This is a genomic window from Streptomyces sp. NPDC052682, assembly GCF_040678435.1.
Taxonomy (GTDB): Bacteria; Actinomycetota; Actinomycetes; order Streptomycetales; family Streptomycetaceae; genus Streptomyces.
Map to the genome: position 1 here is coordinate 179,849 of NZ_JBFATS010000004.1, position 227,326 is coordinate 407,174.

192 protein-coding genes, 4 tRNA genes and 6 pseudogenes (1 of these 202 only partly in view) are annotated in these 227,326 nt (G+C 71.3%); 104 read left to right on the forward strand and 98 right to left on the reverse strand.

The window, feature by feature from the left end; translation table 11 throughout:
- Window positions 1-194: 194 nt before the first annotated feature.
- From AB0K80_RS07705 to AB0K80_RS07715, 3 genes are all read right to left on the reverse strand, one after another.
- Window positions 195-1,514 (reverse strand): serine/threonine-protein kinase, encoded by a 1,320-nt coding sequence (locus AB0K80_RS07705; RefSeq protein WP_365666918.1) that lies wholly within the window; start codon window positions 1,512-1,514, stop codon window positions 195-197.
- Window positions 1,515-1,687: 173 nt separating this feature from the next.
- Window positions 1,688-3,166, reverse strand: a complete 1,479-nt coding sequence (locus tag AB0K80_RS07710; RefSeq protein WP_365667297.1) for an alginate lyase family protein — start codon at window positions 3,164-3,166, stop codon at window positions 1,688-1,690.
- Between the two features lie 368 nt (window positions 3,167-3,534).
- Window positions 3,535-3,837 carry a hypothetical protein gene (locus tag AB0K80_RS07715; protein ID WP_365666920.1) on the reverse strand — a complete coding sequence of 101 codons (303 nt, stop codon included), beginning with the start codon at window positions 3,835-3,837 and terminating at the stop codon, window positions 3,535-3,537.
- 164 nt (window positions 3,838-4,001) lie between these two features.
- Here AB0K80_RS07715 and AB0K80_RS07720 point away from each other — a divergent pair, with 164 nt between their 5' ends.
- The 5 genes from AB0K80_RS07720 to AB0K80_RS07740 all read left to right on the forward strand — a co-directional run bounded on the left by AB0K80_RS07720 (window position 4,002) and on the right by AB0K80_RS07740 (window position 7,850).
- Window positions 4,002-4,421 carry an Hsp20/alpha crystallin family protein gene (locus AB0K80_RS07720; protein ID WP_365666922.1) on the forward strand — a complete coding sequence of 140 codons (420 nt, stop codon included), beginning with the start codon at window positions 4,002-4,004 and terminating at the stop codon, window positions 4,419-4,421.
- Window positions 4,422-4,831: 410 nt separating this feature from the next.
- The gene (locus AB0K80_RS07725; RefSeq protein WP_365666924.1) at window positions 4,832-5,365 is read left to right on the forward strand and encodes a DUF2267 domain-containing protein; all 534 of its coding nucleotides are present in this window, start codon (window positions 4,832-4,834) and stop codon (window positions 5,363-5,365) included.
- A gap of 117 nt (window positions 5,366-5,482) precedes the next feature.
- Window positions 5,483-6,310: an alpha/beta hydrolase gene (locus tag AB0K80_RS07730; RefSeq protein ID WP_365666925.1), complete on the forward strand. Its 828-nt coding sequence runs from the start codon at window positions 5,483-5,485 to the stop codon at window positions 6,308-6,310.
- Window positions 6,311-6,370: 60 nt separating this feature from the next.
- Window positions 6,371-6,862, forward strand: a complete 492-nt coding sequence (locus AB0K80_RS07735) for a MarR family transcriptional regulator (RefSeq protein ID WP_365666927.1) — start codon at window positions 6,371-6,373, stop codon at window positions 6,860-6,862.
- Between the two features lie 22 nt (window positions 6,863-6,884).
- Complete coding sequence (locus AB0K80_RS07740; protein ID WP_365666929.1) at window positions 6,885-7,850, forward strand: D-2-hydroxyacid dehydrogenase family protein; 966 nt, start codon at window positions 6,885-6,887, stop codon at window positions 7,848-7,850.
- A 41-nt stretch (window positions 7,851-7,891) separates the two neighbouring features.
- On the opposite strand, the gene AB0K80_RS07745 is transcribed toward AB0K80_RS07740, so the two are convergent.
- Window positions 7,892-9,964 (reverse strand): PA14 domain-containing protein, encoded by a 2,073-nt coding sequence (locus AB0K80_RS07745; protein ID WP_365666931.1) that lies wholly within the window; start codon window positions 9,962-9,964, stop codon window positions 7,892-7,894.
- A 264-nt stretch (window positions 9,965-10,228) separates the two neighbouring features.
- On the opposite strand from AB0K80_RS07745, the gene AB0K80_RS07750 reads away from it, so the two are divergent.
- The 3 genes from AB0K80_RS07750 to AB0K80_RS07760 all read left to right on the forward strand — a co-directional run bounded on the left by AB0K80_RS07750 (window position 10,229) and on the right by AB0K80_RS07760 (window position 11,859).
- Window positions 10,229-10,603, forward strand: coding sequence for a VOC family protein (locus tag AB0K80_RS07750; protein WP_365666932.1), 375 nt, complete (start codon window positions 10,229-10,231; stop codon window positions 10,601-10,603).
- Between the two features lie 217 nt (window positions 10,604-10,820).
- Window positions 10,821-11,426, forward strand: coding sequence for a hypothetical protein (locus AB0K80_RS07755; RefSeq protein ID WP_365666934.1), 606 nt, complete (start codon window positions 10,821-10,823; stop codon window positions 11,424-11,426).
- A 43-nt stretch (window positions 11,427-11,469) separates the two neighbouring features.
- The gene (locus AB0K80_RS07760) at window positions 11,470-11,859 is read left to right on the forward strand and encodes a hypothetical protein (RefSeq protein ID WP_365666935.1); all 390 of its coding nucleotides are present in this window, start codon (window positions 11,470-11,472) and stop codon (window positions 11,857-11,859) included.
- 170 nt (window positions 11,860-12,029) lie between these two features.
- Here the strand turns inward: AB0K80_RS07760 and AB0K80_RS07765 are convergent, their stop codons facing one another.
- The 3 genes and pseudogenes from AB0K80_RS07765 to AB0K80_RS07775 all read right to left on the reverse strand — a co-directional run bounded on the left by AB0K80_RS07765 (window position 12,030) and on the right by AB0K80_RS07775 (window position 15,587).
- The gene (locus tag AB0K80_RS07765) at window positions 12,030-12,137 is read right to left on the reverse strand and encodes a DUF397 domain-containing protein (RefSeq protein WP_365666936.1); all 108 of its coding nucleotides are present in this window, start codon (window positions 12,135-12,137) and stop codon (window positions 12,030-12,032) included.
- Between the two features lie 7 nt (window positions 12,138-12,144).
- Window positions 12,145-12,429, reverse strand: a pseudogene (locus AB0K80_RS07770) (helix-turn-helix transcriptional regulator); the annotation flags it as partial.
- Entirely contained in the window at window positions 12,426-15,587 is a 3,162-nt protein-coding gene (locus AB0K80_RS07775; protein ID WP_365666938.1) for a DUF3427 domain-containing protein, read from the reverse strand. The pseudogene AB0K80_RS07770 and the gene AB0K80_RS07775, both read right to left, overlap by 4 nt.
- 158 nt (window positions 15,588-15,745) lie before the next feature.
- On the opposite strand from AB0K80_RS07775, the gene AB0K80_RS07780 reads away from it, so the two are divergent.
- Window positions 15,746-16,726, forward strand: a complete 981-nt coding sequence (locus AB0K80_RS07780) for a YDG/SRA domain-containing protein (protein WP_365666940.1) — start codon at window positions 15,746-15,748, stop codon at window positions 16,724-16,726.
- A 55-nt stretch (window positions 16,727-16,781) separates the two neighbouring features.
- On the opposite strand, the gene AB0K80_RS07785 is transcribed toward AB0K80_RS07780, so the two are convergent.
- Both AB0K80_RS07785 and AB0K80_RS07790 read right to left on the reverse strand, forming a co-directional pair.
- Window positions 16,782-16,982 (reverse strand): DUF5988 family protein, encoded by a 201-nt coding sequence (locus AB0K80_RS07785; protein ID WP_365666942.1) that lies wholly within the window; start codon window positions 16,980-16,982, stop codon window positions 16,782-16,784.
- A gap of 62 nt (window positions 16,983-17,044) precedes the next feature.
- Entirely contained in the window at window positions 17,045-18,061 is a 1,017-nt protein-coding gene (locus tag AB0K80_RS07790) for an SEC-C metal-binding domain-containing protein (protein ID WP_365666944.1), read from the reverse strand.
- Between the two features lie 152 nt (window positions 18,062-18,213).
- Here AB0K80_RS07790 and AB0K80_RS07795 point away from each other — a divergent pair, with 152 nt between their 5' ends.
- A complete protein-coding gene (locus AB0K80_RS07795; RefSeq protein ID WP_365666946.1) occupies window positions 18,214-19,743 on the forward strand; it encodes a protein kinase in 1,530 nt (509 codons plus the stop codon).
- A gap of 286 nt (window positions 19,744-20,029) precedes the next feature.
- Here the strand turns inward: AB0K80_RS07795 and AB0K80_RS07800 are convergent, their stop codons facing one another.
- A complete protein-coding gene (locus AB0K80_RS07800; RefSeq protein WP_365666948.1) occupies window positions 20,030-21,505 on the reverse strand; it encodes a glycoside hydrolase in 1,476 nt (491 codons plus the stop codon).
- A gap of 236 nt (window positions 21,506-21,741) precedes the next feature.
- Between AB0K80_RS07800 and AB0K80_RS07805 the strand changes: the two genes are divergently transcribed.
- The 3 genes from AB0K80_RS07805 (at window position 21,742) to AB0K80_RS07815 (ending at window position 23,900) form a co-directional block, all read left to right on the forward strand.
- The gene (locus AB0K80_RS07805; RefSeq protein ID WP_365666950.1) at window positions 21,742-22,068 is read left to right on the forward strand and encodes a DUF6412 domain-containing protein; all 327 of its coding nucleotides are present in this window, start codon (window positions 21,742-21,744) and stop codon (window positions 22,066-22,068) included.
- A 99-nt stretch (window positions 22,069-22,167) separates the two neighbouring features.
- Window positions 22,168-22,881, forward strand: a complete 714-nt coding sequence (gene yidC, locus AB0K80_RS07810; protein WP_365666952.1) for a membrane protein insertase YidC — start codon at window positions 22,168-22,170, stop codon at window positions 22,879-22,881.
- A 161-nt stretch (window positions 22,882-23,042) separates the two neighbouring features.
- Window positions 23,043-23,900: a fumarylacetoacetate hydrolase family protein gene (locus AB0K80_RS07815; RefSeq protein WP_365666954.1), complete on the forward strand. Its 858-nt coding sequence runs from the start codon at window positions 23,043-23,045 to the stop codon at window positions 23,898-23,900.
- A gap of 78 nt (window positions 23,901-23,978) precedes the next feature.
- On the opposite strand, the gene AB0K80_RS07820 is transcribed toward AB0K80_RS07815, so the two are convergent.
- The 3 genes from AB0K80_RS07820 to AB0K80_RS07830 all read right to left on the reverse strand — a co-directional run bounded on the left by AB0K80_RS07820 (window position 23,979) and on the right by AB0K80_RS07830 (window position 26,508).
- Entirely contained in the window at window positions 23,979-24,845 is an 867-nt protein-coding gene (locus AB0K80_RS07820; protein WP_365666956.1) for an LLM class F420-dependent oxidoreductase, read from the reverse strand.
- Window positions 24,846-24,931: 86 nt separating this feature from the next.
- Complete coding sequence (locus AB0K80_RS07825) at window positions 24,932-25,441, reverse strand: heme-degrading domain-containing protein (protein WP_365666958.1); 510 nt, start codon at window positions 25,439-25,441, stop codon at window positions 24,932-24,934.
- Window positions 25,438-26,508 carry a Gfo/Idh/MocA family oxidoreductase gene (locus AB0K80_RS07830; RefSeq protein ID WP_365666960.1) on the reverse strand — a complete coding sequence of 357 codons (1,071 nt, stop codon included), beginning with the start codon at window positions 26,506-26,508 and terminating at the stop codon, window positions 25,438-25,440. Before AB0K80_RS07830 ends, AB0K80_RS07825 begins: the two co-directional genes overlap by 4 nt.
- A 95-nt stretch (window positions 26,509-26,603) precedes the next feature.
- Between AB0K80_RS07830 and AB0K80_RS07835 the strand changes: the two genes are divergently transcribed.
- Window positions 26,604-27,710, forward strand: a complete 1,107-nt coding sequence (locus AB0K80_RS07835; protein ID WP_365667299.1) for an ROK family transcriptional regulator — start codon at window positions 26,604-26,606, stop codon at window positions 27,708-27,710.
- A 367-nt stretch (window positions 27,711-28,077) separates the two neighbouring features.
- Here AB0K80_RS07835 and AB0K80_RS07840 read toward each other — a convergent pair whose 3' ends face one another.
- Complete coding sequence (locus tag AB0K80_RS07840) at window positions 28,078-28,839, reverse strand: TetR family transcriptional regulator C-terminal domain-containing protein (RefSeq protein ID WP_365666961.1); 762 nt, start codon at window positions 28,837-28,839, stop codon at window positions 28,078-28,080.
- A 127-nt stretch (window positions 28,840-28,966) separates the two neighbouring features.
- Here AB0K80_RS07840 and AB0K80_RS07845 point away from each other — a divergent pair, with 127 nt between their 5' ends.
- The 6 genes from AB0K80_RS07845 to AB0K80_RS07870 all read left to right on the forward strand — a co-directional run bounded on the left by AB0K80_RS07845 (window position 28,967) and on the right by AB0K80_RS07870 (window position 33,399).
- Entirely contained in the window at window positions 28,967-29,185 is a 219-nt protein-coding gene (locus AB0K80_RS07845; protein ID WP_365666963.1) for a hypothetical protein, read from the forward strand.
- Window positions 29,186-29,272: 87 nt separating this feature from the next.
- Window positions 29,273-30,025, forward strand: coding sequence for an LPXTG cell wall anchor domain-containing protein (locus AB0K80_RS07850; RefSeq protein ID WP_365666965.1), 753 nt, complete (start codon window positions 29,273-29,275; stop codon window positions 30,023-30,025).
- A gap of 126 nt (window positions 30,026-30,151) precedes the next feature.
- On the forward strand, window positions 30,152-30,931 hold the full coding sequence (locus AB0K80_RS07855) for an HAD-IIA family hydrolase (RefSeq protein WP_365666966.1): 780 nt from the start codon (window positions 30,152-30,154) through the stop codon (window positions 30,929-30,931).
- Window positions 30,932-31,052: 121 nt separating this feature from the next.
- Complete coding sequence (locus AB0K80_RS07860; protein ID WP_365667301.1) at window positions 31,053-31,574, forward strand: hypothetical protein; 522 nt, start codon at window positions 31,053-31,055, stop codon at window positions 31,572-31,574.
- Between the two features lies 1 nt (window position 31,575).
- Window positions 31,576-32,244: a class F sortase gene (locus tag AB0K80_RS07865; protein ID WP_365666968.1), complete on the forward strand. Its 669-nt coding sequence runs from the start codon at window positions 31,576-31,578 to the stop codon at window positions 32,242-32,244.
- A 90-nt stretch (window positions 32,245-32,334) separates the two neighbouring features.
- The gene (locus AB0K80_RS07870; protein WP_365666970.1) at window positions 32,335-33,399 is read left to right on the forward strand and encodes a glycoside hydrolase family 6 protein; all 1,065 of its coding nucleotides are present in this window, start codon (window positions 32,335-32,337) and stop codon (window positions 33,397-33,399) included.
- 44 nt (window positions 33,400-33,443) lie between these two features.
- Here AB0K80_RS07870 and AB0K80_RS07875 read toward each other — a convergent pair whose 3' ends face one another.
- The 4 genes and pseudogenes from AB0K80_RS07875 to AB0K80_RS07890 all read right to left on the reverse strand — a co-directional run bounded on the left by AB0K80_RS07875 (window position 33,444) and on the right by AB0K80_RS07890 (window position 38,078).
- Complete coding sequence (locus AB0K80_RS07875; protein ID WP_365666972.1) at window positions 33,444-35,381, reverse strand: kelch motif-containing protein; 1,938 nt, start codon at window positions 35,379-35,381, stop codon at window positions 33,444-33,446.
- A complete protein-coding gene (locus AB0K80_RS07880; RefSeq protein WP_365666974.1) occupies window positions 35,378-37,414 on the reverse strand; it encodes a glycosyltransferase family 2 protein in 2,037 nt (678 codons plus the stop codon). The genes AB0K80_RS07875 and AB0K80_RS07880 overlap by 4 nt, the downstream gene beginning before the upstream one ends.
- Before the next feature lie 316 nt (window positions 37,415-37,730).
- Window positions 37,731-37,904: pseudogene (locus AB0K80_RS07885) on the reverse strand (GntR family transcriptional regulator); the annotation flags it as partial.
- Between the two features lie 100 nt (window positions 37,905-38,004).
- A tRNA-Lys gene (locus AB0K80_RS07890) sits at window positions 38,005-38,078 on the reverse strand.
- Window positions 38,079-38,263: 185 nt separating this feature from the next.
- Here AB0K80_RS07890 and AB0K80_RS07895 point away from each other — a divergent pair.
- The 4 genes from AB0K80_RS07895 (at window position 38,264) to AB0K80_RS07910 (ending at window position 42,090) form a co-directional block, all read left to right on the forward strand.
- On the forward strand, window positions 38,264-39,568 hold the full coding sequence (locus tag AB0K80_RS07895; RefSeq protein ID WP_365666976.1) for a peptidoglycan-binding protein: 1,305 nt from the start codon (window positions 38,264-38,266) through the stop codon (window positions 39,566-39,568).
- Window positions 39,569-39,643: 75 nt separating this feature from the next.
- Window positions 39,644-40,765, forward strand: a complete 1,122-nt coding sequence (locus AB0K80_RS07900; RefSeq protein WP_365666978.1) for an SPFH domain-containing protein — start codon at window positions 39,644-39,646, stop codon at window positions 40,763-40,765.
- A gap of 134 nt (window positions 40,766-40,899) precedes the next feature.
- Window positions 40,900-41,505 carry a lytic polysaccharide monooxygenase gene (locus AB0K80_RS07905; protein WP_365666980.1) on the forward strand — a complete coding sequence of 202 codons (606 nt, stop codon included), beginning with the start codon at window positions 40,900-40,902 and terminating at the stop codon, window positions 41,503-41,505.
- Window positions 41,506-41,622: 117 nt separating this feature from the next.
- Window positions 41,623-42,090 (forward strand): hypothetical protein, encoded by a 468-nt coding sequence (locus tag AB0K80_RS07910; RefSeq protein ID WP_365666982.1) that lies wholly within the window; start codon window positions 41,623-41,625, stop codon window positions 42,088-42,090.
- Window positions 42,091-42,165: 75 nt separating this feature from the next.
- Here AB0K80_RS07910 and AB0K80_RS07915 read toward each other — a convergent pair.
- The 7 genes from AB0K80_RS07915 to AB0K80_RS07945 all read right to left on the reverse strand — a co-directional run bounded on the left by AB0K80_RS07915 (window position 42,166) and on the right by AB0K80_RS07945 (window position 47,418).
- Window positions 42,166-42,239, reverse strand: a tRNA-Lys gene (locus tag AB0K80_RS07915).
- Between the two features lie 88 nt (window positions 42,240-42,327).
- The gene (locus tag AB0K80_RS07920; protein ID WP_365666984.1) at window positions 42,328-43,086 is read right to left on the reverse strand and encodes an IclR family transcriptional regulator C-terminal domain-containing protein; all 759 of its coding nucleotides are present in this window, start codon (window positions 43,084-43,086) and stop codon (window positions 42,328-42,330) included.
- Between the two features lie 197 nt (window positions 43,087-43,283).
- Window positions 43,284-44,075, reverse strand: coding sequence for an ectoine/hydroxyectoine ABC transporter ATP-binding protein EhuA (gene ehuA, locus AB0K80_RS07925; protein WP_365666986.1), 792 nt, complete (start codon window positions 44,073-44,075; stop codon window positions 43,284-43,286).
- Entirely contained in the window at window positions 44,065-44,715 is a 651-nt protein-coding gene (ehuD, locus tag AB0K80_RS07930; protein ID WP_365666988.1) for an ectoine/hydroxyectoine ABC transporter permease subunit EhuD, read from the reverse strand. The genes ehuA and ehuD overlap by 11 nt, the downstream gene beginning before the upstream one ends.
- Window positions 44,712-45,413, reverse strand: coding sequence for an ectoine/hydroxyectoine ABC transporter permease subunit EhuC (gene ehuC / locus AB0K80_RS07935; protein ID WP_365666990.1), 702 nt, complete (start codon window positions 45,411-45,413; stop codon window positions 44,712-44,714). The genes ehuD and ehuC overlap by 4 nt, the downstream gene beginning before the upstream one ends.
- Window positions 45,410-46,315 carry an ectoine/hydroxyectoine ABC transporter substrate-binding protein EhuB gene (ehuB, locus tag AB0K80_RS07940; RefSeq protein ID WP_365666992.1) on the reverse strand — a complete coding sequence of 302 codons (906 nt, stop codon included), beginning with the start codon at window positions 46,313-46,315 and terminating at the stop codon, window positions 45,410-45,412. The genes ehuC and ehuB overlap by 4 nt, the downstream gene beginning before the upstream one ends.
- 155 nt (window positions 46,316-46,470) lie before the next feature.
- The gene (locus tag AB0K80_RS07945; protein ID WP_365666994.1) at window positions 46,471-47,418 is read right to left on the reverse strand and encodes a D-2-hydroxyacid dehydrogenase; all 948 of its coding nucleotides are present in this window, start codon (window positions 47,416-47,418) and stop codon (window positions 46,471-46,473) included.
- Window positions 47,419-47,718: 300 nt separating this feature from the next.
- On the opposite strand from AB0K80_RS07945, the gene AB0K80_RS07950 reads away from it, so the two are divergent.
- Complete coding sequence (locus AB0K80_RS07950) at window positions 47,719-48,450, forward strand: decarboxylase (RefSeq protein WP_365666995.1); 732 nt, start codon at window positions 47,719-47,721, stop codon at window positions 48,448-48,450.
- A gap of 18 nt (window positions 48,451-48,468) precedes the next feature.
- Here the strand turns inward: AB0K80_RS07950 and AB0K80_RS07955 are convergent, their stop codons facing one another.
- From AB0K80_RS07955 to AB0K80_RS07970, 4 genes are all read right to left on the reverse strand, one after another.
- Entirely contained in the window at window positions 48,469-49,509 is a 1,041-nt protein-coding gene (locus AB0K80_RS07955; protein WP_365666997.1) for a LacI family DNA-binding transcriptional regulator, read from the reverse strand.
- A 74-nt stretch (window positions 49,510-49,583) separates the two neighbouring features.
- Window positions 49,584-50,420 (reverse strand): ATP-binding cassette domain-containing protein, encoded by an 837-nt coding sequence (locus tag AB0K80_RS07960; protein ID WP_365666998.1) that lies wholly within the window; start codon window positions 50,418-50,420, stop codon window positions 49,584-49,586.
- A complete protein-coding gene (locus tag AB0K80_RS07965) occupies window positions 50,417-51,430 on the reverse strand; it encodes an ABC transporter permease (RefSeq protein WP_365667000.1) in 1,014 nt (337 codons plus the stop codon). The genes AB0K80_RS07960 and AB0K80_RS07965 overlap by 4 nt, the downstream gene beginning before the upstream one ends.
- Before the next feature lie 143 nt (window positions 51,431-51,573).
- On the reverse strand, window positions 51,574-52,596 hold the full coding sequence (locus AB0K80_RS07970; protein WP_365667002.1) for a sugar ABC transporter substrate-binding protein: 1,023 nt from the start codon (window positions 52,594-52,596) through the stop codon (window positions 51,574-51,576).
- Window positions 52,597-53,183: 587 nt separating this feature from the next.
- On the opposite strand from AB0K80_RS07970, the gene AB0K80_RS07975 reads away from it, so the two are divergent.
- Together AB0K80_RS07975 and AB0K80_RS07980 are read left to right on the forward strand one after the other, a co-directional pair.
- Window positions 53,184-55,745, forward strand: a complete 2,562-nt coding sequence (locus AB0K80_RS07975; protein ID WP_365667004.1) for a GH32 C-terminal domain-containing protein — start codon at window positions 53,184-53,186, stop codon at window positions 55,743-55,745.
- Window positions 55,746-55,797: 52 nt separating this feature from the next.
- A pseudogene (locus AB0K80_RS07980) lies at window positions 55,798-56,085 on the forward strand (putative quinol monooxygenase); the annotation flags it as partial.
- Window positions 56,086-56,231: 146 nt separating this feature from the next.
- On the opposite strand, the gene AB0K80_RS07985 reads toward AB0K80_RS07980, so the two are convergent.
- Window positions 56,232-56,738, reverse strand: a complete 507-nt coding sequence (locus AB0K80_RS07985; RefSeq protein WP_365667006.1) for a GNAT family N-acetyltransferase — start codon at window positions 56,736-56,738, stop codon at window positions 56,232-56,234.
- A 214-nt stretch (window positions 56,739-56,952) separates the two neighbouring features.
- Entirely contained in the window at window positions 56,953-57,390 is a 438-nt protein-coding gene (locus AB0K80_RS07990; protein ID WP_365667008.1) for an ATP-binding protein, read from the reverse strand.
- A 224-nt stretch (window positions 57,391-57,614) separates the two neighbouring features.
- On the opposite strand from AB0K80_RS07990, the gene AB0K80_RS07995 reads away from it, so the two are divergent.
- The 3 genes from AB0K80_RS07995 (at window position 57,615) to AB0K80_RS08005 (ending at window position 59,850) form a co-directional block, all read left to right on the forward strand.
- Window positions 57,615-58,466 (forward strand): helix-turn-helix transcriptional regulator, encoded by an 852-nt coding sequence (locus tag AB0K80_RS07995; RefSeq protein WP_365667010.1) that lies wholly within the window; start codon window positions 57,615-57,617, stop codon window positions 58,464-58,466.
- Between the two features lie 4 nt (window positions 58,467-58,470).
- The gene (locus AB0K80_RS08000; protein ID WP_365667012.1) at window positions 58,471-58,677 is read left to right on the forward strand and encodes a DUF397 domain-containing protein; all 207 of its coding nucleotides are present in this window, start codon (window positions 58,471-58,473) and stop codon (window positions 58,675-58,677) included.
- 69 nt (window positions 58,678-58,746) lie between these two features.
- The gene (locus tag AB0K80_RS08005; RefSeq protein ID WP_365667014.1) at window positions 58,747-59,850 is read left to right on the forward strand and encodes an LLM class flavin-dependent oxidoreductase; all 1,104 of its coding nucleotides are present in this window, start codon (window positions 58,747-58,749) and stop codon (window positions 59,848-59,850) included.
- Between the two features lie 12 nt (window positions 59,851-59,862).
- Here the strand turns inward: AB0K80_RS08005 and AB0K80_RS08010 are convergent, their stop codons facing one another.
- Window positions 59,863-61,707 carry an EAL domain-containing protein gene (locus tag AB0K80_RS08010; protein WP_365667016.1) on the reverse strand — a complete coding sequence of 615 codons (1,845 nt, stop codon included), beginning with the start codon at window positions 61,705-61,707 and terminating at the stop codon, window positions 59,863-59,865.
- A 390-nt stretch (window positions 61,708-62,097) separates the two neighbouring features.
- Between AB0K80_RS08010 and AB0K80_RS08015 the strand changes: the two genes are divergently transcribed.
- A complete protein-coding gene (locus AB0K80_RS08015) occupies window positions 62,098-63,351 on the forward strand; it encodes a M6 family metalloprotease domain-containing protein (RefSeq protein ID WP_365667302.1) in 1,254 nt (417 codons plus the stop codon).
- Window positions 63,352-63,403: 52 nt separating this feature from the next.
- On the opposite strand, the gene AB0K80_RS08020 is transcribed toward AB0K80_RS08015, so the two are convergent.
- From AB0K80_RS08020 to AB0K80_RS08050, 7 genes are all read right to left on the reverse strand, one after another.
- Window positions 63,404-63,477 (reverse strand) — tRNA-Lys (locus tag AB0K80_RS08020).
- Window positions 63,468-64,067, reverse strand: a complete 600-nt coding sequence (locus AB0K80_RS08025) for a bifunctional DNA primase/polymerase (RefSeq protein ID WP_365667018.1) — start codon at window positions 64,065-64,067, stop codon at window positions 63,468-63,470. The genes AB0K80_RS08020 and AB0K80_RS08025 overlap by 10 nt, the downstream gene beginning before the upstream one ends.
- Window positions 64,068-64,196: 129 nt before the next feature.
- Window positions 64,197-64,562 (reverse strand): hypothetical protein, encoded by a 366-nt coding sequence (locus AB0K80_RS08030; RefSeq protein WP_365667020.1) that lies wholly within the window; start codon window positions 64,560-64,562, stop codon window positions 64,197-64,199.
- 238 nt (window positions 64,563-64,800) lie between these two features.
- Window positions 64,801-66,135: an AAA domain-containing protein gene (locus AB0K80_RS08035; RefSeq protein WP_365667021.1), complete on the reverse strand. Its 1,335-nt coding sequence runs from the start codon at window positions 66,133-66,135 to the stop codon at window positions 64,801-64,803.
- A complete protein-coding gene (locus tag AB0K80_RS08040; protein WP_365667023.1) occupies window positions 66,132-67,724 on the reverse strand; it encodes a hypothetical protein in 1,593 nt (530 codons plus the stop codon). The genes AB0K80_RS08035 and AB0K80_RS08040 overlap by 4 nt, the downstream gene beginning before the upstream one ends.
- On the reverse strand, window positions 67,715-68,902 hold the full coding sequence (locus AB0K80_RS08045; protein ID WP_365667025.1) for a hypothetical protein: 1,188 nt from the start codon (window positions 68,900-68,902) through the stop codon (window positions 67,715-67,717). Before AB0K80_RS08045 ends, AB0K80_RS08040 begins: the two co-directional genes overlap by 10 nt.
- Complete coding sequence (locus AB0K80_RS08050) at window positions 68,853-69,806, reverse strand: phosphatase PAP2 family protein (RefSeq protein WP_365667026.1); 954 nt, start codon at window positions 69,804-69,806, stop codon at window positions 68,853-68,855. The genes AB0K80_RS08045 and AB0K80_RS08050 overlap by 50 nt, the downstream gene beginning before the upstream one ends.
- Before the next feature lie 191 nt (window positions 69,807-69,997).
- Here AB0K80_RS08050 and AB0K80_RS08055 point away from each other — a divergent pair, with 191 nt between their 5' ends.
- A complete protein-coding gene (locus AB0K80_RS08055; RefSeq protein ID WP_365667028.1) occupies window positions 69,998-70,597 on the forward strand; it encodes a histidine phosphatase family protein in 600 nt (199 codons plus the stop codon).
- Window positions 70,598-70,651: 54 nt separating this feature from the next.
- Here the strand turns inward: AB0K80_RS08055 and AB0K80_RS08060 are convergent, their stop codons facing one another.
- Window positions 70,652-72,094, reverse strand: coding sequence for a hypothetical protein (locus AB0K80_RS08060; protein WP_365667030.1), 1,443 nt, complete (start codon window positions 72,092-72,094; stop codon window positions 70,652-70,654).
- Between the two features lie 297 nt (window positions 72,095-72,391).
- Here AB0K80_RS08060 and AB0K80_RS08065 point away from each other — a divergent pair, with 297 nt between their 5' ends.
- Together AB0K80_RS08065 and AB0K80_RS08070 are read left to right on the forward strand one after the other, a co-directional pair.
- A complete protein-coding gene (locus AB0K80_RS08065; protein WP_365667032.1) occupies window positions 72,392-72,817 on the forward strand; it encodes a hypothetical protein in 426 nt (141 codons plus the stop codon).
- 98 nt (window positions 72,818-72,915) lie between these two features.
- The gene (locus tag AB0K80_RS08070) at window positions 72,916-73,785 is read left to right on the forward strand and encodes a fused MFS/spermidine synthase (RefSeq protein WP_365667034.1); all 870 of its coding nucleotides are present in this window, start codon (window positions 72,916-72,918) and stop codon (window positions 73,783-73,785) included.
- A gap of 1 nt (window position 73,786) precedes the next feature.
- Here the strand turns inward: AB0K80_RS08070 and AB0K80_RS08075 are convergent, their stop codons facing one another.
- Window positions 73,787-74,317: a hypothetical protein gene (locus AB0K80_RS08075; RefSeq protein ID WP_365667035.1), complete on the reverse strand. Its 531-nt coding sequence runs from the start codon at window positions 74,315-74,317 to the stop codon at window positions 73,787-73,789.
- Between the two features lie 97 nt (window positions 74,318-74,414).
- On the opposite strand from AB0K80_RS08075, the gene AB0K80_RS08080 reads away from it, so the two are divergent.
- From AB0K80_RS08080 to AB0K80_RS08120, 9 genes and pseudogenes are all read left to right on the forward strand, one after another.
- Window positions 74,415-75,122 (forward strand): response regulator transcription factor, encoded by a 708-nt coding sequence (locus AB0K80_RS08080; RefSeq protein WP_365667037.1) that lies wholly within the window; start codon window positions 74,415-74,417, stop codon window positions 75,120-75,122.
- Window positions 75,119-76,519, forward strand: coding sequence for a HAMP domain-containing sensor histidine kinase (locus AB0K80_RS08085; RefSeq protein ID WP_365667039.1), 1,401 nt, complete (start codon window positions 75,119-75,121; stop codon window positions 76,517-76,519). The genes AB0K80_RS08080 and AB0K80_RS08085 overlap by 4 nt, the downstream gene beginning before the upstream one ends.
- A 116-nt stretch (window positions 76,520-76,635) precedes the next feature.
- A complete protein-coding gene (locus AB0K80_RS08090; protein WP_365667041.1) occupies window positions 76,636-78,144 on the forward strand; it encodes a cellulose binding domain-containing protein in 1,509 nt (502 codons plus the stop codon).
- Window positions 78,145-78,459: 315 nt separating this feature from the next.
- A complete protein-coding gene (locus AB0K80_RS08095) occupies window positions 78,460-79,788 on the forward strand; it encodes an ABC transporter substrate-binding protein (protein ID WP_365667043.1) in 1,329 nt (442 codons plus the stop codon).
- A gap of 33 nt (window positions 79,789-79,821) precedes the next feature.
- The gene (locus AB0K80_RS08100) at window positions 79,822-80,811 is read left to right on the forward strand and encodes a sugar ABC transporter permease (RefSeq protein ID WP_365667045.1); all 990 of its coding nucleotides are present in this window, start codon (window positions 79,822-79,824) and stop codon (window positions 80,809-80,811) included.
- Window positions 80,808-81,701 (forward strand): carbohydrate ABC transporter permease, encoded by an 894-nt coding sequence (locus tag AB0K80_RS08105; protein ID WP_365667047.1) that lies wholly within the window; start codon window positions 80,808-80,810, stop codon window positions 81,699-81,701. Before AB0K80_RS08100 ends, AB0K80_RS08105 begins: the two co-directional genes overlap by 4 nt.
- Window positions 81,702-81,744: 43 nt before the next feature.
- Window positions 81,745-83,058, forward strand: coding sequence for a glycoside hydrolase family 36 protein (locus tag AB0K80_RS08110; RefSeq protein ID WP_365667048.1), 1,314 nt, complete (start codon window positions 81,745-81,747; stop codon window positions 83,056-83,058).
- Window positions 83,055-85,052 (forward strand): beta-galactosidase, encoded by a 1,998-nt coding sequence (locus AB0K80_RS08115; RefSeq protein ID WP_365667050.1) that lies wholly within the window; start codon window positions 83,055-83,057, stop codon window positions 85,050-85,052. The genes AB0K80_RS08110 and AB0K80_RS08115 overlap by 4 nt, the downstream gene beginning before the upstream one ends.
- A 32-nt stretch (window positions 85,053-85,084) precedes the next feature.
- Window positions 85,085-85,410 (forward strand): annotated as a pseudogene (locus AB0K80_RS08120) (PIN domain nuclease); the annotation flags it as partial.
- Between the two features lie 66 nt (window positions 85,411-85,476).
- On the opposite strand, the gene AB0K80_RS08125 reads toward AB0K80_RS08120, so the two are convergent.
- The 4 genes from AB0K80_RS08125 to AB0K80_RS08140 all read right to left on the reverse strand — a co-directional run bounded on the left by AB0K80_RS08125 (window position 85,477) and on the right by AB0K80_RS08140 (window position 90,289).
- Window positions 85,477-86,913 carry a GH1 family beta-glucosidase gene (locus AB0K80_RS08125; RefSeq protein ID WP_365667052.1) on the reverse strand — a complete coding sequence of 479 codons (1,437 nt, stop codon included), beginning with the start codon at window positions 86,911-86,913 and terminating at the stop codon, window positions 85,477-85,479.
- A 131-nt stretch (window positions 86,914-87,044) separates the two neighbouring features.
- Complete coding sequence (locus tag AB0K80_RS08130; RefSeq protein WP_365667054.1) at window positions 87,045-87,950, reverse strand: carbohydrate ABC transporter permease; 906 nt, start codon at window positions 87,948-87,950, stop codon at window positions 87,045-87,047.
- 12 nt (window positions 87,951-87,962) lie between these two features.
- Window positions 87,963-88,973: a sugar ABC transporter permease gene (locus AB0K80_RS08135; protein WP_365667056.1), complete on the reverse strand. Its 1,011-nt coding sequence runs from the start codon at window positions 88,971-88,973 to the stop codon at window positions 87,963-87,965.
- Between the two features lie 5 nt (window positions 88,974-88,978).
- Window positions 88,979-90,289, reverse strand: coding sequence for an extracellular solute-binding protein (locus AB0K80_RS08140; protein ID WP_365667058.1), 1,311 nt, complete (start codon window positions 90,287-90,289; stop codon window positions 88,979-88,981).
- A 407-nt stretch (window positions 90,290-90,696) separates the two neighbouring features.
- Between AB0K80_RS08140 and AB0K80_RS08145 the strand changes: the two genes are divergently transcribed.
- From AB0K80_RS08145 to AB0K80_RS08155, 3 genes are all read left to right on the forward strand, one after another.
- On the forward strand, window positions 90,697-91,752 hold the full coding sequence (locus AB0K80_RS08145) for a LacI family DNA-binding transcriptional regulator (protein WP_365667060.1): 1,056 nt from the start codon (window positions 90,697-90,699) through the stop codon (window positions 91,750-91,752).
- A 979-nt stretch (window positions 91,753-92,731) separates the two neighbouring features.
- Entirely contained in the window at window positions 92,732-93,277 is a 546-nt protein-coding gene (locus AB0K80_RS08150) for a DUF4232 domain-containing protein (protein ID WP_365667062.1), read from the forward strand.
- A 93-nt stretch (window positions 93,278-93,370) separates the two neighbouring features.
- Window positions 93,371-93,928, forward strand: coding sequence for a sigma-70 family RNA polymerase sigma factor (locus AB0K80_RS08155; RefSeq protein ID WP_365667064.1), 558 nt, complete (start codon window positions 93,371-93,373; stop codon window positions 93,926-93,928).
- A 40-nt stretch (window positions 93,929-93,968) separates the two neighbouring features.
- Here the strand turns inward: AB0K80_RS08155 and AB0K80_RS08160 are convergent, their stop codons facing one another.
- The 5 genes from AB0K80_RS08160 to AB0K80_RS08180 form a co-directional block, all read right to left on the reverse strand.
- Window positions 93,969-94,484 carry a GNAT family N-acetyltransferase gene (locus tag AB0K80_RS08160; RefSeq protein WP_365667066.1) on the reverse strand — a complete coding sequence of 172 codons (516 nt, stop codon included), beginning with the start codon at window positions 94,482-94,484 and terminating at the stop codon, window positions 93,969-93,971.
- Window positions 94,485-94,552: 68 nt separating this feature from the next.
- A tRNA-His gene (locus AB0K80_RS08165) sits at window positions 94,553-94,625 on the reverse strand.
- Window positions 94,626-94,734: 109 nt separating this feature from the next.
- Complete coding sequence (gene orn / locus AB0K80_RS08170; RefSeq protein WP_365667068.1) at window positions 94,735-95,343, reverse strand: oligoribonuclease; 609 nt, start codon at window positions 95,341-95,343, stop codon at window positions 94,735-94,737.
- A gap of 112 nt (window positions 95,344-95,455) precedes the next feature.
- A complete protein-coding gene (locus AB0K80_RS08175; protein ID WP_365667070.1) occupies window positions 95,456-96,778 on the reverse strand; it encodes a helix-turn-helix domain-containing protein in 1,323 nt (440 codons plus the stop codon).
- A gap of 377 nt (window positions 96,779-97,155) precedes the next feature.
- Window positions 97,156-97,488: a hypothetical protein gene (locus AB0K80_RS08180; RefSeq protein WP_365667072.1), complete on the reverse strand. Its 333-nt coding sequence runs from the start codon at window positions 97,486-97,488 to the stop codon at window positions 97,156-97,158.
- Between the two features lie 316 nt (window positions 97,489-97,804).
- On the opposite strand from AB0K80_RS08180, the gene AB0K80_RS08185 reads away from it, so the two are divergent.
- Window positions 97,805-98,332: a universal stress protein gene (locus AB0K80_RS08185; protein ID WP_365667074.1), complete on the forward strand. Its 528-nt coding sequence runs from the start codon at window positions 97,805-97,807 to the stop codon at window positions 98,330-98,332.
- 205 nt (window positions 98,333-98,537) lie between these two features.
- Here AB0K80_RS08185 and AB0K80_RS08190 read toward each other — a convergent pair whose 3' ends face one another.
- The 3 genes from AB0K80_RS08190 to AB0K80_RS08200 form a co-directional block, all read right to left on the reverse strand.
- Window positions 98,538-98,720: a hypothetical protein gene (locus AB0K80_RS08190; protein ID WP_365667076.1), complete on the reverse strand. Its 183-nt coding sequence runs from the start codon at window positions 98,718-98,720 to the stop codon at window positions 98,538-98,540.
- A gap of 130 nt (window positions 98,721-98,850) precedes the next feature.
- On the reverse strand, window positions 98,851-100,668 hold the full coding sequence (gene glmS / locus AB0K80_RS08195) for a glutamine--fructose-6-phosphate transaminase (isomerizing) (RefSeq protein WP_365667078.1): 1,818 nt from the start codon (window positions 100,666-100,668) through the stop codon (window positions 98,851-98,853).
- A 25-nt stretch (window positions 100,669-100,693) separates the two neighbouring features.
- Window positions 100,694-100,951, reverse strand: coding sequence for a hypothetical protein (locus AB0K80_RS08200; RefSeq protein ID WP_365667080.1), 258 nt, complete (start codon window positions 100,949-100,951; stop codon window positions 100,694-100,696).
- 186 nt (window positions 100,952-101,137) lie between these two features.
- Between AB0K80_RS08200 and AB0K80_RS08205 the strand changes: the two genes are divergently transcribed.
- Window positions 101,138-102,697, forward strand: a complete 1,560-nt coding sequence (locus tag AB0K80_RS08205) for a metallophosphoesterase family protein (RefSeq protein ID WP_365667082.1) — start codon at window positions 101,138-101,140, stop codon at window positions 102,695-102,697.
- Window positions 102,698-102,709: 12 nt separating this feature from the next.
- Here the strand turns inward: AB0K80_RS08205 and AB0K80_RS08210 are convergent, their stop codons facing one another.
- From AB0K80_RS08210 to AB0K80_RS08245, 8 genes are all read right to left on the reverse strand, one after another.
- Window positions 102,710-103,591: a DUF4429 domain-containing protein gene (locus tag AB0K80_RS08210; RefSeq protein ID WP_365667084.1), complete on the reverse strand. Its 882-nt coding sequence runs from the start codon at window positions 103,589-103,591 to the stop codon at window positions 102,710-102,712.
- A 56-nt stretch (window positions 103,592-103,647) separates the two neighbouring features.
- Window positions 103,648-105,417, reverse strand: coding sequence for an IucA/IucC family siderophore biosynthesis protein (locus tag AB0K80_RS08215; RefSeq protein WP_365667086.1), 1,770 nt, complete (start codon window positions 105,415-105,417; stop codon window positions 103,648-103,650).
- A complete protein-coding gene (locus AB0K80_RS08220) occupies window positions 105,414-105,956 on the reverse strand; it encodes a GNAT family N-acetyltransferase (protein WP_365667088.1) in 543 nt (180 codons plus the stop codon). The genes AB0K80_RS08215 and AB0K80_RS08220 overlap by 4 nt, the downstream gene beginning before the upstream one ends.
- A complete protein-coding gene (locus tag AB0K80_RS08225; protein WP_365667090.1) occupies window positions 105,953-107,239 on the reverse strand; it encodes a lysine N(6)-hydroxylase/L-ornithine N(5)-oxygenase family protein in 1,287 nt (428 codons plus the stop codon). Before AB0K80_RS08225 ends, AB0K80_RS08220 begins: the two co-directional genes overlap by 4 nt.
- Window positions 107,223-108,665: a lysine decarboxylase DesA gene (gene desA / locus AB0K80_RS08230; protein ID WP_365667092.1), complete on the reverse strand. Its 1,443-nt coding sequence runs from the start codon at window positions 108,663-108,665 to the stop codon at window positions 107,223-107,225. Before desA ends, AB0K80_RS08225 begins: the two co-directional genes overlap by 17 nt.
- A 162-nt stretch (window positions 108,666-108,827) precedes the next feature.
- Window positions 108,828-109,682 carry a siderophore-interacting protein gene (locus AB0K80_RS08235; protein ID WP_365667094.1) on the reverse strand — a complete coding sequence of 285 codons (855 nt, stop codon included), beginning with the start codon at window positions 109,680-109,682 and terminating at the stop codon, window positions 108,828-108,830.
- A 50-nt stretch (window positions 109,683-109,732) separates the two neighbouring features.
- Entirely contained in the window at window positions 109,733-110,779 is a 1,047-nt protein-coding gene (locus tag AB0K80_RS08240; RefSeq protein ID WP_365667096.1) for an ABC transporter substrate-binding protein, read from the reverse strand.
- Between the two features lie 69 nt (window positions 110,780-110,848).
- Window positions 110,849-111,535 (reverse strand): 4'-phosphopantetheinyl transferase superfamily protein, encoded by a 687-nt coding sequence (locus tag AB0K80_RS08245; protein WP_365667098.1) that lies wholly within the window; start codon window positions 111,533-111,535, stop codon window positions 110,849-110,851.
- A gap of 108 nt (window positions 111,536-111,643) precedes the next feature.
- Here AB0K80_RS08245 and AB0K80_RS08250 point away from each other — a divergent pair, with 108 nt between their 5' ends.
- From AB0K80_RS08250 to AB0K80_RS08260, 3 genes are all read left to right on the forward strand, one after another.
- Window positions 111,644-112,705: a saccharopine dehydrogenase gene (locus AB0K80_RS08250; RefSeq protein ID WP_365667100.1), complete on the forward strand. Its 1,062-nt coding sequence runs from the start codon at window positions 111,644-111,646 to the stop codon at window positions 112,703-112,705.
- The gene (locus AB0K80_RS08255; RefSeq protein ID WP_365667102.1) at window positions 112,702-113,358 is read left to right on the forward strand and encodes a TetR/AcrR family transcriptional regulator; all 657 of its coding nucleotides are present in this window, start codon (window positions 112,702-112,704) and stop codon (window positions 113,356-113,358) included. The genes AB0K80_RS08250 and AB0K80_RS08255 overlap by 4 nt, the downstream gene beginning before the upstream one ends.
- A 67-nt stretch (window positions 113,359-113,425) precedes the next feature.
- Window positions 113,426-114,709 (forward strand): thioesterase domain-containing protein, encoded by a 1,284-nt coding sequence (locus tag AB0K80_RS08260; protein WP_365667103.1) that lies wholly within the window; start codon window positions 113,426-113,428, stop codon window positions 114,707-114,709.
- Here AB0K80_RS08260 and AB0K80_RS08265 read toward each other — a convergent pair.
- A complete protein-coding gene (locus AB0K80_RS08265) occupies window positions 114,699-116,696 on the reverse strand; it encodes a glycosyltransferase family 2 protein (RefSeq protein ID WP_365667105.1) in 1,998 nt (665 codons plus the stop codon). The genes AB0K80_RS08260 and AB0K80_RS08265 overlap by 11 nt on opposite strands.
- 511 nt (window positions 116,697-117,207) lie before the next feature.
- On the opposite strand from AB0K80_RS08265, the gene AB0K80_RS08270 reads away from it, so the two are divergent.
- The gene (locus AB0K80_RS08270; RefSeq protein ID WP_365667107.1) at window positions 117,208-117,597 is read left to right on the forward strand and encodes an AHH domain-containing protein; all 390 of its coding nucleotides are present in this window, start codon (window positions 117,208-117,210) and stop codon (window positions 117,595-117,597) included.
- A gap of 593 nt (window positions 117,598-118,190) precedes the next feature.
- Window positions 118,191-118,868: a DUF6193 family natural product biosynthesis protein gene (locus tag AB0K80_RS08275; protein WP_365667109.1), complete on the forward strand. Its 678-nt coding sequence runs from the start codon at window positions 118,191-118,193 to the stop codon at window positions 118,866-118,868.
- Window positions 118,869-118,975: 107 nt separating this feature from the next.
- Here AB0K80_RS08275 and AB0K80_RS08280 read toward each other — a convergent pair whose 3' ends face one another.
- The 4 genes from AB0K80_RS08280 to AB0K80_RS08295 are packed head-to-tail and all read right to left on the reverse strand — an operon-like array spanning window position 118,976 to window position 124,643.
- A complete protein-coding gene (locus AB0K80_RS08280; RefSeq protein ID WP_365667111.1) occupies window positions 118,976-120,136 on the reverse strand; it encodes an acyl-CoA dehydrogenase family protein in 1,161 nt (386 codons plus the stop codon).
- Window positions 120,137-120,142: 6 nt separating this feature from the next.
- A complete protein-coding gene (locus AB0K80_RS08285; protein ID WP_365667113.1) occupies window positions 120,143-121,093 on the reverse strand; it encodes a hydroxymethylglutaryl-CoA lyase in 951 nt (316 codons plus the stop codon).
- Window positions 121,090-123,012, reverse strand: a complete 1,923-nt coding sequence (locus AB0K80_RS08290) for a biotin carboxylase N-terminal domain-containing protein (protein ID WP_365667115.1) — start codon at window positions 123,010-123,012, stop codon at window positions 121,090-121,092. Before AB0K80_RS08290 ends, AB0K80_RS08285 begins: the two co-directional genes overlap by 4 nt.
- 14 nt (window positions 123,013-123,026) lie before the next feature.
- A complete protein-coding gene (locus AB0K80_RS08295) occupies window positions 123,027-124,643 on the reverse strand; it encodes a carboxyl transferase domain-containing protein (protein WP_365667117.1) in 1,617 nt (538 codons plus the stop codon).
- An 86-nt stretch (window positions 124,644-124,729) separates the two neighbouring features.
- Here AB0K80_RS08295 and AB0K80_RS08300 point away from each other — a divergent pair, with 86 nt between their 5' ends.
- The 4 genes from AB0K80_RS08300 (at window position 124,730) to AB0K80_RS08315 (ending at window position 128,088) form a co-directional block, all read left to right on the forward strand.
- A complete protein-coding gene (locus tag AB0K80_RS08300) occupies window positions 124,730-125,329 on the forward strand; it encodes a TetR/AcrR family transcriptional regulator (RefSeq protein WP_365667119.1) in 600 nt (199 codons plus the stop codon).
- Window positions 125,330-125,348: 19 nt separating this feature from the next.
- Entirely contained in the window at window positions 125,349-125,924 is a 576-nt protein-coding gene (locus tag AB0K80_RS08305; RefSeq protein WP_365667121.1) for a Uma2 family endonuclease, read from the forward strand.
- 101 nt (window positions 125,925-126,025) lie between these two features.
- Window positions 126,026-127,183 (forward strand): acyl-CoA dehydrogenase family protein, encoded by a 1,158-nt coding sequence (locus tag AB0K80_RS08310; RefSeq protein WP_365667303.1) that lies wholly within the window; start codon window positions 126,026-126,028, stop codon window positions 127,181-127,183.
- Between the two features lie 35 nt (window positions 127,184-127,218).
- Complete coding sequence (locus tag AB0K80_RS08315; protein ID WP_365667123.1) at window positions 127,219-128,088, forward strand: acyl-CoA thioesterase II; 870 nt, start codon at window positions 127,219-127,221, stop codon at window positions 128,086-128,088.
- Window positions 128,089-128,091: 3 nt separating this feature from the next.
- Here AB0K80_RS08315 and AB0K80_RS08320 read toward each other — a convergent pair whose 3' ends face one another.
- Both AB0K80_RS08320 and AB0K80_RS08325 read right to left on the reverse strand, forming a co-directional pair.
- Window positions 128,092-128,880 (reverse strand): phosphatase, encoded by a 789-nt coding sequence (locus AB0K80_RS08320; RefSeq protein ID WP_365667125.1) that lies wholly within the window; start codon window positions 128,878-128,880, stop codon window positions 128,092-128,094.
- A 93-nt stretch (window positions 128,881-128,973) separates the two neighbouring features.
- Window positions 128,974-130,425, reverse strand: coding sequence for a helix-turn-helix domain-containing protein (locus tag AB0K80_RS08325; RefSeq protein ID WP_365667127.1), 1,452 nt, complete (start codon window positions 130,423-130,425; stop codon window positions 128,974-128,976).
- Between the two features lie 134 nt (window positions 130,426-130,559).
- Here AB0K80_RS08325 and speB point away from each other — a divergent pair, with 134 nt between their 5' ends.
- Window positions 130,560-131,528, forward strand: a complete 969-nt coding sequence (gene speB / locus AB0K80_RS08330) for an agmatinase (protein ID WP_365667129.1) — start codon at window positions 130,560-130,562, stop codon at window positions 131,526-131,528.
- Complete coding sequence (locus tag AB0K80_RS08335) at window positions 131,525-133,225, forward strand: thiamine pyrophosphate-binding protein (RefSeq protein ID WP_365667131.1); 1,701 nt, start codon at window positions 131,525-131,527, stop codon at window positions 133,223-133,225. The genes speB and AB0K80_RS08335 overlap by 4 nt, the downstream gene beginning before the upstream one ends.
- 217 nt (window positions 133,226-133,442) lie before the next feature.
- On the opposite strand, the gene AB0K80_RS08340 is transcribed toward AB0K80_RS08335, so the two are convergent.
- Together AB0K80_RS08340 and AB0K80_RS08345 are read right to left on the reverse strand one after the other, a co-directional pair.
- Window positions 133,443-133,664 carry a DUF397 domain-containing protein gene (locus tag AB0K80_RS08340; protein WP_365667133.1) on the reverse strand — a complete coding sequence of 74 codons (222 nt, stop codon included), beginning with the start codon at window positions 133,662-133,664 and terminating at the stop codon, window positions 133,443-133,445.
- A complete protein-coding gene (locus AB0K80_RS08345; RefSeq protein ID WP_365667135.1) occupies window positions 133,657-134,454 on the reverse strand; it encodes a helix-turn-helix transcriptional regulator in 798 nt (265 codons plus the stop codon). The genes AB0K80_RS08340 and AB0K80_RS08345 overlap by 8 nt, the downstream gene beginning before the upstream one ends.
- Window positions 134,455-134,590: 136 nt before the next feature.
- Between AB0K80_RS08345 and AB0K80_RS08350 the strand changes: the two genes are divergently transcribed.
- Window positions 134,591-134,743, forward strand: a complete 153-nt coding sequence (locus tag AB0K80_RS08350) for a hypothetical protein (protein ID WP_365667137.1) — start codon at window positions 134,591-134,593, stop codon at window positions 134,741-134,743.
- Complete coding sequence (locus tag AB0K80_RS08355; protein WP_365667139.1) at window positions 134,740-135,021, forward strand: hypothetical protein; 282 nt, start codon at window positions 134,740-134,742, stop codon at window positions 135,019-135,021. Before AB0K80_RS08350 ends, AB0K80_RS08355 begins: the two co-directional genes overlap by 4 nt.
- A gap of 21 nt (window positions 135,022-135,042) precedes the next feature.
- Here the strand turns inward: AB0K80_RS08355 and AB0K80_RS08360 are convergent, their stop codons facing one another.
- A complete protein-coding gene (locus AB0K80_RS08360) occupies window positions 135,043-135,846 on the reverse strand; it encodes an endonuclease (protein ID WP_365667141.1) in 804 nt (267 codons plus the stop codon).
- Between the two features lie 166 nt (window positions 135,847-136,012).
- Between AB0K80_RS08360 and AB0K80_RS08365 the strand changes: the two genes are divergently transcribed.
- The 5 genes from AB0K80_RS08365 to AB0K80_RS08385 all read left to right on the forward strand — a co-directional run bounded on the left by AB0K80_RS08365 (window position 136,013) and on the right by AB0K80_RS08385 (window position 144,523).
- Window positions 136,013-137,551, forward strand: a complete 1,539-nt coding sequence (locus AB0K80_RS08365; protein WP_365667143.1) for an MFS transporter — start codon at window positions 136,013-136,015, stop codon at window positions 137,549-137,551.
- A 64-nt stretch (window positions 137,552-137,615) separates the two neighbouring features.
- Window positions 137,616-138,467, forward strand: a complete 852-nt coding sequence (locus tag AB0K80_RS08370) for a serine hydrolase (RefSeq protein ID WP_365667145.1) — start codon at window positions 137,616-137,618, stop codon at window positions 138,465-138,467.
- A gap of 270 nt (window positions 138,468-138,737) precedes the next feature.
- On the forward strand, window positions 138,738-142,472 hold the full coding sequence (locus AB0K80_RS08375) for an ABC transporter ATP-binding protein (protein ID WP_365667147.1): 3,735 nt from the start codon (window positions 138,738-138,740) through the stop codon (window positions 142,470-142,472).
- A gap of 115 nt (window positions 142,473-142,587) precedes the next feature.
- Window positions 142,588-142,974: a hypothetical protein gene (locus tag AB0K80_RS08380; protein ID WP_365667149.1), complete on the forward strand. Its 387-nt coding sequence runs from the start codon at window positions 142,588-142,590 to the stop codon at window positions 142,972-142,974.
- Window positions 142,975-143,080: 106 nt separating this feature from the next.
- Window positions 143,081-144,523 (forward strand): S28 family serine protease, encoded by a 1,443-nt coding sequence (locus AB0K80_RS08385; protein WP_365667151.1) that lies wholly within the window; start codon window positions 143,081-143,083, stop codon window positions 144,521-144,523.
- Between the two features lie 23 nt (window positions 144,524-144,546).
- On the opposite strand, the gene AB0K80_RS08390 is transcribed toward AB0K80_RS08385, so the two are convergent.
- Window positions 144,547-145,182, reverse strand: coding sequence for a hypothetical protein (locus tag AB0K80_RS08390; RefSeq protein WP_365667153.1), 636 nt, complete (start codon window positions 145,180-145,182; stop codon window positions 144,547-144,549).
- 112 nt (window positions 145,183-145,294) lie between these two features.
- The gene (locus AB0K80_RS08395) at window positions 145,295-147,124 is read right to left on the reverse strand and encodes a glycoside hydrolase family 3 protein (protein WP_365667155.1); all 1,830 of its coding nucleotides are present in this window, start codon (window positions 147,122-147,124) and stop codon (window positions 145,295-145,297) included.
- Window positions 147,125-147,600: 476 nt separating this feature from the next.
- Here AB0K80_RS08395 and AB0K80_RS08400 point away from each other — a divergent pair, with 476 nt between their 5' ends.
- From AB0K80_RS08400 to AB0K80_RS08410, 3 genes are all read left to right on the forward strand, one after another.
- Window positions 147,601-148,698 (forward strand): DegT/DnrJ/EryC1/StrS family aminotransferase, encoded by a 1,098-nt coding sequence (locus tag AB0K80_RS08400; protein WP_365667157.1) that lies wholly within the window; start codon window positions 147,601-147,603, stop codon window positions 148,696-148,698.
- Window positions 148,695-149,738, forward strand: a complete 1,044-nt coding sequence (locus tag AB0K80_RS08405; protein WP_365667159.1) for a Gfo/Idh/MocA family oxidoreductase — start codon at window positions 148,695-148,697, stop codon at window positions 149,736-149,738. Before AB0K80_RS08400 ends, AB0K80_RS08405 begins: the two co-directional genes overlap by 4 nt.
- Before the next feature lie 66 nt (window positions 149,739-149,804).
- A complete protein-coding gene (locus AB0K80_RS08410) occupies window positions 149,805-151,124 on the forward strand; it encodes a nucleotide sugar dehydrogenase (RefSeq protein ID WP_365667161.1) in 1,320 nt (439 codons plus the stop codon).
- Here the strand turns inward: AB0K80_RS08410 and wecB are convergent.
- Together wecB and AB0K80_RS08420 are read right to left on the reverse strand one after the other, a co-directional pair.
- Window positions 151,100-152,200 carry a UDP-N-acetylglucosamine 2-epimerase (non-hydrolyzing) gene (gene wecB / locus AB0K80_RS08415; RefSeq protein WP_365667163.1) on the reverse strand — a complete coding sequence of 367 codons (1,101 nt, stop codon included), beginning with the start codon at window positions 152,198-152,200 and terminating at the stop codon, window positions 151,100-151,102. The genes AB0K80_RS08410 and wecB overlap by 25 nt on opposite strands.
- Window positions 152,197-152,850: an acyltransferase gene (locus AB0K80_RS08420; protein WP_365667165.1), complete on the reverse strand. Its 654-nt coding sequence runs from the start codon at window positions 152,848-152,850 to the stop codon at window positions 152,197-152,199. The genes wecB and AB0K80_RS08420 overlap by 4 nt, the downstream gene beginning before the upstream one ends.
- A 210-nt stretch (window positions 152,851-153,060) precedes the next feature.
- Here AB0K80_RS08420 and AB0K80_RS08425 point away from each other — a divergent pair, with 210 nt between their 5' ends.
- The 4 genes from AB0K80_RS08425 (at window position 153,061) to AB0K80_RS08440 (ending at window position 158,857) form a co-directional block, all read left to right on the forward strand.
- Window positions 153,061-154,875 carry a DUF4012 domain-containing protein gene (locus tag AB0K80_RS08425; RefSeq protein WP_365667166.1) on the forward strand — a complete coding sequence of 605 codons (1,815 nt, stop codon included), beginning with the start codon at window positions 153,061-153,063 and terminating at the stop codon, window positions 154,873-154,875.
- A gap of 271 nt (window positions 154,876-155,146) precedes the next feature.
- Complete coding sequence (locus AB0K80_RS08430) at window positions 155,147-156,976, forward strand: SDR family NAD(P)-dependent oxidoreductase (protein ID WP_365667168.1); 1,830 nt, start codon at window positions 155,147-155,149, stop codon at window positions 156,974-156,976.
- Window positions 156,973-157,701, forward strand: coding sequence for a sugar transferase (locus AB0K80_RS08435; protein ID WP_365667170.1), 729 nt, complete (start codon window positions 156,973-156,975; stop codon window positions 157,699-157,701). The genes AB0K80_RS08430 and AB0K80_RS08435 overlap by 4 nt, the downstream gene beginning before the upstream one ends.
- Window positions 157,694-158,857, forward strand: coding sequence for a DegT/DnrJ/EryC1/StrS family aminotransferase (locus AB0K80_RS08440; RefSeq protein WP_365667172.1), 1,164 nt, complete (start codon window positions 157,694-157,696; stop codon window positions 158,855-158,857). Before AB0K80_RS08435 ends, AB0K80_RS08440 begins: the two co-directional genes overlap by 8 nt.
- A gap of 127 nt (window positions 158,858-158,984) precedes the next feature.
- Here AB0K80_RS08440 and AB0K80_RS08445 read toward each other — a convergent pair whose 3' ends face one another.
- Both AB0K80_RS08445 and AB0K80_RS08450 read right to left on the reverse strand, forming a co-directional pair.
- Window positions 158,985-159,602 carry an acetyltransferase gene (locus AB0K80_RS08445; protein WP_365667174.1) on the reverse strand — a complete coding sequence of 206 codons (618 nt, stop codon included), beginning with the start codon at window positions 159,600-159,602 and terminating at the stop codon, window positions 158,985-158,987.
- The gene (locus AB0K80_RS08450) at window positions 159,599-161,152 is read right to left on the reverse strand and encodes a glycosyltransferase family 4 protein (protein WP_365667176.1); all 1,554 of its coding nucleotides are present in this window, start codon (window positions 161,150-161,152) and stop codon (window positions 159,599-159,601) included. Before AB0K80_RS08450 ends, AB0K80_RS08445 begins: the two co-directional genes overlap by 4 nt.
- A gap of 82 nt (window positions 161,153-161,234) precedes the next feature.
- On the opposite strand from AB0K80_RS08450, the gene AB0K80_RS08455 reads away from it, so the two are divergent.
- The 4 genes from AB0K80_RS08455 to AB0K80_RS08470 are packed head-to-tail and all read left to right on the forward strand — an operon-like array spanning window position 161,235 to window position 167,248.
- Entirely contained in the window at window positions 161,235-163,871 is a 2,637-nt protein-coding gene (locus AB0K80_RS08455) for an O-antigen ligase family protein (protein ID WP_365667178.1), read from the forward strand.
- Complete coding sequence (locus tag AB0K80_RS08460) at window positions 163,868-165,091, forward strand: glycosyltransferase family 4 protein (protein WP_365667180.1); 1,224 nt, start codon at window positions 163,868-163,870, stop codon at window positions 165,089-165,091. Before AB0K80_RS08455 ends, AB0K80_RS08460 begins: the two co-directional genes overlap by 4 nt.
- The gene (locus AB0K80_RS08465; RefSeq protein WP_365667182.1) at window positions 165,088-166,065 is read left to right on the forward strand and encodes a D-glucuronyl C5-epimerase family protein; all 978 of its coding nucleotides are present in this window, start codon (window positions 165,088-165,090) and stop codon (window positions 166,063-166,065) included. The genes AB0K80_RS08460 and AB0K80_RS08465 overlap by 4 nt, the downstream gene beginning before the upstream one ends.
- The gene (locus AB0K80_RS08470) at window positions 166,052-167,248 is read left to right on the forward strand and encodes a glycosyltransferase family 4 protein (protein ID WP_365667183.1); all 1,197 of its coding nucleotides are present in this window, start codon (window positions 166,052-166,054) and stop codon (window positions 167,246-167,248) included. Before AB0K80_RS08465 ends, AB0K80_RS08470 begins: the two co-directional genes overlap by 14 nt.
- Here the strand turns inward: AB0K80_RS08470 and AB0K80_RS08475 are convergent, their stop codons facing one another.
- Window positions 167,249-168,148 carry a glutaminyl-peptide cyclotransferase gene (locus AB0K80_RS08475; protein ID WP_365667185.1) on the reverse strand — a complete coding sequence of 300 codons (900 nt, stop codon included), beginning with the start codon at window positions 168,146-168,148 and terminating at the stop codon, window positions 167,249-167,251.
- A 131-nt stretch (window positions 168,149-168,279) separates the two neighbouring features.
- A complete protein-coding gene (locus AB0K80_RS08480) occupies window positions 168,280-168,951 on the reverse strand; it encodes a hypothetical protein (RefSeq protein ID WP_365667187.1) in 672 nt (223 codons plus the stop codon).
- On the opposite strand from AB0K80_RS08480, the gene AB0K80_RS08485 reads away from it, so the two are divergent.
- Both AB0K80_RS08485 and AB0K80_RS08490 read left to right on the forward strand, forming a co-directional pair.
- On the forward strand, window positions 168,942-170,729 hold the full coding sequence (locus AB0K80_RS08485) for a polysaccharide biosynthesis tyrosine autokinase (RefSeq protein WP_365667189.1): 1,788 nt from the start codon (window positions 168,942-168,944) through the stop codon (window positions 170,727-170,729). The two genes, AB0K80_RS08480 and AB0K80_RS08485, sit on opposite strands and share 10 nt — an antisense overlap.
- A complete protein-coding gene (locus AB0K80_RS08490; protein WP_365667191.1) occupies window positions 170,726-171,298 on the forward strand; it encodes a low molecular weight phosphatase family protein in 573 nt (190 codons plus the stop codon). Before AB0K80_RS08485 ends, AB0K80_RS08490 begins: the two co-directional genes overlap by 4 nt.
- Window positions 171,299-171,536: 238 nt before the next feature.
- On the opposite strand, the gene AB0K80_RS08495 is transcribed toward AB0K80_RS08490, so the two are convergent.
- The 3 genes from AB0K80_RS08495 to AB0K80_RS08505 form a co-directional block, all read right to left on the reverse strand.
- Window positions 171,537-172,337 carry a sugar phosphate isomerase/epimerase family protein gene (locus tag AB0K80_RS08495; protein WP_365667193.1) on the reverse strand — a complete coding sequence of 267 codons (801 nt, stop codon included), beginning with the start codon at window positions 172,335-172,337 and terminating at the stop codon, window positions 171,537-171,539.
- A 1-nt stretch (window position 172,338) separates the two neighbouring features.
- Window positions 172,339-172,971: a dihydrofolate reductase family protein gene (locus tag AB0K80_RS08500; RefSeq protein WP_365667195.1), complete on the reverse strand. Its 633-nt coding sequence runs from the start codon at window positions 172,969-172,971 to the stop codon at window positions 172,339-172,341.
- A gap of 169 nt (window positions 172,972-173,140) precedes the next feature.
- Entirely contained in the window at window positions 173,141-174,190 is a 1,050-nt protein-coding gene (locus AB0K80_RS08505) for a LacI family DNA-binding transcriptional regulator (RefSeq protein WP_365667196.1), read from the reverse strand.
- Window positions 174,191-174,512: 322 nt separating this feature from the next.
- On the opposite strand from AB0K80_RS08505, the gene AB0K80_RS08510 reads away from it, so the two are divergent.
- From AB0K80_RS08510 to AB0K80_RS08520, 3 genes are read left to right on the forward strand one after another with little or no spacing between them, the layout of a single operon-like run.
- Window positions 174,513-175,664 carry a Gfo/Idh/MocA family oxidoreductase gene (locus AB0K80_RS08510; protein ID WP_365667198.1) on the forward strand — a complete coding sequence of 384 codons (1,152 nt, stop codon included), beginning with the start codon at window positions 174,513-174,515 and terminating at the stop codon, window positions 175,662-175,664.
- The gene (locus AB0K80_RS08515; RefSeq protein WP_365667199.1) at window positions 175,661-176,812 is read left to right on the forward strand and encodes a dihydrodipicolinate synthase family protein; all 1,152 of its coding nucleotides are present in this window, start codon (window positions 175,661-175,663) and stop codon (window positions 176,810-176,812) included. The genes AB0K80_RS08510 and AB0K80_RS08515 overlap by 4 nt, the downstream gene beginning before the upstream one ends.
- Before the next feature lie 35 nt (window positions 176,813-176,847).
- The gene (locus AB0K80_RS08520; RefSeq protein ID WP_365667304.1) at window positions 176,848-177,645 is read left to right on the forward strand and encodes a sugar phosphate isomerase/epimerase family protein; all 798 of its coding nucleotides are present in this window, start codon (window positions 176,848-176,850) and stop codon (window positions 177,643-177,645) included.
- A 26-nt stretch (window positions 177,646-177,671) separates the two neighbouring features.
- On the opposite strand, the gene AB0K80_RS08525 is transcribed toward AB0K80_RS08520, so the two are convergent.
- The 9 genes from AB0K80_RS08525 to AB0K80_RS08565 form a co-directional block, all read right to left on the reverse strand.
- Entirely contained in the window at window positions 177,672-181,076 is a 3,405-nt protein-coding gene (locus tag AB0K80_RS08525) for an SAV_2336 N-terminal domain-related protein (RefSeq protein ID WP_365667201.1), read from the reverse strand.
- A 105-nt stretch (window positions 181,077-181,181) separates the two neighbouring features.
- On the reverse strand, window positions 181,182-182,132 hold the full coding sequence (locus AB0K80_RS08530; RefSeq protein ID WP_365667305.1) for a MoxR family ATPase: 951 nt from the start codon (window positions 182,130-182,132) through the stop codon (window positions 181,182-181,184).
- Between the two features lie 56 nt (window positions 182,133-182,188).
- On the reverse strand, window positions 182,189-184,366 hold the full coding sequence (locus AB0K80_RS08535) for a trypsin-like peptidase domain-containing protein (protein WP_365667203.1): 2,178 nt from the start codon (window positions 184,364-184,366) through the stop codon (window positions 182,189-182,191).
- Window positions 184,367-184,369: 3 nt separating this feature from the next.
- Complete coding sequence (locus AB0K80_RS08540; protein ID WP_365667205.1) at window positions 184,370-184,762, reverse strand: CU044_2847 family protein; 393 nt, start codon at window positions 184,760-184,762, stop codon at window positions 184,370-184,372.
- A 295-nt stretch (window positions 184,763-185,057) separates the two neighbouring features.
- Window positions 185,058-185,447, reverse strand: a complete 390-nt coding sequence (gene rbsD, locus AB0K80_RS08545; protein ID WP_365667207.1) for a D-ribose pyranase — start codon at window positions 185,445-185,447, stop codon at window positions 185,058-185,060.
- Window positions 185,444-186,346 carry a ribokinase gene (locus tag AB0K80_RS08550; RefSeq protein WP_365667209.1) on the reverse strand — a complete coding sequence of 301 codons (903 nt, stop codon included), beginning with the start codon at window positions 186,344-186,346 and terminating at the stop codon, window positions 185,444-185,446. The genes rbsD and AB0K80_RS08550 overlap by 4 nt, the downstream gene beginning before the upstream one ends.
- Before the next feature lie 82 nt (window positions 186,347-186,428).
- Window positions 186,429-188,378, reverse strand: coding sequence for a substrate-binding domain-containing protein (locus AB0K80_RS08555; RefSeq protein ID WP_365667211.1), 1,950 nt, complete (start codon window positions 188,376-188,378; stop codon window positions 186,429-186,431).
- A complete protein-coding gene (locus AB0K80_RS08560; protein ID WP_365667212.1) occupies window positions 188,368-189,888 on the reverse strand; it encodes a sugar ABC transporter ATP-binding protein in 1,521 nt (506 codons plus the stop codon). Before AB0K80_RS08560 ends, AB0K80_RS08555 begins: the two co-directional genes overlap by 11 nt.
- Before the next feature lie 83 nt (window positions 189,889-189,971).
- Entirely contained in the window at window positions 189,972-190,994 is a 1,023-nt protein-coding gene (locus AB0K80_RS08565) for a LacI family DNA-binding transcriptional regulator (RefSeq protein WP_365667214.1), read from the reverse strand.
- 452 nt (window positions 190,995-191,446) lie between these two features.
- Between AB0K80_RS08565 and AB0K80_RS08570 the strand changes: the two genes are divergently transcribed.
- Together AB0K80_RS08570 and AB0K80_RS08575 are read left to right on the forward strand one after the other, a co-directional pair.
- A complete protein-coding gene (locus AB0K80_RS08570; protein ID WP_365667215.1) occupies window positions 191,447-193,711 on the forward strand; it encodes an ATP-dependent RecD-like DNA helicase in 2,265 nt (754 codons plus the stop codon).
- Window positions 193,712-193,931: 220 nt separating this feature from the next.
- Window positions 193,932-195,221, forward strand: coding sequence for a citrate synthase (locus AB0K80_RS08575; RefSeq protein ID WP_365667217.1), 1,290 nt, complete (start codon window positions 193,932-193,934; stop codon window positions 195,219-195,221).
- 1,285 nt (window positions 195,222-196,506) lie between these two features.
- Here the strand turns inward: AB0K80_RS08575 and AB0K80_RS08580 are convergent.
- A complete protein-coding gene (locus AB0K80_RS08580; protein ID WP_365667219.1) occupies window positions 196,507-198,744 on the reverse strand; it encodes a heavy metal translocating P-type ATPase in 2,238 nt (745 codons plus the stop codon).
- Between the two features lie 73 nt (window positions 198,745-198,817).
- Entirely contained in the window at window positions 198,818-199,051 is a 234-nt protein-coding gene (locus AB0K80_RS08585) for a heavy-metal-associated domain-containing protein (protein WP_365667221.1), read from the reverse strand.
- A 194-nt stretch (window positions 199,052-199,245) separates the two neighbouring features.
- Here AB0K80_RS08585 and AB0K80_RS08590 point away from each other — a divergent pair, with 194 nt between their 5' ends.
- Window positions 199,246-200,289, forward strand: a complete 1,044-nt coding sequence (locus tag AB0K80_RS08590; protein WP_365667223.1) for a zinc-dependent alcohol dehydrogenase family protein — start codon at window positions 199,246-199,248, stop codon at window positions 200,287-200,289.
- A gap of 31 nt (window positions 200,290-200,320) precedes the next feature.
- On the opposite strand, the gene AB0K80_RS08595 is transcribed toward AB0K80_RS08590, so the two are convergent.
- Window positions 200,321-200,530, reverse strand: a complete 210-nt coding sequence (locus tag AB0K80_RS08595; protein ID WP_365667225.1) for a MerR family transcriptional regulator — start codon at window positions 200,528-200,530, stop codon at window positions 200,321-200,323.
- Between the two features lie 267 nt (window positions 200,531-200,797).
- Window positions 200,798-201,331 (reverse strand): hypothetical protein, encoded by a 534-nt coding sequence (locus tag AB0K80_RS08600; RefSeq protein WP_365667227.1) that lies wholly within the window; start codon window positions 201,329-201,331, stop codon window positions 200,798-200,800.
- A gap of 168 nt (window positions 201,332-201,499) precedes the next feature.
- Here AB0K80_RS08600 and AB0K80_RS08605 point away from each other — a divergent pair, with 168 nt between their 5' ends.
- The 4 genes and pseudogenes from AB0K80_RS08605 to mmsA all read left to right on the forward strand — a co-directional run bounded on the left by AB0K80_RS08605 (window position 201,500) and on the right by mmsA (window position 206,093).
- Window positions 201,500-202,405, forward strand: a complete 906-nt coding sequence (locus tag AB0K80_RS08605) for a deoxyribose-phosphate aldolase (protein WP_365667229.1) — start codon at window positions 201,500-201,502, stop codon at window positions 202,403-202,405.
- 47 nt (window positions 202,406-202,452) lie between these two features.
- Window positions 202,453-202,548, forward strand: a pseudogene (locus AB0K80_RS08610) (5-deoxy-glucuronate isomerase); the annotation flags it as partial.
- A 144-nt stretch (window positions 202,549-202,692) separates the two neighbouring features.
- Entirely contained in the window at window positions 202,693-204,576 is a 1,884-nt protein-coding gene (iolD, locus tag AB0K80_RS08615; protein ID WP_365667231.1) for a 3D-(3,5/4)-trihydroxycyclohexane-1,2-dione acylhydrolase (decyclizing), read from the forward strand.
- 14 nt (window positions 204,577-204,590) lie between these two features.
- Entirely contained in the window at window positions 204,591-206,093 is a 1,503-nt protein-coding gene (mmsA, locus tag AB0K80_RS08620) for a CoA-acylating methylmalonate-semialdehyde dehydrogenase (protein WP_365667233.1), read from the forward strand.
- 146 nt (window positions 206,094-206,239) lie between these two features.
- Here mmsA and AB0K80_RS08625 read toward each other — a convergent pair whose 3' ends face one another.
- Window positions 206,240-207,448, reverse strand: a complete 1,209-nt coding sequence (locus tag AB0K80_RS08625) for a S8 family peptidase (protein ID WP_365667235.1) — start codon at window positions 207,446-207,448, stop codon at window positions 206,240-206,242.
- A 260-nt stretch (window positions 207,449-207,708) separates the two neighbouring features.
- On the opposite strand from AB0K80_RS08625, the gene AB0K80_RS08630 reads away from it, so the two are divergent.
- The 10 genes and pseudogenes from AB0K80_RS08630 to AB0K80_RS08675 all read left to right on the forward strand — a co-directional run bounded on the left by AB0K80_RS08630 (window position 207,709) and on the right by AB0K80_RS08675 (window position 218,731).
- Window positions 207,709-210,363, forward strand: coding sequence for an alpha/beta fold hydrolase (locus tag AB0K80_RS08630; RefSeq protein ID WP_365667237.1), 2,655 nt, complete (start codon window positions 207,709-207,711; stop codon window positions 210,361-210,363).
- Complete coding sequence (locus tag AB0K80_RS08635) at window positions 210,360-211,223, forward strand: ABC transporter permease (RefSeq protein ID WP_365667239.1); 864 nt, start codon at window positions 210,360-210,362, stop codon at window positions 211,221-211,223. The genes AB0K80_RS08630 and AB0K80_RS08635 overlap by 4 nt, the downstream gene beginning before the upstream one ends.
- Window positions 211,224-211,237: 14 nt before the next feature.
- Window positions 211,238-211,328 (forward strand): annotated as a pseudogene (locus AB0K80_RS08640) (IS5/IS1182 family transposase); the annotation flags it as partial.
- 207 nt (window positions 211,329-211,535) lie between these two features.
- Window positions 211,536-211,862, forward strand: coding sequence for a hypothetical protein (locus AB0K80_RS08645; protein ID WP_365667309.1), 327 nt, complete (start codon window positions 211,536-211,538; stop codon window positions 211,860-211,862).
- 873 nt (window positions 211,863-212,735) lie between these two features.
- On the forward strand, window positions 212,736-213,047 hold the full coding sequence (locus AB0K80_RS08650) for a hypothetical protein (RefSeq protein ID WP_365667241.1): 312 nt from the start codon (window positions 212,736-212,738) through the stop codon (window positions 213,045-213,047).
- Between the two features lie 469 nt (window positions 213,048-213,516).
- The gene (locus AB0K80_RS08655; RefSeq protein ID WP_365667243.1) at window positions 213,517-213,759 is read left to right on the forward strand and encodes a hypothetical protein; all 243 of its coding nucleotides are present in this window, start codon (window positions 213,517-213,519) and stop codon (window positions 213,757-213,759) included.
- 889 nt (window positions 213,760-214,648) lie between these two features.
- Complete coding sequence (locus AB0K80_RS08660) at window positions 214,649-215,983, forward strand: LPXTG cell wall anchor domain-containing protein (RefSeq protein WP_365667245.1); 1,335 nt, start codon at window positions 214,649-214,651, stop codon at window positions 215,981-215,983.
- A gap of 791 nt (window positions 215,984-216,774) precedes the next feature.
- Entirely contained in the window at window positions 216,775-217,080 is a 306-nt protein-coding gene (locus tag AB0K80_RS08665) for a hypothetical protein (RefSeq protein ID WP_365667247.1), read from the forward strand.
- Between the two features lie 333 nt (window positions 217,081-217,413).
- Entirely contained in the window at window positions 217,414-217,881 is a 468-nt protein-coding gene (locus AB0K80_RS08670) for a tyrosinase family oxidase copper chaperone (protein WP_365667249.1), read from the forward strand.
- A complete protein-coding gene (locus AB0K80_RS08675) occupies window positions 217,865-218,731 on the forward strand; it encodes a tyrosinase family protein (RefSeq protein WP_365667251.1) in 867 nt (288 codons plus the stop codon). Before AB0K80_RS08670 ends, AB0K80_RS08675 begins: the two co-directional genes overlap by 17 nt.
- Before the next feature lie 1,112 nt (window positions 218,732-219,843).
- Here the strand turns inward: AB0K80_RS08675 and AB0K80_RS08680 are convergent.
- Window positions 219,844-220,599 carry a GntR family transcriptional regulator gene (locus tag AB0K80_RS08680; protein WP_365667253.1) on the reverse strand — a complete coding sequence of 252 codons (756 nt, stop codon included), beginning with the start codon at window positions 220,597-220,599 and terminating at the stop codon, window positions 219,844-219,846.
- A 79-nt stretch (window positions 220,600-220,678) separates the two neighbouring features.
- On the opposite strand from AB0K80_RS08680, the gene AB0K80_RS08685 reads away from it, so the two are divergent.
- The 4 genes from AB0K80_RS08685 to AB0K80_RS08700 all read left to right on the forward strand — a co-directional run bounded on the left by AB0K80_RS08685 (window position 220,679) and on the right by AB0K80_RS08700 (window position 222,744).
- On the forward strand, window positions 220,679-220,957 hold the full coding sequence (locus AB0K80_RS08685) for a hypothetical protein (protein ID WP_365667255.1): 279 nt from the start codon (window positions 220,679-220,681) through the stop codon (window positions 220,955-220,957).
- 523 nt (window positions 220,958-221,480) lie between these two features.
- Entirely contained in the window at window positions 221,481-221,705 is a 225-nt protein-coding gene (locus AB0K80_RS08690; RefSeq protein WP_365667257.1) for a hypothetical protein, read from the forward strand.
- The gene (locus AB0K80_RS08695) at window positions 221,702-222,445 is read left to right on the forward strand and encodes a GntR family transcriptional regulator (RefSeq protein WP_365667259.1); all 744 of its coding nucleotides are present in this window, start codon (window positions 221,702-221,704) and stop codon (window positions 222,443-222,445) included. Before AB0K80_RS08690 ends, AB0K80_RS08695 begins: the two co-directional genes overlap by 4 nt.
- Complete coding sequence (locus AB0K80_RS08700; protein WP_365667261.1) at window positions 222,442-222,744, forward strand: hypothetical protein; 303 nt, start codon at window positions 222,442-222,444, stop codon at window positions 222,742-222,744. Before AB0K80_RS08695 ends, AB0K80_RS08700 begins: the two co-directional genes overlap by 4 nt.
- 1,172 nt (window positions 222,745-223,916) lie before the next feature.
- Here AB0K80_RS08700 and AB0K80_RS08705 read toward each other — a convergent pair.
- On the reverse strand, window positions 223,917-224,570 hold the full coding sequence (locus tag AB0K80_RS08705; protein WP_365667263.1) for a hypothetical protein: 654 nt from the start codon (window positions 224,568-224,570) through the stop codon (window positions 223,917-223,919).
- 1,799 nt (window positions 224,571-226,369) lie between these two features.
- Between AB0K80_RS08705 and AB0K80_RS08710 the strand changes: the two genes are divergently transcribed.
- Window positions 226,370-227,326: the 5' portion of a DUF4209 domain-containing protein gene (locus AB0K80_RS08710; protein ID WP_365667265.1), read on the forward strand. It continues 789 nt past the right edge of the window; the window shows 957 of its 1,746 coding nt (coding positions 1-957); it begins with the start codon at window positions 226,370-226,372; its stop codon lies off the right edge, out of view.

The following is a 227,326-nucleotide window of genomic DNA, read 5'->3' on the forward strand; positions in this document are numbered from 1 at the left end:
TTGTTTGGTTTGTGGTGGGTGCGGGGCGGTTTGCGCGGGTTGCGGGGGTTGGTGGTGGTTTTTCTCTTCTTTTTGTTTTTTTGCGTCACGGTCCGTGTGTGGGTTGGGGGGGCCCCCCCCCCCCCCGGGTTTCCGGCCACCTCCTTGGGCCCCCCCCGCCGCCGGGGGGCCCCACCACTTTCCTATGGGAAAACTCAGCGCTGCCGCTGCTTGTCCGCGGCCCGGCCGTTCGACTGCGCCGGCTTCTCGGACGGCTTCGCGCCCCCGGGCACCGCGGCACCCGGGCCCCCGCCCGCCCGGCGGCTCGGGGCGTCCTCGCGGTCCGCCGGCGTCCCCGGGCCGGGGCCGCTGTCCGAACGGCTCGGTGACGTAACCCTCCCCGGACCGGAGGGCGAGGCGGGACCGGAAGCCGTCGAGGGCGCCGCGGACGGGGACGCGGACGCGGCCGGCTGCCGCACGCTGGCGCGCGGGCTCTCCGGTGACACCGGGGGAGACGACGGCGTCCGTACGGGGGCGGAGCGGCTCGTGTCGGGAGCGGCCCGGTCGTCGCCGGTGTCCTGGCCCTCGGGGGCGATGGCCAGCACGGCTCCGAGCAGTGCCGTGAGCACGGCCGTACCGGTGACCAGCAGGGGACGGCGGGCGCCCATCCGGCCGCCGCGCTGAGCCGTCCGGGCCGGTACGAGGTCCCCGTCGGACAGGGCGGCCAGCACCTCGGCGCACCTGGCGGCGTCGGGCCGTGCCGTGTCCTCCAGCGTGGTCATGGCGCGCAGCAGCTCGGCGAGCGCCGGGGGCACCGAGGCCGGCACCACCGGCGGACGGTGCAGTCGGGCCACGGCGGCCTCCAGCGGCGTGCCGCCGTACTCGTGTTCACCCTTGAGGCACTCCAGCAGGACCAGGCCGAGCGCGTAGATGTCGGCGGGCGGCCCCACCGCCTTGCCCAGCGCCTGCTCCGGCGCCAGGTAGGCGGCGGTGCCGATGAGCTCACCGGAGGCCGTACGCCGGGTGGCGTCCATCATCCGGGAGATGCCGAAGTCGGTCAGGTGCGGGACGTCCGCGGCGTCCAGCAGCACGTTCGACGGTTTGACGTCGCGGTGCACGATGCCGGCCGCGTGCACTTCGGCGAGCGCCTGCGCGAGGGCACTGCCGATCCGGGCCACCCGCGCGGGTTCCATGGCCCCGGCCGAGATGCGCTGGGCGAGGGTGGGGCCCTTCACCAGCTGCATGACGAGGTAGGCGCACTCCTCGTGCCGTCCCGCGTCGTACACGGTGACCAGGTTCGGGTGCTGGAGCCCCGCCAGCAGGACGGCCTCGTCCGCGAAGCGTCCGGCCATCGCCGGGTCGGCGCCGGGCCGGAAGACCTTGAGGGCCACCGGCCGCTCCAGGCACAGGTCCACCGCCTCGTACACGTCGGCGGCGCCGCCGGATCCGAGTCTGGCTCCCAGCCGGTACCGGCCCGCCACCACGTCGGGGGGCGTGCGGAGGGGCGAGGGGAAGGCTGATCGGCGGGCCTTCATGTGAGGTCTCCCGTTGCTGCGGTACGAGCAGGGCGCGGACATCGACGTGTGGTGGCGTGTACCCGTCGTGGCCCGCGCCTCACCGCCGATGCGGCACGCGCCCGGCCGGACCCGTCCTGCGCGCCGCCCCGGTCCGCTCTACACCCGGCTCCGGCAGCCGTTCTGAGGTGCCCTCACAGCCGCCCCCTGCGGCGCAGCAGAAGCAGCCCCCCGGCAACGGCGCCGACCCCCGCGGCCGCCGTCCACGCCACCGCGTCCCCGGACCCGGTGGTGGCCAGGTCCCGCCCACCCCGGCGCGCAGCCGAAGCGGAAGCGGAAGCGGAGCCCGAAGCGGAAGCGGAGCCCGAAGCGGAAGCGGAGCCCGGAGCCGAAGCGGAGCCCGGAGCCGTTGCCGAGGCCGAGGCAGACGGAACAGCGGCCCCCTGCGCCGCCGGTGCCGGCGCAGCCCCGGTCACCTCACCCCTGTCCCGCGTGAACGCCAGCGTCCCGAACCCCAGCTGGTCGAACCCCCCGCTGTTCGGCCCGTAGTCCCCGCCCCCGCCCTCGGGCGCCGCCTTCGCCGCGGCCCGGGTGAGGTACGAGGCCGCCAGCCCCCGCCGTTTGGTGTAGTGGTTGGCGATCATCGCCCAGATCGGCCGGGTCATCCCCGGGTCGACCGGCGCGGCCCTGGTGGCCGTCTCCTGCCCCGACCACCCGCCGACCGCCCCCTTCTTGCGCGTGTTGGCGGTGTACGGCACGTGGCCGCCCAGGCTCCACCTGGCCACGTACTGCGCCCCCTTGAGGAACCGGTTGTCGTCGTAGCCGTACAGGTCGATCCCCTGGTTCCAGGCCATCTCGCACACCGCGCCCATCAGCCCCACTCCCAGCAGCGCGTGCCCCTGGTCGCGCCCGGCCTCCACCCACTCGGCGAGCCCGTCGTCGTGCACGACGGGGATGGCGTGCCGTATCGCACCCATGCCGTCCCCGTGCTGGAAGTACTCCACGGCCCGCCCGACCCGCTCCCGGTCGTCGCAGAAGATCCCGGTGGCGAGGACGCAGGCCAGGGCGGTGAGGTCCCAGTTGGGCCAGTAGTTGGTGACGACGGCACCGTTGTGGCGGGCCAGGAAGCTCTCGCTCAGCGGGCTGAACACCTCCAGCAGCATCCGCTGGAACCGCTCGAGCGCGAAGTCCGGGTGGTCGCGCACGAGTTCGGCGGCGTTGGCGAACTGGTACCCGTACAGACCGGCGGCCAGGAACCGGTCGGCGCTGCCCTCCAGCCGGGTCAGCCGCGCCGACCAGGCGTTGAGGATCGCCACGGCGGTGTCGGCGTGCGCGGCCTCGCCGGTGATGTGGTGGCGCAGGGCGTTCTGGTAGGCCGCGTGGATGTCGTAGTAGAGGATCGCGTAGTTCTGCGGGCTGCCCGCCCCCCGGTACACCACCGGCTGCGGGTTCGGCTTCCAGCCGCTTCGGGCATGCCGGTTGGCGGCCAGCTTGGCGTACCCGGCGGTGTACGGCTCGGCGCCCGCCTTCACCTTCGCCGCCATACGGGCCAGGTCGGCGCGGGTGTGCAGCAGCCCGGGGTGGGCGTAGCGGGCACCCGCCGCGGCGGCGGGGGCGGCCACCGTGGCGAGTCCGGCGGCGGCGCCCGCCGCCACACCCGTGGCCTTCAGCATGCTCCGGCGGCTGATCTGTCGTGTCACGTGCCTCGTACCTCAACGTCGTCAGTGGTGTGCCTGCGAGGGGGACGGTGAGGAGACGCGGCGGACCGGCGGCGATAACAGAAATCCCCCGAGTCGCGGTGCGGCCCGGGGACGGGTATAGTGATCTACGTCCGGCCGGGACAACTCACCACGGCCGGTCACGCGTTGGTGGTCCAAGGAAAGACGCCCCGCTTCCTGCGGGGAGATGCAGGTGCAAGGCCTGCCCGGCGCTCGGCGAGAAGACCCCAGTCCTGCATGGCAGGGCCGGGGTCTTCCGCGTTCGGAGTCTGTGTGGGTACGGAAGGCCAGGACGAGCCGTCTCGCCCGGCCCCCGCTCCGCCTCAGCCCCGCCGGTCGGCCACCGCCCAGGAGGCCAGCGCGACAGCCCCGGCCACCCCGAACACGGCAGGCCAGGCCCCCACCTTCTTGGCCAGCGGATGGGACCCGGCGAACGCGGCGACGTACGCGGCCGTCAGTGCCCCGGCCGCCTTCCCGCCGGCCCGCTGCCGCCACTGCTGCGCGGCCGCCGCCCCGGCCACGGCCAGAACGGCTCCGCCGAGCTGCCGCTTGCCCGTCCAGCGCGCCACGCCGTACCCGCCGACCAGCCCGCCCGCGGCGACCACCGCACCGGGAACCTTCGCCATACCTGCCTCCTGCCGTACCGCACCGACGGGGATGCCCCCTGCAGCTCCCGAGGCTAACCCCTCCAACCTGAGTCGAGGCTTGTCAAGTTTCCTCCCCCGAGCTATATAAGAAGAAGACCGTAGGGCATCGCATGGAGAGCGCCTGAGGGAAGGAGTGAACTGTGATGCTCATGCGTACGGACCCGTTCCGCGATCTCGACCGACTCGCGCAGCAGGTCTTCGGCGCCACTCGCCCGTCCGCGATGGCGATGGACGCCTACCGGTCAGGGGACGAGTTCGTCGTGCATTTCGACCTCCCCGGCATCGACCCCGAGTCGATCGAGCTGGATGTCGAGCGCAACGTCCTCAACGTGCGCGCCGAGCGGAAGTCCCCCGCCCCCGACGGGGCCGAGCTGGTGGTCGCCGAGCGTCCCACCGGCATCTTCACCCGCCAGCTGTTCCTGGGCGAGACCCTCGACACGGAGCGCATCGAGGCCGCGTACGACGCCGGCGTCCTGACCCTGCGCATCCCGGTGGCCGAGCAGGCCAAGCCGCGCCGTATCCAGATCACCGGCGGAGACAGCCGCAAGCAGCTCAACAGCTGATCCAGATCCCCCGCAGGATCCACCGCCAGGGGATCCAGCAGAAGCGTCCCGCGGGCACCCGCCCGCGGGACGCACTCACCCACGTCTGACGCGTCCCGGAGGGGCGACGGCCCCGGAGCACCCCGGCCCGGCGGACGACGGCGGCACGGCACGCACACCTTGCGGCGCGGCACGTACCGCGCGTACCGAGTACGGCAGGCGCCGCGCGTAGCGAGTACGGTAGGCGCCGCGAGCACCGAGTATCGCGGGCGCCGCGGGTGCCGCACGCAGGCGCCGCACCGCACGCGCGTGCACGGCGGCACCACACCGCAGAACCGCCGGCCCCGTCCCCCGCCGGGCCGGTCCACGGCCCCGGAAGGCCCCCTCGCCCCGCCCCGGCGCGCCGCAGGACCCGGAGGAGGAGCCCGCACATGAGCGTGACGACGGTGCCCAGCGTGACGACGACGCCGGCGACCGTGACCGCGACCACGGACACGTCCCCCAGCCCGAGGACCCTGATCCCGGCCCCGGCCGCGGCCCGCGGCCGGCGCTCCCGGGACGACGACGCCCGCTGGGGCGAGCTGATCGACGCGGTACAGGAGGCGGGCCGGTACCCGACCCGCGCGGAGGCGGAACGCGTCACCCGCATCGTGCTGTCCGCCCTCGGCGGCCACGTCATCGGCGACGAACGGGTCGACCTCGCCCAGGTCCTGCCCGAGCAGGCCGCCAGGGTGGTCGCCTCCCAGATCCCGGCCACCCGTCAGCTGAGCGCGGCGGAGTTCGTCGACTCGGTCGCCGCCCGCATCGAGGGAGCCACGTCCGCCACGGCCCGCTGGGACGTCAGCTCGGTCCTGAGCGTCCTGCCGAAGCTGGTCGGCGACGACCTCGTGACCCGCATCCTGGCCCAACTCCCCGCGGGCTACGCTCTGTTGTTCGGCCGGGCGGACCTGAATCCAGCGCCGTGACCCCCGCCCCCCGCGGGGCGGTCGCCGCCCGGCCGCCCGCTGGAGGCAACCACCCCGCGGAGGGGAAAGCCGGCCCTCCACCGGCACCCACCCCCACACCCGGAAGCGAAGGGCCACGTGACCACCCACCCAGAGGGCCAGACGGCGATCCTCACCACCCCCGACGGCACCCGCCTCGCCTACCGCGACCACCACCCCGCCCCTGCGGAAGCGGCCGGTCCGCTCCTCCTCCTGCACGGCCTGGCCGGTCACCAGGGCGAATGGGACGCCCTGGCCCGCCGTCTCCGCTCCGACGGCCATCGCGTGGTGACGTACGACGCCCGCGGCCACGGCGCCAGCACCCGCGTCCCGGCGTCCACGAGCCGCGCGGCCCACGTCCGGGACGCCGTCACGGTGATCGGGGAACTGTCCCTGGCCCCCGTCACCCTCATCGGCCAGTCCCTCGGCGGCCACACGGCGATGCTGCTGGCCGCGGACCACCCCGACCTGGTGCGCTCCCTGGTCCTCGTCGAGGCGGGCCCGGGAGGCCCGAACCCCGACCTGCCCGGCCGGATAGCGGGCTGGCTGGACAGCTGGCCGACCCCCTTCACCTCCCTGGAGCAGGCAAGGGACTTCCTGGGCCACGAGGCGTGGACGAGAACCCTCCGCAAGCGCGGGGACGGCTGGTACGCCTCCTTCGACCGGGACGTGATGATCGACTCGGTCGCCGAACTCGCCACCACGGCCTACTGGCCCCAGTGGTCACGGATCACCTGCCCCACCCTCCTCGTGCAGGGCGAGAACGGCACGATGCGCCCCGGCGAACCGGAGCGGATGCTCACCCTGCGCCCCGGTACCCACCACCGGCTCATCCCCGGCGCGGCCCACGACGTCCACCTGGACCAGCCCGACCGCCTCCACCAGGCCATCAGGACGTTCCTGCGCACCCCGCCCGCCTCCCCTTGACCTCAAATCGCCATGCTGGGATAGGTTGATGACGTACCGTCAGCCACGTCAGGAGGACGCGTGAACACCACGACCGGGGACACCGCGCCGCCCCTCAAGGACTACCCGCCCGAGGAACTGGCCGCCCAGCCCATCGGCGGCTGGACCGGCGAGGCCTACCGCAGAGTGGTCGGGGCCCTCCGTGCCCAACTGGCCGTGGAGAACCTCACCCAGCCCCACTGGTGGACCCTCAACCACGCGGCCGGCTCCCCCGGCACCTGGACCCGCGCGGCCCTCACCGCCCGCCTCACCCCGTACGACGACCAGGACAGCGACTTCGACGCCGTCTACGACGACCTGATCAGCCGGGGCTGGCTGACGGAGGACGGCGAGACCGGCACCCTGACCGTCACGGAGGAGGGCGAGGCGGCCCGCCTGCGCGCCCGGGACCGCAACGCCCAGGTCCACGAGCGCGCCCACCAGGGCGTCGACCCGGCCGACTTCGTCACCACGATCAACGTCCTGCGCCGCATCGTCGCCAACCTGGGCGGCAACGGAAACCTGCCCGACTGACAGACAGCCGAGAGGGGACGACGTGCGGCTGCGCTGCGCTGTGCTGGACGACTTCCAGAAGGTGGCCGCGGAGGTCACCGACTGGTCGCCGATCGCGGACGAGGTGGAGGTCGTCTCCTTCGACACCCACGTCGGCGATGAGGACGCCCTCGCCGCGGCGCTCGGCGGGTTCGACATCGTGGTGACCCTGCGGGAGCGCGTCCCCTTCCCCGGTTCCCTCATCGCCCGGCTGCCGCGGCTGCGGCTGCTCATCGCCTCCGGCATGCGCAACTCGGTCATCGACTACGCGGCGGCCGAGGCGCACGGCGTCACCGTGTGCGGCACGGCCAGCCTCTCCACGCCCCCCGTCGAACTCACCTGGGCCCTGCTCCTCGGCCTCGCCCGGGGCATCGTGGAGGAGAGCACCGCCCTGCGCACCGGTGGCCCCTGGCAGTCCACCGTCGGCGCCGACCTGTACGGCCGCCGTCTGGGTCTGCTCGGCCTCGGGAAGATCGGCAGCCGGGTGGCCCAGGTGGGCCTCGCCTTCGGCATGCGGGTCAGTGCCTGGAGCCAGAACCTCACCAGGGAACGCGCCGACGAGGTGGGCGTCGAGCTCGCCGCCGGCAAGGAGGAGCTCCTTTCGACCAGCGACTTCGTCTCGGTCCACCTCGCCCTCGGCGACCGCACCCGCGGGCTCCTCGGCCCCGCGGAACTCGCCCTGCTCCAGCCGACCGCCTACCTGATCAACACCTCCCGCGCGGCGATCGTCGACCAGGACGCCCTCCTCACCGCCCTGCACGAGGGCCGGATCGCCGGCGCCGGCATCGACGTCTTCGACATCGAGCCGCTGCCCGCCGGCCATCCGATGCGCACGGCACCTCGCCTGCTGGCCACCCCCCACCTCGGCTATGTGTCGCAGGCCAACTACGAGACGTACTACGGCCAGGCGGTCGAGAACATCCGCGCCTACCTGGACGGGTCGCCCGTACGGGTCCTCCCGTCCTCCTGACCGGCGGCCGGCCACGCCGCCCGCGGACCGGTGATCACGCTCTAGTCCACCGAGGCGATCGCCGTCTCGAGGGCGGCCGTCTCCGTGCCGTCGGCGAGGGTGGCGGTCACGCGGTAGTACGTGGTCGTGCCCTTGGGCAGGGTGGTGTCCGTGTACGTCCAGCCGCCGCTGTCGCCGCGCGTCTGGACGTCGACCTTGTCGAAGACATGCGTCGACCGGTTCCAGCGGTAGACGGTGAAGCCGGTCACCTTGCTGCCGTTGGCGCCCGTGTCGCTGCACCACCAGCGGACCGAGCCGTTTACGTCGCTGGAGAGGTGGCCGAGCGGGCTGTCGCCCACGGCCGGGCCGGCGTCGGCGTCGGGGCGCAGGTCGAGCTCGGTGACGTCCTGGACGGCGGCGCCGGTGTCGGGGGTGAGCTGGTTGCCGTACTGGTCGACGGCGACGACGCTGTAGCGGACGCGCTCGCCATCGGCGACCGTGCGGTCCAGGTAGTGGGTCTGTGTGACCTCCTTGGGCCCGAGGGTCCAGGCGTCGATGAGCGGCTTGTAGACCCACGCGCCGTCGACGAGGGTGCCCCGCAGGATGCGGTAGTGGTCGAGACCGGGGTCGTCACTGGCGTCCCAGCTCAGCGAGACGCCGTTCTCCTGGGCGGTGGCGGTCGTGCCCGTCACCGGGGGCGGCGGCGTGCTGTTCCCGGCGACGGTGACCGGCATCTCGACGGAGGGGGTGCCCCCGTTGCCCGCGCCGTCCACCGCCACGACCGCGTAGTAGTACGTGGCGCCCGGCGGCGGGGCCGCCTCCGTGTAGGACGTGCCCCGGATGCCCGAGGCGACCTCCACGACCGTGCGCCCGCTCTGCGTGCGCGGTTTGTCGTGGCGCAGGACCGTGTACCCGACGAAGTCCTCGCTGGTGACCTCCGACTTGTCCCAGGTCAGCGTGACTCCGCGCTCGTCCTCGACCGCCGTCGCGTGGTACGCGGTGTCCACGGGGCCCGTCGTGTCCCGCGTGTAGAACTCCGCCGTACCGGAGGCCGCCGACTCGTTGCCGTGCGTGTCGACCGCCGTGACGACGTAGGAGTACGTGTGCCCGGTCTGCGGCAGCGGCTGCTCGTACCAGGTGCCGCTGAGCGGCTTGTCGCCGTTCAGCCGGTTCTCCGCGGTGAGTGGGACCGGCCCGCCGGCGGTGGAGCGGTACACGTTGTACCCGGCGAGGTCCGCCTCGGTGTTCCCGTACCAGGAGAGGCCGGCCTTCTCGGAGTAGAAGGGCCGCGAGGAGTCCTCGACCCCCTTCGGCGGGGCGGGGGCGCTCTCGTCGACGGTGGTGACGGACTTGTCCGCCGTACCCGCGGACTCGTTGCCGGCCTTGTCGTAGGCACGGACCTCGTAGTAGTAGACCGCGCCGTCCTTCGGCAGCGTGGTGTCCGTGTACGAGGTGGAGGCCGTCGTGGCCAGCGGCTTGCTGCCGTACGAGGTGCCCTGCAGCCGGCGGTACACGCGGTAGCCCGCGAGGTCCATCTCCTTGTTGGCCGCCCAGCTGAAGTCGGCCTGGTGCGAGGAGTTGTACGTGAGGGAGGTGCCGGTGGGGACGAGGGGCTTGACCGTGTCGACGGTGGCGGAGGTGCGGGGCAGGTAGTCCGCCTTGACGTTCGCGGCGCCCGTCCAGTTGACGAAGTCGAAGCGGAGGGTGTGCGTCCCGGAGGGGATGGTGATATTTACGGTCTTCGTCTGGGTCGTCGACACGTTCTTCCAGATGTCGACCTTGCGCGTGCCGTCGAGGTAGACGCGCAGGCCGTCACGGGTCGCGACGGGGATCGAGAACGGGCCGCCGGAGCCGAAGTCCCGGGTGACCGTCCAGCGCACGGCGAAGTAGTTCGCGGGCAGCCCGGCGGCGGGGGCGCCGGTGCCCCAGTTCTCATCGATCCTCGCGTCGCAGTCGGTCTTCTTCGGCGTACCGGAGAAGGTCGTGTTCGCGTAGAACTGCCGCTTGAAGACGGGCGACTTACAGGTCACGGTCGCCGTGGCGGCACCGGCGGCCGACGTGCACGTGAGCAGGGCTCCGGTCGTCGCGAGGACGGTGGTCGCGGCGAGGGCGGACGCACGAGTGGCTCGGTTCATGCCTTCCTTCGTTCTGGGTCGGCGGGGGAGGAGACGGTGTCCTCCCACCGCCGACCAGACCTTCGGCGAGGGCGGGGGGTTGCCCGCACACCACATGTGGCGTACCTCACACATGACCGGAGGGCTCGCGCCCGCCCTTCACTCGCGGGCCCGCCGACGGCCGTGGCATGCCCCCTGCCGGCCGCCCTAAATAGGTCGCGGCCCGCCCCGCCTTCCGCGATCCTGCAACGGCCATCACCACCACCCACGCCAGGGAGCGGGCCGTTGCATCCCACCATCCGCCACATCACCTTCGACTGCACCGGCGATCCGTACGAACTCGCCCAGTTCTGGGGCGCGCTGCTCGGCCTGCCCCTCTCCGACGACGACAAGCCCGGCGACCCGGAGGCCCTCCTGGAGGACCCCTCCGGAGGCCCCGGCCTGCTCTTCGTCCGCGTCGAGGAGGGCAAGGCGGCCAAGAACCGCATCCACTTCGACCTCAAGCCGGCCGGCCGCACCAGGGCGGAGGAGGTCCAACGCGCCCTCCACCTCGGCGCCCGCCAACTGGCCGACCACACCCGCCCCGACGGCCGGGGCTGGATCGTGCTGGCCGACCCCGAGGGCAACGAGTTCTGTGTGGAGCGGGGGGAGCTGGGCTGACGGCCGGCCGCCCTGAGTACAGGGCCTGCTTGCTCAGGTCTTCCTCAAAAGAGTTGCCCCGTAGGGCACGTTGTTCACATGATCATTACGCCGCGCCGCTCCCTCCGGCCGCCTGACCAGCGGCCGAAGACCGACGCCCTGGCGCGGCACGCATGACCGATCACCGCGCTGAACGCTCGACACACAGTCAGCGCGACAACAGAATCAGGGGGAAGACATGACCGCGTCCACGTCGTCCAGGAGACTGCGTGAGATCGCCGCGCTGACGGCGGCGGCCGTCGCTCTCTCGGTGGCGGCACCGCTGGCGAGCGCCACGGCCGCCGAGCGGGCCACCTCGACGATGCCGGGGACCGCCGTGGCCGCCGAGGCGGAGACCGGCCTCGACGCGCTGGAGTCCCTGGACGAGGAGACCGCCTTCGCCGGTCTGGAGGAGGCCCTCCAGATCATCAGCGACATCCCGGAAGAGGTCCTCGCCCAGGGTCAGGAGGCCACCGAACAGTGGCTGAAGCAGCGCCTCGGCGACACGGCGGGTGAGGGCCGTATCCAGCCGATGAAGTTCGACGCCGGCGGCTGCGCCCGCGGCATCCTGCTGGCCGTCGGCTCCAACGTGCTGGCCATCGGAAAGATCTACAAGGTCAAGAAGGCCATCGACAACCTCGGCGGCATCAAGAAGGTCGTCAAGAAGATCCAGGACAAGAAGAAGCGCGGCAAGAAGAGCTTCAAGAAGGCGATCATGGAGGTCTTCGAGGAGTCCGGCACCGGCCTCGGCGCCATCGCGGCGGAGATCCTGGGCGTCGACCAGGTCATCAAGAACTGCTGGTGAGTTACCGCGAGTTGAGGAAAGAGAGGGAAAGGAAGGCGCGACGATGCACACGGTTGCGACGATTCTTCAGTGGACCTTCCTCGTCGCCGGCTTCGCCGTCCTCGGCGCGGCCCTGGTGAGCTCCGTACGGATGAAGCTCTCCGGCGCACGGTTCGCCCAGGTCATCGAGAACCTGGAAGGCCGCTGGTTCGGAGCGGGATCGGTCCTGCTCGCCCTCCTGGTCGGCGCGGCGGCGATGACAGCGGCCGGACGCCTCACGGGCCACACCATCGGCATCGAACAGGCGGCCCTGGTCGTCTTCCCGCTCGCCCTGGTCGCGGCCTTCGCGGTACGCAGACTCACCGAGAAGCACGGCCACCGGACGATGGCACGAGCCTCGGGCCTGGTCCTGGCCCCCGCCCTGCTCGGCGCGGTGATGTCAGCGGCCGGCTGAGCAGGGGCCCCGACGCGGGGCGCAGCGACAGCTACGGCCCGTCGGACGCCGACTTCAGCCGTCCGGCGGGCCGTTCCGCTGCTTGCGGGGCGGGCGGGTTGCTGCGTTCCGGGCTCGAAAGGCCGGGGGGTCTGAGGAACTCGGCCGTCCGGCGTGCTGTGCCACTGCCCTCAGACGTGAGCGATCAGCAGTCCGTCAGCCACCGCATCCGCGAAGTACTGCCAGGCAGCGGTGCCGACTGAGACGGCAGGTCCTCGCGGATGCTTGGAGTCACGCATCAGCACACGCACCGTGGACCTGCCACCATCCCCGTACCTTGGCTTGCCGAGCCAGCGACTTGAGAAACTCACGCAGTTCGTCGCTGGTGCCGTAGAAGCGGCATAGGGCGTCGATGTCCGACGGCTGGACGCGTCCGCTGCCCGTCTCCATCCGGTTAACCTTTGAGCCGCTCCAGTCCAGAGCCCCACCGACCTGGGCGCAGGTGAGCGCGCTCTTCTCACGGAGCTTCTTCAGCTCGATCGAGAGGCGCCGACGGCGTGCCGTCCCGTACGACGGGGCGCGAAGTGTCACCCGGCCGCGATGGCTGAATACGTCCAGACATCCGCAGGAATCGGGTGCTTTAGTCGCCACGTGATCGCCATGGGCTTACTACCCGTGTGCTCCACATACTCAGCAGGGCCGAGCAGTATCCACGGTTGGGCGCCACCGATGTCCGAGGTCTTGTAGCGGCGCACGAAGAGCAGTATGTGGGATCCCTCAGTGGCGTGGCGTTGGTATCGCAGACCTGTGGGTGAGGTCTCCGAGGTCTGGTTCTGGGACTCCCAGTGGAACAAGGTCTCGCTCAGGGCGTAGTCGTGGTAGCGGGTCTGTGGTGAGAAGTCCTTCTCGTCCTTGTCCAGGGTGATGAGCAGAGCGTCGGTCTTGATGGATGCGCACCACTTCACGCCCTCTCGGAAATCGCCGGGCATGAAGCCGCCGATGGAGGACTGTCCGAGGGCAGGCAGGATCTCTTCACGGCTGTACGAGGCGTGTACGGTCAGCGGAATCCCCGTTTCGCCGCCGATCCCGAGCAGCGGAATAGGTACGTGCTCGGTGTGTGCGAGGTTGTACGCCAGCACCTGGCGGAGCTCACTCCGCACGGCCTCATGCTGGCGAAGCACCTCGAACCCGGCGTCATAGCTGGCGAAACCCTTGCGGGTCACGCCACCGAGCGGCCATAGCTGGAAGAAGAGCATGCGGGCGTACGCCTGCCCCTGCTCATCGAGCTCGCGATAGGAAGGAGCATCATCCTCCAGCATTCGTGTGTATGCGGCCACGCGGAGCGGATCATCTACGTGTAGGAATGCCGGGATGCGTTTGAGAAGCGCTGCTTCGCCTGCCGGCGCCTTGCCTTTCAATAGTCCCGCGCGACGCAGCAGGCCCGTCCAGGAGTTGCCGTTGCCTCGATAGAGCTCACTGAGTTCGCGGCCGCTCTCCTCCAGGTAGCGGCTGAGCACCGGCTCGGCGTAGTCCGCAACTTCGCGTGCTAGTGCTGTGACGTTGGCGCCGATCTGATCCTTGATGTTGGCGATGATTGTTTTTTTCGCCTTCTCCTCGAGGATAATCTGGCAGCCGGCTGGGAGATTAGGGAAGTCGTGTTCAATGTGGTCTAGTAGCCGCTTGCGGGTGAGGTTAGTAAGGGCGCGGAATTGGTTTTCGAAACGGAATTCCTTGCGGTGCTGTCCGATGAAGTCGAGCACAGTGAGGACCGCTTTACCCTCGGAGCGGCGAAGTCCGCGGCCCAACTGCTGCAGGAACACCGTGGCGCTGGCTGTGGGGCGCAGGAGGAGCAACGTGTCGACGTCTGGGATGTCGAGCCCCTCGTTGAACAGGTCCACCGAGAAAATCACCTGCAGAGCACCTGATGCCAGGTCGTCCAGCGCCTGCTTGCGCTGTTCGGCCGGCGTCTCGCCGGAGAGCGCGATGGCGCTGAGGCCGGCCGTGCGGAAGGCCTCCGCCATGAAGCGGGCGTGGGCAACTGACACGCAGAAGCCCAACGCACGCATGCTGCTGGGATCGGCTACCTTCTCCTGCACAGCCTGGACAACAAGCCGGGCACGCCTAACGTTGGTCGACAGGACGTTGCTCAAAGCAGCCGGGTCATACGCTCCGCGCTTCCACTCCACTGTGCTGAGATCCGTGGAGTCGCTGATGCCGAAGTAATGGAAAGGGCTGAGGAGATCGTTCTCTAGCGCCTCCCAAAGGCGCATTTCGGCGGCGATGCGACCGCCAAAGAACTCGTCATGGATGTTCTTGCCATCCATCCGTTCGGGCGTCGCCGTGAGGCCCAGCAACTCCAACGGCTTGAAGTGGTCAACGATCTTTCGGTATGTCGGTGAGGTTCCGTGGTGGAACTCGTCGATCACAATCACGTCGAAGTGATCGGCGGCGAGGCGATCCAGGCCCCTAGCGTGGAGGGACTGCACGCTTGCGAAGACGTGTGACCAACGATCCGGGATCTCACCGCTATGCAGTGCCTCGCCGAAGTTCGCGTCTATGAGAACGTCTTGGTAAGTCCTCATCGATTGCTGAAGGATCTCCTTGCGGTGGGCGACGAAGAGCAACCGGAGGTCACGGCCGTGCTTCTTGCGAAGGTGCTTGTAATCCAGCGCTGCCATCACGGTCTTGCCCGTACCTGTGGCTGCCACGAGCAGGTTCCGGTGCCTGTCGTGCACCTCTCGCTCAACCTCTAGCCGCTCCAGCATGTCCCGCTGGTGCGGATACGGGCGCACCTCCAACCGTGACAACGTGATCCTGCGCTCAGCAGCGGGTGTCGCCGATGTTCCGCCTGCGATCGCCAACGCATCCTGAAGGCGCTCGCCATCGGCTTGGGGGTCGTAGGTCTCGAAGGAGGGATCGCTCCAATAGGCGTCGAAGGTGGCCTCGAACTTGCGCAGCACCTCAGGCGTGGCGACAGAAGAGAGTCGGACGTTCCATTCCAGGCCGTCCAAAAGCGCCGCCTTGGAAAGGTTCGAGCTGCCCACGTAGGCCGTGTGATATCCACTCCTTCGGCGGAATAGCCACGCCTTGGCGTGCAGCCGCGTTGAGCGAGTCTCGTAATTGATCTTGACCTGAGCGTTGAACTCCTCCACCAGCCGGTCCAGTGCGCGACGCTCGGTTGCACCGATGTAGGTCGTTGTAATGACCCGTATCGGTACCCTGCGTTCATGGGCTGCCTTCAGCGACTGCTCGATGATCCGCAGACCGTGCCACTTCACGAAGGCGCACAGCAGGTCCACACGGTCTGCAGTGGCGAGTTCCGCGCGCAGTTCGAAGCCAAGGCTCGGGTCCTCCGGGGAGTTGGTGATCAGAGCCGCGTCGGAGAGCGGGATGCCTGGGCGTACGGCAAAGACACCCGGAGCCTCTTGCCTTGTCAGCGCTAGGAGTTGCCGTGGCCCGTCTGCGATCAGATCCACCCACTCCTGAGCACCTCTCAGCGTGCTGATGGACTCCAGGATCTGGTTCGCCGCATACACCCGCTCCTCAGCCGGAAGATTCTGAAGCACGCGGCGAACCGTTCCCGCAACATGCCGCGCCAGGATGTGCGGCACAGACTCCGGACCCACCGCGTCGCTCACGGGATGCCAACCGAGGCTGGCAAGCTCCTCAAGCTGATGCTCAAGGCGGAGCGTGATGAGTTGCTCGTAGAGACCTACGGCAGGTGGGTGCGGCGTTTGTCCGTTCGGCATCCTGGCTCCCCCGGTCCTCTAGACGACTGGCGCCATGTGTAACAGAGGGCACTGACAGCCAGGGGCAGGGACGCGTCCCGGTCAGACCATGCACTGTAAGTGGTCAACCTCCACAAGTAGATTGACATAGTTGATCAACGTAGATCCAGTATGGGCTCGTGGGAATCGAACGAGTCATCGGTCACATTGAAGGCGTCGCTGTGGGGGCTGTGTTCCACCGCCGAGCCGACCTGATGCGCGCCAAGTTGCACCGCACGAACCAGAAGGGCATCTCTTGGCTAGAGGATCGGGACGGTCAGGAGGTTGGTGATGCCATCGTCCTGAACGGTGGTTACGAGGACGACGAGGATCACTGGACGTGGGTGCGGTACACGGGTGCCTCGCCTGACAAGGATAAAGACGAAAGAACAGGGCGACTGCTTCGCAGTCAATCCTGGTCTTACCGAGATAACGCCGCTCTGAAGCGCAGCTACGAGCGTGGTCATCCGATTCGGGTCATCCGGGGATACAGGGGAGATTCGCGATACTCATTGCCGGATGACTACCGGTATGATGGCCTGTACAAGATTGTCGCCATCAGGACCGCCGTTTCAAAATCTCCTGCGCCGGACGGGTCTGATATTAAGATCTGCCAGTTCGATCTTGAAAGGCTGGCTGATCCACTTCAGGGAAGCACGCCGGTAGAGAGGCACGTGGCCGGGCTCCTTGAAGAGTTAGCCGACGAGCCGGGTGAGGTGAAATTTCCGGAAGTGCGGACCGTGCGGATACAACGACTCGTGCGCGATGCAGAGGTATCCCGGCGAGTGAAGGACCTTTACGAGGGGGAGTGTCAGTTCTGTGGGATCCGTCTGGTGGGCCCGGATGGGAAATCTTACAGCGAGGGTGCACATATAAAGCCACTTGGTAAGCCTCATCATGGCCCCGACGTGGAGCAGAACCTACTGTGTCTGTGCCCTAACTGTCATGTTCGACTTGACATTGGCGCAATAGTTGTGGCCGACGATTGGTCCATTGTGGTACGCGCGGGGATGCTCGATATGCCTGTCTTGCCAAGGCTCCTGATGAGAGGATGGCATCAAGTGCATCCGGAGTACATTCGTTATCACCGCAGTGTGTGGGAGAACAAAGGCGCCAGCTGAGGGGTGTTGGCTGGCGCCTATTGCCCGGAGAATACGTCGGGGACTTCCACAGGAGTTACTCCGCCACCTCCGTCCGCTCCCACCACCGATACACCGTGACCTCCCCCTCCTCCGTCTCCTCGTGCCGGGTCGTGACCCGGTAGTGCTCGTAGCCGCCCCGGTGGGGGATCTTGAGTTCCTGGCCGGGTGGGGTGATCGGGACGACCTTGCCGGACAGGTCGGCCGGGCCGCCGTTCAGGAGTGCTTTTGTGGTCATAGGTCCAGTTTTGCGGCGGCCTGGGGTGGCGCATCTCGGGAGGGACGAGCGGCGCGGTGCGGTCAGGCCGCCTGCCCGTGGCACTCCCCGTACGTCCGCCCCGACCCGCACCAGCACGCCGCCTCCCGCTGCGGCGGCCAGGCCACCGCCCGTCCCCGGGCTGCCAGGGTCGTCGCGTACTGCGGCAGCAGGGTCGTGTCCTGCGGCGAGGAGCCCTCCGAGGCCGCGAAGGCCTCGTACGAGGGGACCGTGCCCCTGACGATGCCGAGGTTCGGGGTGCCGGAGGAGGCCAGTTCGCGCAGGGCCTCCTCTATCGCCGCCAGGTGGGTCTCGTACGACGGGTACTCCGCCGCCAGCGACGGGTACGCCTCCACCAGTTCCGTCAGTTCCTCCGCCGGCCAGTGCAGCATCGCCACCGGGAAGGGGCGGGACAGGGCCGCCCGGTACGCACCCAGTTCCGCGCGCAGGCGGAGGATCTCCGCCTCAAGCTCCGCCGGGTTCTCCGAGCCGAGGGACCACACGCGCTTGGGGTCGTGCAGTTCGTCCAGGGAGACGGGGAGGTCGTGGACCGAGTCCGCCAGGGCGTCCCACTCGTCGTGGGGGACGCCCAGCATGCGGCGGACCCGGTGGCGGCCGAAGAGGAGGGGGTGGGTGGCGTAGGGGGGTTCGGGGACGTCCGTCAGCAGCAGGCGTACGGCCTCGGTGAACGTCTCGTGCGCCGACTCCAGCTCGTCGTGGGACTCCAGGGACTCCGCGACGATGACCCACGCGGCGGCATCGCGCGGGGCCGCCGTGCGGATGCCCTCGATGATCGCGCGGGCCTCGGCCTCGTGGCCGTACTCCCACAGGTTCGAGGCCTTCAGCGCACGGACCAGGTGGGGGTGGTCCAGGTCGGCCGTCGAGCTCAGCAGGCGGTCGTAGAGCGCGGTCGCGGCGGGGCGGTCGCCGGCCAGTTCCAGGTGGGCCGCCGCGCGCAGCAGCAGGGCCTCGGCGTCCTCGGGATACAGGCCGGCGGTTCGCTCCAGGCGTGCCGCTTCGGCGGTGTGGTCGACGTTCTCGGCAGACGTGTCGGGGCGCATGGACGACACCGTACTGCCGGCCGCTGACAAGCGTGAGATATGCGCAGGTCAAAACCCCCCACCGGCGGATCCGGCCGACTGATCTTCCCGGTTGTCCTCCTTCTTTCGAACGGCGGCGGCCATACTGAAGCCCGCACGCACAGGGGGTGGAGATGCCGGTCGAGCGGTTCGGGCCGTACGTCGTCCTGGAGCAGCTGGCGAGCGGGGGCATGGGGCGCATCCTGCTGGCCCGTTCGCCGGGGGGCCGTACGGTCGCGGTGAAGACGCTGCTCGCCGACTCGGCGGACGACCGCCGCCGGTTCGCGCGTGAGGTGCGGCTCGCCCAGCGCGTGCGCGGCATCTACACGGCCAGCGTGGTCGCGGCCGATCCGGACGCGGCCGTGCCGTGGATGGCGACCGAGTACATACCGGCCCCGTCCCTGCGCGACCTGGTCGAGCGCTGCGGGGTGCTGGAGGCCGGGCCGCTGCACTGGGTGGCCGCGGGCATGGCGGAGGCGCTGCTGAGCATCCACGCGGCGGGGCTGGTGCACCGGGACGTCAAGCCGTCCAACGTGCTGCTGCCGGTGGAGGGTCCGCGCGTCATCGACTTCGGCATCTCGCAGGGGAACGACGTCACGCGCACTCAGGCGGCCCTGGGCACGGTGCTGTACGCGTCGCCGGAGCAGGCGCGCGCCGAGCCGACGACCGCCGCGTCCGACGTGTTCTCGCTGGGCGCGACGCTCTTCCACCTCGCCGTGGGGCGTGCCCCGTACCGGGACGGCGGTGCCGGCTCCGCGCTCGAACAGCTGGTGCGCACCGCGGCCGGCGACCTGGACCTCACCGGGCTGCCGGCCGCGCTGGAGCCGCTGATCCTGCCCTGCCTGGAGCTCGACGCGTCGGCCCGGCCGACCCCCGGGGAGGTGCTGGCGCACTGCCAGCAGTGGCTGGCGCGGCACCCGGACGCGCGCGGTGGTGAGGACTGGCTGCCGCCGGGCTGGGTCCGGGCGATCGAGCAGCACCGGGCGCAGCGGATGCGCGCGGTGCGGGAAGCGGAGCGCCGGGCGGAGCCGGACGATGTGACCCGACCGGTGGGGCCGCCACGGCCGACGGCACATCTGACAGCGCCGGTCATGGGCCCGGCCCGGCGGGTGCGGACGGTTCTGCTGGCGGGCGGCGGGGTCGTCGCCGCGATCGCCGTCGCCGTGCTGGTGGTCCTGCGGCCCTGGACGGCGGAGGCCGGTTCGCAGGCGGGGAAGCCGGACAGTCCCGTGCGTATCCTGCCGGTGGAGAGCGAGTCGCCGGGGATGTGCCCCGAGGGTTCTCCCCGCGGCCGCTCCTGGCAGTCGGACGACCGGCAGACCTGCGTCGTCACGTCCGACGACGGCGAAGACCTCACCGTACGGCGCTTCAAGGCCGTGCGGGCCTACCGGGACACCGACCCGGGCATGTCGGGCTGGGCCGTGGACGTCACGTTCCAGGAGGCGGACCGGGCCGCGTTCAGCGAACTCACCGGGGCCGTGGCCGGCCAGGCCGCCGGGCAGGCGGGACCGCACGGCAAACTGGCGTTCGTCACGGACTCCCACCGGCTGCTGGCCGCTCCCGTGGTCATGGAGAAGATCACCGGCCCCACCGTCAAGATCGCCTACCGCCTCGGGGAGAACGAGGCCCGCTTCCTCGCCGAGGCCCTCGGGGCCCCGTCATGATCGAGGCGTCGGCCGGGCCCTTCCTCATCGGGCCACCGGCTCGGCGTCCTTCGTGAACGGGCCACCTCGGCGTCCTTCGTGATCGGGCCCCGGCTCGGCGTCCTTCGTGATCGGGTCCCGGCTCGGCGTCCTTCCTGATCGGCCCGCGGCTCGGCGCCCGCCCGCCCTGCGCGACGTGCGGCCACCGCGCCGTTCGGGAGCCGGTGCGATGGCCGGCAGCGCGCGGTGCACGGAGCCCTTGCCAGCGGTCTACCGGCTCCACGTACCGGCTCCCCGAACCGCACGCCTAGACCGTCACACCGTCCACCTGGAACGTCTGCAGGGCCCCCGCCGCGAAGGAGGCGCGCAGCGACTTGCCGCTCAGGAACGTGTCCGAGCGGGCCACGTACGCGTCGCCCGAGCCCGACGTCGACGTCGTCCAGCGCGGGACGAGGCCGCCCGAGCCGCCCGTCACCGTGGTGAAGCGGGAGAGGTCGAAGGTGAGGGTCTGGGCGGACGTGGACTTGTTCAGGGCCACGATGACCAGGCGCTTCGCCGTTCTGTCCAGGGCCGCCACCGCGTAGTCGACGCCCGTGTCGAGGATCGTCATGCCGGGGCGGATGTGGCGGCTGAACTGGGCCATCACATAGAGCTTGCGTTCCACGGCGCCCGCCTGGAGGGTGCTGCCGTCGTACTTGATCATGCCCCAGCCCGCCGTCGGGTCCATCACCTGCCAGTAGACCCAGGCCGTGGGGTGCAGCCAGCGGAAGTCGAGCAGGAGGTTGCTCGCCAGGGTCAGACCCGTGCCGTCCTTGTCGCCCGTCTCGGAGTTCCACAGCACCTTGCGGGACGTGGTCACCACGTCCGAGTAGAGCAGGTCGCGGCGGCCGCCCGAGCCCTGGTAGCCGTGCACGTTGACCTGGTCGACCAGGGACTTCGAGGATGAGCTGAAGGAGTTCCAGGTGGTGCGGGCCAGGTCGTAACTGGTCTCGTCCGACGCGGAGATGCGCACGCCGGTCAGGCCGCGCTTGTCCAGTTCGCTGCGCAGGTAGGGCAGGACGGCCTGCTGGACCGAGGAGTCCATGTGGCAGCCCTCCTGGGTGCCCGTGGCCGTCCACCAGCTGGAGCTCGGCTCGTTGAACGCGTCGACCGTACGGAAGGTCACGCCCCAGTTGTTCTTCGCGTACAGGGCCACCGCCGCCAGGTGGGAGGCGTGCTGGCGGTAGTTCCAGGACTGCAGGTTGTTGCCGCCGTCGGAGGCGCCCGAGGGGTTGTGGTTGAGGCACATCCACCACATCGGCGAGTTGGCGAAGAGTTCGGTGATCGCCCCGCGCTGCACGGCCTTGACCAGCATCGCGCGCTGCGTGGCGTCCGCCGTCCACTTCCAGGCCGAGGAGGTGGGGTCCTCGTTGTTCCAGTCCTGCCAGTAGCCCTCGATCTGCTTGAAGCGGGGGATGTTGGGGGAGGCCACCATGCTCGCGCCGCCGACGGAGTTCCAGCTGCACGCGCCGAGGTTGTAGCGGGCGATGTTCAGGCCCAGGCCGGGCAGCGAGGCGCCGTTGTAGGTGACGGACTTGGTGGTGAAGAACAGGTCGGCGAAGTCGTCCCGGCCGCCGAAGACGTTGGCCCACCAGGCCAGGGACGTCCCCCAGCCCTCCCATGTGCCGTAGGTCGTCGACGGGTTCACGGCGACCGTGGCGTCCGCGTGCGCGGTGCCGGTCGCCAGGGCGCTGCCCAGGACGGTGCCGCCCGCGGCCGCGAGCAGGGTCCTGCGTCGGATCATGGTGTCCGCCTCTCGTTCACAACGCCCAACGGCGACAGAAATCGGTCGAGTTGGGCGATTTCCGGCCATCACCCCCGCGTGTCACCACGAAGCATCGGGGGCGACCGGGGAGCTTGTCGAGAGGTGTGACAGCGCTTTCTCCTACCATTTCTCCAAGGGTTGGCAGAAGGGTGCGCGGCAGAGCCGTCCTGTATAACCGACAGCAGACACACACGCGTACGAAGGGAGGGGCGCCCATGACCGGCAACCGGGCCATGGCCGGGTGGCGTTCCGCCCTCGCGCCCCTGCTCGTCGTCCTCGCGGTGGTTCCGTTGACGCTGCTCGACACCGGCAGTCTCTCCGCCACCGTCGCCCTCGCCGCCACCGCCGCGGCCGGCTCCGCGCTCGCCGTGTGCGCGCTCCTGGCCGCGCGCTGCGTGCCCGTCGTGCCGCCCACCCGGGTCCGTACGGCCCTGCGCGACCGGAACCGCCGTACGGCCTTCCTGCCGCAGCGCGATCCCGATGCCCGGGGGCGCACCCGGCCCCGGGCACCCGGACACGCCCTTCCGGCGACCGCCGCGTAGGGCCACCTTGCCGGTGACCCCGCGCGGGTCGTCATGCCGCCATCCCCAGGTCCGGTTTCCCCGGCCTCCCGGCACGACGAGACCCCGGAGGGCTCACCCATGTCCGTCTTCGCATCCCTGGTCGAGCGGCTCGCCGACCTGCTCCAGCCGCTGTTCGGCGCCTCGGCGGCCGCCGCCGCGATCGTGCTGTTCACCGCGCTCGTACGCCTCCTCGTCCACCCCCTGTCCCGGGCCGCCGCGCGCGGGCAGCAGGCCCGCACCCGGCTCCAGCCGAAGATCGCCGAGCTGCGGAAGAAGCACGCCGGCCACCCCGAGAAGCTCCAGCGGGCCGTACTCGAACTGCACGCCGCGGAGAAGGTGTCGCCGCTGTCGGGGTGCCTGCCGAGCCTGTGCCAGCTGCCCGCCTTCTTCCTGCTGTACCACCTGTTCTCCAGCGAGACGATCGGCGGGCGCGCCAACGAACTGCTGACCCACCAGCTGTTCGCCGCACCGCTCGGCGGGCGCTGGGCGGACGCGCTGGGCGCGGGCGGACCGCTCGGCGGGGCCGGGCTGGTGTACGCCGGGCTGTTCGCCGTCGTGGCCGGCGTCGCCGCGTTCACCTACCGCCGTACGAAGCTGATGACGGCCGCGCGGCCGGTGCTGCCGGTGGCGGAGGGCGAGCAGGTGCCCGGGCTGGGCGCGGTGACCAAGGTCCTGCCGTTCCTGTCCTTCTTCACCCTGGTCACCGTGGCCGTGGTGCCGCTGGCCGCCGCGCTGTACGTGGTGACCAGTACGACGTGGAGTGCCGTCGAGCGGGCCGTGCTGTACCGGTGAACGGGGACTGCCGCACGACGGCGCGGTCCGGTCCGTGAACGGGGTCTTGCGGACTGGACGCCCGCCTTGGAGGATCGACCGGTCCTCCGACGGCTGCGCCGCCCGCCGCACCCGGGCCGCAGGGATCGGCGGGCGCCCGCGACCGAGGGAGACGACGGAACATGAAGCTGCTGCGAGTCGGTACGGCGGGGGCGGAGCGGCCCGCCCTGCTCGACGCCGAGGGGACCCTGCGGGACCTGTCGGACGTCGTCCCGGACATCGACGGGGCCCTGCTCGCCGACGACGCGGTGCTCGGCCGGGTCCGGGCCGCCGCCGACGCCGGCGAGCTGCCCGTGCTGGACGCCACGGGCCTGCGGATCGGGCCGCCGCTGGGCCGGATCGGCAAGATCGTGTGCATCGGGCTGAACTACCACGACCATGCGCGGGAGACCGGGGCCGAGCCGCCCGCCGAGCCGGTGATCTTCTTCAAGGCGCCCGACACGGTCGTCGGTCCGTACGACACGGTCCTCGTCCCGCGCGGCTCCACCAAGACCGACTGGGAGGTGGAGCTCGCGGTGGTCATCGGACGGACGGCCCGTTATCTGGACTCGGCGCAGGAGGGACTCGCGCACGTCGCCGGGTACGCCGTCGCGCACGACGTGTCCGAGCGGGAGTTCCAGATCGAGCGGGGCGGGACCTGGGACAAGGGCAAGAACTGCGAGACGTTCAACCCGCTTGGGCCGTGGCTGGTGACGGCGGACGAGGTGCCCGACCCGCAGGCCCTGTCGCTGCGCCTGTGGGTCAACGGGGAGCTGAAGCAGGACGGGACGACGGCGGAGCAGATCTTCCCCGTGGGGGAGGTCGTGCGGTACGTCAGCCAGTTCATGACGCTGTATCCCGGGGACGTCATCAACACGGGTACGCCTGCCGGGGTCGCCCTGGGACAGCCCGAGCCGAAGCCGTTCCTGCGGGCCGGGGATGTCGTCGAGCTGGAGATCGAGGGGCTGGGGCGGCAGCGGCAGGAGCTGAAGGACGCCTGAGGGCTCCGCTCCGCGTCCAGGGCGGCGCGCCCACCACAGCGACCGCCCTGGCCCTTCGACGCGTCCGTCGGCTTCGTGTCACGCCAGCAGCGCGGCCAGCCGGCGCCACTGCTGCCTCGGCAGGGCGTCCCGCGGACCGCCCGTGACCACCTGAAGCGCGAGATGGTCCGCGCCCGCCGCGAAGAACGCGTCGATCCGCTCGCGGATCCGGTTCTCCTCACCCCAGGCGAACAGGGCGTCGACCAGGCGGTCGCTGCCGCCGTCCGCCAGGTCGTCCTCGGTGAAGCCGTGCCGCAGGAAGTTGTTGGTGTAGTTCGGCAGGGCGAGGTAGAAGGCGAGGAAGTCGCGGGCGAGCGCCCGGGCCCGGCCCGGGTCCCGCTCCAGGATCACGCCCAGCTCGGGGGCGAGCAGCGGGGCCTCGCCCAGGACCTCGCGGGCGTGCGCGGTGTGCTCGACGGTGACGAGGTACGGGATGGCGCCGGCCGCCCGGTCGCCGGACAGGCGCAGCGTCTTCGGCCCGAGGGCGGCCAGGACGCGGCGCTCCGCGGGCACCCCGGCGGCGTCCAGGGCGTCGAGGTAGGTCACGAGCGACGAGTAGGGGCGGCGGTACTGGTCCGCGAGCTTGGCGTGGCTGACGCCCAGGCCCAGCACGAAGCGGCCGGGGTGGGCCGCCTGGAGCTCCTTGAAGTCCGCCGCGGCGGTGCCGGCGTCGTGCTGCCAGATGCTCTGGATACCGGTGCCGACGGTGAGCTTCGCGGTGGCCTCGATCAGCGGTACGGCGTTGGCGGCGGCGCTGTTGCCGCCCAGCCAGAGGGCGCCGTACCCGAGCTCCTCCAACTCGGCGGCGGCCTCGGCGCGTTCACCGCGCCCGGCCGGGTCCTCCGAGCGCAGGGCGATGCTGAAGACGCCGTACCGGCCGATCGTGTCCTTCAGGGGCGTGCTCATCGGTTGGGGTCCCTCCGGTGGGTGCCGTGCGCGGTCGCGTACGCCAAGTGCCAACCGATGCCCGCCCGTTGGTAATCCCGGCCGGGCTACCGCTGTCTGCTCAGGAACTCCTCCAGCGCCTCCACCACGAACTTGTGGTCCTGCAGCTGCGGCAGACCGGAGACCGTGACCGCGCCGATCACACCGACGTCCTCCACGGTGATCGGGAAGGAGCCACCGTGCGCCGCGTACCGGTCCGGGTCCAGGCGCGAGGACTCCTCGAACGTCGTGCCCTTGGCGCGGAACCGGGCGCCCACCAGGTACGAGGCGCTGCCGTAGCGCTCCACGACCCGGCGCTTGCGGGCGATCCAGGCGTCGTTGTCGGGCGTGGAGCCGGGCAGCGCCGCGTGGAAGAGCTGCTGGCCGGCGCGGTGGATGTCGATGGCGACCGGGGCCTGCCGCTCCCGGGCCAGTTCGACGAGGAGACAGCCGAGCGCCCAGGCGTCGTCGTGGCTGAACCGGCGGAAGACCAGCCGCCGCTCCTGCGCCTCCAGCTCCTCCACGCTCGGGGTAAGTTCCGGGTGGAACTTCGGGGTCAGTCCCTGGTTGTGCGTCACAGCGTCACCGCCACTCCGTCAAGGGCCGAACGTCGGGCCGCCTCCAGTACCTCCAGGGCGGCCGCCGCCTCCAGCGCGGTCACCGGGTGGGGACCGCCCTCCAGCAGGGCTTTCGCCACGGCCGCATAGTAGGCGGGGTAGTCGCCCGGCAGGGTCGGTACGGCACGGCCGCCGCCGGTCAGCGGGGACTCGCCGGCGCCGACCCGGCCCCACAGCTCCTCCGGCTCCGTGCCCCAGTCACCGGCGCCGGGCCGCCTGCCCTCCCGCAGGGCCGCCTCCTGCGGGTCCAGGCCGTACTTCACGTAACCGGCCCGGGAGCCCAGCACCCGGAAACGGGGGCCGAGCTGGGCGGCCGTCGCGGAGACGTACAGGTGCGAGCGCACCCCGTTCGCGTGGGTGAGCGCCAGGAAGGTGTCGTCGTCCGCCTGCGCGCCCGGGCGGCGGACGTCCACCTCGGCGTACACCCGCGTGACCGGGCCGAACAGCACCAGGGCCTGGTCGACGACATGGCTGCCGAGGTCGTAGAGCAGACCTCCGATCTCCGCCGGGTCGCCGGACTCCCGCCAGCCGCCCTTCGGCTGCGGCCGCCACCGCTCGAAGCGGGACTCGAACCGCCACACCTGCCCCAGCTCGCCGTCCGCGAGCAGCTTGCGCAGGGTGAGGAAGTCGTTGTCCCAGCGGCGGTTCTGGAAGACCGACAGCAGCAGCCCGCGCTCCTCGGCCAGCGCCGCCAGCTCCCGGGCCTCGGCCGCCGTACCGGCGACCGGCTTGTCCACCACGACCGGCAGACCGGCCTTCAGGGCGGTGGTCGCGAGCGGTACGTGGGTGCGGTTCGGGGACGCGACGACGATCAGGTCCAGCTCGTCGGCGCGGTCGAACAGCTCCTCGGCGGTGGCGGCGACCCGTACACCCGGGTGCTCGGCGCGGGCCTGGGCCTGCCGCTCGGGGTTCGAGGTGACCACCGTGTCCAGGGCGAGGCCCTCGGTGGTGGCGATCAGCGGAGCGTGGAAGACGGAGCCGGCCAGACCGTAGCCGACGAGACCCACGCGGAGAGGGGTGCCAGTCATGCCCTCCACTTTCGCAACACTGTTGCCAAAGTGCAAGCGCCGGTGACAATAGGAGCGTGAACTGGGCGGACGACCGTACGGGCGGGGTGGGCGGCATGCGGAGCGGCACGGGCGGGGCGAACCTGCTCGCCCTGCGCAGCCACAACACCGCGCTGGTGCTGGACCTGCTGCGCACGGCGGGCCCCGACGGCATCAGCCGGCTGGAGCTCGCCGAGCGGACCGGGCTGACCCCGCAGGCGGTCAGCAAGATCACGGCCCGGCTGCGGGAGGAGGGCCTCGCGGCCGAGGCGGGGCGCCGCGCGTCGACCGGGGGCAAACCGCGTACGGTGCTGCGGCTGGTGCCGGAGGCGGGGCACGCGGTCGGGGTGCATCTGGACCGGGACGAGCTGCGGGCCGTGCTGGTGGATCTGCGGGGGGCCGTGGTGGGGGAGCGGCGCGCCGCGCTGGACCTCGGGGCCGGGGCGCAGGCCGTCCTGGCGGCGGTGGAGGCAGCGGTGCGGGGGGTGGTGGCCGAGGGGCTGGGGCAGCCGGGGGCCCGGGCCGCCGCCCTGCTCGGCGCCGGGGTCGCGCTGCCCGGGCCGCTGGACCACACCCGGGGTGTGCTGCACCGGGTCACCGGCTTCCCCGAGTGGGACGGCTTCCCGCTGCGGGAGGCGCTGGCCGGGCGGCTCGGGCTGCCGGTCGTGGTCGACAAGGACACCAACGCGGCCGCGCTGGGCCTCGCCGCCGACGGTGAACGGGGCTCCTTCGCCTACCTGCACCTCGGCACCGGCCTCGGCGCCGGCCTGGTGATCGGCGGCAGCGTGCACCGGGGCGCCCGGACCGCGGCGGGCGAGTTCGGCCACCAGGTCCTCCAGCTCGACGGCCCGCCCTGCACCTGCGGCGACCGCGGCTGCGTCGAGGCACTGTGCCTGGACGCCGTCGCCCGGGGCGACACAGAGGAGGCGGCCCGGGTCCTGGGCGCGGCGGCCGCGAACCTCGTCGGCCTGCTCGACATCGACGTCGTCCTGCTGGGCGGCCGTACGGTCGCCACGGCACCGGAGGTCTTCGTACGGGGAGTAGGCGCGGTCCTCAAGGCCCGGTCCCGGCGCACCGGCGAGGAAACCGTACCGGTCCGCCTCGCCCCCGGCGGACGACGGGGCGTCGCGGTGGGGGCGGCTCAGCTGGTGCTGGGGCCGGTGTTCGGGCGGGGGGACGGGTGAGGCGGGGGGCGACGGCTTAGGGGGGTGGCGGGCATGGGCTTGGGCGGGGGCGCGGGGGTGTTGGCGGGTTGCGGCTGTATGGCCCTCGGCGGGTGGGGGCGCAGGCATGTCGGGCGGTGGCTGAGGCTCGAGGGCGGGCGCGGGCGCGGGCGCGGGCCGGGAGGCGGGGCGTTGACGGGCGTTGGTTGAGGGTGTGGGCGGGGCGTCGGCTCAGGGACCTGGGCGGACGGGGATAAGGGGGGCGGCACGCGGCGGCTCGGGCGGGCAGGAAGGGGCCCCGGCGGGCGCGGGCTCAGGGGCGTCACCAGGCGGGGCGAGGGGGGCAGCAGAGGTCGGCTCAGAGGTGTCAGCGGGCGGTGGCTCGCGGTCACGCGAGGGCCTCCGTGGGGAAGATCCGCTCCAGGTGGTAGTCCAGCACCCTCCGCACATCGGCGAGCGTACGGCGTCCGTGCAGGACGTCCAGTCCCAGTCCGACGGCCCCCGCCACCAGCAGGTCGGCCTCGTGGTCCCGGTCGAGGCCCGGCGCCGTGCGCCCGGCGGCCTCGCCCGCGGCGATGATGTCCGCGACGAGCCGTTCCAGCGGCTGCTCGGCGGCCAGGAACACCGCCGCGAGCGCGGGATCGGTCAGGCTCCGCGCGTAGTAGGCCGTGAACACGCGCAGGGCGAAGGCACGCTGCCCGTCCAGCGGCAGGAACTCGTCCAGCAGGGCCCGCAGCAGTGCGCGCGGCTCCGTCATGTCGTACGGGATGCGCGCCCGGGCGAGCCGTTCGTTCTCCTCGTGCAGCAGGCGCAGCGCGTCGACCAGCAGGGCGTGCTTGGAGTCGAAGTGGTACTGCACGACCCGCAGCGACACCCGGGCCTCCGCCGCGACCCGGCGCATGCTCGCCGCGTCCAGGCCCTGCTCGGCCGCGATACGCCACACCGCCTCGGCGATCCGGCGCCGCCGGCGGGCCCGGATCTCGCTGGGCCCGGTCGCGGGCGGCGTCCCCGGGCCGGGCAGCGGCTGCCTGCGCCGCCGGTAGGCCCGGGCCTGGCAGCTGCGAGAGCAGTACACGGGCGGGCGGCCCCGCTCCGGACGGACCGTGGGCTTGCCGCACACCGGGCACGCCCGCTGCTTTTCGTCACGCACACCCTCACGATAGCCCGTTGAGAAAGTGTGACGTAAGTACGCGTATGCAGCAGAAAGGACGGTCACGCGGCCTCTGTCGATTGATACGTTCGTAACGTATCTCCTCGTCCCTCCTGGAAGGAAGGTCATGAAGTACGACGTCCTGCTGGGCCTCGGCATGGTGATGCTGGGTCTCTTCGGCCAGGGACTGATCCGGCTCCTCGTCGACCACGGCGACCGCGGCCTGCTGGCCTGGCTCCCCGGCGGCTTCGGCCTCTCCCTGGCGGCCCACGCGGTCCTCACCGCCACCGGTGTGCTGCTGGCGGGCTGGTCCCACACCCGCTCCAAGGCACTCGGGCGCCGCTAGGGTCTGTCCGCCGATCGGGCGGAACCGGGCCGCGGTGCGGAGCGGCGGCGCCGTTCGCCCGCTCCTCTCCGGCAGAGTCACCTGTTCATGCGACTCTGCACGCCCCTGTCCCTGTGCCTGGCGGCGGCAGCCGCCCTCCTCCCCGTCGCGACGCCCGTGTACGCCGAGCCCCGGCCGCCCGCCTGCGTCGCCCCGGACCACCGGGCCTTCCCCCTCACCACCCGCCTTCACGGCGGGCCCGGCTCCTACCCGGCCGGCGGCGGGTTCGGCACCTTCTTCCTCACGCTGACGAACACCACCGGCCGGGCCTGCACCGGCATCCACCCGGTCGTCGTCCTCGTCGACGACGAGCGGGCGCTGAAGCCGTCCCAGCCCCAGCTGGAGTTCTTCGTGGGCGCGCGGCCCCATCCGGTGCGCTTCGAGGCGACCGACCAGGACGAACTCGTCGGGGTCCTCGCCGACGACCGGGACGGCTTTCGCGGGTTCACCGTCGGCCCCGGCCGCACGCTGACCGTGCGGCTGCGGCTCGCCGTCACCTCCGACGCCGTACCCAACGCCGTCACGGCCAAGGCCGCCGTCGTGCAGCGGCAGGGCGACGACGGCGAGTGGGTCGGCGAGTCGAACGACTACCGGTTCCGCATCGAGAGCGAACCCGAGCCCCGGTCCAGTACCGAGCCCCAACCCCGCCCCCGGCCCGACGCCGACGCCTCGCCCGGCGGCACCCTCCCGCTCGCAGACGAACTCGCCCGCACCGGCGTCAGCGGCCCGGCGATCGTGACCGCCGGCGTGCTGCTGCTGGGCGCGGGCGGCGCGGTGCTGGTGGCCCGCCGGCGGCGGTGAGAAGCCGGGCCCGGCCCCGCCCGGCCGTCCACCTGCCGGGACGCCGGAAACGGGCCGTTCCCTCAAGATCCGGCCACCTTTACGCTGGAACGCACGCTGGACCGCGTACGGCAGGAGATCTCGCACATGGCAGACCGCAAGCCCATCGAGTCGTGGCTCACCGACATGGACGGTGTGCTCATCCACGAGGGCGTACCGATCCCCGGCGCCGACGCCTTCCTGAAGAAGCTGCGGGAGTCCGACAAACCCTTCCTGGTCCTCACCAACAACTCGATCTACACCCCGCGCGACCTGCACGCCCGGCTGCGCCGCATGGGCCTGGACGTGCCGATCGACAACATCTGGACCTCGGCGCTGGCCACCGCCAAGTTCCTGGACGACCAGCGGCCGGGCGGCTCGGCGTACGTCATCGGCGAGGCCGGGCTGACCACCGCGCTGCACGACATCGGCTACATCCTGACCGACCACGAGCCGGACTACGTCGTCCTCGGGGAGACGCGGACGTACTCCTTCGAGGCCATGACGAAGGCGGTGCGGCTGATCAACGACGGGGCTCGCTTCATCTGCACCAACCCCGACGAGACCGGCCCCTCCACCGAGGGCCCGCTCCCGGCGACCGGCGCGGTGGCCGCGCTGATCACCAAGGCGACCGGCAAGCAGCCGTACTTCGCCGGCAAGCCGAACCCGCTGATGATGCGGACCGGGCTGAACGCCATCGGGGCCCACTCCGAGACCAGCGCGATGATCGGCGACCGCATGGACACCGACGTGCTGGCCGGCATCGAGGCGGGCATGCAGACGTTCCTGGTGCTCACCGGCCTGACCCGCCCCGACCAGGTGGAGGACTTCCCGTACCGGCCCTCGCAGGTCGTGGACTCCATCGCGGACCTCGTCGACCGCGTCTGACGCGGCAGTTCGCCGAGGGGGCCGTTCAAACCCGCCGCCACCCGTTCGGAGCAATCCCGCCCCGGCCGAGGATGCGGGGCCGTCTCCCGCGGGGGACCCTCCAGGTGACTGGAGGTACATGATGGGTTCACTGCGCGTCACTCTCTGTACGGGCGTCCTGGCCGCCGCCGTCCTGACACCGACGGCGTACGCGGCGGACGGAGGGGGCGTCCTGGTGACCCCGGCGGCTCCCGCCCCCGGCACCGACGTCACCCTCCGCGTCTCCGGCTGCACCGAGCGGACGGCTGTCGCCGCCTCGGCGGCTCTCGTCGCGGACGTGACGCTCACCGGCACCGACGGCACCCTCGTCGGCGAGAGCCGCGTGCGGTCCACGCTCACCGCCGGGGCCTACGCCGTGAAGGTCACCTGCGGCGGCACCGACCGCACCGGCACCCTCACCGTCGCCCACCCCCGCGGCACGCCCGCCGCCCACGCCTCACCGGTCGCCCCCGTCGACGCGGGCGGCGGGGGCACCGCCGACCTCGCCGCGGTGGACGCGCGCGAGACCGGCCCCGGCACGGGACAGGCGGTGACCGGCCTGGCCCTCATGGGCGTCGCCGCGCTGGTGGTCGCGCGCGCCCGCCGGCGTCGGGAGACGAGCTGACATGTCCGACCACCAGGAACGATCCACCGGCACCGGCCGCATGGTGACCGGCATGGCATGGGCGGTGCTGCTGCTCGGCCTGTGGCTGTGGGGGCGCGAGATGACCGACGTCCCGACGGGGCTGTCCGAGCCGGCCACCGGCGACATGGCGGCGGTCGGCCGCCCGCCGGACGTCGACCTGCCGCCCGCCCACGCCCCCCTCGCGGACGCCCTGCCGCAGCGCCTGGACATCCCCGGCCTCGGCGTCCAGGCCCCGGTCGTGGCCCGCGGCCTGAACACCAACGGCGCGCTCGACCCGCCGCCCTTCGACCAGGCCGGTGTCGTCGGCTGGTACAAGGACGGCGTGAAACCGGGCGCGGCCGGCACCGCCCTGATGGTGGGCCACGTCGACACCGAGACCCGGCCCGCCGTCTTCTACAAGATCAGCGCCATGCGGCCCGGGCAGAAGATCCGGGTGTTCCGCGACGACGCGAAGATCGCCGAGTTCACCGTCGACGACGTCCAGGTCATCGGCCGCGACCGCTTCGACGCCCAGCAGGCCTACGGGCCCCGCCGGACCGGCCGCGCCGAACTGCGGCTGGTCACCTGCGGCGGCACCTTCGACCGGACCACCCGCAGCTACACGGCCAACGTGGTCGTCTCGGCGTACCTGACGGGCACGGGCGGGTAAGGGCGTCACGGAAACCGTCGTCCTCGTCGTACGCGGCGGGAGATATGCCAGGATTGAGCCTCGGTGAAGCTGCACCCGAGGGGGAGTTGGATGTACAGCGGCAGGGGGGCCGGGGCGGTCGCCGCGAGGCGGGTGTCCGCGGTGGTGCTGGGGGCGGCACTGCTGGTCACAGGGTGTTCGGGGGCCGACGGCGAGAACGGCGCGAACGGTGAGGACGGCCCGGGCGGCAGGGGGAAGGCGGGTGCGGGCGCCGGGATCACCCAGCAGCCCAAGGAAGCCGCCCCGTTCTGGGTCAACCCGGACAGTACGGCGGCCCGGCAGGTGGCGGCCCTGGAGAAGGCCGGGAAGAAGGAGCAGGCCGCGCAGATCCGGAAGATCGCCGAGCAGCCCGTCGGCGAGTGGGTCAGCCCGGAGAACCCCGAGGAGCAGGCCCGCGGCTTCACCGAGGCCGCCGAGCAGGCCGGCCGCACGGCCCTGCTGGTCCTGTACAACATCCCGCACCGCGACTGCGGCCAGTACTCGCAGGGCGGCGCGGCCGACGGCGACGCCTACCGGGCCTTCGTCGACGCCGTCGCCCGGGGCATCGGGGACCGCTCGGCCACCGTCGTCCTGGAGCCCGACGCCGTGCTGCACCTGGTGGACCACTGCACCCCGGAGCAGTTCCACGAGGAGCGCTACGACCTCCTCAAGGGCGCCGTCACCAAGCTCACCTCGCTCGGGAACACCAAGGTCTACCTGGACGCGGGCAACGCCGGCTGGGGCAAGCCCGACCAGATCTTCGAGCCCCTGAAACGGGCGGGCATCGACCAGGCCGACGGCTTCGCCGTCAACGTCTCGAACTTCTACACCACCGAGGACTCCCTCGCGTACGGCAAGGAGCTGTCCGCGAAGGTCGGCGGCAAGCACTTCGTCATCGACACCAGCCGCAACGGCAACGGGCCCTACACGCAGGGCGATCCCAACGAGCGCTGGTGCAACCCGCCCGGCCGGGCCCTCGGCGAGACCCCGACGGTCCGGACCGCCGACCCGCTCGTGGACGCCTACCTCTGGGTCAAGCGCCCCGGCGAGTCGGACGGCGAGTGCAAGGGCGGCCCGAAGGCGGGCCAGTGGTGGCCCGCCTACGCCCTGAAACTGGCGGAAGCCTCAGCGACCTAGGGACGCCGGCGCTCCCGCCCGTGCGAGCCGCACCCGCGGGAGCGCTACGGCACCTTCACCCACTGCGCCTTGCTCGGCACGCCCTGCGCGTTCGTGACGAACAGCATGTACCAGCCGGGCTGGACGAGGTTCCGGTTCTGCGGCACGGTCACCGTCAGTTCGGTGCCCTCCGCCTTGAAGTCCAGGGCGATGGAGCGCTGGTCCACATCGGTCACGTGCGTGGACGCACTCGGCCGGATCAGCCGGACCTTCCGCACGGAAGAGGCCTGCGGCGAGGAGAACGTCCCCGTCCCGCCGCGCTCGATGGTCTGCGGACCACCGGACAGCCCCGGCCGTGCGCCGTCCTGGTACAGGTACGGCGGTGTGTAGATCTCGATGCGCTGCTCGAACTCGCCCGGCTTGGTGTTGGCCGCGTCGGCGAACAGCGAGTCCGACCCGAAGAACATCACCCGCCCGTCGGGCAGCAGGATCGAGCCCGAGTGGTAGTTGCGGCCCACCAGCGGGTCGGCGACCCGCTGGAAGGTGTTCTTCCGCGTGTCGTACAGCCGTGCCTGGAGGATGTCGGAGTCGCCGCGCCCGCGGTAGTCCTCCGAGCCGCCGGAGACCAGCACGCTGTCGTCGGGCAGGATCGAGGCCTGCGGGTAGCGCGTGCCCTTCTCCAGCGACGGCCCGTCCACGAAGCGCGGGCTGTCGTCCTTCAGGTCGACGATCCGGGTCTTCCGGCTGGACAGCTTGGACTCGCCGACCCCGCCACCGCCGATCACCATGTACCTCTCGTCCTGCGCGGGCGGCAGCAGCACGGTGTTGGAGGTCTCCATCAGCTTCGGGTCGCTGAGCCCCGGGATCTTCGTGAACCTGTTGGTGTCCACGTCCCACACGCCCGGCTCCCGGCCGATGTCGGCCGGTCCGTAACCCGCGTTGGAACCCGAGTAGAAGATCTTGCCGTTCTGCATCAGGAACAGCGCGGGGTACGTCGGGAACTGCCGGACCTTCCGGGTGTACGTCCACTTCCTGGTCTTCGGGTCGAAGATCTCGTTCTTGCCCGGGACCAGCTGGCCGATGTCGTCGAGGCCGGAGACGCTGAGGATCCTGCCGTCGCTCAGCATGGTGAGCGTCGGGTACCAGCGGGCCTCGTTCATCGGGTCGACCTTGATGTACCTCTCGGCGACCGGGTCGAACTCGTAGGCGTCGCGGATCCCCTGGAAGTCCTTCTTGTCCAGGGCGAGTTTCTGCGCGATGCCGTAGGTGTTGCGGGCGTCGGCGCCGGTGAGGCCGCTGATCCGGTAGTTGTCCTGGGTGCCGGTCTCGTACCTGGCGCCCTCCTTGGCCGCCTCGACGTAGATGCGGCCGAGCCCGGGGTCGTTGCCGAGGAACCTGCCGGTCTTGTCGAACCTCTTCTTGGCGCGCGGCACCAGGACCGGGTCCTTGGAGATGAAGGTCTTGCCGTTCTGCTTGCCGGTGAACCGGGTGCCGGCGGGCAGGGTGATCGGCTTGTCCGGGTTCTCGTTGTGGACGATCATCAGGCCGCCGGCCTTCTTCACGTCGCCCTTGAGCTTCTCGTACCGCTTGGTGCCGCCCGCGATCAGCAGGTTGCCGTTGGCGAGCTGGGTGTGGCCCGTGCAGAACAGGTCGCTCGGGGTGGGCACCTTCTTGATGGTGCCCTTGACCGGGTCCCAGACCCGGGTGTCGTACTTCTTCGCGTCGAAGTTGTCCTGGTTGTTGCCCGAGCCCGCGACCAGCAGCACCTTGCCGGTGCGCAGCAGCGCCGCGTGGATGGTGTTCTGCCGGTACTCCTCGGGGAACTCGACGATCTCCCACTTGCCGTTCGCGGCCTTGTACTCCGGCTTGTTGATCTTGTACTGGTGGTATTTCTCGGTCCCGAAGCGGTACAGCCACGGCCCGTTCATCCCGGCCAGCGCGAGTACCACCGCCGTGCCTATCGCGAGTCGACGGGCGCGACGGCGGCCTGCACGGTCGTTCATTCCTTACGTCCCCCAAGTCCACCAAGGGCGATCTGCATGGTCTGGTCGTGGCCCCCTTCGCCCCCGTCCGGCGAGGCGGCCCAGCTGGGCTTGTGCCGCGGGTCGTGCGCCGCGCCCGGCTGCTGCGGGACGGGCAGCGGCTGTGTGCGGTGCGGCCCGGCGGCGTCCTGCGGGCGCTCCGCCACCGGCGCCCCCGCGGCGGGCGTGTCGGCACCGCGCGGGCCGGCCGGGGCACCGGGCTTCTTCGCCTGCCGCAGCTCATGGCGCCAGGCGAAGACCGGGAACGCGGTGATGAGCAGGGCGAACGAGGCCCAGATGACCATCGCCGGGTGGGAGTGCCCGAAGACGAAGCCCGCGGCGAGCGACGCGCTGAAGATCAGAATGAAGTACCAGTGGTACCGGAAGGTGCCGAACCAGCGGTCCGGGCTGGCCGAATCACCCTTGGGGGTGACGACGAACTTGCTCTTGCGGCGCAGCACCGAGTCGGTCAGCGCCTTGGCGTACAGCGGCGCCGACAGCGCGGACATCACCATGCCGGCCACCCCGCCGGAGCCCTCCGGCTCGTGCGGGGAGACGTTGTGCCGGCGGTTCCAGACGTACAGGCCGATCTGGAGCGCGGAGGCGTTGCCGTAGAGCATCAGCCACACCGCCGGGTCGATGTTCACCCCCGAGGCGCCCAGCCCCAGGAACAGCGCGCAACTCAGCGCCGCCAGGATCCAGTTGAGGGCCGACATCGGATAGAAGATGATCATCATCGTGTAGTTGAAGAGCTTGCCCGGCGGCAGCGAGTACCAGCCCTTCCAGTACTGCTTGAGGATCGTCTCGTACGTCCCTCGCGACCAGCGCATCTGCTGGGTGAAGAAGTCCGTCCAGGCGCTCGGGCCCTCGCCGACGGCGAGCACGTCCGGCGTGTACACCGACTTCCACCTGCGGCCGGTGGCCGGGTTCTTGTGGCGGTGCATCTCGAAGCCGGTGGCCATGTCCTCGGTGATCGAGTCGTACAGGCCGCCGATCTGCTTGAGCGCCTTGATGCGTACGGCGTTCGACGTACCCACGAACATCGGGGCGCCGTACCGGTTGCCGGCGCGCTGGATGAGGGCGTGGAAGAGGAACTGCTGCGACTCGGCGGCCTTGGTGACGAAGTTGTCGTAGTTGCCGTACACCTGCGGGCCGATGACGAAGCCGACGTCCGGGTCGCGGAAGAAACCGAGCATCCGCTCCAGGTAGTTGGGCAGCGGCACGTGGTCGGTGTCGACCGAGGCGAAGAAGTCGTAGTCGTCGCCGTGGGCGTCGAGCCAGGCGTTGTAGTTGCCGTGCTTGGTCCTGGCGCGGTGCGGGCCCTTGGCCTGGTTCCACTTCGCCACGCCCTTGCGGGAGAAGTGGTGCACGCCCAGGCGCTCGCAGACCGCCTTCACCTCGGGGTCGTCGCCCTCGTCGAGCAGCCAGACGTGCAGCAGGCCCCGGTGGCGGATCCGCACGGCCGCCTCCAGGGTCTTCGTCACCATCTCCAGCGGCTCCTTGCCGGGCACGAAGGAGGTGAGGAAGGCCACGCGCGTGCCGGCCTCGGGCACCACCGGGACCGGGTCGCGGGCGACCAGGGTGGCGTGTGCGTTGGACAGCACGTTCATGCAGCGGAAGAACTCGATCAGGCCGATCGAGACGAGCATCACGACGTCGAGCGCCGGGAGCCAGTCGAAGGCCGGGTAGTCGCGCTCGGTCCAGTGCTCGGGTTGGAGCAGCCAGAACAGCAGCACCAGCGACAGCACCGGGGCCGCGGCCAGCATCAGGGCGACCCGGATGCGGTGCGGCTCCTGCGAGATCAGCGAGCGGTACTGGACCTTGTACGGCTTGTCCGGGTCGGGCTGAGTGAGGGGGCCCGCGAGCCGGCTGTAGTGCTCGTAGTCGTATCTCGGCAGTGTTTTCCTGATCCGGCGGAACGCGCCCGTGTTCCCGTTGCGATGAGCCTGCACCCTCAGCTGGGTGGTCTGGGACGGGTCGTGGTCCTGCCCGGCGCCTGACGGCGTCGACGTCATGAGTCATCCCCCCACACGCGGGCTGACCGCGTGTTTCGTCGCTTCCTACCGCCTGCTTCGGTCCCCCCCGACCTCCACGGGCGTATCAGTGGTGCGTCGCTGTCACCACGTCATCCACACCTGCGAGACATGGGAACGCGACCTTCCGGTTGCCTGATGCCCCCCTCGGCATCCCGCCATGAGCGAGGCCCCTCACCCCGCGCGACGGACAACCGGATCCTTGCCCCCCAACTACCGCGCACGTGCGGTTCGTCGAAAAACCAGAGTTCTACGGTGTCCGTCTTGATCGCAAGATGCGAAACGCGGTGTTTACCGGTCATATGCACTCATTGTGATGCCTGTGGGGATTCCGTGCAGCCGGTATGGACAGGCACGCACGGATGTTCGTGAAGTGCTCCCTTATGGCCTCCTCCGCCCGTATCGCATCGCCGGACCGTACCGCATCGGAGGTCTGCGGATGCTGTCGGCGGATGATCCGCGGATCTTGTGGTATGCGTCCGGTGAAGGCCACGCGCCGCCACGGGCGGAGGGAAAAGCACGAGGGCGATCCCGTCCGCCGTTCGGCGGAGCGTGATCGCCCTCGTGGTCGGTGCGCCGCCAGGGACTCGAACCCCGGACCCGCTGATTAAGAGTCAGCTGCTCTAACCAACTGAGCTAGCGGCGCGCGGTGACGGCGTAACTCTACAGGACGCCGGAGGGTGCTCCGGACCACCCGGGGCCGGGCCCCCGGTCCCCCGACCCGCCCCGTACATCATTCGGACCGTCAACATGCGCGCCCCGCAGACAGTTGCGAAACTGGCCGTCGTGCACAGGCACGATCATTTTCACCGGAAGTGTGAGGGGAATCGCATGGCGGCTCCGGTATTCGAGGAAATCGATCCCGTGAGCGACTGCGACTGCCCCGGCTGTGTCCACTGGCGACGCGTCCTGCCGCCTTCCCCGGCCGGCCGGACCGCCGGCCACCCGGCCGCCCATCGGGCCCTGGCCGTCGCGGCCGCGGCCTCCGCCGCGCTCGGCGCGGGCCATGCCGTCCCCGCCCTGGCGGTCCCGCACGCCCCCGTCCCCCCGGTCGTTCCCGCAGGTGAGGAGCCTGATACCCCGCAAGGAGGCACGGCCCCGCTGCACGGTCTGGGCGGGCAGGCGGCCACCCCGACGGGGGTCGTGGAGACACCGTGGACGACCCGTGCGGAGATCATCGCCCGGGCCAGGACCTGGGTCGCGGCGCAGGTGCCGTACAGCATGGACGCGTACTGGTCCGACGGTTACCGGCAGGACTGTTCGGGCTTTGTCTCGATGGCCTGGAACCTGCCCGGAAACGAATGGACCGGCAGCCTCCAGCAGTACGGTGTCCGGATTTCCAAGGAGGAACTCCAGCCGGGTGACATTCTGCTGTTCCATAATCCGTCCGATCCCCGGAACGGCTCGCACGTGGTGATTTTCGGCGGCTGGACGGACCACACCCGCACCTCCTACCTCGCCTACGAGCAGGCCCGCCCCCACACCCGCCGGCAGATCACCCCGTACGCCTACTGGAACAGCTCCGGCAGGTACGTCCCCTACCGCTACAGAGGGATCACCGCGGGGTCGGCCGGCTCCCAGCCGGACCCCGGCGCCTCGCCGAGCGCGGGGGCCTTCCCGGGGGCGGTGTACTTCGGCCCCGGCGCGAACAACCCGTACGTCACCCGGCTCGGCCGCATGCTCGTCGCGCGCGGCGGCGGCCGGTTCTACCGCCTGGGGCCCGGTCCGCGCTGGTCGGACGCGGACCGCAGGGCCACTCAGGCCTTCCAGCAGGCCCAGGGCTGGCGGGGTGCGGCGGCGGACGGACTGCCCGGGCCGCTGACCTGGGAGCTGCTGGTGACGGGGCAGGGCCGGGACATCCCCGCCCAGGCGGGCGGAACACCCTCCTCGCACGGGGTGCCGGGCTACCCGGGCCGGGCGCTGTTCCGGCCGGGCGCGGACAACGCGTACGTCACCCAGCTGGGCAGGCAGCTGGTGAAGAAGGGCTTCGGCACGTACTACCGGACCGGGCCGGGGCCGCGCTGGAGCGAGGCGGACCGGCGCAACGTCGAGGCCTTCCAGCGGGCCCAGGGCTGGCGGGGCGGCGCGGCGGACGGCTACCCCGGGCCGGAGACCTGGCGCCGGCTGTTCTCGTGAGCGCCGGCTCCTTCCGTAAGCGTCGTCTGCGAGGCGACTTCTCTCACGCATCTGGCGCGGAGGCTGGAGGCACCCATGACTACCACCACGTCACACACCCCGGAGTCCGAGGGGACGGCCGACGGCCCCGCCCGCTCCGCCCGGCTCATTCAGAACGAGGCGACCACCGAGATCCCCGTCCACCTGCTGTTCCGTGACGACCCCGACCCGTCGCCGGTGCCGCTGAGGCCCGCGGTGGTGAGCCGCCGGCAGGGCACCGGGGAGCAGCCCCGCCTGCGCCGCCCGGCCGCGGAGCGGCCGTGCCCCGTACCGGAGGCGGACCCGGACCTGGCGGAGCGGCCCGCCCGGGTGCTGCCGGGTGCGGTGGGGGTGCTCGCGGGGATGTGCGGGGCGGCCGGGTGCCTGGCCACGTCCTGGTGGGCGGGGGTGCTGCCGCCGCTCGCCGTGGAGGCCCTGCGGCTGCCGGAGTACGCGGGCGCCGGGCTGGGTCCGCTGCAGTGGACGGCGTACGCCGCGGCCGGGGCGCTCGGGCTGTTCGGCCTGGGCGGGCTGGCCCGGGGGCGCACCGGGCGGGCCTGGGTGCTGGACCTGTTCGGCCGCTACCGGGGGACCGTACGGCGCACCGGCCTGCTGTGGGTCAACCCGCTGCTGCTGCGCCGCCGGGTGGACGTCCGGCTGCGGCACTGGCGCAGCGAGCCGATGGCCGCGGCCGACGCGAGCGGAGTCCCGCTGCGGGTGGTGGTGCTGGTGGTGTGGCGGGTCCGGGACACCGCCCGGGCCACGCTCGGGGTGGAGGACCACGAGGCGTATCTGCGCGAGTGTGTCGAGGCGGCCCTGCTGCGGGTGCCGGTGGAGATGCCGGGCGGGGCGAGGGGGGCGGCGGACGCGGCGGGCGAGGCGCTGACCCGGCTGGTGGCGGCGGACTCGGCACCGGTGGGCCTGGAGGTGTTCTCGGTGCAGCCGGCCCGGGTCGAGTACGCCCCCGAGATCGCCCCCGCCATGCACCGCCGCCGCATCGCCGCCCTGGACGCCCAGCACCGGGCGAGCGTGCTCGGCTCGGTCGTCGACTCGGTGGAGGACACGGTGACCCGGCTGACCACGCGGGGCCTGGTCGAACTCGACGACTACGAACGCAAGGCCCTGGTGAAGGACCTGACGGTGGCGTTCTGCGCGGGGCGCGGGGAGCAGGGGCCGTGACGGGTCCCCGGCTGGGCGAACAACCCGTGTGATTGGTATGGACATGCTCACGCGGCGGCCCTAACCTGACCCTTGGTCTAGACCTACTCTGCACGGCTCGCTGAACTTCCCCCACGTTCTCCAGGAGCGGCAGCATGCGTAAGAAGACCAGGTGGTACGCCGCCGCGCTCGGTCTCGCCACGGCCGGGGCATTCGTCCTGTCCGCCGGAGGCGCGAGCGGCCACGGGTACACCGACCTCCCCGTCAGCAGGCAGAAGCTGTGCCAGAACGGCACGGTGAGCAACTGCGGTGACATCCAGTGGGAGCCGCAGAGCGTCGAGGGCCCCAAGGGCTTCCCCGCCTCCGGGCCGGCCGACGGCCGGATCTGCTCCGGCAACAACACGCGGTTCGCCCAGCTCGACAGCCCGCGCACGCCCTCCGGCGGCGCCTGGCCGACCACGAAGGTGACCGGCGGGCAGACCTACACCTTCCGGTGGCAGTTCACGGCCATGCACGCCACCACCGACTTCACGTACTACATCACCAAGCCGGGCTGGAACCAGAACCACAACCTGACCCGCTCCGACCTCAACCTCACCCCGTTCCTGACGGTGCCGTACCACGGCCAGCGCCCGCCGGCCACGCTCTCCCACAGCGGCAGGCTGCCGTCCGGGCTGAGCGGCCACCACGTCATCCTCGCGGTGTGGACGATCGCGGACACGGGCAACGCGTTCTACGCCTGCTCCGACGTCACCTTCTGATCGGGCCGGGACCCCGCGTTTCTCTGAGGTTCCCTTGAGTCACCGGGCCGGCCGGCGCGGGTAGGTTCCTCCCACGCCGGCCGGTCAGGCCGGCGGACCGACCTCGGGGGATGCGCGATGGACGTCTTCTTCTACCTCGTACCCGACGTGATCATGGCGGGGGCGCTCTTCATGGCGTACCGCGTGGTGCGCCGCTGGCTGCGGATCCGCAGCGCCTGGAACAGCGGACTGACGGCCGAGGCGCGCTGCCTGCGGACCTACACCACCACCCACGGCGGAGCCAACGACACCTCGGTGCGCACCACCCTGCACCACGTCTACGAGTTCCTCGCCCGGGACGGCCGGGTGGTCCGGTTCGAGGAGGACGGCGGCCCGGGCACGATCCTCGAGGGCGACTACGTGACCGTGTACTACACCGCAGGCCGCGAGGTCGTGGCCACGGCCCATGCCCCGAGCCGCGCCAAGCACGCGGCGGCCGCCGTCGGCATCCTGGCGTTCCTCGGCGTGATCGTGGCGTTCTGCGTCGGCTTCATCGTGACGTACGCCACGGTCTTCTCCCCGGTCGTGAACGCCGTCGGCTTCTGAGCACCGGATCCCGGCCGGACACGCCGGCCGCACACGACTGAGGGGCCCCTGCTCCCACGAGAGGCCCCTCATCTGTGCGCCGCCAGGGACTCGAACCCCGGACCCGCTGATTAAGAGTCAGCTGCTCTAACCAACTGAGCTAGCGGCGCATGACTCCCGCCGACCGCTCGGATCACTCCCTCGCGGTGGCGACGAAGAAAATAGTACCTGGTCCCGGAGGGTGCTCCCGACCAGCTCCTAGATCGCCAGGGACAGCAGCACCGGAGCCGCGTTCCGGTTCAGGGTGTCGGCGGCCTGGCGCAGCCGGTGCGCGTGCTCGAGCGGCAGGGACAGGGCCAGGCAGCCCACCGTCGAGCCGGCCGTGATCGGGACGGCCGCGCAGACCGTGCCGACCGCGTACTCCTGGAGGTCCAGCACGGGCACGGTGGGCGGCTGCGCCGCCAGGCGGGAGAGCAGCAGCTTGTCGCTGGTGATGGTGCGCGAGGTGAGCCGGGCCGGCTTGTGCCGGGCGAGATGGTCACGGCGGCCGTTGTGGTCGAGCTGGGTGAGCAGGCTCTTGCCGACCGCGGTGGCGTGGGCGGAGTAGCGGAAGTCGACCCACTCGTTGACCTTGGGGGTCGCCGGGCTGTCGGCGTACTGGGTGACCTTGACCTCGCCGTCGACGTACCGGCTGAGGTAGACGGCCGCGCCCACGGAGTCGCGCAGCCGGTCGAGGGTGTGCTGGAGCTGCTCGCGCAGCGCCTCCTCCCGGTGCCGGGCCGAGGTGAGGCGGGCGAAGGCGTCTCCGGTGACGTACGCCCCGTCGGCGGCCTGGGCGACGTAGCCCTCGCGGCGCAGCATGCGCAGGAGCGTGGTCAGTCGCTCCGGGGCGAGGCCGGTGTCGCGGGCGAGTGCGGTGTCGGTGACTCCGGTGGTGTGCCGTGCCACGGTCTCCAGGACGCGCAGCGCTTCCTGGGCGGAGTGGTACGGCGCGGTCGGCTCGTGCTTCAGCGCCACGGTTTCCCCCTGCGCCTGCTGTTGGGGCCGTCATCCGGTCGGTGAACCGCTTCCACGATAACCGGCAAGGAGTCTGCGGGGAGCGGGTGTTGACAAAGTCTCAGAACCCTCCCAACTGGGCCACTGGCACTCTGGCATATGCCACAGTCATCACCCACTCCCCGGACCGGGCACATCGGCCCGTTCACAGCCGGTGGTCACAGGACCGCGCTGAGGAATTCCCGGGTGCGGTCCCGCTCCGGCTCGCTGAAGATCTTCTCCGGCGGGCCCGACTCGATGATCCGCCCCGAGTCGAACATCAGCACCTGGTCGGAGATGTCCCGGGCGAAGTTCATCTCGTGGGTCACGCACAGCATGGTGATGTCGGTGCTGCGCGCGATGTCCCTGAGCACGTCCAGCACGCCCGCGACCAGCTCCGGGTCGAGCGCGGAGGTCACCTCGTCCAGCAGCAGCACCTGCGGCCGCATGGCCAGCGCCCGGGCGATCGCCACGCGCTGCTGCTGACCGCCGGACAGCTGCCCGGGGTGCTTGTCGAGGTGCTCGCTGAGCCCGACCATCTCCAGCAGCTCCCGGGCCCGCTCCTCGGCGGCGTCCTTGGACATGCCGAGGACGGTGACGGGCGCCTCGGTGATGTTGCGCAGCACCGTCATGTTGGGGAACAGGTTGAACTGCTGGAACACCATCCCGATCTTCTTGCGGACCTCGCGGACCTGCTTCTCGGGTGCCGGGAACAGCCGCTGACCGTCGACGGTGATGGTGCCCTCGTCGGGCTTGGTCAGCGTCATCAGCAGCCTGAGGATCGTGGTCTTGCCCGACCCGGAGGGCCCGATCAGGGTGACGTGCTTGCCGGCGTCGACGGAGAAGTCGAGGTGGTCGAGGACCGTCACGTCCCCGAACCGCTTGGTGACCTGCTCCAGCCGGATCAGCTCGGTGCCCCGCTCGCGCGGCTCGGTCGCGGGGTGGGTGTGGGTGTGGGTGTCAGTGGACAAGGCGTCGCTCCAGGGCTCGCAGGGCAAGGGAGGCCAGGTAGGAGATGACGATGAAGGCCACGCCGATCACGGTCACTGGCTCGGTGAAGCGGAAGGTCTCCTGGGAGAACAGCCGGGCCTCGCCGAGCATCTCCAGCACCGTGATCGCCATCAGCATCGGCGTGTCCTTGAGCATCGCGATGACGTAGTTGCCGAGCGCCGGCACCACGCGGCGCACCGCCTGCGGCAGGACGACCGCCGTCCAGGTCCGCCGCAGCGGCAGGTTCAGCGCCGTCGCCGCCTCCCACTGGCCGGCCGGTACGGCGTCGATGCCGGCGCGGTAGACCTGCATCGTGTACGTCGAGTAGTGCAGCCCGATCGCGAGGATGCCGGTGGTCAGCGCCGAGGCGGTCACGCCCCACTCGGGCAGCACGTAGAAGAGGAAGAACAGCTGCACCAGCAGCGGAGTGTTGCGGATGAACTCCGTGACCGCCCCGACCGGCCAGCACACCCACCGGGAGGGCACCCGGCTCAGCAGGGCCCACACCAGTCCCAGCACGAAGGAGATCAGCGAGCCGAGGACCAGCGCCTGGAGGGTGACCAGCAGGCCGTCCCAGAAGTGCGGCATGAAGTCGGCGACCGCGGTCCAGTCCCAGTTCACGACACACCACTTCCCTCAGGCACCCGGACGGGGGCCGCCTTCTTCCGCGGGGCCTTGCCGACGCCCGCCTTCAGCTTCTTCTCCAGCCCGCGCATCCCCCGCGTCAGCAGGAACGCGATCACGAAGTAGATCAGCAGGACGTACGTGTAGATCTCCGCGCTCTCCTGCAGCGCCAGGCGCACCAGGTTGCCGCTGAAGGCCAGGTCGCCCATGCCCATGACCGACACCAGGGCGGTGCCCTTGAGCAGTTCGACCAGCAGGTTGGAGAAGGGCGGGATCATCTCCGGCACCGCCTGCGGCAGCAGGATCAGCCGCAGGCGCTGCCAGGGCGTGAAGCTGAGCGCGATCCCGCCCTCCTTCTGCGCCGGGTCGACCGCGCTCAGCGCGCCCCGCACGATCTCCGCGCCGTACGCGCCGTACGTCAGCCCGAGCGCCAGCGTGCCCGCCCACAGGGGCACCAGCTGCCAGCCGAAGGCGAGCGGCAGCACGAAGAACACCCAGAAGATCATCACCAGCGCGGACGTGCCGCGGAACACCTCGGTGTAGAAGCCCGCGAGGAAGCGGACGATCCACCGCCGGTGGGTGCGCGCGATGCCGACGACGAAGGAGACCGCCGTGGCCAGCAGGGCGCTGAGGACGAGCAGCTGAACCGTCACCCAGACGCCGTCGAGTACCAGTTCCCACAGTCCCGAGGTCATCCGCCGCACAGCTCCTTCGCGGTCAGATCCGTCATCTCGGCCTCGGTGAAACCGAACGGCCGCAGGATGCGCAACAGCTCCCCGCTCTTCTTGAGCTTGCGCAGCTCGGCGTTGAAGGCGTCGCGCAGCCTGGTCTCGGTGCGCCGGAACGCGAACGCGCCGCCGTCGACGTGGGGTCGGCCGCCGACGACCGGCTTGAAGGGCCGGGTCACCTCCGCCTTGACGGACTTCTTCACCACCTCGCGGGTGGTCAGCGCCGTACCGGCGAACACGTCGACACGCCCCGCCTCCACGGCGTTCAGCCCGGCCACCTGGTCCGGGACGATCAGCATGTCGCTCTCCTTGTACCCGGCCTCGACCGCGTACTGGATCTCGGCGTAGCCGGTGCCGGTGGCGAGCTTCGCCTTCTTCGCGACGACGTCCTCGTACGTGTGCAACCCCTTCGGGTTCCCCTTGCGCACGATGAACGCGTCCATCATCTGGTAGTCGGGGTCGGCGAAGATGACCTGCTCGCAGCGCTCGGGCGTGACGTACATCCCGGCGGCGACCACGTCGAACTGCTGGGAGTTGAGCCCGGGGATGAGCGAGCCGAACTCGGTCGGCACCGGCTGCACCCGGCCGACACCGAGCCGCTTGAAGATGACCTTCGCCAACTCCGGTGCCTCACCGGTCAGTTCACCGTTCTTGTCGATGTAGCCGAACGGGATCTCCCCGGCGATGCCGAGCCGTACGACGCCGGCGGCCCGCAGCCGTTCGAGCAGATCACCGCCGTTCGTGCCCGACGCGGCGGCCACGCGAGAGCAGCCGGCGGCCCCGAGCGCGCCGAGCGCCGCGACCCCCGCGAGCAGCGACCGGCGTGTGGTTCCGGACGGGTTCTGGCTGTTTCTGAGTGGTGGAGCCATGGCCGCGCGGCTACCCGACGGCATGCGATGTATGCGGAAGGGGCACGTGGGGACCCGTGACAGATGGCTTCATCGAAGTTTCACGTGCCCGGCGCGAGGGCGCCGCACGGTGAAACCGCCTCCCTTTTCAGCCATCTTGGAGTCCTCGGACAGCGTCAGTGGCCGGGTACGTAGCCGCGCTGCTTGTCGACCACGTTCACCAGTTCCCTGCCCGACTCCCAGCGCTCGTACAACTCCACGAACTGGGCCGCGAGTTCGTCCCGCCAGCCGGCGGTGTCCCCGCTCATGTGCGGGGAGACGATCAGACCCGGCACGTCCCACAACGGGCTGCCGGGCGGCAGGGGTTCGGTGTCGAACACGTCCAGGGCGGCCCCCGCGATCCAGCGCTTGGCCAGCGCTTCCGCCAGGGCGTCGGTCACGACCAGCGGCCCGCGCCCCACATTGATGAACCGGGCCGAGGGCTGCATCACCCCGAAGCGGCGCGCGTCGAACATGCCGTACGTCTGCTCCGTGAGCGGCGCGGCGGCGATCACCCAGTCGGCGCGGGAGAGCAGCCGGTCCAGATCGTCCGGGCCGTGGATGCCGGTGCGGGGCGTGCGGCCGACGACGGCGGTGGTCAGGCCGAGCGCCTTCAGCGTGCGGGCGACGGCCCGCCCGATCGGCCCGGAGCCGACCACGACCGCCCGGCTCCCGGCGACCTTCACCGACTCGCGGTGCCGCCAGGTCCGCTCCCGCTGGAGCTGCAGCGTCCGGGGCAGGTCCTTGGCCATGGCCAGCACGAGGGCGGCGACGTACTCGGCGATGGGCTGGTCGAAGACGCCGCGCGCGTTGGTGACCACCGTGTCGGAAGCGGCCAGCTCCGGACACATCAGGTGGTCCACGCCCGCGCTGGCCGTGTGCACCCAGCGCGGCCGCGGCCCGTCGCCCGGCCAGGCCTCCCGTACCGCGGTCGAGGCGAAGTCCCACACCAGCAGCACGTCGGCGTGCGGCAGCCGCTCGGCGAGAGTGGCGGCGTCCGCGTGCTCGATCGTCGCGCGGCCGGTGAGGCGGCCGAGACGGGGCAGGGGGTCGGCGTCCAGGACGAGCAGGATGGGCAGGGGCATGGGCACCGTTTCTCCGGACGGCTCCGGGGCCGGGAGCGCGCGTGTGACATGCGGGTTTCCGACCACGCTCGCACCCGAACCCACCTGCGTCAACGGGGCACGGACACGGCCGGTCGCCGCTTCCTTCCGCTGCGTGAGCCCTCCTGGCGGGCGAGCGCCGGGGGCGCAGCGCGGTGATCCCGGCCGACCCAGGTGACCATGTGGGCGGCGTCGCGCCGGCTGGGTACCCGGGTCCCGTACGCCGGGACCGCCGGACACCGGTCCCGTACCGCCGGACGAAGAGCAGCAGGAAGGCTGGACATGACCGCACTCGGACTCCTCTACCCGGGCCACTCGGCGGAGGACGACTATCCGCGCATCGAGCAACTGCTGGGCAGCGACATCCGGATCGACCTGGTGCACACCGACATCGGCGAGGACGCGCACCGGGTGGACGCCCTGCGCGAGATGGGCACGCCCGAGCGGCTGGCATCCGGCGTCCAGGAACTGCGGCACGCCGGCGCCGAGGCCGTGGTGTGGGCCTGCACCAGCGGCAGCTTCGTGCACGGCTGGGAGGGCGCGCAGGACCAGGTGCGCGCCCTGGCGCAGACGGCCGGCATGCCCGCCTCCTCCACGTCCTTCGCGTTCGTGCACGCGGTACGGGAGCTGGGCGTGGGCCGGGTCGCGGTCGGGGCCACCTACCCGCAGGACGTGGCGACCCTGTTCGCCGACTTCCTCCGGGCCGCGGGCCTCGACGTGGTCACGGTGAAGAGCGCGGGGATCGCCGCGGCGGCCGAGGCCGCCACGTGGGGCGAGCCCGAGGTGCTGGCGCTGGCCCGCGCGGCCGACCACCCCGACGCGGAGGCGCTCCTGCTCCCCGACACGGCCCTGCATACCGCCGCGTACCTCACGACCCTGGAGAAGGAACTCGGCAAGCCCGTCCTCACCGCCAACCAGGTCACGGTCTGGGAGGCCCTGCGCCTGACGGGCCGCCGGGTGAACGCACCGGAACTGGGGGCGCTGTTCACGAAGGAGCCGCTCGTGCAGGTGTGAGTTCTTCCCAGGAGATCTTCACGCCCCTCGGACCGCCTGCGCCGGGACGGCGGCCCGCTCGCCCGAGCCGCGGACGATCAGCCGGGTGGGGATGGTGAGGGTGCGGGCACGGGTGCGGTCCCCGTCGAGGCGGGCCAGGGCGGTGGCCGCGGCCGCCCTGCCGATCTCCTCGGGGTCCTGGGCGACCACCGTGAGGGCCGGCTCGAGTGCCTCGGCGAGCGGTACGTCGTCGAAGGCGACGAAGGCGACGTCCTTGCGTCTGCTGCGGGAGAGTTGGGCGACTATGCCCAGCGCCACCATGTTGTTCCCGGCGAACAGGGCGGTCGGCGGTTCCGGCAGGCCGAGCAGGTGGGAGGTGGCGGCCGCGGCCCCGAGCTGGTCGTGGGCGTTGGTGACCAGCGCGCGGTCGTAGGGGATGCCGGCGTCCTCCAGGGCCGCGCGGTACCCGGCGAGGCGCTCGCGGCGCGTGTACAGCTTGGTGGGCAGGTCACCGATGAAGCCGATGCGCCGGTGGCCGTGCGCGATCAGATGCGCCACGCCCTGCTGAGCGCCGTCCCGGTTGGAGCTGACGACGCTGTCCGTGGCCAGGCCCACTCCCGGACGGTCGAGGAAGACGACGGGCAGGCCGGCGGCGCGGTGCGGCTTGAGGTGGGAGTGGTCGGCGCCGACGGACGGCACCACCATCAGGATGCTGACGCGCCGCGCGAGGAACTTGTCGGTCAGGGCGCGTTCGCGGTCCGGGTCGTCGGCGGAGGAGCCCATGAGCAAGGTGAGTCCGCGTTCGCGGACGGTGTCCTCGATGCTGCGGGCCACGGCTCCGAAGAAGGGGTTGCCGAGGTCGGGGATGACCAAGCCGATGGTGGTGTCGGGACCGCCGACGCGGATGTTGCGCGCCATCAGGTTCGGCTGGAAGCCGAGTTTCGCCACGGCGGCAAGGACCTGTTCCCTCGTCCGGGTCGAGACGGGTCCGTCCTCGTTCAGGACGCGGGACACCGTTTTGGCGCTGACGCCCACTTCTCGGGCGACGTCGGCCAGGGTGGGGCGGCGGTTCGCTGCCATGGAGGGTGCGGTCTCCTGTTGCTCGTCGGTTCCGGCCTCGGCCTCGGCCGGAACCGTGCGTGCCGAAGGGTGGGTCAGGTGGCCTGGACTCCCGCGGCCTTGGCGGCCTCGGAATCCGCGACGACAGTACCTCCGGTCTCGTCGACGGTCAGCGCGCCGGTCATGATGGCGACGACCTCCGCCATGGAGTAGTCGGAGGGCTTGATCAGGGCCACCCGCTTGCCCAGCCGGTGCACGTGGATGCGGTCGGCGATCTCGAAGACGTGCGGCATGTTGTGGCTGATGAGCACCACCGGCATGCCCTTGTCGCGGACGCGGCGGATGAGGTCCAGCACCTGGCCGGATTCCTTGACACCGAGGGCGGCGGTGGGTTCGTCCATCACGACGACGCTGCGGGCCCAGGCGACGGAACGGGCGACCGCGACGGCCTGGCGCTGTCCGCCGGAGAGGGTCTCCACCGCCTGCGTGAGCGAGCGCAGGCCGATCTTCAGGTCGGCCATGTGCTCGGCGGCCTCCTGGCGCATGCGCTTCTTGTCCAGCATGCGGAAGACGCTGCCGAGGACGCCGGGACGGCGCAGCTCGCGGCCGAGGAACATGTTCGAGGCGATGTCCATGGAAGCGGCGACGGCGAGGTCCTGATAGACGGTCTCGATGCCGTGGGCGCGGGCGCTTTGCGGGCCGGAGAACGTGATGGGTTCCCCGTTGAGCCGGATCTCGCCGGCATCGGGCGTCAGCGCGCCGGTGAGGGCCTTGATGAGGCTGGTCTTGCCGGCTCCGTTGTCGCCGATGACCGCGAGGACCTCGCCGGGCAGCAGGTCGAAGTCGGCGCCGTCGATGGCGGTGACGTGGCCGTACCGCTTGACCAGACCGCGGGCCTGCAGCACGGGGGTGGGGGAGGGGGTGGCGGTCATCGGGCCTTCTTCCGGGAGATCTGGTCGACGGTCACCGCGAGGATCACCAGCACGCCGGTGATCAGGGTCTGGTAGATCGAGGCGACGCCCATCAGCTGCAGGCCGTTGCGGAACACACCGACGATGAGGACGCCGATGAACGTGCCGAGCACCGATCCGCGCCCGCCGAACAGGCTGGTGCCGCCGAGGACCACGGCCGTGATGCTGTCGAGGTTGTCGGTCTGTCCCGCCTGCGGGTCGCCGACTCCGGTGCGGGAGATCAGCAGCAGGGCGGCGATGCCGTACAGCACGCCCGCGGTGGTGTAGACGCCGATGGTCAGGCGGGAGGTGCGGATGCCGTTCAGCCGCGCCGCCTCCTGGCTGTTGCCCAGCGCGTAGACGTGCCGGCCCCAGCCGGTGCTGCTGAGCGCGTAGGCGAGGAGGAGGAACAGGGCGATGGTGACCAGGGAGCCGTAGGTGATGTCGGTCCTGCCGAGCGGGAAGGTCTGCCCCAGGGCGGTGAGCGGGCCGGGCAGGTTGGTGACCGTCTGCTCCTCGGAGTAGATGTGGGTCAGCGCGAACGCCACGTTGAGCATCCCGAGCGTGACGATGAACGGCGGCAGCGGGATCTTCTGCACCAGCAGCCCGTTGAGCAGCCCGAAGCCGCCGCAGACGGCGATGCCCACGGCGATGGCCACGAGCGGGGGCAGGGTGCCCTCGGCGGCCATCTTGGCGATCATGATGCTGCCGAACGCCATCACGGCACCGCACGACAGGTCGATGCCCGCCGTGAGGATGATCAGCGTCTGGCCGATGGCGAGTGTGCCGACGACCATCACCTGTTGCACGATCAGCGAGAAGTTCCCGCCGGTGAGGAACTGGTCGGTCGACAGGGAGAAGAAGACGCAGGCCAGCAGCAGGGCGACCAGGGGGCCCGTGGTCGGTTGGGTGAGCAGTCTGCGGACCGTGGTCGGCGCTTTGAGCTCGGCGTACGGCGTGGACGTCGACGGTGGCGTGGACGTGGCAGTCATGCGAAGTCCTTGTCGGAAGACAGAGATCCTTGTCGCGCCCCACGGGGGGACAAGGGGACGAGGGGGCGGCCGTCCCGGTCGGGGAGGGCGGGCCGGCCGCCCCGCTGGGGGGTACGGCGGCGTCGGGGGGACCGGCGGGCGGCTCAGCCCCAGCAGTTCTCCAGGCCGAAGGCGGTGTCCTTGGAGTCGACGCCGGCCTGCGCCTTGTCGGTGATCAGGGTGACGCCGGTGTCGGTGTAACCGGACGCCTTCTTGCCGCCCTTGGCGTACGACACGACGGCCTTGACGCCCTCGGCCGCCATCTTCAGCGGGTACTGCTGGGACGTGGCCGCGATCTTGCCGTCCTTGACGGCCCGGGTGCCGGTGCAGCCGCCGTCGACGGAGACGATCAGGACGTCCTTCTCCTTGCCCTTCGCCTTCAGCGCGGTGTACGCGCCCAGCGCCGCGGGCTCGTTGATGGTGTAGACGAGGTTGATGCCGGGTTCCTTCTGGAGGCAGTTCTCCATGGCGGTCTGGCCCTTGGCCTGGTCGCCGCCGGTGTCCTGGGCGCACAGGACGTCCTTGTCGGTGGCGCCGAAGCCCTTCAGGAAGCCGTTGTGCCGCTGGACGCCCACGGAGACACCCGGAGCGAGGTCGAGGGTGGCTATCTTCGCCGTCTTGCCCTTCATCGCGGCCTTGGCGTACTCGCCGATCAGTTCACCGGCCTTGAGGTTGTCGGTGGCGAAGAGGGCGTCGACCGCGCTCTCCGGCTCGGTCGGGGTGTCCAGGGCGATGACCAGGACGCCCTTGGCCTTCGCCTTCTCGATGGCGGGCACGATCGCCTTGGAGTCGCTGGGGGTGATCAGGATGCCCTTCACACCGGCGGCGACCATGTTCTCGATCGCGGTGACCTGCCCGGCGTTGTCGCCGTCGAACTTGCCGGCCGCGGTCATGAGCTGGACGCCCTCGGCCTTCGCGGTCTTCTCCGCGCCCTCCTTCATCTTCACGAAGAACGGGTTGGTGTCGGTCTTGGTGATCAGGCCGACCTTGACCTCGCCCGAACCGGCGCTGGACGAACCCGATCCGGTACCGGAGCCGGATCCGCAGGCCGTCAGGGTGAGGGCCGCGATGCCCGTGACAGCGGCGGCTCTGAGGAGGGGAGAGGACAGGCGAGTGGTGCGAGACATGAACGACTCCTGTGGATAGCGGGCGGCACAGGGCTGGGTTCGGGGCATGCCACCCGGGGTGTCACCGTTGACTTATGTCATCGTTGACACTGCATGGCGAGGATGATGGACTCCGCCTCCCGGCAACGTCAATGCCTTGCGTGCGTCACAAATCGGCAACGTACGAAGCCGCCGACCCCCGCTCACGCGCGTACGACCCGTCCTGGTTTGCCCGTACTGCTCCGCGAGATGGGCAGGTCATGAGTCCGCGCCGGATCGCCGTCGGCGGAGAGTGCGCCGCCGGCTCGACGGCGGCCGCGTGCAGGCCACCGGCTCTGATCCGCCACGTGACAAGCCAGTTGGCGCAGCCCGCGACGACCGGTCAGGCCTGACGGGCGGGCAGGCGGGCCGCGCCGGGTGATCCTGCCGCAACGGTTGACGCGTGGACCTGGCTCCCCCCATCATCGGGCCACTCGATGTCATCGATGACACAAGTCATCGATGACACCTCTGGTGGGCGCGTGGACGTCGGTGCCGGCCAGGGTGACGCCTCTCGGACCGTCCGCCGCAGGCGCGGCAGCCCGGACGGCCGCAGCACAGGAGACACCATGAGCTCTGGACGTGTACCCCGGCAGGCCCGCGTGCGGATGATCGCGGCGGTGGCGACCGTCTGCGCCCTGGCCGCCGCCCCGCTCGCCCCCCAGGCTGCCGCGGCCGACGCTCCCCCGTACTCCGAGACCTACCGTCCCCAGTTCCACTTCACTCCGCAGAAGAACTGGATGAACGACCCCAACGGCCTGGTGTATTACAAGGGCGAGTACCACCTCTTCTACCAGTACAACCCCAACGGCACCTCCTGGGGAGATATGTCCTGGGGGCACGCGGTGAGCACGGACCTCGTGCACTGGAAGGAACTGCCGCTCGCCCTGACGCACGACGACGAGGAGATGGTCTTCTCCGGCAGCGCGGTCGTCGACCGGGACAACACCACCGGCTTCGGCACCAGGAAGAACCCGCCCATGGTGGCGGTCTACACCCGCTACGACAAGTCCACCGGCATCCAGTCCCAGGCGCTCGCCTACAGCACCGACCGCGGCCGCACCTGGACCAGGTACCAGGGCAATCCGGTCATCGACATCGGCTCCCGGGACTTCCGCGACCCCAAGGTCCAGTGGTACGAGCCCACGAAGAGCTGGCTGATGACCGTGTCGCTGTCCGCCGAGCACAAGGTGCGGTTCTACTCGTCGAAGAATCTCAAGGACTGGACCCTGCTCAGCGAGTTCGGACCGGCCGGTGCGACGGGCGGCGTGTGGGAGTGCCCCGATCTGTTCCCGCTCGCGGTCGACGGGAACCCGGACACCATCAAGTGGGTGCTGGTCGTCAACATCAACCCCGGTGGTATCGCGGGCGGTTCGGCCGCACAGTACTTCGTCGGCGACTTCGACGGCACCACGTTCACCGCCGAGGACAAGGGCAGCTACACCCCGCCCGCGGGCACCGTCGTACAGGACTTTGAGGGCTCCGGCTTCGGGGCCTGGACCACGACCGGCACGGCGTTCGGCGACGGGCCGGCGGCCGGGGCGCTGGCCGGGCAGGGCACGGTCGAGGGCTTCGACGGCACGGGCCTCGCCAACAGCTTCCACTCCGGTGACGGCACCACCGGCACCCTCACCTCGCCGGAGTTCACCCTCGCCAGCCCGTACCTGAACTTCAAGGTCGGCGGCGGCCGGCACCCGCATGAGCCCGGGACGGTCCTGGAGCAGGGCCCCCCGCCCGCGGGCACGGTCCTGGCCGACTTCGAGGGCGGCAGCTACGGCGACTGGACGGCGACCGGGGACGCCTTCGGCTCGGCACCGGCCACCGGCACCCTGCCGGGCCAGCAGCAGGTCTCCGGTTTCCTGGGCGGTGGCCTGGTCAACACCTTCCTCGGCGGTGACGCCACCACCGGCACCCTCACCTCGCCGGAGTTCACCCTCGACAAGAAGTACATCGACTTCCTCATCGGCGGCGGCAATCACCCGGCCGGCTCGGACAGCCCGACCGCCGTCGAACTCCTCGTCGACGGCCAGGTGGTGCGCAGCGCCACCGGACGGGACGCCGAGGCGCTCAACTGGGCTTCCTGGGACGTCAGCGACCTCGCCGGCAGGACGGCGCGGATCAGGATCGTCGACGGCAACACCGGCGGCTGGGGGCACATCAACGTCGACCACATCATGCTGTCCGACACCAAGGCGCAGCCCGTCTCCCAGGAGACCTCCGTCAACCTGCTCGTCGACGGCCAGGTCGTCCGCAGCGCCACCGGCTCCGACAGCGAGACCCTCGACTGGGCCTCCTTCGACCTGCGCCCCTACCTCGGCAAGACGGCGCGGATCCAGATCGTCGACCACAACACCGGCGGCTGGGGCCACATCCTGGCCGACCAGTTCACCGCCGCCGACGCCCCCGCCCTCTCCGCCCTGCAGCGCGCCGACTGGGCCGACTACGGCAAGGACTACTACGCGGCGGTGTCCTGGGAGGACGCCCCGGGCGGCAAGCGCTACATGATCGGCTGGATGAACAACTGGGATTACAGCGGCGCCGTCCCCACCTCCCCCTGGCGCGGGGCGCAGAGCATCCCCCGGGAGATGGCCCTGCGCACCGTCGACGGACGCGTCCGGCTGACCAGCAAGCCGGTGAACAGTGTGGCGTCCCTGCGGCAGGGCGACGCGGCGACCGCGACCGGGGTCACGGTCAAGAACACCTCGCAGCCCCTCATCGGCCCCGCGGCCGAGGGCAAGGCGCTCGACATCGAGGCCACCTTCTCCCTCGAGGACGCCGAACGCTTCGGCCTGAAGGTGCGCACCGGCGCGGGCGGCGAGGAAACGGTGATCGGCTACGACACCACGACACAGCAGCTGTACGTCGACCGCACCCGCTCCGGCGCGGTGGACTTCAACTCCACCTTCCCCGGCGTCCAGACCGCACCGCTCAAGCCCAGAAACGGCAAGGTCACGCTGCGGATCCTGGTCGACTGGTCGTCCGTCGAGGTCTTCGGCGGCAGCGGCGAAGCCGTGATCACCGACCAGATCTTCCCCGACCCCGCGAGCCAGGGCGTGCGGGTGTTCGCCGAGAACGGCTCGGTGAAGCTGGACAGGGCTTCTGTCTGGCACCTCGCCTCCGCCCACCACTGACGGCCCGCTCCACGCCACAACCACGACGGCCACGACCCAAGGACAGGACACCGTGACGAAGACCCTGCTCGCCGAGTTCACCGCCCGCCAGGGAACGGAGGAGGAGGTCGCCCGCCTGATCCGGGAGTACGCCCGGAAGGTGCGCGAGGAGGAAGGCAACCTCGCCTTCGACGTCTACACCAAGGCGGCCGATCCGCGCGCCTACTGGATCTTCGAGGTGTACCGGGACGAGAACGCCTTCCAGGCGCACCTCGACGCCCCGTACGGCAAGCCGTTCAATGCCGCGCTGGCCCCGCTGATCGAGGAGGACGCCTCCGTGCTGACGTTCCTCGACCCGGTGGAGTGCCGTGAGTTCATGCAAACTGAAGGGATTTCGGTGGGAACACAGGGTCCGTCGTCGTGCTCCACTGAGCTGAGTCCGTGAGTTCGGCTCCAACTCGCGACCATGCCGTTCCTGGTCCCTGGACGGCCCGGCCGGTGAGCGGGCTAACCAACGGGGCGGCGGTAGCGCAACTTGTTGAGGGAGGCCCCACCGGTGGTGTCCTCCACGGCTGCGCCGTCTGCGCGCCAGCCGGCCGCTTCGTAGAAGCGCCGAGCGCGTTCATTGTCTTCCAGGACCCACAAGGTGGCTTGTGTGTAGTCGGCCTGTGCGAGAGTCGTCAACGTGGCCAGCATCAAGTGCTTCCCTATTCCAGTGCCCCAGACCGCGGGCATCGCATAAAGCGTGCCGATTTCCGCGATGGCAGGGGTCTCCTGAGATGAGCCGAAACCTGCGAATCCGACGATCCCTGCCTCGGTTTCGGCTACCAGCACTCCCGATGACGGCCATCGTGTCTCCGCGATGCGTGTCTTCCACTCGGACTCTTCGCGGCTTGGGTCCATGGCGTCGAGGTAGTGCTGTGGAACAAGACCGGCAAAGGCTGCCTGCCAGGAGCGCACGTAGACACCGGCGACCGCTGATGCGTCATCAGGCCATGCCTGTCGAGTCTGCATGGCCGTCATTCTTCAAGTCCCGTCGATCCGGGCCAAGTTCTTTTCCTGATGGCGATGCCGAGTGCTCGGCTGTTTGTTGCAGCAGTGCCCGTGCGGAGTCCGCGTAGCGCATCGCGGTCTTCTCGTCGAGCCCGAACACCTCGGCGAGGTGGAGCGGGTCGGGCCCGTGTGTCAGGGCCTCTTTCACGGGATGTCGCACAGCCTGACCGGTTGGTCATGCCGAGTGGTGGCGCAGGGCGGTACTCGAAGCACCGAGTTCGCACCACACGTACTTTCCCCGGCTGCCCTCTCTGGCCAGCGGCTGCCACCCCCATACGTCGGCGCAGGCCCGTACGAGTGCCAGCCCTCGGCCTCCCTCCAGCTCCAGCGCCTGCTCGAAGGGCTGCGGCGGCTCGGGCGGCGAGGGGTCGGCGTCCCAGGCGCCGAGTCGGAGGATCCCGTTTCCCGACCAGCGCACGCGCAGTGCGGCCGGCCCCTTCGTGTGACGTACGGCGTTGGAGACCAGCTCCGTCGCGAGGAGTTCCGCCAGGTCGGTCAGGCGGATGAGGCCGTGCATGGTGAGGATCAGCCGGAGGGTGCGGCGGCAGATGGTGACGGCTCGTGGGTCGTTCGGGATGGAGAGGGAGTACTCCCAGGGTTCGGCTTCGGGCATGCGTGAGCTCCTGGATGGTGGAGGGGGAGTGGAGGGGGCCGGGCCGGTGTCATTGCCGCAGCCGTCGTGGCAGGACGGAGCGGTGCGCTTCCGGTCGCCCGGGGTTTCGCACCGTGTGCGTCGCGTCACTGGCGGTAGGTCATAAATTTCAGTCGGCGCAAGCGGATCGGTAGTGTGGCCCCCGAAAGGGTTGTCTCACCTAGGCCGTTGAGAAAGAGGTCGCCGTGCCAGCAAGACGGCACCCCACAGCACGTCAGGTACGCCTGGGCGTTGAACTGCGGAGACTGCGGGAAGCGGCAGGCCTCAAGGCGACGCAGGCTGCAAGCCTGTTGGGCGTCAACTCCGTCCAGATGAGCCAGATCGAGTCGGGCGTCTCAGGGGTGAGCGAGCAGCGGGTTCGTCAGCTCGCCTCCAACTATGCTTGCTCGGACGTTCAGTTGATCGATGCCTTGGTGGCCATGGCGACCGATCGGACGCGCGGTTGGTGGGAGCAGTATCGGGGGCAGCTGCCGGCGCCGTTCCTGGATCTGCCAGAGCTGGAGCACCACGCCAGCTATCGGTGGGACGTGGAGTTCCTGCACATCCCCGGCCTTCTGCAGACCGCGGAGTACGCCCGAGCGCTCTTCGCCTACGTCAACCCGGATCCCCCGCCGAGTGAGGTGGAGCGCTGGGTCGAGCACCGTATGAAGCGCAGGGTCATCATCGAGCGCCCGGACCCGACGCCGTATGAGACGGTGATCCACGAGGCGGCGCTGCGTATCAGGGTCGGCGACCGAACCGCGGCACAGGCTCAGCTCGCTCATGTCCTCGAACTCTCCGAGGCCGATCACATCACCGTGCGCGTCATCCCCTTCGAGCTGGACGGTTTCGGTGGGGCAGGAAGTGCCATGGTTTACGCGGGCGGCCCTGTTCCCAAGTTGGACACCGTGGTACGCGACGGCCCCAACGGTCCGGTGTTCATCGACGACGAGTCCCAACTCGACCGCTATCGAACGCTCTTCCGTAGGGTAGAGGCGGTGTCACTCGACCCCGAGCGTGCGCGTGATTTCATCCACAGGCTGGCGAAGGAGCTGTGAGGGCATGATCACCCCCGACACCTGGACGAAGTCATCGTTCTCCGGCGGCGGCCAGGGCGACGCGTGCGTGGAGGTCCTCTACTGCCACCCCCGCATAACCGTCCGCGACTCCAAGATCCCCGCCCACGGCCACCTCACCCTCCCCGCCCCCGCCTTCGCCGCGTTCATCGACGCCCTGAAGGCCGATCGGGGAGACGTTCCACAGCCGTAAGGAATAACCAGGGCCCCTCTCCAGTTGAGGCCGGAACGACAGCACCGGCTCACAGCAGGAGGCACCCCCGTGGCGGCAGGCGAGACACAGGGCGACGAGATCCGGGGAGCAGCGAGGGGCACCGCCCCGGCCCCCCTGTCCGTCCTGGACCTGGTCACCGTCGGCGTCGGCCGCACCGCCACCGACGCCCTGCGCACCAGCGTGGACCTGGCCCGTCTCGCGGAGGCGCGCGGGTTCCACCGGTACTGGGTGGCCGAGCACCACTCCATGCCGGGGGTCGCCTCCTCCTCGCCCGCCGTGATCCTCGCCCACCTGGCCGCCCACACCACCCGCATCCGCCTCGGCTCCGGCGGCGTGATGCTGCCCAACCACGCCCCGCTCGTCATCGCCGAGCAGTTCGGCACGCTGGAGGCGATGGCCCCGGGCCGTATCGACCTCGGCCTCGGACGGGCCCCGGGCACGGACGGGGCCACCGCCGCCGCCCTGCGCCGGACCGACCGGCTGGACGAGGGCGCCGACGAGTTCCCGCAGCAGCTCGCCGAGCTGACCCGGTTCCTCGACGACGACTTCCCGGACGGCCACCCGTACCGCCGCATCCACGCCGTCCCCGGCCCCGTCCAGGCCACGTCCCCCGGCGGCGTCCAGTCCCCGCACCGGCCGCCCGTCTGGCTGCTCGGCTCCTCCGGGTTCAGCGCCCGGCTCGCCGGCCTGCTCGGACTGCCCTTCGCCTTCGCCCACCACTTCTCGGCGCAGAACACCCTCCCGGCCCTCGACCTCTACCGGGAGTCCTTCAAGCCGTCGGCGGTCCTGGACGAGCCGTACGCCCTCATCGGGGTCTCCGCGCTCGCCGCCGACGAGGAGAAGGAGGCCCGGCGCCAGGTGCTGGCCGCCGCACTGAGCATGCTGCGGCTGCGCACCGGCCGCCCGGGACTCATCCCCACCCCCGAGGAGGCCGAGGCGTACGACTGGAGCCCGATGGAGCGGGACTTCGTCGACTCCTGGACGGCGAACGTCATCCACGGCACTCTGGACGAGGTCCGCTCCGGCCTGGACGACCTCCACAAGCGCACCGGCGCCGACGAGCTGATGCTCACGGCCAACGCGCACAGCGGTGAGGTACGCCTGCGCTCCTACGCACTCGTCGCCGACGCCTACGGGCTACCGGTGTCCTGAACACCCGGAGAACTACGGTTTCCCGCACCCCGCCTGTGCCCCCGGCGCCCCCAGCCACCCGGAGACACGATCCGGCGGCACCGGGCGGGAGTACAGCCAGCCCTGCCCGGTGTCGCAGCCGATGCGCCGCAGCCGGGTCGCCTGCGCCGGGGTCTCCACGCACTCCGCGGTCACCGTCAGCCCCAGCCGGTGGGCCAGCTGGATCATCGCCTCGACGATGACCTCGTCGGCCGGGTTGGGACGGGCGGCCGCCTCCCGGTCGTCGTACTGGAAACCCCGGACGAAGGAGCCGTCCAGCTTCAGGACCGACACCGGCAGCCGGCTCAGGTAGGCGAGGTTTGAGTAGCCCGTGCCGAAGTCGTCGATGGCGATGCGCACGCCCATGTCGCTCAGCGCCCGCAGGGCCTGGAGCGGGCGGCCCGCCGAGCCCATCACCGCCGACTCCGTCAGCTCCAGCTGCAGCAGGTGCGGGGCCAGGCCCGTCTCCGCCAGGGTCTCGGCCACGTCGGCGACCAGGTCGGAGTCCCAGACCTGGCGGACGGCCACGTTGACGCTGACGAAGATCGGCGGTTCGCCGGGGTGGTCCAGCTGCCAGCGGCGGGCCTGGCGGCAGGCGGTGCGCAGCACCCAGCGGCCGAGCGGGACGATCGAGCCGTCCTCCTCGGCCAATGTGATGAACCGATTCGGCGTCAGGACGCCGAACTGCGGATGGTTCCAGCGGATGAGCGCCTCGACGCCGTGCACCCGGCCGTCCTCCATGCCCACCAGCGGCTGGTACTCGAGGGTGAACTCGCCGCGCTCGATGGCCGGGCGGAGCGTGGAGGCCAGGGCCTGGCGGGTCATGCGGTGCGCGTTGCGCTCGGGGTCGAACAGGGTCCAGCGGGCCTTGCCGTCCGCCTTCGCCCAGTACAGGGTGGTGTCCGCGGCCTGCATGAGGGCGGTGGGGGTGGTGCCCGCCGCGTGGCGTTCCACGACGCCGATCGACGCCGTCACCGACAGCCGCTGGCCGGAGATGTCGAACGGCTGCTGGACGGCCCGCAGCACCGACTCGGCCAGTTCGGCCAGTTGCTCGGTTCCGGTCGAGTCCTCCACCAGCAGCGCGAACTCGTCGCCGCCGAGCCGGGCCACCAGCGGGGTGCCGGTGCGGGCGTACCCGGCCTCGTCGGCGCAGCGGGTGAGGCGTTCGGCCACGGCGGCCAGCAGCCGGTCGCCGACGCGGTGGCCGAGGGTGTCGTTGACGGCCTTGAAACCGTCGAGGTCCAGGTAGCACAGGCCGATCCGGCCGGTACCGCTCCGCTCGTACGACTCCGCCTCCAGCGCGGTCGACAGCCGTTCGAAGAACAGGGTGCGGTTGGGCAGCCGGGTCACCGGGTCGTGCATCTGCAGGTGCCGTAGCCGGGCCTGCAGTTCGCGGCGGGCGCTGATGTCGGCGACCGACAGCAGGACCCCCTGCTCCTCGGCGGGCAGCGGAGCGACCGTCACCTGGACCCACAGGGCGTGCCCGTCGGGGTGTTTGAGGCGGCGGGTGCAGCGCAGCCGGGCCTGGCGGCCGCGCAGCACCTCGCGGTAGGCGTGCCAGGTACGGGCGTCGGAACCCAGGTCCACCAGGTCGGCGGCGACCGCGCCGGTCAGCTCCTGCGGGGCGGCGCCGAGCAGCGCGGCGAGGGTGTCGTTGGCGCTGACGACGAGGCCCTCTCGGTCGACGACGGCCATGGCGAGCGGGGCGGCCGTGAAGACGGAGCGGTACGACGCGCCCCGCGGGGGTTCGGTACGGGGAGACGTGCCGGTATCACGCTCTGTGACGGTCGGCCGGTTGAGGTGCGCCGCGGGCGCCGGCCCTTCGGACGTTCCGCTCACCGCTCGCTCCCGCAGTGCACTCGATTCTGTCCGTGCAGGAATTCTCAGGAAAGTGTGCCGATCATAGAGGCTGGCCCGGGGCCCTTCCAGCCGATCGGCGGTCTCCGAGACCGATCCACCGCCCTGGACGAGCGTTTCTGCCCACACCTGGACGGCTCTTTCAGGCCCCCGACCAGTTGTGACGTTCCGTGAGTGACCTCGGGGCGTCGCCCGCCCAAAAACTCGGCACTCTCACCCGACTGGTGCAGACAAACAGGACGCGGTACGACAAACACACACAGGCTGGATGCGGTGTTCCGCGAACCGCATCCGGAGGTCACTGTGCCGCGTCAGCTCCCCGGTCCGCTGAGGGCGCGGCCCCGGCTGCCGTTGAGGGCACGCTCCCCCCTGCTGCCGCGGGCCCGGCCCCGGTTGCGCAGCACCGCGGCGGTGTGCACCACGCTGTCGGCCCTCGCCGCCACCTCCCTGATGGCCGGCCCCTCGGACGCCGGGCCCCGCTCGGCGGCACCCTGCGTCCTGACCCGCACCGACGCCCACCACTCCGAGGGCCTGGACACCTGGAACGCCGCCTACCCCCGCCCTGCCCGCAGTCTGGACGCGGTGCTGGTGTTCCTGTCCTTCCCGGACGCGCAGCCGCTGACCACCCCGCAGCAGCTGACCGCCGACCACTTCCCGGTCACCGCCCGCTTCTTCGCGCGCGCCTCCTACGGCCGCTTCCAGCTGCGCCCGCACGCCCTGGGCCACTGGATCCGGATGCCGCAGCCGTCCACGGCGTACGCCATACAGCGCGACTGGAAGGCCCCGGAGCGTGCCGCCTACCTGCGCGACGCGCTCGCCGCCGCCGACGGCCAGGTCGACTTCTCGCGCTACGACGTCGTCTACTTCGTCGCCGATCCGGACGCGCCCGGTGTGGACTCCGACGCCACGAAGGTCGTCAACCTGGAGACCCCGCTGCGGGCCGACGGCACCGCCATCCGGCGTGTCGTCACGGTGTTCGAGCAGCACCCCCCGGACCGGCTGGTCCTGGCGCACGAGACCGGACACGTCTTCGACCTGCCGGACCTGTACCGCCGGCCCGTGGACGGCAAGGGCGACTGGGACACCCACGTCGGCGACTGGGACCTGATGGGCAGCCAGTTCGGGCTGGCCCCGGACCTGTTCGGCTGGCACAAGTGGAAGCTGGGCTGGCTGGAGCCCCGGCAGGTGACGTGCGTACGGAGCGGCTCGGCGCGGCTGACGCTGGAGCCGCTGGGGGCCGGGCCGGGGGTGCCGGTGACGGGCGCCGCCGGGGCACCGGCCTTCGGGCTCGGGCGGGGCACCAAGCTGGCCGTCGTACGCACCGGCGCCGAGAGCGCGCTCGCCTTCGAGGCGCGCGGGCCGGTGGGCAACGACACGGCGGCCTGCCGGCAGGGGGTGCTCGTGTACCGGGTGCGCAGTGGGGCCCAGTCCGGCGGCGGCCCGGTCGAGGTGATCGACGCCCACCCGCACACCGAGGCCTGCTGGGAGGACTCCGTCTACCCGCCCCTCGCGGACGCCCCGGTCGCCCTCGGCGAGAGCTTCACGGTGCCGGGGGAGGGCGTACGCGTGGAGGTGGAGGGGCGCACGGCCTCCGGGGCCTGGACGGTGAAGATCACCGTCCTCTAGATCATGGCAAGCGAAAGGCCCCTCGCTGCTGCGAGGGGCCTTTCGCCGTCTGTGCGCCGCCAGGGACTCGAACCCCGGACCCGCTGATTAAGAGTCAGCTGCTCTAACCAACTGAGCTAGCGGCGCCTGCTGACGTCGTAGACCTTAGCACCCTGGTCGGCGGGAGGAAAAATCGATATCCGCACGGCCGCCCGGGCCGCCCGTACGGCCGCCCACAGCAGCACCTCCGGGCCCGGCAACCAGGGCTGACGGGTGTCGGGGGCGACGAGCCAGCGGGAGCCGGGCCGGGCGGGGGAGGCGGTGCCGCACGGGGCCGGAACGGTCACCGCGTCGCCGGTGCCGTGGCACAGCAGCGGCGGGATCGACGTCCGCCGGCCGCCCTCCCGCTCGTCCCTGCCCCGGGCTCCCCACTCCTCCCACTCCAGCAGGGACGGCAGCCGCTGAGCCGTGCCCGGCGCCGCGAACAGCAGCATCCGGCCGCGGTACTCCGCCACCGGCCCCGAGCCGGGTCCCTCGTCCCACAGCCGGTCCAGCATCCGCCGCCCGAACACCGCGGGCGCGCTCACCACGTCGAACACGGAGCCGCACGGCAGCACGACCGGGGCCTGCGGGCGCTCCTCCCAGTAGGCGAGCGTGCTGCGCGGATACGTTCCTGCCGAGGCCAGCCAGGCGGCGCCGTCCGAAGTGACGTCCGAGACGTTCCATGTGCTGCTCATGTCGTCCAGGTCTACCGGCCGTGAGCACGCGGTTCCCGTGGGTTGCCGGAAACTGGGACAGGAAGCACCGGGACGGGGTAACCTGCCCGCCCACCTGGCATATGCCAGGCTGCCTTTCCGGATCACACGTCACACCGGGTCGACGTGCCCCGGGCCCTCGCCGCCGCGCATCAGGTCCCGGCCGAACTCGACCATCTTCTTGGCGTAGTCCTCGGTCCACTCGGCCCGCTCGGCGATGTCCGCGGTCGTCAGCCGGTCGAACCGCCGGGGATCGGCGAGCTGCGCGGCCGCCATCGCCTGGAACTCCACGGCCCGGTCCGCCGCGGCCCGGAACGCCTGGGTCAGCTCCGTCGCCCGCTCCAGCAGCGCCCGTGGGTCGTCGATCGACTCCAGGTCGAAGAAGTGCTCGGGGTCGGAGGCCGCCTCCGCGGGCTCGAAGAGCAGGGGCGCGGGGCGCAGCCGCGGTTCGTGACGACGCGGCGTCTGCTCCGCCATGTCTTCTCCTCCTCGTACGTCGCGGATGACCCGGGGTGGGCCACCGTCCATTGTCGCGCGCCGACGCAAGAGGGCCGCCGGAGCGGACGCCCCGGCACCCGGTGCGCGGCCGGACGCACCGCACCGCCTGGTTGGCTTCCCCTCCGCACAGCCCGCCATGCCTCACCACCGCCCCGGGCGCCGGGCCGCTCACGGTTGCTGCTCCCGGCCGGTCGGCAGGGGCGAGGGTGCCGGCCGCTCAGGGGTGCCAGGGGACCCGGTGTTGCGCCAGGTGTGCGAGGACCGCGTGGTTGGCCTCCCAGCCGTCCGGGAACTTCACCACCGTCCCCAGCTGGACCGGCTCCGTCGACGGGTAGGCGTCCAGCAGCTCGTCCACGCCCGCCCGGCACACCACCACACACGCGTGCCGGTGGCGGGAGGCCAGCACGCACAGGCGGCCGGTCTCCAGGTGGAAGGCCGTGGCGTCGGGGCGGCCGGAGAGCGGGTGGAGGACGACCGTGACGTCGTACTCACGGCCCTGGAGGCGGTTGGCCGTGTCGACGGTGACGTCCGCCACGCCCAGCTCGGCCAGCGCCGCCCGCACCGCCGCCGCCTGGTCCCGGTGGGCCGTACCGACCGCGATCCGGTCGGCGGTCAGCGGCACCGCAGCCGCCTCGCGCTCGGAGAGCGCCGCGCCGCCGCGGTCCAGCAGGCGCCGTACGACCGTCGCCACCGCCCGTACCGCCTCCGGGTCGGTGCGCGGGGTGTGCCGGGCGGGCAGCTCCAGCAGGCCCCAGCCGGACTCGGCCGCCTCGTCGAGCACCCGGTCCGGGCCCGAGCCGTCCGACGGAACGGCGAAGGTCAGGCGGCGGTCGCCGTGCCCGGTGCCGCTGCGGAACGGCGTGTACGGGTAGAACGCGTCCGACACCAGCGGTGCCGCCGAGGCCGGCAGACGCCAGGACACCGGCAGGCGGTGCTGCGGCAGGTCCGGGTTGTGGGCCAGCAGCGTCGTCACCGCCGAGGCGGACGGGTCGTACGACAGACCCGCCCACTGCTCGCTGCCCACGATCGCGAAGGGGTCCAGCTGCCCCGGGTCGCCCACGAACAGCGCCCGTTCGAACAGCCCGGCCACCGCGAGCAGCGCGTCGGAGCGCATCTGGTACGCCTCGTCGACGATGGCGTGCGGCCAGGGCTCGTCGACTTTGACGTGCGCCCACTTGGCCGCCGTCGAGATCACCACCGGCAGGCCGGTCAGGTCGGCGGCCTTCGCCGACTTCCGTACCTGCGGCAGGTCGTCGAGCGCCCGGTCGTACGGGTCGGGCTCGCTGCTGTGCAGGCGGCCCACCGGCAGCTCGGGGTTCTTCTCCGCGAGCCGCAGGACGAGGTCGTCGACCTGGGCGTTGGTCTGCGCGACGATCATCAGGGGGCGGCCCGCGTCGGCCAGTTCCAGGGCGGCCCGGACCACCAGCGTGGACTTGCCGGCGCCGGGCGGGGAGTCGACGACCACCCCGCGCGCGGTGCCGCGCAGCGTGTCGTTCAGGATCGCGCCGGTGGCCTCGGCCGCGGCGGCCGCGGGGTCGAACACGGTGGTCACAGCACGTCCTCCTCGGTCACCGGGTCGGCCGCCTCCAGGGGTGCCTCACCGGGCGGCCCGCCGTGCGTCCACGGCGTCTCCTCCGGGTCGGGCAGCTTCGCGCCGCCACGCGGCTCGTGCTCGAACAGCGTGAAGCAGACCAGGTCCCCCTTCTCCGGCACCGACCCGGCCTCGGGCTCCTTGCCGCGGCCCATCTTGTCGAGGATCCGCAGCACGACCGCGGCCCCGTCGTCCTCGTACGCCACGAACTGAGCCGTCTGCGGCCGGCCGCCCAGCGACCGGTACACCTTCGCCCGCTCGGCGAGGTGCGGCCGGTCGTCGGTGCGGACCGTGACCAGGGGGCGGGGGCTGGGCCGTCTGCCCTCGCTGTACGCCATGACGACGTCGGTGACCTCGCCCGCGAACGCCTCCCCGGACAGCCGCCGCGCCGCCATCACCAGCGGGTCGTCGAGGGCCTCGTGGGCGTCCAGGCGGGCCTGTTCGCGTTCCCGGGCGGCGAGCTTGTTGGCCGCGGTGACCGCGTCGTCGCGGCGCGGCTGCGGCGGCTCGCCGGCCAGGACGCGGTCGCGGTGGCCGGTGAACGACCAGCGGTCGCGCGTCCACCGCTCCTCGACATGTGCCCCCTCGGGCAGCTCCCGCAGCAGGTCCAGGCCCTGCCAGACCTTCTCCCAGGTGGGCAGGGTGCGGCTGAGCACCAGGTCGCGGATCTCCCGCTCCGCGCCGGTCAGCGCGGCGAGCCGGGTGTCGGCCTCCAGGCCGTCCTCGGCGGCGGCGAGCGCGGTGCGGGCGCGGTCGTAGCGCTCGATGGCCGGGGCGAGGAGCTTGTTGTCGAAGGCCGGGTCGGTGGCCGGACCGGCGGGCGGGCAGGTCAGCTGGCCCCCCGCGTCCCGCTCCAGCTCCGCCTTGAGCGCGGCCTCGGCCCCGGACATGCCCTGCGGCGGCGCGATCCAGGCGAGCAGCGCCCCCAGGTGCTGGTCCTCCAGGGTGGACTGGCCGGTCGCCCAGTGCCGGGACAGCACGTCCGTCATGGCCAGCAGCAGCGACGAACCGGGCACCCGGGCCCGCTCCGCGAAGTGCGTCAGCCACCGGCCGAGCAGCGGCACCCGCGGCGGCGCCGGATAGGGCGCCTCAGGGTCCTGCTCCGCCGTACGCCGGAAACGCATGGAGCGGCCCAGCAGCCGCACGAAGTCGATGCCCGCGCGGCTCGGCACGATCAGCTGCGGCGCGTCCGCGCACAGGTCGACCTCGACCTTGACGCGCTTGCCGGTCTCCGGGTCGGTCTCGGTGCGCTCGGCGGGCTCGACCGTGCCGGCGTACGCGTCGACGTACGGCAGCACGATGTCGGCGAGTTCGGCCAGGAACGCGAAGCGCAGGTCGCGGTCGCGCGGCTGCGGCACGACCAGCAGGTGCGGGGCGTCCCGGTCGGTGCCCACCAGCGCGCCGAGCGGGGCGCCCGCCTCACCGGCGGTGGTGAGCGGCACGAAGACCAGGGGCCGCTCGGACAGGTGCCGGTGCCGGACGGTCGCGGCGGGCTGCGCGCGGCCGGTGCGGACCGCCTCGAGGCGGGCGAGCGTGGCGATCAGCGACATGCCGCCTCCTCCAGGGCGGCCGTACCCGCCGTGCCCCCGCTCCCCGTGCCACTCCCCGTGCTCCCCGGGCCCCGCAGCGCCTCCGCGCGCAGGGCCGCCGCCCGGCGCAGGGCCGCCACCGCCGGGTCGGACGGGTCGCCGGCCTCGCCGCGGGCCGCGGCCAGGACGTCGCCGACCGTCGTCAGGCCGCCCAGTTCGGCCCGCACCGGGCGGCCGAGCGTGGTCACCGCGCCGCGCTCGCGGGACCGGGCGCGGCAGTGGAAGGCCAGCTCGCACGCGGACAGGCACTCGGGCGCGTACGTCGCCGGAACCGACTCGACGGCTTGCGTCAACCGCTCGGCGGGCAGCTCGGGCGAGAAGCACACGCCCTCGGGGAGCGCGTCGGCGATCTCCTCGATGCGGGTGAGCCGGGCCAGCTGGCGGGCGGTCACCGCGCGCTGCTTGCGGATGTCCACGGCGGACGCGGTGGGCAGGTTGGAGAAGTCCTTCGGGCACACGAGCAGCACCCGGTGCCGCACCCGCGGGACCGGATCGAGCCGGGCCGCGATCTCCTCCAGCGCCAGCACGTACACCGCCGCCTGCCGGGCCGCCGCGCCGACCTTCGCCGGGTCCGCGGCGCCGTCCAGCATCGGGAACGACTTGATCTCCACGACCGTCCAGCTGCCGTCCGGGTGCACCACCACCGCGTCCGGCTCCAGGAACGCGGGCGCGCCCGCCACGTCCAGCGCCAGCATCGGGTGGTCCAGCAGCGTCCAGCCGCCCGGGCGCCCGGCGGCCTCGCGCAGCGCCAGGGCCGTACGCTCCGTGCGCCCCTGCGGGCCCGGCGCGGACAGGTCGGGCACCTGCGCGCCGGCGGGCGGCTCGGCGGACCGGTCCAGCTTCTCGTGCGCCAGCCGCAGCAGTTCCGCGCCGCCGTCCGCCTTCACCTTCGCCTCGAACGCGTTGCCGCGCGTCAGCGCGAACTGCGACTGACCGAACGCCGACGGCGCGCCCAGCGCGCCCGCCAGCGCCGCCTTGTCCACCCCGGCGCCGTCGAGGATCGCGCGCCGCGCGCAGCCCGGGTTGGCGGCCAGGGCGGCCAGGGCGCGCGCGTCCAGCGCCTTGGCCGGTACGTCCGGACCGCGCAGCTCAGCGAGCCGGTGCCGCAGCGCCTTCCCCCGCGTCCGTGGGGGAGGCACTCGGCTCGGCTCCGCCTGCGAACCGTGACTCGCGCTGCCGTGGAATTCGCTCACCCGCGGAAGTCTGGCATCCGGCACTGACAATCGGGGAACCTGCGCCGGACGTGGCCGCCGCGACCGGTGTGGCCGCCGGTACCGGGCGCGCCAGGACCCGGTCCACGGTCCGCATCACCACCGGTGCCAGCAGCAGCCCGGCGCCCATCACCGCCGCGCCCGCGACCGCGTCGAGGAAGTAGTGGTTCGCGGTGCCCATCACCACGATCGTCGTCACCAGCGGGTAGACCACGCCCGCGGCCTTCGCGGTGCGCGTCCCGCCGTACCGCCACAGCATCACTCCGCACCACAGCGCCCAGCCCACGTGCAGGCTCGGCATGGCCGCGTACTGGTTGGTCATGCCGCCCAGCCCGCGCGGCGCGCTGGCCTCGCCGCCCCACCAGCCGTAGGAGCTGTAGTGGGCCATCGTGTCCACGAAGCCGTGGCCCGCGTCCAGCAGCCGGGGCGGGCAGGTCGGCAGCAGGCTGAAGCCGATCAGGCCGAGGAACGTGGACGTCATCAGCCAGGTGCGCGCGGCGCGGTAGTGCCGGCTGCGGGAGCGGAACAGCCAGACCAAAACCGCGGGCGTGACCAGGTAGTGCAGCGACGCGTACCAGAAGTCGGCCGGTATGCCGAGCCACGGCTCGCGGGTGAAGAGACGGTTCAGCGGGTGCTCGGCGTTGAGGTGCAGCAGCTTCTCGACGCGCAGGATCGCCAGACCGTGGCCGACGGCGTCCGAGACATCGCCCCGGACCAGCAGCCGCCCCGCCGAGTAGCAGGCGTACACCAGCAGGATCAGCGGCAGCTCCGTCCACCAGCGCAGCCGGGTCGCCAAGGGCTCCTCGGTGCCCGGTCTCTCGGTGTCCGGCATCCGATCGCCCTCCCCCTTCTCCGCGCGGCGCCCCCGGTCGGCCGGCCGTGCCACTCTACGGCGTACGTGCGCCCCCCCGGCGGGCGCCTCCGGCCCTCAAAGACGTCGAGATCGCCCCTGGGGTTGCCCCGGAACAGCGTGCGCGATGATGGGGAGGTTCCGCCTGCGTTTTTCTTCCGAAGAGGTCCCCCATGGCACCGCGCATCCTGCTGGCCCGGCACGGACAGACGCAGTGGTCGCTGTCCGGCAAGCACACCGGCCGGACCGATGTGCCCCTGCTGGAGGAGGGCCGCCGGGGCGCCAAGCTGCTCGGTGAGCGGCTGTACCGGGCGCCGTACGACGGCCTGCCCGGCGTCGAGGTGCGCACCAGCCCGCTGGCACGCGCGCGTGAGACGTGCGAACTGGCGGGCTTCGGGGAACGCGCGCGCGCCTGGGACGTCCTGATGGAGTGGGACTACGGGGCGTACGAGGGCCTGACCCCCGAGGAGATACAGGCCCTGCGGCCCGGCTGGCTCATCTGGCGCGACGGGGTGCCCGGGGGCGAGACCCTGGCCGAGGTGACCGCCCGGGCGGACGAGGTGGTGTCCTGGGCGCGGTCGCAGGACCGGGACGTGCTGGTGTTCGCCCACGGGCACATCCTGCGGTCCATCGGGGCCCGGTGGCTGGGGCTCCCGCTGGACTTCGCGGCGCGGATACGGCTGAACCCGACGTCGCTGTCGGTGCTGGGGTGGGCTTACGGGGAGCCCGCCATCGAGAGCTGGAACGACCTCGGGCACCTGGCGGCTGCCTGAGCAGTCCCGGGCCGCACCCGGCTCCCGCCCGGCGCGGACGGAGGCGTGCCGGTCTCACGCCTTGCGCGGCACGGAGGCGTGCCGGTCCAGGAACGCCGACACCCCCGAGGCGCGGCGGTGGGGCAGCAGGACCCGGGCCGTCCCGGCCAGCATGCGGTGGATCCGGGACGACTGGACCTCCTCCAGCAGGTCCAGCACCCGCATGCCGGCCGCCGCGGCCTCGTCCGGGCGGCCGCCCCTGGCCAGGTCGTCGGCCAGCTCGGCCGTGTACAGCGCCCGGTTGCGCGTGAAGTGCGGGTCCTGGAGCTCCGCCGCCCGGCGCGCGTGCCGGGCCGCCCGCCGCCAGTCGCCCAGCGTCGACCAGCACTGCGCCTCCAGGCCCTCCAGCTCGGCCTCGCCGTAGAAGGTCATCCACTCGGGGTCGGCGTCTGAGGGGCCCCGCTCGAACAGGGCGTGCGCCCGGGCGAGGGCCTGCTCGCAGCCGACCCGGTCGGCCAGGCCCGCCCAGCCGCCCGCCTCGCGCAGCGCCAGCAGGGACATCAGGCGCGGTGAGCCCAGGGGGCGGGCGGCGCGCTGCGCGGCCTGGGCCGCCCGCACCGCCTCACGGGGCCGTCCCGCGTCCCGCGCGAGGAACGCCGTGTTGCAGAAGGCGTGCGCCTCCAGGGCCGCGTCGCCGTTCATCCGGGCCGTGGCCAGGGCCTCGGCGTAGTGGGAGCGCGCGTCGTCGAAGCGCCCCGAGTCGTGCGCCAGCCAGCCCACGGAGATGGCCAGTTCACCGGCGCCCGAGTACAGCCGGTCGGCGGTGGTCTGCCGGGTCGTCCCGGCGTCCAGCAGCGCGTACGCCGCGCGCAGCGGGGCGGCCGCCCGCCGGTAGAGGCCGTCCGCGCCGTGCCGGTCGTCCAGCACCCGGATGCGGCGGACGGTTTCTTCCAGGGCGCCGGCGTCGCTCGCCCCGGCGCGGCGCGCAGGGCGTCCCGCCGCCGCGGCGTCGAAGGCGAGCCCCAGGGGGCCCAGCGAGGCGGCGGCCACGGTGGCGCCTCCGCCGGTCATGAATGCGCGACGCAGCACGTCGCTCTCCTCGTGGTTGTCGTGCGGGTCGTTCGGGTCCCGTGTCTCATACGACTCGTAGGCCCCGGTTGTCTCACTCGTGGTGTTCGTCGGGTTCGCGGTGTGCGCCGGGGGTGTGTCGTCGGCGTCGCGCGCCCGGCGTCCGCGTACGGACGAGCGGGGCGCGAAGCCCAGGTCGGTGAGCGTGCGACCGGGGAACATGTGCAAGAACACCCGTTCGTAGGCGTAGTTGGGGCAGCGGATCTCGCCCGATTCCACCCGGCCGATGTAGCGCGCGTCGCAGCTGACCTGCTCGCCGATCTCGCGGGCGGCCCGCCGGATCGCCGCGGCGAACTCGGCGGGCGAGCGCTGTCCGCGCAGCTGCCGGAAGACGAGGTTCGGCCGCGGTGGCCGGTGGGAGGGGGACGAGGTCACCGTTGACGACGCCATGGCCGGGTCCTCTCGTGCGAACCGTCGAACCATGCCGGGGCCGGGGCAGTTCTGGTGTTCCGCCGTGATGGCGTGCCCGGTGTCCGGCGGGCACGAACGTACCGGCTGTGCCGGAGCCGTCACGCGAGGTTTGGCGACAAACCGGATATCTCATGCGCGATCTGCCATGAAGTGCCATCCTTTGCGGCACAGTTCCGCCGTAGCCGTTGACGGCCCCGCGCGTTGAACCCCGTGGACCGGGAGGCCCCCGACTCCCGACCGCTCGTCCAAGCAGGGGTTCTCGTGGTGGAGGCCGGGATGGTGACGACCAGCCAGAGCAACACTCCTCGTACGCCGGGCAGGCCGGCGGCCGGCCCGCTGCCCCCGCCCGCGGCGGCCGGGTGCGATGTCGTGACGGTTCCGGCACGGCAGGGCCTGGAGGCGATCGACCTCCTGCGACGCGGAGCCGGCGAGGCGGTGGGCCCCGTCCTGCACGACGGCGGCGGCGACACCCTCGGGTTCCTGGTGCCGCCGGGGACCGCCGCGGGCTGGGACGTCCCGGGCAGTACGTGCACCCAGACCCTTGGCCGCGGGGTCAGCCTGGCGCCACCGGAGCCACCGCTGGAGGGCGCTGCCTGGCTGCTGCCCCCCGGCGAGGCGGAGCGGGCCACGGACCCCGTGGTACTGCGCGCGGCCCTGGGCGAGGCGGCGCGCGTCCTCAGGGCCGCGGACAGCTGCATCTGACACCGGCTGAGTGAGGCGACGCCAGGGCGACGCCGGGGCCGGGCGGGGAGGTTGACTCCGGGCGCAACGCGGCCGGGCACGGCCCCGATAATGGCCGGGTGGGAAAGTCCAGGAACGCCCGGCGCAGGTCGGTCGCCGTCGAAGCGGTCGTCGAGCAGGTCGACGGCGGGCTCGCCGAGCTGATCCCCGACCGGGAACGGGCCCGGGCCTGGACCCTGGTGATCGACGGGGCTCCGCAGTCGCACGTCGACCTCGACGACCCGGCGTATCTGTCCTTCGAGTACCAGCGGCGGCTCGGGCACGTCATCGACCTGGCCGCCCCGCCCGGCAAGCCCGTGCGCGCCGTCCACCTGGGCGGCGGCGCGTTCACGCTCGCCCGGTACGTCGCCGCCACCCGGCCCCGCTCCACCCAGCAGGTCGTCGAGCGGGACGCGGCCCTCGTCCAGCTGGTCCGGCGCGCGTTGCCGCTCGACGCGAACGCCCGGATCCGGGTCCGCTCCGCCGACGCCCGGGACGGACTGGCCAAGGTGCCGGACGGATGGGCCGACCTCGTCATCGCCGACGTGTTCAGCGGTGCCCGCACCCCCGCCCACCTGACGTCCACCGAGTTCCTCGACGACGTGCGCCGGGCACTCGCGCCGGGCGGTGTCTACGCCGCCAACCTCGCCGACGGGCCGCCCCTGGCGCACCTGCGCGGCCAGATCGCCACCGCCGCCGCCCGTTTCGCCGAGCTCGCGCTGGTCGCCGATCCGGCCGTGCTGCGCGGCAAACGCTTCGGCAACGCCGTCCTGGTCGCCGCCGACCGGCCCCTGCCGGTCGCCGAGCTGACCCGCCGGGCCGCTTCCGACCCGCATCCCGGCCGGGTCGAACACGGCAGGGCGCTCACCGACTTCACGGGCGGGGCCGTACCCGTCACGGACGTCGCCGCGGTGGCATCACCGGCCCCGCCGCCCTCCGTGTTCCGGTGAGTCAGTAGGTCCCGATGTCCACGCGGGGCGGGCCGTCGTGCCAGGTGCAGAAGACGGACACCCGGTCCGCGCCCGAGGCGAACTCCACCCGGATCCAGGTCTGCGTCTTCCACATCTGCATCGACCAGCCCGCCGCGGGCGTCGCCGACACCAGGGACGCGGAGGTCTCCCCGAGGTCGAACACGGCCCGTCCGCCCTCGGTGTCGTAACTCCTGACCTGGCCCGTGGCGGAGGGGGATGGCGCGGGGGAGCGGCTCGGGCGCGCCGTCGGGGTGGCCGGGGGCGCCGGGGCGCTCGGCTCGCGGGTCACGGGCGGCTTCGGCGACGGGCTCTTCGCCGGTGCCGTGCGCCGCGGTGACGGCGTCGGCGGCTCCGGCTCCCGCGAGGCCGCGCCGGCCGCCGTGACGGGCAGGGCACGCGGCGGGTCGTAGGCGGTGCCGGCCAGCACCGTGTGCACACCCCACCACGACAGCGTGGCCGCCGCGCCCGTGGCGAGCAGCCAGGCCAGTACGGGTACCAGTCCTTTGCGCATCGCGGGCCATACTGCCTCACCCGTCCCACCCGTGTCGCGAACGGGAGTTGTCCACAGGCGCGCACCCGGCTGTTCGACATGGCGTACGGTGCGGCGCATGGCAAGTGTGCTCGTGGTCGAGGACGACCAGTTCGTACGCTCGGCGCTCATCCGGCACCTGACCGACGCCTCGCACACCGTACGCAGCGTCGGGACGGCCCTGGAGGCGCTGCGCGAGGTCGCCCATGTCCGGTTCGACGTGGTGATCCTGGACCTCGGACTGCCCGATCTGGACGGCTCCGAGGCTCTGAAGATGCTGCGTGGCGTCACCGACGTACCGGTGATCATCGCCACCGCCCGGGACGACGAGGCGGAGATCGTCCGGCTGCTCAACGCGGGCGCGGACGACTACCTGACCAAGCCGTTCTCCGTGGAGCACCTGTCCGCGCGGATGGCGGCCGTACTGCGCCGGGCCCGCTCCGGCACCGGCAACGCCCAGTCGTCGAGCGTGCTGCGCGTCGGCGGCCTGAGCGTCGACCCGCTGCGCCGGCAGGCCGAGTTGGACGGCGTACGGCTGGACCTGACCCGCCGGGAGTTCGACCTGCTCGCCTTCCTGGCCCGCAGGCCCGGGGTCGTCGTCCCGCGCCGGGAGCTGCTGGCGGAGGTGTGGCAGCAGTCGTACGGGGACGACCAGACCATAGACGTTCACCTGTCATGGCTGCGGCGGAAGTTGGGGGAGACCGCCGCCAAGCCGCGCTATCTGCACACGCTGCGGGGCGTCGGCGTGAAGCTGGAGCCGCCGGCCGGGGCGGAGCCGCCGCGATGAGGTGGGCGCTGGTGAAGGTGGCACTGGCGGTGACCACCATGGTCGTGGTCGCCTTCGCGGTGCCGCTCGGGCTCGTCGTGCGGGAGATGGCCCGCGACCGCGCCTTCTCCAACGCCGAACGCCAGGCCGCGGCCCTCGCCCCCGCCCTGTCCATCACCACCGACCGCGACCAGCTCGAACGCGTCGTCGCCTCCGCCGGCTCCGGCGCCGGCCTGGCCGTCCACCTGCCGGCGGGCGACGGCGAGCCGGCCCTGCACCTCGGCCGGCAGCGCGCCGCCGCCGAGGACATCGCGGCCGTACGCAGCCTGGGACGCGCCTCCACCAGCACGGTCACCGGCGGTTCCACCCTGCTCCAGCCGGTCGCGCTGAGCTCCGGCGTGGCCGTGGTGGAGGTGTACGTCCCCGAGTCCGAGGTCACCAACGGCGTCGGCACGGCCTGGGCGGTGCTCGGCGCGGTCGGTGTGGGGCTGGTGGTCGGCTCGGTCGCGGTCGCCGACCGGCTCGGCGTCCGCATGGTGCGGCCCGCCCGGCGCCTGGTCCGGGGCGCCCGGGACCTGGGGGAGGGCAAGCTGGGCGCGCGCGTGCCCGAGGAAGGGCCGACCGAACTGCGGCTGGCGGCGGTGGCGTTCAACTCCATGGCCGACCAGGTCGTCGAACTCCTCGCCAACGAACGCGAGTTGGCGGCCGATCTGTCGCACCGGCTGCGTACGCCGCTGACCGTGCTGCGGCTGAACGCGGCCTCGCTCGGCGACGGGCCGGCCGCCGAGCAGACCCGGGCGGCCGTCGAGCAGCTGGAGCGGGAGGTGGACACCATCATCCGTACCGCCCGGGAGGCCAAGCCGCAGACGGCCGCGGCCGGTCCCGGCGCCGGGTGCGACGCCGCCGAGGTGGTCCGGGACCGCATGGCCTTCTGGTCGGCGCTCGCGGAGGACGAGGGCCGCACCTGGCGGATGGCCGGGGCCGACCGGCCGGTGCGCCTCCCCGTGGCCCGCGCCGACCTGGCCGCCGCGCTCGATGCGCTGCTCGGCAACGTCTTCCGGCACACGCCCGAGGGCACCGCCTTCGCGGTCGACGTGCACAACGGCGACGACGCGGTGATCATCCTCGTATCCGACGCCGGGCCCGGCATACCGGACCCCGACGCGGCGATGGCGCGGGGGCGCGGCTCCGGCAGCGACGGGTCGACCGGGCTGGGCCTGGACATCGTGCGCCGGCTCGCGGAGTCCACCGGCGGGGACGTGCGGATCGGCAGGTCCGTGCTCGGCGGGACGGAGATACGCATGTGGCTCCAGCTGGACGGCAGGAAGCCGGTGCGCAGGGGACACCGGGGAGCCGTACGCCGCCGCCGGCGCCCCGCCCTGGCCGCCGGCTTTAACCGGTCCCGATCCCTCCCTTAAGCGCACCCTAAGATCACCGACCGCCGTCCGGATCAGGCATTTTGCCCGGTTCGCGATCGCTAGCGTGCTGCCGCGTCCACCCCCTTGAGGACCCGAAGAGCGAAGGCAGGCACGTGATGAGCACGCACCGGCGCACGGTGAGCGGCAGAAACAAGGTGATCGGCGCCGTCGTCGCCGCGGCCCTGGCCGGCGGCGGCGCGCTCCTGGTCACCGGCACCGCCCAGGCGGCCGCAGTCGGCGCTGCGTACACCCGCACCAGCGACTGGTCGACGGGGTACACCGGGCAGTACGTCGTCACCAACACCAGCGGGCAGACCAAGGCCGCCTGGACGCTGGAGTTCGACCTGCCGTCCGGGGCGAGGCTCAGCTCCCTGTGGAACGGCGAGTCGCGGGTCAGCGGACAGCACGTCACCGTGACACCGCCGAAGTGGGACACCGACGGCCTCGCCGCCGGCGAGTCGGTCACCGTCGGCTTCGTCGTCAACGGCACCGGCGATCCGGCCGGTTGCCGCATCGACGGCGCGGCCTGCGCCACGGACGCGGGCGCCACGCCCGAGCCGTCCGGCCGCCCCACCGGCACTCCCACGCCCGAGCCGTCGGGCCGCCCCACCGGCACTCCCACCCCGGCGCCGACCACCCCGCAGAACCCGTCGCGGAGCCCGTCACAGAGCCCCGCCCCCACGGCCCCCGCCACCCCGAAGCCCTCGCAGAGCCCGGGCACCGGCAGCCCCGCCGCCGCCCGCTTCGCCCCGTACGTCGACACCTCGCTCTATCCGGCGTTCGACCTGGTCGCCCACGCCCAGGCCACCGGCGTCAAGGACTACAACCTGGCCTTCGTCACCGACGGCGGCGGCTGCACGCCCAAGTGGGGCGGGGTGACCGACCTGGCGAGCGACGCGGTCGCGGCCCAGATCGGCGCCCTGCGCGCCAAGGGCGGCGACGTCCGGGTCTCCTTCGGCGGCGCGGCCGGCTCCGAGCTGGGCACCACCTGCGCCTCGGCCGACGCACTGGCGGCGGCGTACGGCAAGGTCGTGGACGCCTACCGGCTGACCAAGGTCGACTTCGACGTGGAGGGCGGCGCGCTGCCGAACGCCGCGGCCAACACCCGCCGCGCCCAGGCCATCGCCAAGCTCCAGCAGCGGCACCCCGGCCTGGACGTCTCCTTCACGCTCCCGGTGATGCCCGAGGGCCTGACCCAGGACGGCGTGAACCTGCTGGCGGACGCGAAGAAGAACGGCGTCGAGATCGACGCCGTCAACATCATGGCGATGGACTACGGGCCGGCGTACAGCGGTGACATGGGCACCTACGCCGAACAGGCCGCCACCGCCACCCAGGCCCAGATCAGAAGCGTCCTCGGACTGTCCGACGCGGCCGCCTGGAAGACGGTCGCCGTCACGCCGATGATCGGCGTCAACGACGTCACCACCGAGGTCTTCCAGGTCGAGGACGCCACCCAGCTGGTGGCCTTCGCCAAGGCAAAGGGGCTCGGCTGGCTGTCGATGTGGTCCGCCACCCGCGACCAGCAGTGCCCGGGCGGCGCCAAGCCCGTGGCCGACGCGACCTGCAGCTCGATCCTCCAGGACAAGTCCGCCTTCACCAAGGCGTTCGCGGCCTACCGGTAAGGCCTTACCGGTACGGGGCTGACGCCCCGCACAGGAACGCACGGCGATCAGGGACACATGGCCATCCGCCATGTGTCCCTTTCCTTTGCTTTTTTCTCGCTCTTGACCCTTTCCACGGCTGTGCCCCGCATCCTGGGGGTGTGCGGACGTGTCGATTACGTTTCGACAAATTTCGACTGAGGCGTCCGACGGCTCTTGACGCGTGGCGTCCCCTGCGGCTGTTATTACGCCACCGTGTTCGGTCAAGTTGGTTTCTGGTCGATTCCGATCGGATCCCGCGCGGTTTGTGGCCGAATCTTTTCCTCAGGAGCCGCCATGCACGACCTCGTCCCCTCCGGATCCCTCTCCGCCCACCTCGCCGCGTCCGCGCCCAGCCGTCGTTCGGTGCTGCGCGGCGTGGGCGGTGCCGCCCTGCTCGGCGCCGGGATACCCCTGCTGAGCGCCTGCGGCGGCAGCGGTTCGGCCACCGACTCCAAGACCGTCTCACTGGGTTCGAACGCCTCCGACGCGGTGCCGAAGAAGGCGTTCGCGGAGATCTACGCGGCCTTCACCAAGCAGTCCGGGATCAAGGTCGCCGTCAACACCAAGGACCACAACACGTTCCAGGAGCAGATCAACTCCTACCTCCAGGGCACGCCGGACGACGTGTTCACGTGGTTCGCCGGGTACCGGATGCAGTTCTTCGCGGCGAAGAAGCTGGCGACCCCGATCGACGACGTGTGGCAGAAGATCGCCGGCAACTTCCCCGAGGCGATGCAGAAGCTGTCCAAGGGCGAGGACGGCAAGTACTACTTCGTGCCGCTGTACACCTACCCGTGGGCGGTGTTCTACCGCAAGAGCGTCTTCGCCCAGCACGGCTACAAGGTCCCCACCACCTGGGACGCGTTCGTGGCGCTGTGCAAGCAGATGAAGAAGGACGGCCTGGTCCCGATCGCGTTCGGCGACAAGGACGCCTGGCCGGCGATGGGCACCTTCGACCAGATCAACTTCCGCGCCAACGGCTACGACTTCCACGTCGAGCTGATGGCGGGCAAGGCCTCCTGGACGGACGCCAAGGTGCGCAAGGTCTTCGACCTGTGGAGCGAGATCCTGCCCTACCACCAGGAGGGCGCGGTCGGCCGCACCTGGCAGGACGCGGCGCAGACGCTGGTGTCGAAGAAGGCGGGCATGTACCTGCTGGGCACCTTCGTGGGCCAGCAGTTCACCGACAAGGCCGACCTGGACGACCTGGACTTCTTCGCCTTCCCCGAGATCGACCCGCAGTTCGGGCAGGACACCGTCGAGGCCCCCACCGACGGGTTCATGCTCTCCAAGGCGCCGAAGAACCACGCCGGCGCGGTGAAGCTGCTGGAGTTCCTGGGCACGCCGGAGGCCGAGCAGATCTACCTCAAGGCCGACTCCAGCGTGGTCGCCGCCTCCACCAAGGCGGACACCTCGTCCTACACCGCGCTGCAGAAGAAGTCGTACGAGATGATCTCGAAGGCCAAGAGCCTGACGCAGTTCATGGACCGTGACTCGCGTCCGGACTTCACCTCCACGGTGATGCAGCCCGCGCTGCAGAACTTCATCCGCAACCCCAAGAACATCGACAGCATCCTGTCGTCGATCGAGCGCCAGAAGAAGACGATCTTCGCCTCCTCGTAAGGGACCGGTGACGCGACGACGTAAGCGACTGACATGACTGCCACCCCCGCCCAGGTCCCGGAGACGGCCACCGCGCCGGCTCCGGGGCCCGCCCCCGTGTCCCCGACCAAGAGCGGCAAGGCGGCCCACGGGCACGCCCGCCTGCTCACCCGCCGCGACCGGATCACGCTCGCCCTGATGGCGGGCGTCCCGACGATCCTGCACGTCGCCCTCGTCTGGCTGACGGCGCTCGCCTCGATCGCGCTCGCCTTCACCACCTGGGACGGCATCGGCTTCGACTCCATCAAGTGGGTCGGCCTGCAGAACTTCCGCGAACTGTTCACCAGCAACCCGCAGTTCTGGCCGGCCGTCGAGCACAACGTCATCTGGTTCGTGGTGCTCATCCTCGTCCCGACGCCGCTGGGCCTGTTCCTGGCCGTCCAGCTGGACAAGCGGATCCGCTTCAGCCGCGTCTACCAGACCGCGTTCTTCCTGCCGGTGGTCATCTCCATGGCCTGCATCGGCTTCGTCTGGCAGCTGGTCTACAACCCCGACACCGGCCTGATCAACAGCATCATCGGCGCCAACGAGCCCGGCCACTACATCGACTGGATCGGCGACCCCAAGCTCAACCTGTGGGCGATCCTGATCGCGGCCTCCTGGCGGCACGCCGGCTACATGATGATCCTGTACCTCGCCGGCCTGAAGAGCGTCGACCCCTCGCTGCGGGAGGCCTCCGCGCTGGACGGCGCCAACGAGTGGCAGACGTTCAAGAACGTCATCTTCCCCACCCTGCGCCCCACCAACACCGTCGTCCTCGTGGTGACGATCATCGAGGCGCTGCGCGCGTTCGACCTGGTCTTCGTCTTCAACAAGGGCGCCCAGGGCACCGAGCTGCTCTCGATCCTGGTCACCAACAACATCATCGGCGAGTCCAGCCGCATCGGATACGGCTCCGCCATCGCCGTCGTGCTGCTGGTGATCTCCCTCGCGGTGATCATCCCCTACCTGATCGCCACCTTCCGGAAGGAGCGGAGCGCATGAGCACCGTCACCGGCGCTGCTTCGCTCAAGCAGCGCACCCCGATCCGCCCGGCCCGGATCCTGCTGCACACCTTCCTGACCGTGACCGCGCTGGCTTGGCTGGCCCCGCTGCTGTGGGCGGTCTTCGCCGCGCTGCGGCCCTACGGCGAGACCAGCGCCAAGGGCTATGTGTCGTGGCCGGACAAGCTCAGCCTGGACAACTTCGTCAACGCCTTCCAGCAGTCGGACATGCTGCACTACTTCGGCAACACGCTGCTCATCGCCGTGCCGGCCGTGCTGCTGACCCTGCTGCTGTCGTCGATGGTCGCCTTCTACGTCAGCCGCTTCGACTTCCGCCTCAACCTGTTCCTGCTGCTGGTCTTCACCGCCGGCAACCTGCTGCCGCAGCAGGTCATCATCACCCCGCTGTACCGGCTGTACCTGCTCGTCGACCTGCCCGGCATCACCATGAGCGGCAAGCTGTACGACTCCGCCCTCGGGCTGGTCCTCATCCACGTGGCGTTCCAGTCCGGCTTCTGCGCCTTCGTGCTCAGCAACTACATGCGCTCCCTGCCGCACGAGCTGACCGAGGCCGCGCTGGTCGACGGCGCGTCGGTGTGGCGGCTGTACTGGCAGATCACCCTGCCGCTGTGCAAGCCGGCCATGGCGGCCCTGGCCACGCTGCTGTCCATCTGGATCTACAACGACTTCTTCTGGGCCATCGTGCTGATCTCCACCGGCGAGAACATGCCGATCACCTCGGCGCTGAACAACCTCTCCGGCCAGTACTTCACCGACCCCAACCTGGTCGCCGCCGGCGCCCTGCTCACCGCGATCCCCACCCTGATCGTCTACTTCGCCCTGCAGCGGCAGTTCGTCAGCGGCCTCACCCTGGGCGCCAACAAGGGCTGACACACCGGCCCCCGGAGAAGCCCCCGGAGAAAGAGAAACATCCGTGCACCACCCCTTCACCCCCGTCGCCTGCGTGCCCGTGGACGTGCGGACCGCCCGAGTCCACGAGGAGGGCTGGCAGTCCTGGAGCCCCAGCGGTGCCTACGCCCTCGACGGGCTGCCCTACCGCCCGGCGAACGACACCTTCGCGACCCTCTGCTACCGCCCGGGCGTGACCGTCCCCGCCGGGGTCTTCCAGGGCGAGGGCCTGCTCGCGCTGGACGCGGGTGACGGCTCGCCGGTGCGGCTGTGGGCGGCGGCCGAGCCGACGCGTCAGGTGCCCTCGATCCGCCTCACGGTGCACGGCGACCGCGCCGAGGTCACCGCCGACGGCCCGGTGAAGGAGTGGACGGGCACGGACATCCAGCGTCTGCTCGCCGAGTGGGCCGCGAGCCTCGGCCTCCCCGCGCCCCGCCCGGCGCCGACCGTCTGGTGCTCCTGGTACGAGTACTTCACCGACGTCACCGAGGACGACATCCACGAGAACCTGCGGGCGATGGACACCCTCGACCTGCCCATCGACGTCGTCCAGATCGACGACGGCTACCAGCAGGCCCTCGGCGACTGGCTGACGCTCTCCGGCCGGTTCCGCTCCCGGGCCGACATCGCGGAGAAGATCCGGGCCAGGGGCCGCCGGGCCGGCATCTGGACGGCCCCGTTCCTGGTGGCCCCGGCGAGCGCCCTGGCCACCGAGCACCCCGAGTGGCTGGTGCGCGACCCCGACGGCACCCCGCTGCACGCCGGCCACAACTGGGGCCACGACCTGTACGTCCTGGACACCACCCACCCGGAGGCGGCGGCGTACCTCACCGAGGTGTTCACCACCCTGCGGGAAGAGGGCTACGACTACTTCAAGGTCGACTTCCTCTACGCGGGCGCCATGGACGGCGTCCGGCACGCGGACGTCGACGCCCTTCAGGCGTACCGGTCCTGCATCCGGCTGATCAGGGAGGCGATCGGGCCGGAGGCGTACCTGCTGGGGTGCGGCGCGCCGATCCTGCCGTCCCTCGGCCTGTTCGACGCGATGCGGGTCAGCCCCGACACGGCACCGCACCGCCGTCCCGAGGCCGACGACTTCAGCCAGCCGGGCCAGGCCCCGGCCGAGTTCACCGGCGTGGGCCGCCAGTGGCAGCACGGCCGGCTCTGGATCAACGACCCGGACTGCCTGATGGCCCGTCCCGCGGTGGAGACCCGTGAGCGCTGGGCCGCGCACGTGGAGGCCACCGGCGGCCTGATGGCCTCCAGCGACCGCCTGTTGTCCCTGGACGAGTGGGGCGTGACGACGACCCGCCGCCTCCTCGAAGGAGCCGCCCGATGAAGCGCACCCTGTCCGTCCCCGGCATCGCCTACGGCGGCGACTACAACCCCGAGCAGTGGCCCGAGGAGGTGTGGGACGAGGACGTACGCCTGATGCGCGAGGCCGGGGTGACCATGGTCAGCGTCGGCATCTTCTCCTGGGCGCTGCTGGAGCCGTCCGAGGGCGTGTACGACTTCACGCGCATGGACAAGATCCTCGGACTGCTGCACGACAACGGCATCGCGGCCGACCTCGCCACCCCGACGGCGGCGCCGCCGGCGTGGTTCTTCCGCGAGCACCCCGAGGCGCTCCCGGTCGACCGCGACGGGCGGCGGCTGTCGTACGGCAGCCGCCAGACCTTCTGCCCCTCCAGCCCGGCCTACCGCGAGGCGGCCCTGCGCATCACCCGTGCCCTGGCCGAGCGCTACGCCGACCACCCGGCGGTCGTGATGTGGCACGTCCACAACGAGTACGGCTGCCACAACGCCGCCTGCTACTGCGACACGAGCGCGGCGGCGTTCCGCCGGTGGCTGCGCGCGAGGTACCCGACCCTCGACGCGCTGAACGACGCCTGGGGCACCACCTTCTGGAGCCAGTGGTACTACGACTGGGACGAGATCCTGCCCCCGCGCGCGACGGGCGCCGTCCCCAACCCCACCCACCAGCTGGACTGGCGCCGCTTCTGCTGCGACGAGCTGCTGTCGCTGTACACGGCGGAACGGGACGTGCTGCGCGAGGCGGCCCCGGCCACGCCCGCCACCACCAACTTCATGGTGAATTTCAGCTTCGACGCCCTGGACTACTGGCGCTGGGCCCCGGAGCTGGACCTCGTCTCCAACGACCACTACCTTCGCTCCACCGACCCGGCGTCGCAGATCGACATCGCGCTCAGCGGCGACCTGGTGCGCTCCCTGGCGGGCGGCCCGTGGCTGCTGATGGAGCACTCGACCGGCGCGGTCAACTGGCAGCCTGTCAACCGGGCCAAGAACCCGGGGGAGTTGCGCCGCAACGCGCTCGCGCATGTGGCGCGCGGGGCCGACGGCATCGCCTACTTCCAGTGGCGCGCGGCCCGGGCGGGCGCCGAACAGTGGCACTCGGCGATGCTGCCGCACACCGGCACGGACAGCCAGATCTGGCGTGACGTGGTCCGGCTGGGCGCCGACCTGAAGGCACTGGCCGAGGTGCGCGGCAGCACCGGCGCGGCCGAGGTGGCGATCGTCTGGGACTACCAGGCCCGCTGGGCCCTGGAGCTGCCCTCCCAGCCGAGCGAGGAGGTCCGCTACCTGGACGTCGTGCGGGCCTGGTACGAGCCGTTGTGGCGGTCGGGTGTCGCGGTCGACTTCGTCCGGCCCGACGCGGACCTGTCCGCCTACCGCCTGGTCCTGGCCCCGGCCCTGTACCTGGTCGACGACGCGGGCGCGGCGAACCTGACCGGCTTCGCCGAGCGCGGCGGCACCCTGGTGGTCGGCTTCCACAGCGGCATGGTCGACGAGAACTGCCATGTAAGGCTGGGCGGTTACCCGGGCGCGTTCCGCGAGGCGCTCGGCGTCCGCACCGACGAGCTCTTCCCCCTCCTGCCCGGCGAGACGCTGCACCTCGACGGCGGCGGCACCGCCACCCTCTGGTCCGAGCGCGTCGCCCTGGCCGGCGCCGAGGCCGTCACGTCGTACACCTCCGGCCCGCTCACCGGCGTCCCGGCGGTCACCCGCCACACCCACGGCCAGGGCACCACCTGGTACCTGGCCACGCTCCCCGACCCGGACACCCTGGCGGCGCTGCTGGACCGCGTGCGCGCGGAGGCCGGAGTACGGCCGGTCCGCGCGACGGCGCCGGGCGTGGAGGCGGTGCTGCGCCGGGGTACGGAGGCGGACTATCTCTTCCTGATCAACCACGGCGGCCGGGACGCCGAGGTCACCGTGTCGGCCGACGGCGTCGACCTGCTGACGGGCAAGCCGGCCCCGGGCGCGGTGACCGTCCCGGCCGGGGATGTGGTGGTGGTACGGGAACCGCGCTGAGCGCATCGGGCCGCCCGTGGCCGCTGGAGGAGGGCCTGATCGCCCGCTGCCCTCTCACAGAGGTCGAGTTCCTCTCCTGCGCCAGGAACGCCGAGGACCGTGGCGACCTCGTCCGGGACCTCGACGCGTTGTTCGGCTGGACCCCGCTGGACGACCGGGCCGTGACCCGCGCCTGGGACGTGCAGCGGGAGCTCACCGAGAAGGGCAGGCATCGTTCCGCCGGCGCGGTGGACCTGCTCGTCGCCGCGACCGCCGAGCTCCAGGGGCTCTCCTGCTCCATTACGACAACGACTTCGAGACCATCGCAACCGTGACCGGGCAGCCGACCCAGTGGCTCGCCCCCCGGGGCAGCCTCTGACCACGGAACCGCCGGGGCGCGGCACCTCCCCCTGGTGCCGCGCCCCGCCCCCGTTTCCTCAGTGGCTCAGACCGCCTCCACCTCCGGCAGCGTGCCCGTCCGGGCCGCGCGGGAGTACCACAGGGCGCTCGACTTGGGGGTGCGCTCCAGGGTGACGTAGTCGACGTACACCGCGCCGAAGCGCTTGCCGTAGCCGTACGCCCACTCGAAGTTGTCCAGCAGGGACCACAGGAAGTAGCCGCGCACGTCCGCGCCGTCGGTGATGGCCCGGCGTACCGCCGACAGGTGGCCGTGCAGGTAGGCGATGCGCTCCGGGTCGTGGACCGAGCCGTCGGAGCCGGGCTTGTCGTCGTAGGCCGCGCCGTTCTCCGTGATGTACAGGGGCAGGCCGGGGGCCTCCCGCGTGTAGCGCATGATCAGCTCGTGCAGGCCCGACGGGTCGACCGTCCAGCCCATCGCGGTGCGCTCACCGGGGCTCTGGTGGAAGGCCACGTCGTCCACGCCAGGCCACGGCGAGTGCTCGCTCGCGCCGTGCCCGTCCGCCCGGGGGCCCTTCGCGGCCGGGTCCGCCGCCGAGACCAGGGTGGGCGTGTAGTAGTTGAGGCCGAGGGCGTCCAGCGGCTGGTTGATCTGCGCGGTGTCGCCGTCCAGGACGAACGACCAGTCCGTGACCGCGGCCGTCGCCTCGAACAGCGACTGCGGGTAGGCGCCGTGCAGCAGCGGGCCGTGGAAGACGCCGTTGGCCAGGTCGTCGATCTTCCGGGCCGCCGCCAGGTCCGCGGGGTCCTGCGACAGGGGCCGGACGACCGCGGAGTTCAGGGCGATCGACACCGAGTTGCGGGCCGGCATCGCCGACCGCAGCGCCGTGGAGCCCAGGCCGTGCGCCAGGTTGAGGTGGTGGGCGGCCCGCAGCGAGGCCGCCGGGTCGGTGCGGCCGGGCGCGTGGACGCCGGAGGCGTAGCCCAGGAACGCGCTGCACCACGGCTCGTTGAGCGTCATCCAGTGCTCCACGCGGTCGCCGAGCGCCTCGCCGACGATCTGCGCGTACTCGGCGAAGCGGTACGCCGTGTCGCGCTCCGGCCAGCCGCCCGCGTCCTCCAGCTCCTGCGGGAGGTCCCAGTGGTAGAGGGTGACGGCCGGCTTGATGCCCTTCGACAGCAGCTCGTCCACCAGGCGGCGGTAGAAGTCCAGGCCCTTCTGCACGGCCGGGCCCCGGCCCGTGGGCTGCACGCGCGACCAGGAGACGGAGAAGCGGTAGGCGCCCAGGCCCAGCTCGGCCATGAGCGCCACGTCGTCGCGGTAGCGGTGGTAGTGGTCGACAGCGATGTCACCGTGGTCGCCGTCGACCGTCTTGCCCGGGGTGTGGCTGAAGGTGTCCCAGATCGACGGCGTACGCCCGTCCTCCCGCACCGCCCCCTCGATCTGGTACGCGGAGGTCGCGGCGCCCCAGAGGAAGGCGGGAGGAAAGGTCACCGGGTTCGCGGGCTTGTCGGAGTCAGGCATGGAAGCGCTCCCATTGGTGGTCGTGGAGACCGACGGATGAAGGGGGAGGGAAACGGACGGAAAGGGGCCGAGGCGGCGGTGACCCGGCCCCTGGAGACGTACGGGCGTCAGCCCTGGCAGCCGTACGGGCGTCAGCCCTTGACCGCGCCCTGCATGATGCCGCCCACGATCTGCTTGCCGAAGATCGCGAAGACCAGCAGCAGCGGCAGCGTACCCAGCAGCGCGCCCGCCATGATCAGCGACTGGTCGGGCGTGTAGCCACGGCCCAGCGCCGCGACCGCGACCTGCACGGTCGGGTTGCCGTTCTGGGTCAGCACCAGGAACGGCCACAGGAAGTCGTTCCAGGTCTGCACGAACATCAGCATGCCGAGCACGGCCATCGCCGGCCGGGCGGCCGGGAACACCACGTGCCACACCACACGCCAGCTGCTCGCCCCGTCGACCCGGGCGGCCTCGATGATCTCGTCCGGCAGCGCCTGGATCAGGTACTGCCGCATGAAGAACACGCCGAACGCGCTCACCAGCGACGGGAAGATCACCGCCTGGAGCTGGTCGGTCCAGTCCAGCTTCGCGACCATCATGTACAGCGGGATCACGCTCAGCTGCGGCGGCACCATCATCGTGCCGATCACGATCAGCATCATCGCGTTGCGGCCCTTGAACCGCAGCTTGGCGAAGGCGAACCCGGCGATCGTCGACAGGAACACGATCGTCGCGGCGGAGATGCCCGAGACGATCGTGGTGTTGAGGAACGCCTCACCCAGGTTGGCGTCGGTCCAGGCGATCTCCAGCTTGTCGAACAGGTTGGAGCCGAACCACAGCGGCGGCGGGGTCTGCGCGAGGCGCTGGTTGTCACGGGAGGCGGCGATCGCGGTCCACACCAGTGGGAACAGCGAGCCGATCGTGAACAGGATGAGGATGACGTAGGCGATCGGGCCCGCGTGCATCTGCCCGCCGGCCCGCGCCGACTTCGGGCGGCGGGTGCGCTGGGGCCCCTGCGCGGGTGCCGTCTCGGGGGGCGTCACAGTCGTCGTCACGGCCGGAACTCCTTAACTACTGGCGCGCAGCCGGCGCGAGATGACGTAGTTGACGATGCCGATGACGATCAGGATCAGGAACATCGTCCAGGCGATCGCCGAGGCCCGGCCCAGGTGCTGGTTGACCCAGCCCTGCTCGTACAGGTACAGGCCGAGCGTCTGGAACTGGTGCTCCGCGCCGCCGGAGGCGCCCTTGTTGGCGTCGAACAGCAGCGGCTCACCGAACACCTGGCTCGCGCCGATCGTGGAGACGACGGCGGTGAACAGGATGGTCGGGCGCAGCGACGGCAGCGTCACATGGAAGAACTGCTGCCAGCGGCTGGCCCCGTCCAGGGCCGCCGACTCGTACAGGTCCTGCGGGATCGCCTGCATCGCGGCCAGGTAGATCAGCGCGTTGTAGCCGGTCCAGCGCCAGATGATGATCGTCGAGACGGCGATCTGCGAGGGCCACTTGTCGTTCTGCCAGTCGATCTTGCCGAGGCCGATCTGGTCCAGCACCCAGTTGATCATGCCGTAGTCACGGCCGAAGAGCAGCACGAACACCAGGGAGGCGGCCGCGATCGACGTCGCGTAGGGCGCGAGCATCACGACCCGGTAGAAGGTCGAGCCGCGCAGCTTGTAGTTGAGGATGTGGGCGATGCCCATCGCCATCAGCAGCTGCGGAACGGTGGAGATGATGCCGATGGTGAGGGTGTTCTTCGCCGCGTTCCAGAAGAAGTCGTCGTCGAAGATCCGGGTGTAGTTGCGCAGCCCCACCCAGTCCATGTCGGTCGGAGCGGTCAGCTCCACCTGATGCAGAGAGGCCCAGCCCGTGTAGATCAGCGGGAACAGGCCGAAGGCGACGAACAGCAGGAAGAACGGGGAGACGAACGCGTACGGGCTCCAGCGCACGTCCCGCTGCCAGCGGCGGGACAGCCGGGTCCGGCGCCGCCGCTCCTGCTCGGAGATGGCGTCCGCCGGGCGGCCCGGGGCCGCGCCCCCCTCCTTGGCGGGGGGCGCGGCGGTGTCGTGACGGGTGGCCATACGGGTCACTTGTCCAGGTTGTTGTCGATGGTCTTGGTGGCCGTCTCCCAGGCCTCCTGAGGCGACTTGCCCTTCGTGACGAGGATGACGCCGTTGTCGGTCAGGCCCTGCTGGATGATCTGGTCCTTCGGGCCGATCACCTGGACGGGGATCTGCTTGGCGGCCGCGGCGAAGATCTCACCGATCGGGGCGTCCCCGGTCATGTCGTTCTTCGCGCCGGTGACCTCGGGGCTGCTGAACGCGGCCTGCGCGCTCGGGAAGCTGCCCTGCACCTTGAACAGCTTGGCCTGCTGCTCGGGCGCGGTCAGCCAGGCGACCAGCTTCTTGGCCTCCTCGACGTGCTTGCCGTTCTTCGGCACCGTCAGGAAGGAGCCGCCCCAGTTGCCGGACTTGGGCGCCACGGCCACGTCCCACTTGCCCTTGGCGTCCGGCTTCGACTTGCCCTTGATGTAGCCGAGCATCCACGGCGGGCACGCCATCGCGGCGAACTTGTTGTTGGCGATCGTCTGGTCCCAGGACGGCTGGAACTGCGTCTGCGCGCCGACCAGGCCCTTCTCGGCGGCCTCGGCGGTCAGGTCGAAGGCCTTGCGGACGGCCGGGTTGGTCTTGTAGATGACCTTGCCGGAGGCGTCGTAGAACTTCTCCTTCTCACTGCTCAGGATCGCGTTGAGCAGACCGCCCGGGGAGTCCATGAAGGTGGTGCCCTTGGGCCCGCTCTTCTTGTACTTCTCGCCCGCGTCGACCAGCTTGGCCCAGTCGCCGGCCCACAGCTTGGCGACCTCGGCACGGTCGGTCGGCAGACCGGCCTTTTCGAACATGTCCTTGCGGTAGCAGATCGCCATCGGGCCGATGTCGGTGCCCAGGCCGATCGTCTGGCCGTCCTTGGTGGTGGCCTGCTGCCACTTCCAGTCCAGCCAGTTGCCCTTGCTCACGCCCGACACCTTGGAGAGGTCCTCGAGCTTGGCGGCCTGGGTGCCGACGATCTCGGCGATGTTGCCGACCTCGACGGCCTGGACGTCCTGCAGGCCGCTGTTGGTGGTGAGGTGGTTCAGGAGCGCGGGGTAGTAGTTCTCGTTGCGCTCGACGACGTTCTCGGCGATCTTGATCTTCGGGTTGAGCTTCTCGTACTCGGCGTAGAGGCCGGCCTCCTTGAAGCCGAAGGCGCCGAACAGTCCCAGGGTGATCGTGGTCTTGCCGCCGCCGTCGCCGTTCGGCGAGCCGGAACCGTCGTCCTTGCCGTCGTCGGCACAGCCGGCCAGCAGCCCGGCGCCCAGCGACGCGACGGCCGCCAGCACAACCGCCTTACGTGCTCGCATCTGAGGTCCTCCTGTTGCCCTGACGTGCCGACCCCCCGGCCAACGGCATGGTTGGGCCCGTGTCTCTATCGTCGCTGCGGCTCGGGCGGGGAACGTGCGGGATGTGTATGTGTCAGGTACCGTGGGAGCGCTCCCACCGGTGATGTGTTGAAGAGTCCCCGGTCCCGGCGGGGGTGTCAAGGGAACCGACGCCCACAGATGTGTTCAGTTATCGGCCTGTTAACTGACCGAGGGGGACCCGGCGGCCGTCGCCCGGGCTGACTCGTTTCAGTCGGTCCGGCCCCCGTAACCGTTCCTGCCGGGGGCGAAGCGGAGGACCGGGCGAGGGTGGCTCGCGGGGGCGGTCACCACTCCTGACGGGGCTGTTAGATTCCAGCCAGCGTGACACACGACGGAAGGCGGAGCCCATGGCAAGCCACGGAGCGCGGGGCCGGAGCGGAGGCCGGCCGACTCTCGAAGAGGTGGCGGCCCGCGCCGGGGTCGGCCGCGGCACCGTCTCCCGGGTGATCAACGGCTCGCCCCGGGTCAGCGACGCCACCCGCGCGGCCGTCGAAGCGGCGGTCGCCGAGCTCGGCTACGTCCCGAACACGGCCGCCCGCGCCCTGGCCGCCAACCGCACCGACGCGATCGCCCTGGTGGTGCCCGAGCCCGAGACCCGCTTCTTCGCGGAGCCGTACTTCTCGGACATGCTCAAGGGCGTCGGAGCGGAGCTGTCGGACACCGAGATGCAGCTGCTGCTGATCTTCGCCGGCAGCGACCGGGAGCGCCGCAGGCTCGCCCAGTACCTGGCCGCGCACCGCGTCGACGGCGTCCTGCTGGTCTCCGTGCACGCCGACGACCCCCTGCCGGACCTGCTGGCCCAGCTGGAGATCCCCGCGGTGATCAGCGGCCCCCGGTCGGCGGCGGAGACGCTGACCTCGGTCGACTCGGACAACTACGGCGGTGCCCGCCAGGCCGTCGAGCACCTCCTGGAGCGCGGCCGCCGCCGTATCGCCCACATCACCGGACGCCTCGACGTCTACGGCGCCCAGCGGCGCATCGACGGCTACCGCGACGCCCTGGCCGACGCCGGCCACGAGCCGGACGAGCTGCTGATCGAGTCGGGCGACTTCACGGAGGAGGGCGGCCGCAGGGCGATGGCCGCGCTGCTCGAACGCCGCCCCGACCTGGACGCCGTCTTCGCCGCCTCGGACGTCACCGCGGCCGGTGCGCGCCAGGCTCTGCGGGAGGCGGGCCGCCGCATCCCCGAGGACGTGGCGCTGGTCGGCTACGACGACTCCGCCATCGCCCGCCACCTGGACCCGCCCCTGACCAGCGTCCGCCAGCCCATCGAGGAGATGGGCCGCCGGATGATCGACCTCCTCCTGGCGGAGATCGCCGACCGGCGCCCGCCGGTGTCGCGGGGCCTGGAGCGGCCGCAGGTCGTCCTGGCGACGGAGCTGGTGGAACGGGCGTCGTCGTGAGTGGGCGGGCCTCGGTGGATCGCACCGGGGGGTAAGAGGGCGAGGCCGTGTCCCGCCCGCAGGGGGTCGGGCCGTGTGCTGGTGCGCGGGGGTGGGGCGCGTTTGTCGTGTGTGCGGTGTGCGGTGTGCGGTGGTCCGGTCTGGCTGGAGCGCGCTGGTATGTAAGGGCTGAAGTCATGCTGCGCCCGCACCGGGGGCCGGGGGCCGGGGGAGTGGTCCGGCTTGGCTGGAGTGCGGCGGGGTGTAGGGGGTCGAGGTCGTGTCGCGCCCGCACCGGGGGCCGAGGGCCGAGGGGGTGCCGTCGGCGCGGGGGTGGTGGGTCGCGTGGTGCGCGGTCAGGGCTCGGGCGTGGGGTGTGCGGTGTCCGCCTCCCGGGTGGGGGCCGCCGGTTCGTGAAGCAGGCGGCGCCGGGTGCCCTTTCGCTCTGTGACCCAGCCCGGTCTTCCCTCAGGCGGCGCGCCGTCCGGTGAGCGTCCGCAGCGGCACGGGTTCCGCGGGCGGCCGGTACGGCGGTGAGGCGCGGTCGGCGCGGCGTGCGGGAGCCTTGGCCCCGGGGGACGCGGTAGCCGCCGCCGATTGCCGTGGCACGCCAGGTGAGTTGCCGGCCGCGCCCACCCCCACGCGGTAGTACGTCACCCGGCCCGGCACCGCGGACGGGAGACCCGCGAGGACGGGCAAGCGCTGTCCCTTTCCGGGCCGCCCCACACCCCCGCCATCCCGTCCGGCGTTCCAGGCAGCTGACGTTCGCCCAGGTCACGGGCTGTTCCAGCGTTCCAGCGTCCCGAAGATTCGGCAGATGTGGCGCCCGGGACAGGGCATGGCACAGGCTTGAGCCGTTCGAACACGCCGCCGGCCCGCCAACACGGCGAGGGCCGCGCCGAGTTCGTGTTCATCACGCAATGACCCGCTCCGGTACGGCCGAGCGACATCCCACGACCGGAACATCAAATTCCGGAACACTCACAGGAAGAAGTCCATCATGCGTATCACCCACCGCCTCACCACCCGCGCCGCCGCCTCCTCCCTGGCCGTCGCCGCCCTCGCGTTCGCCGGTGTCCAGGCCACCGCCCAGACGGCCGCCGCGGCCCCCGGGAAGGCCGCCGCGATCGCCGCCTGCACCACGGCCAACACCGAGGTGACCGTCAGCGACGTCCGCCGCCCGATCAACCACCTGCTGGTGACGGCCACCAACACCAGCACCAAGCCGTGCAACGCCTACGGCGCGCCCTACCTGGGCTTCGGCGGCGGCCAGGCGGCCGTGCCGTGGCTGGAGGACAGCAAGCCGCAGGCCGTGGTCACGCTCGCCCCGGGCGAGTCCGCGTACGCCGGCATCGGCACGTACACCCCCGACGGCGGCGAGGGCACCACCTACAAGACGGTGGACGTGCTCTTCGCCAACAAGGCCATGAACGGCTCGGTCGGCAAGGCCAAGACCCTGACGCTCCCCGACGGCGGCACGTACGTCAACGACTCCGCCTTCGTCACCTACTGGCAGGACAACGTGGCCGACGCCCTCGTCTTCTGAGCCACCGGCCGCCCGCGGCACCGCCGATGACCCGGCGGTGCCGCGGGCGGCCCGGCACGGGACGGGAGTTCGCCGCTGGTGGGGGGAAGCACGGTGAGAGGGAATCGCGCGGAGGGCGCGGACGCCGAGGTGTTCGTCCGGGTGCTGTACGCGCAACACGGAAAGCCGCTGCTGCGGTACGCCGCGCGGCTGCTGGGGGGTGACCGGCACCGGGCCGAGGACATCCTCCAGGAGGGTGCCGTACGGGCCTGGCGGCACGCCGGGCGCCTGGGGACCGCGCCGGAGACGATGCGGCCGTGGCTGTTCACGGTCGTACGGAACCTGGTGATCGACGACTATCGCGCGCGGGCGCTGCGTCCGGTGCTGCCCGAGGCGCTGGAGGACACGGACGTCGCCGTCGCCGACGAGGTGGACCGGCTGCTGACGGTCCATGTGGTCGAGGAGGCCCTCACGGACCTCACCGACCAGCAGCGCGAGATCATCCGGCACATCCACTTCGACGGCAGCAGCGTCGAGCGGGTCTCCCGGCTCCTGGGCATCCCGAAGGGCACGGTGAAGTCGCGCACCTATTACGCGATGCGGTCGCTGAGGAGAGCCCTGGCCGCGCGAGGTGTCCACGGCTGCACCCAGCACGAGGAGCTGACCCCGTGACAGACGGCTTCTCGGCCACCATGCCAACACCCCCGCGGAGTCAAGGACGCAGCACCGCCCGCCACCGCGTCTCCCCGTCCTCGGTCTCCCCGGTCGGGGCGAGCCCGGCCGCCCTGGCCACTGCGGCCGAGGCCCGGTGCTCCGGGTGGACGTGGGCGACGACGGTACGCACGTTCCGGCTCCGCAGCCACCCCACGAGCCCCCGCGCCGCCTCGGACGCGAACCCGCGCCCCTGCCACGGCGTCCCGACGACCCAGGCGATCTCGGCGCAGCCCTCTGCACCGACCGTGGCCTGCACGGTCCCGACGAGACACTGCTCGGCGCGGTCCCGCAGCACCCAGTTGCACCAGGAGACGCCCCGGTCGGGCGCCCCGGCGACGAGCCGCTCGTAACGGTCCCGAAGCTCCTCGACGGCCGACGGCGCACCCCCGATGAAGACGTACAGCGCGGGGTCGGCCAGCACACCGGCCATCTCGACGGCGTCCTCGACGCGCAGGGGGACCAGATCCAGACGGGCGGTCGCGAAGGTCTCGGCACGGACGCGGGGCGCGGACATCGGGACAGCCTAGGGCACGCAAGAGGCCGCCGTCCTGCTCAGTGCAGGTCGGCGGCCTCTTGTGGGAGGGTGAGTGACGGGACTCGAACCCGCGACATCCTGGACCACAACCAGGTGCTCTACCAGCTGAGCTACACCCACCATGACCGGCGTTGAGACGAGTGATGTCCCCGACCGGCCGAGAAAAAGTGTACAGGGTCCGAAGGGGTGCTCGCGCCAGGCTTTCGCGGCGCCCCTCCGAGGGGCCCTGTCAGCCCCGCTGAGCAGGCAGGACGTGCTTCGCGGCGATCGCCTTTGCGGTGTCGGAGTCGGGGCCGGGCTGGGGGACGAAGATGGCCTCGCGGTAGTAGCGCAGCTCGGCGATGGACTCGCGGATGTCGGCGAGGGCGCGGTGGTTGCCGTTCTTCTCGGGGCTGTTGAAGTACGCCCGCGGGTACCAGCGGCGGGCCAGTTCCTTGACGGAGGAGACGTCGACGATCCGGTAGTGGAGGTAGCCCTCCAGGGTCGGCATGTCACGCAGCAGGAAGCCGCGGTCGGTGCCGACCGAGTTGCCGCACAGCGGGGCCTTGCCGGGCTCCTTGACGTGCTCCTTCACATACGCCAGGACCTGCTCCTCGGCGTCCTTCAGGGTCGTGCCGTTCGGAAGCTCCGCGAGCAGCCCGGACGCGGTGTGCATCTGGCGCACCACCTCCGGCATCGTCTCCAGCGCCCGCTCCGGCGGACGGATGACGATGTCCACGCCCTCACCGAGCACGTTCAGCTCGGAGTCCGTGACAAGGGCGGCCACCTCGATGAGCGCGTCGTCCGACAGCGAGAGGCCGGTCATCTCGCAGTCGATCCACACCATGCGATCGTTCATGTGTCTAACCCTACGGCGCGCCGCCAGGGGCCGAGCCGGCCGTGTGCGGGCGGGGGCCGGCCCACGGCATGCCGGAAGGGCCGGGGCAGCGCGCCCCGGCCCTTCCGCCGCGTCACGGAGCGCTGCGCTGCCCGGGCAGACTCGCCCGGCTGTGCGCGTACGCCTCGCGGCCGTTGTCCGAGGAGCCGGACATCGACGATCCGACGGCGCTTCCGGCCGGCGTACGCCGTGACGGGAACGGCATCTGGCCGTCCGGATGCCGCTCGGCGTGCGAGGTGCCCTGCTGGCCGTGCTGACCGGCGTGACCCTGCTGACCCGGGTGACCGCTGTGGCCCCCGCCCGGCTGGCCCTGCGCCCCTGCCGGTGCCGAGGCCGCCGGGGCCTGCGGGCCGTCGGTGTCCTGGGGCCGCTCGCCCTGCGGGCGGCGGGCCCGGTACGCCGCCCGGTACGCGGCCGGCGACGAGCCCAGCTGGCGTCGGAAGTGCCCGCGCAGCGCCACCGGCGAACGGAAGCCGCAGCGCCCGGCCACCTCGTCCACCGAGTAGTCCGAGGTCTCCAGCAGCCGCTGCGCCTGCAGCACCCGCTGCGTGATCAGCCACTGCAGCGGCGCGCTGCCGGTCAGCGAACGGAACCGGCGGTCGAACGTACGACGGCTCATGTACGCCCGTGCCGCCAGCGTCTCCACGTCGAACTGCTCGTGGAGGTGCTCCAGCGCCCAGGCGACGACCTCGGCGAGCGGGTCGGCGCCGATCTCCTCCGGTAAAGACCGGTCGAGGTAGCGCTCCTGGCCTCCCGAGCGGCGCGGCGGCACCACCAGACGGCGGGCCAGGGCCCCGGCCGCCTCGTTGCCGTGGTCCGTGCGCACGATGTGCAGACACAGATCGATTCCGGCGGCCGTGCCCGCCGACGTCAGCACATCGCCGTCGTCGACGAACAGCTCCCTCGGATCGACGTGCACCGACGGGTAGCGCTTGGCCAGCGTCGGCGCGTACATCCAGTGTGTGGTCGCGGGGCGGCCGTCCAGCAGGCCCGCCGCCGCCAGCACGAAGGCGCCCGTGCACAGCCCGACGATGCGGGCGCCCTCCTCGTGGGCCCGGCGCAGCGCGTCGAGCGCCTCCTCCGGCGGTGGCGAAGTGATCGAACGCCAGGCGGGCACGACGACCGTGCCCGCCCGCGAGATCGCTTCCAGGCCATGTGGTGCGGTGAGTTCCAGGCCCCCTGTGGTCCGCAGCGGGCCTTCCTCGCCGGCACACACCAACAGGCGGTAGCGCGGCACGCCGGCGTCCTGGCGGTCAATCCCGAACACCGACAGCGGAATGGAACTCTCGAAGATGGGGCCGCCGCTGAACAGCAGCACCGCGACGATCTCCTTGCGGCGTCGCCCGGACAGTTTCCGGACTGCGCCTTCCGGCGCGGCAGTGGAGTCGTGGCTCATACTGCTAAGCCCCCCTCGGTGGTCGCGGCTCCTCGGTCGTGTCGCTCCTGCACGTTTCCCCTCGGTCCTGCACGAGTCCCCCGCCGTAGACAGTCAAGATCGAATCTACTGTGTCGCTCTCCGCCGACGTGGCCGGTTCGGTACCCGGCTCATTGTCGACTTGGCAACTTGGCGTGAAGCATTCGATCACGAAGCGTTGCGCCAGGGGAGGGCGCAGGGAAGTGCGCCTCGTCGCGGTGGCCAAACCGCGTAGGGTGCGCAGGCCCCCCGAGGCCCTTTCCGTGCAGGTGGAACGGGGGGCGCGGGGTGGTTCGGGAGGGGGATGCACGAGAACCAGAAGTTGGCTGAAAAGTAGCGTTCGTGTGCGCGGAAACCGGTCAGCTGACCGGTGTATCTCCCGCGCTGTGCCGTGCGCCCCGGTGCGCCCCCGTCCCGGTGCGCCGGCGCCGGCCGCGGTGCACCGAGCGGTCCTCGGCGAGCAGCCGGGCCGCGCCGCGCTCGGACTGGCGCAGCAGCACCCGGCACACACCCGTCACGGCGGCGAGCCAGAGGGCCGTACCGGCGGCGCCGGCCAGGGAGCTGCCGTACCAGAGCAGCACCACGGGGACGAGCAGGCAGCTGAAGACCGCCCAGCGGACCACGTCGGTGACGGTGTCGGGGGGCCGCGGACTCGCGCGGCCCGTCCCGGAAGGGCGACGGCGTGCGGACATGCGTGCTCCCTGTGGCGTGGCTCACGGGGTTCAACGCCCGTCCGGTCCGTCGGTCACTGTGCGTCCGCAGGTCGCGCCGCACTCCCCGGGGCCGGTGAACCCCGGGCGAACCGGCTGTACTGCGCAGCAACCATTGCGTTACGGGCGCCCCCTCGTGCATGCTCCCCTGAACCCGCCACGGAGGGTGCGCGGGATCTGTGCGAAGGAGGCGTGCCGCCGTACCCTTGAGGGTATGGGGTTGGGAAGATGATTCCCGGACACAGCTTCGCCGCACACGGTCGTCCCCCCCAATAAGGATCACAACGCCGAGACAGCCATGGCCGGTCACGAATTCTTCGAACCCGCGGACCGCAAGCGGCCGGTCGCCGACCCGACGGCGGCCGATCCCCTGGCGGCGGAAGAGGGACGCCACGCGTGCGATCCCGCGTTCCGGCACGGCGTGGTCGTCGGCTTCGACGGCTCGACCTCCAGTGAGCGCGCCCTCGCGTACGCGATCGGCATGGCGCAGCGCTCTCGCTCGGGCCTGATCATCGTCCACGTGGCCAACCGGCTGCCCACCACCGTGTGGGCGGGCTGCGAGCCGCCGGTCTTCGTCGACGTGCCGGACCACCGCACCGAGGTGCTGGGCCTGGAGCTGGCCTGCGCGGACTACCTCGCCGAGGTGCCGTGGATCCTGGTCGAGCGCGGCGGCGACATCTGCCACGAGCTCGAAGAGGTGGGGCGGGAGTACGAGGCCGACGCGATCGTGGTCGGCTCCACCCACGGCATCGTGGGGCGGATCTTCGGCTCCGTGGCCGGGCGGCTCGCCAAGCGGGCGCAGCGGCCGGTCGTGGTCATCCCGTAGGTAGCTGTCCCCTGCGTCCAACTCCCTTGTGCGGCGCTCGAATCTCCTGGCGCGCAGAGGTGTTTGTTCCCTTGTGAAGGGCATATATCGGTCACCGCACCACCGCACCCGCACGAAGGGAGTTCGCCGTGGACACACCGGCGTGATCGACGGTGTGACGGCGGCTGACGCCACGTCAATCGCCCAGTATGTGGGCGGCATCGCCCTAACAGCAGCAGGAACAGCCCGGCCGCAGCGCGCCGAGCGCCGAGAACGCCGTACCCCCGGCGGGGTCACCGTCGCGGAACGCCACCAGGCCGGCGGCGAAGTGGTACGCGGCGACGGCGGCGTTGGCGCACTGGCCCACGGCACTGCCCAGGCGGGCTGCCGGCCGGGGAGTGACGGCCACCGGCTAGTCGGCAGCCGAGCCGGGGTGTGGGCGGCCCCGGCGGCATGAGCGGACCCCCCGTGCCGGACGGCACGTGGGGGTCCGTTGCGTCGCGTGGCCGGTTGAGGGTTTTCGCGCGCTCGAGGGCGCGCTACTCCACCGTCACCGACTTGGCGAGGTTGCGGGGCTTGTCGATGTCCCTGCCCAGCGCCAGCGCCGTGTGGTACGCGAGGAGCTGCAGCGGGATGCCCATCAGGATCGGGTCCAGCTCGTCCTCGTTCTTCGGCACGACGATGGTGTGGTCGGCCTTCTCCTGGTGCTGGTGGGCGACCGCGAGGATCTGGCCCTGACGGGCCTTGATCTCCTCCATCGCGGCGCGGTTCTTCTCCAGCAGGTCGTCGTCGGGGACGATCGCCACCGTCGGCAGGGCGGGCTCGATCAGTGCCAGCGGACCGTGCTTGAGCTCGGAGGCCGGGTAGGCCTCGGCGTGGATGTACGAGACCTCCTTGAGCTTCAGCGAGGCCTCCCGGGCCACCGGGTAGCCCCGGACCCGGCCGATGAAGAGCATCGAGCGGGCCTCGGCGTACCCCATGGCCAGCTTCCTGATCTCCTCCTCCTGCTCGAGGATCTCGGCGATCTGCCCGGGCAGCTTGCGCAGGCCCTCGATGATCCGCTTGCCGTCCCGGACGGACAGGTCACGGGTGCGGCCCAGGTGCAGGGCGAGCAGGGCGAAGGCGACGGTGGTGTTGGTGAAGCACTTGGTGGACACCACGCACACCTCGGGACCGGCGTGGACATAGATGCCGCCGTCGGCCTCCCGGGCGATCGCCGAGCCGACCACGTTGACCACGCCCAGTACCCGCGCGCCCTTGCGCTTGAGCTCCTGCACGGCCGCCAGCACGTCGTACGTCTCACCGGACTGGGAGACCGCGACGTACAGGGTGTCGGGGTCCACCACCGCGTTGCGGTAGCGGAACTCGGAGGCGGGCTCGGCGTCGGCGGGGATGCGGGCCAGCTCCTCGATCATCTGGGCGCCGATCATGCCCGCGTGGTACGAGGTGCCGCAGCCGAGGATCTTCACGCGGCGGATCCGGCGCGCCTCGCGGGCGTCCAGGTTGAGGCCGCCGAGGTGCACGGTGGAGAAGCGGTCGTCGATGCGGCCGCGCAGCACGCGGTCCACGGCGTCGGCCTGCTCGTGGATCTCCTTGTGCATGTAGGTGTCGTGGCCGCCCATGTCGTAGGAGGCGGCCTCCCACTCCACGGTGGTGGGCTCGGAGGTGGTGCGGGTGCCCTCCGTGGTGTACGTCCGGAAGTCGTCGGCCTTCAGCGTGGCCATCTCGCCGTCGTCGAGGGTGACGATCTGGCGGGTGTGGGCGACCAGCGCGGCGATGTCGGAGGCGACGAACATCTCCTTCTCGCCGATGCCGAGGACGACCGGGGAGCCGTTGCGGGCGACGACGATCCGGTCGGGGAAGTCGGCGTGCAGCACGGCGATGCCGTACGTGCCCTCGATCAGGCGGAGGGTCTCGCGGACCTTGTCCTCCAGCTTCGTCGCCTGCGAACGGGCGATGAGGTGGACGAGGACCTCGGTGTCGGTCTCGGAGAGGAACTCGACGCCGTCCGCCTCCAGCTTGCGGCGCAGGTCGGCGGCGTTGTCGATGATGCCGTTGTGGACGACGGCGACCTTGCCCTCGGCGTCCAGGTGCGGGTGGGCGTTGACGTCGGAGGGGGCGCCGTGGGTGGCCCAGCGGGTGTGGGCGATGCCGGTGGTGCCCTTGAAGCGGGCCGGCACCTTGGCCTCCAGGTCGCGGACCCGGCCCTTGGCCTTGACCATCTTCAGGCCTGTCGTCTTCGGGGAGGTGACGACGATGCCCGCGGAGTCGTACCCGCGGTATTCCAGGCGCTGCAGGCCCTCCAGGAGGAGGGGAGCGACGTCACGCTTCCCGATGTAACCGACGATTCCGCACATGTGGATGGCCCCTAGCCGTAGACGATCAGCCGTAGACGATGCGGCGCAGCTGCCGGAGGGTGAGCTCCGGCGGTGCCACCGCCCGGTATCTCAGATCCGCCTCGATCCGTTCGAAGATCGCCGCGTTCACCAGGCCCTGGGCCTGGAGTTCGCGGTGGCGGCGACGGACGTACTCCTCGGTCGTCTCGTCGAAGTAGGCGAGCACGTCCTGGATCACGCGCAGCGCCTCGCCCCGGCTGAGGGGCGTGGACCGCGTCAGATGATCAACGAGTTCGTCGTGCACCCGGTAGATCCTGAGCCACCGGCGCCGGTTTTGCAAGAATCCTGCCCGATTCCGGGCACGCGTCTGCGGGGAAGTCTTGGCCGGGCCTTGAAGCTCTTATGAGTCCCTGTTCGTGAACCGTCCATTCCACGTCCGGTGTCCCGTTGCCCGGGCAGACGACTTTCGGACGCCATGGACATTCCTCGCATGGGAGTACCCCAGCGGCTCGCCGCGCGCATGAGCATGGCCGAGCAGCACGAGTACCTGCGCGCCCGCTTCTCGCGGCGCACGATGATCAGAGGCGGCGCGGTCACGCTGGGCGCCGTCGCGGGTGGCGCGTTCGTCCCGGGCACCACCGCCCGGGCGGCCACGCCGAGCGGCTGGACGCGCTCCGAGAAGGTCGACGGCGCCCTGGTCGCGCCCTTCGGCCGCCACCTCGCCTACGGCAACGACCCGCGCACCGAGATGACGATCTCCTGGCAGGTCCCGGTCGCCGTCCAGAAGCCGTTCGTCCGGATCGGCGCCCACCCCACCGACCTGTCCCGCAGGATCGAGGCCGAGGTCCGCACCCTGCACACCCCCGCCGGGGTCGGCGCGAGCGGCGACCACACCCAGTACTACGTCCACGCCAGGCTCACCCACCTCAAGCCCGGCCGCACCTACTACTACGGCGTCGGCCACGCCGGCTTCGACCCCGCCGCGCCCCAGCTGCTCGGCACCCTCGGCACCTTCACCACCGCCCCCGCGCACGCCAGGCCGTTCACCTTCACCGCCTTCGGCGACCAGGGCGTCAGCTACCACGGCCTGGCCAACGACAGCCTGATCCTCGCCCAGAACCCGGCCTTCCACCTGCACGCCGGCGACATCGCCTACGCCGACCCCACCGGCCAGGGCAAGACCTCCGACACCGGCTTCGACTCCCGGGTGTGGGACCAGTTCCTCGCCCAGACCGAGTCCGTCGCCAAGTCGGTCCCCTGGATGGTCTCCTACGGCAACCACGACATGGAGGCCTGGTACTCGCCCAACGGCTACGGCGGCCAGGAGGCCCGCTTCACGCTCCCCGGCAACGGGCCCGACAAGAAGCACCTGCCGGGCGTCTACTCCTTCGTCCACGGCAACACGGCGATCATCTCCCTGGACCCCAACGACGTCTCCTTCGAGATCCCGGCCAACCTCGGCATCTCCGGCGGCACCCAGACCCGGTGGCTCGAGGCCCAGCTGAAGAAGTTCCGGGCCGCCCCCGGCATCGACTTCGTCGTCGTCTTCTTCCACCACTGCGCCTACTGCACCTCCACCGCCCACGCCTCCGAGGGCGGGGTGCGCCAGGAGTGGGTGCCGCTGTTCGAGAAGTACACCGTCGACCTGGTCATCAACGGCCACAACCACCAGTACGAGCGCACCGACGTCATCAAGGGCGACCAGGTCGCCAAGAAGCTGCCGATCGGCGGCACGGCCTACCCCGAGACCGAGGGCGTGGTCTATGTCACGGCGGGCGCGGCGGGCCGCAGCCTGTACGCGTTCAGCGCGCCGGACTCCTACGAGGGGCACGAGCACGAGGTGGACGCGGTGGCCTCGTTCGTCAACCTCAAGGACGGCAAGCAGAACGAGACCGTCGCCTGGTCCCGGGTGCGCTACCTCGACTACTCGTTCCTGCGCGTGGACGTGCACCCCGCGCCGAAGGGCCACTGGGCCACGCTCAAGGTCCAGGGCATCGCCGAGACCGGGGACCGCATCGACCACTTCACGGTGGCGCGCAGGGCGAAGTAGCCGCCCCCGCGGCTACATCCGCTTGAGGACCGCCTGCTTGGCCATCGCGAACTCCTCGTCCGTCAGCACGCCCGTGCGGTGCAGCTCGCCGAGCTCGCGCAGCCGGCGCAGCAGGGCGTCGTGGTCGTCCTCGGCGGATGTGACCGGGGGAGAGGGCAGCTCCGGTCGCGTGTCCCGGACGCCGGTGGCGGCCCGGGCCGGGTGCTCCAGCCTGGCCTGGACCGCCGCCGCGACCAGGGCCATCAGCGGGTCCTTCTTGAAGCCCCACAGCTCCACCGCGTGGGGGTCGTACTTCGGGGGCGTCTTGGCGGGCGCGTTGCGCACCACGAAGCGGAGGTGGCCGTTCTCCAGGCCGACCGCCGGCTGCCACTCCACGGCGGTGATGTCGGCCAGCGCGAGGGTGCGCGGGCCCGAGGCGGCCTTGGCGTCCTCCGTCTTCCAGTTCCACTCCAGCCGGATCCGCTCCCCGTCGAAACTCGCGGTGCCGTCCCCGGCGGAGACCGACAGCGGCACGGACGGGCCGGGCAGCAGGTACGCGCTCACCGGCTCGGCGGGCACCTGGTCCAGCAGCAGCGCGTTACGGACCTCGTCGGTGAAGTACTCGGCGACGCCGTACCGGTCGGACTCCACGATCAGCTGGTAGGGATCGTGGGGCTCGGTGAGCCGGCCGCCGGTCGCGTGCAGCAGCGGGCAGGCCCCGTCCCGTATCCGCAGTCGCAACCGCCCGGCCTTCTTGCCCTGCTCGAACGAGATCCCCGCCAACGCCCCCAGCGGAACGACGAGTTCGCCCAGGGTCCTGCGGAGCAGGCTGACGTTCTTGTCCCGTCCCGGGGTCAGCCGCAGGGCGTCGCCGTCGAAGGCCCACGTGCCGTCCCTCTGGATGATTTCCGCCATGAGGTGATTGTTCCACCGGTGCCGGGTGCCCCGGCCGGCACCGTGACGCCGCGGGCCTACAGGCCCGCGATCGGGTTCCTCAGCGTGCCGATCAACTGGAGTGCGCCCGAGGGGTCCGCCAGGTCCACCATCTGCCGGTTGTTGCGCAGCTGGAGCCGGTTGAGGCAGGACAGCGCGAACTCGGGGGCGAACATGTCGTACTGCCGGAACTTGTCCGCCAGTTCCGGCACCGACTCCTGGTAGGCGCGGGTGACCTCCGCGACCGTGCGCCAGAAGTCGTCCTCCTCCAGGATCCCCTCGGTGGCCAGCTGCGCGGCGAGGAAGCGGAAGAAGCAGTCGAAGACGTCCGTGAAGATAGACAGGAGCCTCTTGTCCTCGGGGACGTCGACGCGGATCCGCGCGACCTCGGGCGGCAGCACGGCGTCCGGGTCCATGACCGCGATCTCCTCGGCGATGTCCTTGTAGATCGCGCGCTGGACGACCCCGTCCTTCAGGACCAGGATGACGTTCTCGCCGTGCGGCATGAAGACCAGGTCGTAGGCGTAGAAGCTGTGCAGCAGCGGGGTGTAGTACGCCCGCAGGTAGCGCCGCAGCCACTCCTTCGGTGCCAGACCCGACCGCTCGATCAGCGCGCCCGCGACGGACGCGCCCTCGTGGTCCACGTGCAGCAGCGAGGCCATGGTCGCCGGCTGCTCGCCCTCCTGGAGCGAGGGCACCGGGCTCTCCCGCCACAGTGCGGCCAGCATCTTGCGGTACGGCGAGTAGCGGTCGGTCGCCTTCTCGTACTCCAGGTGCCGGTAGCCCACCGCCGCCCGCTCCCGGATGATCGACAGGCCCGTCGACTTCAGGACCGGGTCGCCCTCGACGAGCTGGGCCAGCCAGTCGTTGATCGCCGGGGTGGCCTCCATGTAGGCGGCGGACAGCCCGCGCATGAAGCCCATGTTGAGGACGGACAGGGCCGTCTTGACGTAGTGCTTGTGCGGGTGGGAGGTGTTGAAGAACGTCCGGATCGACTGCTGCGCCAGGTACTCGTCGTCGCCCTCGCCCAGGCAGACCAGGTGCTTCCTGGCGACCTCGGCGGCGAAGGTGACGGTGAGCTTGTTCCACCACTGCCAGGGGTGGACCGGCAGGAGCAGGTAGTCGGCCGGGTCGAGGCCCTGGCCGGTGAGCGTGCGGTGGAAGCGCGCGACGGTCTCCTCGCCCAGTTCGGCCCGGATGAAGGACTCGTACTCGATCCCGGCACCGGCTGTGAACGCGGCCCGTGAGCGGTGCGCGGCCAGCCACACCAGCCGCACGGGGCTCGCCGTCTCCGGCGCGTACGCCAGGTACTCGTGGATGCCGAAGCCGAGCCGGCCGTTGTTGGCGACGAAGCAGGGGTGGCCCTCGGTCATGCCGGTCTCGACGGCCTGGAAGTCGCCGCGGGCCAGCTCGGCCGCGGTGACCTTCGGCTTGGCCAGCTTGTAGCAGGTGCCGGAGAGCGTGGAGGAGATCTCCTCCAGGTACACCGGCAGGATCTCGTCGCTCAGGCCCAGCGACTGCTTCAGCTCGATGAAGAAGTCCAGTGCGGAGAGCGGGAGTTCGCCGCCGTCCCGGTGCCGGGTGATCGACTCGGCGTCCACCTGCCAGTGGTCCAGGGCCCGCCGGGTCGCGGTGAAGCGGTAGGACGTCTGGCCGTCGTCGCTGCGCACCACGTACCGGCCGTCTTCGGGCTCCGGCGTGATCAGGCGCTCGTGCGCGAACTCGGCCAGCGCCTTGCGGACCAAAAGGCGGTCGGCCTGCTCCCAGCGCTCGGGGGTCAGGTGGGCCACGGCATCGGCGAGGGTCATGCGGTCACCGCCTTCTCGAACTGTTCCCGGGTGCAGAAGCTGAGCAGTGCCTTCTTCTCCGGCTTGACGATCTCGCGCTCCGGGACGAAGCCGACGGCCTCGTTCAGGGCGTGCACCGCCGTGTTGCGCACGTCCGGTTCGACGACGATCCGCCGGGTCGCCGGGTCCTCGAAGAGGTGCGCCATGACGGCGGTGATGACGGCCCGGGTGAAGCCGTGCACGGGCGTGTCGGTCGGCGGGGTGAGGAAGTGCATGCCGACGTCCCCGGGCTGCGGCTCGTACAGCCCGGCCAGTTCCCGGTGGGCGGGGTCGTACCTCTCCATCAGGAAGGCGGGCTCGCCGTCCAGCAGGCCGAGCTCCGCGTGGTGGTGCTCGTCGGCGGCGATCTCCAGGTACGCGCGCTCGACGTCGTGCGGTGTCGCGTCCTGCATCATCCAGAACGCGGCCTTGGGGTGGGTGACCCAGGAGTGCAGCAGTGCGGCGTCCTTCAGCGGATCGAGGGGGCGGAAGGTGAAGGCCGTGGGGCTCACGTGGCTCATACGGCGAACTCCTGGAACGCGATGGTCTTCTCGACCGGGTAGTACTCGGTGCCGAGCAGCTCCCGGATGATGTACGAGTTCCGGTAGGGGCCCATGCCGAGGTCCGGGGAGGTGATGCTGTGCGTGTGGACGCCGGCGTTCTGCAGGAACACGCCCCGGCCGGTGACGTCGATGGCGTAGTTGCGGGCCACGTCGAAGTTGCCCTGGGAGTCGTAGCGCAGCCGGTCCCTGATCGGCTCGAGGAACTCCGGCTCGACGTACTGGTAGCCGGTGGCGAGGATCAGGCCCTCGCTGGTCAGCTCGAAGTCCTTGCCCTGCTCCTCCTGGCGGAAGCCCAGCGTGTACGTGCTGTTGTCGTACCGGGCGCCGGTGAGCGCGGAGTTGGTGAGCAGGCGGGTGGGGACCGGGCCGCTGAGGTTCTTCTGGTAGAGCAGGTCGAAGATCTCGTTGATCAGGTCGCCGTCGATGCCCTTGAACAGGCCCTTCTGCTCGGCCGCGAGACGGTAGCGGGTCGGCTCGGGCAGCGCGTGGTAGTAGTCGATGTACTCCGGGCTCGTCATCTCCAGCGTGAGCTTGGTGTACTCCAGCGGGAAGAAGCGCGGGGAGCGGGTCACCCAGTTCAGCCGGTAGCCGTGGACGTCGATCTCGCTGAGCAGGTCGTAGTAGATCTCCGCGGCGGACTGGCCGCTGCCCACCAGGGTGATCGACTTCTTCGCCTGGAGCTGCTTCTTGTGCTCCAGGTAGCGGGAGTTGTGGATGAAGTCGCCGCCCAGGTCCCGGCAGGCCTGAGGGATGTGGGGCGGGGTGCCGGTGCCGAGGACCAGGTGGCGGGCCCGGTACTCCTCACCGGACGCCGTCGTCACCACGTACAGGTCGTCCTCGTAACGGACTTCCATGACGGTGGTGTTGAAGCGGATACTGCTCAGCTTGCTCGCGGCCCAGCGGCAGTAGTCGTCGTACTCGACCCGCAGCGGGTAGAAGTTCTCGCGGATGTAGAACGCGTACAGCCGGCCCTTCTCCTTCAGGTAGTTGAGAAAGGAGTAGGGGGAGGTGGGGTCGGCGAGGGTGACCAGGTCCGACATGAACGGGGTCTGCAGGTGGGCGCCGTCGAGGAACATGCCCGCGTGCCACTCGAAGTCGGGCTTGGACTCCAGGAAGACGCCGTCCAGTTCGGCGATCGGCTCGGTCAGGCAGGCCAGTCCGAGGTTGAAGGGGCCGAGCCCGATCCCCACGAAGTCATAGGTCTGGTCCGTGGACGCGGCGGCTTCAGCAAGCGCGGTCAAGGGTCTCTCCCAGGTACTGCTCGGCGTGGCCGGCGATCAGGTCGAGGACGGCGGCGATGTCGGCGGCCGTCGTCTCGGGGTTGAGCAGGGTGAACTTCAGGTAGTGGCGCCCGGCGACCTTGGTGCCCGCGACGATCGCGTCGCCGGAGGCGAACAGGGCCTTGCGGGCGTAGAGGTTGGCGCGGTCGATCTCGGCGGGGTCGGTGACGTCGCCCGGGATGTAGCGGAAGACCAGGGTGGACAGGGTGGGCTCGACGACCACGTCGAAGCGCGGGTCGGCGGCGAGCAGCTGCCAGCCCTCCCGGGCCAGGTCGCACACCTCGTCGAAGAGCTGCCCGATGCCGTCGGCGCCCATGGTCCGCAGGGTCATCCACAGCTTGAGCGCGTCGAAGCGGCGGGTGGTCTGCAGGGACTTGTCCACCTGGTTGGGAATACGTTCCTGCACCATGCGGCGCGGGTTGAGGTACTCGGCGTGGTAGGTGGCGTGCCGCAGGGTCGAGGCGTCCTTCACCAGTACGGCCGACGAACTGACCGGCTGGAAGAAGGACTTGTGGTAGTCGACGGTGACGGAGTCGGCGCGCTCGATGCCGTTCAGCCGGTCCCGGTACTTCAGCGAGGCGAGCAGTCCGCAGCCGTAGGCGGCGTCGACGTGCATCCAGGTGCCGTACTGGGTGGCGAGCTCGGCGATCTCGGGCAGCGGGTCGATGGAGCCGAAGTCGGTGGTGCCGGCGGTGGCGACGACGGCCATGGGGACGAGGCCCTCGCGCCGGCAGCGCTCCAGTTCGCGGGCGAGGGCGACGGTCTGCATGCGCTTGTCGTGGTCGACCGGGACGGAGACGACGGCGTCCGGGCCGAGGCCGAGCAGTTTGGCCGACTTCTTGACGCTGAAGTGGCTCGCCTCGGAGGCGAACACGCGCAGCTCGGCGAGCGAGTCGGTCTTGGCCTCCTCGCGGGCGAGGAGCAGCGCCTGGAGGTTGGACTGCGTACCGCCGGAGGTGAACACGCCGTCGGCGGCCGGGCCGAGGCCGATACGGCCGGCCGTCCAGTCGATGAGTTTGCGCTCGATGAGGGTGCCGCCGGCCGACTGGTCCCAGGTGTCGAGGGAGGAGTTGACGGCGGAGAGCACGGCCTCGCCGAGCACGGCCGGGATGACGACCGGGCAGTTGAGGTGGGCGAGGTAGCGCGGGTGGTGGAAGTAGACGGCGTCCCGGAGGTAGACCTCCTCCAGTTCGTCGAGGACGGCCGTGGTGTCGTGCAGCGGCTGGTCGAGGTCGATCCCGTCGATGCGGGGCGCGAGGGCGTCGACCGTGACGCCGGTGAACGGCCGGTCGGTGGCGGCGAGTTTGGCGGCCACCCGCTCGACTCCGTCGGTCACGGAGCGGCGGTAGTGCTCCGCGGTGGTGTCGTTGAGCAGGTGCGAGCGCATGGGGGTCCTCCGGTGGGGAAGTCCGGTGCGGGACGGAAGGCGGGCCGGGCCGCGCGGGGCGTGACTTAGGTTAGCCTAACCTTGGTCATCGTGGTGCAGTCCGGTCCCTGCCGTGACCGCGATCACTTGGGTGACGCGGCCTGCGGGCAACTCGCGGACGGTTCACGCCTGTTCGCGCAGCTGCTCCTCCGTCAGCCCGTGGCGCCAGTAGCCCACGAAGGTGACCCGCCGGCGGTCGATGCCGCGCTCGTCCACGAAGTGCCGCCGCAGCTGCTTCACACAGCCGGACTCGCCCGCGAGCCAGACGTACGGCCGCTCGGCGGGCGGGAGGTGTGCGGCGCGCAGGGCGGAAAAGGCCATGGGGGAGTCCTCCGCGCCCCGCCCCTCGCGCACCAGCCAGGTGATCTCCGCGTCGGCCGCGGTGGTGAGGTCCTGGATGTCCCCGGCGTGCGGCACCTCCAGCCACACCCGGGCACGGATGCCGGCGGGCAGCGACTCGACGATGGCCGAGGCGGCCGGTACGGCGGTCTCGTCGCCCCAGACCACCACCAGGTCGGTGTCCTCGGGCGGCCGGAACCGGATCGCCCGGTTGTCCGCGACCGCCGGCCCGAGCACCAGCACCCGGTCGCCGGCGGCGGCCCGCGCCGCCCACCGGGAGGCGGGACCCGCCTGGGTGGTGGCGCCCGGCCCGATGCCGTGCAGGGCGAAGTCGATGTCGATCTCGTCGGGATCGCGCCGCAGGGCCCGCAGCGTGTACGACCGCATCACCGCCCGTACGCCGTCCGGGAGTTCCCGCCAGCCCTGCCACCAGCCGTCGCCCAGCTCCAGGGGCACGACCGGCTCGGGCTGCCCCGGGTGCGGCAGGAACAGCGACAGCGACTGGTCCCGCCCGTCGGAGTGGAAGGCGTGCAGGTCGGGCCCGGCGAAGGTGACCCGGACGAGCGACGGGCCGAGCCGCCTCGTCCGTACGACCTGCAGGGAGAAGAAACGGAACGGGGCGGCCACGGCCGTGGTCATATGGGCTCCTGATGGCTGGTCAGGGGGCGTTGTGTGTGCGGGGGGAGAGGTCAGCTGACCTTCTTGGCGGTCTCGATGGCCTCGGCGAGGTTCTCGACCAGCGGGACGCACTTGTCGTACGACAGGATCGGCTCGGGGGAGCGCGCGATGACCTGGCCGGCCTTGACCGCGGGCAGCTTCTTCCAGGTCGCCTCGGTGATGTCGGCGGGCTGGATGGCCGAGGAGCGGTCGTCCATCATGATGATGTCGGCCGGGTACTTGTCGACGTTCTCCCAGCTCAGCGACTCGAACCAGCCGCCGGTCTTCGCCTTGGCCTTCTCGGGCGGCTCGACGAAGTTCACGCCGAGGGCCTTGAAGTACTCCAGGTCGATGGAGAGGTTGGTGCCGGAGACGTAGAACAGCTCCTGGCTCGCCGAACCGGCCATCACCTTGATGTCGGGGTGCGCCTTGGCGGCCTTGCGCAGCCGCTCGGAGGCCGCCTCGAAGCGCTTCTTGGCGTCGGTGACCTTCGCGGCCGTCATGTCCCCGCCGAGCGACTCGGCGAGCTGCCACATGCGCTGCAGGGGCTGGGTCAGCTGCCGGTCGAAGACGGAGATGCCGACGCTCGGGGCGAGCTTGGCGATCTTGTCCTTGGACGCCTCGGGGACGTACCAGAGCGTGCCGGCGTCGTCGAACATGGTGCTGATCAGCACGTCGGGCGCGAGGGCCGCGTACTTCTCGACGTTGAACTGGTCCCAGGCGTTGCCGAGGATGGTCACCTTGCTGATGTCCATGTCGCCGGCCTGGACGTCGGGCTTGCCGTCCGCGGTCTTGGTCGGGCCGAACACGCCCTTGACCTGGACGCCGTAGTCGTGGAGGGCCGCGGCGACACCGGTGAAGGCGACGATGGTCGCGGGGACCTTGTCGAGCCGCACGGTCGTGCCGCGGTCGTCCTTGAAGGACCAGGGGCCGGACTTGGGCTTGCCCGCCGCCGTCGAGTCCGAGCCGCCGTCCTTCGCGTCGCCGCCGCAGGCGGTCACGAGGGCGCCGAGTCCGAGGGCGCCGCCGGTGGCGATCAGGCCGCGACGGGAGAAACGGGCGGTTCTGGCGTTCGACATGGGTGGATCTGCTTTCGTGCGTGCGGCGCCCTGAGGGCGCGCGTGATGGGCCACTTGGCTGGATCGCGCTTAGGTTAGCCTAACCTCAGATTTTGTCCAAGGGGTGGCCCGGCCGGGCAGCGCCGCCGCGGTGAGCAGGATGCCGTGGGAGACGTGCCAGCGCCCGGTGAGGACGAGTGACCCGGCCGCCAGGTGCGCGGTGAACGTGCCGGTGCCCGGGGAGAACGTGACCTCGGCGTCCTCGAACCGCAGGGCGCGCGGCGCCAGGAACGAACAGGCCTTGTAGACGGACTCCTTGGCGCTGAAGAGCAGGCGGTCCCAGTGGATGCCGGGGCGGACGGCGTCCAGCCGGTCGAGGTGGGCGCGCTCGGACGGGGAGGTGATCCCCCTGCGGACCGCGGGGGACACGGGGGCGTGCGGTTCGGCGTCGATCCCGAGACCGGCCAGCTCGGCGCTGCGGGCCACGGCGGCGGCGCGGTAGCCGGCGCAGTGGGTGATGCTGCCGGTGACACCGGCCGGCCAGGCCGGAGCCCCGGTCGGGCCGGGCGGCAGGGGGGCCGGGGCCAGGCCCAGCCGGGTCAGGGCGCGCCGGGCGCAGACGCGGCCGGTGGTGAACTCCCGCCGGCGCTTGTAGCCCGCGTGGGCGATCTCCCTTTCCTCGGCGGGAAACAGGGCGGGCTGTCCGGCACCGTCCTCCGGGTCGCCGTACGCCTCCTCGCCCACGGCGGCCGGTGGCAGGACACGTGCGATGAGCATTCCCTGACAACTCCTCATGACTGCGCGGTACAGGGTGGCGTCGCGGGTGAACTCCCCTGCGCCGACGGCTGTTTGAGTTTCTAGGTCACGTGACCTAGTATCGCCGGCGTGGACGATGACATCCAGCTCGATGTGACCGGCCCCGTGCTCGTGGTCGGTGGTTACGGCACGGTCGGCGGCGATCTGACCCGGCTCGCCGCACCCTCCTGGCCGCTGCTGCTCACCGGGCGCACCCCGGAACGCGGCCGGGCGCTGGCCGACGACGTCGGGGCGTCGGTGCGGCGCTGGGACCTGAGCGACCCGGAGCCGTTCTCCGCTCGGGTCCGGGCCGTGATCAGCACGGTGAACGACCCGGACGACCGGGTGCTGCGCGCCGCCCTGCGCGGCGGGGTGCCGTACGTGGACATCACCCGGTGGACGGCGCGCCTGCAGCGGGCCGCCGCGATCACCGCGCTGACACCGCCGAAGGCGCCGGTGCTGTTGTCGTCCAGCTGGATGGGCGGGGTCAGTGCGCTGGTCGCCTCCGCCCTGGCGGCCGACCTCGGCGGGGCGGCGGCGGTGGAGGTCGCCATCCGGTACGACCTCAAGGACCGGGCGGGTGCCGACTCGGTGGAGTTCATGGACCGCCTGGGCCTGGACTACGAGGTGATGGAGGGCGGACGCCGGCGGATGATCATGCCGCTGAGCGACGCCGGGTACGTCAGCATCGGCGAGCACCGCACGAAGGTCGCCCGGATCGACACCCCGGAACAGTTCACGCTGCCGCTGACGCTGGGCGTCGACACGGCGATCACCCGGATCGGCTTCAGCGCGAACTCCTCCACGTCGGCCCTGCTGGCCCTGAAGAAGACCGGGTTCTTCCGCTGGGGCCGTGGCGAGCGGCTCCAGTCGGTACGGCGGTCGCTGCTGTACGCGCCGGGTGAGGGCGGTGAGGCGCTGCTGCGGATCGACGTGCGCGGCCGGGCCGGCGGCCGTCGCACCGCGATGGTCAGGGACGCCGCCGGACAGGCTCACCTCACCGCGCTGGGCGGACTGCTGGGGCTGCGCCGGGTGCTCGGCGAGGACGGTCATCCGGCACCGCGGGGCGTGGTCTTCCCGGAGCAGACGCCGGCGCCCGGTGAGGTCGTCGCCGCCCTGGAGAAGGCGGGAGTCGAGGTGACGGTGTCATGAGCGGTGTCCCCAGGGGAGAGAAGGCCGCGGACGGCAAGCCCCAGCTGACCCAGCAGGGCACCATCCGCCGTACCAGCCTGCTGGACGCCGCGGAGACCGTCCTGGTCGCCAAGGGCCACGCGAGCGCCTCGCTGCGGGCCATCGCCGACGAGGCGGGCGTACGCATCGGGCATCTCCAGCACTACTTCCCCGCCCGGGCCGACCTGATCAAAGCCGTCCTGGAACGGGCGCTGGACCGTTCGCTGGAGCGGCTGGCCGACGTGACGGGACTGCGGGTCGATCCGGACGACCCGTCGGCCATCCGGCCTCCGCGGGGCCGGGCGGACGCCGCCGACGTGGTGGCGGTGGTCCTGGCCGAGCAGGACGACCCACGGCTGGTGCGGCTCTACGTCGAGGTGTGGGCGCTGGCGGCCAAGGACGACGCCATCGCCCATGTCGTCCGGGAGTTCTACGAGAAGTACGTGGCCCACGTGGCGGCGTTCATCCAGCTCAACCAGCCGGAGCGGCCGGCCGCGTCCTGCCGGGCCCGGGCGGAGACCTTCGTGGCGCTGATCGAGGGGGCCGCCCTGCTGCGGTCGGGTATCGCCGGCACCCGGTCGGCGCAGACGGACGCCCACCTCGCCGACGAGGCCGCACGGCTGCTCAGCGAATGAGCGTGGTGCCTGACACGGCGCGAGCCGGCCCAGGCGTCAATCGACACTCATCAGGGGGAGTTTCCTCATGTCCGAGGTGGTGGATCTCGCCGAGCTCGCGGCGAGAGCGGATCTCGAGCAGGAGCTGGACCGGCTCGCCAGGAGCCACGGCATCATCCGCACACGGCAGCTCAACCAGCAGGAGACCTGGACGGTGCTCGGCGCGGCACTGACGCGTCAGCTGCTGAGCGATCCACGGCTGTCCAACGACGTGCACACCCACGCCCCGCACGGGGCGCTGGTCCCGGGGATGCCCGTGATGCTCCTCGAACAGGACGGTCCGGACCACGCCCGCTACCGCCGTCTGGTGACCGCGGCCTTCGCCTCGCGGGCCGTGCGGGAGCTGGAGCCGCGCATCGTGACGACGACCCGGCGGCTGCTGGACGCCCTCGGCGACAGCGGAACGGCGGACTTCATCGAGGCGTTCACCTACCCGATGCCGCTGGAGGTCATCTGCGACCTGCTGGGTGTGCCGGACGAGGAACGGGAGCCGTTCCGCACGTGGGCCATGGACATCCGGAACGGCGACGGGCGTACTGTCCCGCCGGCCCACGGGCCGCCGGCCACACCCCTGGCTGCGCCGGCTCGGCCCCGAACCGGCCCGGCCTGCCGCCCGCCTGGTGTGCTTCCCGCACGCGGGCGGCAGCGCTGGCGCCTTCCGCCCGCTGCCCGCCGCCCTGGCACAGGCGGCCCGTACGACCCGGACCGGGCCGTACGAGACGTACGCCGTCCAGTATCCCGGGACATGGCGGAGCTGGCTGCCCGCGCGTTCCGGGCGGTGCTCCCGCTCACGGACCGGCCGCTGACCCTGCTGGGTCACAGCATGGGCGCGGTGGTGGCCTACGAGGTGGTCCGGCGCCTGGAGAGCGCCGGGGCCGGCCCGGCCCACCTGATCGTCTCCGGCGCCTGGGCCCCGGACCGGGTGCGTGACCGTGCCGTCCGGCTCCGGGACGACGACGGTCTCGTCGACGAACTGCGCCGCACCGCGGGCACCGATCCCCGGCTGCTGCGGCATCCCGAGGTCCTCGCCATGGCCCTGCCGGTGCTCCGCAGCGACTACACGGCGCTGGAGACCTACCGGCACCGCCCCGGCCGGCCGCTGACCACCCCCGTCACCTCCCTGGTGGGCGACGCCGACCCGGTCGTCGGCGTCCCCGAGGCAGCCGCCTGGGAACGGCACACGCGGGGCCCCTTCCGGCTGCGGGTCTTCCCCGGCGGCGACCACGGCCACTGGCCGGACCTGGCCGAACACGTCTGTGCACAGCCGTCGCCGGAACCTCTGGGCGCGGTACGGACGCGTTCTACGGCCTGAGGCGGCGGGTCACCGCGCGGACCAGGTCGGTGCGTGCGACCTGGAGGGCGAAGGCCCCCTGCCCGCCGGTGACGGGCTTGGCGTACCAGGGCAGGCCGCGGCGACGCCACTTGGCGGGGGCGAGGTTGTCCGGGAGCGCCGGGAGGGGTAACGCCCAGGGACCCAGGCGCAGTTCGCCGGTCCACACGCCGATGGGCAGGTCGGTGACGGGGACGCGGACGACGAAGTCGCCGCCGGCCTGGGAGGCCTGGCGGGCGGTGCAGCGGACGGTGTTGCCCCGGCCGTCCTCCAGGTGGACGGCGAGGGAGCCCTCGGGGTAGGCGGCGAGCGTGCACCGGCCGGAGAACTCCAGCTCCGTGGCGGAGTTCGGGGCCCACCGCACGGCGCCGAGGCTCAGCTGCGGCGGCACCGCGTGCTTGCGCTCACCGATGTCGAGCGTGAAGTTGCCGTGCGGCTTGGTGGTGTAGAGGGTGACGGCACGCGTCTCACCGGCGATCTGCAGGACGTGCGTCGCCGGCTTGCCCGAGACCGCCGCGTCCCGCTTGCTGCCGATGCGCACCTCGCGGGTGATGCCCTGGGCGCCGATCACCAGGGAGATGTCCCACAGCCCGGCATCGAGCGGGCTGCCGCCGGCGGCGGTGGTGAGGTCGACGACGGCCTCGAACCCGGCCTTGTCGTAGGGGTAGTGGCCCTGGTCCTCGTCGGCGCCGAGCCCCGGCGTCGCGGTGTGGGTGACCGGCAGGTGGACCTCGGTACCGCTGTCCCGCTCCCGCAGGACCAGCCCGGTGGTCACGTCCTCCGTCGCCACCCGGTGCAGGTAGCCGTACCCGGCCAGGTGCAGGGCGGTGCCGCGCAGTTCGGCGCGGGTGACGCGGTGGCGTAAGCCGAGCTGGGCGGTGACGTCGTAGCAGGAGTCGGGGATGTCCCGGGAGGTATCGCGCAGGAAGGGGTAGCGGGCGTAGGCGCGGCCGTCCTCGACCAGGAGCGGGGTGGCGACCTTGGTGCGCCCCAGTTCCTGCTCGAAACGCACCAGTTCGAGCAGCTCGTCGAGCATGAGGTGGCGTACGAGGTGCAGACGCAGGCGGGCCATCGCCGAGAGCTGGTCGCTCAGCCCGTCGTGCCAGAGCGGGTCGATGGTCTCGGCGAGGCGGGCGAGGGCCTTCTCCTGCTGGGGCCGGGGCTCACGCGCCAGGTGGTCCAGGAGCTGGCGCACCTCGACGGTGAGGTGGCGGTGGGCGAGGTGGTCGCGGCCCGGGCCGGGCGGCACGTGCTCCAGGAGCATGTCGACCACGCGCGGCAGGAACTTCAGCCGGGGCTCGGTGCCCCCGGAGCGCAGCGTGATGTTGCCGCTGTCCTCGCGCTCGACCCAGAACAGACAGTCGTAGTCGGCGACCACGGAGATGCCGGCCGCGTGGATGTAGGCGGGGCCGACGAACAGCTGGTCCTCACCGATCCTCAGATCCGTCGGGAAGCGCAGCCCGAGCCGCTCCAGCAGTTCCCGGCGGAACAGCTTCATGGGGTTGAGCGTCCAGTACACCCGGGAGGAGAACACATCCGTCCTCGGCTGGTTCCGCCGGAACATCGAGGTGGGCGCCCCGCGCCCGCCGACGCCGACCATCTTGCCGAGGACGACGTCGGTGCCGTTCTTCTCCGCCATGGCGACCATGCGCTCCAGGGCCTCGGGGCCCAGATGGTCGTCGGCGTCCAGGAAGAAGACGAACGTACCGCGGGCCTGGTCGAGCCCGGTATTGCGCGGAGCGGACGGACCGCCGGAATTCGCCTGGTGGATCACCCGCACGAGACCCGGGTGAAGAGCGGCGAGCCGGTCGAGTTCCTCACCGGTTCCGTCGGTGGAACCGTCGTCGACCGCGATGACTTCCAGGGCGTCCTGACCGATGCTCTGCTCGGCGACGGACGTGACGCAACGCGTCACATAGGGCATTGCGTTGTACGCGGCGATAATCACCGAAACAGCCGGGCCAGCCATCGTCACGCTCTCCAAGGAATACAAGGCACACCCTCGTGCGTGAATGGCATGGATATCCGCTGTACAGGTGCCGCGGGGCGCCATTTTTCCCGGAGGGGAGTGCCGCAGGAAGTGTGAAGGTACCATGATCCGACTGTGCGCGTGGGGGGGGTGGGTCGTTGAACGGCCAGTGTGTGGCTGGTTCGCATCGCCCGGGGTGATGGGCGATTGGCCTCCTTCCGGGATGGATTTGCCGGACTCTTGCCGCTACGCGGGATGAGATCGCCTGTGGGCGGCATGTCCGGCGAGTGTGACGCTTGTCACGTCGCGAAAGGTGGCCGTGATATTGCTCGTGCGCTTCGCGTAAAGGCATGATCCCCCAGCCTTCTTTAACTTCTCTTTATCTCCGGGGGATCGGTGCTAGGGGTGGGGAGAGTGTGGAGGGAAGACGGTCGAGCTCAAGGACGCTCGGTTCTTCGAGAAACGTCAGCGTACGCACGACCTCACCGTTAACGGCATCCACGCCTACTATGTGCACGCGGGTGACGTACCGCTCCTGGTCCACAACTGCGACAGCAGGAAGCTGGGCCGCGCGCTGGAAAGAAGCGGTGAGGCGAGGCCGGATGATGTGATGCAGGCGCATCACATCATTCCGTGCGGCTGCAAGAAGGTGAAACAGGCGTGGAAGGTCCTCCAGAAGCACAACATTGACATCGACTCGGAAGTCAACGGTGTCTGGATGAGCCACCAGGGCCACCGGGGAACGTTCGTCCATTCGTATTACCGGTACATCAACGACGAGGTTCTGGCGGCTGATGCCCGCGGTGGAAGACAAGCGGTCCTCGATTTCCTGTCGAAGACCAAGGAGGAGCTGGCTGCTGTGGATCAATACGCCAGGTACGAGGTGTACGGAGGGCTCTGATGGCATACCTGCTGGTCGCAAGCCCGATGTGTTCTGGTTCCCGGAGATGAGGGACTGGGTGTGCGGCGAACGTGCCCATCAGGTGCTGACGCGGTGCGCCGGTGCCGATCTGCACACCATCGCCGACGGACGGGTGGACGGGAATGCGGTCTTCCTCGTCCAGGTGCCCACCGTCCTCGACGTCGTCGACAGGGAGGCTTCGCTCATCGATGTCTACCCGACGTACGAAGCCCTGCGGTTTCCGGCGTTTCGGCGCAGTGCGGCGGATGCCGTGGCGTCACGGATCTTCCGCGTGCCGGGCGATGTCACCGCGATCTTCGCCGGTGATGCCGTAAAGGTCGCGCTCGAGGAAGCCGGCCTTCAGAATTTTCAGGTTCGTGGAGGTCGACTGGGCGGAGTCCTGAGGGGCCCCGTTCTCTTACCGAACGTACGTGCCGCCCAGTTGCCGGGCGATCAGCATCCGCTGCACCACGCTCGCCCCCTTCCTGCCGGAGGCAGCGGGACGGCGCCTCCTATGCCCCAGGACAGCTGCAGACACCCACGCCCCAAGTGGGCCCTGAGAATGCTCCTGATCGACAGAGAGGAGGCCGACAGTGGAGACACCCGGCGCCGACCTGTATCCCGACATCCACGACAGGGGAGGTCTTGTCCCGGCACTTCAGACGAAGGCCGCGAGCAAGGGCGTGGACCTGGGGGTGGTCAAAAGCCCCTACGCATCGGGGCCCGGCTGGTTCGGCACGGCGCAGATGGAGTCGAGCCGCGGGCGGATCACCGTCGAGCTGGACGGCCGCAGCAGGGCCTTCCATCTGGGGATCCAGGGGCAAGGGTTCTCCTGGGCCAGTGGGATCACCGAGGATTTCGACGTCCTGGTGGACGCGCTGGCCGCCTGGCGCGGGGGAATGAGGGTGGATGATTTCGTCGCCGCCTTTCCCTTCGTCACCCCTGGACGACAGGCCAAGGTGCACGAGTCGGACGATCCGGCATCGGCTCAGTGGGAGTGGCTGCTGACCGCGGAGGTCTACGCCGAGGAACGCCCACTGGTCGCCGCGCTGCACGCGGACGGCCGTTTCCGCTCCCTGTTCCCCGCGCTCAGCCACGGCACCCTCCGGCTCAACTGGGCCGGCGGGCGGCAGGGGGCGCGAGAGGTGCGGATCACACCTCTCGCCGGTGGGGGTTACCGGGTGGAGGACACCGAAGGTGACGTCCCGAGGATCGCGGCCTCACTGCCGGAGGCTGTCACGGCGGCCGCCGCGTCGCTGTCCGGCGGCTGACCCGGAATCCGGAGCAAAAGGGCAGCCGCAGTGAGCGAAAGGGGCCCGGTTCGACCGCCGAACCGGGCCCCGTGACCTTGAGTGGTGCGCGGGGACCGAAGCGCCGCTCAGCTCACCAGCCCCAGTTCCCGGGCGATCAGCATCCGCTGCACCTCGCTCGTGCCCTCCCCGATCTCCAGGATCTTGGAGTCCCGCCACATCCGGGCCACCGGGTACTCGTTCATGAAGCCGTAGCCGCCGTGGATCTGGGTGGCGTCCCGGGCGTTGTCCACGGCGATCGTGGAGGAGTACAGCTTCGCCAGGGCCGCCTCCTTCTTGAAGGGTTCGCCCGCCACCAGGCGGCTCGCCGCGTCGCGCCAGGCCAGCCGGGCCGTGTGGGCCTTCATCTCCATGTCCGCGATCTTGAACTGGATGGCCTGGTTGGCGCCGATCGGCCTGCCGAAGGCGTGGCGTTCCTTCGCGTACTTCACCGACTCGTCGACGCAGCCCTGCGCCAGGCCCGTCGCCAGCGCCGCGATGGCGATGCGGCCCTCGTCGAGGATGCGCAGGAACTGGGCGTAGCCCCGGCCCTCCTCGCCCAGCAGGTTGGCGGCCGGGACACGGACGTCCGCGAAGGACAGCTCGCGGGTGTCCGAGGCGTTCCAGCCGACCTTGGAGTAGGGGGCCGCGACCGTGAAGCCGGGCGTGCCCGACGGGACGATGATCGCCGATATCTCGGGCCGGCCGTCCGGTTTGCGGCCCGTCACCGCCGTGACCGTCACCAGGCCCGTGATGTCCGTGCCCGAGTTGGTGATGAAGCACTTGGTGCCGTTGATGACCCACTCGTTCGTCGCGGGGTCCAGCCGGGCCGTCGTACGGGTCGCGCCCGCGTCCGAGCCGCCGTCCGGTTCCGTCAGGCCGAAGGCGCCGAGGATCTCGCCGGAGCACAGGCGCGGCAGCCACTGCCGCTTCTGCTCCTCGGTGCCGAACAGGTGGATCGGCATCGCGCCCAGGGAGACCCCGGCCTCCAGGGTGATGGCGACCGAGGAGTCCACCCGGGCCAGTTCCTCCAGGGCCACGCCCAGGGCCAGGTAGTCGCCGCCCATGCCGCCGTACTCCTCCGGGAACGGCAGCCCGAACAGGCCCATGCGGCCCATCTCCCGGACGATCTCGTACGGGAACTCGTGCCGCTCGTAGAAGTCGCCGATCTTCGGCGCGACCACGTCGTGCGCGAACTGCTCCACCGTGCGGCGGAGTTCTTCCAGCTCAGGGGAGAGGCGGTGGTCCATCGTCGTTCACTGCTCCTTGGTGTCCTCGTGGGACAGGGCTCGGACGGTGCGGGACGGGCTGGGCCGGCCCAGCCGGTCGGCCATCCACACGCTCGTGGCGACGAGACGGCCGAGGTCGACACCGGTGTCGATGCCGAGGCCCCGCAGCATCCACACCAGGTCTTCGGTGGCGAGGTTTCCGGTCGCCGACTTCGCGTACGGGCAGCCGCCCAGGCCCCCGGCCGACGCGTCGACCGTCGTGACGCCGTACTGGAGGGCGGCCAGGGTGTTGGCGAGGGCCTGGCCGTAGGTGTCGTGGAAGTGCACGCCGAGCACGTCCGCGGCCACGCCCGCCTCGCCGAGCGCGGTCAGCAGGGCGGTGACATGGCCGGGGGTCGCCACCCCGATCGTGTCGCCGAGGCTCAGCTCGTCGCAGCCCATGTCCAGCAGCGCCCGGCAGACCCGGACCACCTGCGGGACGGGGACCGCGCCCTCCCACGGGTCGCCGAAGCACATCGACAGATAGCCGCGGACGTGGCCGCCCGCCTCCTTCGCCCGGGCCACCACCGGCTCGAACATCGCCAGCGCCTCGTCCACCGTGCGGTTGAGGTTGGCCTTGGCGAAGGACTCGGTGGCGCTGGCGAAGACCGCGACGCGCCGCACGCCCAGGGCCAGGGCGCGGTCCAGCCCGCGCTCGTTGGGGACCAGGACCGGCAGGTCGGCCGACAGGTCGCTGACGAGCGGGAACAGCCGCTCGGCGTCCGCCAGTTGGGGCACCCACTTGGGGTGCACGAAGCTCGTGGCCTCGATCGTCGTCAGGCCCGCGGCGGCCAGGCGGCGGATGAACTCCGCCTTGATCTCGGTCGGGACGATCGACGCCTCGTTCTGCAGGCCGTCGCGCGCGCCGACCTCGTGGATGCGCACCCGGGCCGGGAGGCCGGTCGCCGGTACGGTCATGGGCAGCCCGTCGACGGTCATCGCTCGGCCTCCTCGGCCGGGGTGATGACCGCCAGCACCTGGTCCATGGCGACCGTCGAGCCCGGCGCCACGTCCAGTTCGGTGACGGTGCCGGCGTGCGGGGCGCAGATGACGTGCTCCATCTTCATCGCCTCGACGACGAGCAGGCTCTGGCCCGCGGCCACCTCGTCGCTGACCGCGACCTTCACCACCGTGACCGTGCCGGGCATGGGGGCCGTGAGCGAGTCGGCGCCCGCGTGCGCGGCCCGGGTCAGGGACGCGGCGACCGGGTCGTGGTCGCGGACGTGCCAGGCGTCGCCGTCGCGGCCCAGCCAGTCCCCGGCCCGGTGGAAGGTGTGGCGGACACCGTCCAGGACGACCGATACCTCGTCGGCGGTGACGGTGTGCGTGCCGCGCGGGGTGTACTCCACCGGGTCCCCGCCTGCGGCCCGCAGGGGGAAGGCGACCGGCTTGGGCTCACCGCCCAGCCGCCAGCCGTCCGGCACCGAGAACGGATCCGTCCAGCCCTCGTTCCCGGGCTTCAGCGCGTCCAGCCGTACGGCCGCCGCCGCCTCGTACACCTCCTGAGGGACCTCGGTGGTGACCAGGCCGGCCACCTCGCGCTCCACCAGCCCGGTGTCCAGCTCCCCGGCGACCACCGCGGGGTGCGCGAGCAGCCGCCGCAGGAACCCGGCGTTGGTCTGCACGCCCAGCGTGACCGTCTCGGCCAGGGCCGCGCGGAGCCGGCGCAGCGCGGTGGCGCGGTCGGGGCCGTAGGCGATCACCTTCGACAGCATCGGGTCGTACAGGCTGCCGACCTCCGTGCCCTCGCTGAGGCCCGAGTCGGTGCGGACGCCGTCGCCCTCGGGCTCGCGCAGCTTCAGCACCGTGCCGCCGGAGGGGAGGAAGCCGCGGGCCGGGTCCTCGGCGCAGACGCGGGCCTCCACGGCGTGCCCGGTGAGGCGCACGTCCTCCTGCCGGAACGGCAGCGGCTCGCCCGCCGCCACCCGCAGCTGCCACTCCACCAGGTCCAGGCCGGTGATGAGTTCGGTCACCGGGTGCTCGACCTGGAGGCGGGTGTTCATCTCCATGAAGTAGTACGACGTCGGGTCCTCGCCGGAGACGATGAACTCGACCGTGCCCGCGCCCCGGTAGCCGCAGGACCGGGCCGCCTGGACCGCCGCCTCGCCCATCGCCGCCCGGGTCCGCTCGTCCAGCAGGACCGAGGGCGCCTCCTCGATGATCTTCTGGTGGCGGCGCTGCAGGGAGCACTCGCGCTCGCCGAGGTGGATCACGTTGCCGTGCGCGTCGGCCAGGACCTGGATCTCGATGTGCCGGGGGCGGTCGATCCACCGCTCCACCAGGAGGGTGTCGTCGCCGAAGGAGGCGCGGGCCTCGCGGCGGGCGGCGGCGATCTCGTCCTCCAGCACGGCCAGGTCCCGCACCAGGCGCATGCCCTTGCCGCCGCCGCCCGCGCTCGGCTTCAGCAGCACGGGCGCGCCCAGCTTGCGGGCCGCCTCCTCAAGGTCCGGGTCGCGTCCGCCGGGGACCACGGGCACCCCGGCCGCCTGCACCGTCTCCTTGGCGCGGATCTTGTCGCCCATCAGGGCGATGGCGTCCGCCGGGGGACCGATGAAGACCAGCCCCGCCTCGGCGCAGGCGCGGGCGAAGCCGGCGTTCTCGGCGAGGAAGCCGTAGCCGGGGTGGACGGCCTGGGCGCCGGTGCGGGCGGCGGCCTGCAGCAGCCGTTCCACCGACAGGTAGCTCTCGGCCGCGGGCGGCGGGCCGATCCGTACGGCGGTGTCGGCCTCCCGGACGTGCCGGGCGTCGGCGTCCGCGTCGGAGAAGACGGCCACCGAGCGCACCCCCAGCGAGCGCAGGGTGCGGATGACGCGTACGGCGATCTCGCCCCGGTTGGCCACGAGCACTGTGTCGAACATGGGTTCCGTCCCCCTTACATCCGGAAGACGCCGAACTGGGGGTCACCCAGGGGCGCGTTGGCACAGGCGGTCAGGGCGAGTCCCAGCACCTGCCGGGTCTCCAGCGGGTCGATCACGCCGTCGTCCCAGAGGCGGGCGGTGGCGTAGTAGGCGTTGCCCTGACGCTCGTACTGGGCGCGGACCGGCGCCTTGAAGGCCTCTTCCTCCTCGGCGGGCCAGGACTCCCCGCGCGCCTCCAACTGGTCGCGCTTGACCGTGGCGAGGACGGAGGCGGCCTGCTCGCCGCCCATGACGGAGATCTTGGCGTTCGGCCACATCCACAGGAAGCGGGGGGAGTAGGCCCGGCCGCACATGGAGTAGTTGCCGGCGCCGTACGAGCCGCCGACCACGACCGTCAGCTTCGGCACGCGCGTGCACGCCACGGCCGTGACCATCTTGGCGCCGTGCTTGGCGATGCCGCCCGCCTCGTAGTCGCGGCCGACCATGAAGCCGGAGATGTTCTGCAGGAAGACCAGCGGGATGCCGCGCTGGTCGCACAGCTCGATGAAGTGGGCGCCCTTCTGGGCGGACTCGGAGAACAGGATGCCGTTGTTGGCGACGATGCCGACCGGGTGGCCGTGGATCCGGGCGAAGCCGGTGACCAGGGTCTGGCCGAACTCGGCCTTGAACTCGGCGAAGCGCGAGCCGTCGACCACGCGGGCGATGATCTCGCGGACGTCGTAGGGGGTGCGGGGGTCCACGGGCACGGCGCCGTACAGCCCGGACGGGTCCACCTTCGGTTCCACCGTCTGGGTGACCTCCCAGGGCAGCGGGCCGCGCGCGGGGAGCGTCGAGACGATGGTGCGGACGATGCGCAGGGCGTGGGCGTCGTCCTCGGCGAGGTGGTCGGTGACGCCGGAGACGCGGGAGTGCACCTCGCCGCCGCCCAGCTCCTCCGCGGTGACGACCTCGCCGGTGGCGGCCTTCACCAGCGGCGGGCCGCCGAGGAAGATCGTGCCCTGGTTGCGCACGATCACGGCCTCGTCGCTCATCGCCGGGACGTACGCCCCGCCGGCCGTGCACGAGCCGAGCACGGCGGCGATCTGCGGGATGCCCGCGCCCGACATGCGGGCCTGGTTGTAGAAGATCCGGCCGAAGTGGTCGCGGTCGGGGAACACCTCGTCCTGCATCGGCAGGAAGGCGCCGCCGGAGTCCACGAGGTAGACGCAGGGCAGGCGGTTGTCGAGCGCGACCTCCTGGGCGCGCAGGTGCTTCTTCACCGTCATCGGGTAGTACGTGCCGCCCTTGACGGTGGCGTCGTTGGCGACGATCACGCACTCGCGGCCGCTGACCCGGCCGATCCCCGCGATGACACCGGCGGCCGGGGCCTGCCCGTCGTACATCCCGTCGGCGGCCAGCGGGGCCAGCTCCAGGAAGGGCGAGCCCGGGTCGAGGAGGGTGTCCACGCGGTCCCGCGGCAGCAGCTTGCCGCGCGCGGTGTGCCGCGCCCGCGCCTTCTCACCGCCCCCGAGCCGGGCCGCGGCCAGCTTGGCGCGCAGCTCCTCCACCAGGGCGCGGTGCGCCTCCTCGTTGGCCCGAAAGGCCTCCGACGCGGGGTCGGCCGCGCTGTGAAGCTCCGGTGCCTCGTGCATCCTGCGGTCCCCTCACCTTGTTAATGAGCGTTAACGCATTTCCTCCAGGTTAACGACCGCTAACCTCGCTGTCTAGAATTGTTTTCATGGCCACCAGAACCGACGCCCCCACCCGCCGCGAGCAGATCCTCAAGGAGGCCGCCCGGCTGTTCGCCGAACGCGGCTTCCACGGCGTCGGCGTCGACGAGATAGGCGCCGCGGTCGGCATCAGCGGGCCCGGGCTGTACCGGCACTTCGCGGGCAAGGACGCGATGCTCGCGGAGCTGCTGGTGGGGATCAGCGAGCGGTTGCTGACCGGTGCGCGGCGGCGTCTGGCGGAGGCCGACGGGGTGGCTCCGGAGACGGTCCTCGACTCGCTCATCGAGGGGCACATCGACTTCGCGCTCGACGACCGTCCCCTCATCACCCTGCACGACCGCGAGCTGGACCGCCTCCGGGACGCCGACCGCAAGCGGGTCCGCCAGCTGCAGCGGCAGTACGTCGAGCTGTGGGTGGGGCTGGTCCGCGAGATCTACCCCGGCCTGGCCGAGCCCGCCGCCCGCTCCGCGGTCCACTCGGTCTTCGGCCTGCTCAACTCCACCCCCCACCTCGGCCGCCCGGGCTCCCTGCCGGGCCGCACGGCGACGGCGGAACTGCTGCACAGGATGGCCCGGGGGGCGTTCGCGGCGGCGGCCGGGGAGGGGTAGGCCTCAGTACCCTCGGCTCGTGGAGTACGCGAGGATGCGGGCGATCGCCGAGGAGCTCTGGGCCCACGCGGAGCGGCTGGAGGGGGCGTGGCGCGTCGAGATCGGCCCGTCGGGTCCGGTCCTGGCCATGGCGTGGCCTTCGAAGCGCCATGCGGGCACCGTGCGCCGTATCCGCGATCAGCTGAACCGGCAGCTCCCCGCCACGCATCCCGGCCACATCTGTGCGAACGGCCCCGTGATCGAGCATGCCGTGAGGGGCCGCATGCGGCGTCCTGACGCGGTCGTCATCCCTGAGAGCGTGCTCGACGAAGGGGGTCTGGCGGTCGACGCACTCCGGGTGCTCGCGGTCGTCGAGGTCGTCCGGCCGCCCGGCCTGGGCGGTGACCGCGCGGAGAGACTCGGCGACTGCTCCGCCATGGGCGTCCCCCACTGCTTGGTCGTCGACCCCCGCACCGGCACCATCGAGGTGTACTCGGACCCCTGCAGGGCCGGCTACGCCCGCAAGGACGCCTACATCTACGGCGACTCAGTCCGCTTCGGCCCCTGGACGATCGCCACCTCCGAGTTCCGCCGCTACGGCAAGCCCGGTGAGTGACGAGCGTTACGCCACCACCACTCTGGACGCCCGTAGCTACCCGCCGGTACCTTGATCTGAGCAAGCGCTTAGACATGCCTAGGTTCGTGGAGGTGGCGGGAGTGCGCCGTACGGTGTTCAACGAGGATCACGAGGCGTTCCGGGAGACCCTGCGCGCCTTCATCGAGGCCGAGGTCGTGCCGGTGTACGACGAGTGGTTCCAGGCCGGCCAGGCGCCGCGCGACTTCTACTACAAGCTCGGCGAGCTGGGCATCTTCGGCATCAACGTGCCCGAGGAGTTCGGCGGCGCGGGTCTGGACACCCACAAGTTCGAGGCCGTGCTGTACGAGGAGACCGCCCGGGCGGGCGTCCAGTTCGGCGGCTCCGGCGTGCACGTGCTGCTCGCCCTGCCCTACATCAAGATGCTCGCCACCGACGAGCAGAAGAAGCGCTACCTGCCGAAGTTCGTCACCGGCGAGGAGATGTGGGCGCTGGCGATGACCGAGCCGGGCACCGGCTCCGACCTCGCGGGCATGAAGACCACCGCCAAGCTCTCCGAGGACGGCACCCACTACGTCCTCAACGGCGCCAAGACCTTCATCACCGGCGGCGTGCACGCCGACCGCGTGATCGTCTGCGCCCGTACGGCCGCGCCCACCGCCGAGGACCGCCGCTTCGGCATCTCCCTGTTCGCCGTGGACACCAAGTCCGAGGGCTACTCCATCGGCCGCAAGCTCGACAAGCTGGGCCTGCGCACCTCCGACACCGCCGAGCTGGCGTTCGTCGACGTCAAGGTCCCGGTCGAGGACCTGCTCGGCGAGGAGAACAAGGGCTTCTACTACCTCGGCCACAACCTGGCCTCCGAGCGCTGGGGCATCGCCTTCGGCGCCTACGCGCAGGCCAAGGCCGCCGTCCGGTTCGCCAAGCAGTACGTGCAGGAGCGCACCGTCTTCGGCAAGCCGGTGGCCCACTTCCAGAACACCAAGTTCGAACTGGCCGCCTGCCAGGCCGAGGTGGACGCCGCCGAGGCCGTCGCCGACCGCGCCCTGGAGGCCCTGGACGCCGGTGAGCTCACGCCCGCCGAGGCCGCCAGTGCCAAGCTGTTCTGCACCGAGGTCGCGCACCGCGTCATCGACCGCTGCCTGCAGCTGCACGGCGGCTACGGCTACATGAACGAGTACCCGATCGCCCGCCTGTACGCCGACAACCGCGTCAACCGCATCTACGGCGGCACCAGCGAGATCATGAAGACGATCATCGCGAAGGACATGGGCCTGTAAGGCCCGCGAAACGCCTGCCGTATACAACTGACCTCATGAGTCAGGCACTTCAGGACCTCCTCGATCTGCTCGACCTCGAGCAGATCGAGGAGGACATCTTCCGCGGCCGGTCCCGCTCCGCCGTCATCCCCCGCGTCTTCGGCGGGCAGGTCGCGGCCCAGGCGCTGGTCGCCGCGGGGCGGACCGTCCCCGCCGACCGGCCGCCCCACTCCCTCCACGCGTACTTCCTGCGCCCCGGCGACCCCGGCGCGCCCATCGTCTACACCGTGGACCGCATCCGCGACGGCCGCTCGTTCACCACCCGCCGGGTGGTCGCGGTGCAGCACGGCAAGCCGATCTTCCACCTCTCGGCGTCCTTCCAGGCGCACGAGGAGGGCCTGGACCACCAGGCGCCCATGCCGCCGTCCGCCGACCCGGCCACCCTGCCCACCTCCGAGGAACGGCTGCGCGGCTACGCCCACCTCGACCCGGAGGTCGTCGAGCGGTTCCTCCAGGCCCGGGCCGCGGTGGACCTGCGGTACGTCGACGAGCCGCCCTTCGGCCGCTACGGCGAGCCGCGCGAGCCGCACTCCCAGGTGTGGTTCCGCACCAACGGCAAACTGGCCGACGACCCTTTGCTGCACGTCGTCCTGGCCACCTACGTCTCCGACATGACCCTGCTGGACTCGGTGCTGCTCGCGCACGGGCGCGGCGGCTGGGCGGTGGGGGACGTCGTCGGGGCGTCCCTGGACCACGCGATGTGGTTCCACCGGCCGTTCCGCGCCGACGAGTGGCTGCTGTACGACCAGGAGTCGCCGTCGGCGTACGGCGGCCGGGGCCTGGGGCAGGCGCGGATCTACACCCAGGACGGCCGCCTGGCCATCTCGGTGATCCAGGAGGGCGTGGTCCGCGTACCGCGCGGCTGACCCTCAGATCAGCCCGGCCTCCGACAGCAGGTACGCCGTCATCGGGTCGTAGTAGCGCGGGCTGACCACATGGTCGTCGAGCGGGACGGTGACCTGGACGGTGCCCTCCGCCTCGGCCAGGAACAGGGCCGGGTCGTTGCTGTCCGCGTAGCCGGCGGAGTCGACGCCGTGCTGTCCGGCGTACCCGGCCCAGCCGTGGTCGGCGACCACCAGGTCGGGCAGCGGGCGGCCCTGGCGCTCCAGGGTGGTCAGGATCGCCTTCATCGGCTCGCCGGAGTGGGTGTGCCACAGCGTGGCGCCGTGCTCCAGCACCGCGACGTCCGCGAACTGCATGACGTAGCCCTCGTCCGTCTGCAGGCCGTCCGGGATCACCACGATCTCGCAGCCCGCCGCGCGCAGCGCCGCCGCGGTCGCCCGGTGCACGTCGAGCAGCCCGCCGGGGTGACCGGTGGCGAACAGCACCCGCTGCCCGCCGTCGGCCGCCTTGCGCAGCCGGGCCGCCAGCCGCTCCAGGGCGGCGACGGTCAGCTCCGGGTCGATGGTGTCCTGTCCGTACCGGTACTCGGGGTCGTCGTTGACGCCGGCCCGCTCCGCCATCACCGCGAGCACGTCCTGCTCGTCGCTCCAGCGGTCGCCGAGTTCCAGGCCGAGCCAGTAGTGCCGGTTGCCGTTCGCCAGCTGGCGATAGTGGGAGAGGTTGTTCTCGCGGGGGGTGGCGACATCGCCCGCGATGCGCGTCCTGACGAGGTGCTCGACGAGTTCGGCGCGGCTGGGTGTCCCGGGTATCGGCATGCCCCCATTGTGAGGGAGCCGTCCGGGGGCCGTCCCCGGCGTATCGCCCGCTGGGACGTGCGTCACGTACTCAAAGGCCCTGCGTACGCGTACTCAGATCCGCCGCAGCGCGAACCACAGCTCCATCCGTACGTCCGGATCGTCCAGGTCCGCCTCCAGCAGCGCGGCGCAGCGGGCGATGCGCTGCCGCACGGTGTTGCGGTGCACGGACAGGGCGACGGCCGTACGGTCCCAACTGCCGTGCAGTGACAGCCAGGTGCGCAGCGTCTCGGTGAGGGCCGGCTGCCCGGCGACGGGAGCGAGGAGGGTACGGGCGTGGGCCGCCGCGTCCTCGGGCGGGACCAGGTCGGCCAGCGCCGGGCGGTCGCCGTGCCGGACCAGCGCGGTGCGGGTGGCGCGGGCCCGGGCCAGGGCGCGGGCCGCCTGGGTGTCGGCGGCGGGCCAGTCGGCCGGGGCGACGGCGGCGCTGACGCCCAGGGTCCAGCCGGGGGGCGCGGCCGGTTCCCGGTCGGCGGGCACCAGGACCCGTACGACGTCGCCGGCCAGGTCGACCAGCGGGGAGCCGAGGGCGGCGCCGAGCGCGGAGGCGGCCACGGTGCCGGGGGCGGGCCCGTCCGGCCAGGCGTGCACGACGTGCCAGCGCTGAGCGCCGAGCAGCGGTGCCACCTCCTTCGGCGGGGCGCCGAGCAGCAGCCGGACCAGCGCCGAGGAGCGGGCCGCGCCCGTGCCGCTGTGCTGTTCACCGGTGAGCAGGGAGAGCAGGACGGCGGCGACGGAGGCGATGGCGTGGTCGCCGGGGTCCCTGCGGGGGGTGGCGACGCCGAGCACGAAGCCCTGGCCGGTGCCGAGGGCGTAGGCGGCCAGGTGGGTCCCGGCGGCGGTGTCGGTGGCGGTGGCGGACGTCCGGCCGCCCACCACCCCGGCCAGCTCCGCCAGCGCCCGGGCCGCCTGTCGCGGCTGCTCCCGCCCGGCCGCCGCGAGCCGGCCGCCCTCGGGGCCGTAGAGGACCGCCAGGCCGCCCACCCGCCGGGCCAGCTGCCGCAGCACCGACGGCACCGGGTCGGGGCGGGACGCGGCGGCGGCCAGGGACTGCTGGGCCTCGGTCACCCGGCGCAGCTCCGCCGTACGGGCCCGGGCCATCAGCTGCCACACCGCCCGGGCCACGGCCGAGAACGTGGTGTGCGGCGGCACCTCCAGGAGCGGGAGGGCGTGCGCCTCACAGGCCGCGACCAGGGCAGGCGGCACCGTGTCGTGCACGGGCGCCAGGCCGAAGCCGAGGGCCGCCCCGCCGGCCGCGACGATCCGCGACACGTACGCGTCCGGCTCCACCGCCTGTGGCAGGTGCGCGCCGGCCGTCAGCAGCAGCTCCCCGCCCAGTAGGTACGGGTACGGGTCCGCCATCTCGGAGGCGTGCGCCCCGTGCAGCACGACGCCGGGGCCGGACGGGCCCGCGATCTGCCGCAGCGCGAGGTCGTCGCGGGCCAGCAGGGCTGTCAGGGGTACGGGTGGGGTGGGGGGAACAGAGGGATCGGCAGGGTCCGGCATGATGGACGTTTCCTCTATCGAGATCGCCTCGGATGGATGAAACGTACACTTCGCAGCCGCCTTCCGGCCACCTAGGGTCGGTGTCCGCCGCGCCGTCGGCGAGCATGAAGCGTGAGAAGGAAGGCATTGGAGACATGAGCAGCAGCGAGACGCCCCGCGGCCCCGTCGACTCCTCCCGTATCCCCCGGTACGCGGGCCCCGCGACCTTCGCCCGGCTGCCCCGCCTCGACGAGGTCGGCCGCGCCGACGTGGCCGTGGTGGGCGTGCCGTTCGACTCCGGCGTCTCCTACCGCCCGGGCGCCCGCTTCGGCGGCAACGCGATCCGTGAGGCGTCCCGGCTGCTGCGCCCGTACAACCCGGCGCAGGACGCCTCCCCGTTCGCCCTGGCCCAGGTGGCGGACGGCGGGGACATCGCCGTGAACCCGTTCAACATCAACGAGGCCGTGGAGACCATCGAGGCGGCGGCGGACGAGCTGCTCGGCACCGGCGCCCGCCTGATGACGCTGGGCGGCGACCACACCATCGCCCTGCCGCTGCTGCGGTCCGTCGCCAGGAAGCACGGCCCGGTCGCCCTGCTGCACTTCGACGCGCACCTCGACACCTGGGACACCTACTTCGGCGCCGAGTACACCCACGGCACCCCGTTCCGCCGGGCGGTGGAGGAGGGCATCCTCGACACCTCCGCCCTGTCCCACGTCGGCACCCGCGGCCCGCTGTACGGCAAGCAGGACCTGACCGACGACGAGAAGATGGGCTTCGGCATCGTCACGTCCGCCGACATCTACCGGCGCGGCGCGGACGAGGTCGCCGACCAGCTGCGCCAGCGCATCGGCGACCGCCCGCTGTACATCTCCATCGACATCGACTGCCTCGACCCGGCCCACGCGCCCGGCACCGGCACGCCCGAGGCGGGCGGCATGACCTCCCGCGAGCTGCTGGAGATCCTGCGCGGCCTGGCCTCCTGCAACCTGGTCTCGGCGGACGTCGTCGAGGTGGCGCCCGCGTACGATCACGCGGAGATCACGTCGGTGGCCGCGTCCCACACGGCGTACGAACTGACGACGATCATGACCCGCCAGATTGCCGAGGCCCGAGCGAAGTGACCCACGACCACGACCTGGTGCTCCGTCCGACCGAGGCCCAGACGGAGGCGGCGCTGAACCCTCCCCGCGGCCGCACGGGCGGGGACCTGGTCGTGGAGACCCTGGCCGGGCTCGGCGCGACCACCGTCTTCGGCCTGCCCGGCCAGCACGCGCTCGGCGTGTTCGACGCCCTGCGCCGCTCGGACCTGCGGTACGTCGGCCTGCGGACGGAGCACAACGCCGGGTTCGCGGCGGACGCCTACGGCCGGATCACCGGCGAGGCCGCGCCGCTGCTGCTGTCGACGGGCCCGGGCGCGCTGATGTCACTGCCGGCGCTGCAGGAGGCGGCGGCGGCCTCCGCCCCCGTCCTGGCGATCAGCAGCCAGATCCCCTCCGCCGGCCTGGGCGGCGGGCGGCACGGCTACCTCCACGAACTGCCCGACCAGGCGGCCTCGTTCCGGGGCGTGGTCAAGTCCGTCCACACCGTGCGCACCGCCTCCCAGATCCCCTCCGCGATCGCGGCGGCCTGGACGTCGGCCCTGACGGCCCCGCACGGCCCGGTGTGGGTGGAGATCCCGCAGGACGTGCTGCTGGCCGAGACGGTGATCCCCGTGGTCACCGGGCTGGACGCGACCCCCGACGAGCTGCCGCCACGCCCCGAACTGACCGCTGTGGCGGCCGACCTGCTGTCGAAGGCGTCGCGTCCGGCGATCATCGCGGGCGGGGGAGTGGTCCGGTCGGACGCCGCGAGGAAGCTGCGGCAGCTGGCGGAGCGGCTCCAGGCGCCCGTGGTCACCACCTTCGGCGGCAAGGGCGCCTTCCCCTGGACCCACCCTCTGTCGCTGCAGTCCTGGCTGGAGGACCGCCACACCACGGACTTCCTGGAGGACGCCGACGTCCTGCTGGTGGTCGGCTCCGGCCTCGGCGAACTCTCCTCCAACTACCACACGTTCCGGCCCCGCGGCCGGGTGATCCAGATCGAGGCCGACCTCGGCAAGCTGGAGTCCAACCACCCGGCGCTCGGCATCCACGCCGATGCCCGTCTCGCCCTGCAGGCCCTGCTGGAGACGGTGCCGCCACGAAAGGACCCGGCGGCCGCCGACCGGGTACGGGCCGTGCTGTCCCGGGTGCGTGAGCGCATCGCCGCGCAGGAGCTGACGCTGGAGCAGGAGGTGCTCGCCTCGGTCCGCCGCGCCCTGCCCGCCGGCGCCCCGTCCTTCTGGGACATGACGATCCTGTCCTACTGGGCCTGGTCGGCATTCGACGCCCAGGCACCCAACCTCATGCACTCCGCCCAGGGCGCGGGCGGCCTCGGCTACGCCTACCCGGCGGCCCTGGGCGCGGCGGTCGCCGACCCGACCCGCCCGGTGCTGGCGGTCTCGGGCGACGGAGGAGCCCTGTACTCCGTCGCCGAGCTGGCGACGGCGAGCCAGCACGACCTCGACGTCACCTGGCTGATCGTGGACGACGGCGGCTACGGCATCCTGCGGGAGTACATGACGGACGCCTACGGCGAGGCCACGGGAGTGGACCTGACCGGCCCGGACTTCGTGGCCCTGGCGGAGTCCTTCGGCGTTCCGGCGGTCCGTACGACCCCGCAGACCCTGGAGCGTGACCTGGCACAGGCGCTGGCCTCGCCCGGGCCGTCGGTGGTGGTGCTTCCGGCCCGGCTGCGGATGTTCGCGCCGACCCATCGGGAGTCGGCGCCTCGGGCGTAGGGCCCTGGGCGTTAGTACGACTTCAGTGGGGCCGGGGAAGAGCAGGAGACGGCCCTCCTCCCGCAGGTGCTGCTCGACGTCGCGGACGGCACGCCGCAGGTGACGCTGCAGCATGCCATCACCTGGCAGCACCCGGTGCGGGACCAGGAACCGACGAGTACCGCCGCGCCGTGGTCGGACTCGCCCTGCGTGCGTGACCCGACGCCGGGTCAGCCCCTCAGCCAGGCAGGCCGTCGGCCTTCACGGCCGAGATGAAGGACGACCAGCCCGGGGGAGAGAAAAGCAGGGCGGGGCCCTGGGGGTTCTTCGAGTCGCGGACGGGGACGCCGCAGGGGTGGTGGTCGAGCACTTCGAGGCAGCTGCCGGCGTCGGAGTTGCTGTAGGACGACTTGCGCCAGCCGCGCAGCGCGGCAGCGTCCGGGATCGTTCGCTCAGTCATGGTGCCCGTAGTCTCTCGCGGTGACCCTGAGCAGGGCCAGGGACTCCTCCAGCGGCAGCGCGTCGCTCAGGGCGAGAGCGTAGCGACCCTCCAACTCGCGGACGACGGACGGGGAGTCGTGCAGTTTCCCCATCCGGTCGCCTTCGCTGTACGCCAGCGGCGGCTGGTCCTCGAAGTCCATCAACGTGAGCATGTTCTGCATGAGCGGGTGATGGCCCACGGCGAACGGCAGCACATGGACCCGAATCCGACCGGTCTCCGCGAGCCGCACCACGTGCATGAGCTGCTCCGCCATGACGTCCGCCCCACCGATGGGGCGCCGCAGCACCGTCTCGTCCAGCAGCGCCCACACCACCGGCGTCACCGGATCGTCCAGGATCTTCGCGCGCTCAAGGCGTGTGACAACGCGCCTGTCACATTCCTCGTCACTCACAGGGGGGAACGCCGCCCCCAGAACCGCACGCGCGTACCTTTTCGTCTGGAGGATGCCCGGGACGTAAGCCAGGGCGAACTCGCGGATCACCACCACCTGTTGTTCGAGTACGCGCACCCTCTCGAAGTACTCGGCGATCGAGGTGTCGTCGTCCTGCGGCAGGAAGCTGCTGAGTACGTTTCCCGTGTTCAGGGCCCTGTCCAGCCGTCGTGCGTCCTCCTTCGAGGGCACGCGGCGGCCCGCCTCGATGTGGGCGATGTGCGAACGCGTCATCACGGCCATGTCCGCCAGCTGCTGCTGCGTGAGGCCTGCCGCCTCGCGCTGTTCCTTCAGCCAGTCGCCGTAGATGCTGCCCACAGAGCCCCACTCCTTTGTGACAAATGACTGGTCACATCCGACCCCCTGGCGAGCCTAGCCCGCGTCGTCTCACTCTGTGAGTGCTTCGCTACGGAAAGCGAAGCGCCATGACCCATCACGCCCAGGAGCTGACGACATGACGCAGAACAGCACCCCGCGCCCCCAGGCCCCGGCCGCCCATCGTGTCCGTGTGTACCGCCCCCGCACGGTGCGGCAGGCCCCGATCCCGGGGATCGGCATCGGCTCGCTCGGGACCGTGCACACCGTGTCCGCCGGGGGTGCGAGGTGACGGTACGGCTGCTGCCCTGGGAGGGCCCGGACGGCAAGCGGTGCTACCTCGTGTCGGACGGGACCGGGTTGGTCTCGCGGATGGCCGACACCGTCGAGAGGGTGCAGCTCGGCATGGCCGACGAGCTCCTCGGCCACGCGGCCGACCTGCTGGCCGACCGGCGGGCGACGCCCGAGCAGCTCCGGTTCCTGCTGGGGCGGATGCGCGAGTCGCTGACCGAGGTGTGCCGGATCGCCGAGAGCCGGGGCGAGCGCCTGGCCGGCCCCCGGCGCGAGTAGGTGCCGGGCCCGTGCCCGCCCCTACCAGATGGCCTCCACCCACTCCGGATGGTCGATGAACGGGTTCCGGTTGTGCTGGTAGGTGTCGTAGATGACCTGGTTGCGGCGCTCCTCGAAGGCGTCCGGCGGGTCCTGTTCGTTCCACTGCTTCAGGACGGACAGGCGGCCCAGGCAGGGCGTGCTGCCGTTGCCGACACGGTCGTTGGGCTCCAGGTCGGCCCAGGCGTCGTCGCCCTCGTAGCGGACGGCCATGTACAGGATCATGCGGGCCACGTCGCCCTTGACGGCGTCGCGTGGCTCGAAGGAGTCGGAGTCGGTGAGGCTGCCACCGGAGTTGGTGAAGCTGCTGCCGCCCTCGTCGAAGTCCTTGTTCCCGCGGATGGAGTTGACCGTCACGTCCTCGGGGCGGATGTGGTGCAGGTCGGTGCCCGGGCCGGTGGAGGTGGTCAGGTCGCCGTGGGAGATCGCCCAGACGTGCTCGCGGTTCCAGTCGCCGACGTCACCGCCGTTGAGGCTCTTGCTGCGGGACTTGCCCGAGTACAGCAGGATCACGTTGCCGCTGTTGCCCGGGTCCTGGTCGGTGACCTTGAGGGCCTCCCAGAGCGCCGAATAGGACAGCTTGCTCTGGCTGCTGATGATCGTGTGGAGGGACGACTTCAGGCTCGCGCCGGTCTTGCCGAGCGCGTTCCGGTAGTACGTCGAGTCGTACGCGGTGGTCGTCGCCGCGGCCGGGGTCGCGGTCAGTGCCGGGGCGGCGAGGCCGGCCAGCAGGGCGGCGGTGGCCAGGGCCAGCGGCTTGAGGCGTCGTATCCGTGTCGCCGTCATGTGGGGGTCCCCTCTACGCGGGTTGAACGAAGGCGGCACAGGGAGAGTGGCATGGACATGCAGTGCTGTCGATGGCTGGGACGTGTCGATCGGGTGACGAGGTGTCAGCGGCGTCCGCCAAAATGATCTGCGCCGAGGAGTTCCAGAACAGGGGGAGTGGAGCACGGTGCGCAGCTCGGATGCCGGAGGCCGGGGACAGGGTCCGCGCGACGAGGGGGCCACGGCCGGCCGGCGCGTGCTCGCCGCTGCCGCGCTGGGAAGCGCCCCGATGGAGGTGCTCGACTTCCTCCTGCCGCTGTGGGCGGGATCCGTCCTGAAGGCCACGGCCTCCGGGGTCGGCACCCTGATCGCCGTCGAGGCGATGCTGTCCCTGCTGGTGCGGCCCCTGGCGGGCGAGCTCGCCGACCGCTGCGATCCGCGCCGGGTGGCCGCCGCGGGAGCGGCCCTGTACGCCCTGTCCTTCGCCGGGTACGCGGTCGCCGGCCGGCTGTGGCCCGCGTACGGGGCGGCGGCGCTGGGCGGGGCCGGGGGTGCGCTGTTCTGGGTCGCCCTGGACGCCTGGACGGGCCGGCGGGCGGCGGGCAACGGCACCGCCGCCTACGGCAAGCTGCTCTCCGCCTCCGGCCGGGGCGCCTTCGCCGGCTACCTGCTGGCCTTCACCACGCTGGAGCGGGCCGGGTACCGGCCCCTGTTCTGGCTGGGCTGCGCCGCCTGCGCCGCGGCCGCCGCCCTGCTGGCCGCGCGTCCGGCGGGCGCCGCGGGGCCGGCGGACACCGGGTGGGCGCCGGACACCGGGTGGGCGCCGCCTGCCGCGGCGCCGGCCGGTGACGGCACCCTGCGCCGGCTGCTGCCGATGATGGCCGTCGCCGCGGTCACCGCGGGCGCGGAGGCCGGCCTGTGGATGCTGCTCCTGCTCCGGCTCCCGGCGCAGTACGGGCTGACACCCACCCAGACCGCCCTCGTCTTCGCCCCGGGTTTCGCGGTGTTCGTCCTGCTCCCGGAACACGCCCACCGGGTCACCGACCGCCTCGGCCGCAGCCGGACCATGAGCCTGTCGTTCGCGGCCTCGGCCCTGTTCGCGGGCGGGCTGGCGCTGGTGGCGGACCCGTTGGCGGTGGCGGTGCTCTGGACGTTGGCAGCGGCCTGCTTCGCCGCGCAGATCCCGGTGGAGCAGGCGACCGTGGCGGCCGCCGCCGCGGGGCGGCCGGGCCGGGCCATGGGCCGCTACGAGAGTGCCCGGCTGGTCGGCGTGCTGGTGGGGCCGCCGCTGCTCGGCACGGTCTTCGAGACGCGGGGGTGGGCCGCGGCCTGCCTGACAGCGGCGGCGGTCGCGGCCCTGGCCGCCGTGGCCGCGCCGTGGGCGATCCGCGTACTGCGGCTGCCGGAGCGGCCCGAGCCGGAGCCGGCGCCCCGTCCGGACGGCACACCTCGCAGGGCGACGCAGAAGGACAACGGCGTCCCAGAGGGCCGCGCCCGCAAGGAGCGGCGCGACTGGCTGTTCCACACCCTGGTCTTCGCGGCGGCGCAGCTGGGGCTGTGGGCGCTGGACGCCAACTGGCTGGTGTACCGGCTGCGGGACGAGCCGGTCCCGGACGAGAACCGCGGACTGCTGATGTGGGGCGGCCGGATCTGGCTGACCGTCTGGATCATCGACACCCTCTGGTCCTGGTCGTCCACCGTGTTCCCGCGGGCGAGGAAGACGTAACGGTTCGTACAACCATGGCCCAGGGCCTACAACCTTTTCGGTCCGTCCGGCAGTCAACTGGTGCATGACTCACAGGACTTCCCGCCGCACCAGACTCCTGACGGCCGGTATGGCCGTCGGCGCGCTCATACCCGCCCTCGCCGCGGGCACCGCCTCCGCGGCCCCGCCGGCCGTCAGCTGCACGTCCGCCAAGGCCGGCCTCGCCGACAAGCTGAAGCGGGACATCACCGGCGCGCTGTCCGGCCGCAAGGGCACCGTCGCCGTCGGCCTCTACGACCGTACGACCAAGACGACCTGCACCCTGCGGCCGTCCACCGCCTACGACTCCGCGAGCGTGGTCAAGGTCACCGTGCTGGCCACGCTGCTGTGGGACGCGAAGAAGCACAACCGGCTGCTCACCGACCGCGAGACCTCGCTCGCCAAGGCCATGATCACCAAGTCGGACAACAGCGCGACCTCCACCCTGTGGAAGCAGCTGGGCCTGACGAAGATCAAGGGCTTCCTCGCCGCCGCAGGCATGACCCAGACCAAGCCCGGCGCGAACAACTACTGGGGCCTGACCCAGATCACCGTCACCGACGAGCAGAAGCTGCTCAAGCTGATCACCGCCAAGAACACGGTGCTCAGCGACAACGCCCGCGCCTACATCCTCAAGCTGATGGGGCAGGTGATCTCCTCGCAGCGCTGGGGGACGCCGTACGGCGCGCCCGCCGGTGTCTCCGTGGCCGTCAAGAACGGCTGGCTCCAGCGCTCCACGTACGGCTGGCGCGTCCACAGCGTCGGCGCCTTCAAGGGCGGCGGACACGACTACGTGATCACCGTGCTCACGCACGGCAACAGCACCATGAACTACGGCATCGCCACCATCCAGGGCGTCGCCAAGGTGATCCACCGGGACCTCGCCGCCGCCGGGTGACGTTGCACCGCCCGGATGCCCGGATGCCCGGACGCCCGGACGCCCGGACGCCCGGACGCCACCGGCCCCTCCTGCGGTGACCCGCATGCGCCTGAGACCCGTACGCACCGCCCTCCCCGCCGCCGCCCTCCCCGCCGCCGCCCTCACCCCCGGCCCGGCGGCGGTCCCGCGACGACAGCCAGAACGCGGGGGAATTGTTGCGGAGGGATGAAATCCGCTTCGGTCCGCGTTGGTGCCTTCCGGTAAGGCAGGCCGACAGGAGGGCACGGCGTGGAAGCGCAACGGGGTGGTGGGGCCGGACAGGGGGAGTCCGGCTGGGCACGACGGCTGTGGGGGTACGCCTGGCGCTATCCCAAGGACGTCGTCCTGGCGCTCGGCTCCTCCCTCGCCGGCATGGCCGTCATGGCCCTGGTCCCGCTGATCACCAAGGTGATCATCGACGACGTGGTCACGGACCACCGCCGCGGCATGGTCCCCTGGGCGGCCACCCTGGTCGGCGCCGCGCTCGCCGTCTACGCCCTCACCTACGTCCGCCGCTACTACGGCGGCCGGCTCGCCCTCGACGTCCAGCACGACCTGCGCACGGCGATGTTCGCGACCATCACCCGGCTCGACGGGCGGCGCCAGGACGAGCTGTCCACCGGGCAGGTCGTCGGCCGGGCCACCAGCGACCTCCAGCTGATCCAGGGCCTGCTGTTCATGCTCCCGATGACCATCGGGAACGTCCTGCTCTTCCTGATCTCCCTGGTCGTGATGGCCTGGCTGTCACTGCCGCTGACGCTGGTGGCGCTCGCCGTGGCCCCCGCCCTCGCCTACATCGCCCGGCGCAGCCGCACCCGGCTGCACCCCGCCACCTGGTACGCCCAGGCCCAGGCCGCCGCCGTCGCGGGCGTGGTCGACGGGGCCGTCAGCGGGGTCCGGGTGGTGAAGGGCTTCGGGCAGGAGGAGCAGGAGACCGGCAAGCTCAGGGAGGTCAGCCGCAGGCTCTTCGCCGGCCGGCTGCGCACCATCCGGCTCAACTCGCTCTACACCCCGGCCCTCCAGGCCGTCCCCGCCCTCGGCCAGGTCGCGATGCTGGCGCTGGGCGGCTGGCTCGCCGTGCGCGGGCACATCACGCTCGGTACGTTCGTCGCCTTCTCCACCTATCTCGCCCAGCTGGTCGGCCCGGTCCGGATGCTGGCCATGGTGCTCACGGTCGGCCAGCAGGCCCGGGCCGGCACCGAGCGGGTGCTGGAGCTGATCGACACCGAGCCGACGCTGCAGGACGGGCACAAGGACCTGCCCGCCGACGCCCCCGCCACCGTCGAGTTCGACGACGTGTCCTTCGGCTACGACCCCGGCCGGCCCGTCCTGGACGGGCTCTCCTTCGAGATCCGCCCGGGCGAGACCCTCGCCGTCGTCGGCTCCTCCGGCTCCGGCAAGTCCACCGTCTCCCTGCTCCTGCCGCGCTTCTACGACGTCACCCGCGGTGCCGTCCTGGTCGGCGGCCACGACGTGCGCGAGCTGACCTTGGAGTCCCTGCGGGCCGCGATCGGGCTGGTCCCCGAGGACTCGTTCCTGTTCTCCGACACCGTCCGCAACAACATCGCCTACGGGCGTCCCGACGCCACCCAGGAGCAGATCGAGGCCGCCGCCCGCACCGCGCAGGCCGACCGGTTCATCCGGGAGCTGCCCGACGGCTACGACACCAAGGTCGGCGAGCACGGCCTGACCCTCTCCGGCGGTCAGCGCCAGCGCATCGCGCTGGCCCGGGCGATCCTCAGCGACCCCCGTCTGCTCGTGCTGGACGACGCCACCTCCGCCGTGGACGCCCGGGTCGAGCACGAGATCCACGAGGCGCTCAAGGAGGTCATGCGGGGCCGCACCACCCTGCTGATCGCCCACCGCCGCTCCACCCTCAACCTCGCCGACCGCATCGCAGTCCTCGACGGCGGCCGGCTCGCCGACGTCGGCACCCACGAGGAACTCCAGCAGCGCTGCGCCCTGTACCGGCGGCTGCTGACCGACCCGGACGAGCTCGGCGCGGTCTCCCCGGGCCACGCCCCGCCGACCGAGCCGCAGCAGGACACCTCCGTACGGGAGGAGCTGGACGCCGAGTTCGACGCCGAGCGCGGCATCACGCCCAAGCTGTGGACCGGCGACCGCGAGCCGAAGGACACCGCCCTCGGCGGCAGCCCCGCCACCCCCGACCTCCTCGCCCAGGTGGAGGCGCTGCCCCCGGCCACCGACACCCCGGACGTCGACGAGGGCCGGGCCGTCCAGCCGGAGGAGTCCTACGGCCTGCGCAGACTGCTGGCGGGCTTCGGACTGCCGCTGCTCGTCAGCCTCGTACTGGTCGCCCTCGACGCGGGCATGGGCCTGCTGCTGCCGGTGATGATCCGCAACGGCATCGACGACGGCGTCACGCGGATGTCCCTCGGCGCGGTCTGGGCGGCCTCGCTGCTCGCCCTGCTGACCGTGGTGGTGCAGTGGGCGGCGCAGACCGGCGAGATCCGTATGACCGGCCGGACCGGTGAACGGGTGCTGTACGCGCTCCGCCTGAAGATCTTCGCCCAGCTCCAGCGGCTCGGCCTCGACTACTACGAGCGGGAGCTGACCGGCCGGATCATGACCCGGATGACGACCGACGTCGACGCGCTGTCGACGTTCCTCCAGACGGGCCTGGTCACGGCCTTCGTCTCGGTCGTCACCTTCTTCGGCATCATGGTCGCCCTGCTGGTCATCGACGTCCAGCTCGCCCTCGTCGTCTTCGCGACCCTGCCCCCGCTGGTCATCGCCACGTACTTCTTCCGCCGGGCGAGCGTGAAGGCGTACGAACTGGCCCGCGAGCGGGTGTCCGTGGTCAACGCCGACCTGCAGGAATCGGTGGCCGGGCTGCGGATCGTGCAGGCCTTCCGGCGGGAGCGGGACGGCGGACGGCGGTTCGCCGAGCGCAGCGACAGCTACCGGCGTGCCCGCATCCGGGGCCAGTGGCTGATCTCGCTGTACTTCCCGTTCGTGCAGTTCCTGTCGTCCGTCGCCGCCGTGGCGGTGCTGGCGGTGGGCGGCGCCCGGGTCGACGACGGCACCCTGACGGTCGGCGCGCTGGTCGCCTACCTGCTCTACAGCGACCTGTTCTTCGCGCCCGTGCAGCAGCTCTCCCAGGTCTTCGACGGCTACCAGCAGGCGACGGTCTCGCTGGGCCGCATCCAGGAACTGCTCCAGGAGCCGACCTCGACGAAGGCCGCCGACGAACCCCGGGAAGTGCTCTCCCTGCGCGGCGAGATCGCCTTCGAGGACGTCCACTTCGCCTACGGCGCCGACGAAGAGGCCCTCGGCGGGATCGACCTGCGGATCCCCGCCGGGCAGACCGTCGCCTTCGTCGGCGAGACCGGCGCCGGCAAGTCGACCCTGGTGAAGCTGGTGGCCCGGTTCTACGACCCGACCCAGGGGCGGGTGACCGTCGACGGCACGGACCTGCGCGACCTCGACCTCACCTCCTACCGGCACCGCCTCGGGGTCGTGCCGCAGGAGGCGTACCTGTTCCAGGGCACCGTCCGCGACGCCATCGCCTACGGCCGCCCGGACGCCACCGACGCCGAGGTGGAGGCCGCGGCCCGGGCGGTCGGCGCCCACGAGATGATCGCCCGGCTGGAGGGCGGCTACCTCCACGAGGTCGCCGAGCGCGGCCGGAACCTCTCCGCCGGGCAGCGCCAGCTGATCGCGCTGGCCCGGGCCGAACTGGTCGACCCCGACATCCTCCTCCTGGACGAGGCGACGGCCGCCCTTGACCTGGCCACCGAGGCCCAGGTCAACCAGGCCACCGACCGCCTGGCGGGCCGTCGCACCACCCTGGTCGTCGCCCACCGCCTGACCACCGCCGCCCGCGCGGACCGGGTCGTCGTCATGGACCACGGCCGGGTCGCCGAGGACGGCACGCACGAGGAGCTGCTGGCGCGCGGCGGGCGGTACGCCGAGCTGTGGCGGACCTTCGTCGGCGAACCGGTCGGCGCCCGCCTCGGCTGACGGCTCTCCGACCTGGATGCTGCGTCGGTGACGACCGCGCAACCATCCGACATACGTTCTGCGTCCGTACACCTGTACGCCGATGTGTGGGATCAGCGGTACGGGAGGGACGACAGTGGACACCGGAGCGATACGCCGCCGGCTGGCGGTCGGCATGGCCGTGCTGACCGCCGCCGGCCTGCTCGCGATCGCCGCGCCCGCCGAGGCGCAGGCCGCGGCGCACTGCCCCGGCCGCAAGGTCAGGACCCTGCCGTTCTCCACGGGCACGGTCCTGGTCTACAAGCGCAACGGCTACGTCTGTGCCGTCACGCTGCCCAAGAAGCCCGGCTCGAAGCGGAAGATGTCGGTCAGTGTGCAGGCCCGGGGCGGCTGGCCGGCCGTCGACGAGGGCCGGTTCCAGTACCGGGCCGGCCCGGTGGAGGTGCACGCCGGGCAGCGCTGCGTGTGGGTGAAGGGCCGGGTGGGCCGGGGCTCGGTGAGCTCCGGCTGGATCCTGTGCTGACGCCCCGCCGGCTGGGCCGCGTACAGGGTTATCCCCATGTCCCCTGGTGCGACAGGGAGTTGGTCCGCTAGCTTCCGGCGGACATCTGTCTCACAGGGGAGTGCGCATGCGCAAGGCGCTCAGATGGCTGCTGGCGCTCACGGTGCTCATAGGCACCTTGGGCACGGCCGGAGCGGCCACCGCCGCCGAGCCGGGGGCCACCGGCCAGGCCAGTACCACGGACATCAAGGACAGGCTGCTCGCCATCCCGGGCATGAGCCTGATCGAGGAGAAGCCGTACCCCGGCTACCGCTTCTTCGTCCTGAACTACACCCAGCCGGTCGACCACCGGCACCCGTCCAAGGGCACCTTCCAGCAGCGGATCACCGTGCTGCACAAGGACGTCTCCCGCCCGACGGTCTTCTTCACCAGCGGCTACAACGTCAACACCGCGCCGCGCCGCAGCGAGCCGACCCAGATCGTGGACGGCAACCAGGTCTCCCTGGAATACCGCTTCTTCACCCCGTCCCGGCCCGCCCCGGCCGACTGGTCCAAGCTGGACATCTGGCAGGCGGCCGGCGACCAGCACCGCGTCTTCACCGCGCTCAAGCAGATCTACACCAAGAAGTGGATCGCCACGGGCGGCTCCAAGGGCGGCATGACGGCCACCTACTACGAGCGTTTCCACCCGCGCGACATGGACGGCGTCGTCGCGTACGTCGCCCCCAACGACGTCGTCAACAAGGAGGACTCGGCCTACGACCGCTTCTTCGCCACCGTCGGCACCAAGGAGTGCCGCGACCGGCTGAACGCGGTGCAGCGCGAGGCGCTGGTGCGCCGTGAGCCGCTGGAGAAGCGCTACCAGGCGTACGCCGAGTCCGAGGGCCTCACCTTCGACACCATCGGCGGTCTGGACCGGGCGTACGAGGCGGTCGTGCTGGACTACGTGTGGGGCTTCTGGCAGTACAGCACCCTGGCGGACTGCGACCAGATCCCGGCCGACGCGAAGAAGGCCACCGACGAGGAGATCTGGACCTCGGTCGACACCATCTCCGGCTTCTCCGCCTACGCCGACCAGGGCCTGGAGACCTACACGCCGTACTACTACCAGGCGGGCACCCAGCTCGGCGCGCCGACCATCCGGTTCCCGCACATCGAGAAGAAGTACATCCGCTACGGCTACCAGCCGCCGCGCAACTTCGTGCCCCGCTCGATCCCCATGCGGTTCCAGCCCTGGGCGATGCGCGACGTCGACACCTGGGTGCGGCACCACGCCCGCCACATGCTCTTCGTCTACGGCCAGAACGACCCCTGGGGCGCGGAGCCGTTCCGCCTGGGCAAGGGCGCGAGGGACTCCTACGTCTTCACGGCGCCCGGCATGAACCACGGCGCGAACGTCGCGGGCCTGGTCCCCGACCAGAAGGCCCTCGCCACGGCCCGCATCCTGCAGTGGGCGGGCGTCGCCCCCGCCGAGGTCCGGGCGAACCCCGAGGCGGCCAAGCCGCTGGCCAGGTTCGACGCGAAGCTCGACAAGCGGGAGGTGCAGCGGGAGATGACGCTGCGTCCGTAACACCCCCTGCGCCCGGCCACCCTTCACACCGGCCGGGCGCAGCCCACCGGGGTGTCGCCGCCCAGGCGGACGTACAGGGCGGTCGACGCCGGGCACTGGGAGCGGCTGGACACCGCCTTGGCCACCTTGTACTGCGGTTTCCTCTTCCCGCTACCGTCGCACGCCGTCTCGCGGACCTGGTCCTCGCCCGAGCTGTAGACGCAGTCGCCGACGATGGTGCGGGGGCCGCCTCCGCCGCCCGGGTCGCCGGGGTGGGGCGGCTGGAGGTTGCGCATGCAGGCGTAACCCCGCGGTACCGCGCCGTCGCCGTCCTCGTCGGAGGCGGGGCGCTGTTGGCTGATGTGCAGGACGAAGTCCGTGGTCGCCGGGCAGCGCGGCCCGTCGTCCACCGTGCCGTCATGGCGGGCCACCACCCGGGCCGCCGCCCGCTCACCGGCGCACGGCACCTCGGTGAAGCTCGTCCGGCCGAAGGAACTGCACTCGTCGACCGCCAGGAACACCGCCCCGTACCCGGAGGGCCGCAGCGGCACCGGCGACACGGGGGACCGCCCGCCCGGCCGGCCGGCCTCCTCGCCGCCCGCCGACGGGCTCTGACAGCCGGTCAGCCACCCCGCCAGCAGCGCCGCGCACAGCACCGCCGCGGATCGTCTCGCACGCATCGCCATCCCCCCGAGCACCCCGCTCCAGCGTGGCCCGCCGGGGCGGGCCTCGCCAGGCATCTCAGGTGCTTTGCGCATGTCGGCGGCGGTGCGCCCGGTATGTGGCGTACGTCTAGTACGTCAGCCCGTACCCGATCGGGTACAGCACCTGCGCCGGATCGTCCGCCCGCGGCACGGCCACCGGCAGCTTCCCGCGCGGCGCGACCCGCCCGGCGAGGACGCGTGCCGCGGCCCGCAGCTCCACGTCGGTCCAGGAGTACGTCGCCAGGCAGGCGGGGACGGAGGGCAGCCGGGCCACGTCGTACGGATTGCGGACCGCCACCGCCACGACCGGCCGGCCGGTCGCCACCAGCTGCTCCACCAGGGTCTTCTGACTGCTGGTCGCCGACACGTTGTAGGTCAGGACCACCACCGCGTCCACCTCCCGTGCCGCCGCGACCGCCCGGGTGATGGCCGTCGCGGACGGGGCCGTACCGGTGGACAGGGCGCTCGCCGTGAAGCCGAGGCCGCTCAGCGCGCCCGCGAGCACGCCCGTCGGCGGGCCCGTCGTCCCGGACGGCGAGGCCGGGTCGGCGCCGACGACCAGCACCTTGGGGTGCCGCCGCCGGGACAGCGGCAGCAGACGGTTCTCGTTGACCAGCAGCGTGGTCGTCCGCTCGGCGATCCGGTCGGCCGCCGCCAGATGCGCCCGGGTGCCGACCGCGCGGTCGACCCCGGCGTGGCTGACGTACGGCTCGCGGAACAGCCCCAGCTTCGCCTTCAGCCGCAGAATCCGCAGGATCGATTCATCCAGCCGTGCCTCGGTGAGTTCGCCGTCGTGTACGGCCTTCAGGACGGCGTTCCAGGCCAGGTCCAGGTCGGGCGGGTTGAGCAGCTGGTCCACGCCCGCCTTCAGGGCGAGCACCGGCACCCGGTCGTCGCCGTACTTGGTGCGCACGCCCTCCATGCCGAGGGAGTCGGTGACCACGACCCCGTCGTAGCCGAGTTCGCCGCGCAGGATGCCGGTGAGGATCGGGCGGGAGAGGGTGGCCGGGTCGCCGGAGTCGTCGAGCGCCGGGACCATCAGGTGCGCGGTCATGATCGAGTCGATGCCGGCCGCGATCGCGGCCCGGAACGGCGGCGCGTCCAGCGCCTCCCACTGCGCGCGGCTGTGCGTGATGACCGGGAAACCGGTGTGGCTGTCGACCTCCGTGTCGCCGTGTCCGGGGAAGTGCTTGGCCGTCGCCGCGACCCCCGACCGCTGGTACCCGGCGACCTCGGCGGCCACCAGGGCGGCCACCGCCCGCGGGCCGGCGCCGAAGGACCGTACGCCGATGACCGGGTTGGCCGGGTTGACGTTGACGTCGGCCACGGGGGAGTAGTTCTGGCGGATGCCCATCGCGCGCAGCTCGTGCCCGGCGATCCGCCCGAGGGTCCGGGCGTCCGCCCGGGAGCGTCCGGCGCCGATCGCCATGGCGCCCGGGAACAGGGTGGCGGGCTCGCCCACGCGCGCGACGATGCCGTGCTCCTGGTCGGTGGAGATCAGCACGGGCAGGCCGCGCGGCAGGTCCAGGGAGGCCTTCTGGATGCCGTTGGACAGGTCCGCGATCTGGTGCGGGTCGCGGGTGTTGTGCGCCCAGGCGAAGTAGATGATGCCGCCGACCCGGTACTTCGCGACCAGCTCGGCGGCCGAACGGACCCCGATCTCCTTGCGGTTGGCGTCGATGTCGGCCTGGTCGGGGGCGGTCGCGGAGTGGCCGTAGACCCGCATGACGAAGAGCTGGCCGACCTTCTCCTCCAGGGTCATCCGGGAGATAAGGGCGCTCAGGTGCCGGTCGTCGCCGGCGGCGTACGAGGGGCCGCTGACCGTCAGCGCGGCGGTGAGACCCGCGGTGGCGGCGAGCACCGTACGTCTGGAGGGGACTGCGGTGTTTCCCGTGCTTCCCGTGCTGGTGTCGGGCACGTGCGCTCCTTCCGGAGGAGAACCGCTGAAGGAAACTTCCAGGAGGTCACCAATAACCGGGAAGTTTCTGCCGGTCAAGGGAATGCACAGTAACCAGGAAAGGGGCCGCCATCGGCGCAAGGAGAGGGGGGCGCGCCGATGACGGCGTGCTGCCGGCCGTGGTACGGCGGAGAGGGTGGTCAGCGATCGCAGCCAGCAGCGAGAGCCGACACCGCACCGACGGTGACTCATCCGGCAGCCTGCGCATGGGACGAGCGGAGCCCGCGCGGGGTTCCCGGCCCCGGCCCGCTTTCCCGAAGTCGGTGCCGGTGAGGCCGTTGAGGGCGGAGGGATGACCGTGCGCGCTGAAGTGAGGGACGAGTATCCGCCTCCATCGGCCATAAGGGTGGATATACGACGCGCAGGGACAACCGGGAGCGGTGTGAGGGAGTTGAACGTAAGCCGACTCTTTTTCGCTCTCCGAACGGAGAAGCCCCATGACCCGCGCCTTTGCACCGATCCCGGCAGCCCGGCCCGTGATCGGTGAAGCCGAGATCGCTGCGGCCGTACGCGTTCTGCGCAGTGGCCGTGTCGTCCAGGGGCCAGAAGTGGCCGCCTTCGAGGAGGAGTTCTCCGCATGGGTCGCCGGACGCGCCTGCGTAGCGGTCAACTCCGGCACCTCCGCCCTGCATCTGAGCCTTCTGGCCCTCGGTATCGGGCCGGGGGACGAGGTCGTGGTTCCCTCGTTCTCGTTCGCGGCGACCGCCAACGCCGTACGCCTGGCCGGTGCCGAACCCGTGTTCGCCGACATCACGCCTGGCACCTACTGCCTCGACCCGCTCGCCGTGTCAGCGGTGATCGGCCCGCGCACCGCGGCCCTCATGCCGGTGCACCTGTACGGACACCCCGCGCCCATGGACCGGCTGACGGACCTTGCCGCACGTCATGGACTCGCCGTCGTGGAGGACGCCTGCCAGGCGCACGGAGCCACCCTGCACGGACGCCCCGTGGGCAGCTTCGGCACGGCCGGGTGCTTCAGCTTCTACCCGACGAAGAACATGCACGCCCTCGAGGGAGGCATGATCACGACAGACGATCCGCGCCTTGCCCGCACGCTCCGGCTGCTGCGGAACCAGGGCATGGAGCAGCGGTACGCCAACGAGATCGTCGGGGCCAACCTGCGGATGACCGACGTCGCGGCGGCCGTCGGCCGTGAGCAGCTGAAGCAACTGCCGGCTTGGACGGAACAGCGGCGGGCCAACGCCAAGGTGCTCGACTCCCGTATCGAGGGGCTGTCTCTTCCCCGCGAGGCGGACGGCGCCCGGCACGTCTACCACCAGTACACGGTCCGCATCCCAGGCGGTCGCCGGGATGGCGTGCGGCGGGACCTGGCACGACAGGGCATCGACAGCGCGGTGTACTACCCGACGCCGATCCACCGGCTCAGGCCCTATCAGCGCCCGGGCAGGCCTTCCTTGCCCGAGACCGATCGGGCGGCTGCCGAGGTCCTGTCCCTCCCGGTTCACCCGAGCCTGGAGCCGGCCGAGCTGGTGCGGATCGCCGAGGCCGTGAGCGCTGCCGGCAGGGAACGGTGAGCCGGCGCCCCCTGCGGGCCGGGCTCATCGGTCTCGGAGCCATGGGACGCAACCATGCCCGCGTGCTGTCGTCGCTCGACGGTGTCGACCTGGTGGGCGTCCTGGACCCGGCGGGAGATCCCACGGGTGCCGCGCGGAACGCCCGCGTCGTCGCCACCCTCGCGGAACTGATCGCCCTCCGGCTCGACTACGCGGTGGTCGCCTGCCCCACGGCGTCGCACGAGGAGATCGGGATGGCCTTGGCCGACAACGGCGTGCCCGCTCTGATCGAGAAACCGCTCGCCCACTCCGTGCCCGCCGCACAACGACTGGTCGACGCCTTCGACAGGGCCGGCCTGGTCGCCGGAGTCGGACACATCGAGCGGTTCAACCCGGCCCTGCAGAGCCTGCGTGCGCGCCTGGAGTCGGGAGAACTGGGGGAGGTGTTCCAGGTGGTCACGCGCCGCCAGGGGCCCTTCCCGCACCGCATCGCCGACGTCGGTGTGGTCAAGGACCTGGCAACCCACGACATCGACCTCACCAGTTGGGTCACCGGCCACGACTACGCCTCGGTCTCGTCGCGCACGGTGTCCAAGAGCGGCCGTCCTCATGAGGACATGGTCTGCGTGGTAGGTGACCTCAGCGACGGCACCCTGGTCAGCCACCTCGTCAACTGGCTCAGCCCTCACAAGGAGCGCTTCACGGCGGTGACCGGCGAGCGCGGCTGCCTCGTCGCGGACACGCTCACCGCGGACCTGACCTTCCACGCCAACGGGGCGGTGACCACGGAGTGGGAGGCCCTGCGTGCCTTCCGCGGAGTCGCCGAGGGTGACATGGTCCGCTACGCCATCCCCAAGCGCGAGCCGCTCCTCGTCGAGCACGAACGGTTCCGTGATGCCGTGCAGGGCAAGGCGACGGAGATCGTCACTCTGGACCAGGGACTGAGGACGGTCGAGGTGGCGGAGGCGGTCCTCGACTCGGCACGGAGGAAGGCGTTCGTGGAACTGCGGACCCCCGGCTCCCCGACCCCGGCCCTGGCGATGGTCACCCAGCGGTCGTGACGCCCGTCCCCGCCGAGCGCAATGAAACCGCAAAGGCAGCGTGTTGCCCCAGGGAGGAAAGCAGCCGTGCAGATCTGTGTAGTGGCGCTCGGAAAGATCGGCCTGCCGCTCGCTGTCCAGTTCGCCGCACAAGGCCACCACGTGATCGGCGCCGATGTGGACGAACACGTCGTGCGTCTGGTCAATGAGGGCGTCGAGCCGTTCCCCGGCGAGGCCGGTCTCGGCGAGAAGCTGAAGAACGTGGTCGCGGAGGGCCGGCTGCTGGCCACCACCGACACCACGTCGGCGGTCACGCAGGCCCGGGCGGTGGTCATCGTTGTCCCGCTGTATGTCGGCACCGAGGGCAGCCCCGACTTCACCTGGATGGACGCGGCGACACGAGCCGTGGCGCGCGGGCTGCAGACCGGCACACTCGTGTCGTACGAGACGACCCTGCCCGTGGGCACCACGCGCGGCCGCTGGGCGCCCATGCTCGAGCAGGGCAGCGGACTGACCGCGGGCCGGGACTTCGCCCTCGTCTTCAGCCCCGAACGGGTCCTGACCGGCCGGGTGTTCGCCGACCTGCGCCGCTACCCCAAGCTCCTCGGCGGCATCGATGCGGCCTCGGCCCGCCGAGGCGTCGAGTTCTACGAGTCCGTCCTCGACTTCGACGTGCGCGACGAGCTGCCCCGCCCCAACGGTGTGTGGGACCTCGGCTCCGCGGAGGCCGCGGAGTTCGCGAAGCTGGCCGAGACCACCTACCGCGACGTGAACATCGGGCTGGCGAACCAGTTCGCACGGTTCGCGGACCGCATCGGCGTCGACGTGGACCTGGTCATCGACGCCTGCAACTCGCAGCCCTACAGCCACATCCATCGCCCGGGCATCGCCGTCGGCGGGCACTGCATTCCCGTCTATCCGCAGATGTACCTGTGGAACGACTCGGACGCGACGGTCGTACGAGCAGCCCGGGCGGCCAACGCCTCGATGCCCGAGTACGCGGTGCGCCGGCTTGCGGAGGTGTACGGCGACCTGACCGGCGCGGGTGTGCTGGTACTCGGTGCGGCCTACCGGGGCGGCGTCAAGGAGACGGCGTTCTCCGGGGTGTTCCCCGTCGTGGAGACGCTCCGGGCGCGGGGCGCCTCGCCGTATGTCTCCGACCCGCTGTACGGGGCTGACGAACTGCGCGCACTCGGCCTGCCGCCGTACACCGGCCAGGCCGTCACGGCCGCGGTCATCCAGGCCGATCACGGCGAGTACCGGGAACTGGGCTCCGACCAGTTCCCGGACGTGCGCGTCGTGGTCGACGGGCGGCGGATCACTGACCGGGATCGATGGGCCGGGGCCGAGGTCATCGTGCTCGGCGCGACGTCACCGACGGCTCAGCGGAAAGGCGCACCCGCGTGATCCTCCAGCGCCCGCACCACGCGCCCCGCCGCTGCGCCGTCGCCGTACGGCCTGTCGCGTGAGGCGCGGGGCGCGGGACGCAGGACGGTGTCGGACCATGCCGCGGAGCCCAGTTCACGCGGGTCCGGCACCAGTGTGTTCCAGCCGCCCTGGAGCGTTTCGGGCCACTCGGTCTCCGTACGGATCGTCGTGCAGACGCGGTCCAGCAGGAACGCCTCCTTCTGGAGTCCTCCCGAGTCGGTGATCACGCCGCACGAGCCGAGGATCGTGGCGATCAGCTCGGCGTACGGCAGGGGACGGCTGACGTGAAGGGAGCCGCGCGGCAGCGGGACACCGAACTCCTCCGTCCGTGCGAGCAGCCGGGGATGAGCGGCCAGGACGACCGGAACCGGCAGACCGGCCAGGGCGTCCACGAGGGCGGCGAGGCGATCGGGATCATCCGTGTTCTCGGCCCGGTGCAAGGTGGCGAGGAGATAGGGCTCCCGGGGGTCGAGGGAGGCCGGAAGCGCGGGGGTGCGGGCCTCACCGGTCAGTACCTCGTCCCGGACACGCAGACACACATCGACCATGACATCCCCGGTCAGGACCGCGCGCTCGGCCAGGCCCTCGGCTGCCAGGTGGCGTACCGACTCCTCGGTGGGTGCCAGCAGCAGATCGGCGGCGTGGTCGGTCAGGACGCGGTTGTGCTCCTCGGGCATGCGCCGGTTGAAGGAGCGCAGGCCCGCTTCCAGGTGGGCCACGGGCACGTGCTGTTTGGCAGCGGACAGGGCGCCGGCAAGAGTCGAGTTGGTATCTCCGTAGACCAGCACCCAGTCGGGGCGGGCGGCGGCGATCACGGGATCGAGGGCCGCCAGGATGGTGCCGGTCTGCACACCGTGGGTCCCGGAACCCACGCCCAGGTGCACATCGGGCTCGGGGATGCGCAGACCGGTGAAGAAGACGTCGGACAGATCGGCGTCGTAGTGCTGACCGGTGTGGACGATCATGTGGTCGTGCTCCGTGTCGCCGAACGCTGCGGCGACTGCGGCGAGCTTGACGAACTGGGGGCGCGCCCCCACGACGCTGATGACCTTCACGGGCACTGCTCCTCTCGGTGCCGACGGCACAGCTCCGTCAGGACGCCGTCCCGCTCCGTGTAGAGCGTTCCGCTGCGTGGACACGCCCAGACACCGGCCCGATCCGGCAGTGCGCGCAGACGCTCGCCGGCCCGACCCACCCATCCGATCCGCCGGGCAGGGGCACCGGCGACGAGGGCGAAATCGGGCACGTCCCGGGTGACCACGGCGCCGGCGGCGACCATCGCCCAGCGGCCGACGCTGACCGGAGCCACGCACACGGAGCGTGCGCCGAGTGACGCCCCCTCCGCGACCCGGACGCCGACCGCGTCCCAGTCACCCGCGCGCTTCGCACGCCCGTCCGCGTCGACGGCTCGAGGGTGGTGATCGTTCGTGAGGACGACCGCAGGCCCGACGAAGACGCCGTCCGCGAGCTCCGCCGGCTCATACACCAGTGCGTAGTTCTGCAGCTTGACCCGGCGGCCGATCCTCACCCCGGGCCCCACGTAGACACCCCGGCCCACGACGCAGTCGGAGCCCAGCACGGCTCCCTCGCGAATCTGGGCGAATTCCCACACGGTGGTGCCGGGGCCCAGCACGGCCGTGTCGTCGACCTGCGCACCGGGTGCGCACCGGACCCGCGCAGACGCCGCTCTCCCGCTTTCGTTCATGTGCTGAGCAACGAGCCCAGACGGCTCCGGGTACGTTCTGCGAGCCACGCTTGGCGTCCTGGTCCGCCAGTCCGGCGCTGACGTTAGGCCGTTGGGACCCAGTTCCCCGCCACATGACGCCGGGGAGTTTGCGACACGTCTGACTGACTGTCATTACTGATCTGATCCGGATGCTTCGTTCCGGTGCACCCTTCGATCCATGGGTAGGCGATGAAGGCAGGGAAGGACCCGACGCGCAGCCTGCAGGGCGTGGTGGGGAGTTTGCGGGCATACGCGGCCCTGCTGGTACGGCGCCGCCGGGCGGTCCTCTGGGTTGCCGGTGCCGTCGGTCTGTTGTCCGCCGCGTCGGCCGGCTTCCTGGTGTGGGAGGTGCGCGCGGTGCAGAGCAATCTCGCCGCGGCTCAGGCGGCGACCGACCGACTGCAGACGGAGTTGAGCCGTCATCACCGGCCCTCCACCGAAGTGCTGGGCTCCATCCGCAGACACACAGCGGCCGCCCGGAGCGCGGCCTCCGCACCCGTGTGGCGCGTGGCCGAGAACCTCCCGTTGGTGGGTCCGCCGCTGCGTTCTGCCCGAGGGCTGAGCGTCGCCGCCGACGAGATGGCCACCGGGGTGCTGCCGGAGGCGGTGCGGCTTCGGCAGATGCTCACGTCCGGTGAGCTCGTGCGCCACGGTCGTGTCGACCTCCATCGGCTTTCGGCTGCCACCGACCTGCTCGGACAGGTGCGCCGTCAGCTGACCGGAATCGAGAGGGGCCTGGACGGCCTGCCCGGTTCGACGGTGGTCGGTCGCCTCGACACGGCACGGCAGCGGCTGTCCGACCGGGTGACGCGCCTTTCCCACTCGGTCTCCGAGGCGGAGGCGACGGCGCGGCTGCTGAAACCTGTCCTGGGGGCCTCGGGGCCACGTTCCTACTTTCTCGCCTTCCAGAACAACGCCGAGGCCCGGGGCACAGGTGGCCTCGTAGGCACCTTCGGCCTGCTGACCGCCGACCGTGGCCGCATCACCCTGCATGGCTTCGCCTCGGACGACACGCTGCCGCGCACCACCACCCCCGTGGCGAACTTCGGGCCGGCGTTCGACCACCGGTACGGAGCCGCTGAAAGCGCCCAAGGGCTGGCCAATTCGAACCTGTCCGCTCATTTTCCCTATGCGGCGCAGATCTGGGTGGGCCTGTGGCAGCGGCACCGGGGGCAGCGTCTCGACGGGGCCATCGCGACCGATCCCGTGGGGCTCGCCCGAATCCTCAAAGCCACGGGGCCGGTACGGCTTCCGGACGGGAAGCAGCTGACGGCGGAGAACACCGTGGAGCTCACCGAAAGCACGCTCTACGCGTCGTACAGCAACAGCGAACGCAAGCGATTCCTGGTACAGGTCGCGCAGTCGGTCGCCGTTGCCCTGCTGCACCGCCAGGATTCGGTGGCCCTCCTGCAGGCCCTGCGGCAGAACGCCGACGACGGGCGCATTCGTGTCTGGAGTGCGGACGCGGCTACCCAGTCGGCGCTCGAAGAAAGCGGGCTGGCCGGCGATATCCCAGAAAAGGCAGGGCCGTTCGCCTATCTCGTGGTCAACAATTCCGCGGGCAACAAGATGGACTACTACCTGCGACGGTCGCTGACCTACGAGCTCGGTCCTTGCCAGGGCGGTACCCGTTCCAGCGTGGTGCGCATCAGGCTGACGAATGCCGCGCCCCCCGCGGGGCTGCCCGCCCTCGTCGCTCTCCGCTCCGACGATCCCCGGCACGCACACCCCCCGGGGTCCACAAGCGTCTGGCTTTCGTTGTACGCCAGTGCCGGTGCGCGGTTCACCGGTGGGACGCTGGACGGGCGGCGACTTCTGTTGTCGCCGGCCGAGGAGCGCGGTCACCCGGTATTCGGGGCGCAGGTGGAACTCCTGCCCGGCCGGACACGAGAAGTGGAGATTCGTCTGCTGGAACCGGTTTCGGACCTCCACCCCGTGGTGCCCGTGCAGCCGTTGGCACGACCCCAGACCACCGCGGTACGCATCCAGCCGTGCGCGAAATAATCGGACCGCCCTCACAGAAGGCGTGAACGAAAGAAAGACTCCGACCACCCGGAAGGATGCGGCGGCGTCCGTGGACATGCCGCCGGCAAAGTGCCGAAATAGATTTTTGGCAACTGACACGTCCTGCTGATCGGGGTTCACCTTGCGTGGGGAATGCGCGGGCAACGACAAGCTGACAGCGGTTTATCCTGCGGTGTCCCACACCGCCCAGGAAAGCCGCCACGGGCCGGCTGGCCGGTCCGGCGTTGCCGTCCGGTGTCGCAGACCGGCGGTGCAAGCCGCCGCGGACGCGATCGCCTGGACCTGCGGCCTGCTGGTTGCCGGGCTGACCACCGGCGCCACTTCCGCACTGCCCGTCACAGCCGGCGATCTGCTCATCGTCTGTGCCGTCACCTGGACGGCAGTGGTACTGGCCGGGGCCGTGTGCGGGCTCTACTCCGGGCGCTATCAGGCAGAGCCCGGCCCGGAGCTGAGCGCAGTGCTGGTCTGCGCCGGGCTGACGGGGCTCCTTCTGGAGGTCATCTGCCAGGCGGGACTTCCCCTGCTGGGCGACAGGCCGGCCATGGTCGGTCTCGCCGCCCTGGTCGGTGTGCTTGTCATGATCACCGTGAGGGTCGCAGTCGGGGCCATCCGGCGCAGGCCCGGCCGCCCCGCGCCGACCGCCGTCAAGGTGATCGTGTTCGGTGCGGGCAGCGCCGGGACGCAACTGGTGCAGCGACTGGTCGGCCAGCCCGGCGCGCGGTACCGACCCGTTGCCCTGCTGGATGACGATCCCGGCAAACGCCGACTGCGGATCTGTGGCATCCAGGTGCGCGGCGGGCGGGACCGGCTCGCGCAGGTCGCTGCGGAGACCGGGGCGACGGTCATGGTGATCGCGATCGCCGGCGGGTGCCGGGACGGCCGTGTGATCGGCGAGCTGATCACACTGGCCGAGTCGATCGGCCTGACCACCAAGGTGATTCCGCGCATCGAGGAACTGGTCGCCGGACCGGTGCGGATCGACGACGTCCGCGACCCGCGGATCACCCAGCTGCTGGGCCGCGCTCCGATCCGGCTGGACCTGGAGTCGGCTGCCGCTCACTTCACCGGACGCCGCATCCTCGTCACGGGCGCCGGCGGCTCCATCGGTTCGGAGCTGTGCCGCCAGCTGCACCGGCTGGGGCCCGCGTCGCTGGTCATGCTCGACCGGGACGAATCAGCGCTGCACGCGATCCAGCTCGCGCTGCACGGCCGGGCGCTGCTCGATTCCGACGAGGTCGTGCTCGCCGACATCACAGATGCCTCCCGCATGCGCCAGGTCTTCGCGCAGACCCGCCCCGAGATCGTGTTCCACACGGCGGCGGTGAAGCACCTGCCGCTGCTCGAGCGGTATCCGGCCGAGGCGCTGAAGACGAACGTGACCGGCACGCTGAACGTGCTGCAGGCGGCTGCGGACTGTGGTGTGCGGTCGTTCGTGAACGTCTCCACGGACAAGGCGGCCGACCCGGTGAGCGTCCTCGGCACCTCCAAGCGGATCACCGAGCGGCTCACCGCGCACATGGCCGGTGCTTTCCCGGGGTCCTGGGTGTCCGTCAGGTTCGGCAACGTCCTGGGCAGCCGGGGTTCGCTGCTCGGCTCGCTGTCCGCGCAGATCGCCGCGGGCGGTCCGGTCACGGTGACCCACCCGCAGGTCGCTCGCTACTTCATGACCGCCACCGAAGCCGTGCAGCTGGTGTTGCAGGCCGTGGCCGTAGGGGAGAGCGGTGAGGTCCTCGTGCTCGACATGGGAGACCAGGTCCGCATCGTCGACCTCGCCCGTCGCATGGCCGACGCGGCATCGCGGCGTGTCGAGATCGTCTTCACCGGGCTGCGGCCCGGCGAAAAACTGACCGAGGATCTGCTGGGCAAGGGGGAGCCGGACCACCGGCCGAGGCATCCGCTGGTCAGACAGGTGCCGGTGCCGGCCCTCGACGCCAGTGAGGTCACCCGCATCGGTCACCTCACCGACCCCGATGCGGTACGCGCCGTCCTGGCGCGCCTCGCCGCCGCGCCCGGCCCCGAGCAGCCGGCCGACCCGCCGGTCCTGCCCGGCCAGCCCGGAAAAGCGGAGACCAGCAGATGAGCGCCCCGCCCCTGCCCGGAGAGCATCCGGCGGACTCGGTGATCGCGCAGGCGCGCACCACAACGCCCGGCGGTGCCCCGGTCGAAGACCTGGTGCCTCACCGCAGGTCGTACCGCGGCAAGCGACTGCTGGACCTGGTCCTCGTCAGCCTGATCATCGTGCCGGCCGCGCTGCTCTGCGCGATCGCCGCGCTGGCGCACCTGATCGCGCACGGCAGACCCGTCCTGTTCCGGCAGCAGCGGGTCGGCCGCGACGGCCGCCTGTTCGTCGTGCTGAAACTGCGCACGATGCGCAATGAGCCGGCCGACCCGGAGAAGCCGGGTGACGCCGACACCTCTCGGGTGACCGCGGTCGGCCGGGTACTGCGCCGCACGTCCCTCGACGAGTTGCCCCAGCTGGTCAATGTGCTGCGCGGACAGATGAGCCTGGTCGGGCCTCGGCCGACCTTGCCCTACCAGGTTCGCCGGTACACCGATCGTCAGCAGCTGCGCCTGCTGGCCACCCCGGGCCTGACCGGCTTGGCGCAGGTGCACGGGCGACAGCGGTTGAGCTGGCCGGAGCGCATCGAGTGGGATCTGCGTTACGTCCTGCGCCAGAGCCTTCGGCTCGACCTGGCCATCTTGTTCCTCACCGTCTGGACGGTCCTGTCCGGGGGCGGATCCACCGCCAGCCACCATGACGATCCGATCGCCCGGAGATCAGAAAGGATGCTCTCAGATGCCTGACAGCAACGTCCGGATCCGGCTTGCCAGTCCCGGTCTCGGTGCGGAGGAGGAGGCGGCGGTATGCCGGGTGCTGCGCAGCGGCGTCCTCACCAACGGGGCGGAGAACGAAGCCTTCGCGCAGGAGTTCGCCGATCGGCACCGGGCGGCGTTCGGTGTGACGTTCTGCACCGGGACGGCCGCGCTGCAAGCCATGTTGCTCGCGGAGGGGATCGGCCCCGGCGACGAGGTGATCGTCCCGTCGATGACCTTCGTCGCCACCGCGACATCGGTGTGCCACGTCGGGGCCACCCCGGTGTTCGCCGACATCGACCCACGGACGTTCACCCTCGACCCGGTATCGGTCGCGGCCCGGATCACCCCCGCCACGCGGGCGGTCATGACCGTGCACTACGCCGGCCAGCCCGGTGACCTCGACGGGCTGGCGCGGGTGTGCGACGCGGCCGGCGTGCCGTTGCTGGAGGACGCCGCGCAGGCGGCCGGAGCCGAGTACCGCGGCCGACCCGTCGGCACCTTCGGCCGGTCGGCCATGTTCAGCTTCACCCCTGCCAAGAACATCACCACCGGGGAGGGCGGCATCGTACTGACCAGCGACCCCGGAGTCGCCGAGCGGCTGAAACTGCTCCGCAACCACGGCCAGACCGCGCTGTACCGGCATGACAGCCTCGGGTACAACTGGCGGCTGACCGAGATGCAGGCCGCGATCGGCCGGGTGCAGCTGCGCAAGCTGGACGGAATCCTGCGGCGCAAGCAGCTGATCGCGCAAGCGCTGACCCAGCGGCTGGCCGGCCTGCCCGGCCTGACGACACCGCACCAGGTGCCGGACGCCCGGGGCACCTGGGCGCTCTACACCTGCCTGCTGCCCGGCATCCGCGACCAGGTGCTCGCCGGCCTGCTGAAGCGGGGCATCGAAGCCCGGATCTACTTCCCGCCAGTACACCGGCAGCCACTCTTCGTCCGGCGGGACGGCGGCACGGGGGACGCCGCTCAACTGCCGGTGACCGAGTCCGTCGCCCGGGCGATGCTCTCGCTGCCCGTTCACCACCGGCTGACCGAGGCCGAGGTGGCCGAGATCGCCGACGCGGTGACCACCGCCGTCGGCGAGGCAAACGCGTCGCCGGATGCCGCGGATCAGCCGATGCCGGCCGGTGCCCGGTGACCGCGGACCACGTGCCGGCGTTCACGGCGTGGGCGCGGTGGCCGGAACCGCGCCCACGCCGTGACTGCGCCACCCGGTGCACGCCTGGTCGCGGCCCTGGATCCGGAACCGTGAGCGAACCGGTGGGTCAGCGCACCCGAACCCTGGCGGGGACGCCGACGACCAGCTGACCGGCGGCGACATCGCGGGTCACCAGGGCAGCGGCACCGACCATGACGGACGGCCCGATCCGGCGGCCCTGCAGAACGGCGGCGTTACTGCCCACCGTGGCACCGGCGCCGATGGTCACGTTGCCGGCGATGTTGGCCCCCGGCAGGATCGTCACGACATCCTCGAGCACCGTGTCATGGCCGATGCTGGCCTGGTAGTTGACCTGGACGTGTGCTCCGAGGACGGCGCCGGTGGAGATGAACGCCTGGCCGAGCACCACGCAGCCACGCCCGATCCTGGCGCCGGGGGAGACAACCGCACGCGGGTCGATCACTGTCGTCGCTCGCAGCCCGCGGTCTTCGCACGCCCGGGCCAGCCTGCGGCGTGCGTCGGCGTCGGCGATCGCGACCACGAACTCGTCGCGCTGCCCGTCAGAGGCAGCCAACTGCCCGGGGAGCAGCACCGGACAGCCGTCGACCGTCGCGGCTGCCGGATGCTCGTCCACGAAGACCACCTCGGGTGCCGCGGCTGCCGCCCGCACCGCGTCCAGCGTCTCCCTGCCGAAACCGCCTGCGCCGACGATGTGCAGCGTCACCGCGCCGCCTCCCTCACCTGGCCCCTGCGCCGCGCCGGTTCAGCCACCGCGGCGAGGAAGGCGCCCGCCAGGGCGGTCATACCGTGATGCCGGTAGACCCAGCGGCGGCCGCGCTCGCCCATCCGCTGCCGCTCGGCCTGCGCCATCGCGGCCAGCCCGGCCAGCGCGCCCGCCATGTCTGCCGGTGACTCGGCGGGCACGCACACACCGCCGCCGGACTCGCGCACCGGGCCGCCGGGTGCGTTGCTCGCGAACAGCACCGGCTTGCCGGACGCCAGGTAGTCGAACAGCTTGTTGCTGCTCAGGCCGTACTTGAAGACCGCGACATCGCGCAGGCAGAACAGCGTCACATCCAGCTCGGCCAGCACGGCCGGCACGTCCTGCTTCGGCACCGGCGGCCAGAACAGCACGTTGTCCAGGCCGTGTCGGCGAGCGAGTCGTTGGCAGGCGCCCTTCTCCGGGCCGTCTCCGACCATCACCACAGCGACCCGCGGATGGCCGGCGGCCTGCAGCTCCGCCGCAGCCGCGACAATGGTCGCCACCCCGTTGGCCGGTCCGTGCGAGCCGATGTATCCGGCGATGAGACAACCATCCTCGCGCAAGCGCCTGATCCGGTCGATCAGGTCGGCGGCCTGGTTCCCCGGGTCCGCGACGTCCGGGGTGGCCGGCTGACCTGGATTCACCGGCCGGGGGAAGTCGGCGATCCCGTTCGGCACGTAATGGATCTTGCCGGCGGGGACGCCGCGGGTTCTCAGATAGTCGGCGGCACCGGGCAGCAGGCAGATCACGGCGGACGCACGCCGGCAGCAGAACGACTCGGCCAGCCTCAGCAGCCGGGCAGGCAGCCCGTTCGCCCGCAGCGCACCCATGTCGATCAGGGTTTGCGGCCACAGGTCGCGCACCTCGACGACGAAGCGGGCGCGGCGGCTGCGGGCCGCCAGCCAGGCGGCGAGCACCGCGGCCAGGTGCACCGACGAGCCCACGATCACATCCGGCCGGTCCAGGGCGCGCTGCGTCGCGAGCACCCGGGCGGCATAGGCGGCCATGTTCCGCACGCGGCGGTATCCGTTGCCCGTGTAGGGCGGCGTGCGGACCCAGACGAAGCGGACGCCGTCGATCGTCCGGGTGGCCACCTTCTCGCCGGGCGCGAGCCGTTCCTCGCGCCTGCTGAAGTGGCTGAAGCTGCTGGCGAAGATGGTGACGTCGTGCCCCTTCGCCGCCAGCACCCGACCCAGCTCGTAGTGCCGGGTGCCGGCGGCGCAGTCCGGTGGCGCCGCGTAGTGGTTGAAGATCCAGATCCTCATGCCCTCACCTCCACCGAAGCCGCACGGCCGCATCCGGTGGCGTGCTGAGTTGTCGTACCGCCGCCGCGACGGGCGAGGTGCCGATTCAGCCAGGAATCTACTACTCACCGTGCAGCTGTTGCTACTTTCTGCTACCGGTGCCGCTACATTGGGCCTGCATGCCGAGGCGGCGAGAGCTTGCGCTGCTCCCAGCAGCACCGATCCGACTCGCGACTCCGGAGGCCATTGTCTGGTGCTGTCGATCACAAGAAGTCTCCGAGTCCGGCTGCCGGGGGTAAGTCCGGCGGCGATCGGGGGAACACTGGCCACGCGCCTGCTGGCCACAGCGATGAGCTTCGCTGCGGGCGTCATCGCCGCGCGGGCCCTCGGGGTGGAAGGCAGGGCCACGTTCGCGGTCATGATCTCGGTCCCCTCCGTGCTGAGCATCGTCACGGTCCTGGGCGTGGACAACGCCAACGCCCGGTTCGCGGGGACGTCCCACACGGCATTCCGGCAGATCGTCCGGTGGAGCCTGGTGTTCTCCCTGATCTCGGGTTCCGCGCTGGCGGGGCTGTGGCTGCTGCTCGGTCATCTCTGGCCCGCCGTACTGCTCGGCGTGCCGTACCGGCTCGCACTGCTCGTGGCCGCCCTGTGCCCGGTGAGCCTGCTGACCACGCTGCTCGGTATGGCTGAGCTCGGCCGTGGCCGGGTCGCGACGTACAACCTGCTCAGCGTCGTCCCGACGGCCGGCTACCTCGTCGGTGTCTGCGGCCTGTTCGCCGCGGGATCGCTGACCCCCACCAGCTGCTTCCTGTCGGTGCTGGCCGGCCAGCTGGCCGGCGCCGTGATGCTGCTGATCGCGTCCACCACCCGCGTCCACCCCGATGGGGAACCGGTCCCCGCCCGTACCTTCGGCAGTTTCGCCATCAGGTCCTATCTGCCGAACCTCATCCACTACGGGATGCTGCGCCTGGACGTGCCGGTGATCCAGACGCTCGCCGGGGCGACGGCCGTGGCCGTGTACGCGGTGGCGTTGCCCCTGGCGGAGGGACTGTTCCTGCTGTCGACGACGGTCGCGCTGGTGATGTTTCCCGCCGTCACCTCGGGTGCCGTGGACGGGCGGGCAGCGGCCAGGATCGCCCGGACGGTGCTCGCCGCGGCCGCCGCGACCGCCGTCGTGGCGGCCGCGGCCGCGCCCCTGCTCATTCCCCTGGTCTACGGACAGCCGTACTCCGGTGCCGTGCCGGTGATCTGGGCGATGCTCCCCGGTCTCGTGCTGTTCAGCGCGGCCCGCTCGGTCCAGCCCTACCTGGCAGCCGCCGGCCTGCTCCGGCCGGTGATCACGGCGACCGTGATCGGTGCGATGGTCAACATCGCGCTTCTCGTCACCTTGGTCCCCCACCATGCCGCGGTCGGTGCCGGCGCCGCCGACTCGGCCGGATACCTGGTGTTCGCGGTGCTGCTCGCCCATGGCGTGCGCCGGGCTGTCCGCGCCCACCGGTGCCGTCCGGCTCAGCGCGCCGACGGCCGGGCGGCGGGCGCGCCGCCGCGCCCGCCGGTCGTGTGGCTGCCGGTCAAGACGGTGGGCGACCGCTGGCGGGACGCGTACGCGTGGCGGGTGAAGCCCCTGCTGCCCAGGAGAGCGCTCATGGTCCCGGTGGGAATCCTGACCGCGGCGGGTGCCGGCTGCCTCGCCACGGCGTTCAGCCCTGCCGTGAGCGCCGCCGGCGCCGCCGGCGCCGCCACGCTCCTGGTCCTTGTTCTGGCCCTGATCCCGGAAGTGGGTCTGTGTGTCCTCGGGGCAGCCATCCCGCTCTCGCAGTCCGACCTGGGCAACTCACTGATCACCCCGAGCGTGCTGGTCGCTCTGATGCTCGTCTGCCTGCTGGGCCGTGTCATCGCCGGCCGGGGGATCGCGCGGCCGAAGCCCCTGGGCGTCCTGATCGCCGGTGGCACGGTCGGTTACCTGGTGGCCACCAGCGTCCTGATCGGCGACACCGATCTGCTGGTGGCCGACAAATGGCAGTACCTGCTGCTGATGTGCGCGCCGCTGGTGCTGCTGCCGCTGGTGGCCGAACCTGGACGGGCCCTGGACCGGGCGCTGGTGGTGTTCTGCTGCGGCAGCGTGCTCGTGGCCTTGACGGACGTCGTCCGGATCGGCTCCGTCTTCGCGGCGAAGTCGGCTCTTGCCCCGGCTGACACCGCCGTTGCGGCCATCACTCAGGAGGGCGCGGCCAACCACAACGCCGCGGGCGCCCTGTTCGTCATGGCGGCCGCAGTCCTGCTCAGGCGCTATCCGACCGTACGGGGGCGGCTGCTGCGGCTGGCCACCGGCGCGGGGGTCGTCGTGCTCGCCCTGGGGGTCGCGTACTCGCTGAGCCGCGCGGCCTATCTGGCGGGGATCGCGGTGATCGTGCTGTACGCCGCCCGGAGATCGCTGCGCGGCGTCCTGACCCTGGGCGTCGGTGCGGCCTGTCTCCTGCCGCTGCTGCCCGCCGCCATCGCGGCCCGGTTCGACTCGATCACCGGCGGCGCCCCCGACGTCAACTCCGCGGTCCGGCTCGATCTGTGGAGCAGCGCGCTGCGGATGTTCGAGGCGCACCCGGCTTTCGGTGTCGGATATCTGAACTTCGCCTACCAGTTGCCCGCCTACTACCAGCCCACAGGTGATTACGAGGTCATGCTCCTCCAGTTCCCGCTCCTGCATTTCGCTCACAACACCTACCTGACGGTCCTGTCGCAGACCGGCCTGGTGGGCGCGCTCGGGATCGGCTCGCTTGTCGTGTTCGGCGTCCGCCGGGCGTGGTGCGCGGCGCGATCCGGTGACCCCGCGGGCGAGGCGGCGCTGCTCGCCATGGTCGGTGCCGGGGTCTGCTCGCTGTTCGGCGAGGTCCTGCTGGTCCCACCCCTGCTGGCCGGTCTGATGCTGATCATCCTGGCCGCGAAGTCGGCTCCGGCCGACCGACCGGTACCGGTGGCGCGATGAGCACCTCCACCACCAGAGACCCGCGGCCGCTGCGCGTCCTGCAGATCACCTCGGTCGCCGTCGGCGGAAGCTGGTTCCACGACCAGGTGCGGGGCCTTGCCGAGCTGGGCAACGAGGTGTGCGCGGTGCTGCCCCGAGAGGGCCCGCTCGCCGACCGGCTGCGGGGGGTCCGCGGCGTCCGGGTGGAGATCATCCCGTTCGGCGTGCCTCATCGGATCAGCCAGGTGCCCGTGCTGATGGCCGGGTACTGGCGGCTGATGAGGTTCGTCAGGCAGTACAAGCCGGATGTCATCCATTCGCATCTGATCATCGCGAAGTTCGTGGCCCGCATGGTGTCGGCCGCGTACCGGCAGGCACTGGTCGTGTCACAGGTTCCCGGACTGGTGCATCTGCGGATCGCGCCCTTCCGGATCCTGGAACGGCTTTCGCTGCGCCGGGACGATCTGGTGCTCGGGTCGTGCCGGGCGATCGCGCGCCGCTACCAGGCCATGGGAGCGCGCTCGGTCGCGGTCAGCTACTACGGCTGCGACGTACACCGGTTCGATCCGGCCACCTCACCGGACGCGTTCCGCCGCGAGTTCGGCCTCACCGACGAGACGCCGGCTGTCGGCATGGTCGCCTACATGTATCCGAGCAAGGTACGGGAGTTCCGCGAGGTCGGTGTCAAGGGGCACGAGGTCTTCATCGACGCGGTGCCGCTGATCCTGCGTCAGCACCCCGAGGCCAGGTTCTTCGTGGTCGGTGACGAGCTGGTCGGCGACGGGGGCTACCGGCGCGAACTGGAACGCCGCGCCGCCCGGCTGGGCGTCGCCGACCGGCTCCGGTTCACCGGCTTCCGGTCCGACATCAGCTCGGTCATGGCCGGGCTGGACGTCCTGGTGAACCCGTCCATGGAAGAGTCCGCCTGCTATGCCGTGGTGGAGGCGTTGCTCATGCGCAAGGGTGTGGTGGCGACCGACGTCGGTGGCCTGCCGGACACCGTCCAGCACGGCCGCACCGGCCTGTTGATCCCGCCGGCCGATCCCCCGGCTCTGGCGCAGGCCGTGAACGCCCTGCTCGCCGATCCCGCAGCGCGTGCGCGCATGGCCGGCCAGGGCCGTGCACTCGTGCTCCGGCGGTTCGACATCGCCGAGACAGTCCGTCAGGTGAACGAGCTGTACCACCAGGCACTGGCCGCGCGAGGACGTCGCGGGTTCCGCCGCAGGGAGACGCCGGCGTGAAGGACAACAGGGCGTGGGCCGGGATGACGCTGGCCGGTATGGCGGGCAAAGCGGTACGCGATCTGCGGCGGCCCAGCTTCCCGGTCGACGTGACGACGCCGACGTGGGAGATGACGACCGACCGGCCGAGCAGGTACCCGCTGGACCTGCGGCCGATGACGGCCGGGAGCACGCTGGACCACGAGCGCGTGGTGGTGACCCGTGCCGCGACCGGCGAGACCTACCGCAACCCGGTCTCGGTCAGTCTGTATGCGCTCGCCCAGCACACCGGCGCACTCGCGGCAGGCCGGCACGGGGCCGCTCCGGAGGAACGGCCGCCGGGCGTCCAGGCCCTGCTGACCCAGGCCGCATGGCTGCGCGCCAGCCAGGACGGCAACGGCGGCTGGCGCTACCCGGTACCGGTGCCCCGGTACGGGGTGCGCCCGGGCTGGTACTCGGCCATGGCGCAGGGCCTGGCGGTGTCCGTGCTGCTGCGTGGGTACGCCACGACCGGCGAGCGGTCCTTTCTCGACGCGAGCGAGGGTGCGGTGGAACTCATGCTCCGGCCGCTGGACGCGGGCGGTTGCTCGCACTACGACCAACTGGGGCGCCCTTTCCCGGAGGAGTGCCCGTCGGACCCTGTCAGTCACATTCTCAACGGCGCCGTCTTCGCCCTCTTCGGTCTCTGGGAGCTGAGCCGGCATCAGAACCGCCTGCTCCACGAGGGCGTGGCGGACCGGCTCCGCGACGCGCTGCCCGCGTTCGACCTGGGGTACTGGACGAGGTATGACCTCCGGCATACGGCGCCCGCCAGTTTGGCGTACCACTGCCTGCACGTGGCGTTGCTGACCGCGGCCGGACGCGTACTCGCCGACCCGCGATGGCTGGCGGTGGCCCGCGCGTGGGACCGCTACACGCACAGTCCGGCCAGGCGGCTGCGGGCCGCGGTGGGGAAGGGCCGCTTCGTACTGAGGGAGCACCGTGCCCGGTCATGACCAGGCCCCGCGACCGCCGGGCAGGTGCGATGCGCCGGCCGCGCCGCTGCGCGTCGTCCTGCTGGCGTCGGCCACGTCGGCGCACACCCGGCGCTGGGCGGGCGATCTGGCCCTGCGGGGCCATGAGGTGACGGTCTGCAGCTGGCATGAGCCGGGCCAGGGTCCCGGTGGCTGGCGAGACGCCTGTGCCCCCGCGGGAGCGTGCCTGCCGTTGCGGGCCGTGCGCACAGCGCACTGGCTGCGCCGCGAGGTGAGCCGGGCGCGCCCGGATGTCATCCACGTCCATTCGCTCGGCGCGCACGGGGCGCTCTCCCTCCTGCTGCCGGCGCGCACGGCGGTACCGCTCGTGGTCACGCCGTGGGGCTCCGAACTGCGGGCGGCGGACCGGCATCCCGGCCGGGCGCTGGTCGCTCGGCTGGCGCTCCGGCGGGCCGCGCGCGTGGTCCCCACCTCCCGGGAGGTGGCCGAGCTGGTCGCGAGCCGGTACAGGGTCCCCCACCCACGGATCACGGTTCTTTCCTGGGGCGTACCAGACGCGCTGCTGGACGCCGGGTACGACGCCGATTCCCGGTCGACGCGCGTGAAGTACGGCATTCCGGCCGAAGCCACGGTCGTGCTGTCGGTCCGCAGCACCTCGGAGGTCTACCGGACACACGAGATCCTCGCGGCCTTCACCCGTGCCGCGCGAATCCGGCCCGACCTGTTCCTCGTGTTGCCGGTGGGCCACCAGCCGGCGCACGCCGCCGCCAGACGTGCGCAGCAGGAATATCTCGCGCTCTTGCGCACCCGAGCGCGAGATCTGGCCGGCCGGGTCGTCGTCATCGAGCAGCCACTCGGGCAGGCCGAGATGTTCAGCCTGATGTGCGCAAGCGAGGTGGCGATTTCCGTTCCCCGGAGTGACCAGCGCAGTTCATCGGTGCTCGAGGCGGCGGCTGCCGGGTGCCGGCTGCTGCTCACCGATATCGCGCCCTACCGGGAACTGGTGGCAGAGGGCCTGCTCGCGGATCTGCTGCCCGATCCGCTGGTCAGCTCGTTGGCCGACGCTCTCTCGAACGCGGAGCCGCTGGATGCGAACGATCGCCTGTCCAATCAGAAGCTGATGAGCCAGGCCGAGCGCGGCTCTGTGAAGGTCGCGGAACTCGAACGGCTGTACAGGGACGTGGCCCGCGCGGGCACGGCGTGATCACCGGAAGCCCTGGCGCCCGCTGCCGTTTCCATGGGCGGCGCGGCTGCGCTGCGGTGCCGGAACCAGGGCGACGCGGAACATCTTGGGCCAGAACTTGCCCGTCAGGAGGAACTGGTCCGTTCCGGGGACGGCCGCGATGCCGTTCAGGGCGGAGCCGGGGACGAGTTCGTCGGCGTGCAGGAGGCCCGATGCGTCGATGCTCGCCGTGACCGCACCGGTGCCGGGGTCGATGCGCACGATGCGTTCGGTGGGCAGCACGTTGGCGTAGACGCCGTGGCCGGCGCACTCCAGCTCGTTCACTCCCGTCACCGGCCGGCCGTCTTCGGTCACGGTGACGTCCGCCGTCTTCGCGAGGGTGCGCGGATCGCGGAAGGTCAGTAGTGCCGAGCCGTCGCTCGTCACCAGCTGCCGCTTGCCGCGGTCGTAGCAGATGCCCCAGCCCTCGTCGGGGTACGGGACGCGGCGCAGTTCCCTCAGCGTCGTCGCGTCCCGTTTGATGGCGATCCGGTCCCGCCAGGTCAGCTGCCACAAGGTCCTCCCCAGCAGGGTGATCCCCTCACCGAAGAGGGGAGCGGGAAGGCTCGTGTGCACCACGGGTGATGTGCCAGGGGGCCCTGACCGCACGGAGGACCGACCGGGCAGCCCGGTGCCCTCGTAGAGGGTGCCGCCGGCCATCTCCAGGCCCTCGGTGAACGATCGCGGGTCGTGGGGGAGGGTTTCGAGGACCTTCACCCGCAGGCGTTCGACCCGGTGGGGAGCGACCAGCGTGTGGCTTCGGTCGACGGCCGGAGCGGGGGAGACCGCTGCGGGGTCCCGCTGGGCCGCGAGCGGCTCCGATCGGGTGAGCAGCCCGGCGGCTGCGAGCCATCCGGAGCCGGTGACCAGGAGTGCCGCCATGACCGGCAGGGCGTGTCCCCATGCGCGACGACGGCCAGGCGCCCGATCACCGGAGCTGGTGCCGGACCAGCGGACGGCGTCCTGGCCTGGGCCGGGACGCCGGGGTTCCGCCGTGTGCACGTCCTGGTCTCTCAGGAACTGCGACGCCGGCGCACGACCAGCATCGTGCCGCCCCCCGCCATGAGCAGGGCGGTCGCGGTGCCGCCGATCACCAGGGCCTTGTCACTGCCCGTCGCCGCGAGCTTCTCGTCGTCGTGGACCGGGTGCGGGGAAGTCGACGACTCGACGCCTTCGGAGAGTGCGCGAGCAGCCTGGCGGGGGGTGCCGGCCTGTCCGCCGTTCCCGGCATGCTGCTCCTCGCCGTGGTGCCCGGGCCGGCCCGGGTGGTGGGGCGGCCGCGGGGTCGGGTTCACCCTGCCCCGCACGTAGATGCTGACGCCGACACTCACGTGGGGACGGTTCGAGGTGAGCCGGAAGACGTGCCAGCCGGTCACCGTGTTCGCCGGGATGGTCACGGTCCCCGCGACCGAGCCGTCGTACCGGGCCCGGAAGTGGCCGAGCACGACCGGGTGTGATTCGAGCAGCGCCGTGACGAGCGATCGGGGCCCGAACACGCCGGGGGTCGTGCTGAAGCTCAGCTGCTGCCCGGCTGTCACCGTGGTGGTGCTGACGGAAAGGGGCGGGGGCGGCGGTGGGTACGGCTGTGCCGCGGCGGCCTGCGCCCCGATCAGCGGTGCCGCGATGAGAAGGGCAGTCGATGCCGCGGACGCCAGAGCGGCCCGCCATCTGCGCGATGCTGTCATCTTCTTCGGTCTCCTCGGCTTGGGTCCGGGCCTGGGCGTGGGGCGGCCTCGACTCGGTGTGTGGACGCCAAGACCTGGATATCGGGAAAAAGCAGAACGTAACGACATTTGCTGGCCCAGTAGTGAAAGAAGCCACCGGATTGGGGGAGTCCCGGCCCACGCGGTGCGTTCGCAGGGGTCACCCGAAGGGCCGACGTCGGGGGTGGCTCCCTCGCTCCAAGACTCCGAGTCCCTATGGTCGATGCGTTCATCGGGAACAGAAAGCCCAATTCGGGCGGTTCCCTCAGTCCCGTGAGGGGTGCAGCTTGGATTTCCAAGGATTCCTGAAGGCTCTCGCCAGGCGCTGGCCGACGGTTCTGGTCTGTCTGGTTCTCGCGGTCGGGGCGGCACTCGCCGTCACCAGCGTGAGCACCCCTGTCTACGAGGCGAGGACACAGCTCTTCGTCGCCACCCGCACGGGTGACAACACCGTCGATCTGAACCAGGGACAGACGTTCTCGCAGGCGCGTGTGCAGTCGTACGCCGAAATCGTGAGGACCCGTCAGGTCACCGCTGCCGTGGTGAAGAATCTGCGGCTGCGCACCACCCCGGAGGAGCTGGCGTCCCGGATCACCGCCGTCGTACCGCTCAAGACCGTGCTCATCGACATCACCGTCCAGGACACCGTGCCCCGGCGCGCGGCGCGCATCGCCAACGCCGTGGCCCAACGGTTCAGCGCGGTCGTCGAGCGGTTGGAGACCCCCAAGCGGCCGGCCCGCTCGACGCCGTCCGAGACGGGTGACAAGGCCGGGGAGGCCGAGCCCGCCTCCCCGGTCTCCCTGGGCGTCACCGAGGAAGCCGTCGTCCCCACCACTCCGACGTCACCCCGCCCCGCGCTGAACCTGGCGGCGGGCGTGGCCTGTGGGCTGCTGCTCGCTGCCGGACTGGTCGCCCTCCGCGAGACGCTCGACACCACGTTCAAGACGAGCGAGGCACTGGGCGCGTTCGTCGCCCTGCCCGGTCTCGGTGCCATTCCCTACGACAGGAACGCCCCGAGGCAGCCGCTGGTCAATGCCGACGGGCACTCCAAGCGCGCCGAGGCGTTCCGCAAGCTGCGCACCAACCTGCAGTTCTCGCAGGTCGACGACCCGCCGCGCATCATCGTGGTGACGAGCTCGGTGCCCGGTGAGGGCAAGACGAACACCGCGATCAACCTCGCCCTCTCGCTCGCCGAGGCCGGCGTCTCCACCTGCCTGGTGGACGGCGATCTGCGCCGCCCGTGCGTGGCGCCGACGTTCGGCCTCGTCCAGGACGCGGGCCTGACCACGGTGCTCATCGGGCAAGCCCGTGTCGAGGACGTGATGCAGCAGGTCGCCGGCGGCCTGTCGGTGCTCGCCAGCGGTGCCGTGCCGCCGAACCCGGCGGAACTGCTCGCCTCGGCGCGCATGGACGAGGTGCTGCGGGAACTCGCCGGCATGTACGAGGTCGTGATCGTCGACACCGCACCGCTGCTGCCGGTCGCCGACACCCTGGGGCTCGCCTCTCTCTGCCAGGGTGCGCTGCTGGTCGTGCGGGCCGCCAAGACGAACCGGGACCAGGTGCGCACCGCCACCGAATCGCTGGAACGCGTGGGCGTCCGCGTGCTCGGCACCGTGTTCAGCATGGCTCCCGTTCCCAAGGGCGGCCGTTATGGCCGGTACGGCTACGGGCAGTACGGTGAGCTGCCCGCTCCGCGTATGTCGGCGATCCAGGAGGCACCGGCCGCCTCGGCGGGAACGCCTCCCGCGGACGGAACATGACTCGGATCCTGTTCGTCTGCACGGGCAACGTGCACCGCTCGGTGCTCGCCGAGCGCCTGCTGGCGGCGAGACTGCCGCCAGGTTCGGCCCTGCGGCCGGAGAGCGCCGGCACGGAGGCGTGGCACCGTTCCCCCATGGAGGACACCACCCGGGCGATTCTGGAGGAGCTGGGCGGTGACGGCGCAGGATTCGTCTCCCGCCCGCTCACCGCACAGCTGATGGCGGGTGCTGCGCTGGTCCTCGGGCTCGCGCGTGAGCACCGGGAGGCGGCCGTTCGTCTCGTGCCGGCGGCGATGCGGCGCTGCTTCACCCTCAAGGAGTTCGTGCGGCTCGCCGAAGGGGGAGGCGCGGGGGGCGGCGGGGGCGACGCCGGCGGAGCGGGGGGCAGGGGAAGATTCGAGGCCGTGGTAGCGGCGGCGGCCACCCGCCGCGGCGCCATGGCCCCGGTCCCGTCGGCCCAGGACGACATCCCGGACCCCTGGGACAGGCCCCGTGAGGAGCTGTACGAGTGCGCCCTGGAGATCGACAGGGCGGTGAGCGGACTGGTCCGGCTGTGCGGGACGCATTAGTACTCCAGCCGGACTTCCAGGTCGACGGCTCGGCAGCGGGGAGTGCAGCGGGCGTGCGGTGGCCGCGGGGTGGTTTTGCCGCCGTCGCATGACCGCGCCGACGCGGCCCGGCCGCCGGGAGCACGACACCGGCACGGCCGAGGTGAACACGGAGCCCCGCCGGCATCCCCGGCACCTTCCTGCCTGCCGTGCACGGGCTCGTCAGGCCGGGGCGTTGCGCTGCACCGGGCGATGGTGCTCAGGCCGAGTCGTTGAGCAGCCGGGAGAGATGGTCGCGCCCGGCGTCCAGCAGGCCGGGCAGCGGGGCGGCGGCCTCGTACCACCGCTTCTCGTACTCCCAGCACAGCCAGCCGTCCCAGCCGTTGCGGGAGAGCACCTCCACGCACTCGGCCAGCGGCAGCACCCCGGCGCCGAGCGGCAGCGGGGTGGTGTCGTCGGCGGAGGCGATGTCCTTGACCTGGATGTAGCCGAGGAACGGGGAGAGCGCCGCGAAGCTGTCCGAGGGCTGCTCGCCGCCCAGCCAGGTGTGCATGACGTCCCACAGGGCGCCGACCTGACGGTGGCCGACCAGGCCGAGGACTCGCATCGCGTCGGCGCCGGTGCGGTGCGAGTCGTGGGTCTCCAGCAGGATGCGCACGCCCGCGTCGGTGGCGTACTCCGCGGCCGTGCCCAGCCGCCGCGCGGCCGTCGCGTCGGCCTCCTGCGCGCTCTGCCCCTCCGCGCCGCCGGGGAAGACCCGGATGTACGGGGCGCCCAGGTCACGGGCGAGGTCGAGCAGGGCACGCAGCTCGGCCAGGACGGGTTCGTCGTCGCCCGGCGCGGCGACCCGTGCGTACCCCGCCAGTCCCAGGACCTCGACACCGGCCGCCTTCAACGCGGCGGCCGCGTCGGCCCGCTCGCCCGGCCCGAGACCGGGATGCACCGGCTCCTCCGGGTGGGCGCGCAACTCGACACCGTGATAGCCGTGCTCGGCCGCGAGCCGCAGGACGTCGGCCAGGGGCAGGCCGGGGACACCGAGGGTGGAGAACGCCAGCTTCATGTCATCGGACAGTACCCCGCACCCCCGCCGGTGACTCCCCTTGATCCTGCGGCGTCGCGTACACGCACACCTGGGCGCCCGCCGGCCCGGCCGTCGTGGACACCAGCTCGAAGGTGCTCTTCGTCCCGTCGTCCGGGAAGATCGACTTGCCGCCGCCGAGGATGACCGGGGACACGATCAGCCGCAGCTCGTCGACCAGGCCCTCGGAGAGGAGCGTGCGGGCGAGGGTGGGGCTGCCCATGACCAGCAGGGTGCCGCCCTCGCTCTCGCGCAGCTTGCGCAGGTGGGTCACGGCGTTCTCGCCCGGGATGCGGGTGGTGTGGGCCCAGGTCAGGTCCTCGTCGCGGAGGGTGCTGGTGACGACGTACTTCCGGATGGCGTTGATCCGGTCGGCGAAGGGGTCCCCGGCCCGCTCGGGCCACGCCGCCGCCATCGTCTGCCAGGTACGCCGTCCGTACAGCAGCGCGTCCGCCTGTTCAAGCGCCGCGTCGAAGGCCCCGCCGACGACCTCCGGGTCGAAGAAGGGGTGGCTCCAGCCGCCGTGCGCGAACCCGCCGTCGGTGTCCTCCTGCGGGCCGCCGGGGGCCTGCACGACGCCGTCCAGGCTGATGAACTCGGTGATGACGATGCGCATGGCGCTCGCTCCTGATTCTCGTTCGGGCGCTGACGGCAGAAGAGACCGGCGGACGGTGCGGAAATCATCGGCCCGGGAGAAGAAAACAGCACCGGGTTGTGTACCTGCTCGTGAGGAGGTCCTGCGCGTCCCACTCCGTACGCGTCCCACCCCGCACGAGCCCTACCCCTCAGGACGCCCGAGGCACCCCCGTGGAGCCCCGCACCATCAACTCGCCCCGCACCGACGCGATGCCCCCGGGCGGCGGCTCCTCCCGCCCCATCGCGATGCGCCCGGCCCGTGCCCCCGCCTCCGCGAGCGGCAGTCGTACCGTCGTCAGCGACGGCACCGCGTCGATGCTGAAGGGCAGGTCGTCGAAGCCGGCCACCGACACGTCCTGCGGGATCCGCAGCCCCGAGTCCCGCAGGGCCGCGCAGGCGCCGAGGGCGACGGAGTCGTTCGCGGCGACGACGGCGGTCAGCGACGGGTCGCGGCGCAGCAGCTCCAGCGTGGCCTCGTAGCCGGACTGCCGGTCGTAGCGCCCGTGCACGGTCCAGCGCGGGTCCTCCGCTATGCCGTGCGCGGCCAGCGCGGCCCGGTGGCCCTCCAGGCGGTGGCGGGTGGTGGTGCGCTCCTCGGGGCCCGCGATGTAGCCGAGCCGCCGGTGGCCGAGGCCGATCAGGTGCTCGGTGAGCTCCTGCCCGCCCCCGCGGTTGTCGAAGGTCAGCGCGATCGCCCCGGTGTCCGGTGCGGGCGGCCGCCCGCACAGCACGACCTTCGTCCCGGCGTCCACCAGCTTGCGCGTCTTCGCGGCCATCGCCGCCTGGTGCGCCGCGTCCTCGATGGCCCCGCCGGTCAGCACGACCGCCGCCGCCCGCTGCCGCTGCAGCAGGGTCAGATACGTCAGCTCACGCTCCGGGGAGCCGCCCGTGTTGCACACCACCGCGAGTCTCTCGCCGCCCGCGCGCCCGCCCGGACCCCCGATCTCGGACTGGATCGCGCTCGCCATGATCCCGAAGAACGGGTCGGCGATGTCGTTCACCAGGATGCCGACGAGGTCGGAGGTGGCCGCGGCGAGCGCGCTCGCGGGTCCGTTGAGCACGTAGTCCAGCTCGTCCACGGCCTTCAGCACCCGCTCGCGGGTGGAGGCGGCCACGGGATAGTTCCCGTTCAGCACGCGCGACACCGTCGCGGGGGAGACCTGCGCGCGGGCCGCCACGTCCGCCAGGGTCACCGTCATCTCGTCGTCCTCCGGTCAGGCATTTCGTCGTACGCCCTCGTACACACCCGGGCACACGGCCCTGGTTCCTCTTCCACCCACCCGGGCTCAGGGCCGGACCCAGGCCATGGCCACGGTTCCGAGGAGACCTTACGGCCCGCGGGCCCCGGTTGTTCGCTCCCTCGAACAACTCTCCCTCGCAGTGGTCTTGTCCAGAGCGCTGTGCAGAGGCTAGCTTCTTACACATAGAAAGCGCTTGCTGTATCGCTCACCTGTGAACCCGGCCGGGACGGGGAAGGCTCCTCCCAGCGGTTGCGCCGGTGGCGCCTATGAAGGGACTGACGTGACACGCAAGACGGTGCGTATCGCCATGAACGGCGTGACCGGGCGCATGGGCTACCGCCAGCACCTGGTCCGCTCCATCCTGGCCATCCGGGAGCAGGGCGGCCTCGACCTCGGCGACGGCACCGTGCTGTGGCCGGAGCCGATCCTGGTCGGCCGCCGCGAGCACGCGCTCCGGGCGATGGCCGAACAGCACGGCCTGGAGCACGTCTCGACGGACCTGGACGCGGTCCTCGCCGACGACACGGTCGACATCTACTTCGACTCCCAGGTCACCTCCGCCCGCGAGGACGCCATCAAGAAGGCCGTCGCGGCGGGCAAGCACATCTACACCGAGAAGCCCACCGCCACCGGCCTCGACGGCGCCCTGGAGCTCGCCCGCCTCGCCGAGCAGGCCGGCGTCAAGCACGGCGTCGTCCAGGACAAGATCTTCCTGCCGGGCCTGCTGAAGCTGAAGCGCCTCATCGACGGCGGCTTCTTCGGCCGGATCCTCTCCGTGCGCGGCGAGTTCGGCTACTGGGTCTTCGAGGGCGACTGGCAGCCCGCCCAGCGCCCGTCGTGGAACTACCGCGCCGAGGACGGCGGCGGCATCGTCGTCGACATGTTCCCGCACTGGGAGTACGTCCTGCACGAGCTGTTCGGCCGCGTGACGTCGGTCCAGGCCCTGGCCACCACCCACATCCCGCAGCGCTGGGACGAGAACGGCAAGCCCTACGACGCCACCGCCGACGACGCCGCGTACGGCATCTTCGAGCTGGAGGGCGGCGCGATCGCGCAGATCAACTCCTCCTGGGCGGTCCGCGTCAACCGCGACGAGCTGGTCGAGTTCCAGGTCGACGGCACGGAGGGCTCCGCGGTCGCGGGCCTGAGGAACTGCCGGGTGCAGCACCGCTCCGCCACCCCCAAGCCGGTGTGGAACCCCGACATCCCCGCCACCGAGGTCTTCCGCGACCAGTGGCAGGAGGTCCCGGACAACGGCGAGTTCGACAACGGCTTCAAGGCACAATGGGAGCTGTTCCTCAAGCACGTCTACGCCGACGCGCCCTACCACTGGGACCTGCTGGCCGGCGCCCGCGGTGTGCAGCTGGCCGAGCTGGGCCTGAAGTCCTCGGCCGAGGGCCGCCGTCTCGACGTACCGGAGATCACGCTGTGACGATCCACCTCCCCGACGCCACCGGCGCCCTGCGGGTCTACGAGCCGCGCACCGAGCCCCTCGCCCTCACGCCCGGCGCCCCCTTCACCTCCCGCACGGTCTTCTCGGCGGCGCACGTCGTCGCCGACCCCTACGCGGACGTCTCGCCCGACTCGCCCGCCGCCGTCGACTGGGACGCCACCCTCGCCTTCCGCCGCCACCTGTGGTCCCACGGGCTCGGCGTCGCCGAGGCCATGGACACCGCCCAGCGCGGCATGGGCCTGGACTGGGCGGGCGCGGCGGAACTGATCCGCCGGTCCGCCGCCGAGGCGAAGGCGGTCGGCGGCCGTATCGCCTGCGGGGTGGGCACGGACCAGATCAGCGCCGGGACGCTGGAGGAGGTCCGGGCTGCGTACGAGGAGCAGCTCGCGGTCGTGGAGGAGTCCGGCGCCCAGGCGATCCTGATGGCCTCCCGCGCGCTCGCGGCGGCCGCCCAGGGCCCCGAGGACTACCTGGAGGTCTACGGCCACCTGCTGCGCCAGGCCGCCGAGCCGGTGATCCTGCACTGGCTGGGCCCCATGTTCGATCCGGCCCTGGAGGGCTACTGGGGCTCCGCCGACCTGGACGCGGCGACGCGCACCTTCCTGGAGGTGATCGCGGCCCACCCCGACAAGGTCGACGGCATCAAGGTCTCCCTGCTGGACGCCGAGCGGGAGATCGACATCCGCCGCCGCCTCCCGGAGGGGGTGCGCTGCTACACCGGCGACGACTTCAACTACCCCGAGCTGATCGCGGGCGACGACCAGGGCTTCAGCCACGCTCTGCTGGGCATCTTCGACCCGCTGGGCCCGCTGGCGGCCCAGGCGGTACGGGTCCTGGACACCGGTGACGTCACGGGCTTCAGGGCCCTGCTCGACCCCACGGTCGGCCTCTCCCGCCACCTCTTCCAGGCCCCGACCCGCTTCTACAAGACGGGCGTGGTCTTCCTGGCCTGGCTGGCCGGCCACCAGTCGCACTTCACCATGGTCGGCGGCCTGCAGTCGGCCCGTTCCCTGCCGCACTTCGCCAGGGCCTACGAACTCGCCGACGGCCTCGGCCTGTTCCCCGACCCGAAGCTGGCGGAGGAGCGCATGAAGACCCTGCTGAGCCTGTACGGAGTGACCCGGTGACGCCCGAGGACCTGGCCCGCTTCTCCATCAACCAGATGACGGTGAAGCAGCTGTCGCTGCCCGAACTGGCCGATGAATGCGGCCGGCTGGGCATCCGCCACGTGGGCCTGTGGCGCGAACCGGTCCAGTCGTACGGCCTGGAGGCCACGGCCAAGCTGGTGCGCGACGCGGGCCTGACGGTCACCACCCTGTGCCGCGGCGGCTTCTTCACGGCCGTCGACCCGGCCGAGCGCGCCGCCGCCCTGGCCGACAACCGCCGCGCCGTCGAGGAGGCGGCGACGCTCGGCACGGACACCCTCGTCCTGGTCTCCGGCGGCCTGCCGGCCGGCTCCAAGGACCTCCACGCAGCCCGGGAACGCATCGCGGACGCCCTGGCGGAGCTCGGCCCGTACGCGGAACAGCACGGCGTGCGCCTGGCCATCGAGCCGCTGCACCCGATGTACGCCGCGGACCGCTGCGTGGTGTCCACCCTCTCCCAGGCCCTGGACCTCGCCGAGCGCTTCCCGGCCCACCAGGTCGGCGTCACCGTGGACACCTACCACATCTGGTGGGACGACACGGCCCCCGCCCAGATCGCCCGGGCGGGCGCGACCGGCCGCATCCACACCTTCCAGCTCGCCGACTGGACGACCCCCCTGCCGGAGGGCGTCCTGACCGGCCGCGGCCAGATCGGCGACGGCGCGATCGACATGCGCGAGTGGAAGGGGTACGTGGAGGCCGCCGGCTACACCGGCCCGATCGAGGTGGAGCTGTTCAACGACGGGTTGTGGGCACGCGACGGCAGGGAGGTGCTGGCGGAGACGGCACGGCGGTTCGTGGCCCACGCCGGCTGACGCACGGGGCCGGCAGGGCCTGCGGGTCAGGTGCCGCTGCCGGCCGCCGTGTCCGGGTCGGTCATCGCCAACGCCGCCAGATCCAGAAACGCCCGAGCCGTACGGGACTTGAGGCGGGTCAGATCGACGGGTCCGTGGTCGGCCAGTTGCGGGTCGTAGGGGACGACCACGGCGTCGGGGTACCGGTCCAGTCTGCTCCGGCGGACGGCATCGGTCGGCGACTGGTTCACGGCGCCGAGCCGCGCGGCGACGACCACGCGGTCGGCGAGGGTTCCCCAGCCCCTTGAGCGCAGGTTGTCGAGGATCCGCCGGACGGCCTCCACGGAGTCCTCCCGGGCCATGCAGCAGACGATCAGCTGGTCGGTGTGCTCCAGCACCACGTCGGCGGACGCGTCCAGCCGGGGCGCGGCCCAGTCGGTCAGCACGACGGGGTAGTGCCGGGTCACCAGCGCCATGACATGGCGGTACTCCTCGGCGTAGGCGGGACTCGGCGCGGTCCGCAGGGCACGGTGGGCGAGCACCTCCAGGCCGGAGTCGCCGAGGACGCGGGTGCGGCTGCGGACCGCCTCGTAGGGGGCGTCCAGCGGCAGCCGGGTGAGGGTGCGCGGCGAGGCGTACGCGTCCGGCGGCAGGTGCACGTGCAGGTCGCCGGCCGCGGGCGCCCCGTCGAGAGCCAGCGCCGCCTGCCGGCGGAGGGCGACGAAGAGCGCGCCCAGGACGACGGTCGTGGTGACCCGGCCGGAGTTCGGCTGGGCACCGACCACGGTAAGGCGCCGGCAGTGCGCGAGGGGGCGTTCGACGGCAGCCAGTTGGGCGGTGCGGCCACGGCCGCCGAGGACACCGAAGGACGGTCGTCGGCGAACGGGTACGGGCAGGCCCGCGTTGGCGGGGGGCCTCACCCCCACGAGTCGTTGCCGCGCGGGAGGAGCCGCGCCGGGCACCAGCGGCGGTGCCTGGGCCGCGCGGCGTTCGGTGGCGGGCTCCCCGGGCCCCGGTGTCCGTCCCTCCCGCATCGCCTGCGCGATCGCCACGTACTGCCCCAGCCTGTCCGCCACCTCACCCGCGAGCGGACGCGCCCCCGGGTCCGGATCCAGACACCGCAGCACGAGGTCCCGCAGCGGTCGCCAGGTGTCGCCCGACCACAGGTGCATCCCCTCCGGCAGCCCCGGCAGCGGTGCGCGCGGGCGGGTGCTGACCAGCCGGAGCAGCTCGCCGAGCGCCCGGATGTTGTCCTCGCGGGTCGGCGCGGTGCCGCTGCCGTGGAACTCGCCGTCGACGGCACAGTCCGACAGGCCGGTGAGCAGCACCGTACGCTCCAGAACCACCACCGCGTCCGGGGAGAGGTCGGCCGGCACCAGGCCGTTGAGGTGGCAGATGCTCACCGCGCCGGCCAGGTGCCAGCCCAACTGGAGGCTGGTGATCAGGTCGAAGGCGCCGACCTGCTCCGGGCCGGTGTAGGCCAGCAGATCGCTCAGGCGGGGCGGCTGCGCGTGCGCACCGCCGGCCGACGGGAAGAGCTGTACGGCGATCCACGGGGGCGTGTCGTCCAGGCCGGTGGCGAGGAGGGCGGGGGCGTAGCGGCCGTTCATCCGCCGCAGCGCCTCCGCCTCGGTGGCCAGCAACCGGGCGGTGGACGCGGGCCGTTCGGGCCGGGGGGTGCGCACCGCCACCTCCTCACCCCAGGCGTCCCGGCCGAGATACACGATCGTGCGGGCGCCGGTGCGCCGGCCGTGCAGTGAGTACGGGCCGAGGACGGTGGGGTCCTGCGGTCCGAGCGGATGCCACACCGGGGGCCGTGTGATCCGCTGCGGCGCTGTGGCGGCCGGGCCCGGCACGCTCACCCCGAAGCGGGCCATGAGCCGCCGTTCGACCGCTGTGAAGGACGGGAAAGCGGCAGGCAGTGTGTCCGCGCCGTCCGGGTGGGCGAGCCAGGCGGGAAAGTCCGGGGAGCGGCCGGCGAGCCGCTCCAGGCGGCGGCCGATGCGGCGGCTGGTGCGCAGCAGTTCGCCGCTGGGCACGGTGTCCAGCAGGGCGGTCTTGCTCTCCTCGGTGAAGTCGAAGACGCGGTGCTTGGCGGGCAGCGGCCCGGGCACCGGCGCCGGGGAGGGGCGCAGGAGACCGCCGAGGAAGACCTCCGCCAGATGCGTCGTCCTGGCCTGCCAGGGCACGGCCGACTGCACCAGGCGCATCACCGGCACGGACACCGGCGAGACGGCGGCCAGGTGGGCGGCGAGACGGTATGCCTCCGGGGAGGCGGCGTCCCGGAAGTGCTGGAGGCTGCCCACCTCGCGGGGCGCGGTGACGGGCCCGTGCCGCCGGGGGCGGCCCAGCAGGGGCAGCTCCACGGTGGTGCCCGGCGAGGTCAGCAGCTCCGCCCAGGCGCGCAGCGCGGGGGCGGTGGGCTCCAGGACCGGGATCGGTACGCCGGTGAACTCGGCCAGTTCCCGCGGCAGGACGGGGTCGGTGATCTGCCAGGACGTGCTGGGGCCGCCCGGGCGGCGTGTGGTGGCCTGCCAGCGGTCCGCCTGGATGCCCGAGCCTTCCCACAGTGCGGGCGGCAGGGTGTGCAGCACGGCCACCGGACCGGCGGACGCCCACTGGAGCAGGACGTCGTGCACGGCTCCGGTGTGCCAGCCGGACCCCATGCCGTCGCTGACGACCAGGACCAGGGTCTGCGCGGAGGGATCGAGCAGCGTGGTGGGGGACAGCACCGAACTGTCCGGGTCGAAGGGATGACCGCGCAGCACGGGGCCGCCGGGGGTGCGGGTGTCGATGCCGCGGACCTGGATCGAGCGGAACGCGCCGAGCCGGTGCAGGGTGGTCAGCAGCTCGGCCGTCAGGCGGTGCCACAGCAGCATCGACAGCCCGTCGTCGATGACCACGACGGCGTTGAGCCAGCGTTCCCGGGTGGGGCGCAGCACCACGTCGGGCAGCCGCGTCTCGGCCAGCTGGGCCGCCGTGGCCGCCTCGTCGAGCTCGCGCAGCCGGGGGCTGGGCCGCTTCCGCTTCAGCGGGCGCAGGGCCCGGCCGATCGCCAACTCGTCGCGCAGTGCCTTCTCCTCCGGCACCAGCAGGGGCAGGGCCGGCGGGCCCGGGTCCGCCGGCGGCGGAGGCTGCGGCAGGTCGGGCAACGGCGGGGGCAGCGAGGCCGCGTGCAGTTCCGAGGTGGTCAGCTCCGGCAGGCCGGCACCGGCGGGCGGGCGGCCGGGCTGGTCGGCCTCCTCCCCCTCCTCCTCTTCGGCCTCCCGCCGGGGCGGTTCGGGCGGTGCGGCGGACTGCGCACGCCTGAGGGCCCGAGTCAGCGGCAGGTCCGGGGCGCCCTCGGGCAGCCGGCCGGCCAGCCACAGCATGTCCAGCACCTCATGGGCGTCGAGAGGCGGGCCGAGCTCGCCCCCGACGCCCCGCAGAGCCCCGTTGATCACCCTCAGCACGGACCCGAGCGGGTCACCTCCGGCGTTCCCGCGGGGGCCGCCGGCGCGGGCCGTGTCCTCCTGCCTCCCGCGGTCGGCGCCGGCCCCGTCCCCCTCCCGCACCGCTCACACCGTTCCGGTCAGCTGGTGCAGTACGGCGTCCAGAAGGCCGTCGGCGTCCAGGTCGACTCCGCCGGCGCGCAGGAAGACGGCGTTGAGGAGCTGGTCGGTGGCGAGTTCGCCGGGGGCCCGGCGCCGGAGGAAAGCCTGCAGCAGGTCGTCGGCCTCGGCGAGGATCTCCGGACCGAGATGCGCGGCGACGATGGCGCGCAGGCGTTCCTCGTCGGGCATCGGCAGATCCAGGCGGATGCAGCGGCGCAGGAAGGCCGGCGGGAAGTCCCGTTCGCCGTTGCTGGTGATGACGACGACGGGGAACTCGGTGCACTGCACCTGGCCCCGGCGCACGGTCACCGTGCCGCGGTGGTCCGCGGTGAGCACCTGGACCTCGGCCATCTCCTCGGGCAGCCGCGCCAGTTCGGTGATCTCGAAGAACCCCTCCTCGAACACGGTCAGCAGGTCGTTGGGCAGGTCCACGTCGCCCTTGTCCATCTCGTCGACCAGGAGCGCGCGCGGCGTGTCGTGGGGTGCCAGAGCCGTGCCCAGCGGTCCGAGCCGGACGAAGGTGCCGATGGAGGGCTCCGGCTCACCCCGGTCCCTGCTCAGGGTGGTCTCCCGGAGCCGGCCGATGGCGTCGTACCGGTACAGGGCGTCCTGCACGCTGGAGCGGCTGTTGACCGGCCAGCGCAGTACCTCGCCGAGGCTGAGCTCATGGGCGATGGCCCGGGCCAGGGAGGACTTGCCGGTCCCCGCGGGGCCGGTCACCAGCAGCGGCCGGCGCAGGTGCAGCGCCGCGTTGACGATGTCCGCGTGCTCCTGCGCGATCAGGTACGGCAGCGGCGAGGGCGTCCGGCCCGGGGTGCGGAAGCGGCGCCAGGGCGGGGCCGCCGGCATGGCGACCGACCGCGGTACCCCGTCCCCGCGGAAGATCCGCCAGTCACCGTTGGCCGCCGCCGTCACGCGCGCCTCCGCGAGGTCCCCATCCGTCCTGCCCTCCACCCGACTCTGCTCGTCGCTCATGCGGTTTCCTGAGGTTCGGCCAGATGCAGCCGCGGCACGGCGCGGTTGGGGTCCGACCAGGCCACCACGGGCTTGCCGGAGTACTCCTGCGGGCGTCCCAGGCTCTTGGCCCGGTACGCCCGCACGCTCTCCGGCACGTCGCGTACGGGTACGGCGGACAGCCGCGCCACCGCGTGCGAGCGCGGCCGGCCGTCGTCGCGGTCCCAGACCACCACGGGCACCCCCATCATCAGGCACGTCTGCACGATCACGTCACGCGAGCGAGGGGGGACGTCCACGGAGACCCGGACGACGTCCTTGTCTCCCAACAGGGCGCCATAGACCTCACTCCTGCCCAGGCCGGGGTTGTCGAACGTCAGGGACAGCCCGGTGTCGAGAAGTCTCCAGCGGTGGCGCCAGTCGGGATGGAAACGCTCGTGGCGGTGCAGGAGTTCCGGGCTGGTGACCACCACGGGATATTCGGCGCCCAGCACGCTGGGCAGGTCGTCCGGGATTCCGCAGGACGCGTCGGCACCGGACCCGAGCCACTCGTCGACGGGCAGGTTCAGCCCTTCCCGGTCGACGTGCAGCTCCAGTACCGGCCGCCCGCTGTCGGGGGCCGTCTTGTGCAGCGAGTGCAGGATCCGCAGGAGTTCGCCCGCCACCCCCTCGGCGGAGTGCACCGCCTCGCCGTTCACCGAGGTCTGCCGCGGTCCGGTGCCGTCGTCGCACCACACCCGCAGCCGGTAGCGGTCCGCGCCGGCCCGGTCCAGCCGGGCCAGCACCCGCGCGGGGGCGGTCCGCTCGCGCTGGGCCCTGGCCCATTCCTCCGCGTCCGAACGGCGTTCGGCGAGGGACGTGGCGGGAACGCCCAGGCGGTCGATGACACCGTTCGCCCACAGGCGCAGCTCGCTGCGCGGTCTGGACGGGCACACGGCCGCGAGGTACTCGATCACCCGCAGCAGCCCGGGCACCCGCATCCCGTCCGCGTCGGTACGGCTGTCGCCGGGCAGTTGCTCGAGGTGGTCGAGCAGTCCGGCCACCGTGTCGCCGCCCGGGTAGGGCACGGCCAGGGGCAGCGCGGCCCGCACGACCTCGGGCAGCCGGGCCCGCAGCGATCGGGGAAGGTCGTCCAGGATGCGGGTGAGCCTGCGGTGCTCGCGCAGCGACAGCAGTCTCGGCACGGGGGACAGCCGGCCGGCCGCGACCAGTTCGGGTATGACGGCCGGATAATGGCGGCGCAGCACGCCGATCAGCGCGGCCAGCGCCCTCGGTTCGGTCACCAGGAAGCCCGCGAACTCCTCCGGAGTGGGGGCGGCGACGTCGCTCTGACAGCCGTATCCGCACGTGGTGGCCACCGCGCGGGCGTGGTCACCCAGCAGCGAGGGCGAGGGGAAGGCCCGCTCCAGCAGGTCGACCAGCAGCGGCAGCGCGGGATCGTCCGGGTCGGCCTCCCGCGTCTCGAACAGCTCCGTCGCGCCCACGGTCCGCAGTTCCGCCTCGATGCGCTGCCAGGGGATGCCCCAGCTGCGGCGCGCGATGTGCTGCGGGGAGTACGGCAGCGGCCGCCCCGTCACCGCGTCGGCGGGCGGCATGATGGCCCCGGCCACGATGCCCACCACCGCGTCGTCCTGCACCGACCACAGCGGCCCGCCGCTGAAGGAGGGACCGATGGGCATACCGGTGGGCTCCCCGTCGACGTACCCGATCTCCTCGTCGCAGGTCTTCACCCGGCCGTCGGCGAAGGAGCGGTTCAGGGCTTCGCTGTGCCAGGCGCGCAGCAACTGGCCGGCCTCCATCCGCAGCCAGCGCGGCGGCGTCACGACGCGTCCCGGCAGCGTCTCCAGCCGCAGCACCGCCAGGTCACCCAGCCACTCGTGGTCCTCGCCCATCCGCACCCCGACCGACCCGTCCCTGCGCCGCGGCGGCACCCAGTAGGCCACGCGGCTGTCGTAGCGGGTGGTGGTGGCGGACCCGTGCAGCACGACCCGCACCTTGTGGTCGAGGGGCGGCCGGTGGTCGAACGGCGCCCGGCCCAACGCGTCGTTGACCACATGGGCGCAGGTCAGCAACTGGTCCGGCGTCACGAGCACACCTGCCCCGACACTCGTGCCCTCGGCGGAGTGCAGCACCGAGACCACGCACTGCCGGGGATCGGCCGCGGGTGACCTGCCGTTCTTCAGGAACCACCCCATGCATCAGTCCGCGGTGGACGCGGGCTGCCAGGTGGCCGACACGGTCAGATGCGCCTGGCCGTTCCCGCCCACGATGCCGAGCTTGAGGTCATGGCCCACCTGTACGCCGAAGGTCACGCTCACCTCGTGCGGTGGGCGCTCCGAGGCCGCCACCGCGTCGTGCACCTCCTGGAGGAACGGCCCGAGCGGGCGCAGCGTGCTGCGCAGGGTCTCGAGCGCGCGGGAGGCAGCCGCCCGGCCCCCACGGGACACCGGCACGGTGTGCCCCATTCCCTCGGGAAGACCGGCGACCGGCGGCTCTGCCCCGGACGCGGGGGCGTCCCCCGGAGCGAGCTGGAACCGCACCAGCGTGCCGTCCCTGAGTTGGAGTTCACTGAAGTCCGCCACATGGGCCATTGTGCCGATCAGCGGCCGAGGGGACGGGCTGTTCGGTGAGATCCGGGCACGAGGGAGCGGTGGGCGTCCCCGGCGAGGTGATCGTGCACCGACGGAAAGAACCCGGAAAGAATTTCTTACCGAGGTGTGCAACCCTTCCCGCACTCCGCGTGTCATACATGGCGTCAGAGCTTCTCGGCGGGGGATCCGGGGGGATCGCGGGGGGTCTGACAGGGGAGGGAAACCCGAGGGGGCCCGGTCGACGGACCGGGCCCCCTCGAAGCTTGTCAGCGACCTCGGCCACCTCCAGCGCGCGTCAGAAGAAGACCCCGCACCGCAGCAGCACGTTCGCGTACGGCCGTGCCTCACCGGTCCGTACCACGAGCCGCGCCCCGGCCGACAGTTCCTTCAGCCGCTCGTGGGGGACGAGGTCCAGCGACGGGAAGCGCTCCGCCAGCAGCCCGGCCGCCGCCGCGTTGGCCTGCCGTACCTCGCTCGCCGCCGTCGCCCCCTCGACCACCAGCTCCGCGAGCAGACCGTCCAGCACCTCGGCGAAGGACGGCACCCCGGCCCGGAAGGCCAGGTCCACCACGCGCGGCCCGTCGGGTATCGGCATGCCCGCGTCGCACACCAGCACCCCGTCCCCGTGGCCGAGTTCGGCCAGCGCGCCGGACAGGTGGCGGTTCAGGATTCCGCTCCTCTTCACAGCGCGGCGACCTCCAGCGCCGTCGGGAAGGAGTCCTGCGCGCCTTGCCGGGTGACGGCGACCGCCCCCACCCGCGCCGCGTACGCCGCCGCGTCCGCGAGCGACTCACCCGCGCCCAGCCGCCAGGCGAGCGCGGCGGTGAACGCGTCACCCGCGCCGGTGGTGTCCACGGCCTCCACCGTCACCGGCGGGACCCGCACCACGCCCTGCGCGGAGGCCACCAGCGCGCCTTGTGCGCCCAGCGTCACCACCACCGAGCGCGGGCCCTTGGCCAGCAGGATCCGCGCCCAGTCCTCGGGGGTGTCCCCGACCGCGGCCCCGCCCAGGATCACCTTCGCCTCGTGCTCGTTGACGATCAGCGGGTCGCAGGCGTCCAGCACCTCCTGGGGGAGCGGCCGGGGCGGTGACGGGTTCAGCACGAACCGGCTGCCCGGTGCCAGGTTCCGCACCACCTCCACCACCGTCTCCAGCGGGATCTCCAGCTGCGCCGAGACCACCCGGGAGGCGTGGAACAGGCTGCCGGCCGCCCGTACGTCCTGCGGCGTCAGACGGCCGTTCGCGCCGGGCGAGACCACGATGCTGTTGTCCCCGGACGGGTCCACCGTGATCAGCGCGACCCCGGTCGGCGCGCCGCCGACCAGGACGCCCACCGTGTCCACGCCGGCCGCCCGCTGCGAGTCGAGCAGCAGACGGCCGTGGGCGTCGTCGCCGACCCGGGCCAGCAGCGCCGTACGGGCCCCGAGCCGGGCGGCCGCGACCGCCTGGTTCGCTCCCTTGCCGCCCGGGTGGACGGCCAGGTCGGAGCCGAGCACGGTCTCGCCGGCACCGGGCCGGCGCTCGACACCGATCACCAGGTCGGCGTTGGCCGACCCCACGACCAGGAGGTCGTAGTCGTACATGACGTGACTCCCCACGTAAACGTGTCCCCACGTAAGTGACGTGGGCGGACGGCCCTGGTGGCCGTCCGCCCGTTCCCCGACGTCAGCCGCTGAACCCGGCCACGTTCTTCTTCGTGACCACCTTCACCGGCACCTTCACCGTCTGCTCGACCTTCTTGCCCTGCAGCGCCCGCAGCGCGTTGTCCACGGCGATCTTCCCCAGCTGGCTCGGCTGCTGGGCCACCGACGCGTACAGCGTGCCGCCCTCGACCGCCGTCAGGCCGTCCGGCGTGCCGTCGAACCCGACGACCTGCACCGACGTGCCGGCCTTGGAGCCCAGCGCCTTGATCGCGCCGAGCGCCATCTCGTCGTTGGCGGCGATGACGCCCTGCACGTCCGGGTGGGCCTGCAGCAGGTTCGACATCACGTCGAGGCCCTTGGTGCGGTCGAAGTCCGCGGGCTGCTGGGCGACGACCCGGATGCCCGGGTAGGCCTTGAGACCGGCCGCGAAGCCCGCCGCGCGCTCCCGGGCCGCGGACGTGCCCGCCTGGCCCTGCAGGATCACGATCTTCCCCTTGCCGCCCAGCTTCTCGGCGAGGGTCTTCGCGGCGAGCTCACCGCCGGTGACGTTGTCGGAGGCCACCAGCGTCTCGGTCTTCGCCTTGTTGACGCCCCGATCCACGGCGATCACCGGGATCCTCGCCTGGCCGGCGGCCCGCACGGAGGGGCCCGCCGCGTCCGAGTCGACCGGGTTGACGATGATCGCGCCGAGGTTCGAGCTGGTGAAGTTCTGCAGCTGGTTGGCCTGCTGGGAGGCGTCGTTCTGGGCGTCCGTGACGGTCAGGTTCACGCCCAGCCTGTCCGCCTCGGCCTGGGCGCCCTTGCGGATCTGCACGAAGAAGGGGTTGTTGAGGGTCGACAGGGACAGGCCGACCTTCGGGGTGCTCGCCGTGGAGGAGCCCCCGTGCAGGAAGGAGGTGGCGCCCACGACCGCGACGGTGACCACGGCCGCCAGCGCGTACGTCGCCGCCTGCCGGCCCGTGCCGCCGCCCGTGCCCGCGACCACCGGGGTCGCCCCGGCCCTGCGGCGCGCCGTGTCGAGCAGCACCGCCAGCGCGATCACCGCACCGATGACGACCTGCTGCCAGAACGCCGACACGTTCAGCAGGTTCAGCCCGTTGCGCAGCACGGCCAGGATCAGCGCGCCGACGAGCGTGCCGGACGCCTTGCCGATGCCGCCCGCGAGCGAGGCTCCGCCGATGACGACGGCGGCGATCGCGTCCAGTTCGTAGCCGTCGGCGGCCTGCGGCTGCGCGGAGGACAGCCGCGCGGCGAGCACGACACCCGCGACGGCGGCGAAGACGCCGGACAGCGCGTAGATGGCGAGCTTGTGCTTCCTCACCCGCAGCCCCGACAGCCGGGCCGCCTCCTCGTTGCCGCCGATCGCGTACATCGAACGGCCGATGTACGTCCGGCCCAGCACGAACGCCGTGATCAGCCCCATGACGACCATGACCAGCACCGGCACCGGCAGCCACCCACCCAGCGTGTCACCCAGGTGGGAGACCGAGTCGGGGAAGGCGATCGGGGAGCCCTGCGAGATCACCAGCGACAGGCCGCGGGCCACCGACAGCATGGCGAGCGTCGCGATGAACGGCGGCAGCTTGCCGTAGGAGATCAGGAAGCCGTTGACCAGGCCGCACCCGACGCCCGTCACGACGGCCAGCAGCACCGCGACGCCGACGGGCAGCCCCTGGGAGGTGGCGCTCCAGGCCAGGACGGTGGCCGACAGGGCGGCCACCGAACCGACCGACAGGTCGATGCCCGCCGAGACGATCACGAAGGTGACGCCGAACGCCAGGATCGCGGTCACCGCGGCCTGGACACCGACGTTCAGCAGGTTGTCGGCGGTCAGGAAGTCGCCGGACAGCGCCGACAGCGCGACGACGAGGACGATCAGCGCGGTCAGCGCGCCGTTGTCGAGCAGCAGGCGGCGCAGCCCGCCCGGGGCGCCACCCGCGCCCGCGGTGCTCTTGAGCGTGTCAGTGGCCACGGGAGGCCTCCAGTTCGGTGGTAGGAGTGCTTACGGCGAGCGCCATCACGGCGTCCTGGGTCGCCTCGTCGGCGGTCAGTTCCCCCGCGATCCGGCCCTGCGCCATCACCAGCACCCGGTCGCTCATGCCGAGCACCTCGGGCAGGTCGCTGGAGATCATCAGGACGGCGGCGCCCTGGGCCGTGAGGTCGTTGACGAGCTGGTAGATCTCGACCTTGGCGCCGACGTCGATACCGCGCGTCGGCTCGTCGAGGATCAGCACCTTGGTGTGCGCCAGCAGCCACTTGCCGATGACGACCTTCTGCTGGTTGCCGCCGGACAGCGTCCGCACGTGCTGGCCGAGGCCCGCCATGCGCACGCCCAGCTGCCCGGCGATCCGGGCGGCGGCCTCCCGCTGCCCCCTGAGGTCGACGAGCCCGGCCCGGCTCGCCGAACGCAGGGTGACCAGGCCCAGGTTCTCCGCCACGGAGGCGTCCAGGACCAGGCCCTGGCCCTTGCGGTCCTCGGGGACGAGGCCGATCCCGGCCTCCAGGGCGGCGGTCACGTCGTACCCGCGCAGCGGACGGCCGGCGACCCGCACGCTCCCCCGGTCGTACGGGTCCGCCCCGAACACCGCCCGCGCGACCTCCGTACGGCCGGCCCCGACCAGCCCCGCGATGCCGACCACCTCGCCGGCCCGCACCTCGAAGCCGACGTCGTGGAAGACGCCGTCCCGGGTCAGCCCCTCGACCCTGAGCAGCGGCTCGCCCGGCTCGGGCCGCCGGCGCGGGTACTGCTGCTCGATCGACCGCCCCACCATGAGGCGGACGAGCTCGTCCTGCGGCGTGGACGCCGGTACCTGGCCCACGCTCCGGCCGTCGCGGAGGACGGTCACCCGGTCGCCCAGGGCGGCGATCTCCTCCAGGTGGTGGGTGATGAACACGATCCCCACCCCGTCCTCGCGCAGCCGCCGCACGATGGCGAAGAGCTTGTCCACCTCCTCGGAGGTCAGCACGGCCGTCGGCTCGTCCATGATGAGCACGCGCGCGTCGAGGCTCAGCGCCTTGGCGATCTCCACCATCTGCAGCCGGGCGATGCCGAGTTCGCGCACGCGCGCGCGTGGCGACACGCTCACCCCGACCCGCTCCAGCAGGACGGCGGCCTGCGCCTCCATCCGCTTGCGGTCGATCATCCCGAAGCGGCGCGGCTGGCGCCCCAGGAAGATGTTCTCGGCGACCGTCAGGTCGGGCACCAGGTTGAACTCCTGGTAGATGGTGGCGATCCCGAGGCGCTCGGAGTCCTGCGCACCGTGGATGCGCACCTCCTCGCCGCCGACCAGGATCCGGCCGGCGTCGGGCGTATATGCGCCCGACAGCATCTTGATGAGGGTGCTCTTGCCGGCGCCGTTCTCGCCGAGCAGCACGTGCACCTCGCCGCGGCGCAGGTCGAAGTCGACGCCGTCGAGCGCCACCACGCCGGGGAAGGTCTTGCGGATGCCCTCGATGCGCAGCAACTCGTCCGGGTTGCTCACGTCGTACTCCTTCGTACGGGGGACTGGGCAGGGGAGGGGGGCGGGGGGAAGGGGGGGACTACGGGGACTGGGGAGGGTGGGGACTACGGGGACGGCACGGGCGGCCGGGGCGGGCCCGGCTCACCGCAGGAGCGGCGCACGACGAGCCGGGCCGGGAGGGTGACGGACGCGCCGGGCCGCCCCTCGATGCGGTCCACCAGGGCCCGCACGGCGGCGCGCCCCAAGGCGCCCGTGGGCTGGTCGATCGCGGTGATCGGCGGGTCGGTGTGCACGAACCAGGGGATGTCGTCGAACGCCGCCAGGGCGATGTCGTCCGGCACCCGCAGCCCACGCGCGCGTACGGCGTCCAGCGCGCCCAGGGCCATCAGGTTGTCCGCGGCGAAGACCACCTCGGGCGGCTCGGGCAGGTCGAGGAAGCGCTCGGTGACCCGGCGCCCGCTCTCCGCCTGGAAGTCGCCCTGGCCGACGTAGGCGTCCGGCAGGGCGAGCCCGTAGGCGCCGAGCGCCTCCCGGAAGGCCTCGACCCGCTCGCGGCCCGTCGTGGTCGCCGCCGGGCCCGCGATGATCGCGAGCCGCCGGTGCCCGAGCCCGTGCAGATGCGCCACCAGGTCCCGTACGGCCGCGCACCCGTCCGCCCGCACCACCGGCACGTCCACGCCCGGGATCCACCGGTCGACGAACACCATCGGCGTCCCCGCCCGGGCGGCGTCCAGCATCAGCGGCGAGCCGCCGTCGGTGGGGGAGACCAGCAGACCGTCGATCCGGCGGTCCAGCAGGGTCCGCACGTGGTGGTCCTGGAGGTCGGGCCGCTCGTCGGCGTTGCCGATGATGACGCTGTAGCCGAGCGCCCGGGCCTCCTCCTCGACCGAGCGGGCCAGTGCCGTGAAGTACGGGTTCAGCACGTCGCTGATGACCAGGCCGAGGGTGTGGGTCTGGTCGGTGCGCAGGGAGCGGGCGACGGCGTTCGGGCGGTAGCCCAGGGCCTCGACGGCGGCGAGCACGCGGGTGCGTGCGTCGGCGCTGACCGACGGATGGTCGTTCAGGACGCGCGACACCGTGGCGACGGAGACGCCCGCCTCGGCGGCGACATCCTTGATGCTCGCCATCGCCGCTCCACCTCCTCGTGGAACTGGTGGACTCGGGGAGTCCGGGACTCGTGGAATCGATTACACCGCTTGCGTACGGAGGATTGGAATCGATTACACGGCGATCCGGCAAGACCCCGACCGGGCGCCGAGACCGGATCGTGATGTTCAGGTGGGCCGCGTCGGCGCCAGGCGGAAACACGCGGATGTCCCGGCCGGCGCGCTCGGCGTAGGTGCCGTGGGCCCCTTGCCGGCGACGGCCGGCCAGGTGCGGCCCTTCCGCCCGCTTCCTGCACGTCCCCGAACTGCCCGACGTGGACCAGCTGTTGTGCACCGGGGGCGACCACCGCACCTCCAACTTCCCGCCCTGTCCGGGCCACCTACGCCGAGCTGCTGTTCCTGGACACACGCCCTGGCCCGGCCCGCAGCCCTGCGCCGCCCCCGCTGTCACACCCCACCGGTACCGTCGGATCATGTCCAACCACGCGGGAAATCCCGGCGGCGAGCGGCGCCTCGCCGTGCTCGAGGGCGTGCTGGAGCGGATCACGTACGCCAACGAGGAGAACGGGTACACGGTCGCCCGCGTCGACACCGGCAGAGGAGCGGGCGATCTCCTCACGGTCGTCGGCGCGCTGCTCGGCGCCCAGGTCGGCGAGTCGCTGCGCATGGAGGGCCGCTGGGGCTCGCACCCGCAGTACGGCAAGCAGTTCCACGTGGAGAACTACACGACGGTCCTGCCGGCCACCGTCCAGGGCATCCGCCGCTACCTGGGCTCCGGCCTGGTCAAGGGCATCGGACCGGTCTTCGCCGACCGCATCACCCAGCACTTCGGCCTGGACACCCTGAGGATCATCGAGGAGGAGCCGAAGCGGCTCATCGAGGTCCCGGGCCTCGGGCCCAAGCGCACCAAGAAGATCGCCGACGCCTGGGAGGAGCAGAAGGCGATCAAGGAGGTCATGCTCTTCCTCCAGACCGTCGAGGTGTCCACCTCGATCGCCGTGCGCATCTACAAGAAGTACGGCGACGCCTCGATCTCGGTCGTGAAGAACCAGCCCTACCGGCTGGCCGCCGACGTCTGGGGCATCGGCTTCCTCACCGCCGACAAGATCGCCCGGTCCGTCGGCATCCCGCACGACAGCCCCGAGCGCGTCAAGGCGGGCCTGCAGTACGCCCTGTCCCAGTCCACCGACCAGGGCCACTGCTTCCTGCCCGAGGAACAGCTGATCAAGGACGCGGTCAAGCTGCTCCAGGTCGACACCGGCCTGGTCATCGACTGCCTGGCGGAGCTCGCCCAGCCCCCCGAGGACGGCGAGGACCCCGGTGTCGTACGGGAGAAGGTGCCCGGCCCCGAGGACGGGCGGCCCGTCACCGCCGTCTACCTGGTCCCCTTCCACCGTGCCGAACTCTCCCTGTCCGCACAGCTGCTGCGCCTGCTGCGCACCGACGAGGACCGCATGCCCGGCTTCCGGCAGGTCGACTGGGACAAGGCCCTGCGGTGGCTGAAGGGCCGGACGGGAGCCGAGCTGGCCCCCGAGCAGGAGGCGGCCGTCAAGCTGGCGCTGACCGAGAAGGTCGCCGTCCTGACCGGCGGGCCCGGCTGCGGCAAGTCCTTCACGGTGCGCTCGATCGTGGAACTGGCCCGCGCCAAGAAGGCCAAGGTGGTGCTGGCCGCCCCGACCGGCCGGGCCGCCAAGCGGCTGTCGGAGCTCACCGGCGCCGAGGCCTCCACCGTCCACCGCCTGCTGGAGCTCAGGCCCGGCGGCGACGCGGCCTACGACAAGGACCGGCCGCTGGACGCCGACCTGGTGGTGGTCGACGAGGCGTCCATGCTGGATCTGCTGCTCGCCAACAAGCTGGTCAAGGCCGTACCGCCGGGCGCCCACCTGCTGTTCGTCGGGGACGTGGACCAGCTGCCCAGCGTCGGCGCGGGGGAGGTGCTGCGGGACCTGCTGGCCGACGGCAGCCCGATTCCGGCCGTCCGGCTCACCCGGGTGTTCCGGCAGGCCCAGCAGTCCGGGGTGGTCACCAACGCGCACCGGATCAACGCCGGGCAGCACCCGGTCACCGACGGCATGAAGGACTTCTTCCTCTTCGTCGAGGACGACACCGAGGCCGCGGGCCGGCTCACCGTGGATGTGGCGGCCCGCCGCATCCCGGCCCGGTTCGGGCTCGACCCGCGCCGGGACGTGCAGGTCCTGGCCCCGATGCACCGCGGCCCGGCCGGTGCGGGCACCCTCAACGGCCTGCTCCAGCAAGCCATCACCCCCGGCCGCCCCGACCTTCCCGAGAAAAGGTTCGGCGGACGTGTGTTCAGAGTCGGCGACAAGGTCACCCAGATTCGCAACAATTACGAGAAGGGCGAGAACGGCGTCTTCAACGGCACCGTGGGCGTGGTGACCGCGCTCGACCCGGTCGACCAGCGCCTGACGGTGCTGACCGACGAGGACGAGGAGGTTCCCTACGAGTTCGACGAGCTCGACGAGCTGGCCCACGCGTACGCGGTGACGATCCACCGCTCCCAGGGCAGCGAGTATCCGGCGGTCGTCATCCCGGTCACCACCGGGGCCTGGATGATGCTCCAGCGCAACCTGCTCTACACGGCGGTCACCCGCGCCAAGCGGCTGGTCGTCCTCGTCGGCTCGCGCAGGGCGATCGGACAGGCGGTGCGCACGGTCTCGGCGGGCCGGCGCTGCACGGCCCTGGACTTCCGGCTCGCACCCCGCCCCCTGGAGAGGTGACGGGCGCCCGGCGGGAAAAATGATCGATCAAACGAGTCGCAAAGGTCACAAGGCACTTCCAGAAGGGGAACACAGGGGGCAGGATGAGCAAGTTGACGGCACTCAGTGCCGTCACTAGGCCCGATGGTCGACCCCGAGTGCACTCTCCTGAGCCAAGTGGGGGATGGTAGAGACAGTCAGGGCACCTCGAAGATGAGGCACAACGTCGGTGAGGGAAGACGTGAGCGACAACTCTGTAGTACTGCGGTACGACGGCAACGAGTACACCTACCCGGTGGTCGACAGCACCGTCGGCGACAAGGGCTTCGACATCGGCAAGCTCCGCGCCCAGACCGGTCTGGTGACGCTGGACAGCGGCTACGGCAACACCGCCGCCTACAAATCCGGCATCACGTATCTGGACGGTGAAGCGGGCATCCTGCGGTACCGCGGCTACCCGATCGAGCAGCTGGCCGAGCGCTCCACCTTCCTGGAGGTCGCCTACCTGCTGATCAACGGCGAGCTGCCGACCGTCGACCAGCTCACCGCGTTCCAGAACGACATCACGCAGCACACCCTGCTGCATGAGGACGTCAAGAACTTCTACCGGGGCTTCCCGCGCGACGCCCACCCGATGGCGATGCTGTCGTCGGTGGTCTCGGCGCTGTCCACCTTCTACCAGGACAGCCACAACCCGTTCGACGAGAAGCAGCGCTACCTCTCCACCATCCGCCTGCTCGCCAAGCTCCCGACGATCGCCGCGTACGCGTACAAGAAGTCGATCGGCCACCCGTTCGTCTACCCGCGCAACGACCTCGCCTACGTCGAGAACTTCCTGCGCATGACCTTCTCCGTCCCGGCCCAGGAGTACGACCTCGACCCGGTCGTGGTCTCGGCGCTGGACAAGCTGCTGATCCTGCACGCGGACCACGAGCAGAACTGTTCGACCTCCACGGTCCGCCTGGTCGGCTCCTCGCAGGCGAACATGTTCGCCTCGATCTCGGCCGGCATCAGCGCCCTGTGGGGCCCGCTGCACGGCGGCGCCAACCAGTCCGTGCTGGAGATGCTGGAGGGCATCCGCGACGCCGGCGGCGACGTCGACTCCTTCATCCGCAAGGTGAAGAACAAGGAGGACGGCGTCCGTCTGATGGGCTTCGGCCACCGGGTCTACAAGAACTTCGACCCGCGCGCCAAGATCATCAAGGCCGCCGCGCACGATGTGCTCTCCGCGCTCGGCAAGACCGACGAGCTGCTCGACATCGCGCTCAAGCTCGAGGAGCACGCGCTCTCCGACGACTACTTCACCGAGCGCAAGCTCTACCCGAACGTGGACTTCTACACCGGTCTGATCTACCGGGCCATGGGCTTCCCGACCGAGATGTTCACGGTGCTGTTCGCCCTCGGCCGCCTGCCGGGCTGGATCGCCCAGTGGCAGGAGATGATCAAGGAGCCGGGCTCCCGCATCGGGCGTCCGCGCCAGATCTACACGGGTGTGGTGCAGCGCGACTTCGTCCCGGTCGAAAAGCGCTGAGCCCCTGACCCACGGGCCCGGTCCAACAGGACCGGGCCCGCGTGCTTTGAAGTGGCTCTCCGGCCGGACCCGGTCGCTGGGATCGGGTCCTCGTGCGTGGGAGAGACGCCTTGGGCGAGCCGGGTCCACGGGGTCGGGCGCGCGCAGGGGTGGCTTTTTTTCTGGGCGGGCCCGGTCGCTGGGATCGGCTCCTCGCGCGCGGGAGCGAGGCCTACCGGGTGCACCACAAGGTCTCCCAGCGGGAGACCAGAGGCCTTGGGCGAGTCGAGTCCGCGGGGTCGGGCCCGCGCACGAAAAGGGTCCCGAGCAAGTCCGGTTGCCTGCGCGTTGGAGTGGTTCTCCGGGCGGGCCCGGTCGCCGGGATCGGCTCCCCGCGCATGGAAGAGGCGCCTTGGGCGAGTCGGGTCCGCGGGGTAGGGCTCGCGTGCAGGAGAGGCTTTCCGGGCGAGTCGGGTTCACAGGGGTGGGCCCCGCGCAGGAAGAGGGTCCCGAGCGAGTCCGGTCCACGGGTCCGGGCCGCGCGCTGGAGTGGCTCTCCGGGCGGGCCCGGTCGCCGGGATCGGCTCCCCGCGCATGGAAGAGGCGCCCTGGGCGAGTCGAGTCCGCGGGGTCGGGCCCGCGCACGAAGAGGACCCGGGCAGGTCCGGCCCACGGGGTCGGGCCCGCGCACGAAGAGGGCCCGGGCAAGTCCGGTCCACGGGATCGGCCCGCGCAGGAAGAGGCCCCCGGGCAAGTCCGGTCCACAGGATCAGGTCCCCGTGCATACGAAAGGCGCCCTGGCGCCGGTCCCCCCACGGGCCGGCGACCAGGGCGCCTTCCCATGTCCCGGTGCGGATTCCCCCCACGGGATCCGGCCGGGCGTCTGTGAGGACAGCGCCTGAATCGCTGAGTGAGCGAAACGAGCAAAACTCGTCACACTCGGGTACTGCGGTGCGGTCTGCCGGGACAGCGCACGTCGGGAGGGCCGCTCAAAGCTTCCCGGTGCACTTGTCCCGGCAACGCATCTCCGAGGAAGTCCCCCAAGACATCCTCAGATGCCAGGAAGCGCCCCCCAAGACGCTGCCCGACATCGCCAACTTAGACCGTCGAACCCCTTCGGTGGTTACGTTCACATCACTGTGATCTGCGTCTCTTGCATATGTCCTTTAGGTACGCAAGAGCACGGATACACCGAACGAGGCCCAAGCGTAAGGATGATGCGCGAGGCTTGTGAAGAGCTTATGTGAGGGTCGTACCGGACTCCAGAGGGCCTCCCCCTGCAATTCTCGGCGAAAGTGCCGCAAGCTCAGCGAAACGCCCGCAGCCGGAGGCTGTTCGTGACGACGAACACGGACGAGAAGGCCATCGCCGCTCCCGCGATCATCGGGTTGAGCAGCCCGGCGGCGGCCAGCGGCAGCGCGGCCACGTTGTAGCCGAAGGCCCACACGAGGTTGCCCTTGATCGTGGCGAGCGTCCGGCGGGACAGCCGGATCGCGTCCGCGGCCACTCGCAGGTCGCCGCGGACCAGGGTCAGATCCCCGGCCTCGATCGCCGCGTCCGTGCCGGTGCCCATCGCCAGCCCCAGGTCGGCCGTGGCCAGCGCGGCCGCGTCGTTGACGCCGTCGCCCACCATGGCGACCCGGCGCCCCTCGGCCTGGAGCCGCCGGACGACGTCGGCCTTGTCCTCGGGCAGGACCTCGGCGATCACCTGGTCGATGCCCACCTCCCGGGCGACCGCTTCGGCGACCGTCCGGTTGTCGCCGGTCAGCAGCACCGGCGTGAGGCCCAGCGCGCGCAGCTCGCGCACCGCCTCGGCGCTGGTCTCCTTGACCGCGTCCGCCACGGCCAGCACGCCGCGTGCCGCCCCGTCCCAGCCGACGACGACGGCCGTACGGCCACCCTGCTCGGCCTGTTCCCGGGCGCGGGCCAGCTCGGGCGGGAGTTCGTCGTACAGGCGCCCCACGGCCACCTCACGGCCCTCCACGCGTCCGCGTGCGCCCCTGCCGGGGACGTTCGCGAAGTCCTCGACCCCGGGGAGCTCTCCGGCCCTCTCCTCGGCGCCGGCGGCGACCGCCCGGGCGACGGGATGCTCGGAGGCGTGCTCGACGGCCCCCGCGAGCCGCAGCACCTGCTTCTCGTCGGCGCCCTCGGCGACGTACACCTCCTGGAGGGTCATCCGGCCCGTGGTGACCGTGCCGGTCTTGTCCAGGACGACCGTGTCGACGCGGCGCGTGGACTCCAGAACCTCCGGGCCCTTGATGAGGATGCCGAGCTGCGCGCCGCGTCCCGTGCCGACCATCAGCGCGGTCGGGGTGGCCAGGCCGAGCGCGCACGGGCAGGCGATGATCAGCACCGCCACGGCCGCGGTGAACGCGGCGACCGCGTCCCCGGTCAGACCCAGCCACGCCCCGGCCGTGCCCGCCGCGATCAGCAGCACCACCGGGACGAAGACGCCGGCGACCCGGTCGGCGAGCCGCTGCACCTCGGCCTTGCCGTTCTGCGCGTCCTCCACCAGCCGCGCCATCCGCGCGAGCCGGGTGTCGGCGCCGACCCGGGTGGCCTCGACGACGATCCGGCCGCCGGCGTTGACCGTGGCGCCGGTGACCGCGTCGCCGACGGCCACGTCCACCGGCACCGACTCACCGGTCAGCATGGAGACGTCGACCGCGCTCGCGCCCTCCACGACGACGCCGTCGGTGGCGATCTTCTCGCCGGGCCGTACGACGAACCGGTCGCCGACGGCCAGCCGGTCCGCCGGGATCCGCACCTCCCGGCCCTCCCGCAGGACGGCGACCTCCTTGGCGCCGAGCTCCATCAGCGCCCGCAGGGCCGCTCCCGCGCGGCGCTTGGAGCGGGCCTCCAGGTAGCGGCCGAGGAGAAGGAAGGCCGTGACGCCGGCGGCGACCTCCAGGTAGATCGCCGAGGCGCCGTCGGACCGCGAGACGGTCAGTTCGAAGGGGTGCCGCATGCCCGGCATGCCCGCATCGCCGAGGAACAGCGCCCACAGGGACCAGCCGAACGCGGCCAGGGTGCCGAGGGAGACCAGGGTGTCCATGGTGGCGGCGGCGTGCCGGGCGTTGGTCCAGGCGGCCCGGTGGAAGGGCAGGCCGCCCCACACCACCACGGGCGCGGCCAGCGTGAGCGAGAGCCACTGCCAGTTGTCGAACTGCAGGGCGGGGACCATCGCCAGCAGGACGACCGGGAGGGCGAGGACCGCCGAGACGGTCAGACGCCGGCGCAGCGCCGACAGCTCGGGGTCCTCCTCGGGCTCCTCCCGGGGCGCCTTCTCACGGACGGGCTCCTCGGCGGTGTACCCCGTCTTGACGACTGTGGCGATCAGGTCGGCGACCTCGACGCCCTCGGGGTAGGTGACCCGGGCCTTCTCCGTCGCGTAGTTGACGGTGGCGGTGACCCCGTCCATGCGGTTGAGCTTCTTCTCGACGCGGGCCGCGCAGGACGCGCAGGTCATCCCTCCGATGAGCAGCTCGACCTCGCGCGCCCGGGGCGCGGTGTCGGCCGGGGCCTGGCCGGTGGTGCTGGTCATGTGCGTACTCCGGGAGGTGCTGGATCGCCTGCGTTTCATGGTGCCGGGTCCGCCCGGCGTCCGGCGGTGCGGGTCAGGCCGTGCCGGTCAGCTCGAAACCGGCCTCGTCGACGGCGGCGCGTACGGCCTCCTCGTCGAGCGGGGCGGCCGAGACGACGGTGACCTCGCCGCTGGAGGCGACGGCCTTCACCGAGGTGACGCCGGGGAGCTGGGAGATCTCGCCGGAGACGGCGCCCTCGCAGTGGCCGCAGCTCATCCCGCTCACCTTGTACACGGTGGTGACCTGGGTGTCGGTCCGGTCGGTCATGTCGTTCTCCTCGTCGGGGTGTCGGGACTGAGGGGTGCGGGGGCCGGGCGGCCCCCTCTCTTGCAGAGTATACCCCTAGGGGGTATTAGTCCACGGCGGCGGGCTGTCGGAGGCGAGGGAGCGGCGCGACAGGGTGGAGGCGGGCGGCTAGCGTTCCGCCGGACGAGCCGTCGAGGAAAGAGCGAGGTCGGCGCATGCGAGCCGTGGTGTTCGAGCGGTACGGGGAACCGGCCGAGGTGCGGCAGGTGCCGGAGCCCCGGCCGGCCGGGCACGGGGTCGTGGTCCGGGTCGAGGCCACCGGCCTGTGCCGCAGCGACTGGCACGGCTGGCAGGGGCACGACCCTGACATCACACTGCCGCACGTACCCGGGCATGAACTGGCCGGTGTCGTCGAGGCGGTCGGAGAGCGGGTGACCGGGTGGCGGCCCGGCGACCGGGTCACCGTGCCCTTCGTGTGCGCCTGCGGCACCTGCCCGGCCTGCGCGGCGGGCGACCAGCAGGTGTGCGAGCGGCAGACCCAGCCCGGCTTCACCCACTGGGGCAGCTTCGCCGAGTACGTGGCGCTGGACCACGCCGACGTCAACCTCGTCGCGGTCCCCGAGGAGCTGTCGTACGCGACGGCGGCCTCGCTGGGCTGCCGGTTCGCCACGGCCTACCGCGCGGTCGTGCAGCAGGGGCGCGTCGCGGCGGGGGAGTGGGTCGCGGTGCACGGCTGCGGCGGGGTGGGCCTGTCGGCGGTGATGATCGCCGCGGCGTCCGGCGCGCGGGTGGTCGCCGTCGACGTCTCGCCCCACGCCCTCGACCTGGCGCGCGGGTTCGGGGCGGCCGAGTGCGTGGACGCCTCCCGCGCCGGAGACACGGCAGCGGCGGTCCGCGAGCTCACCGACGGCGGCGCTCACCTGTCCCTGGACGCCCTCGGCTCACCGGCCACCTGTGCCGCCTCGGTGAACGGGCTGCGCCGCCGGGGCCGCCACGTCCAGGTCGGCCTGTTGCCCTCGGCCACCGGCACCACACCGGTCCCGATGGCCCGGGCGATCGCCCTCGAGCTGGAACTGCTCGGCAGCCACGGCATGGCCGCCCACACCTACCCGCCGATGCTGGAACTGGTCCGCGCGGGCGTGCTGCGGCCCGACCTCCTGGTGACGGCCACGATCGGGCTGGACGCGGTTCCGGAGGCGCTGGCCGCGATGGGGACGGCGCCGGGGGCGGGCGTGACGGTCGTCGAACCGTGGAGCTGACGGCCGGAGCGACCCTGCCTCCCGGGGCGGCTCAGGACTCCTCGGCCGGTCCGCGGCCCCGGTTGCCCGGCCGGGAGGCCACCCAGGCCCGGACCGTGTCCGCGTACCAGAAGGGTTTGCCGCTCTCCACGTGGTCGGGCGGGGGCAGCAGGCCGTGCTTGCGGTACGAGCGCACGGTGTCCGGCTGCACCCGGATGTGTGCCGCGATCTCCTTGTAGGACCAGAGCCGTCGGTCGGTCATGCCTTGCCCCTCTCCTGCGCGCACCGCGGGCGGCGGCCGGGAGCGGCCGTCCGGGGGAGCCGGGTGCTGCGCCGGCGATCATCAAGCCTGTGCCGGGTCAACGACGCTGCGTGACCCCGGGGCAGGGGCTGTGCGGCGGTGTGACGGAAGCGCCACGTACCCGCGACAGCCGTGACACCGCCGGGGTCTTTGTGACAGAGCCGGGGCAATGGCGCGCAGCGCACGGTCAGCGGGGCGCGTTGACACAGAGCTGACGGCAGCCGCGCCTCACAGACAGCCGCCGTCCCGGATGAGCGCGTCCAGCGCGCCGGCGGACTCAGGAGCCAGGCGGTAGACGCCGTGCACGCTCACCGCGCTGCGCAGCTCACCGTCCACGACGTGCTTGACCTGCCGTTCGCCTCGCCGTGAGCGGTACGTGAGCCGGCTGAGCAGATCGGGGGGCACGGGCCTGTCGAAGGTCAGCGCAGCGCCCGGCGGGCCCACGACGACCTCGCTGACGCAGCCGGTTCTCAGCGGGCGCCAGTGCAGCAGCCGGACGTAGTCCTCCATGGCCAGGTGCTCGCCGGCCGTGTCGTAGTCCAGCAGGCGCCCGACCTCCAGGGCCCCGAGCAGCCACAGGCGCTTGCGGTAGACCCGTATCGGATGAATGACGTCGCCCGGCCGCACCCCGGCCCGCGCGAAGCTCGGCAGCGATTGATGCGGCCCGCCGAACAGCACGGTCAGGCGCTCACCCGTGAAGCCTTCCGAGATCAGGGTCCTGCACAGGTCGTTGGTCCACAGAGTGGTGTAGGAGGCCGGCATGCCCGGGACGGTAGCCGCCCGCACTGACAACGCCCCCGCGGGCGAACTCCCGGCAAAGTCTCGTCCGAATGTCCGGACAAAACATTGACAGGGCTTCCCGTGCCGGACTAGAAAGCCACTACACAGCCGGGCGGAGCCGGACCGCGGGCGGACGAGAGGGGCGGTGACATGGGCGTCGACGTCGCCGAGCTCGTCCGGGTGCGCACCCGGCACCCCGAAGCCGTCGCCGAGGCCGCCGCGCGCCGCACCCGCCGGCCCCTCCTGAACCACGACGGCAGGCTGCTGATCATCGCCGCCGACCACCCGGCGCGCGGGGCCCTGGGCGTCGGCGGCCGGCCCCTGGCCATGGCCCACCGCGCCGACCTCCTCGACCGCCTCTGCCTCGCGCTGTCCCGTCCCGGCGTCGACGGTGTCCTGGCCACCGCCGACATCCTCGAGGACCTGCTCCTGCTGGGCGCGCTGGACGGCAAGGTCGTCATGGGGTCGATGAACCGCGGCGGCCTCCAGGGCGCCCGCTTCGAACTCGACGACCGCTTCACCGGCCACCGCGCCGAGGACATCGAACGGCTCGGCTTCGACGCGGGCAAACTGCTGCTGCGCATCGACCACGACGACCCGGGCTCGCTGACCACCCTGGAGTCCACCGCCCGTGTGATCGACGCGATGGCGGCCCGCCGGCTGCCGGTGTTCGTCGAGCCGTTCCTCTCCCGCCGCGACCCCGACGGCAGGCTGCGCAACGACCTGTCCGCCGAGGCCGTCACCACGTCGATCGCCATCGCCTCCGGTCTGGGCGGCACCTCGGCCTACACCTGGCTGAAGGTCCCGGTCACCGAGAACCCCGACGACATGGCCGAGGTCATGGCCGCCTCGACCCTGCCCGCGGTCCTCCTCGGCGGCGACCTCGGCGACGACCCCGGCGAGCAGGCCGCCGCGTACGAGAAGTGGCGCTGCGCCCTGCGGCTGCCCACCGTGCGCGGCCTGGTGGTCGGCCGTTCGCTGCTGTATCCCGCGGACGGCGATGTGGCCGCCGCGGTCGACACCGCCGCAGGACTGCTGTGCGAGCCGCCGTCATGACCGCCACCGTCCCACCGCGCCCGGGCGGCCACCGCGCCGCCCGGCCCCGGACCGCCTCCGGCGCGGGAGTCCACTTCGCCCTGGCAGGAGCGAAGTGCGAGCGACGACTCCCCGCCCGCCACGGCCCCGCGCCGGAGGCCCCCCGTACCCGTGCCGAAGCCCGCCCCGCGGGCTTGCGCGGGCATCGCGTCGAGTCGTACGGCACCGTGGAGCCGTACGGGAGTGACGGAGCCGTCTGACACCGGATCCGCTTCCACCCGGACCACGAAAACCGCAGGGGGTTACCGATGACCTCAACGACGAGGCTCACGGTCGCACAGGCACTCGTCCGCTTCCTGTCCGCCCAGTACACGGAGCGGGACGGCGTACGGCGCCGGCTGATCGGCGCGACCTGGGGCATCTTCGGTCACGGCAACGTCGCCGGGATCGGCCAGGCCCTCGTCGAGCACGCCGGCGTCATGCCCTACCACCAGGGCCGCAACGAACAGGCCATGGTGCACGCGGCGGTCGGCTACGCCCGGCAGTGCAACCGCCTGTCGACCCACGCGGTGACCACCTCCATCGGCCCGGGCGCCACCAACCTGGTCACCGGAGCCGCCCTGGCGACCATCAACCACCTCCCGGTGCTGCTGCTGCCCGGGGACGTCTTCGCCACCCGCCCCGCCGACCCCGTCCTGCAGCAGCTTCAGGTGCCGTACGCGGGCGACGTGTCGGTCAACGACTGCCTGCGCCCGGTGTCGCGGTACTTCGACCGGATCACCCGGCCCGAGGCACTCATACCGAGCGCGCTGCAGGCGATGCGGGTGCTCACCGACCCCGTGGAGACGGGCGCGGTCACCCTGGCCCTGCCGCAGGACGTGCAGGCCGAGGCGTACGACTGGCCGCAGGAGTTCTTCGCCGAGCGGGTCTGGGTGGTACGACGCCCGGGCGCCGACCCGACCGAGCTCGCCGAGGCCGTACGCACCGTCCGGGCGGCGAAAAGGCCCCTGGTCGTCGCGGGCGGCGGGGTGCACCACAGCCGTGCCGAGGACGCCCTCGCCGAGTTCGCCGCGCACACCGGCATCCCGGTCGCCTCCACCCAGGCCGGCAAGGGCTCGCTGCGCTGGGACCACCCCCAGGACGTCGGCGGCATCGGCCACACCGGCACCGCCGCGGCCGACGAACTGGCCCGCACCGCCGACCTGGTGATCGGTGTCGGCACCCGCTACACCGACTTCACCACCGCCTCCGGGACGCTCTTCACCGGCGAGAACGTCCGCTTCCTCAACCTCAACATCGCCCCCTTCGACGGCCACAAGCTCGCGGGCCGGCCGCTGATCGCGGACGCCCGCAGCGGCCTGGAGGAGCTGACCGAGGCCCTCGACCTGCACGCCTACCGGGTCAGCGACTCCTACGCCCGCGAGTACACCGAGGACAAGGAGCGCTGGGAGCAGCGCGTCGACGCCTGCTACGAGGCCGACGAGCCCGACATCCGCCCCACCCAGCCGCAGGTCCTCGGCATGCTCGACGCCCTGGTCGACGAGTCGGACATCGTCATCAACGCGGCCGGCTCCCTCCCCGGCGACCTGCACAAACTGTGGCGGACCCGGTCCCGCGACCAGTACCACCTGGAGTACGGCTACTCCTGCATGGGCTACGAGATCCCGGCCGCGATCGGCGTCAAGCTGGCGGCCCCCGACCGTCCCGTGTGGGCGCTGGTCGGAGACGGCACCTACCTGATGATGCCGACGGAACTGGTGACCGCCGTGCAGGAGGGCCTCGCCGTCAAGGTGGTCGTCGTGCAGAACCACGGGTACGCGTCCATCGGCGGCCTGTCGGAGACGGTGGGCGGCGAGCGGTTCGGCACCGACTACCGGTACCGGTCCGACGACGGCACCTTCACCGGCCCGCCGCTGCCGGTCGACCTGGCGGCCAACGCGGCCAGCCTCGGCATGCGGGTGCTGCGCGCGAAGACCGTTCGGGACCTGCGCGCCGCGCTCGCCGAGGCCCGGGCCGCCGACACCCCCACATGTGTCTACGTGGAGACCCGAACGGACGACATTGTGTCGGGGGCGCCGCCCGCCCAGGCCTGGTGGGATGTCCCCGTGGCCGAGACCGCGACACGGCCGTCCGCGGTCAAGGCACGTGAGCTGTACGAACGGCACGTCTCCACCCGACGCCGCCATCTGTGAAGGAGTTCCCGGCCATGACGAAGACCGTCAACCACTGGATCGGCGGCAGGACCGTCGAGGGCGCCTCGGGTACGTACGGGCCGGTGACCGACCCGGCGACCGGCGAGGTGACCACCAAGGTCGCGTTCGCCTCCGTCGAGGAGGTGGACGCCGCGGTCGCGACCGCCAAGGAGGCCTTCGCCGGCTGGGGCCAGTCGTCGCTGGCCCAGCGCACCTCGATCCTGTTCCGGTTCCGCGCGCTGCTGGACGCCCACCGCGACGAGATCGCCGCACTGATCACCGCCGAGCACGGCAAGGTGCACTCCGACGCGCTCGGCGAGGTGGCGCGCGGCCTGGAGATCGTCGATCTGGCCTGCGGCATCACCGTGCAGCTCAAGGGCGAGCTGTCCACGCAGGTCGCCAGCCGCGTCGACGTGGCCGCCATCCGGCAGCCGCTCGGGGTGGTCGCGGGCATCACGCCGTTCAACTTCCCGGCGATGGTGCCGATGTGGATGTTCCCGATCGCCATCGCGTGCGGCAACACCTTCGTGCTCAAGCCCAGCGAGAAGGACCCGTCGGCGTCGGTCCGGCTCGCCGAGCTGCTGGCGGAGGCGGGCCTGCCGGACGGGGTCTTCAACGTCGTGCACGGCGACAAGGTGGCGGTGGACCGCCTGCTGGAGCACCCGGACGTCAAGGCGGTCTCCTTCGTCGGCTCCACCCCAATCGCCCGCTACATCCACGCCACCGCCTCCGCGCACGGCAAGCGCGTCCAGGCTCTCGGCGGTGCCAAGAACCACATGCTGGTGCTGCCGGACGCCGACCTGGACGCGGCGGCCGACGCGGCCGTCTCCGCGGCCTACGGCTCGGCCGGTGAGCGCTGCATGGCCATCTCGGCGGTCGTGGCGGTCGGCGCGATCGGCGACGAACTGGTGGACAGGATCCGCGAGCGCGCCGAGAAGATCAAGATCGGCCCCGGCGACGACCCGGCCTCCGAGATGGGCCCGCTGATCACCAAGGCCCACCGCGACAAGGTGGCGTCGTACGTCACCGGCGCGGCGGCCGAGGGCTGTGAGGTCGTGCTCGACGGCACCGGCTACACCGTCGACGGCTACGACAACGGCCACTGGATCGGCATCTCCCTGCTCGACAAGGTGCCGACCACCGCCAAGGCCTACCAGGACGAGATCTTCGGCCCGGTGCTGTGCGTGCTGCGCGCCGAGACGTACGAGGAGGCCCTGGACCTCATCAACGCCTCACCGTTCGGCAACGGCACCGCGATCTTCACCCGGGACGGCGGTGCGGCCCGCCGCTTCCAGCTGGAGGTCGAGGCCGGCATGGTCGGCGTGAACGTGCCGATCCCGGTCCCCGTCGGCTACCACTCCTTCGGCGGCTGGAAGGACTCCCTCTTCGGCGACCACCACATCTACGGCAACGACGGCACGCACTTCTACACCCGCGGCAAGGTCGTCACCACCCGCTGGCCCGACCCGGCCGACGCCCCGGCGGGCGTGGACCTGGGCTTCCCGCGCCACTCCTGACCCCCCTGTCCGCTGCAATCGAGGGCTTCAGGGCCGAGCCGCCCAACGGTGAGGAAGGCATGGGCGGCGGTGACGGGGGTGACGTCGTGGTGCCGGCCGCGCCACGTGCGGCCCGGGAAGCGGTCCAGGGCCGACGTGACGAAGCACTAGGGGACAAGTCTGAGAAGCCTGTTGGGTGAACCGGACCCGGTGTTGTGCAGGACTCCGGTCGTTGCCCCGTTGACGAGAGCGTTGTGTACGGTCGCCGGACTGGCGCTGGGGTGCGAGGTGAGGTAGACGGCCGCGGCTCCGGCCACATGAGGGGCCGCCATCGATGTGCCGGAGAGCGTGGCCGTCGCCGTGTCGCTGGTGTTCCAGCCCGCGGTGATCAAGGAGCCGGGGGCGAACATGTCGAGCAGGGAACCGTAGTTCGAGAAGCTGGCTCTGTTGTCCGTCCAGGTGCTGGCCCCCACGGTGAGGGCAGAACTCACCCGGGCCGGTGAGAAGGTCGAGGCGTTCACGTTCGAGTTGCCGGCGGCCACCGCGTACGTGACACCAGAGGCGATGGAGTTCCTCACCGCGGTGTCCAGCGCCGTGCTGGTGCTGGCGCCCAGCGACATGTTGGCCACCGCGGGTCTGACGCGATGCGCCGTGACCCAGTCGACGCCCGCGATGACACCGGAGAGGGTGCCGGCCCCGCTGTTGTCCAGCACGCGTACCGACACGATCTTGGCCTGTTTCGCGACGCCGTACGTCTTGCCGGCGACCGTGGTGGCGACGTGCGTGCCGTGACCGTTGCCGTCGGAGGCGTTGGCGTCACGGTCGACGAAGTCGTATCCGTGCCTGGCGCGCCCGGCGATGTCGGTGTGCGTGATGCGGACTCCCGTGTCGATCACGTACACGGTCGCGGACTTGCCCGCCGTATCCGGGTAGGTGTACGCGAGGTTGAGCGGAAGCTGGGGCTGGTCGATGCGGTCCAGGCCCCACGGCGGGGTGTACTGGGTCGCCTCGAGGTGGACCCTCTGGTCCTGCTCGACGAACTCGACGGCCGGGTCTTCAGCCAGACTCCTCGCTCCCGCGGCGCCGATACGGATGGCGTAACCGTTGAGTACGGTGTCGTAGGTCCAGTCCACCGTGGCGCCGTACTTGGCCGCCCACTGCTCGCCTTTCTTCGAGTTCGCCCTGATCCCGGAGGATTCTTTCAGTACGACGATGTAACTGTTGTCGACGGCGTCGGCGGAGTCCTCTTGCAGAATCCTTCCGGTGGACGGGGTGGCTTCAGCGGGCAGAACGGTGCCGCACCCGATGGCGGCCGCCGCTGCGGTGGTGGCGATCGCCGCCACGATCCGCCGCCGGGTGGTGAAGATTTCGCGCATCCTGAAGGGCCTTCCTCACGGTGTTGGCTGACGCTAATCCGAGGATGGCCTGGCGAATGACCAGTACAATGCGCTGTTAGTCCTTTTGATCCTTAATAACCTCTAAGGGCTTACAGACGCCCCGGCGCCCATGGCCCAAGGAACCAGGACGTCCTACCGCGGCTGCAGTACGCGCAGACAGGCCCGTACTCCTGGGGGAGGGGTGGAACTCGCTCTCCGGTCGACAACTTGCCGACAGGTTCAGCGCTTACCGTTGACGCATGGATCTGCGACTGCCCGGACTGCGAGGGCTGCTGCGAGGCCCCCGGCGCCTGCTGGCCGCCGGGGCCGCCGTCGTCGTCCTCGCCGGTGCCGGCACGTGGACGGCGACCGCCTCCGACGACCCACCCCCGGTCCACCGCACCGACCGGGTGATGGCCGTAGGGCACGGGGTCCGCATCGACACCTCGTACTTCACCTCCGGAGGAACCGGCCGCCGCCCCGCCGTCCTGCTCGGCCACGGCTTCGGCGGCAGCAAGGACGACGTCCGGCAGCAGGCCGAGGCCCTCGCCAGGGACGGGTACGCGGTGCTGACCTGGTCGGCGCGCGGCTTCGGGAAGTCGACCGGCAGGATCGGACTGAACGACCCCGAGGGAGAGGTCGCCGACGTCTCCGAGCTCATCGACTGGCTGGCCGACCAGCCCCAGGTCGAGCTCGACAAGCCCGGCGACCCCCGCGTGGGCGTGGCCGGCGCCTCGTACGGCGGCGCGATCGCGCTGCTGTCGGCGGGACACGACAGCCGCGTGGACGCCATCGCCGCGTCGATCACGTACTGGAACCTGGCCGACGCGCTGTTCCCGAACGGCGTCTTCAAGAAGCTGTGGGCCGGCGTCTTGGTCAACACCGGCGGCGGGTGCGAGAAGTTCGAACCGCGGCTGTGCCGGATGTACGAGCGGGTCGCCGAGTCCGGCAAGCCGGACGCCGAGGCGCGCAGGTTGCTGGAAGAGCGCTCGCCGTCCGCCGTCGCGGCCCGCATCAAGGTGCCCACCCTGCTGACACAGGGCCAGTCCGACTCCCTCTTCCCGCTCGGTCAGGCCGACCAGGCGGCGAAGGCGATCCGTGCCAACGGCGCCCCGGTCGGCGTCGACTGGATCGCAGGTGGACACGACGGCGGCGACATGGAGACCAGCCGTGTGCAGTCGCGCGAACGGGCGTGGTTCGACCGCTACCTGAAGGACGACAAGGGCGCCGGCACCGGCCCCGCCTTCCGGGTCACCCGGACCCTCGGCACCGGCTCCGGCGACGGCGAGCCCCGGCTCAGCGGCGTCACCAGGGACCGCTACCCCGGTCTGGAGAGCGACCCGCGCTCCATCGCCCTGACCGGCCGGCCCGAGCAGCGCTTCGCCAACCCGGCCGGCGCCGGCCCACCCGCCGTCTCCGCCCTGCCCGGCCTCGGCACCGCCGGCGGCCTCTCCCAGCTGTCCTCGCTCGGTATCGGCGTGTCCCTCGATTTCCCGGGCCAGTTCGCCGCGTTCGAGTCGGCCCCCTTCCGTGACGAAACGCAGATCACCGGCTCCCCGACGGTCACGGTCCACGTGCGGTCGACCCGCGACGACGCCGTGCTCTTCGCCAAGCTCTACGACGTCGGCCCCGGCCGCTCGCGGCCGGTACTGCCCTCCCAGCTGGTCACGCCCCTGCGCGTCGAGGGCGCCAAGGCCGGCAAGGACGTCCGCATCACCCTCCCGGCGATCGACCACGAGGTGGACGACGGCCACCGGCTGCGCCTGGTCCTTTCCTCCACGGACCTCGGCTACGCCTCCCCGGTCACCCCGGCGACGTACACGGTCTCCCTCAAGGGCGACCTGGAGATTCCCACCCCGCTCGCCGGGACGAACACCGAGGGCCCCCTGCCCGCCTGGGTGTTCTGGATGCCGCTCGCCGGAGCGGGCGTCGCGGTGGCGCTGGTGCTGACGGGACGGCGCCGCACGGCGACATCCGCCCCGGACCCGGCGCTGGCCGAAGTCCCCCTGCAGATCACCGGCCTGACCAAACGGTACGCGAAGTCGTCCGACCGGTACGCGGTCAAGGACCTGTCCTTCCGCGTGGAGAAGGGCCAGGTGCTGGGCCTGCTCGGCCCGAACGGCGCGGGCAAGACGACCACCCTGCGCATGCTGATGGGCCTGATCACCCCGGACGGCGGCGAGATCCGCGTCTTCGGCCACGCCATTCGCCCGGGCGCCCCTGTGCTGTCCCGGGTCGGTGCCTTCGTCGAGGGCGCGGGCTTCCTGCCGCACCTGTCGGGCCGGAAGAATCTGGAGCTGTACTGGCGGGCCACCGGCCGCCCGGCCGAGGACGCCCACCTGGACGCGGCCCTGGAGATCGCGGGCCTCGGCGACGCGCTCGCCCGGGCTGTTCGCACCTACTCCCAGGGCATGCGCCAGCGCCTCGCCATCGCGCAGGCCATGCTCGGCCTGCCGGACCTGCTCATCCTCGACGAACCGACCAACGGCCTCGACCCGCCCCAGATCCGCGAGATGCGCGAGGTCATGATCCGGTACGCGGCTGCCGGGCGCACGGTCATTGTCTCGAGCCACCTCCTCGCGGAGGTCGAGCAGACCTGCACCCACCTGGTCGTGATGGACCAGGGGCGGCTCGTCCAGGCGGGCCCGGTCGCGGAGATCGTCGGCTCGGGCGACACACTCCTGGTGGGCACGGCCACGCCCGTCGAGGAGCCGGTCGTGGAGAAGGTCGCCGCGCTGCCGGGCGTCGCCTCCGCCGTCCGCACCGACGACGGGCTCCTGGTCCGCCTCGACACCGACGGCACGCCCCGGCGCCTGGTCGCCGAACTCGTCCGGCTCGACGTGCCGATCGAGTCGATCGGCCCCCACCGCCGCCTGGAAGACGCCTTCCTCACCCTGATCGGAGCCGAAGCATGAGCACGCTCGCCGAGCCCGTCGAGGTCGCCGACGGCTACCGGGCGGGCCGCACACTGCCCCTGTGGGTCGAGCTGGTCCGCCAGCTGAAGCGGCGGCGCACCCTCGTCATGGGCGGCGTCCTGCTCGCCCTGCCGATCGTGCTGCTCGTCGCCTTCCAGGTCGGCGGCGAACCGGGTGCCGGCAACAACCGAGTCAACCTGATGGACACCGCCACCGCGTCCGGCGCGAACTTCGCCGCCGTGAACCTGTTCGCCTCCGCGGGCTTCCTGCTCGTCATCCCCGTCGCCCTGTTCTGCGGCGACACGGTCGCCTCGGAAGCCGGCTGGTCCTCCCTGCGCTACCTGCTGGCAGCCCCCGTGCCCCGGGCCCGCCTGCTGTGGTCGAAGCTCGCCGTCGCACTCCTCCTCAGCATGGCCGCGCTGGTGCTGCTGCCCGTGGTGTCCCTCGCCGTCGGCACGGCGGCGTACGGCTGGGGCCCGCTGGAACTCCCCACCGGCGGCACCCTGCCGACCGGCACGGCCGCCGAGCGCCTGCTGATCGCCGTGGCGTACGTCTTCGTGTCCCAACTGGTCACCGCCGGGCTGGCGTTCTGGCTTTCCACCCGGACCGACGCGCCCCTGGGCGCGGTCGGCGGCGCGGTGTTCCTGACCATCATCGGCAGCGTCCTCGACGAGGTGACGGCCCTCGGCGACTGGCGCGACTTCCTCCCCGCACACTGGCAGTACGCCTGGCTGGACACCGTCCAGCCGCAGTTGCAGTGGGACCGCATGATCCAGGGCACGGCCCTCTCCCTCACGTACGCCCTGGTGCTGTTCGCCCTGGCCTTCCGCGGTTTCGCCCGCAAGGACGTGGTGTCCTAGGCACTGTCTGTTGCGGCGGGCTGACCACGAAGCTCCACCTCGCCTGCGACGCCCGGCAACGTCAACGACTCCACCGTTTTCGACACGGTCATGGACGAGCTCCGCAACGTCCTCGGAGCTGGAGCACGGGGTCCCGAACGCCCGTCACCCGAGTGGCGGATCTCAGTGGACCACCGTGTTGCAGAGCCTGTACCGACCGTGGTCACATCTTCCCCGAAAGGCGCCAATAGAACATTTCGCGCCGAGATTGAGAGGTCGGCCACCTCGGACGGCCGACCGGATGAACATCGTGGAGAACCAATGCCTCATCGCATGCTCCGTTCGGCGGCCACCGCGCTGCTGGTCTCAGCACCGCTCATCGCCGCCGCGCCCGCCCAGGCCGCTCCCCAGCAGCAATTCCCCTGCCGCGTCGGCACCCACACAGTCACCAGCAACATGACCAAGCAGTTCAGCGTCAGCGTTGCCTGCGACGCACAGCGGACCGTCAGCTTCCGCATCACCGCGGGCGACACGGAGCTCCTGAACGTACAGAAGACCGTCAAGGAGGGGGCTGAGGAGAGCGTCACGGTCACTGCGCCGCGGGTCCCGGTCTGCGCAACGCTGAAGACCGAGGGCGAGAGCTTCCAGGTCTGCGGCTGACCCACTCCCCTCGCCGGCAGTCGTCCGATGACGTTGCCGCCGCCGCCCATTCCGCGATCCGCAAGGCTCGGGTGGGCGGCGGCTGTCGTTGGCGCAGTCGTGCCACACCGTGCCGGTGCACGATGCCTCCTCGTCCGTGCCGGGCAGGCTGGTCTGCCCGGTGGCACGGTCGGAAGCGACGCATCCGCTAAGAACAGGCTCGGCGGCCCCTCTATAGGGGCCGCCGCCTTCTTTTCTGTCACCTGACTTCCAGCGCACTCCAGGGCGGTGGCCTTGGGGTGGTGGCACAAGCCGACGCCACGCTGCGGGCCCGGACGGCCCGTCAGCCGGATCCGACGCGTTCCGGGCCTGCCGCCACCCGGTGTACCCCATGGCTGGCAGGCCTGGGCGCCGCGGGTAGCAGGCGCGCCCGGGGCCCGACCCCGTCGAGGTCCGCTCACCCGCCTTCGCCACCCGGCGCCGAAGAGCCGGCCACCGCCGCTCCGCCGCGGCGTCTTTCGTCGAGCGCCTCCCTCGCAGGCACGGGACCCTTGTCCGTTGCGGACGCCCACATCTCGGGACCCGATCAGTCGCCACGCTGAAAGGCCCTGCTCCCGCGGCCATGAAAGGCATCGATGCAGGACATCCATCGGTCGCGCATTCGGACGGGGGATGAGAGTGTGATTCGACTCTGCTGCGCCACCAGTGTGTCATTACTCCGATGGGTTGATGCATATGCCGCGACCTGGGAATTTCTTACTTCATATCATCCGTCCAAGAGGGCCATGTGGATGAAGTTCCGGGGCTACGGGCATTCCAAGTGGAGCGTGCCCCGGAGTTGAGGCAATACTTGTCCCGTCCTTCCAGCCTGGAAGAAACAGAACGGAGATATCAATGCGCAAGACCATGAAGCGGGGAGCTGCGTCGACCCTCGCGGCGGTGGCCCTCCTCGCGGGATCTGCCGCGGTTGCCAGCGCGGCTGAGGTCGAGGGTGACGAGCCGGGTATCGTCATCGTCAACGAGAACAACAACACGAACAGCAACACCAACGACAACGACAACACCGCCACGGCCACGGCCGATGTCGACATCGACCTGGCGGACGTTGTCGACGACGAGGACGGCGTCGACGGTGGCGCGGCGGGTGCAGCCGCTCAGAGCTCCAACCCGAGCATCCTGGGCGACTTCCTGGGCCTGGTTCTCTGACGCTGACTGAGCCCTATGGGGTCGTTTTGTGATCGTTCGAGTTCAGTTCGACGTTCACTCGATTCTCTCGGGGGCCGCGGCTCGACCCGCGGTACCTTTTCCTGACCGGCGGATGAGGTTACCTCCTCGTCCGCCGAGGAAAAGGAGACCCGCTCGAGCGGTGACAGCCTAAGGCGAATGCGCGGCGTCAAGCCGCGCATTTCGCTTGCTGTCATTCCGGGTCGCGTCCAGTAAGTAAGCGAAGTACCCATGGAGGCCGGTCGCCTGTGGCGGTCGGCTCTACTGGTTTCCACGTTCCATCGGGTGGCCGGCCCGGTGGTGGCCTGGTCCTCATAATGAACACGACTGCAGTGCAGGGCCATATGGATGAAATCCCGGGCCCAGGGGCCTTTCAAGTTGTACGGTCTCCGATGTCGAGGCAGTATCTATTTTGTTCTTCCGACAGGGAAGAAAAAGAACGGAGATAGAAATGCGCATGACCATGAAGCGCGGCGCTGCGTCGACCCTCGCGGCGGTGGCTCTCCTCGCGGGCTCCGCCTCGGCTGCCAGCGCGTGCGGCGGCGATGACAACGGCAACGGCAACGGTGAGTCCATTGTCATCGTGAACGAGAACAACAACTCGAACGCCAACACCAACGACAACGACAACACGGCCACCGCCACGGTCACGGTCACGGTCGGGGACGTTGACGCTGTCGACGGAGCCGCCTGACCGGGCCTGAGTCCACTGGGTCGGCTTTCGATCGTTCGACTCCCGTCGGGCGGTCACGGGTCTCGTCTCGATTTCCCTCGGGACGCAGGCCCGACTTGAAAGCGTCTCTCCCTGGCGGGTCGATGAGGTGAGCATCCTCATTGAACGGAGGGAGGGGCGCTTTCGTCCCATTGCGTCATCAGCGTGAAGCACCGGAGGCGGCCGTCCCCTTTGGCGATGGCCGCCTTTTTGGGTCGGCCGGCTGGTCCATGTGTCGCAACCATAAGTCCGTGCATCAGCCGATTAAGGCACACTGGCATCAGTGTCCGACAGGGCCACACGGGTGAAGTTGGGAGCTTGCTACTCCAAACGAGTGTCACCTGCTTGATGCAGATTTCTTGCGGATGCACCATCGTGTTCCGCCCTTCAGCTGAAGGGGGTTGCGAAACGCTTATTCCGGAGGGTGTAAGTGATATGATCATCTTGCCGCGATGCCCGGATACAAGGAAAGCCTCTTTCCGTACCGAATCCGAGGCAAGGCTCTGGCTGGTCAAGCAGCCCTTGCTGGAGAAAAACCCTGACCGTATTTACCGGTGCTCGGGTTGTCGATACTGGCACTTCACCGGATCCCATCACTGGACCAGTCAGAAGATCAGGCGGAGGAGAAACTACGGGAGGAGGGAAGCCGCCTCGGGGTCCCACCGCAAGAAGCGAGGGAAGCGCTGACGGAAAGCCGCGCGCCGTGGTGTACAGCTCGGCGAGCCGGATCTCGTACAGTCACTCCCTTGTCGATCTCTCAGTGCAACATGTACCGGTTTCTCCGCAGCGCCTTCCGGTCCGCTGTGGTGTGGGCCTGCCCTGGTATTTCCCTCTTCTGGTCAGGGCCGGCTGTTCCCCCTTTCCTCTTTCCTTGAGCAGGAAGACGACGAGATTGCGAAAGAAACTGAGCAAGGGGCTGGTTGTGGCTGCGGCCGCGACGAGCATCCTGCCCCTGTGCGGTATTCCGGCGTTGGCGGACTCGCACGGCGAGGCTCCCGCAAACCCCTGCGGCCGCTCCTCTGGTGAGACAGCCGTGAACGGGCCCTCCGCCGGGAACGGCTGCACCAGCGGCACGAGCACGCGGGGGGCGAACGGTGCCCCCAACTCCGTTCGCATCGACGGCTCCGATGAGCAGGAGAGCCACCCCGGCACGTCGGTACAGAGCCTTCCGGCCACGCCGAAGGGCAAGCAGCCGGCCGCCGTGTCCGTCGCCGACGACAGCGGTGAGCGGGCCGGCAGCAGGGTCGACGAGCAGAGCCGCTACGGGGACGGCGACGGCGGTGAGGAGTCGGAGGAGCCGGACGGCTACGGTGCAACGCCGCCCACGCAGTCTCCCAGCACGCTGCCGGCGGAGGTGAAGCCGTCGGTGTCGCAGGACGCCGTGCCGGCCGAGGTGAAGCCGTCGGCGTCGCAGGACGCCGTGCCGGCCGCGGAGAAGCCGTCGGCGTCGCAGGACGCCGTGCCGGCCGCGGAGAAGCCGTCGGTGTCGCAGGACGCCGTGCCGGCGGAGGTGAAGCCGTCGGCGTCACAGGACGCCGTACCGGCCGCGGTGAAGCCGCCGGTGTCGCAAGACGCCGACGGCGACGACTCAGTCCAAGCCTCCGAGGAAGCCGGTTCCGTCGACGAGGAGAGCGGCTACGGGGACGAGGACGGCGGTGAGGAGTCGGAGGAGCCGGACGGCTACGGTGCAACGCCGCCCACGCAGTCTCCCAGCACGCCGCCGGCCGAGGTGAAGCCGTCGGCGTCACAGGACCCCGGTTACGGCGAGGACGGCGACTACGGCAAGGACGCCGACTACGGCCACGAGGACCCTGGTTACGGCAAGGACGCCGACTACGGCCACGAGGACCCTGGTTACGGCGACGACGCCGACTACGGCCACGAGGAGCCTGGTTACGGCGACGACGCCGACTACGGCCACGAGGAGCCTGGTTACGGCGACGACGGCGGGTACGGTCACGAGGAGCCTGGTTACGGCGACGACGGTGGGTACGGTGAAACGCCGCCCACGCCGACGCCGCCTCACACGACTCCACCGGTGACGAAGCCGCCCACGTCGCCCCCGCACACCAAGCCTCCGGCGGACAGGCCTTCCCTCCCACAGACCGGGGGCGGGGAGATGCTCGCGGCCTCGGGCGCCGCCGCGTTCCTGTTGGCGGGCGGCGTCATCCTGTACCGGCGGGGACGAGTCTGGTCCCGTCGGTAGCGTTCCCTTCCTACCGGGTGCCGGACGCTTGGCGTCCGGCACTCGAGTCCGTTCCGGATCCATCGGGCTCAGGACCTCACCTCGGCCATGACTCACTCGTGCGGGTAGCCAATGCCCGTACTACGTCGCCAGGCTCAGTCAGATCCCATACGGGCTGCCGCACCACGTGGAGTTCGCAGCCCGGCGATGCCCGTCCGCATGCGGTGGCGGGCGGCAGCGCCCAGATCCACGGGGCTGCGCGGTGACACCTCCATCGAGGACCGCACCCGGTTCGACAACGCGTACATCGACGGCCCTGCGACCAGGACGTCGAGGACCCGCTTGGCGGGACTGTCGGGGAGTCGGCCCGTCTCCAGGCGACGGCAGGGAAAGCCGGCGATCCGCTCGCGCGGAGCTGGTCGGCAGCTGTTCTCTGCGCCGCGCTCCTGCTCGGCGTCACCGCACCCGCCGCCCTGGCGGCCACCACCCCCAGCGCGGCGCGAACCCCCGCGGCACCGAGCGCTCCGGCGGTGTCGACGCGCACTGGCGGGCAGCGCGACGGAGACCGAGGCGCGGGTCCACGCGGACCCGGTGAGTGACCTGCTCGCCCTGCTGCTGCCGACATTCTGGAGGTTGATCTGAGGATGGGACAGCCTGACCGCAGGAGCCCGTCGTTCGGGTGAGCTTCCGTGGCGGTCGCGGGATTCCTCGTCTCACGGGGGTTTCCGTTGGCGCCCGGCACTCGTTGAAGGCGGCGAAGCCCCGCCCCACATCGCCCAGGTGACGCTCGAGTTGCTGAAGGAAGGGAACGCATGAAGTTTCCGGAGGCCTGCGCCGCCCTGGCCGCATCTGCTGTCGTCGCCGGCACCGCCGCGCCCGCTGTCGCCCTCGACGCTGGTGAGGCACGGCGGGCCAGGACCAGCCGAGCGCTGGACGAACTCACCGACCACCGCCTCGGTCCGATCGAAGACCTCGCTACTGCCGAGGACACCGAGGGTGCGAAGGCGGCCAAGCGCGTGAAGGACGCCAGGAGCGCCGCGGAGGGTGCGAGGGATGCGCGGGGTGCCCTCGACTGGGCGCACGGGCGAGTGCTCGGCGGCATCGCTCAGCACAGATGAGCAGTGGGGCGCGCCTTCGGATCGCCCTGTCGTACGAACTGTCGTTCCGGGCTTCCCGCCGGATTTTCCGGGCACTGCCGGCTTCCTCCGGCCGATGGTGCCCCGTGGCGGGATCGTCCCCTCGACCCGTGTGCCACAGGTCCGGCCACGTCGACCACTGCCTCTCGGACGAAGAGGAGACGGACATTGCCAACCAACCACCCACCCCGGTCGTCTCAGGGGCGCCGGGGGATGTTCGGGAAGCCGCAGCCCCCGGCGGAGCCGGTGGAACCCGCGGCTGAACCCACAAGCCGCCCAGCCGGCTCGTCCGCCAACCACCGTGCGAAGACCCCGATGCGACGGCGAGTGCTTCAGGGGCTGTTCACGTCAGCGGCAGGGGTGGCGCTCGCCCCGGCCCTGGCGGCCTCGGGGTCGACTCCAGGGGCGTCCGGCCCGGCCGGAGAGGGTCGGCGCCCGGCGGACGCGGAGGGATTCGACATCACCTATGGCGGGCGCCGCATCGTGGGCGTCCGGTACGGCACGGAAGCGTTCGGGAACCGAGGTGTGGTCACGTGGCACGTCAGCGTGGACGGCCGGCCCCTGCACCTGATGCGCCGGGCCGACGGTGACTGGATGACCATGGTGGACCACTACCAGTCCTATCCGACCCCCCTCGCCGCCGCCCGGGCCGCCGTCGACGAACTGGGCCCGGCAACCCTGCTGAGCACGCAGGACGACGGGGGCGGCCATCCCGACCACGGCGTCGCGCCGAGCGGCAGCAGCCGAGCCGAAAGGGAGCACTCCAGTGGTCTACACCCGTAAGGACGTCAGCACGCTCACCCGGTCCGAGCGGCGGCGCTTCGTGGCCGCGCTGCTCGAAGTCAAACGGCGCGGCGAGTACGACGAGTTCGTGCGCGTGCACCTCCGGTACTTCGTCCCCGACGGTGAGAGCGGCCTGCGTGCCGCTCATATGACACCCTCCTTCCTGCCCTGGCACCGCAGGTTTCTGCTCGACCTGGAAAACGCGCTGCGCCGCGTGGACGATTCGGTGACCGTGCCGTACTGGGACTGGACGCGCGACCGCAACCTGAGGGCCGTACCGTGGACCGACGACCTGCTCGGCGGCAACGGGCGGCAGTCCGACCGGCAGGTGATGTCCGGTCCCTTCGCCTTTCGCAACGGCCAGTGGACCATCAGGGTCGGGGTCACCGAAACCGAGTACCTGATGCGGGATCTGGGCCGCCGCCGGGACCCGATCGCGCTGCCCACGACCGCTGATGTCGACAGGGCGCTCAAGGATCCCGTCTACGACACCTCCCCCTGGAACTCCACCTCCGCCCGGGGGTTCCGCAACAAGCTGGAAGGGTGGGGTCAAGGCGGGGGGTCCGCGTCGTGGCTCATGCACAACCGGGTCCACCGTTGGGTCGGCGGGCACATGGCGGGCGGCGCGTCCGTCAACGACCCCGTCTTCTGGATGCACCACGCCTTCGTCGACCTCCTCTGGTCCCGCTGGCAGCGGCGGCACCCTAAGGCCCGTTACCTCCCCGCGAAGCGGCTTCCCCAGGGCGACGCCCAGCGCGGCAGGGTCATCGCCCGGCACCAGAGGATGCCGCCGTGGGACGTGACCCCTGATGAGCTGGAGGACCACAGCGCCATCTACCGGTACGGGTAGCAGGGCGAGCGACGCAGGGCTGTGGCCGGACGCGCGGCAGGAACGCGCACGGCCGCCTTCCCGGCCGGGTATCGCCGGGCTGCTCGACCGAGCGGGCGGTGATGCAGGCACTCGGCCGTCCGCCCGGGCGTCACCCGGGCCGCGCATGTCACCGGGTCGGCGGGGGGCCGCACGGGCGACCCGATCAGGGCGTCGTGGCATCGCCCCAAGCCCAGGCAGCCCTGGATGTTCTCGACCCCTTCTGCCGTGGTACGTCTCGCAGTTGGTCTGCGGCACCTGGACGAGTAGCTCTGACGTGGCTCAGTGGTCGTAGGCCATCGGCGACCTGGTGATGGGGGCGCCGATGGTGCGTCTGTGCCAGATCGCGCAGGTCATCGCGAGGAAGCGCTGGGCCAGCTGGACTCCGACTCCTTCGATGGTGCGGCCGCCGTCTTGTTCGGGCCCGAGCTGGCCTTCGGCTGGCGTCGGGCGGCGTGGACCTCCAGTACCGCCCACATTCGGGCCACCCCCGGCTTCGCACGCGCCTCGCTGAGCCACGCGCTCCTTGCCACCGCATCACCGCCGCAGGCGGAAGGCTCGCAGGCAGACCTGCGGGCCTTGTGACCTGATCCCGTGGTGGGGAACTTGAAGCTGGGACCTCTTCGTCCCGAAGCAACTTGGACGAGCCCTCGACCCTGGGGCATGTATCCCTCAGAGCTGCGCTGATCGTCCACAGGTGTGCGACCACGATCGTGGACAGGCGAAGGTGCCTGTTCGTAGTGCGATGTGCATCCGGACATGAAAGAGCCCCTCACGCGTTGTCGCAGGTGAGAGGCTGTGTGCGCCCCCGGCAGGACTCGAACCTGCGGCCAAGCGCTTAGAAGGCGCTTGGTGGGTCGCGAATCGCACCCTTTCTTACCTGCCCCTCTTCCCGTGCTCGGCGTCTCGTGGACCAGCCTTCGACACGCATTCGACTGGTGGCGGCCAAGTATCCGGAGACCGGATCGAGGCATCAAGATCACAAAAAGCCTCTTTTACGAGGCTGACTTCCCCCCTCGTGGCGCGCACTGTGGAGCCACAGGGGTACGGGAGGTGTGATGGATAGTCACTGGGAGCGCAACGGCCCAGAACCGTCACCGGTTGATCGGGATCTCGTAGACGATCTCGCAGTGGGCGGCGGGCACCACGATGTCCGCCGTCTCCACGGGCCGCCCCTGATCGCTGTAGTAGGTCCGCCGGATGTGGGTGACGAGTGCGGCCTTCTGGATGCCCAGAAGTGAGGCCTCCTCGGCGGTCGCCTGTCGTGGCTCCGGCTGCTCCACGGCATGGCTGACGGTGACGCCGATCGCCGCCATGCGGTTCACGACTCCCGCCCCGGCATGCGGCCCTCCCTCGGGGAGGACGACAAGAGTGCCGGCGGTGAGGTCGTATGGCTCCCAACTGGTCGACAGCTGCACCGGCCTGCCGTCGGCGAGGAACTCGTACGTCGTCCTGACGCACAGGTCACCCTCGGAGATGCCCAGCCGGGCCGCGATGTCGGCCGGGGCCGGCACCTTGGCGTCGGTCCGGCTCTCCCAGTCGCCCTGTTTACCCATGGCCTTCATGTCCGCGCGAAACGGCGACCCGTCGGGCTGCTCACGCGCCGACGAACGCACGATCCGCACCCGTTGCCGGGGCTCGGCGACGTACGTGCCGGAACCGGCGCGGCCCTCCAGGACACCCTGGGAAATCAGCAGCTCTTGTGCCCGGCGAACCACGTTCTCACCCACACCGCACTCCTGGCCGATCTGGGCACGGGAGGGGAGCCGATCTCCCGGCTCCCACTCGTGTTCCGCGATCCGGCGCCGGAGTTCGTCGGCGATGCGGAGATAGGGCGGCTGCTCAGGCATATGGAAAATCTAGTCCACTAGCTCTAATCTAGTTAACTAGCTTCACTGAAAGTGATCGCCGGTTGACGGAGGCTGCCCTGTGCCCGCTTCGGGATCTCGCGCGGCGGCCATCGCCGCCCGGCTGTCCGCCATCGGGCTCGCCACGCGCGTGGAGGAGCACGACCGGTACACGTCGATCGAGGCGGAGGTACCGGAAGCGCTCTCCGCCGACTCATGGCGGAATGCCCTGGAAGCCGTGGCCGAGGCCGATCGGTTCGGTCTCCTCGCCACCAGCCTGGACGGCCGCACCCTCTGGGCGGTCGTACACAAAGCGGTCCCCGCGACGGGCGATGTCGGGGGACCGAGCCATCAGCGATAGGAGCTGAGCAGCGTGCTCAACCGTATCCGCCGTGCCGTCTCGCTCGCCAGAGCGCGGTACACCCCCAAGGGCAGGCACCGCCGCCCCTTAACGCCCTCCCTGCCGACGGTCGCCCCCACCATTCCGGCGTCCGCCGATGCGTCGAGGCGGCCACTGGGCCGGGTCTCCGACAGCGCCGACCATCGACTCCCGCTCGCAGGGGAGGACAACGCACTCGTCCGCCCCTACGTGCTGGCCTGGGAGGAACGAGTACGGCCACGGGCGGTGTTCGTCGCTTCCCATCTGCCGGCTGAAGCCTGGGCGACCCTCGCGGGGGCCGGCTGATGTCTCCACGCCAACAGCTTCGTGTCACCGACGCTTCGGCCGTCCCCTACCGGTCGACCGCCTGCCGTATGGGCACACACCCGTTCTGCACGGAGTCCTCTCCCGTCTCCGCGCCGGTCGACCTGCCGGTTGTCTATGAGACGTGTGCCTGCCCGTGTCACTCGATCTCGGACCACTCCGCGCCGAGGGAGACGCAGCGGTGAGCCGCCGGGCACCGGGTGGCGCGCTGGTTTCCATGGTCGAAGTCACGGCAGCCACCGTGCAGTGTGGCGACGTCATTCAACTGGGCGGCAGAGCGTGCCGGGTTATGGACCTCGTCCAACTCCCTCAAGGCGCCAAGCGACTCCTCTTCGAGTCGGGCGAGTTGCTGACCATACACACGCGAACCCGGCTCGTCGCCGTTCGCGTGCGGAGAAGGCGGTGACCCGGTTCGTGCCTTCACGCCATCACGACATCGCCGACGATCTGCGGCGCCAGATCACAACCGGCGAAGTCAAACCGGGTGCACGCCTGCCGTCCGAGGCAGACCTGGCCGACCGGTACAAGGTCAGTACGACCACATTGCGGAGCGCGCTCGCAGTCCTCCAGGGCGAAGGTCTTGTCGAGAAGATCCACGGAAAGGGCAACTTCGTCCGCCGCTCCCTCCGCAAGATCGTGTACGTCGGGGGATGGGGAACGCTGGATCCCTGGACCGCCGCTGAAGCGGCCATGCGCGTCACTGTCCGTACCACCACCGTGCAGGCAGACGGCCACCTGACGACCTTGCTGAGGGTGCCGACGGGCAGCCCTGTCGCTGAGTTCTTCTGCATCAGCCACGAGGGGGACTCACCGCACGGTCTGGCCCGCATCTACATCCCGCGCGACCTGGCGCCGGCCGGGGTGCTGGGCGACGACTCTCCATGGCGGAACACGGCCACGAGATTCGCCGTCCTCGGCTCGGCACCGGCAACTGTCCGGGAGACGGTATGCGCTCGTCCACCGACACCGGACGAGGCATCCACCCTCCGGATCGGTCCAACGGCGTCAGCCCTCGCGATCACCCGGGTCGCGACCGACTCCACCGGTCGAGTCGTCGAGGCCGCGCTCCTCGTGTTCCCAGGGGATCGCGCCGACGCGGTCTTCACCACCCACGACGTTATTGATGAGAAGGGAACCCAACGATGACGGCACCGAACCAACTGCGCCTCCTCCCGTGGTCGGGGCCCGGCGGGAAGCCCTGCTACTTGGACACCGACGACAAGGCCAGCTACATGTCCCGCCTGGCGGACAACATCGAAGCGGTACAACTGGGCACGGCGGCCGAGTTGCTGGAGCATACCTCCGAGACCCTTGACGACCAGGACGCCGACCTGGAGGACTTGCACCCGCTGGCGAGGGAACTGGCCGGGGCGCTGCGGGATGTTCTCCGCGTTGCAGTCAGCCGCGGTCACCTCCTGGCGGTGAGCGACCGACATCGCTCCTGAGGACCGCTGACCAACGCGACAGAAGAAGCCCACGGCTGTGACCTCGTCGGATGCCGTGGGCTATGTGCCCGCCGCTATTCGCCGGTATCGCTCTCAGTCGCTGATGGCAGCTCGTTGTGCCTGCGGATGTGGCGTTGACGCAGCCTCCGGAGTGCTAGTCCAGTCAGACTGACCAGGACGCCACTGAGGATGTTGATGGCAAGGTCGTGGATCAGTGATCCCATGAAGGCGTGGGTGCGCTCAAGGGCCGGACCGCGCACCGCGCTCCTCGCGTGCGGAATCAGATGACTAGAGCGGCGACGCTGGATCAGCCCCGGCCCGAAGCAGGAACCAGCGTGAACGGCGACCAAGCGCCGTTCGTGCTGGTTTCAATCAACTGGTGTTCAGGCTGGCGGCAGATAGCGGGGCTGGCTAGGAGGCGCCTCTTCGACCTGCCAGATCGAGCGAGCGCATGGACAACGCGACCGTTTCGGCGTGCTGCCGTGCGGACGCCTGTGATCAGTCGCTGCCGCGAAAAGGGATCCGTGATTCCGGTACGCGCGATAGCGACCAGCGAACCGGTCTCAACGGTCATGAACCTTCGCTGACATGCGGCACACTGCCGGCGTCGCCGGACGGAACCGTGCTCGTCTTCGCGGATGTCCACCACGACCGTGGACGCTGAACAGAAGGGGCATCGCATGAGAGCTCCTCCTCGGTCAGCGCTCTCGACTAGGCCACTGTAGGGCGCCTGAGGGCTTCGCGATGGTCGAATCAGGACAACGCGTAGCTAGGTCGGTGGATGGCCCAGACAAGGAGGAGCACCGGTGTGCGGTGGACCCAGGTATGAACCCCGGCCGACGACAGTCAGCCACGATGGCGCTTGCGTCGACCGATCAGGCGCGCGCGTGCAGCGCGGCCCCCACCGACCTCAGCTACGCTGCCTGATCGACGTCCGTTAGGTCGAGCTGCGGCGGCGCAACCCTGGTGCCGAGACATTGCGCGGTGACTTCTTCGTCCCGAGGCAACTTGGGTAAGCGGTTGACCTTGGGTCGGTGTGCCTCTCACCTGCCGTGACTATCCACGGACGTCCGCGGTCGTCCGCCGCTGTGCGTCGGCGTTGTCACGCAGTTAGACACGCAGACGAGTTCGGTGCTAGCGGGCGTTGTGCCTACGTTGGCCGCTCGCTGACCTCACACTTTCTGGCGCTTGAGAACACTTGTGGCTAGGTCGTCGACAGACCGACGGAGCTCTCGGTCCGACAGTGAATCCTTGGGGCCGAACCGCTCAACGTAGAGCGTTCCTCCATCGCCTACGTCAACGGTGAGCTGAGCTTTCCAGGCGTCGCCGTACAGGACTTGTCGGGCAGCGGCACGCCCTTCGATCAGCAACGGCTCTGCCTTCTCTGGGATTACGTCTGTACCATCTACCGTCTGCTGCAAGGACTCTGTGGTGGGGTAGAAGGCGACCACGAACCCGGCTGGTTCAGCCGCGTCGTCCTGTGTCATCAGCAGATAGCAGGAGGCGCCACCCTTCTCCTCAGCCATAGGAGATGCCTCTCTGATGCTGAACTGCTGTTGCATCGCATCGCTCACGAGCTTGCAGACGGTCTTCTTGCTGACCCCGGCAATGATCGGAGCGTCTCCAGGCGCCGAGGCGCTTGTAGACCCAGATGAGTGCGCGATGGCGTAGCCGAGGCCGGCGCCGACAGCAAGAGAGAGCACTGCGGTGAGGATCAGCATGCTCTTTGCAGGGTTACGACGGCGCTTCGTGAGAGCCGCAGCCGCTTCCATGGGAGAGTCCACGGCTGAGCCACTGTCGTAAGTTGAGGTGTCCTCGCTGGCCATGGCGAGATCATCACACCGGCGCCGTAGCCGCTGTCGCGATGATGCTTGATCGTTACGGGGCGAACGACGAGCCATCAGCTTGGGAAGCTGCGATCATTTGAGGCTGATTCGGGTACTGACCTGCACGAACGGTCAAGACAGGGCTTCGTCGAACCCGGCTGCTTTCACCGTGGTTCCCCCCTGTTCCCCGCTCGATCTGGTGCGCTTGTGGTGCGGCCGTGATGCGCACACCACGGCCGCGACCTTCTGATCCGTAGCTCTACATAGATCGATCAGCAGGGATCATGCAGGGCACCATGCGGCCCCTGGGAGTGGCTATCGGTCATGGGCGGTTGCTGGGGTTGCTGTACTTCGTTGCTGTACCGCTGGCTGCGAGGAACAGTGCGAGGAAGGCCGTAGCGTCCGCGTAAGCACCCACCATCCTGGCCCAAGTTGGCGACACGACCAGGACCACTACGAGGATCGTTACAACGCACAGTTGCCGTCGTGGGTTTGACACGCAGTGCTCTGCAAGGGACAAACTCATGGCTGAGCCTCCGGGTTCAGTCGCCCACCTGCCGCTCGGCCTGCCAGCATGCGCGGTCAGGTGGGCTCTTCATCTACCGGCAGGAGGCTAGCGAGGATCGGCCATGAAACCGACACGACCCGGTTACTCTCGGATATGCCACCCAGCACGGAAATTACGATGAGTCACCTTGATCGCGCCGGGAGGTCGCGTTGCGGACAGCAGGATGACTCCCACGTCATGTACCGGAAGGTAACGTAGCGCCTCGTGTTGGCTCGATTTAATTGGTACAGGCTCGCCTGTACCCCAGCCAACGGCAGTCAGCCCCAATGACGGGTCCCTGGGGCGTCCTGCTTGGTCCGGTCGATGGCGGGAGCGTGGCGCAGGCCAGCGAGGGCCCAGGCATCCCCTAACTCAGCCAACCCTCGGCTGTTGCATTGAGGGCCTGACGGACGCTAACGTCCTCGCGTGCCTCCCCGAATCTCCCGGGGCACCCGGTAACGAGCTAAGCCGCTTTGACGGTCGGGAGAACGCAGACGAGCGACTGCGTAGGGCATCAGAGATTGGCTATAGCCGTCTCCTGGTGCACCTGCGCACCGAGACGGCTACCTGAAGGTTAGGACCGTTCGAAGTGACTGCTCGTGACTGCAAGTCGCATTACGTCGCAATCATTCTTCTCATTTCTGTTGTCTGCGCGCTCATCGCTGGGCAAGCGGCAATGCTGTGTGGCGAGGCACCATGGACATCTTTGCGATGGGCTGCCGCCGCGTTCGCCGGCGCCTTTGGGGTCACAGCACAGGTCGCTAAGTTCCTGGGCTGCTTCAGGCTTCAGGACGAGAGTTGCTGAGATAATAAAGAGAACACAACCTCAGCCGACGACAGTCAGCCACGATGACGGGTGCGTCGACGGACCAGGTGCGCGTATGCCTCGCTGCACCCTCACCGGCCTCCACCACGTTGCCGGTGCCGTCGACCAGAGCAAGTCACGACGGTCGACCCGCAACCACGATGCAGGTGGAAGATCCAGGCGGGATGAGTGCACAGATCGCCCTCAGACGAATGAGTTCCGCTTGAGGTGAGCAGCTTGGGCACAGTCTCGGCGGCCTGCAACCTTCTTCGTCGAGCCTCAGCGCGCTTGTGTCACCGGCAGCCAACTTTGTTGACCAAGGTCGCCCCGCGCCTGCGGCTACTCGGGGTGTAGGAATCCTAAGACGTCGTAGATGCCGTACCCGGGCCGCTGGCGAGATTTGGCAAAGTGGTGGTGCGCTGACCGAAAGATGGCGATAATCTGGTCATGATCTCACGAGATGGCCAAATTGAGAGCGTAGCTTCTGCTATTGATCAGGCAGCCCAGTCCCCGTCGAAATTCGAAGCCGCCCGAGCTTTGCGTACGGCCTTGCTCAGCAAAATTCCAAGCGATTCTCCGGTAGATGAGATTTCCGATCTTCCAATAAAGGCGGCTCTTTGGGCTTTCGATTACAAAATCTTTGTTGAGTGTGACAATAACCGGCAAAGGGTGGTAGTGGAGCCACGCTTTCATGGACCTTCAGGAGAAGCAGACCCGCCGAAGGTTGCTAGTGTTGCCGAAGAGGTTGTTGAGGTGTGGCATGCGCTGACTTTGAAAGTGACATCCCCCTGGGGATTGGCGCGCCTCCAGCATTTGCTATTTGAGCGACGCTTTGGACGGACCCATGAGTATGCGATCGCAGCAGCTAAAAGCTATCTAGCAGCTGCAACGAAGTGGGAAGTAGGTCTCGATCGAACAGCACTTTTGAGTATTGGTCTGAGGGTCGCCCGCTCCGTGAACTCTAGCGATCAGGCACACCTGATCGCGCATCAACTGATAAGGGACGCGCGCCAGGAACTCTCTGGAAACGGCCAACGCCCCGGTGTATTTATGCGCCTGATGGAATCCATTCTCGCGGAACGCAACCCACCAAGCGGAGTTGACGATCTACTGAAGGATGCCTTTAGCGTATATACCGACCCTTTCATTCGCGACAATATTTTGAGATGCCAAATTTCTAGGGCCTCGGGTCCGGAAGCGAAAAGGGGGCTGTGGGAGGATCTGGTAGAGGTCTGGAATGAGGCTGCGAACCACTCTAAGGGAATCGTCCGAGCCGCCTACCTAAAGAAAGCGCTCGAATGCGCTGAGGAAAGTCAAGATCGTGAACTGATTGAGCGTGCGGCTGCTAGCTTGCAGAACCTGCGAAAGGACGATCTGGGCCTAGCCACCTTTACGGCGTCGACC

What these genes read in the sequence shown, in the direction of transcription:
- AB0K80_RS08055 (WP_365667028.1), top strand. Translation starts at nt 69,998, where the DNA reads ATGGCACCGCGCATCCTGCTGGCCCGGCACGGACAGACGCAGTGGTCG.
- AB0K80_RS08000 (WP_365667012.1), top strand. Translation starts at nt 58,471, where the DNA reads ATGATCACCCCCGACACCTGGACGAAGTCATCGTTCTCCGGCGGCGGC.
- iolD (WP_365667231.1), top strand. Translation starts at nt 202,693, where the DNA reads ATGACCTCAACGACGAGGCTCACGGTCGCACAGGCACTCGTCCGCTTC.
- AB0K80_RS08400 (WP_365667157.1), top strand. Translation starts at nt 147,601, where the DNA reads ATGACCCGCGCCTTTGCACCGATCCCGGCAGCCCGGCCCGTGATCGGT.
- AB0K80_RS08570 (WP_365667215.1), top strand. Translation starts at nt 191,447, where the DNA reads ATGTCCAACCACGCGGGAAATCCCGGCGGCGAGCGGCGCCTCGCCGTG.
- AB0K80_RS08290 (WP_365667115.1), bottom strand. Translation starts at nt 123,012, where the DNA reads ATGTTCGACACAGTGCTCGTGGCCAACCGGGGCGAGATCGCCGTACGC.
- AB0K80_RS07830 (WP_365666960.1), bottom strand. Translation starts at nt 26,508, where the DNA reads ATGACTGGCACCCCTCTCCGCGTGGGTCTCGTCGGCTACGGTCTGGCC.
- AB0K80_RS07760 (WP_365666935.1), top strand. Translation starts at nt 11,470, where the DNA reads ATGCACACGGTTGCGACGATTCTTCAGTGGACCTTCCTCGTCGCCGGC.
- AB0K80_RS08075 (WP_365667035.1), bottom strand. Translation starts at nt 74,317, where the DNA reads ATGCGCAAAGGACTGGTACCCGTACTGGCCTGGCTGCTCGCCACGGGC.
- AB0K80_RS08435 (WP_365667170.1), top strand. Translation starts at nt 156,973, where the DNA reads ATGAGCGCCCCGCCCCTGCCCGGAGAGCATCCGGCGGACTCGGTGATC.
- desA (WP_365667092.1), bottom strand. Translation starts at nt 108,665, where the DNA reads ATGCGCTCGCACCTGCTCAACGACACCACCGCGGAGCACTACCGCCGC.
- AB0K80_RS08385 (WP_365667151.1), top strand. Translation starts at nt 143,081, where the DNA reads ATGCGCAAGGCGCTCAGATGGCTGCTGGCGCTCACGGTGCTCATAGGC.
- AB0K80_RS08580 (WP_365667219.1), bottom strand. Translation starts at nt 198,744, where the DNA reads ATGACCAGCACCACCGGCCAGGCCCCGGCCGACACCGCGCCCCGGGCG.
- AB0K80_RS08085 (WP_365667039.1), top strand. Translation starts at nt 75,119, where the DNA reads ATGAGGTGGGCGCTGGTGAAGGTGGCACTGGCGGTGACCACCATGGTC.
- AB0K80_RS08065 (WP_365667032.1), top strand. Translation starts at nt 72,392, where the DNA reads ATGGTGACGACCAGCCAGAGCAACACTCCTCGTACGCCGGGCAGGCCG.
- AB0K80_RS08140 (WP_365667058.1), bottom strand. Translation starts at nt 90,289, where the DNA reads ATGCGAGCACGTAAGGCGGTTGTGCTGGCGGCCGTCGCGTCGCTGGGC.
- AB0K80_RS08135 (WP_365667056.1), bottom strand. Translation starts at nt 88,973, where the DNA reads ATGGCCACCCGTCACGACACCGCCGCGCCCCCCGCCAAGGAGGGGGGC.
- AB0K80_RS07950 (WP_365666995.1), top strand. Translation starts at nt 47,719, where the DNA reads ATGACCGCACTCGGACTCCTCTACCCGGGCCACTCGGCGGAGGACGAC.
- AB0K80_RS08095 (WP_365667043.1), top strand. Translation starts at nt 78,460, where the DNA reads ATGCACGACCTCGTCCCCTCCGGATCCCTCTCCGCCCACCTCGCCGCG.
- AB0K80_RS07800 (WP_365666948.1), bottom strand. Translation starts at nt 21,505, where the DNA reads ATGATCCGACGCAGGACCCTGCTCGCGGCCGCGGGCGGCACCGTCCTG.
- AB0K80_RS07815 (WP_365666954.1), top strand. Translation starts at nt 23,043, where the DNA reads ATGAAGCTGCTGCGAGTCGGTACGGCGGGGGCGGAGCGGCCCGCCCTG.
- AB0K80_RS08105 (WP_365667047.1), top strand. Translation starts at nt 80,808, where the DNA reads ATGAGCACCGTCACCGGCGCTGCTTCGCTCAAGCAGCGCACCCCGATC.
- AB0K80_RS08240 (WP_365667096.1), bottom strand. Translation starts at nt 110,779, where the DNA reads ATGTCGAACGCCAGAACCGCCCGTTTCTCCCGTCGCGGCCTGATCGCC.
- AB0K80_RS08175 (WP_365667070.1), bottom strand. Translation starts at nt 96,778, where the DNA reads ATGAGCCACGACTCCACTGCCGCGCCGGAAGGCGCAGTCCGGAAACTG.
- AB0K80_RS08600 (WP_365667227.1), bottom strand. Translation starts at nt 201,331, where the DNA reads ATGCCGGCCTCCTACACCACTCTGTGGACCAACGACCTGTGCAGGACC.
- AB0K80_RS08325 (WP_365667127.1), bottom strand. Translation starts at nt 130,425, where the DNA reads ATGCCGGACCCTGCCGATCCCTCTGTTCCCCCCACCCCACCCGTACCC.
- AB0K80_RS08145 (WP_365667060.1), top strand. Translation starts at nt 90,697, where the DNA reads ATGGCAAGCCACGGAGCGCGGGGCCGGAGCGGAGGCCGGCCGACTCTC.
- AB0K80_RS07715 (WP_365666920.1), bottom strand. Translation starts at nt 3,837, where the DNA reads ATGGCGAAGGTTCCCGGTGCGGTGGTCGCCGCGGGCGGGCTGGTCGGC.
- AB0K80_RS08300 (WP_365667119.1), top strand. Translation starts at nt 124,730, where the DNA reads ATGGCCACCAGAACCGACGCCCCCACCCGCCGCGAGCAGATCCTCAAG.
- AB0K80_RS07990 (WP_365667008.1), bottom strand. Translation starts at nt 57,390, where the DNA reads ATGCCCGAAGCCGAACCCTGGGAGTACTCCCTCTCCATCCCGAACGAC.
- AB0K80_RS07875 (WP_365666972.1), bottom strand. Translation starts at nt 35,381, where the DNA reads ATGAACGACCGTGCAGGCCGCCGTCGCGCCCGTCGACTCGCGATAGGC.
- AB0K80_RS08285 (WP_365667113.1), bottom strand. Translation starts at nt 121,093, where the DNA reads ATGACCGTCGACGGGCTGCCCATGACCGTACCGGCGACCGGCCTCCCG.
- AB0K80_RS08265 (WP_365667105.1), bottom strand. Translation starts at nt 116,696, where the DNA reads ATGGCTGGCCCGGCTGTTTCGGTGATTATCGCCGCGTACAACGCAATG.
- AB0K80_RS07945 (WP_365666994.1), bottom strand. Translation starts at nt 47,418, where the DNA reads ATGCCCCTGCCCATCCTGCTCGTCCTGGACGCCGACCCCCTGCCCCGT.
- AB0K80_RS08665 (WP_365667247.1), top strand. Translation starts at nt 216,775, where the DNA reads ATGAAGTTTCCGGAGGCCTGCGCCGCCCTGGCCGCATCTGCTGTCGTC.
- AB0K80_RS08295 (WP_365667117.1), bottom strand. Translation starts at nt 124,643, where the DNA reads ATGCACGAGGCACCGGAGCTTCACAGCGCGGCCGACCCCGCGTCGGAG.
- AB0K80_RS08425 (WP_365667166.1), top strand. Translation starts at nt 153,061, where the DNA reads ATGAAGGCAGGGAAGGACCCGACGCGCAGCCTGCAGGGCGTGGTGGGG.
- AB0K80_RS07710 (WP_365667297.1), bottom strand. Translation starts at nt 3,166, where the DNA reads ATGCTGAAGGCCACGGGTGTGGCGGCGGGCGCCGCCGCCGGACTCGCC.
- AB0K80_RS08040 (WP_365667023.1), bottom strand. Translation starts at nt 67,724, where the DNA reads ATGTCGCTGATCGCCACGCTCGCCCGCCTCGAGGCGGTCCGCACCGGC.
- AB0K80_RS07975 (WP_365667004.1), top strand. Translation starts at nt 53,184, where the DNA reads ATGAGCTCTGGACGTGTACCCCGGCAGGCCCGCGTGCGGATGATCGCG.
- AB0K80_RS08115 (WP_365667050.1), top strand. Translation starts at nt 83,055, where the DNA reads ATGAAGCGCACCCTGTCCGTCCCCGGCATCGCCTACGGCGGCGACTAC.
- AB0K80_RS07820 (WP_365666956.1), bottom strand. Translation starts at nt 24,845, where the DNA reads ATGAGCACGCCCCTGAAGGACACGATCGGCCGGTACGGCGTCTTCAGC.
- AB0K80_RS08260 (WP_365667103.1), top strand. Translation starts at nt 113,426, where the DNA reads ATGTCCGAGGTGGTGGATCTCGCCGAGCTCGCGGCGAGAGCGGATCTC.
- AB0K80_RS07720 (WP_365666922.1), top strand. Translation starts at nt 4,002, where the DNA reads ATGCTCATGCGTACGGACCCGTTCCGCGATCTCGACCGACTCGCGCAG.
- AB0K80_RS08455 (WP_365667178.1), top strand. Translation starts at nt 161,235, where the DNA reads ATGAGCTTCGCTGCGGGCGTCATCGCCGCGCGGGCCCTCGGGGTGGAA.
- AB0K80_RS07965 (WP_365667000.1), bottom strand. Translation starts at nt 51,430, where the DNA reads ATGACTGCCACGTCCACGCCACCGTCGACGTCCACGCCGTACGCCGAG.
- AB0K80_RS07775 (WP_365666938.1), bottom strand. Translation starts at nt 15,587, where the DNA reads ATGCCGAACGGACAAACGCCGCACCCACCTGCCGTAGGTCTCTACGAG.
- AB0K80_RS08630 (WP_365667237.1), top strand. Translation starts at nt 207,709, where the DNA reads ATGGATCTGCGACTGCCCGGACTGCGAGGGCTGCTGCGAGGCCCCCGG.
- AB0K80_RS07955 (WP_365666997.1), bottom strand. Translation starts at nt 49,509, where the DNA reads ATGGCAGCGAACCGCCGCCCCACCCTGGCCGACGTCGCCCGAGAAGTG.
- AB0K80_RS08705 (WP_365667263.1), bottom strand. Translation starts at nt 224,570, where the DNA reads ATGGCCAGCGAGGACACCTCAACTTACGACAGTGGCTCAGCCGTGGAC.
- AB0K80_RS08025 (WP_365667018.1), bottom strand. Translation starts at nt 64,067, where the DNA reads ATGAGCAGCACATGGAACGTCTCGGACGTCACTTCGGACGGCGCCGCC.
- AB0K80_RS07790 (WP_365666944.1), bottom strand. Translation starts at nt 18,061, where the DNA reads ATGCGCCCCGACACGTCTGCCGAGAACGTCGACCACACCGCCGAAGCG.
- AB0K80_RS08645 (WP_365667309.1), top strand. Translation starts at nt 211,536, where the DNA reads ATGCTCCGTTCGGCGGCCACCGCGCTGCTGGTCTCAGCACCGCTCATC.
- AB0K80_RS08460 (WP_365667180.1), top strand. Translation starts at nt 163,868, where the DNA reads ATGAGCACCTCCACCACCAGAGACCCGCGGCCGCTGCGCGTCCTGCAG.
- AB0K80_RS08535 (WP_365667203.1), bottom strand. Translation starts at nt 184,366, where the DNA reads ATGGGGTGGTTCCTGAAGAACGGCAGGTCACCCGCGGCCGATCCCCGG.
- AB0K80_RS08495 (WP_365667193.1), bottom strand. Translation starts at nt 172,337, where the DNA reads ATGAAGCTGGCGTTCTCCACCCTCGGTGTCCCCGGCCTGCCCCTGGCC.
- AB0K80_RS08550 (WP_365667209.1), bottom strand. Translation starts at nt 186,346, where the DNA reads ATGTACGACTACGACCTCCTGGTCGTGGGGTCGGCCAACGCCGACCTG.
- ehuC (WP_365666990.1), bottom strand. Translation starts at nt 45,413, where the DNA reads ATGACCTCGGGACTGTGGGAACTGGTACTCGACGGCGTCTGGGTGACG.
- AB0K80_RS08060 (WP_365667030.1), bottom strand. Translation starts at nt 72,094, where the DNA reads ATGGCGTCGTCAACGGTGACCTCGTCCCCCTCCCACCGGCCACCGCGG.
- AB0K80_RS08585 (WP_365667221.1), bottom strand. Translation starts at nt 199,051, where the DNA reads ATGACCGACCGGACCGACACCCAGGTCACCACCGTGTACAAGGTGAGC.
- AB0K80_RS07860 (WP_365667301.1), top strand. Translation starts at nt 31,053, where the DNA reads ATGGGTTCACTGCGCGTCACTCTCTGTACGGGCGTCCTGGCCGCCGCC.
- AB0K80_RS08280 (WP_365667111.1), bottom strand. Translation starts at nt 120,136, where the DNA reads ATGGACCACCGCCTCTCCCCTGAGCTGGAAGAACTCCGCCGCACGGTG.
- AB0K80_RS08360 (WP_365667141.1), bottom strand. Translation starts at nt 135,846, where the DNA reads ATGACGGCGACACGGATACGACGCCTCAAGCCGCTGGCCCTGGCCACC.
- AB0K80_RS08150 (WP_365667062.1), top strand. Translation starts at nt 92,732, where the DNA reads ATGCGTATCACCCACCGCCTCACCACCCGCGCCGCCGCCTCCTCCCTG.
- AB0K80_RS08590 (WP_365667223.1), top strand. Translation starts at nt 199,246, where the DNA reads ATGCGAGCCGTGGTGTTCGAGCGGTACGGGGAACCGGCCGAGGTGCGG.
- AB0K80_RS08315 (WP_365667123.1), top strand. Translation starts at nt 127,219, where the DNA reads ATGAGTCAGGCACTTCAGGACCTCCTCGATCTGCTCGACCTCGAGCAG.
- AB0K80_RS08160 (WP_365667066.1), bottom strand. Translation starts at nt 94,484, where the DNA reads ATGTCCGCGCCCCGCGTCCGTGCCGAGACCTTCGCGACCGCCCGTCTG.
- AB0K80_RS07880 (WP_365666974.1), bottom strand. Translation starts at nt 37,414, where the DNA reads ATGACGTCGACGCCGTCAGGCGCCGGGCAGGACCACGACCCGTCCCAG.
- AB0K80_RS08650 (WP_365667241.1), top strand. Translation starts at nt 212,736, where the DNA reads ATGCGCAAGACCATGAAGCGGGGAGCTGCGTCGACCCTCGCGGCGGTG.
- AB0K80_RS08050 (WP_365667026.1), bottom strand. Translation starts at nt 69,806, where the DNA reads ATGCCGGACACCGAGAGACCGGGCACCGAGGAGCCCTTGGCGACCCGG.
- speB (WP_365667129.1), top strand. Translation starts at nt 130,560, where the DNA reads ATGAGCAGCAGCGAGACGCCCCGCGGCCCCGTCGACTCCTCCCGTATC.
- AB0K80_RS08480 (WP_365667187.1), bottom strand. Translation starts at nt 168,951, where the DNA reads ATGACAGCATCGCGCAGATGGCGGGCCGCTCTGGCGTCCGCGGCATCG.
- AB0K80_RS08220 (WP_365667088.1), bottom strand. Translation starts at nt 105,956, where the DNA reads ATGAGCCACGTGAGCCCCACGGCCTTCACCTTCCGCCCCCTCGATCCG.
- AB0K80_RS08505 (WP_365667196.1), bottom strand. Translation starts at nt 174,190, where the DNA reads ATGACGGTGACCCTGGCGGACGTGGCGGCCCGCGCGCAGGTCTCCCCC.
- AB0K80_RS07970 (WP_365667002.1), bottom strand. Translation starts at nt 52,596, where the DNA reads ATGTCTCGCACCACTCGCCTGTCCTCTCCCCTCCTCAGAGCCGCCGCT.
- AB0K80_RS07910 (WP_365666982.1), top strand. Translation starts at nt 41,623, where the DNA reads ATGGACGTCTTCTTCTACCTCGTACCCGACGTGATCATGGCGGGGGCG.
- AB0K80_RS08540 (WP_365667205.1), bottom strand. Translation starts at nt 184,762, where the DNA reads ATGGCCCATGTGGCGGACTTCAGTGAACTCCAACTCAGGGACGGCACG.
- AB0K80_RS07905 (WP_365666980.1), top strand. Translation starts at nt 40,900, where the DNA reads ATGCGTAAGAAGACCAGGTGGTACGCCGCCGCGCTCGGTCTCGCCACG.
- AB0K80_RS08475 (WP_365667185.1), bottom strand. Translation starts at nt 168,148, where the DNA reads ATGGCGGCACTCCTGGTCACCGGCTCCGGATGGCTCGCAGCCGCCGGG.
- AB0K80_RS08670 (WP_365667249.1), top strand. Translation starts at nt 217,414, where the DNA reads ATGCGACGGCGAGTGCTTCAGGGGCTGTTCACGTCAGCGGCAGGGGTG.
- AB0K80_RS07895 (WP_365666976.1), top strand. Translation starts at nt 38,264, where the DNA reads ATGGCGGCTCCGGTATTCGAGGAAATCGATCCCGTGAGCGACTGCGAC.
- AB0K80_RS08320 (WP_365667125.1), bottom strand. Translation starts at nt 128,880, where the DNA reads ATGCCGATACCCGGGACACCCAGCCGCGCCGAACTCGTCGAGCACCTC.
- AB0K80_RS07845 (WP_365666963.1), top strand. Translation starts at nt 28,967, where the DNA reads ATGAAGTACGACGTCCTGCTGGGCCTCGGCATGGTGATGCTGGGTCTC.
- AB0K80_RS08205 (WP_365667082.1), top strand. Translation starts at nt 101,138, where the DNA reads ATGGGAGTACCCCAGCGGCTCGCCGCGCGCATGAGCATGGCCGAGCAG.
- AB0K80_RS08235 (WP_365667094.1), bottom strand. Translation starts at nt 109,682, where the DNA reads ATGACCACGGCCGTGGCCGCCCCGTTCCGTTTCTTCTCCCTGCAGGTC.
- AB0K80_RS07765 (WP_365666936.1), bottom strand. Translation starts at nt 12,137, where the DNA reads ATGCGTGACTCCAAGCATCCGCGAGGACCTGCCGTCTCAGTCGGCACC.
- yidC (WP_365666952.1), top strand. Translation starts at nt 22,168, where the DNA reads ATGTCCGTCTTCGCATCCCTGGTCGAGCGGCTCGCCGACCTGCTCCAG.
- orn (WP_365667068.1), bottom strand. Translation starts at nt 95,343, where the DNA reads ATGAACGATCGCATGGTGTGGATCGACTGCGAGATGACCGGCCTCTCG.
- AB0K80_RS07805 (WP_365666950.1), top strand. Translation starts at nt 21,742, where the DNA reads ATGACCGGCAACCGGGCCATGGCCGGGTGGCGTTCCGCCCTCGCGCCC.
- AB0K80_RS07870 (WP_365666970.1), top strand. Translation starts at nt 32,335, where the DNA reads ATGTACAGCGGCAGGGGGGCCGGGGCGGTCGCCGCGAGGCGGGTGTCC.
- AB0K80_RS08440 (WP_365667172.1), top strand. Translation starts at nt 157,694, where the DNA reads ATGCCTGACAGCAACGTCCGGATCCGGCTTGCCAGTCCCGGTCTCGGT.
- AB0K80_RS07745 (WP_365666931.1), bottom strand. Translation starts at nt 9,964, where the DNA reads ATGAACCGAGCCACTCGTGCGTCCGCCCTCGCCGCGACCACCGTCCTC.
- AB0K80_RS07785 (WP_365666942.1), bottom strand. Translation starts at nt 16,982, where the DNA reads ATGACCACAAAAGCACTCCTGAACGGCGGCCCGGCCGACCTGTCCGGC.
- AB0K80_RS08340 (WP_365667133.1), bottom strand. Translation starts at nt 133,664, where the DNA reads ATGACTGAGCGAACGATCCCGGACGCTGCCGCGCTGCGCGGCTGGCGC.
- AB0K80_RS07900 (WP_365666978.1), top strand. Translation starts at nt 39,644, where the DNA reads ATGACTACCACCACGTCACACACCCCGGAGTCCGAGGGGACGGCCGAC.
- AB0K80_RS08090 (WP_365667041.1), top strand. Translation starts at nt 76,636, where the DNA reads ATGAGCACGCACCGGCGCACGGTGAGCGGCAGAAACAAGGTGATCGGC.
- AB0K80_RS07850 (WP_365666965.1), top strand. Translation starts at nt 29,273, where the DNA reads ATGCGACTCTGCACGCCCCTGTCCCTGTGCCTGGCGGCGGCAGCCGCC.
- AB0K80_RS07985 (WP_365667006.1), bottom strand. Translation starts at nt 56,738, where the DNA reads ATGCAGACTCGACAGGCATGGCCTGATGACGCATCAGCGGTCGCCGGT.
- AB0K80_RS08565 (WP_365667214.1), bottom strand. Translation starts at nt 190,994, where the DNA reads ATGGCGAGCATCAAGGATGTCGCCGCCGAGGCGGGCGTCTCCGTCGCC.
- AB0K80_RS08210 (WP_365667084.1), bottom strand. Translation starts at nt 103,591, where the DNA reads ATGGCGGAAATCATCCAGAGGGACGGCACGTGGGCCTTCGACGGCGAC.
- AB0K80_RS08595 (WP_365667225.1), bottom strand. Translation starts at nt 200,530, where the DNA reads ATGACCGACCGACGGCTCTGGTCCTACAAGGAGATCGCGGCACACATC.
- AB0K80_RS08420 (WP_365667165.1), bottom strand. Translation starts at nt 152,850, where the DNA reads ATGAACGAAAGCGGGAGAGCGGCGTCTGCGCGGGTCCGGTGCGCACCC.
- AB0K80_RS08390 (WP_365667153.1), bottom strand. Translation starts at nt 145,182, where the DNA reads ATGCGTGCGAGACGATCCGCGGCGGTGCTGTGCGCGGCGCTGCTGGCG.
- AB0K80_RS08635 (WP_365667239.1), top strand. Translation starts at nt 210,360, where the DNA reads ATGAGCACGCTCGCCGAGCCCGTCGAGGTCGCCGACGGCTACCGGGCG.
- AB0K80_RS07835 (WP_365667299.1), top strand. Translation starts at nt 26,604, where the DNA reads ATGCGGAGCGGCACGGGCGGGGCGAACCTGCTCGCCCTGCGCAGCCAC.
- ehuB (WP_365666992.1), bottom strand. Translation starts at nt 46,315, where the DNA reads ATGGCTCCACCACTCAGAAACAGCCAGAACCCGTCCGGAACCACACGC.
- AB0K80_RS07855 (WP_365666966.1), top strand. Translation starts at nt 30,152, where the DNA reads ATGGCAGACCGCAAGCCCATCGAGTCGTGGCTCACCGACATGGACGGT.
- AB0K80_RS07755 (WP_365666934.1), top strand. Translation starts at nt 10,821, where the DNA reads ATGACCGCGTCCACGTCGTCCAGGAGACTGCGTGAGATCGCCGCGCTG.
- AB0K80_RS08255 (WP_365667102.1), top strand. Translation starts at nt 112,702, where the DNA reads ATGAGCGGTGTCCCCAGGGGAGAGAAGGCCGCGGACGGCAAGCCCCAG.
- AB0K80_RS08490 (WP_365667191.1), top strand. Translation starts at nt 170,726, where the DNA reads ATGACTCGGATCCTGTTCGTCTGCACGGGCAACGTGCACCGCTCGGTG.
- AB0K80_RS08080 (WP_365667037.1), top strand. Translation starts at nt 74,415, where the DNA reads ATGGCAAGTGTGCTCGTGGTCGAGGACGACCAGTTCGTACGCTCGGCG.
- AB0K80_RS08655 (WP_365667243.1), top strand. Translation starts at nt 213,517, where the DNA reads ATGCGCATGACCATGAAGCGCGGCGCTGCGTCGACCCTCGCGGCGGTG.
- AB0K80_RS07705 (WP_365666918.1), bottom strand. Translation starts at nt 1,514, where the DNA reads ATGAAGGCCCGCCGATCAGCCTTCCCCTCGCCCCTCCGCACGCCCCCC.
- AB0K80_RS08605 (WP_365667229.1), top strand. Translation starts at nt 201,500, where the DNA reads ATGGGCGTCGACGTCGCCGAGCTCGTCCGGGTGCGCACCCGGCACCCC.
- AB0K80_RS07795 (WP_365666946.1), top strand. Translation starts at nt 18,214, where the DNA reads ATGCCGGTCGAGCGGTTCGGGCCGTACGTCGTCCTGGAGCAGCTGGCG.
- AB0K80_RS08185 (WP_365667074.1), top strand. Translation starts at nt 97,805, where the DNA reads ATGGCCGGTCACGAATTCTTCGAACCCGCGGACCGCAAGCGGCCGGTC.
- AB0K80_RS08245 (WP_365667098.1), bottom strand. Translation starts at nt 111,535, where the DNA reads ATGCTCATCGCACGTGTCCTGCCACCGGCCGCCGTGGGCGAGGAGGCG.
- AB0K80_RS08520 (WP_365667304.1), top strand. Translation starts at nt 176,848, where the DNA reads ATGACGGTGAAGCAGCTGTCGCTGCCCGAACTGGCCGATGAATGCGGC.
- AB0K80_RS07725 (WP_365666924.1), top strand. Translation starts at nt 4,832, where the DNA reads ATGAGCGTGACGACGGTGCCCAGCGTGACGACGACGCCGGCGACCGTG.
- AB0K80_RS07960 (WP_365666998.1), bottom strand. Translation starts at nt 50,420, where the DNA reads ATGACCGCCACCCCCTCCCCCACCCCCGTGCTGCAGGCCCGCGGTCTG.
- AB0K80_RS08100 (WP_365667045.1), top strand. Translation starts at nt 79,822, where the DNA reads ATGACTGCCACCCCCGCCCAGGTCCCGGAGACGGCCACCGCGCCGGCT.
- AB0K80_RS08125 (WP_365667052.1), bottom strand. Translation starts at nt 86,913, where the DNA reads ATGCCTGACTCCGACAAGCCCGCGAACCCGGTGACCTTTCCTCCCGCC.
- AB0K80_RS08370 (WP_365667145.1), top strand. Translation starts at nt 137,616, where the DNA reads ATGACTCACAGGACTTCCCGCCGCACCAGACTCCTGACGGCCGGTATG.
- AB0K80_RS08700 (WP_365667261.1), top strand. Translation starts at nt 222,442, where the DNA reads ATGACGGCACCGAACCAACTGCGCCTCCTCCCGTGGTCGGGGCCCGGC.
- AB0K80_RS08680 (WP_365667253.1), bottom strand. Translation starts at nt 220,599, where the DNA reads ATGCCTGAGCAGCCGCCCTATCTCCGCATCGCCGACGAACTCCGGCGC.
- AB0K80_RS08485 (WP_365667189.1), top strand. Translation starts at nt 168,942, where the DNA reads ATGCTGTCATCTTCTTCGGTCTCCTCGGCTTGGGTCCGGGCCTGGGCG.
- AB0K80_RS08500 (WP_365667195.1), bottom strand. Translation starts at nt 172,971, where the DNA reads ATGCGCATCGTCATCACCGAGTTCATCAGCCTGGACGGCGTCGTGCAG.
- AB0K80_RS08350 (WP_365667137.1), top strand. Translation starts at nt 134,591, where the DNA reads ATGACGCAGAACAGCACCCCGCGCCCCCAGGCCCCGGCCGCCCATCGT.
- AB0K80_RS08030 (WP_365667020.1), bottom strand. Translation starts at nt 64,562, where the DNA reads ATGGCGGAGCAGACGCCGCGTCGTCACGAACCGCGGCTGCGCCCCGCG.
- AB0K80_RS07865 (WP_365666968.1), top strand. Translation starts at nt 31,576, where the DNA reads ATGTCCGACCACCAGGAACGATCCACCGGCACCGGCCGCATGGTGACC.
- glmS (WP_365667078.1), bottom strand. Translation starts at nt 100,668, where the DNA reads ATGTGCGGAATCGTCGGTTACATCGGGAAGCGTGACGTCGCTCCCCTC.
- mmsA (WP_365667233.1), top strand. Translation starts at nt 204,591, where the DNA reads ATGACGAAGACCGTCAACCACTGGATCGGCGGCAGGACCGTCGAGGGC.
- AB0K80_RS08215 (WP_365667086.1), bottom strand. Translation starts at nt 105,417, where the DNA reads ATGACCCTCGCCGATGCCGTGGCCCACCTGACCCCCGAGCGCTGGGAG.
- AB0K80_RS08180 (WP_365667072.1), bottom strand. Translation starts at nt 97,488, where the DNA reads ATGTCCGCACGCCGTCGCCCTTCCGGGACGGGCCGCGCGAGTCCGCGG.
- AB0K80_RS08625 (WP_365667235.1), bottom strand. Translation starts at nt 207,448, where the DNA reads ATGCGCGAAATCTTCACCACCCGGCGGCGGATCGTGGCGGCGATCGCC.